141 protein-coding genes, 1 tRNA gene and 1 pseudogene are annotated in these 163,308 nt (G+C 45.7%); 74 read left to right on the forward strand and 69 right to left on the reverse strand.

Features of this window, described 5'->3' with window-relative positions; genetic code table 11:
* From QT979_RS00885 to QT979_RS00900, 4 genes and pseudogenes are all read right to left on the reverse strand, one after another.
* A pseudogene (locus QT979_RS00885) lies at positions 1-1,835 on the reverse strand (hypothetical protein); the annotation flags it as partial.
* 330 nt (positions 1,836-2,165) lie between these two features.
* Positions 2,166-3,341 (reverse strand): ATP-grasp domain-containing protein, encoded by a 1,176-nt coding sequence (locus QT979_RS00890; protein WP_333307620.1) that lies wholly within the window; start codon positions 3,339-3,341, stop codon positions 2,166-2,168.
* 24 nt (positions 3,342-3,365) lie between these two features.
* A complete protein-coding gene (locus QT979_RS00895; protein WP_333307623.1) occupies positions 3,366-4,427 on the reverse strand; it encodes a DMT family transporter in 1,062 nt (353 codons plus the stop codon).
* Positions 4,428-4,569: 142 nt separating this feature from the next.
* Complete coding sequence (locus QT979_RS00900; protein ID WP_333210390.1) at positions 4,570-5,070, reverse strand: thioesterase family protein; 501 nt, start codon at positions 5,068-5,070, stop codon at positions 4,570-4,572.
* Positions 5,071-5,211: 141 nt separating this feature from the next.
* On the opposite strand from QT979_RS00900, the gene QT979_RS00905 reads away from it, so the two are divergent.
* The gene (locus tag QT979_RS00905) at positions 5,212-6,063 is read left to right on the forward strand and encodes a universal stress protein (RefSeq protein WP_333210388.1); all 852 of its coding nucleotides are present in this window, start codon (positions 5,212-5,214) and stop codon (positions 6,061-6,063) included.
* A gap of 120 nt (positions 6,064-6,183) precedes the next feature.
* Here QT979_RS00905 and psbM read toward each other — a convergent pair whose 3' ends face one another.
* The 4 genes from psbM to QT979_RS00925 form a co-directional block, all read right to left on the reverse strand.
* Positions 6,184-6,297 (reverse strand): photosystem II reaction center protein PsbM, encoded by a 114-nt coding sequence (gene psbM, locus QT979_RS00910; protein ID WP_015177760.1) that lies wholly within the window; start codon positions 6,295-6,297, stop codon positions 6,184-6,186.
* 280 nt (positions 6,298-6,577) lie between these two features.
* A complete protein-coding gene (locus QT979_RS00915; RefSeq protein WP_333083505.1) occupies positions 6,578-6,874 on the reverse strand; it encodes a 2Fe-2S iron-sulfur cluster-binding protein in 297 nt (98 codons plus the stop codon).
* Between the two features lie 118 nt (positions 6,875-6,992).
* On the reverse strand, positions 6,993-8,837 hold the full coding sequence (locus QT979_RS00920) for a TolC family protein (protein ID WP_333210386.1): 1,845 nt from the start codon (positions 8,835-8,837) through the stop codon (positions 6,993-6,995).
* 141 nt (positions 8,838-8,978) lie between these two features.
* Positions 8,979-10,364, reverse strand: a complete 1,386-nt coding sequence (locus QT979_RS00925; RefSeq protein WP_333307628.1) for a TIGR03279 family radical SAM protein — start codon at positions 10,362-10,364, stop codon at positions 8,979-8,981.
* A 345-nt stretch (positions 10,365-10,709) separates the two neighbouring features.
* Between QT979_RS00925 and QT979_RS00930 the strand changes: the two genes are divergently transcribed.
* Positions 10,710-11,357: a ceramidase domain-containing protein gene (locus tag QT979_RS00930; RefSeq protein ID WP_333307631.1), complete on the forward strand. Its 648-nt coding sequence runs from the start codon at positions 10,710-10,712 to the stop codon at positions 11,355-11,357.
* 32 nt (positions 11,358-11,389) lie between these two features.
* Here the strand turns inward: QT979_RS00930 and QT979_RS00935 are convergent, their stop codons facing one another.
* From QT979_RS00935 to QT979_RS00955, 5 genes are all read right to left on the reverse strand, one after another.
* Positions 11,390-13,948, reverse strand: coding sequence for a sigma 54-interacting transcriptional regulator (locus QT979_RS00935; RefSeq protein ID WP_333307633.1), 2,559 nt, complete (start codon positions 13,946-13,948; stop codon positions 11,390-11,392).
* A 154-nt stretch (positions 13,949-14,102) separates the two neighbouring features.
* Positions 14,103-14,441, reverse strand: a complete 339-nt coding sequence (locus QT979_RS00940; protein WP_333307636.1) for a hypothetical protein — start codon at positions 14,439-14,441, stop codon at positions 14,103-14,105.
* 15 nt (positions 14,442-14,456) lie between these two features.
* The gene (locus QT979_RS00945; RefSeq protein ID WP_333307639.1) at positions 14,457-14,627 is read right to left on the reverse strand and encodes a hypothetical protein; all 171 of its coding nucleotides are present in this window, start codon (positions 14,625-14,627) and stop codon (positions 14,457-14,459) included.
* Between the two features lie 242 nt (positions 14,628-14,869).
* Positions 14,870-15,073, reverse strand: coding sequence for a DUF433 domain-containing protein (locus QT979_RS00950; RefSeq protein WP_333307642.1), 204 nt, complete (start codon positions 15,071-15,073; stop codon positions 14,870-14,872).
* A 716-nt stretch (positions 15,074-15,789) separates the two neighbouring features.
* Positions 15,790-16,692, reverse strand: coding sequence for an undecaprenyl-diphosphate phosphatase (locus QT979_RS00955; protein ID WP_333307645.1), 903 nt, complete (start codon positions 16,690-16,692; stop codon positions 15,790-15,792).
* A gap of 322 nt (positions 16,693-17,014) precedes the next feature.
* On the opposite strand from QT979_RS00955, the gene QT979_RS00960 reads away from it, so the two are divergent.
* From QT979_RS00960 to QT979_RS00970, 3 genes are all read left to right on the forward strand, one after another.
* Entirely contained in the window at positions 17,015-17,626 is a 612-nt protein-coding gene (locus QT979_RS00960) for a thylakoid membrane photosystem I accumulation factor (protein WP_333307647.1), read from the forward strand.
* A gap of 149 nt (positions 17,627-17,775) precedes the next feature.
* A complete protein-coding gene (locus QT979_RS00965; protein WP_333307650.1) occupies positions 17,776-18,708 on the forward strand; it encodes a trypsin-like serine protease in 933 nt (310 codons plus the stop codon).
* Positions 18,709-18,853: 145 nt separating this feature from the next.
* Positions 18,854-19,915 carry a mannose-1-phosphate guanylyltransferase gene (locus QT979_RS00970; protein ID WP_333307652.1) on the forward strand — a complete coding sequence of 354 codons (1,062 nt, stop codon included), beginning with the start codon at positions 18,854-18,856 and terminating at the stop codon, positions 19,913-19,915.
* Between the two features lie 76 nt (positions 19,916-19,991).
* Here QT979_RS00970 and QT979_RS00975 read toward each other — a convergent pair whose 3' ends face one another.
* Complete coding sequence (locus tag QT979_RS00975; RefSeq protein WP_333210371.1) at positions 19,992-20,576, reverse strand: Uma2 family endonuclease; 585 nt, start codon at positions 20,574-20,576, stop codon at positions 19,992-19,994.
* A 307-nt stretch (positions 20,577-20,883) separates the two neighbouring features.
* Here QT979_RS00975 and QT979_RS00980 point away from each other — a divergent pair, with 307 nt between their 5' ends.
* The 5 genes from QT979_RS00980 (at position 20,884) to QT979_RS01000 (ending at position 25,637) form a co-directional block, all read left to right on the forward strand.
* Positions 20,884-22,536 carry an AarF/ABC1/UbiB kinase family protein gene (locus QT979_RS00980; protein WP_333210455.1) on the forward strand — a complete coding sequence of 551 codons (1,653 nt, stop codon included), beginning with the start codon at positions 20,884-20,886 and terminating at the stop codon, positions 22,534-22,536.
* A gap of 296 nt (positions 22,537-22,832) precedes the next feature.
* Positions 22,833-23,039: a hypothetical protein gene (locus tag QT979_RS00985; protein WP_333210369.1), complete on the forward strand. Its 207-nt coding sequence runs from the start codon at positions 22,833-22,835 to the stop codon at positions 23,037-23,039.
* 340 nt (positions 23,040-23,379) lie between these two features.
* A complete protein-coding gene (gene uvsE / locus QT979_RS00990; RefSeq protein ID WP_333307656.1) occupies positions 23,380-24,324 on the forward strand; it encodes a UV DNA damage repair endonuclease UvsE in 945 nt (314 codons plus the stop codon).
* 105 nt (positions 24,325-24,429) lie between these two features.
* The gene (locus QT979_RS00995; RefSeq protein ID WP_333307659.1) at positions 24,430-25,101 is read left to right on the forward strand and encodes an SOS response-associated peptidase; all 672 of its coding nucleotides are present in this window, start codon (positions 24,430-24,432) and stop codon (positions 25,099-25,101) included.
* Between the two features lie 149 nt (positions 25,102-25,250).
* Positions 25,251-25,637 carry a VOC family protein gene (locus tag QT979_RS01000; protein ID WP_333210365.1) on the forward strand — a complete coding sequence of 129 codons (387 nt, stop codon included), beginning with the start codon at positions 25,251-25,253 and terminating at the stop codon, positions 25,635-25,637.
* A gap of 120 nt (positions 25,638-25,757) precedes the next feature.
* On the opposite strand, the gene QT979_RS01005 is transcribed toward QT979_RS01000, so the two are convergent.
* Entirely contained in the window at positions 25,758-26,375 is a 618-nt protein-coding gene (locus QT979_RS01005) for a CP12 domain-containing protein (RefSeq protein ID WP_333210363.1), read from the reverse strand.
* A 494-nt stretch (positions 26,376-26,869) separates the two neighbouring features.
* Here QT979_RS01005 and glpX point away from each other — a divergent pair, with 494 nt between their 5' ends.
* The 3 genes from glpX to QT979_RS01020 all read left to right on the forward strand — a co-directional run bounded on the left by glpX (position 26,870) and on the right by QT979_RS01020 (position 32,575).
* Positions 26,870-27,907: a class II fructose-bisphosphatase gene (gene glpX / locus QT979_RS01010; RefSeq protein WP_333038520.1), complete on the forward strand. Its 1,038-nt coding sequence runs from the start codon at positions 26,870-26,872 to the stop codon at positions 27,905-27,907.
* A gap of 145 nt (positions 27,908-28,052) precedes the next feature.
* On the forward strand, positions 28,053-29,345 hold the full coding sequence (locus QT979_RS01015) for a glutamyl-tRNA reductase (RefSeq protein ID WP_333307663.1): 1,293 nt from the start codon (positions 28,053-28,055) through the stop codon (positions 29,343-29,345).
* A gap of 209 nt (positions 29,346-29,554) precedes the next feature.
* On the forward strand, positions 29,555-32,575 hold the full coding sequence (locus tag QT979_RS01020; protein WP_333307666.1) for a UPF0182 family protein: 3,021 nt from the start codon (positions 29,555-29,557) through the stop codon (positions 32,573-32,575).
* A gap of 45 nt (positions 32,576-32,620) precedes the next feature.
* On the opposite strand, the gene QT979_RS01025 is transcribed toward QT979_RS01020, so the two are convergent.
* The 4 genes from QT979_RS01025 to QT979_RS01040 form a co-directional block, all read right to left on the reverse strand.
* Positions 32,621-33,289: a hypothetical protein gene (locus QT979_RS01025; RefSeq protein ID WP_333307669.1), complete on the reverse strand. Its 669-nt coding sequence runs from the start codon at positions 33,287-33,289 to the stop codon at positions 32,621-32,623.
* Positions 33,290-33,541: 252 nt separating this feature from the next.
* Entirely contained in the window at positions 33,542-34,492 is a 951-nt protein-coding gene (locus QT979_RS01030) for a hypothetical protein (RefSeq protein WP_333210355.1), read from the reverse strand.
* Positions 34,493-34,732: 240 nt separating this feature from the next.
* A complete protein-coding gene (locus QT979_RS01035; protein ID WP_333307671.1) occupies positions 34,733-36,361 on the reverse strand; it encodes a site-2 protease family protein in 1,629 nt (542 codons plus the stop codon).
* Between the two features lie 98 nt (positions 36,362-36,459).
* Positions 36,460-36,615: a hypothetical protein gene (locus tag QT979_RS01040; protein WP_333307673.1), complete on the reverse strand. Its 156-nt coding sequence runs from the start codon at positions 36,613-36,615 to the stop codon at positions 36,460-36,462.
* A gap of 266 nt (positions 36,616-36,881) precedes the next feature.
* Between QT979_RS01040 and QT979_RS01045 the strand changes: the two genes are divergently transcribed.
* The 8 genes from QT979_RS01045 to QT979_RS01080 all read left to right on the forward strand — a co-directional run bounded on the left by QT979_RS01045 (position 36,882) and on the right by QT979_RS01080 (position 44,947).
* On the forward strand, positions 36,882-38,093 hold the full coding sequence (locus QT979_RS01045) for a tyrosine-type recombinase/integrase (protein WP_333307675.1): 1,212 nt from the start codon (positions 36,882-36,884) through the stop codon (positions 38,091-38,093).
* Between the two features lie 131 nt (positions 38,094-38,224).
* Positions 38,225-38,689 (forward strand): hypothetical protein, encoded by a 465-nt coding sequence (locus tag QT979_RS01050; protein ID WP_333307677.1) that lies wholly within the window; start codon positions 38,225-38,227, stop codon positions 38,687-38,689.
* A complete protein-coding gene (locus QT979_RS01055) occupies positions 38,682-39,047 on the forward strand; it encodes a hypothetical protein (RefSeq protein ID WP_333307678.1) in 366 nt (121 codons plus the stop codon). The genes QT979_RS01050 and QT979_RS01055 overlap by 8 nt, the downstream gene beginning before the upstream one ends.
* Positions 39,047-39,568: a hypothetical protein gene (locus tag QT979_RS01060; protein ID WP_333307680.1), complete on the forward strand. Its 522-nt coding sequence runs from the start codon at positions 39,047-39,049 to the stop codon at positions 39,566-39,568. Before QT979_RS01055 ends, QT979_RS01060 begins: the two co-directional genes overlap by 1 nt.
* Positions 39,569-39,761: 193 nt before the next feature.
* Positions 39,762-40,382 carry a hypothetical protein gene (locus QT979_RS01065; RefSeq protein WP_333307682.1) on the forward strand — a complete coding sequence of 207 codons (621 nt, stop codon included), beginning with the start codon at positions 39,762-39,764 and terminating at the stop codon, positions 40,380-40,382.
* Positions 40,383-41,128: 746 nt separating this feature from the next.
* Complete coding sequence (locus QT979_RS01070; RefSeq protein ID WP_333307683.1) at positions 41,129-44,131, forward strand: DUF5906 domain-containing protein; 3,003 nt, start codon at positions 41,129-41,131, stop codon at positions 44,129-44,131.
* Between the two features lie 139 nt (positions 44,132-44,270).
* A complete protein-coding gene (locus QT979_RS01075; protein ID WP_333307685.1) occupies positions 44,271-44,639 on the forward strand; it encodes a hypothetical protein in 369 nt (122 codons plus the stop codon).
* A 32-nt stretch (positions 44,640-44,671) separates the two neighbouring features.
* Positions 44,672-44,947, forward strand: coding sequence for a flagellar alpha dynein (locus QT979_RS01080; RefSeq protein ID WP_333307687.1), 276 nt, complete (start codon positions 44,672-44,674; stop codon positions 44,945-44,947).
* A gap of 171 nt (positions 44,948-45,118) precedes the next feature.
* Here the strand turns inward: QT979_RS01080 and QT979_RS01085 are convergent.
* Positions 45,119-45,192 (reverse strand) — tRNA-Arg (locus tag QT979_RS01085).
* A gap of 942 nt (positions 45,193-46,134) precedes the next feature.
* Here QT979_RS01085 and QT979_RS01090 point away from each other — a divergent pair.
* The 3 genes from QT979_RS01090 to QT979_RS01100 all read left to right on the forward strand — a co-directional run bounded on the left by QT979_RS01090 (position 46,135) and on the right by QT979_RS01100 (position 49,594).
* Positions 46,135-46,809: an Npun_F0813 family protein gene (locus QT979_RS01090; RefSeq protein ID WP_333083534.1), complete on the forward strand. Its 675-nt coding sequence runs from the start codon at positions 46,135-46,137 to the stop codon at positions 46,807-46,809.
* 558 nt (positions 46,810-47,367) lie between these two features.
* Positions 47,368-48,423, forward strand: a complete 1,056-nt coding sequence (locus tag QT979_RS01095; protein ID WP_333210352.1) for a hypothetical protein — start codon at positions 47,368-47,370, stop codon at positions 48,421-48,423.
* 154 nt (positions 48,424-48,577) lie between these two features.
* On the forward strand, positions 48,578-49,594 hold the full coding sequence (locus QT979_RS01100; protein ID WP_333307688.1) for a hypothetical protein: 1,017 nt from the start codon (positions 48,578-48,580) through the stop codon (positions 49,592-49,594).
* 14 nt (positions 49,595-49,608) lie between these two features.
* Here QT979_RS01100 and QT979_RS01105 read toward each other — a convergent pair whose 3' ends face one another.
* Both QT979_RS01105 and QT979_RS01110 read right to left on the reverse strand, forming a co-directional pair.
* Complete coding sequence (locus QT979_RS01105; RefSeq protein WP_333210349.1) at positions 49,609-49,884, reverse strand: LapA family protein; 276 nt, start codon at positions 49,882-49,884, stop codon at positions 49,609-49,611.
* Positions 49,885-50,216: 332 nt separating this feature from the next.
* Positions 50,217-51,650, reverse strand: coding sequence for a phosphoglucomutase/phosphomannomutase family protein (locus tag QT979_RS01110; protein ID WP_333307690.1), 1,434 nt, complete (start codon positions 51,648-51,650; stop codon positions 50,217-50,219).
* A gap of 876 nt (positions 51,651-52,526) precedes the next feature.
* Here QT979_RS01110 and QT979_RS01115 point away from each other — a divergent pair.
* Complete coding sequence (locus tag QT979_RS01115) at positions 52,527-53,621, forward strand: hypothetical protein (RefSeq protein WP_333307692.1); 1,095 nt, start codon at positions 52,527-52,529, stop codon at positions 53,619-53,621.
* A gap of 102 nt (positions 53,622-53,723) precedes the next feature.
* Here the strand turns inward: QT979_RS01115 and QT979_RS01120 are convergent, their stop codons facing one another.
* From QT979_RS01120 to nagA, 3 genes are all read right to left on the reverse strand, one after another.
* Positions 53,724-54,116 carry a DUF423 domain-containing protein gene (locus QT979_RS01120; protein WP_333210346.1) on the reverse strand — a complete coding sequence of 131 codons (393 nt, stop codon included), beginning with the start codon at positions 54,114-54,116 and terminating at the stop codon, positions 53,724-53,726.
* A 279-nt stretch (positions 54,117-54,395) separates the two neighbouring features.
* The gene (bchM, locus tag QT979_RS01125; RefSeq protein ID WP_333210344.1) at positions 54,396-55,082 is read right to left on the reverse strand and encodes a magnesium protoporphyrin IX methyltransferase; all 687 of its coding nucleotides are present in this window, start codon (positions 55,080-55,082) and stop codon (positions 54,396-54,398) included.
* Positions 55,083-55,290: 208 nt separating this feature from the next.
* Positions 55,291-56,520 (reverse strand): N-acetylglucosamine-6-phosphate deacetylase, encoded by a 1,230-nt coding sequence (nagA, locus tag QT979_RS01130; RefSeq protein WP_333210342.1) that lies wholly within the window; start codon positions 56,518-56,520, stop codon positions 55,291-55,293.
* Between the two features lie 234 nt (positions 56,521-56,754).
* On the opposite strand from nagA, the gene purE reads away from it, so the two are divergent.
* Together purE and QT979_RS01140 are read left to right on the forward strand one after the other, a co-directional pair.
* Positions 56,755-57,276 carry a 5-(carboxyamino)imidazole ribonucleotide mutase gene (gene purE, locus QT979_RS01135; protein WP_333081709.1) on the forward strand — a complete coding sequence of 174 codons (522 nt, stop codon included), beginning with the start codon at positions 56,755-56,757 and terminating at the stop codon, positions 57,274-57,276.
* Positions 57,277-57,359: 83 nt separating this feature from the next.
* Positions 57,360-58,958, forward strand: a complete 1,599-nt coding sequence (locus QT979_RS01140; RefSeq protein ID WP_333307695.1) for an ammonium transporter — start codon at positions 57,360-57,362, stop codon at positions 58,956-58,958.
* A 420-nt stretch (positions 58,959-59,378) separates the two neighbouring features.
* On the opposite strand, the gene QT979_RS01145 is transcribed toward QT979_RS01140, so the two are convergent.
* Positions 59,379-59,981 (reverse strand): IS607 family transposase, encoded by a 603-nt coding sequence (locus QT979_RS01145; RefSeq protein ID WP_333307697.1) that lies wholly within the window; start codon positions 59,979-59,981, stop codon positions 59,379-59,381.
* 282 nt (positions 59,982-60,263) lie between these two features.
* Between QT979_RS01145 and QT979_RS01150 the strand changes: the two genes are divergently transcribed.
* On the forward strand, positions 60,264-61,181 hold the full coding sequence (locus tag QT979_RS01150; RefSeq protein WP_333210339.1) for an SGNH/GDSL hydrolase family protein: 918 nt from the start codon (positions 60,264-60,266) through the stop codon (positions 61,179-61,181).
* A 456-nt stretch (positions 61,182-61,637) separates the two neighbouring features.
* Complete coding sequence (locus QT979_RS01155; protein WP_333231253.1) at positions 61,638-63,068, forward strand: ammonium transporter; 1,431 nt, start codon at positions 61,638-61,640, stop codon at positions 63,066-63,068.
* A gap of 124 nt (positions 63,069-63,192) precedes the next feature.
* Here QT979_RS01155 and QT979_RS01160 read toward each other — a convergent pair whose 3' ends face one another.
* A complete protein-coding gene (locus tag QT979_RS01160) occupies positions 63,193-63,627 on the reverse strand; it encodes a GxxExxY protein (RefSeq protein ID WP_333144506.1) in 435 nt (144 codons plus the stop codon).
* Between the two features lie 131 nt (positions 63,628-63,758).
* On the opposite strand from QT979_RS01160, the gene QT979_RS01165 reads away from it, so the two are divergent.
* Positions 63,759-64,967, forward strand: a complete 1,209-nt coding sequence (locus QT979_RS01165) for a 4-hydroxy-3-methylbut-2-enyl diphosphate reductase (RefSeq protein WP_333210335.1) — start codon at positions 63,759-63,761, stop codon at positions 64,965-64,967.
* 721 nt (positions 64,968-65,688) lie between these two features.
* Complete coding sequence (locus tag QT979_RS01170; RefSeq protein WP_333307699.1) at positions 65,689-66,753, forward strand: IS4 family transposase; 1,065 nt, start codon at positions 65,689-65,691, stop codon at positions 66,751-66,753.
* A gap of 297 nt (positions 66,754-67,050) precedes the next feature.
* On the opposite strand, the gene QT979_RS28935 is transcribed toward QT979_RS01170, so the two are convergent.
* The gene (locus QT979_RS28935) at positions 67,051-67,161 is read right to left on the reverse strand and encodes a transposase family protein (RefSeq protein ID WP_445304750.1); all 111 of its coding nucleotides are present in this window, start codon (positions 67,159-67,161) and stop codon (positions 67,051-67,053) included.
* 742 nt (positions 67,162-67,903) lie between these two features.
* Between QT979_RS28935 and QT979_RS01180 the strand changes: the two genes are divergently transcribed.
* Positions 67,904-68,401, forward strand: coding sequence for a hypothetical protein (locus QT979_RS01180; RefSeq protein WP_333216787.1), 498 nt, complete (start codon positions 67,904-67,906; stop codon positions 68,399-68,401).
* A 66-nt stretch (positions 68,402-68,467) separates the two neighbouring features.
* Here the strand turns inward: QT979_RS01180 and QT979_RS01185 are convergent, their stop codons facing one another.
* The 3 genes from QT979_RS01185 to QT979_RS01195 all read right to left on the reverse strand — a co-directional run bounded on the left by QT979_RS01185 (position 68,468) and on the right by QT979_RS01195 (position 73,100).
* Positions 68,468-68,833, reverse strand: coding sequence for a response regulator transcription factor (locus QT979_RS01185; protein WP_039886668.1), 366 nt, complete (start codon positions 68,831-68,833; stop codon positions 68,468-68,470).
* Between the two features lie 322 nt (positions 68,834-69,155).
* Positions 69,156-71,492: a polysaccharide biosynthesis tyrosine autokinase gene (locus tag QT979_RS01190; protein ID WP_333307702.1), complete on the reverse strand. Its 2,337-nt coding sequence runs from the start codon at positions 71,490-71,492 to the stop codon at positions 69,156-69,158.
* A gap of 135 nt (positions 71,493-71,627) precedes the next feature.
* Positions 71,628-73,100 (reverse strand): polysaccharide biosynthesis/export family protein, encoded by a 1,473-nt coding sequence (locus QT979_RS01195; protein ID WP_333216783.1) that lies wholly within the window; start codon positions 73,098-73,100, stop codon positions 71,628-71,630.
* 205 nt (positions 73,101-73,305) lie between these two features.
* On the opposite strand from QT979_RS01195, the gene QT979_RS01200 reads away from it, so the two are divergent.
* The 3 genes from QT979_RS01200 (at position 73,306) to QT979_RS01210 (ending at position 77,504) form a co-directional block, all read left to right on the forward strand.
* On the forward strand, positions 73,306-74,727 hold the full coding sequence (locus tag QT979_RS01200; protein WP_333307704.1) for an O-antigen ligase family protein: 1,422 nt from the start codon (positions 73,306-73,308) through the stop codon (positions 74,725-74,727).
* A 246-nt stretch (positions 74,728-74,973) separates the two neighbouring features.
* Positions 74,974-76,311: a flippase gene (locus QT979_RS01205; protein WP_333211229.1), complete on the forward strand. Its 1,338-nt coding sequence runs from the start codon at positions 74,974-74,976 to the stop codon at positions 76,309-76,311.
* A 161-nt stretch (positions 76,312-76,472) separates the two neighbouring features.
* A complete protein-coding gene (locus QT979_RS01210; protein ID WP_333307707.1) occupies positions 76,473-77,504 on the forward strand; it encodes a hypothetical protein in 1,032 nt (343 codons plus the stop codon).
* 39 nt (positions 77,505-77,543) lie between these two features.
* On the opposite strand, the gene QT979_RS01215 is transcribed toward QT979_RS01210, so the two are convergent.
* Positions 77,544-78,245 carry a CatB-related O-acetyltransferase gene (locus QT979_RS01215; RefSeq protein WP_333211225.1) on the reverse strand — a complete coding sequence of 234 codons (702 nt, stop codon included), beginning with the start codon at positions 78,243-78,245 and terminating at the stop codon, positions 77,544-77,546.
* A gap of 13 nt (positions 78,246-78,258) precedes the next feature.
* Positions 78,259-79,203, reverse strand: coding sequence for a glycosyltransferase family 2 protein (locus QT979_RS01220; RefSeq protein WP_333211223.1), 945 nt, complete (start codon positions 79,201-79,203; stop codon positions 78,259-78,261).
* Between the two features lie 387 nt (positions 79,204-79,590).
* Between QT979_RS01220 and QT979_RS01225 the strand changes: the two genes are divergently transcribed.
* The 5 genes from QT979_RS01225 to QT979_RS01245 all read left to right on the forward strand — a co-directional run bounded on the left by QT979_RS01225 (position 79,591) and on the right by QT979_RS01245 (position 84,956).
* A complete protein-coding gene (locus QT979_RS01225; RefSeq protein WP_333307709.1) occupies positions 79,591-80,499 on the forward strand; it encodes a glycosyltransferase family 2 protein in 909 nt (302 codons plus the stop codon).
* A 1-nt stretch (position 80,500) separates the two neighbouring features.
* On the forward strand, positions 80,501-81,661 hold the full coding sequence (locus tag QT979_RS01230; protein ID WP_333307711.1) for a glycosyltransferase family 4 protein: 1,161 nt from the start codon (positions 80,501-80,503) through the stop codon (positions 81,659-81,661).
* Positions 81,661-82,890, forward strand: coding sequence for a glycosyltransferase (locus QT979_RS01235; RefSeq protein ID WP_333211218.1), 1,230 nt, complete (start codon positions 81,661-81,663; stop codon positions 82,888-82,890). Before QT979_RS01230 ends, QT979_RS01235 begins: the two co-directional genes overlap by 1 nt.
* A gap of 59 nt (positions 82,891-82,949) precedes the next feature.
* Positions 82,950-84,032 carry an NAD-dependent epimerase/dehydratase family protein gene (locus tag QT979_RS01240; protein WP_333211217.1) on the forward strand — a complete coding sequence of 361 codons (1,083 nt, stop codon included), beginning with the start codon at positions 82,950-82,952 and terminating at the stop codon, positions 84,030-84,032.
* 78 nt (positions 84,033-84,110) lie between these two features.
* A complete protein-coding gene (locus QT979_RS01245; RefSeq protein WP_333211216.1) occupies positions 84,111-84,956 on the forward strand; it encodes a WecB/TagA/CpsF family glycosyltransferase in 846 nt (281 codons plus the stop codon).
* 452 nt (positions 84,957-85,408) lie between these two features.
* Here QT979_RS01245 and QT979_RS01250 read toward each other — a convergent pair whose 3' ends face one another.
* From QT979_RS01250 to QT979_RS01270, 5 genes are all read right to left on the reverse strand, one after another.
* Complete coding sequence (locus QT979_RS01250; RefSeq protein ID WP_333307714.1) at positions 85,409-85,783, reverse strand: hypothetical protein; 375 nt, start codon at positions 85,781-85,783, stop codon at positions 85,409-85,411.
* Complete coding sequence (locus QT979_RS01255) at positions 85,767-86,150, reverse strand: class I SAM-dependent methyltransferase (RefSeq protein WP_333211213.1); 384 nt, start codon at positions 86,148-86,150, stop codon at positions 85,767-85,769. The genes QT979_RS01250 and QT979_RS01255 overlap by 17 nt, the downstream gene beginning before the upstream one ends.
* Before the next feature lie 847 nt (positions 86,151-86,997).
* Positions 86,998-87,957: a DUF362 domain-containing protein gene (locus tag QT979_RS01260; protein ID WP_333307716.1), complete on the reverse strand. Its 960-nt coding sequence runs from the start codon at positions 87,955-87,957 to the stop codon at positions 86,998-87,000.
* A gap of 125 nt (positions 87,958-88,082) precedes the next feature.
* Positions 88,083-88,409, reverse strand: coding sequence for a hypothetical protein (locus QT979_RS01265; protein WP_333211206.1), 327 nt, complete (start codon positions 88,407-88,409; stop codon positions 88,083-88,085).
* A gap of 174 nt (positions 88,410-88,583) precedes the next feature.
* Positions 88,584-90,008, reverse strand: coding sequence for an aspartate ammonia-lyase (locus QT979_RS01270; RefSeq protein WP_333307718.1), 1,425 nt, complete (start codon positions 90,006-90,008; stop codon positions 88,584-88,586).
* Positions 90,009-90,381: 373 nt separating this feature from the next.
* Between QT979_RS01270 and QT979_RS01275 the strand changes: the two genes are divergently transcribed.
* From QT979_RS01275 to QT979_RS01305, 7 genes are all read left to right on the forward strand, one after another.
* Positions 90,382-92,247, forward strand: a complete 1,866-nt coding sequence (locus QT979_RS01275; RefSeq protein ID WP_333307720.1) for a hypothetical protein — start codon at positions 90,382-90,384, stop codon at positions 92,245-92,247.
* A gap of 274 nt (positions 92,248-92,521) precedes the next feature.
* Positions 92,522-94,210, forward strand: a complete 1,689-nt coding sequence (locus QT979_RS01280) for a DNA repair helicase XPB (RefSeq protein WP_333307722.1) — start codon at positions 92,522-92,524, stop codon at positions 94,208-94,210.
* A gap of 113 nt (positions 94,211-94,323) precedes the next feature.
* Positions 94,324-96,447: a serine/threonine protein kinase gene (locus tag QT979_RS01285; RefSeq protein WP_333307723.1), complete on the forward strand. Its 2,124-nt coding sequence runs from the start codon at positions 94,324-94,326 to the stop codon at positions 96,445-96,447.
* 105 nt (positions 96,448-96,552) lie between these two features.
* On the forward strand, positions 96,553-96,894 hold the full coding sequence (locus tag QT979_RS01290; protein ID WP_333307725.1) for a DUF2281 domain-containing protein: 342 nt from the start codon (positions 96,553-96,555) through the stop codon (positions 96,892-96,894).
* Entirely contained in the window at positions 96,884-97,240 is a 357-nt protein-coding gene (locus QT979_RS01295) for a type II toxin-antitoxin system PemK/MazF family toxin (RefSeq protein ID WP_333307727.1), read from the forward strand. The genes QT979_RS01290 and QT979_RS01295 overlap by 11 nt, the downstream gene beginning before the upstream one ends.
* 273 nt (positions 97,241-97,513) lie before the next feature.
* Positions 97,514-97,945, forward strand: coding sequence for a hypothetical protein (locus QT979_RS01300; protein ID WP_333307729.1), 432 nt, complete (start codon positions 97,514-97,516; stop codon positions 97,943-97,945).
* 117 nt (positions 97,946-98,062) lie between these two features.
* Positions 98,063-98,455, forward strand: coding sequence for a peptidase (locus tag QT979_RS01305; RefSeq protein WP_333307730.1), 393 nt, complete (start codon positions 98,063-98,065; stop codon positions 98,453-98,455).
* Positions 98,456-98,699: 244 nt separating this feature from the next.
* Here QT979_RS01305 and QT979_RS01310 read toward each other — a convergent pair whose 3' ends face one another.
* The gene (locus tag QT979_RS01310; RefSeq protein WP_333231296.1) at positions 98,700-99,470 is read right to left on the reverse strand and encodes an SGNH/GDSL hydrolase family protein; all 771 of its coding nucleotides are present in this window, start codon (positions 99,468-99,470) and stop codon (positions 98,700-98,702) included.
* 252 nt (positions 99,471-99,722) lie between these two features.
* Between QT979_RS01310 and QT979_RS01315 the strand changes: the two genes are divergently transcribed.
* Complete coding sequence (locus tag QT979_RS01315) at positions 99,723-100,868, forward strand: iron-containing alcohol dehydrogenase family protein (RefSeq protein WP_333307733.1); 1,146 nt, start codon at positions 99,723-99,725, stop codon at positions 100,866-100,868.
* 99 nt (positions 100,869-100,967) lie between these two features.
* The gene (locus QT979_RS01320; protein ID WP_190739684.1) at positions 100,968-102,152 is read left to right on the forward strand and encodes an aspartate aminotransferase; all 1,185 of its coding nucleotides are present in this window, start codon (positions 100,968-100,970) and stop codon (positions 102,150-102,152) included.
* 167 nt (positions 102,153-102,319) lie between these two features.
* Here the strand turns inward: QT979_RS01320 and QT979_RS01325 are convergent, their stop codons facing one another.
* Together QT979_RS01325 and dapF are read right to left on the reverse strand one after the other, a co-directional pair.
* Positions 102,320-103,465: a hypothetical protein gene (locus QT979_RS01325; RefSeq protein WP_333307735.1), complete on the reverse strand. Its 1,146-nt coding sequence runs from the start codon at positions 103,463-103,465 to the stop codon at positions 102,320-102,322.
* A gap of 222 nt (positions 103,466-103,687) precedes the next feature.
* Positions 103,688-104,572, reverse strand: a complete 885-nt coding sequence (gene dapF / locus QT979_RS01330; RefSeq protein ID WP_333307737.1) for a diaminopimelate epimerase — start codon at positions 104,570-104,572, stop codon at positions 103,688-103,690.
* 312 nt (positions 104,573-104,884) lie between these two features.
* On the opposite strand from dapF, the gene QT979_RS01335 reads away from it, so the two are divergent.
* A complete protein-coding gene (locus QT979_RS01335; protein ID WP_333057289.1) occupies positions 104,885-105,097 on the forward strand; it encodes an Hfq-related RNA-binding protein in 213 nt (70 codons plus the stop codon).
* 141 nt (positions 105,098-105,238) lie between these two features.
* Here the strand turns inward: QT979_RS01335 and QT979_RS01340 are convergent, their stop codons facing one another.
* Entirely contained in the window at positions 105,239-107,554 is a 2,316-nt protein-coding gene (locus QT979_RS01340; RefSeq protein ID WP_333307739.1) for a cation:proton antiporter, read from the reverse strand.
* A gap of 875 nt (positions 107,555-108,429) precedes the next feature.
* Here QT979_RS01340 and QT979_RS01345 point away from each other — a divergent pair.
* Positions 108,430-108,570, forward strand: coding sequence for a hypothetical protein (locus QT979_RS01345; protein ID WP_333307741.1), 141 nt, complete (start codon positions 108,430-108,432; stop codon positions 108,568-108,570).
* Here QT979_RS01345 and QT979_RS01350 read toward each other — a convergent pair.
* Positions 108,561-108,752, reverse strand: a complete 192-nt coding sequence (locus QT979_RS01350; RefSeq protein ID WP_333307743.1) for a hypothetical protein — start codon at positions 108,750-108,752, stop codon at positions 108,561-108,563. The two genes, QT979_RS01345 and QT979_RS01350, sit on opposite strands and share 10 nt — an antisense overlap.
* On the opposite strand from QT979_RS01350, the gene QT979_RS01355 reads away from it, so the two are divergent.
* From QT979_RS01355 to QT979_RS01375, 5 genes are all read left to right on the forward strand, one after another.
* Positions 108,751-109,656: a D-hexose-6-phosphate mutarotase gene (locus tag QT979_RS01355; RefSeq protein WP_333307745.1), complete on the forward strand. Its 906-nt coding sequence runs from the start codon at positions 108,751-108,753 to the stop codon at positions 109,654-109,656. The genes QT979_RS01350 and QT979_RS01355 overlap by 2 nt on opposite strands.
* Positions 109,657-109,987: 331 nt before the next feature.
* A complete protein-coding gene (locus QT979_RS01360; RefSeq protein ID WP_333307747.1) occupies positions 109,988-111,514 on the forward strand; it encodes a phosphomannomutase/phosphoglucomutase in 1,527 nt (508 codons plus the stop codon).
* A 52-nt stretch (positions 111,515-111,566) separates the two neighbouring features.
* Positions 111,567-111,794, forward strand: coding sequence for a hypothetical protein (locus tag QT979_RS01365; RefSeq protein ID WP_333211160.1), 228 nt, complete (start codon positions 111,567-111,569; stop codon positions 111,792-111,794).
* Positions 111,795-112,507: 713 nt separating this feature from the next.
* Entirely contained in the window at positions 112,508-113,449 is a 942-nt protein-coding gene (locus QT979_RS01370; RefSeq protein WP_333211158.1) for a M23 family metallopeptidase, read from the forward strand.
* A gap of 208 nt (positions 113,450-113,657) precedes the next feature.
* Positions 113,658-114,194 (forward strand): late competence development ComFB family protein, encoded by a 537-nt coding sequence (locus QT979_RS01375; RefSeq protein ID WP_006631395.1) that lies wholly within the window; start codon positions 113,658-113,660, stop codon positions 114,192-114,194.
* 231 nt (positions 114,195-114,425) lie between these two features.
* Here the strand turns inward: QT979_RS01375 and psb29 are convergent, their stop codons facing one another.
* Entirely contained in the window at positions 114,426-115,139 is a 714-nt protein-coding gene (gene psb29, locus QT979_RS01380; protein ID WP_333211156.1) for a photosystem II biogenesis protein Psp29, read from the reverse strand.
* Between the two features lie 471 nt (positions 115,140-115,610).
* Between psb29 and QT979_RS01385 the strand changes: the two genes are divergently transcribed.
* Positions 115,611-116,231 (forward strand): chromophore lyase CpcT/CpeT, encoded by a 621-nt coding sequence (locus QT979_RS01385; RefSeq protein ID WP_333211155.1) that lies wholly within the window; start codon positions 115,611-115,613, stop codon positions 116,229-116,231.
* A 245-nt stretch (positions 116,232-116,476) separates the two neighbouring features.
* Here QT979_RS01385 and QT979_RS01390 read toward each other — a convergent pair whose 3' ends face one another.
* Together QT979_RS01390 and hemF are read right to left on the reverse strand one after the other, a co-directional pair.
* A complete protein-coding gene (locus QT979_RS01390; protein WP_006631392.1) occupies positions 116,477-116,839 on the reverse strand; it encodes an STAS domain-containing protein in 363 nt (120 codons plus the stop codon).
* Between the two features lie 57 nt (positions 116,840-116,896).
* The gene (gene hemF, locus QT979_RS01395; protein WP_333211153.1) at positions 116,897-117,940 is read right to left on the reverse strand and encodes an oxygen-dependent coproporphyrinogen oxidase; all 1,044 of its coding nucleotides are present in this window, start codon (positions 117,938-117,940) and stop codon (positions 116,897-116,899) included.
* A 281-nt stretch (positions 117,941-118,221) separates the two neighbouring features.
* Here hemF and QT979_RS01400 point away from each other — a divergent pair, with 281 nt between their 5' ends.
* Both QT979_RS01400 and QT979_RS01405 read left to right on the forward strand, forming a co-directional pair.
* Positions 118,222-119,292 carry an Mrp/NBP35 family ATP-binding protein gene (locus QT979_RS01400; RefSeq protein ID WP_006631390.1) on the forward strand — a complete coding sequence of 357 codons (1,071 nt, stop codon included), beginning with the start codon at positions 118,222-118,224 and terminating at the stop codon, positions 119,290-119,292.
* A 131-nt stretch (positions 119,293-119,423) separates the two neighbouring features.
* Positions 119,424-119,615: an NAD(P)H dehydrogenase subunit NdhS gene (locus tag QT979_RS01405; RefSeq protein ID WP_015175937.1), complete on the forward strand. Its 192-nt coding sequence runs from the start codon at positions 119,424-119,426 to the stop codon at positions 119,613-119,615.
* Positions 119,616-119,682: 67 nt separating this feature from the next.
* On the opposite strand, the gene QT979_RS01410 is transcribed toward QT979_RS01405, so the two are convergent.
* Positions 119,683-119,823: a hypothetical protein gene (locus QT979_RS01410; RefSeq protein WP_333307750.1), complete on the reverse strand. Its 141-nt coding sequence runs from the start codon at positions 119,821-119,823 to the stop codon at positions 119,683-119,685.
* Positions 119,824-119,903: 80 nt separating this feature from the next.
* Between QT979_RS01410 and QT979_RS01415 the strand changes: the two genes are divergently transcribed.
* The 5 genes from QT979_RS01415 (at position 119,904) to QT979_RS01435 (ending at position 123,281) form a co-directional block, all read left to right on the forward strand.
* On the forward strand, positions 119,904-120,572 hold the full coding sequence (locus tag QT979_RS01415; protein WP_333173180.1) for an HAS-barrel domain-containing protein: 669 nt from the start codon (positions 119,904-119,906) through the stop codon (positions 120,570-120,572).
* A gap of 127 nt (positions 120,573-120,699) precedes the next feature.
* Positions 120,700-122,160, forward strand: coding sequence for a serine/threonine-protein kinase (locus QT979_RS01420; protein WP_333307752.1), 1,461 nt, complete (start codon positions 120,700-120,702; stop codon positions 122,158-122,160).
* A 24-nt stretch (positions 122,161-122,184) separates the two neighbouring features.
* On the forward strand, positions 122,185-122,538 hold the full coding sequence (locus QT979_RS01425) for a hypothetical protein (RefSeq protein ID WP_333307754.1): 354 nt from the start codon (positions 122,185-122,187) through the stop codon (positions 122,536-122,538).
* On the forward strand, positions 122,531-123,100 hold the full coding sequence (locus QT979_RS01430; RefSeq protein WP_333307756.1) for a zeta toxin family protein: 570 nt from the start codon (positions 122,531-122,533) through the stop codon (positions 123,098-123,100). The genes QT979_RS01425 and QT979_RS01430 overlap by 8 nt, the downstream gene beginning before the upstream one ends.
* On the forward strand, positions 123,090-123,281 hold the full coding sequence (locus tag QT979_RS01435; RefSeq protein ID WP_333307758.1) for a hypothetical protein: 192 nt from the start codon (positions 123,090-123,092) through the stop codon (positions 123,279-123,281). Before QT979_RS01430 ends, QT979_RS01435 begins: the two co-directional genes overlap by 11 nt.
* A 155-nt stretch (positions 123,282-123,436) precedes the next feature.
* Here QT979_RS01435 and QT979_RS01440 read toward each other — a convergent pair whose 3' ends face one another.
* The 3 genes from QT979_RS01440 to QT979_RS01450 form a co-directional block, all read right to left on the reverse strand.
* Positions 123,437-124,861: a tetratricopeptide repeat-containing serine protease family protein gene (locus tag QT979_RS01440; RefSeq protein ID WP_333307760.1), complete on the reverse strand. Its 1,425-nt coding sequence runs from the start codon at positions 124,859-124,861 to the stop codon at positions 123,437-123,439.
* Positions 124,862-124,879: 18 nt separating this feature from the next.
* The gene (locus QT979_RS01445) at positions 124,880-126,316 is read right to left on the reverse strand and encodes a tetratricopeptide repeat-containing serine protease family protein (RefSeq protein WP_333307762.1); all 1,437 of its coding nucleotides are present in this window, start codon (positions 126,314-126,316) and stop codon (positions 124,880-124,882) included.
* Between the two features lie 282 nt (positions 126,317-126,598).
* A complete protein-coding gene (locus QT979_RS01450; protein WP_333307764.1) occupies positions 126,599-127,132 on the reverse strand; it encodes a COP23 domain-containing protein in 534 nt (177 codons plus the stop codon).
* 122 nt (positions 127,133-127,254) lie between these two features.
* Here QT979_RS01450 and QT979_RS01455 point away from each other — a divergent pair, with 122 nt between their 5' ends.
* Positions 127,255-127,557 (forward strand): Rieske (2Fe-2S) protein, encoded by a 303-nt coding sequence (locus QT979_RS01455; protein WP_333307766.1) that lies wholly within the window; start codon positions 127,255-127,257, stop codon positions 127,555-127,557.
* A gap of 205 nt (positions 127,558-127,762) precedes the next feature.
* On the opposite strand, the gene QT979_RS01460 is transcribed toward QT979_RS01455, so the two are convergent.
* Positions 127,763-130,663 (reverse strand): TIGR02921 family PEP-CTERM protein, encoded by a 2,901-nt coding sequence (locus tag QT979_RS01460; RefSeq protein ID WP_333211146.1) that lies wholly within the window; start codon positions 130,661-130,663, stop codon positions 127,763-127,765.
* Positions 130,641-132,227 carry an exosortase O gene (gene xrtO / locus QT979_RS01465; RefSeq protein WP_333211144.1) on the reverse strand — a complete coding sequence of 529 codons (1,587 nt, stop codon included), beginning with the start codon at positions 132,225-132,227 and terminating at the stop codon, positions 130,641-130,643. Before xrtO ends, QT979_RS01460 begins: the two co-directional genes overlap by 23 nt.
* 127 nt (positions 132,228-132,354) lie before the next feature.
* Between xrtO and smpB the strand changes: the two genes are divergently transcribed.
* From smpB to QT979_RS01480, 3 genes are all read left to right on the forward strand, one after another.
* Entirely contained in the window at positions 132,355-132,822 is a 468-nt protein-coding gene (gene smpB, locus QT979_RS01470) for an SsrA-binding protein SmpB (protein ID WP_006631384.1), read from the forward strand.
* A gap of 708 nt (positions 132,823-133,530) precedes the next feature.
* Entirely contained in the window at positions 133,531-134,256 is a 726-nt protein-coding gene (locus tag QT979_RS01475) for a tetratricopeptide repeat protein (RefSeq protein ID WP_333307769.1), read from the forward strand.
* Positions 134,253-134,483 (forward strand): Osc7112_2153 family protein, encoded by a 231-nt coding sequence (locus QT979_RS01480; RefSeq protein WP_333307771.1) that lies wholly within the window; start codon positions 134,253-134,255, stop codon positions 134,481-134,483. Before QT979_RS01475 ends, QT979_RS01480 begins: the two co-directional genes overlap by 4 nt.
* Positions 134,484-134,926: 443 nt before the next feature.
* Here QT979_RS01480 and QT979_RS01485 read toward each other — a convergent pair whose 3' ends face one another.
* From QT979_RS01485 to QT979_RS01520, 8 genes are all read right to left on the reverse strand, one after another.
* Entirely contained in the window at positions 134,927-136,387 is a 1,461-nt protein-coding gene (locus QT979_RS01485; RefSeq protein ID WP_333307773.1) for an IctB family putative bicarbonate transporter, read from the reverse strand.
* A gap of 283 nt (positions 136,388-136,670) precedes the next feature.
* Complete coding sequence (locus QT979_RS01490) at positions 136,671-137,558, reverse strand: histidine kinase dimerization/phospho-acceptor domain-containing protein (RefSeq protein WP_333211136.1); 888 nt, start codon at positions 137,556-137,558, stop codon at positions 136,671-136,673.
* 156 nt (positions 137,559-137,714) lie between these two features.
* Positions 137,715-139,157, reverse strand: coding sequence for a 1-acyl-sn-glycerol-3-phosphate acyltransferase (locus QT979_RS01495; RefSeq protein ID WP_333211134.1), 1,443 nt, complete (start codon positions 139,155-139,157; stop codon positions 137,715-137,717).
* Positions 139,158-139,746: 589 nt separating this feature from the next.
* The gene (locus QT979_RS01500) at positions 139,747-141,753 is read right to left on the reverse strand and encodes a ribonuclease R family protein (RefSeq protein WP_333307775.1); all 2,007 of its coding nucleotides are present in this window, start codon (positions 141,751-141,753) and stop codon (positions 139,747-139,749) included.
* A gap of 313 nt (positions 141,754-142,066) precedes the next feature.
* Positions 142,067-142,282 (reverse strand): 30S ribosomal protein S18, encoded by a 216-nt coding sequence (gene rpsR / locus QT979_RS01505; protein ID WP_006631377.1) that lies wholly within the window; start codon positions 142,280-142,282, stop codon positions 142,067-142,069.
* A 186-nt stretch (positions 142,283-142,468) separates the two neighbouring features.
* Positions 142,469-142,657, reverse strand: coding sequence for a 50S ribosomal protein L33 (rpmG, locus tag QT979_RS01510; protein WP_006631376.1), 189 nt, complete (start codon positions 142,655-142,657; stop codon positions 142,469-142,471).
* Between the two features lie 38 nt (positions 142,658-142,695).
* On the reverse strand, positions 142,696-143,229 hold the full coding sequence (locus QT979_RS01515) for an RDD family protein (RefSeq protein WP_333211130.1): 534 nt from the start codon (positions 143,227-143,229) through the stop codon (positions 142,696-142,698).
* A gap of 106 nt (positions 143,230-143,335) precedes the next feature.
* The gene (locus QT979_RS01520; protein ID WP_190658612.1) at positions 143,336-143,578 is read right to left on the reverse strand and encodes a DUF7219 family protein; all 243 of its coding nucleotides are present in this window, start codon (positions 143,576-143,578) and stop codon (positions 143,336-143,338) included.
* A gap of 361 nt (positions 143,579-143,939) precedes the next feature.
* Here QT979_RS01520 and QT979_RS01525 point away from each other — a divergent pair, with 361 nt between their 5' ends.
* Positions 143,940-144,794, forward strand: a complete 855-nt coding sequence (locus tag QT979_RS01525) for an SGNH/GDSL hydrolase family protein (RefSeq protein WP_333307777.1) — start codon at positions 143,940-143,942, stop codon at positions 144,792-144,794.
* 116 nt (positions 144,795-144,910) lie between these two features.
* Here the strand turns inward: QT979_RS01525 and QT979_RS01530 are convergent, their stop codons facing one another.
* The 3 genes from QT979_RS01530 to QT979_RS01540 all read right to left on the reverse strand — a co-directional run bounded on the left by QT979_RS01530 (position 144,911) and on the right by QT979_RS01540 (position 149,114).
* Positions 144,911-145,744, reverse strand: a complete 834-nt coding sequence (locus QT979_RS01530) for a DUF4436 family protein (protein WP_333211126.1) — start codon at positions 145,742-145,744, stop codon at positions 144,911-144,913.
* Positions 145,745-146,032: 288 nt separating this feature from the next.
* Positions 146,033-147,529: a carotenoid oxygenase family protein gene (locus QT979_RS01535; RefSeq protein ID WP_333307780.1), complete on the reverse strand. Its 1,497-nt coding sequence runs from the start codon at positions 147,527-147,529 to the stop codon at positions 146,033-146,035.
* 130 nt (positions 147,530-147,659) lie between these two features.
* Entirely contained in the window at positions 147,660-149,114 is a 1,455-nt protein-coding gene (locus tag QT979_RS01540) for a folate/biopterin family MFS transporter (protein ID WP_333211122.1), read from the reverse strand.
* 261 nt (positions 149,115-149,375) lie between these two features.
* Between QT979_RS01540 and QT979_RS01545 the strand changes: the two genes are divergently transcribed.
* Together QT979_RS01545 and QT979_RS01550 are read left to right on the forward strand one after the other, a co-directional pair.
* Positions 149,376-149,837 (forward strand): cupin domain-containing protein, encoded by a 462-nt coding sequence (locus QT979_RS01545; protein ID WP_333211120.1) that lies wholly within the window; start codon positions 149,376-149,378, stop codon positions 149,835-149,837.
* A 6-nt stretch (positions 149,838-149,843) separates the two neighbouring features.
* Positions 149,844-150,482: a class I SAM-dependent methyltransferase gene (locus tag QT979_RS01550; RefSeq protein WP_333211118.1), complete on the forward strand. Its 639-nt coding sequence runs from the start codon at positions 149,844-149,846 to the stop codon at positions 150,480-150,482.
* A gap of 94 nt (positions 150,483-150,576) precedes the next feature.
* Here QT979_RS01550 and QT979_RS01555 read toward each other — a convergent pair whose 3' ends face one another.
* The 6 genes from QT979_RS01555 to kdpA all read right to left on the reverse strand — a co-directional run bounded on the left by QT979_RS01555 (position 150,577) and on the right by kdpA (position 158,415).
* On the reverse strand, positions 150,577-151,845 hold the full coding sequence (locus QT979_RS01555; RefSeq protein ID WP_333211117.1) for a sodium:proton antiporter: 1,269 nt from the start codon (positions 151,843-151,845) through the stop codon (positions 150,577-150,579).
* Between the two features lie 125 nt (positions 151,846-151,970).
* On the reverse strand, positions 151,971-153,113 hold the full coding sequence (locus tag QT979_RS01560) for a universal stress protein (protein WP_333211115.1): 1,143 nt from the start codon (positions 153,111-153,113) through the stop codon (positions 151,971-151,973).
* Between the two features lie 167 nt (positions 153,114-153,280).
* Entirely contained in the window at positions 153,281-153,910 is a 630-nt protein-coding gene (gene kdpC / locus QT979_RS01565; RefSeq protein WP_333307783.1) for a K(+)-transporting ATPase subunit C, read from the reverse strand.
* 41 nt (positions 153,911-153,951) lie between these two features.
* Entirely contained in the window at positions 153,952-154,221 is a 270-nt protein-coding gene (kdpF, locus tag QT979_RS01570) for a K(+)-transporting ATPase subunit F (RefSeq protein WP_333211110.1), read from the reverse strand.
* A 157-nt stretch (positions 154,222-154,378) separates the two neighbouring features.
* Complete coding sequence (gene kdpB, locus QT979_RS01575) at positions 154,379-156,472, reverse strand: potassium-transporting ATPase subunit KdpB (protein ID WP_333307784.1); 2,094 nt, start codon at positions 156,470-156,472, stop codon at positions 154,379-154,381.
* A 122-nt stretch (positions 156,473-156,594) separates the two neighbouring features.
* Entirely contained in the window at positions 156,595-158,415 is a 1,821-nt protein-coding gene (gene kdpA, locus QT979_RS01580) for a potassium-transporting ATPase subunit KdpA (RefSeq protein ID WP_333307786.1), read from the reverse strand.
* Between the two features lie 299 nt (positions 158,416-158,714).
* Here kdpA and QT979_RS01585 point away from each other — a divergent pair, with 299 nt between their 5' ends.
* From QT979_RS01585 to QT979_RS01595, 3 genes are all read left to right on the forward strand, one after another.
* Positions 158,715-159,815, forward strand: coding sequence for a HAMP domain-containing sensor histidine kinase (locus tag QT979_RS01585; protein ID WP_333211104.1), 1,101 nt, complete (start codon positions 158,715-158,717; stop codon positions 159,813-159,815).
* On the forward strand, positions 159,812-160,504 hold the full coding sequence (locus QT979_RS01590) for a response regulator transcription factor (RefSeq protein WP_333307788.1): 693 nt from the start codon (positions 159,812-159,814) through the stop codon (positions 160,502-160,504). The genes QT979_RS01585 and QT979_RS01590 overlap by 4 nt, the downstream gene beginning before the upstream one ends.
* Before the next feature lie 201 nt (positions 160,505-160,705).
* Positions 160,706-163,308 (forward strand): Ig-like domain-containing protein (locus QT979_RS01595; RefSeq protein ID WP_333307790.1); only part of this gene is annotated, 2,603 nt, incomplete at its 3' end.

A 163,308-nucleotide genomic window follows, 5' to 3' on the forward strand; every position in this document is an offset into this window, starting at 1 on the left:
GTTTCGATTTGACTTTGAGTTTCCGAGAGTTGAGAAGTGAGCTGAGATTCCAATTCAGAGCGACTTTGACGCACACTCTCTAGCTGAGCTTCTAAGTCAGATACTTGAGATTGAAGTTGAGCTTGATTTTGATTAGCTGTTTCGATTTGACTTTGAGTTTCCGAGAGTTGAGAAGTGAGCTGAGATTCCAATTCAGAGCGACTTTGACGCACACTTTCTAACTGATTTTCTAAGTCCGATACTTGAGATTGAAGTTGATTTTGATTCTGGTTCGCTGTCTCGGTTTGACTTTGAATTTCCGAGAGTTGAGAATAAAGTTGCGATCGTTCGGTGTTAGCTGTTTCTAGCTGAACTTCTAATTCAGAGCGACTTTGACGCACACTTTCTAGCTGATTTTCTAAGTCCGATACTTGAGATTGAAGTTGAGTTTGATTCTGATTGACCGTCTCGATTTGACTTTGGGATTCCGAGAGTTGAGAAGTGAGCTGAGATTCCAATTCAGAGCGACTTTGACGCACACTTTCTAACTGGTGCTCTAACTCGGAGATTTGAGATTTAAGTTGATTTTGATTCTGGTTGGCTGTCTCGGCTTGACTTTGAATTTCCGAGAGTTGAGAATAAAGTTGCGATCGTTCTGTTTTAGCAATTTCTAGCTGAGATTCTAATTCAGAGCGAGTTTGACGCACACTTTCTAACTGGCGTTCTAACTGGGAGATTTGAGATTGAAGTTTAGTTTGATTCTGATGGGCTGTCTCGATTTGACTTTGGGATTCCGAGAGTTGAGAATAAAGGTGCGATCTTTCTGTGTTAGCTGTTTCTAATTGAGCTTGCAGTTCTGATAACTGAGACTGGAGTTGCGAGCTATCTTCCTCCTTGCGATGTATCTTAGACTCCAATTCTGACAACTCAGACAGGAGTCTTTCTCGCTCTAAAACCACCATTTCGGATTGAAGTTGTAGTTCATGAACTTGAGAGTTTAACTGCATTTTCTCCAGATTAGCAGCTTCTAACTGTCTTTGCAGTTCTAATAATTCAAATGGAGGTTGCTGTGCTTGTTCGCGAGCTGTTTGCAATTGAGAGTTGAGTATTTCGCGCTCTTGCTCTGCACTCTCCAATTGAGCTTGTAACTCTGACAATTCCGAAGTAAATTGCGATCGCTCTGCTTCGACTAATTGCAGTTGAGTTTGCAAACCCAACAGTTGAGACTGAAGTTGGTGCCGCTCTTCAATCGAGCGATCGAACTTAATTTGAATTTCCGACAACTGGTACTGTACCTGCAATCGGCTTTGGCTAGCCGTTTCCAACTGACTCTCAAATTCCGACAGCAGAGCGTGAAATTGAGAACGTTCTGCATCAACCGCTTCTAACTCTGCTTGCATTTCCAGCAATTGAGCGTTAAGTTGCGATCGCTCCTGATCCGCAACTTCTAACAGCTCTTTAAGTTCTGCCACTTCTGCTAACTGCGACTCAGCTTGGTGAGCATTTTCTAACTGAAACTGCAAATCAGCAATCAGAGCATCAATTTGCGATCGATCCTGGGCAATTCCTGTCAAAAATTCTTCCATTTCTGACACTTGATTTTTTAAGAAATCTTGCTCGCGAGTCACAGTTTCCAACCGACTTTGCAACTGGGACAATTCAGAATTTAGCTGATTTTCATTCTGTACCTTTTGTCGCAATTCCGAAGTTCGGGCATCCAACTGAGCAGCCAAATTTGATATAGCCTCCTGCGAACCCTGCATCCGCACCAAATTGCGTGAATTTCGCTTATTCAAAATTAGCCAGCAGACTAATGCCCCGCCTCCAAATCCTATTAATAAAAGTAATGCTTCCATTTGTTTTATCTAATTAATATAAATTGAGTGATTTTGATGCTGACCAAAAAAATGGACATCCACAACTCGCTATCTTATATCGTTTCCGGTTGCATCGGAATAAGAAAATCGAGCCTACAGTTAACAATCAACCATTCAGTTTTGCGACCCGCCAGTCAACAGTCAACAGTCAACAGTTAACAGTCAACAGTCATGAGGAGTGCAACCGAAATTGATATTACTCAAAGCTATCACAACTTGCCAGCTTGTGTTCACTTGGCTCAACAATTTATATTTCTTTACAAATCCGTTTTGTTTACAGGTAAGGTGCAGCGCACCCTGCAAGTCCGATTAATGAAGCAAATCCACAATATGAGGAATAATTTCGATATGCTGAGTCAACAAATAATCCAACCTATCCGCCAGTAAACTAAAAATTAAATCGTTGTAACTCATTCCGTATTCCGCCAAACCTAAAGCTACCAAACTCGTCACATTTTCCCCTGGATGTTTCAGATCCGGTTTGGGATTTGCTTCCAAAACATAAAGTGAGCCATCAGCATCACTTCGGACATCAATCCTCACCAAACTGTTCAAACTAAACTCCCAATAAATTTTTCGAGCTAACTCAATTAACTCTTGTTTTAGTTCCGGTTCCTCACCGCCCATCAACCGTCCTCGGTCGGCCGTAATCGCCTTTTTATCCATAGAAGTAAAGATGCGTTCTTCCGGCTCCAGCACCCGCTCAACAGTCGAAAAAGCAAAGGGTTTGGTATTTTTATCAAATATGCCTTTAGCATAAGTAACATAGCCACAAACCGCTACACAAAATTCTCTTCCCGGCAAATATTTTTCAATTAAAGCAGTATTGTGAGTGTCTCGGTGAACGTCCGAAACCGCCTGAGACAAACCCTCAATATTGTCTACAAAATGAACGTGTAATGAAGCGCGGCCGGATACTGGTTTAACAACAAACGGCCCTTGATAGTCACCAAAAGCAATGGCAAAACGCTGATGCAAATTAGGCTGCAAAATCCCTTGAGAAGGATGCCAAGTCATAAACGGAGCGGTTTTAATTCCGACTGATTGCAGTTCCCGTTTAAAAGCGTGTTTGTTATCTAAAGTTGAACTGTTTAAAGGATTGTGACCCACATAAGGCATTCCCAACATTTCCAACAATGCGGGAGTGTGACAAACAGGATTGTAGCCTTGGACTCCGCCAGTATTCAGCCACACTAAATGGATATTATTTTGTTTGAGTTGTTCCGGCAAATTCATGTCATCAGGTAGGACAAAAACGTGCTTAAAGCCAATTTCTGCTAATGCTGTAGCAATCTCGCGGGCGACGATTTCGTAACTCTTCCAAGCGCGGGGATTGTGAGTTTTGTAAATCACTGAGCCGGGGCGATCGCAGTCGCCGCCGAACACCACAGCAATCCGCAATTTAGCAAACATCACCTCCAAATATTGAGGCAGCAAACTAAAGTCATAATGCCAGCTATTCAGGCTGATTGATGTTGGAGTCATTTAAGTATTTTTTTCCTTTTTGTTTCATTTTTTAGCCACCGAACTGCTAGATTTTCCCAAGTAGATTCCCGCCAAAACCACAGAAAAAGCAAACCAATTAAACAAGCTTAAACTTTCCGAAAACAGCACCCAAGCCATAATAGCCGTAATTACCGGTTCTAGGAGCAGGAAAAAAGCTACAAATTCCGACGAAAAACGACCGAGACTGTGGATAAGCAGTCCCTGACCAAAAGCTTGGCAAACCACGGCCAAAGCAATTACAGTCAGCCATCCCTCCCAAGAATAAGGGAAAACTCGATCGCCCGCAAGGAGAACCAGTGGCAAAACCAAGATACTGCCCATAAAACAGCGCCACATCAATATAGTTGTCGCCGGAAACTTGGTTCGCAAATGTTCGGAAATTAGCAGATTTCCTGCATAAAACATCGCCGATAAAAGAGCAGCAACGTCGCCGACAAGATTGTCTCCCGCAGTTTGCAAATCGTCGATTCCGATCGCAATTGCGCCAGACAAAGCCACCGCCAGTCCCACCAAAAACCTGTTGTCAAAGCGTCGCCCCAACAGCAGCCATCCCCCCAAAGTAGTAAATAAAGGAGTTAAGTTTCGCAGTACAGTAGAATTAGCGACATTAGTCTGACTCAGTGACCAGGCCCAGAAACCCACAGAAGCAGAAGAAACCACGCCTACGGCTATTAACAGCATCACATCCTGCAGAGTGTAGTTCGATCGCTCTTCAACTTGGGCCCCAGACATTCGGCGACGCGCAGCATCAGCACCATTCCATAGTCCAAATACTACAGTTGCTATCCACAAACGGTTAAAAACAGTAGCATTCGGGCTGATTTCCCGTTCGCTCAACCTAATAAAAATCGCTGCCAGCGACACCGCTAGCAGCGCCGCCGACAGCGAAACGATCGCCCAAATTTTGCCTTGACTGTCAGCTAAGTCACCGTTTTTTAAACTGTCTGGCTTTCCCGAAACAAGAGTTTTGTTTTCAGGTGTTAAGGCAGAGTGTAACTCGGTTTTTTCCAAAATATTGCGCTGAAGTTCAATATTTGGCTCTGGCAATCCCAGTTTTTTTGACATTATTAAAAGTTCCAATGAAGGCAGAATGCAGTTGTGTAGGGTGCGTGACAAAAGAAAATTTGGGCGACGAATGGAGTGACTCAAAAGTCACGCACTCTACTTACTAGGGCTGCAAAAACTATTTTTTAGAGTTAACAGCAGCTTAGGCTGAAGGTTTAACAGAAAGCTTTGTCAAAGCCTCCTTTATCGCCGGTGGCAATTGCCGGATAATCTTGTTCTTGTCACGATCGACACCAACCAAAGTTACCTGTGCTGTCACATATAACTCCTGAGTATCAGCCGATCGAATTTCGTAATCCCAAAGCAGCCGCACACCCTCGGTAGCAGCGATCCGCGTTCTGACTGCCACAGATTGACCCATTTGTACAGCCCGGTGGTAGCGCAGCGAAAGTTCCACCACGGGCAATTCCAAACCCTGCGCCACCCAGTCTGCATACTCGATGCCGAGAGAGCGCAAACTTTCCACCCTAGCTTCCTCCATCCAAGCAATATAAGTCCCGTGCCAAACCACACCGCTGTAGTCAGTATGGTGAGGGTACACTCGCACCAAATATTCAAACCAGCCCTCAGAGTCCATCCCCCGCCGATTTTGAATAGCACCAGCCGGTGCGAGTTCTGGTTGAGTTCGATCGTTCTCTAACACTTTACAAATCGTTCCAAAACGCTACATTTCTACAAATCATAAGACAAACTTCAGGTCTATGCTTAACATTAACGAACTAGAGTACCAACGGCCTAGTTTAACGTCGCACAAGAAAACTCAACTGTTTTTACCGCCAAAACCATGATAGAAAAAATTTTAGTAGCCGTCGCCGGTCGCGGCTTGTGCGAAGAGATGTTTAATATGTTGATGGACATCCCTTCCTTGCAACAAACCTCTGTCACCGTCTTGCACGTCGTGCCGCCCCAAGTAACCTCCGATGGCATGGCCGAGAAACTGGAAGAAGGAGGCAAGATTTTAGCACAAGCAGTCCAGTCTTTGAAAATAGATCCCAGCAAAGTCAACCCTCGGCTCAAACAGGGAGACCCGAAAACCACGGTTTGCCAAGTCGCAGAAGAAGAACAATCCGACTTAGTAATTATGGGTTCCCGGGGACTCGGACGGCTGCAATCGATTTTGGAAAACTCAGTCAGCCAGTACGTTTTCCAGCTAACATCCCGACCGATGTTGTTAGTAAAAGACGACATCTACGTCAAAAAAATCAAGCGCGTCATGGTGGCGGTAGACAAATCAGAAGCTGCCAAACAGTCATTAGAGCTTGCGCTATCTTTGGTTAAAGAAGTCAGCGGCGGAGAGATAATTTTAGTACACGTCACCAAAGATTTGACGGGAAAAGCCAGCGAAGATTTAACAGGAAGTGCTGAAAAAGACCCCGTATTAGCTCCGGCAGTAGCACTAGCGAAACAAATGGGAGTTAGCTACCGCTGCGTGAGTGCTACAGGCAAGCCAGGGGAAGAAATTTGTCGGATTGCAGACGACTTGAATGCCGACTTGTTGGTAATCGGTTCCCCGGATCGGAGACCCAGCGTTGCCAAAAACTTTGTGGATATCGATCGACTCCTAGGAAATTCGCTATCAGACTATGTGCGAGTTTATGCCAACTGTCCCGTCTTGCTAGCCCGCACAGTCGGCTAGGATCTTATTGTTAAGAGTTAGCAGCTAACACTCAACAGTTAATCAAAAAAGCGCCTCAGCAAAAAGCTGTTGGCGCTTTTTTTTGCAAGCAGCAAAGCCAGATAAAAATAGCAGCAGTTGCTAATCTTTTCTACCTTGACGGCTAGCAGTTTGAATGTACAGAATGATTAGAAAAACACTGGGAACCAATACAAACAGAATGGTTGCCACAAACCCTAAATCGTTAACTTCCATGAAGACGCTCGCCTCTATCGGAAAATAGAAAAACACACACAACTAGGATATCACTCAAAGGCAAAAGGCAAACTCGAAGACAGAAGAAGAGCTTACCGACAAGCGTCGAAACCCTCTTTCTGCTTGGATGCCTCGCTGCCCCATCTCTTATTTGTCCTAGAAACCAAGTTTCTTTTCCTAGGCGAGCAAAAAGCGTGATTATACAGTGAAATAGGAAAAAAAACACAATTTTTGCATTCTGCATTTTCTTTCTGTTAATCAACCTTCTGCCTTCTGAGAGTCACGGTTTAGTCTTCACGCTCACCTGGCCATTGACCATAGCTTGACAAGCCAACCGATAGTTTTCGGGCTTCTTCTTGAGCTTGCGATTCTCAAAGTCAGTGCGGGGCGACAGATTTTCACTACCCTCGACAATTTCCACAATGCAGGTGCCGCATTGACCGATGCCCCCGCAATTCATCATCTTTCCCGAAAATGTGTACAAATCGATGCGGTTTTCTAGAGCTTTGAGCCTCAAATTGGCTCCGTCTGCTGCGATGACTTCCTGATTTTCCTTCACAAACTTGATATTGGCCATTGCCGATCCCTTAACGCAGTTGACATGGAACTCTATTACAAAATATTAACTAATGTGTCGGACGTTTAATACAGGATGTCCAATTGATCTGGTAATTAAAGCTCCCCCCAACCCAATCTCAAGGAGCATCCGAGAGGTTATTAGTGGGCAGATTGCTCACAGCCCGCTGAAGAGACGAAAGTCCCAGGTTGTAGGTAACAATTGCCGACAATCGGTTTCTCTCAGCCCTAGTCAAATCAGTTTCCGCCTGAATCACATCCGTCTGAGTACCCACACCAGCTTGAAACCGCAGTCTCGCCAGACGCAGAGCTTCCCTCGACTGCAAAACCCCCGCCTCAGAAGTTTCGATATTCTCAAAACTCGACTCTAAGCCAAAATAAGCTTGTTCCACTTCCCGGCGCACCTGATTGCGGAGTTGGTCAAATCGACTTTCGGCGATCGTAATATCCGCATCCCGCTGTTTTACCCTCGCGTTCGCCGCGCCCCCATCGAAGATACTCCAAGTCAGACTCGCCCGGATCGAATAACCATCGGCCCAGCCGCGAGCAGTATACGGATCGGGGTTATCAGGGTCTTGTCCCAGTACGTTGTAACTACCCCCAACACTCAGTTGAGGCAAACGCCCCGCCTGAATCGATCGCCTCTGCTGCTTGCTGATATCCCTCTGCACCAACTGCTGTTCCAACTCGGGGCGATTCTTAAAAGCCTGCACGATACTCTCTTCCAAAGACAGCCTCCAAGAGCCCGCTTGTTCTACAGGATCTGCCGCTGTCAAGTTCGCCGACTGGCTGATATTCAAAATCTCAGCCAGTCGCCGCTGGGCAACCCGCTGATCCCGGCGGGCCACTGACAGTTGTTGCACTTCGTTAGCCAAATTTGCCTGAGCTTGCAACACAGCAAACCGGGTTCCCACCCCTGCCCGTTCTAGGGCTTCGGCATCCCGCAAACTTTGCTGGGCATTTCTGACCGAAGCTTGGCGGATGGCAACTTGTCCGTCCGCGTTTTGCAAGGTGTAGTAAGCCTCAGCAGTGTCGAAGCGGAGTTCCTCGGCTTGGCGTTCCACATCCAATTCCCGAAGGCGCAACTGTTCCTCTGCCGCGCGGATGTTAGCCCGTCGCCTTCCGAACAAATCGATGTCATAGCTCAACTGCAAAGTGCTGTTGAGACTGTTGTTGCCGAAATTTGTGCCGGCTTGCTCGGCGGGCTGCCCGGTTCGGTTAGCCAGAGCGTTGAGGCGGCGCTGCCCAGCCCGGATTCCGAGTTCTCCGCCGGCCGTCACAGAGCGGCTGGCGTCCATTTGAAAATTTAGGTCTGGATAAAGAGCAGCTTGCTGTTCGCGCAAAGCTGCTCTGCTTTGTTCCACTTGCTGTCCGGCGATTTGCAAAACTTGGCTGTTGCGGCGGGCGAGGTCGATCGCCTGCTGCAAGGTAATTGACTCAGTTTGCTCGATCCTGACATCCTCCGGGTTTGTCGGAAACAGCAGCGGATTCGGGTTGGGTTCCAGGGAAGTCGGAGGCTTGGTGTCTAAAATGCCCCTCGGAGGGACAGGGGGGAAACTTTCGTTCGGAGTGCCCCGGAGAATTGGTACTGGGGAACTGGGCACAGGAACATTGTTGGGAGGGTTCGGGGAAGGCTGCTGAGTCTGTGTCGGTTCCAACCCTCTTAGAGGCGTCGAACCGGCCTGAGACAGAGTTGATGGGGAAGCCGGAGCAGCCTGTTGAGGCTTTGATGCTTGCTCCGGCCCGGCTGGGGGGTTAAGGGCGATCGACTGTTCGGCCTCTGACGCTGATTCTGCCGCTTTGTTCGAGGTCGATCGAACATTCTGCCCTAATTCGAGCTGATTGCTAAGGGCCAAACTGTCCTGAGATTGAGTCGGAGACTGTGCTGAAGCACTCTGTGCGGCGTTGCCCAAAGTAATTGCAGCGCCCACTCCGACTACGATGATTTGACGAAAAACACGCATAATTTTTTAATTACTCTGCAATCCTAGAGACAATTTTAGAGCAAGATTGAGGTCTCAAGTTTCTAGTCTGTAGCCTGAACTCGACGGTTACAAGTCAGAATTACCCTACTCATCTTAGCTTTTGAATGTTCGATTCTAAATTTAGAATTCAACCTCAGCAGTTGCCAGACCGATCGCCGCCGAGATTAGTTCCTCTACTCCGCTCACCGGCAAAATCCGGGTTTTCAGCGAGCTGGCGAGCTGTTCGACGGTCATGTCGTCGAGAAAACGCGGTTCCCCCTGTTTTAGCATCACCGACGGCAGCAGGATGCCATCTCCCAAGTCTCTGCCCTGCAAAGCTTCGAGCAAATCTTGCCCGGTGAGCAAACCCGTGACAGTGATAGTTTGTCCCCAGTAGTGGCTGCACAGTGCTGCCATGTTGATGGACAAGCCGGGAATTTGGTTTAGTTGTTGTACGATCGGCTCAAAAGCTTTTTCGACAGCATTCCCCACCACCCAAACTAACTTGCGATCGGGCTCGACTGGCATCGGTTGCAGCTTCTCGAAAGCCGTTTCAAACTGCTGGATAAACTGGCGAATCGAACCCACACCGTTACCAATTTGGGGATAATCTTCGTAATCAGCAGCCGACGGCAAATCTAAACCCGCGATTAAAAACCACTCGTCAGCCAGCCAAATACAGCGCGATTTTGAATTCTGCTTTTTCCCTTTTTTGCCACCTTTTCCTGTACTCAAAAGCCCTTGAATTTTCTGCACTTGCTCGATTACTTCTCGCGCTTTTTCCGCCGTTACTGCGATTAGTTCATCTTCGGGAGGGCGAAAGCGAGTTAAACCCACCGGCACTACAGCCACCGATGCGACAGCGGGAATACTTCCAGTATGAAACTTTGCCAAATCTAACAAAGTACGTTCTAAATGTTCGCCATCATTAATACCAGGACAAACAACTACTTGAGCGTGAATTTGCAAGCGGCGTTCTTGAAACCACTTGATTTGCTCTAAAATCTGGCCAGCCCGGAGATTTTTTAACAGTCTAATTCGCACTTCCGGTTCGGTAGCGTGCACGGAAACATAAAGAGGAGAAAGCCGCATTTTTTCGATTCTGTCCCACTCTTTTTGAGTCAGATTTGTGAGAGTGAGATAGCTACCATAAAGAAAACTAAGTCGGTAGTCATCATCTTTGAGATACAAAGTTTCGCGCTTTCCCGGAGGCTGTTGGTCAATAAAGCAAAAAGGGCAGCGATTGTTGCACTGAATTAGTCCATCGAAGAGAGCAGTTTCAAATTCCAATCCCAAGTCTTCGTCATACTCTTTTTCTATTTCTAACTTGTGAGTTTTGCCTTTAGTGTCTAATACTTCTAATTCTAAAAATTCATCGGCGCACAGGAATTGATAGTCAATCAAGTCGCGGGGTTTTTGACCGTTGACGGCGACGATTGAGTCTCCGGGTTCAAATCCCATTTCGGCGCAGATGCTGTCGGGGATAACTTTGGTGATTAGGGCGGGTCGGGTTGATAAGTCGCTCATGATTTCGGGATTAATTATTGGGTTAGATTGAGTTTTGTAGAGTTTCTTGAGGTTTTTATGTGTAAAAACAACCCTCGTACTATCTCTTATTCACCTGTCTCAATTCTACAGGTTTAGTTTAGTTGAAAATGCTGAAGGCGAGTAAGAAGGGGTTTACATACATCAGCGACTTGCGGTATTCTAGATTAGATAGTGTATTGTACAGCATCTGCGACACAATTATAAGTTAACTTTAAAAAATAAATGGTAGAGCTATAGCAAGTCTATTTTAGTCGTGAATGTAGAACAACCTGAAACGCTTGTGATGATTGAATCGATTGTTTACAAATCAAATGGTTTTGCTATATGAATGATTATATCGATTTTTACTGTGAGCGGCTCATTCCTGGTTTATGGAGCGAGCCACTGAATGCTATTTCCAATGTGTCTTTCATTATTGCAGCATGGGCTATTTGGCAATTAGCTCAGCGACACCACAGAATATCACCTGGTATTTGGATACTGATTGCTTTAGCCACCAGTATTGGTATCGGAAGTTTCCTGTTTCATACATTTGCAACGCGATGGGCAAATTTACTAGATGTGATTCCTATTCTGCTCTTTCAGCTTTGTTTTATATGGCTTTACAGTCGTCGGGTAGTTAGGATGAATTCAGGATATGCAGGAGTATTACTTGCAGCATTCTTTTTTGTTAGCGATTTTAGCAAGCAATTTATAAATCTTCTCAATGGTTCTCTTTCGTATGCTCCTGCATTTTTGGTTTTGCTCGGACTAGGACTGTATCACTATCGACAGCAAAAGCGCGAACCATTCATTCTATTAGCAGCAACAGGTGTTTTCCTATTAGCCCTTGCATTCCGTACTATCGATCGGGCAATTTGCCCTTTGTTTTCACCAGGGACTCATTTCTTCTGGCACCTTTTTAATGGTGTTTTGCTGTACCTGTCAGCAAGAAGCCTGCTCTTAAATTGGTCAGAGCGAGTAAAAACTTAAAACTCAAAGTAATATATCGCGCATACTGACTCTCAGGTTCCTACGATCGCACACCACAAACTCAGCATCAGGCATAAACTCGCTAAATGTTGTGGAATCAAAGATTTAATTGAGCGCTTGGCAATTTTTTGAGTTACAAATATTGTAACTAATAATGATACAATCAAAGTTAAACCTTGCAAGAAACTAATCACCGCTGGATCGGCAATAAAACTCGGTAAATCGTCTCTAATTTGTCCGAAAGTGGCCAAAGTTACGGGAATCACTCGACCGCCTTCCTGCAAACCCAATCGCCAATAGTGAGCCAAACTACCGCCCCAAACTAAGGGTAAATAACCGTAGGCGAGAGAGACAAATGAGAGGGGTTTGTAGGTTGTAAATGGCATGGTTTCTGCTTGTCCCAATCGATAAATTGCCTGCATGATTGCGTAGGCAATTAGGGGAATCATCGGCGGGATAATTAACACTGCGATCGATAGTCCTAAATGAGGTAAAAATTGCTCTAAATTGATGCCCAGCCCCAACCAACTATTTATCTCCGGCAAGCGATGCAGATAAATACCGCCTAATAATAGAAATAACAGGGCAACTTCATAACTGTGAGGAACGTGGGTAGTCCATAATTCGATGCCGGGAGGGCGCAGATTTAATTCTACCGATCGATGCGGACAAGCTTTCAAGCAAGTCATGCACAACACGCAATCTTTATTATCGGTTAACTGGGCGGGATGGGAATAAATCGGACAGCCATTAGTAGTTAATCCTTCCCCCAAGCCGGGGCCGCCTTTGTAACATTGGTAGGTGCTGCATTCCGCCGCGCAGGTCCCTTGTTGGGCGCGAAGTTCGATAATTGAGAGTTTAGCAAATAATCCATTCATTCCCCCGATCGGGCATAAATAACGACACCAAAATCGCCTCTCGAAGATTAGGGAAAAAATTACCGCTCCGGCGGTGATGAGCAACAACAAACAACTGGATAAATAGGCGGTATTTTCTAAATTCCACAACTCTTCCCACAGAAATATCAGAGTAAATAGTCCAAATAGAAGCCAGCCACCCCATTTTTCGGCTTGTTGGCGCGGCCATTTATTGAGAGTTCGAGGGAAAATTTTTAGCGATAATTTTTGGACGATTTCCCCATAAATCATAAAAGGGCAAAAAGCACACCACAATCGCCCGATGATGGGGAATAATAATAAAATTAACGGCCACCACCACGCCCAAAAGATATTTAGGGCAAAATTATGTTGTCGATCTTGGGGAGCAACAAACAGGATAATTACCACCAATGCAAACACCCAGGTGGTAAACCAATAATTCACGCGATCGGGATACCAATCGCTCCGTAAAAATTGCCGAAATTTTGGATAAATATTTAATAAATTCAGCCGAAACTTTTGTTTCTTCGCCGCCTGGGCCCAAAAGACTTCTTCCGTTAATACCTGACTCCCCTGTGCTTGAACTAAGGCGCGATCGACCATTCCCTGCAATTCCTGCAAATTACCTGGAAAATCGTAGGCTTGTAAGCGGCGAATTGCTTCCGGTGTAACTTGGGGCTTACCTAATTTCTTTTGGCGACCAATGATATTGAGATAATAGTTGACTTGTGCCTCTAAATCTGCTTTTCGCACCCGCAAGGATGGGACTTTAATCTTGTGTTGTGTCAGCTTATCTAGTTTGGGCTGCACAATTTCTGAGATTAAAATTATCCGGGCCTTACTAGAACGCGGTGGTCGCGGTATTTGTCCTTCCTTGACAACTGGCGTATAGGTTCCCTCGGTTAATAATTGCTGAATTTGGGGGCATAATTGAGCGGGTAATTCTTGCACGTCATTTAAAATTAACGTCCCTTCTCCCAACCATTCCAACAGCCCCGGTTTGCCGCCCAACCGCCCGAATAATTCCGCTCCATTGCTCTGAAGTAAAGCACTTTTAATCTGAATAATTGGCTCGTTGCGGCGATGGGAACCGAAATGAATTAAAGCAGCTAAATTATCCTTTTCTAAACCGGGTTCGCCAGAGATTAATACCGATCGGCTGTCACTCGATGCCGTGCGAATTTGTTGGCGCAATTTCACTGCATAACGACTATTGCCAATGACTCCTCGTTTCGCCCTAGGTACTAGATAGCTTCGGAGGGCATTTTGACGCTCTCGTTCGTAGGCAATTTCTGCTTCTAGCTGCTCTAATTTCGCCGCCAAACGTTGAGCGTAGGCTTCGGCGATCCGTGGATATCTTTCTAGCAAACCACGCCAGCGATCGGCACTAATTACCCAAAATTGACACTCTGTCCGAGCAATAATTCGACTATCCGCAGGTTGCGATCGATGAAGGGCCGATAAATTGACGATCGCCCCCGGCAATAAACTACTCCCCCACATTAATCCCGGTTGTTTGCGGCGGTAGCGATCGGCTTGTCCCCGTTCTAAAATATAGAGATTAGTGACAGGCGTATCTTCAATTACCACTCGAAATCCGGCAGGAAAAGTTGCCATTTCCATTTCACGCGCGATCGCCTGTAAAATCTCGCGGGATAATATGCCTAATTCGGTGCTCGATTCGAGCCAGTTAACTAATGTTTCGGTAGACATCGCTTAGCGTCGGCGAAAGCCGAATCGTGGTGGTTGGTGTAGGATATATATTTTTGTGCTACATCAATATTAACTGCTGGGAACGACTAGCATTTTGAGTTTGAGTGTGGTGTTAATTTTCTGTCTTCAGCATAGCCGATCGACACTCCCCGCTCTAATATATTTTTTCTGCACGTCCTCCTGCAATCCGCACCTCAAAAGTTATTCCAGGTAGCTGAGGCTGCCATCCAAGTTGCACTGCTTGCCTTATCCATTGTGCTACATCAGAGGGTGTTACTGGTTTCACTTCGTTAATATCCACCAAACATTGAGGATGAGGTCGATCGGTGAGGATAACTAACACCGAACCCTGTTTTTCAGCGTGTTCGACACCAACATGAATATTTCCGCCAGCGAAGCATGATTGTGTATAAGTAGCTTGTCTTCGGATTAGCCAGATGAAAGCCTCCTCATCAACAATTATTTTTCTTGTTCCTTTTTTCGGTATTGACATAGTTTGCTAAGCTCGTTAGCGTAAAGGTAAAAATCGTACTTGCGCTTCCCATTCTCCTTCCAGACTGCACTCAGCTATTACCAAAATTTCCTCGATCGCCAAACCTACGGAAACACGACGACTTACTTCAAATAACCCTGGCATCTCAAGACCTGCTTGCATTCGTTCGGAGGCGAAGTTGGTCATCGTTGCTACATCGCTGGAACGCGGACAATATCAACGTCGGGATTCCGCCGCAGAATACCTCGGACAATCTGATTGTTAAAGTTCTCGTCTGCCAAGAATCGCAGCATATAATACTACCCTTTTTGGTCGCGTCTTGCTAATAGGCTATCGCGTATTCCAACTGGGTTAAAATGCCTTTCTGCTTCCTGCTGAAATTCTGCGACAAGACGTTGAAGTTACATCAGATAAGCGTTAACTTCGGATTAATGTCGCAAGTAGTAGCTGAGCGCAAAATAAATATCGGAAAGTTGGAGAGACGGATACTGTTCCCTAATTTCTTCTGCTGTGCATCCTTCAAGAAAAGCTGTAATCATCGTATCTAGGGTGACGCGGGTTCTGCTAACGCGAATCACACCGTTTGCATAAGCCACCAGCAAAATTGGTTCAGCCGTAGTAACAAGTAGCATTTTGAGATTGATGGCAGTGTTAGTTTTCTCTCTTTAGCTTAGCAGTTTGCTAAAGTAGATCGCCTTTACAATCAGGATAAGTTCTGGGTTGTGAATTTAGCTTTGCTGTGAGAGGATGTATCAAAAATATGTATTTATGAAACTCAAAATTTTGACGGGTTCCTGACAGGCTGAGGATCGGGAATTAAATAATTTACACAAGTTTGTGGGGAGTAGGGGTTGGGCGGGACGCCCATCCCACAAGAACCATCACGCATTGTAAGTTATTTAATTCTCATTCCTTAGTTGTTTCTGCCAGCACAACACCGCTCTTTTGTCAACCCAGACGTGCGGGAAATAATTGCTTTTGTTGCGATCCTCTTCCATACATCAGCACTGGGATTATGAACGGAGAAGCCGTTTAAAATCTGATACTATTGTTCCACAATTCCGGGAGTGATAAAGAAGGACATCGCTACACCAATGCTAGCAGCAGGAACCAGCCTAATTAGCGCTAATTAGGCATTTTGGCGCTCACTATATTCGGGCATTCTACATCCTTCACGGCGACGCTCACTTTGAGTTAAAAGCTAACAGCTTGTCAGCTATTAATCAGCTTTTTATGAACAGGCTCTCCGGCCCGTTCCACAAGAAAATTTACTTTTTGTGGAACAGGCATCTTACCTGTTCTTGTTTTGTGGAACAGGCTTTTTACCTGTCCTTGTAATTATAACAACCTAGGCATTTTTCACTGCCCCACCTGCGATCGCCGTTAAAATGGCTACGCCAAAAGCTAGCCGATACAACACAAATATCCACGTCTTTTGAGTTTGCAGGAACTTCATTAGCCACGCGATCGACAAATAAGAAAACACAAATGACGAAATCGTTCCTACTATCAAAGCTGCAACTCCCGCATCGCTGATTCCTTGTCCCAAATCACCCCTTAATTCCACTAATCCAGCCAGAGTAATTGCCGGAATTCCCAATAAAAAAGAAAACCGCGCGGCGGCAGGTCTTTCCAATCCCATGAACAATCCTGCTGTTAGGGTGGAACCCGATCGCGAACACCCTGGAATCAATGCGATTGCTTGAGCTAATCCCATCAAAATACCGTCTAAGACAGTTAACTTTTCATAAGTGCGATTGCGCTTGCCCATTTTTTCTGCTATTGCTAAAAGTAGCGACATCACGATCGAAGCAATGGCGATGCTGGCCAAACTCCTAAGTGGCGAGTTGTCAAAATCTGGAACCAATGCCTTGATTAGCAGCCCAAAAAAGACTATAGGTATTGTTCCCAAAACAAGTGCCATCGCCATTTGAAACTCATGGGATTTGTAGTTGCGCTGCACCAAGGCTTCTACTGCACCAACAGTTATATTTGTCAAGTCTTTCCAGAAATACCAAAGCACTGCAACAATGCTGCCCAACTGAATCACAGCAGTATAAGCAACTCCGGGATCGCCCCATCCCAGAGCGATCGGCACTACCTTTAAATGAGCGCTGCTGCTGATGGGCAAAAACTCTGTTAATCCTTGTACAATTCCTAAAACAAGGGCCTGCACCAGATTGATTTGAGCCGGCCCGGAAACATCAGCAGCCGGCGTTTGGGCGAGGAGTGCGTCAAGCAAAGCTATCATTAGTTGTAAATTCCCAGTTGTCAGTTTCTAGTAATCAGTTGAATTTAATATCTTGCACCCTTCTGGGAAGCTAGAAGCCCACCCCACCACAAATAAATTTTATTGTGGCGCGGACTGGAACAGTCCGCCCCTGAAAAGCCGATCGCAAATAGTGATATTCTGCCTGTAGAATCGCCTTGTCGATCGCCACTATCAGCAATTTATGATCGTCGAGCCGAAACTACTTTAACCTACTCAACAACATTTGCCTACATTTTGCTGATAAACTTAGGAAAGTTTTTGCATCTGATTTCGGTTTCCTTACAGCAACTGCCCACAACCTATGATATTTCCTGAGAACAAAAATTCAATTGTTACGGCTGCTTCTGGAATCCGCTGGCTGAGGCGAATCTTGTCGGCCAGTCTTGTAACGGTGGCGATCGCACTTAGCTTCATACTGCTAAGCGGCACCCCACCAGCCTTGGCAACTCTCACCGACGATCGTTATGACGGTACAATTTTTGCCCTCTACGCCGGCAACGGTTCCCTAGTTCCTCCTAAAGTCAAACTCACAGATTCTTTCAAACGAAATAAACCCGTATTGTTAGTGTTTTACACTGACGACAGCAGCGACTCCAAGCAATACGCGATCGTCGTCTCTCAACTCCAGGAATTTTACGGGCGCGAAGCCGATTTTATGCCCATAACAATTGACTCTTTGCCTCCGCAACCGTCACCAGAAATCACCGAACCAAGCCATTATTACGAAGGTTTTGTACCTCAAACCGTAATCCTAGACCAATCGGGGAAAGTAGTTTTTAATGAGAAAGGACAAATACCGTTTGAACAGGTAGATGATGCTTTTCGGAAAGTATTTGACTTGCTGCCCAGAGAAAAATCAATCCCCCTCAAACGCCGTGTTGTGAACGAACTCAACGTCGAATTGTCGAAGTAAAATATTGCAATAAGAGGACACGGTATTGCCGTGCCCATACCCGGATTAATTGTATGGAAACTGCACTGCCGTGTCTTGATTCTGGGTAAAATTAATTCCAATAGTATCGGATTTGATATAACAGCGATTAAATCAATTCAATATCAAAAATGCAGTCAGTAATCAAAGTTTTATTAATGGCAGTTTTGACTGTGTTGTTAGTTTTAGAAACAGCAGAAATCGGGCGATCGATAATTAGCGCTTTTCCTGACAGCAGTTCCCGCAAACCTTTAGCTTTAAATCAATATACAGGCGTCGCCTATCTCGATTCGGCTTCCTGTACTGGTTCGCTGCTAACGGGAGGGTTGTACCTTCTCACGGCGGCCCACTGTCTGAATGAAGGCGGAGTTAAGGTTTCTGCTGAAACGGCAATTAAAGCAATTTTTAAATTGCCTAGGGGTGAAATTAGCATCCCCGTTAGCAAATATTATATCCATCCGGGCTGGACTGGTTACGAATCGGAAGTTGGCAACGATATTGCTATTTTAAAGCTGAAAAGGATCGCGCCGCCAAGGATCGAACAGTACGAGATAAATAGAAACAAAAATGAAGTCGGGAAAGTATTGACAAAAGTTGGATACGGGTATATAGGTTTAGGTGCAAAGGGACAAGATGAAAATTCTAATTCTGAGGCGAAAAGATATAGCGGACAGAATCGGTATGATGCTTTAATTGATGTTTTGAAAGATGCTACAGAATCAGATATGTCGGAATTGGTTTTGGGAAGTCAATTAATCTTTGATTTTGATGCGGGAACTAGCGAACACGATGCTTTGGGGAGGCATTTTCCAAGATTGCGCGATCGAGGTTTGGGGAAAAATGAGATCGCTACGGCTAGCGGAGATTCCGGCGGGCCTTCGTTTGTCGAGGGCAAGATTGCGGGGATTAGTTCTTGGGGTTATAGCGATCGGGGATTTTTCAAAACAAACATCGCCGATATTGATAAAATTGAGGACAATGGCAGTTTCGGGGAAATTTCCGGCGACACGCGGGTATCGTTTTATGCTAATTGGATTGACAAAATGACCCAAAATCCATCCTAGGAATTTTTAAAATTTTTACTAAATAAAAAGCTTAGCGCCTTAACGCCACGCTGCCAACAATTAATAAGTTTTATCAATTATATCACGATCGTTTCAATCCCTCAAGTGTCAGGCAAAATAGATCAGAACCGTTTAACTTCAAATCATGACCAAAACCTTAATTCCCGTAATTCTCGCCGGCGGTAAAGGCGAACGTTTCTGGCCACTGAGTCGCAAACAGCGACCCAAGCAGTTTTTGAGTCTCGACGGTAGCGGCAAGAGTTTGCTGCAAGCAACTGCCGATCGACTATTAACATTAGGTAACGGTTGGGACGATTTGTGGGTAGTAACGTCGGAAATGTTGGCTGCGGGGGTTCGCGAACAGTTGCCGCTGTTACCTCCGGAGAATTTGCTGGCGGAACCGGAGGGTCGGGATACGGCGCCGGCTGTGGCCTGGACTGCTATAGAAACTGGCAAGCGTTACGGTGAGGATGCGGTTGTTGGTTTTTTCCCCGCGGATCACTGGATTGGGGAACCACAGGAGTTTGTCAAGACTTTGGAGGCGGCGGCCGAGTTGGCGAAAAATCAGGATGCGATCGCCACTTTGGGAGTCAAGCCGAGTTATGCTTCGACTGGTTACGGCTACATCGAACAAGGCGAGGAAATTGGAAGTTTTGGTGGTTTTCCGGCTTATCGAGTGGCGAGGTTTACGGAAAAGCCCGATCGCACAACTGCGGAAGAATTTGTAGCCAGCGGCAAGTTTAGTTGGAACGGTGGAATTTTTGTATTTCGAGTCGGAACTGTCTTGACAGAATTGCGAAATCATGTACCGGAAATGATGGCAGCTTTGGAAGCAAAAGGCGCGCAGGCTTACTCGGAATTACCCAAAATTAGCATCGATTACGCACTGATGGAGAAGACGCAAAAAGCCTGTGTTCTGCCCGTAGGGTTTAGCTGGGACGATTTGGGAGATTGGAATGCGATCGGTCGTTTGCTGCAAGGAGACAAACCGAATGTGGAGTTAGCAAAACACGTCGGAATTGATACGAAAGGTGGCATTTTTTATGCAGCGGATGAGAACGAAGTAATTGTCACCATTGGTTTAGAAGATGTGGTAGTTGTCAGAGATGGCAATGTGACTTTGATTGTGAAAAAAGATAGAACGCAGGAGATTAAACAGGTGATTAAAGTGTTGGGAGAAGATGAGAAGTTGAAAGATTTATTGTAACTAATTCTGTAGGGTACGCAGTGCGTACCTTACCGCTACCAACAGTTTTGCTATTCAGTTTTTGCGTCCAGGAATGTTACATAATTTCTGCTAAATCTAAGACAAAACCTGGCAGTACCTCTTCCCCTGATAGAGTGCGAGGATTTTGGATAATTTCAACATCTTGACCGGGGCGATAAATTTCAACACGCTGATTTTGCCTGTCAATTAACCAACCCAATTTAGCACCGTTATCTATATATTCTTGCATTTTCTCTTGAAGTTTCTTCAAGGAATCAGTCCGAGAACGCAACTCAACAACAAAATCGGGACACAAAGGAGCAAAACAGTCTTTTTGTTCCGGTGTTAAAGCATCCCAGCGTTCTTTTTTGACCCAAGAGGCATCAGGAGAGCGATCTGCACCATTGGGGAGTGTAAAGCCTCCAGAAGAGTCGAAAACTACTCCCAGTTTAGTTTCATGGTTCCAGACTCGGAGTTGAGATGTTAAATCGGCATTACGCCTGCTAGTTTCACTGCCTGTCGGTGGCATAATAATTAATTCCCCGGAAGCTGTACGTTCAAATTGATAATCGCGGTTGTGCTGACAAAGCTGAAAAAATTGCTCGTCAGTTAAGTTGATGGATAATTCGATCGAGTTGGTAGGAAATTGGATGGCAATCATGTCTCTTATACGGTTTTAAACACATTTAAAATCGGGTTATTTAATAACTTACTCATTCCAGTATTTGACACAAGTTTTCAAGTTTTCAAGTAAATAAATTTAATTATAAAAATATCATGTCTGCTTTAACAGTATATTACCATGAGGATTAATGCCACGGCCAAAGACCGATCGCCCCACCCCCCAAAACTCTCACGCCCATTCCCACCATTTCCCCGAAGTTATTCCCCAAGACACTGGTCAGCCCGGTCAACAGCGCTATCCTAGTAGTTATATAGCCCTTAAACCCGATCGACCCGGAGGCCCCTTGTTTAGCCTAGTTCAAAACACTTCTCGCAAAGGAGAAATTCTAGAGGTCGTCTTCCGCAACGGTTGGGACTACATGAAAAGCCTCCTAACCGGCCGCAAAACCGACGCACCCAGTCTCCCGACTCCAGCAGTTCTCCGCAATATCCTCGTCGAATTAGGCCCAGTATTTGTCAAATTGGGTCAATTGCTGAGCACCCGTCCCGACCTTTTACCCGCCAGCTACATCGAAACTCTCTCCACGCTACAAGCGGAAGTGCCGCCCGTACCGTGGTCGCAAGTAGAAGCAATCGTCCGCCAGGAACTCACACAATCTCTCGAAAATACCTTCGCTAAATTTAACACTCAAGCCGTCGCTGCAGGTTCGATCGCCCAAACCCACAAAGCTACTTTAAAAGACGGTCGCGAAGTCGCCCTCAAAGTTCAGCGCCCCGGTATTGAGATTGTCATCGAACAAGACATCGCCGTGCTCCGAGGTTTGGCAGAACTTGTCATGCTCACAGACTTCGGTCAACAATACGATATTGTCGCCCTAGCAGAAGAATTTGCGATCGCCCTGCGTGCAGAACTCGACTTCATTCAAGAAGCCAGCTACACAGACGAACTGCGCCGCAATTTATCTAAAAGTAAATGGTTTGACCCCACACAAGTTGTCCTACCTGAAATTAACTGGGAGTTGACTACAAAAAAACTCTTAGTAATGGAGTGGCTGAACGGAGTCCCAATTTTGTTAGGCGATTTGCAAGGAATTCGCCACAAAGGAGATATAAATGCCGAACGCGAAGAAATTACAACGCTACTTTGCCGCGTTTTCTTCCAGCAGTTATATATCGACGGATTCTTTCACGCAGACCCGCATCCCGGCAATTTATTTTATCTCAAAGACGGCCGCATAGCTTTGCTAGACTGCGGCATGGTCGGCCGATTAGACCCGCGAACTCAGCAGAATTTGACAGAAATGTTGCTGGCAATTGTCGATTTAGACGCTCAGCGCTGCGCTCAATTAACTTTAGAAATGGCCGAATTTGCTCAGCCGACAAGTTTAGTTAATCTAGAGAACGATTTAGCTCGAATGCTCCGCAAGTATTACAATGTGAGCTTGTCGCAAATGAACTTGTCGGAAATTTTTTATGAGGTGCTGGAAATCACCCGCAAAAATAAAATTCGGCTGCCCAGCAATCTCGGTTTGTATGCAAAAACTCTAGCTAATTTGGAAGGACTGGCGCGCTCTTTTAATCCCCGATTTAATATTGTAGAGCAGGTTAAACCGCTGATGACCGATATGTTTCGGCGTCAGTTATTAGGAGATGATCCGATCCAAGCTCTGCTGAGAACTGCCCTGGATCTCAAAAGCTTATCTTTGCAATCTCCGCGACAGGTGGAAGTGCTTTTAGACCGAGTTACTTCCGAAACTTTGAAGTGGAACTTGACACTAAAAGAACTCGATCCGCTACGCCGCACTCTGGGGGATTCTGCGAACCGACTTTCTTTTAGTATTGTCGTGGGTTCGCTGATTGTGGGGGCTGCAATTATTTCTTCTAACGCACAAACTCCTCAGCTATCTTTTCTGAGCACGGGTTTGTTTGGGGCGGCGAGTTTTTTGGGTTTGTGGTTAGTTATTAGCATTATGCGATCCGGGCGTTTGCGGAGTTAATTGTCAAGGAGAAATAGGGAAAATCATGAGATATATAGCCTTTCTCAATTTTCGTGAGGTACACAGGCGACCAATTCCCGATCGGATTGCCATTCGCAGAGATATCTTGAATTTATCGGCATTAATCTGTGTTTATCTGCCTTAATCTGCGGTTTTCCTATCTACCGCACTGTTGCCAAGAAAAGCTATAGCATCCTCAACTATTAAGCAACATCTCTGACTTAAGATAGGCGATCACCCGCAGCCGCTAAGTCTAAGCTAGAAATTGTTCCATAAACCTAATTGAGGAAAAAAAGATGAGCAGCGGTCACGCCAGCCATAAAGGCTCTTCCACAAAACCCAATACCAACACTAACGGTCAAATTACATCCCCTGAAGACCAACCCGCTGACCCGCTAAATCAAGAAACATCCGGTTATCCGTTCCATAACGAAGCAATGGAAAATCCTGTTGCCACCGCGCGACCCGACGAAGAGGCTGAGTCTGGCGAAGAACAGCAATAGTTATATCGATTAAATTGTCATCGATATGCTATCTGCGACGCGGTTGATTAGATGTTTGAGAAAAATCAGGTTTGTACTAATTACATCTTGCACTTCCATAGTCCGCCAGGGATTAGAATCTTCGGCGGACTATTTGGGCAGGTTCAGTAGTACCTCATATCAAATTCGTTGACATCGGAATTATTATCTCTCTCTTCTCTTTCTCTGTGTCCTCTGTGCCCTCTGTGGTTTAATCATTCCGATACAACCGGAATTGATATCACAGCTTCATAACCAAGGACTAAAGTCCTTACTACAAAACTATTTAACCTCTAAAATTCAAGTTAGGAATTATTGAGAAATGAGCGAGATTAACCAACTATTTCAAAAAGACAAATTGCCGGAATTGGGGTTAGTCTGCATTACAACATCCAATGAAGTTCGCTTTCGCACTGTCACGCGGAAACGACTTTTACAGCTTTCGGAAACTGAACAAGAAACTGTATTGCTCGAGCTTTATACAGACAACTTAAAGCGCCTTGACAAAGCGATCGACTTCTGTTCCGTTAATCAAATTAAGCTCTATCGCATGACTTCTGCACTGTTCCCTTTTGCAGATACAGATTTGGGGGAAGCAGTGCTACACTCCATGACTGAGGAATTGCGGACTACGGGCGATCGCGCTTTGTCTTTGGGCATCCGCTTGGTACTCCACCCTGATCAATTTGTTGTCCTCAGTTCCGACAAGCCTGATGTCGTTGCAAACAGCATTAAAATTCTCGCCACTCATGCTTTAATTTTAGATATGTTGGGACAGCCCCGATCGCCCCTGGCACTGATGAACATTCACGGCGGCAAGAGCGATCGCATTTCGCAGCTCAAATCAGTCATCCGCGATTTACCCGAATCAATTCGATCGCGCTTAACCTTTGAAAATGACGAATACGCTTACAGTTCCTCGGAAATTTTAGAAGTTTGTCTCGATACCGGCGTACCAATGGTTTTTGACGCCCACCACCACGTCATTCACGAACATTTAGAAACTTACGACGATCCCAGCGTTGCCGAAATGCTCGCAGCAGCCCGCACAACTTGGTCTGTTCCTGAATGGCAATTAGTACACATATCGAATGGCAGAGAATTTTTTGCCGATCCGCGCCACAGTGATTTAATTACAGAAATGCCTAATTGCTATTATCAGGCTCCTTGGATTGAAGTAGAAGCTAAATTTAAAGAATTAGCGATTGAAAAGTTGCGCGCCGAATGGTTGTCTGGGAATGTTCCACAATTTAGCAATGTCTCGTAGGGTGGGGTTTTACAAACCATCTTTGCCTAACACCAATAATCTCGAAAACCGCCCGGTCCAACGGTAAATCGCAATCTACCTTTTTGTTAATACCAATTATAAATTATGTGCGGACGATACACTTTAACTACTTCAGGTGAAATCATCGCCGAATTCTTCAAACTGTCGGCAGTTCCCGACATCAAACCGCGATACAATATCGCCCCAACTCAATCAGTTGCCACAGTAACAGTTGAACCAGAAAAAATGCAGCGAGAGTTTCAATTTATGCGCTGGGGTTTGATTCCAAGTTGGGCAAAAGACATGAAAATAGGCAGTCGCATGATTAACGCGCGATCGGAAACCGTAGCCGAAAAACCTGCTTTTCGCAGCGCCATCAAGCACAGGCGATGTTTGATAGTCGCTGACGGTTTCTACGAATGGCAACAGCAGGGAAAGAACAAACAGCCTTACTATTTTCAAAAGGTAGACGGCGAACCTTTTGCTTTTGCCGGTTTGTGGGAAAATTGGGAATCTCCAGAAAATGAAAACATTGTATCTTGCTGTATAATTACTACCGCTGCTAACGAAACAGTGGAGCCGATGCACGATCGAATGCCAGTGATTATCCCCGACAGCGATTGGGAACAGTGGCTCGATCCTTCTGTTAAAAATGCTCAGGAAGTTTTGCCATTGTTAAAACCGTATGCTTCCGAAGTGATGAAAGCAAAGGCGGTAAGTGCGATCGTCAACAGTCCAACTAGAGACAGTCCCGAATGTATTAGCGATCGGCAATAAATGATGGGAGCGGACAACACCGAGATAGTGTCAGTTATGATGTAAAATGATGTTTGAGTTGTAGCTTTGGTTTTCTAAGGATCAGTTTAACTCAGTTGTTATTTGCTCAAACATTTTTTTATCTTAACATCAGTTAGAGGACAAAAAATATGATTGGATACGTTACAGTCGGCACCAACAATCTTGAACGTGCAGCCAAGTTTTATGATACTTTGCTTGCGGAAATTGGCGCTCAACGATTCATGGAATTCGACCGATTTATCGCATGGAGCGTTTCTCCAGAGATGCCAGGATTTGCTGTTGCAAAACCCTTTGATGGCAACGAAGCAACTGTTGGTAATGGCGTAATGATCGCACTTCAAGTTGACAGTCCAGAAAAAGTCAACTTAGTTTATAACAAAGCGATCGAACTTGGCGCTAAGGATGAAGGAGCAGTGGGGTCAAGAGGCACGTTACCGGGGTTTTATGTGGGATATTTTCGGGATCTAGATGGGAATAAGCTGAACGTGTTTTGTATGACTGAGCCAAACACTTAAGATTTTTATTTTTCGTGAGGTTCGCCTAAAAAAAGCTATTTCCGATCGTTAGCTATTAGTTATCAATCCATACATAAGAATTGATAACTAATAACTAATGACTGATGACTAATGACTAAATTAGCTGTCGTACATCCGCGCTTCAGCCGCCTCGGGATTTTCCTCGCAATACTCGTCAAAAGCCGTTTTTTCAAGCTTCATCGATCGCTGGTGAGAAGCCTCAGCCTGCATTTCCTCTACAATATCCCACGCTACCGCGCACTCTCTAGAGGTAGCGCCTTTCTCGGCACAGATAGTTCTGGCATCCGCGATCGCCTGTTCGATTTGTTCGTCAAATAAAATACTCTTCGGCTTCTCAAGAAAATCGCTTTTTGTCAAGATATCCGTGACCGAAATAATGCCCACTAGCTCGTCCTTAATCACCGGCGCCCGGCGGATGCGGGTATTCGCGAACAACCTAGCCACGTATTCCACGCCCAAGTCTGGATTCACCGTGATGCACGGTTTGGTCATAATCTCGAAGACGCGGACTTTTTTGGGGTCTACTCCGTAAGCTGCTACTTTATAGACAATATCCGTTTCGGTGACAATCCCGTAGGCGTCTTGTTCGTGGCGACGTTCCACAATTAAAGCGCGCAAACACAAATCGTTCATCATCGCCACCGCTTCAGCCACAGTTGCCGAACCGCGAATAGTAACAACATCTGTGGTCATAATATCTTGGGCTTTCATCATCATTTTTTATTCCTTCCTGCTGATAAACTCTACTACGTCCCGATTTGGGGCTGTCCATTTGATTTGCGATCATCATTAGGACTTACCCTCACAAACCCGGTTTCTACCAAAATTTTGGGTTTAGTAACGATAAATTCCGGGTTAGCAACCAGGTTTCTGAGAAATCGTGCATCGCAAACTAATCATAAAACCTTTAACAGCACTCGGAATGACAAGTTGCCTCAAACAGCCCCTCGCTCCCCCGGAACCTCTGGAGTCCGCGATTTAGCGCTCCCTGGGGGCCCGCGTGCAATCGATCGAGCAAGAGTGAAGTATTGGGGCGATCCATCTTTGAGCTTGTTGGGATCAGATTTTCCAGCCCCAGTATCAAAGAAGCAAAAGTTAACACAAACTAAGCAACTGCTTGCGCTCGCACAGATCCCCGCCTCTGATAAACTTGATGGCTGGGAGTGCAAAAGAGCACAAGGCACGCATCAGCAGTTGGGAGGATCTAGTTCGTGGACAATGTAATCGGTTTAGAGATTATCGAAGTAGTTGAGCAGGCAGCCATCGCCTCCGCTCGCTTGATGGGCAAAGGCGAGAAAGATGAAGCTGACAGAGTGGCTGTAGAAGCCATGCGGGAGCGCATGAACAAAATTCATATGCGCGGCCGCATCGTGATCGGCGAAGGCGAACGCGATGACGCACCAATGCTTTACATCGGTGAACAAGTAGGTATTTGTACCCGCGAAGATGCCAAAGATGTCTGCAACATAGATGAATTGATCGAAATTGACATCGCTGTTGACCCCTGCGAAGGTACTAACCTGGTTGCTTACGGTCAAAACGGTTCGATGGCAGTTTTGGCAATCTCTGAAAAAGGTGGTTTGTTTGCGGCACCGGATTTCTACATGAACAAATTGGCTGCTCCTGCGGCTGCTAAGAATCATGTAGATATTCGCAAAACGCCAACTCAAAACCTCAAAATTATCTCTGATTGTCTCGGCCGCAGTATTGAAGATTTGGTGGTGGTGGTCATGGATCGCCCCCGACACAAAGATTTAATTAATGAAATTCGGCAAGCGGGTGCAAGAGTTCGGCTGATCAGCGACGGCGACGTTTCGGCAGCGATTTCTTGCGCGTTTTCTGGTTCCAACATCCACGCACTTATGGGTATTGGCGCTGCACCCGAAGGTGTGATTTCTGCAGCAGCAATGCGCTGCTTGGGCGGTCACTTCCAAGGGCAGTTAATTTACGATCCGGCTGTTGTAAAAACTGGTTTGATCGGTGAAAGCAAAGAGAGCAATATCGCTCGACTTAAAGACATGGGCATCACAGACCCTGACAAGATTTACAATGCTGAAGAGTTGGCATCTGGAGAAACAGTTCTGTTTGCAGCTTGCGGGATTACTCCCGGAACGCTGATGGATGGAGTTCGCTTCTTTGGCGGTGGCGCTCGCACTGAAAGTTTGGTAATTTCTTCTCAGTCGAAAACTGCTCGGTTTGTGGATACAATCCATATGTTTGACCAGCCGAAATCTTTGCAATTGAATTAGTGATTAGTTAGTGGTTAACAGTTAAATGTTAACAATTAACAGTTAACGGTTAACAGTCACCGATGATTAGCAATTAGCGATAAACTAAGAACTAATAACAGGTGACTGTTAACAACTAAGAAAGAAATAGTGACAAATCACAGATATGAATATTGCAGTCGTAGGTCTCAGCCACAAAACAGCGCCGGTAGAAGTTCGCGAAAAACTGAGCATTCCAGAACAGAAAGTTGAAGCAGCGATCGCCCAATTGCGCGGCTACCCGCACATTCAAGAGGTTGCCATCCTCAGCACTTGCAACCGCTTAGAGATTTATATTGTTACCAGCGAGTCGGAGCCTGGTGTGCGAGAGGTTATTCAGTTCCTTTCAGAATGCAGTAAAGTTTATGTGCAGTCTTTGCGCCCTCACCTGTTTATTTTGCTGCACGAAGATGCGGTGATGCACTTGATGCGAGTGGCTTCTGGTCTCGATAGTTTGGTGCTCGGAGAAGGACAAATTTTGGCTCAGGTGAAACAAACTCACAAACTCGCCCAGCAGTACAAAGGTGTAGGCAGAATTTTAGAGCGCTTGTTCAAGCAAGCTCTCACAGCAGGGAAGCGAGTTCGCACGGAAACTAGCATCGGTACCGGTGCAGTTTCTATCAGTTCGGCGGCGGCAGAATTGGCTCAAATGAAAGGTCAGCATTTAGCAAGCAGCAAAATTGCGATTATCGGTGCTGGCAAAATGTCGCGACTTTTGGTACAGCATTTGCTCTCAAAAGGAGCTAGCCATATTTCGATCGTCAACCGTTCTGTGCGGGGCGCTCTAGAGTTGGCCGGTCAGTTTAAAGATGCTGAATTGCACCTGTATCAGCTCTCGGAAATGATGCAGATAATTGCCAGTTCTGACTTGGTTTTTACCAGTACCGCAGCTACTGAGCCACTGTTAAATAAAGCTAAATTGGAAGCGGTTTTAGACCCGAATCGCCCTTTGATGTTGGTGGATATTTCTGTGCCACGAAACATTGACTCGGATGCGAACGAACTCGCTAATGTGCGATCGTTTAATGTGGACGACTTGAAAGCAGTGGTAGCTCAAAATCACGAAAGCCGTCGCAAAATGGCAATGGAAGCTCAAGGCTTGCTGGAACAGGAAGTAGAGGCTTTTGATCTCTGGTGGCGCAGTCTGGAAACGGTTCCTACTATTAGCTGTTTGCGGGATAAGATAGAATTGATTCGGGAACAAGAGTTAGAAAAAGCTTTATCGCGTCTGGGTTCGGAATTTTCGGAGAAACATCAAGACGTGATTGAATCTTTAACAAGGGGGATTGTGAATAAGATTTTGCACGATCCGATGGTACAGTTGCGCGCTCAGCAGGATATTGAGGCGCGGCGGCAAGCGATGCAAACTTTGCAAACACTGTTTAATTTGGATGTGGATGTCAATCAGCAGTACAGCTAGTTTGTCATTAGTTATTGGTCATTAGTCATTAGTCAGTTGACAGGAAAGCAGTTAGCCGTTGACTGGAAAGCAGGAGTCATATTATGCCCGGTCAATTACCATGAATAAAAATGCCTCCAACCCTTGCGGCTAAAGCATCATTCGGGAGGGTAAATTGCTCGAACCTGATATCAGTTATCATTCAACCAATAACTAATGACTAATAACTAATGACTAATAGGCGAATTTGTCAAATAATCCTACTGATTGCGGGGCTATGGCTGGTTTTTGAATTAGCCTCCCGCATTGCAGCAGAAATTCTCTGGTTTCAGGAAGTTGGATATCTTCAGGTTTTTCTGTTAAAGCTGAAAACTCAAGGGTTGTTGGGGACGATCGCAATTGCTGTTTCTTCTGTCTTTTTGCTGGGAAATTTGGCTTTAGCCCGCCGCCTGCAACATCCCGCAGAGGAAATGAAATCGCCGGTTGTGGAGGCGCTATTCACTTCACTGGGGGCGAACAAAACGGGGAAGAATATCGGGAGGAATTACGAAATACCTGTTGCTAAATCCCAAATTACCTTTTCCTGGCTGCTGTTAGCAGTATTCGGATTGAGTTCGCTCACAACTTTTATAATAATTCACTGCGGGCTGTTAGCTGCAAATAGCCTCACCTATTTCGGTATAGCGGGGAATGTACCTCCACCGCCCGTGCAGTTGGGAATTGAGTCAATCCAGCATGGGGCGGTGCAGCTATTTTCTCGCTGGTGGCAGTTAGGCTTGTTGCTGGGGACAATGTTAGCTGTGGTAATTAAGCCTGATTTGTGGCTGCGGGCGATCGCCATTTTTATCAGTTTAGCGATCGGGCTTATTGCCACCAGTCGCTGGACAAATGTTTTGCAATATTTTAACCCTACTAATTTTAATAAAACAGACCCTATTTTCAATCACAATATTAGCTTTTATGTATTTATTTGGCCAATTTTAGATTTGCTAGGATTCTGGCTGACAGTTGTATTTTGGTACAGTTTAGTATCTTGTGCTTTAACATATTTGCTGTCGGGAAATAGCCTGAGTCAAGGGAGATTTTTGGGGTTTTCTCGATCGCAGCAGCGGCACTTGTACGGGTTGGGTGCAGCTTCCATGCTAGCCGTTGCTTTCCGCTATTGGCTGGGGCGCTACGCATTGCTGTATGCGCGGGGAGACGTTACTTACGGGGCAAATTATGCTGACGTGACAGTGCGACTACCCGTCTATGGATTTTTGAGTATTTTGGCGGCGGCGATCGCCGTTTTGATGCTGTGCCAGGTTTACCAATTCAAAATTAAAAATGAACTACTAAAAAAAATTATTTTAGCATGGGTGACTTTAACTCTTGTGGGAGGTTGGCTGCTGCCACAAATTGTGCAGCAACTCATAGTTCAACCCAACGAACTAGCACGAGAACAGCCGTATATTCAGCGCAGTATTGCCTTTACTAAAGAAGCCTTTGACCTCAACACAATCGAAATAAAAACATTCGATCCCGCCGGAAAACTTACTTATGCCGACTTAGAAAAAAATCAACTTACTATTAGCAACATCCGGCTATGGGACAAGAGGCCGCTGCTGCAAACCACCCGACAGTTACAGCAAATTAGACCATATTATACATTTCCTGATGCCGATATCGATCGCTACACAATCAGAAATGAAAAAGCACAAAAGGGAGATTCAGAAAGCCAACAAGTTTTTCTGGCAGCGCGAGAATTAGATTACACAGCAGTTGCCCCGGATGCTCAAACTTGGGTGAACGAACACCTAGTTTACACTCACGGTTACGGCTTTACTCTTTCTCCCGTAAACAGAGTCGGTGTCGGCGGTTTACCGGATTATTTTGTCAAAGATATTGGAGTTGCAGCCCAGAAAGGAGAGACTGCTTTGGAAGTCACTAGCGATCGAATTCGGGCTAGTATTCCGATCGGCTACCCGCGCATTTACTACGGCGAAATCACCGATACAGACGCGATGACGCCCACGAAAGTCAAAGAATTCGACTATCCTAGCGGCGAAGACAATGTTTACAATACTTACAGCGGTAGGGGCGGAATTGCGATCGGTTCTCTGTGGCGGCGCTGGCTGTTTGCTAATTATCTCAAAAATTGGCAAATGGCGCTGACGCGCAATTTTACCCCAGAAACTAAATTACTGTACCGCCGAAATATTAATAAAAGAGTCCGGGCGATCGCTCCTTTTTTGCGCTACGATTCTGACCCGTATTTAGTAGTAGCTAACGCCAATCTTAGCCATGATGATATAGAAAAACAAAAAGATAAAACTAGCAACAAGATTAAACCTTCACCCTCGGCTACTGATAAATCTCCCAACTATCTTTACTGGATTATCGATGCCTATACAGCGAGCGATCGCTATCCATATTCTGACCCAGGAAAGCATGAGTTTAACTACATCCGTAACTCTGTCAAAGTAGTAATTGATGCCTACAACGGCTCTGTTGACTTCTACGTTGCCTATCCCTCCGATCCGATTATTAACAGTTGGATGGCTATCTTTCCAGGACTCTTCAAACCCCTTGACAAAATGCCTCCGGCTCTCAGAAAACACATCCGATATCCAGTAGATTTGTTCAGCATTCAATCCGAACGCTTGCTAACTTATCATATGGAAGACCCGCAAGTATTTTACAATCGAGAGGATTTGTGGCGAGTTCCCAATGAAATTTATGGCAGCGAACAGCAGCCCGTAGCACCGTATTATTTGATTATGAAGCTGCCAACGGAAACAGCAGAAGAATTTATTTTGCTGCTTCCATTTACACCAGTCAGTCGCAACAATTTAATTGCTTGGATTGCAGGTAGATCTGATGGTGGCAATTACGGAAAATTGCTCTTGTACTTGTTTCCAAAACAGCGATTAGTTTACGGTCCAGAACAAATAGAAGCTTTAATTAACCAAGATCCAGTTATTTCCGAACAAATATCTCTCTGGAATCGCCAGGGTTCAAAAGCAATTCAAGGAAACTTATTAGTAATTCCCATTGAACAATCTTTACTGTATGTGGAACCTCTTTACCTAGAAGCAGAGCGCAATAGTTTGCCAACTTTAGTCAGAGTTATTGCTGTCTACGAAAACCGCATAGTCATGGCAGAAAATCTTGAATGGGCACTCAAAGCACTTTTTCAGCAACAATCTACTAATAAATCGGTCATTATTCGACCTGTAGAAGGAACAGCACCAGCTTTAAATAGTGAATGATATCAATTTCGGTGGCACCGTCGGTGCCACCGGAAATGATATAAATTACTGCGATTTCTGTTCGCTAGCAGCCTTAATATCCTGCCACCAAACATCAACATAGGGCCACATCAATCTCTCGTCTCCTCCCGAATCTAGTTTCACAGTCACCTCATAACGGTAAATATGCGTGAGTTCGCCAGTTTTACCATTCAAATAAAATTGTTTGGGATTGTCGGTGATAATTTCTACCCTTTGATTCAACAGTGGCAGCATCTGGGTAGAAGAACCCTGAAACGGATTTTTGCCTTTGATCACATAGCCACCAATCGAAGAGAAGTACATTAAAGCTAGGAAAAATACTGTACATAAACCCACAATTACCAGTGTTTTTTGTTGTGAAAAACTGGTATAAACGCTCACATATCCTACGATCATAGTTCCCAAAAACAACAAATTTGGCAGGTACAGCCCATCTTCCAAAAACACGCTACCAAAAAATATGAGGGCTACCTGAAAACCAAATAATGCAGCCACCCAACTCCAGCCGGTTAGCAACGATGCAGATAGTAGCCAATTCATTGCTACAGTAAGGGCGATCGCCATTGCTATTGCCCCAAGTGGTGCTGCATAATCGTACTGTCTGAAGGGAAGAAGAACAAAAAATACTAAAGCATACGCAAAACCCCCAAAAGCCAATGCTAATCCACTAATTATTTCGTTCCCGTTCAGCATGGCAAGGAATTTTTAGAGCACTAAATTGAAGCGTTCGCCTTCTGTTGTGATAGTAGCCGTTGAAAATTCCCAGCGGACTAATGCCAGACATTCTAACCGTAGGGTGCGCCACAAAAACCTTACCGCTATATTTAGGGGAGGGAACTCATTTTTGAACCAAGCGTGCTATTCCAGTTTCCCAAGGTGCAGGATTAACGATGATCGAAAGCACCAATCAGCCACATCAGAAGGTGAAATTTTCAGAAAACCAGATTATTTAGGGTCGATCGACTTAACAAATTGTTGCACAGGCTGTGGTAGAGCCGGCACAAAAGTCTTTCTAAAACCCCTAACATCGAACACTCGCCACAAAATACCTACCGCTACCGTCAAGAAAAATAACGCTCCCAAAAAATTGAACACAGTAGACAGAAAACCGCTGTCCCTTTTTTTCGGAGGTGTAATATGTTTCATGCGATATACAGCCGGCTCGTAATCTCTCGCCTCCTCGCGATTACGCCGCGGTGTTTTGGGCCGCGAACTCGCACTGCGGCTCTCAGTCAAACCCGTTTTATTAGTTTTAGTAAAACTGCTGGGCGAGTTTAGCTCAGAAGCGCCGCGGGTTCCCGTTAACTTACTAGCAGAAGCCCCCGTGTGGCCAACAGCAGCATCCTGAATTCTGCTGTTATGGCGCTGAGTCGATTTGCGTTCGGCGAGGGTACGCATCAAACTTTGCAATTGCTGAGTCGCCGCCGGCGGGCGTTCCCCTTTCCTCGCCCAATTTAACAGCATCGCCCCGGTAATCCCGCAGAGATTCGTAGCGCCTACAGAAGCCAGCCGCTTCAGCAGAGGCTGGCTGTTGGACACAAAAATCACCAATGCGTCCGGGTGTTCTTGAGCCAAACCGTAAACGCACTGAGCCGTCGCCACCACCAGCATTGCTGGCTTGCTTTGATTTTTGATCGAAGGTTCGAGAGCGCGGTGTGTTTCCTGAGCGTCAGTTGCAATCCAGCCGCTGTCGGCAAAAAATCGCATAAACTCTCTAGCTACTTGCTCTTGAGCTTTTTCCACCGCTTGCCCTGTCAGACGATCTATTTCGTCGTACACTACTTCTGGGATATAGCAAGTTCCCACCTTCGCATATTCTTGCCAAACTTGGGTTCGGCCAGTCATTAAAACATCTGCATCAAAAGTTACCAATACAGGAGGAAGTTGATTAGCCATGACTGTATCCTATAGGCTCAGATAACTTATTTAAACTTAATCGATCGAGTTTAAACAAATTTTGGGTTGTAAAAAAATCAACTTTTGGTAGTAGATAAATTGCCCTGGGCGCGGGTATTAATGGGAAATTAGTAGTTAGGAACCCGATCTCCCTTCAGTTCCCAGTTCGATCGCTCAATTCCTATATTCCACTAATTTACCGCAACCCAAGAGCCTATTACCAAAGATGCCCGACTACTGCTAATTCCCTATTCCCAGACGGCCAGCCAAAGCCGGAGTCAAAGGCAACAGGGCAGCAATCATCAAGAACAAAGCTAGCAAACCCAAAGCCGCGCGAGCGTCGTCAGGCTCAGTCAGCTCGTTGAGGCTCGGCCGCTCCAGATTCCGCTGTAAAATCAGAATCACGATCGCCCAATACAGAGCCAAAGGATTAACTAAAGAAACGATAGCCAGCACCACAAAAGTCGCCAAAGTAGTGCGACTGGCTATTTTCCGACCGTAGATGGCTTGCACGATTCTACCCCCGTCCAACTGTCCCGCCGGCATCAAATTAATCGCCGTTATTACCAAGCCCAACCAACCGATAACTACCAGCGGGTGAACGTCAACAATCTGCTGCTGCAACGCCGAACCCAAAACCACTTTGGCCAAAGTTCCCACCAAAACCGAGCCCTTGAAAAATTCTGCGGGAATTTGGAACAAACTGCCGGGGTGAGACAGCAGCAAACCCGTTACCAGCATTAGCACAGAAACTATTCCCCCAGCCGCTGACCCGGCAAAAGCGATGTCAAACAAAACTTTACGGTTGGGTAGCAGCGACTCAAAACGGTCGATCGCTCCAAAACAACCTATCTGCAAAGTTGGTATAAAAAACGGCCAACTCAAGCCAACCTTGTACCGATTTGCCAGCACTCGGCGAGCAATTTCCCCAGATCCTAAAACCGCCCAAATTCCCGCTGCAATTGGCAGAACTTCTAGATATCTAGCCGGCGAGTTAAAGAAATCGAAACTTAGCAGCAAACCGCCTGTCTCTAAGCTAGTAGCAATTGTTGCCAGCAGCAGGACGACTGCTAGGATTTTTTGAGACACAGTTGTGGGCTGCGGGTCGTTGGTGCTGGGCAAGATAATAACTACGGGCTTCTCGTCCTGATTTTCTACTAAAAATAGACGGTAGCGATCGTTTAATTTTTCTTTCAAACTTGCCGTCAAACGTGAGTGTACTTGTTCTGGGTCTCCTCGAAGATTGCCTTTGAGAATTACCCCATCTTGATAGGGAATCGTCTCTGTGGCAAAGAAAGTATCAATTCCAAAGATGCCTTTAATTGCCTTGAGATCTTCCACCGGAACGGGAATTATTTCTGATTCATTATTCCCAGGCGAGGAGGTGACGATCTTTATGGTTTCTTTGGCTGGTGTCGGCTGCGAGTCAGGGTCCGAGAAAGCATCGCTTTGGGACTTTACCTCAGCAGCATCCGGTCGCGGCAGCACTGTCTCAGATGCAGCCTTACGCAATTGCCGGCCCAGATAAATGTATAATCCCGTGGATGCCACCAGCAGCAACAATACCGCAACTAGATTGAGGTAAATTCCGGCAGCGAACAAACCAAAGAACAACAGCCAGGGACTCATCAGGGCAACAGACTGCAACCAAGCCAAAATTCCCAGTTTGCCAAAAGGTCTGGCGCGATAAAATCCCCAACCCAGAATTCCCAGAGCAACCAATACGAGCGCAATTGTTGCCGTATTTTCCGATGCAACTATAGGCATTCCGGTTGTTTGCGCCAATAGGGGCTTTAATCGGTCGATCGCGCTGCGGTCGAGTAATAGCATTAAATTTTGGGGAACATTAAATAGAGTTGTTGGGAACATATCCAAACCTGTCGGAAACTAGCCTGATTACTAAGGATAACCTCTGAGGGCTACTCGGCCCACAACCTGCTGCTGGTGCTGTTTGAACCTCGCAGGATCTAGTCTATTGACACAATAGACTTTTTATGATAAAGCATCGGCTGTGTCAAACCTATACTCAGAAAGGTAGCAGTGTCGATCGCCCAGAAGCAGGAAGATTCGCCCAGTTTGGCAGGTGGGGCTTTTGCTTCGGATTTGTTTTGGATTTCGGTCATCCAAAACAAATCCGAAGCAAATAATATCTCAGCCTCTCTTTTCTTGGCAGGAGAAAACTGCTGAAACCCTTGATATCATTAAATTTGTGTAACGGGTACGGCAGGACTTGAACCTGCGGCTCGCTGCTTAGAAGGCAGGAGTGTTAAATTATTCTATCTCTTGCTGCGTAAGCTTCTTAGTTTTTTATCATGCAAAATGCGAAACAAATGCGAAACAAATGCGAAACAATTTGGTACTGTAGGTGTGCAGAGTTAATGACCTAACCATGCAAGTAAACAAATCTCAGCGTCGGAAAAATGGGACTGTAGGGGTGATGGTAAGCCGAGGTCTGCTACGCCTTCATTTGCCTCGCGAGCTTTACGAGGGTAGAAATAAGTTTGTGTGCATGGGTCTACCTGATACTTTGGAAAACCGGGCGATCGCAGAATGCAAGGCTAAGCAGATTGAGGTTGACATCCTTAGAGGAATGTTTGACCCAAATGATTTAAGCAAATACAAGCCTGTCCAACCCCACAAACACAGCAGTAACCTGGTACAGGCTAAATTTGGGGCAACAAGTCTGACGCTACAAGAGTTGTGGGACAAATATTTAAACTACAAGCAGGGTGCGCTCAAGCCAAAGTCTTTGCACTACTTGCAGACTACGTTGGGGCGACACATAGCCAAGTGTCCTTCGGATATTCTGCAAGCGCTAGAAGTTCGCGAAGTCCTTTTAGGGACAACAACGGGGGACATGACTAAGCGCATTCTCACCCACTTAAATGCTGCTGTTAATTGGGGTATCAAGCACAGGTTGATTACTTTGCCTGTTAGTCCCTACAAAGATATGGCTAATGATTTGCCTAAGTACAACTGGCAAAACGACCCCGCCCCTAATGGTTTTGTTACTGAAGAAAAGACGCTGGTGCTACAAGCTTTTGAGTCTCACAAGAATAAGCCCGGACACTGCTACCACACATACTACCCATTGGTAAAGTTTTGGTTTTTAACGGGTTGTCGTCCTAGCGAAGCTATTGGCTTGACTTGGGGGAATATCTCGCCAGACTGTTCTTACGTTTTGTTCAACGGCAGTATTCAGTTCATTGAGGGTAAAGCTGTTGAGAGTAAGGGCAGCAAAAATAATAAACACCGAAAATTCCCCTGTAATAATGAGTTGAAAGAGTTTTTAGTGTCAATTAAGCCACAACAGTTTGATTCTAAAAAATTGGTTTTTTCTTCTCCAACTGGGGAGGTAATCAACTACAGCAATTTTTCTCAAAGAGCTTGGCACAAGATAGTTGTGCCTATCACTGACAAGACGCGAGAACTTGGTTACAAGCCTACTACTCCATATTCTTGTCGGGATACTTTTATTAGCGAACAATTAGCGCAAGGTATCCCATCTGCGGTAATTGCTCGCTGGTGTGATACGTCGGAAAGTATTATTAATTCCCACTATTTAGACAACAAAATTTTGGAGCATTTACGCCCGCTTTGATACTGTTAATATGTTGATTCTAGGGGCAACTTTTTGGGACACAAAACTTTACAGCTAGCTATTGACACGGTGGCTGTAAACCTGCACTCTAAAGGTAAGGAAGATTGATGCGCGACTGACAAGCACTTGCAATGCTAGCCAAGTCACGACTTCCCCAAACGTTATATCGCAACGGTTGGAGCTTAATAATTATGCCAATTTCGGCGCGGTTCCCTGATGGGCGATCGCAACACTTTACATTTCCCCGGCGTGAGCTTTTACAGAAAGCTGTGTCGGCTGCTTTGTTGTGCCTTGTTCCCCGCGCTCAACCTATAGCTACTCCTCTGAGCCGGTTCCCTCGTCCTGAATTTGCGATCGGTGACTTAGTTGCTCTGGACTGGGAGGGAAACGAGGAAGAGGACGCCCCTCAATTTGCTACTGATTTTGGCGAGGTTGTAGGGCTGTGCTATTTGCCAGAAAATGGTTATTACCACCCCCGCGACACTTGGGTTTATTACATTTACTGGACGCACAGCACTTGCAGTGCTTGGTCTTATCCCTGTTTTGAGGGAGAACCGGCCGCAGGCAACACGCTGAGGCTTGTCAAACATGGCTAAGCCTCCCGCTTCTTGCCGCCGGATTGACCACCTAAAAACAGTCGCTTACGCTTGCGGGTTCTGCGACGATGACGCTCGGAAGTTTGGGAAGCTCACAAAAACTTCCACATGGGAAGCGCTTCTAAACCTGCACGGACTGGAGTTTGAGCCGAAGTCCGAAACACTTCCTCTTCCAACGACCGCTGGCAACATTCAACAAAACTCATCCTGCAACCTTTTGGAGTGGGTGGATTTTGGGCAAGCCTTCGCTCTGGCTCTTGCGTCGGTTGGCTTCGCTGTGCTGATTCTGGGGATGTTTCCCCGCATCAATCCGCTAAATCTTTTTCCTGTAAAAATCACAATTCAGGTAGGTAAATAATGAGCTTACAACTGCGCTTATTCGGTGGCGGTCAAGCTGACGCGACCAAAGAAGGAGGCAAGCTAGCCGTCAATGATGGCAGCCACTCAATCGACAAATCAAAAGTGCTGGCATCGACAGATGCTTACGCCCTAAGTCCAATGAATCCCGGCAACTTTGCTAGCATCCGCTCGGTTCCGGTAATTGAATCTCCCCGCTACGCGGACAAGGAAGAAGCGAAAGCGATGGAGAAGATGGCCACACAGTGCGAGTCAGGCGCTAAGTACGCCAAACGCCTCTATACCGCGCTCGGACGGATTGATACGGCGGACACTAAGGTACACAAAGAACACGCGAAATATAAGGGTGGCATTGCCCGTAATGAACTCCGAAAAATCAAAGCAAATACTACCTACGCCAAAGGGCTTCATGGATTGCGCGAAGGTTATGCCAAGCAAGGGTTAAGGCTTGATAATGCAGACTCCAAGGCACGGGCAGATATCGACGCTATCAAGGCAAAACTCACGGGAGGGGCGAACTAATGAGAGCGGCTAGCCTGACAAACTATTTTGTTGCCGGGTGCGCCGCTTCCTCCCTTCTGGGATGGATAGCGTCATTGCATCCGATGTCATTCCGAGCGATCGCCTTTTTGGCAGCAGCAGCATTTATTTTATGGGGTCTGTGCTGGCTCTTGGATTTCTCAGTCTCAGGCTGGCTTAAGATTTCTGTGCCAAATTGGCACGCTTTACTTTTGGCAATTCTGGCAATGGCACTCATCGGCGGGGGCATTTATTTATGCTCTTGAAAATGTGGATTTTGTCGGGAACTGCGATCGCCCTCTGGCTGACTCCCCTCACCGCGCTCGATAAAAAAGTTAGCTGGCATAAGGCCATTCAGGGTTTGAGTTTGTGTGGGGCTGTTGCTTGTGCAGTTGGCGCGGGGGATATCGCCCGTAAATTGGCAGAGGAAAATGAGATTGAGGAATGGAAAACCAGGGCGATCAAAGCTGATGTGGCTGATGAAATTGCAGTTAGTGCTTATGTAAGTCAGCAGTCGAGGCAACAGGAAGCCGAAACACTTTTAGCTTCCCCTGGTGAGGACGTGGAAGAAGCGCGGAAGGCATTGGAAGCCATATACAGCAACGACTTACAAGAGCCGGAAGTGACTACCTTGACTACCACATCTGAACAAAATCCCCTAGATAAAGCGCTGTATGCGGAAGTGGTAGCAGCACGGGAAGTGGGCAAAAGTCCGACTTGGATTGTTGAAAATATTCTCAAGATGAAGGGGAGAAAGTTTGCAGAGGGCAAAGTTAAACTTCAGAGTTTGCTTAGCCAGTTTGAAAAGGAGGCATAGCACACTTGAGCCAGTGTGGGAAGTAATGACGAATAAAAGCTAAACCCTATAGGGTTCGATTTTCTGTACACAACTTTCCACACTCCCTTTTTAGCACCTAAAACCCTTGCTGTACAAGGCTTTCTACGGCGGAAACTCATATGAGTTTCTGTAAATAACTCGTTATACCAAAATATACGAGATTCCAGCAGTTTCAGAGCCTCTCTACGGCACAAACTCATATGAGTTTGTCTAAATACGAGATTATACGAGGCTAGCGCTCGCAATTCTAGATTTAGTCCGACATTTCGGACGCTCTACAAGAGCCCACCAGTCGCCTAAAATATTTCACATGGACAACCGCCCACTCACACCACGCGAAAAGATAGAGGCCCGCAGAAAAACTCGAAAAAGTCTGCGGTCATTTCTCAAGCATCACGGCAGAATTAACCCTCAAAGAATCTGCGCGATTTGGTGTGAGTATTTGGGCCTCTTAAAGGTTCTGGATACTAAAAAGTATCTGCGCTTTGTAGAGCAAATCTTACTGTTAGGACACACGAGGCTTATTGCTAAATTCTGCAATGGCTTAATCGGCGTCAGCCTTACTGACAGCGTTATCGCACCCCTAGTCAATAACTAGCGGGGCGGTCTCTCCTATGCCTTAAATTTTCCAAAAACTGTAAACACCAAAAAACCGCTGCCAGTAATTGAGACCTACACGCAACGGTTTTGAGGATTTAAACTCGTCTTGGGGCGAGCTAATTTTCATGTACGACAATTCTACTCCGAACAACGACCAAACTTCAAGCACCCCCAAAAAATTTGATATCCGCGACCATCTCGACAAACTGGAACCAGGCAAAGCCAAAAATTACTATATTTGCCCCGTTTGCGAAGGTCATAGCTTAGGGATCAACCACAAGAACGGCAAGTATCAGTGCTGGACAAACGCTTGCTCAACCGCTGATATTCGGGAAGCTATCCGGCCACTGGCTGAATTTTTAGCAGAGTGCAAAGAGGACAAGCCCGCGCCACAGGCAAAAAAACCAAAAGCCAAAAAGAAGGAATACCGACCCGTACCAGTTCCGATCGGCGCGAAACTTCTGAGATTACCCGCACCCGGAAAGCCACCTCGCACCGAACAACCTAAATACTTTCCCAAAGGCGTTCCCGACAGTGCCACACAAATTACCTACGCCTACAGCGACACTCAAAAGGTTTTGCGGTTTGATTGGTCAGACGCAAGTAAACCAAAGGGACGCGACAAAACTTGCCGCCAAATTCACATAGACCCTAGTGGCAAGGAAGTCTGGAGCAAGGGCGATACTCGCTGGCCCGCATATCAGATCAAGGAAGTTGTCGAACTACTAGAAGCACTACCCGACGATGAACCCGTACTCGTTCCAATACTGGAAGGGGAAGACAACGTAGACCGTGCGAGGGGTATCGGCATTGCAGGACTAACACTGCAAGGTTCCAATTGGAGCCATCCCGAAATTCAGATAATGCTCGAAACTCTGCAAGCGACAGGCAAAAACGTCAGTGTTGCAGTGTTGCGCGATAACGATGACGCAGGTATCAAGAAGGGTCAAGAAGTTTGGCTGGTTGCCCGTCACATTCAATTCTCTTGCGTGGTTGTTGACCCACGTGTCATTTACCCAGATATTCCAGAGGCGGGAGACATCAGAGAAATCTTGGAAGCCATAGATAGTGAGGAATTCATCCGGCTGGTAGAGGAAGCAGTCAACGACGCTGCAACGGAATCAATTACTTCTATTTCTCTTACTCCTCACCCGCGTACGCGAGAAGAAGTAGTATGCCAGAAGTATGACAGTAGTGCAAGTGACTACATCCCAGACACAGCACCGACTGCACTGCAAAACTTCGTACAAAAGGCAGAGGCTGCACTTTACTCAGGCGGTCACTGGAAATCTATTGGAGGTCAGCTTTATCACTATGTCGGCAGTCACTACGAACTGCGATCGGAATCCGAGGAAAAGCGTCGTATCGGTGACTGGCTCAATACCTACGCGGAAAAGGTAAAGGGTGTTTGGGTCAACAACCGAGCCAAGTCTAGTAACGTCGCTGAGGTTCTCAACTGGGTTGTGAATCGGAATGCGGTTGACCCAAACAAGATAAATCCTGACGGTTTGAACTGCTCTAACGGGGTAGTGAGGATTAATCCTGATGGCTCTCACTCGCTTGTGCCGCACGACCCTAACCAGGTCTATACCTACGTTGGGAGTAAGTATGACCCTGATGTTGATAGCGCCGATTGCGATCGCCTTTTAGAGTGTCTTGAGCCGGCACAGCGCGAGATATTCCTGCGGACTGCTGCTGCTGCGTTGAATTTGAAGCTGGTGCGGTCAAAACTGACTGGCAAGGGAGTCAAGGGTTTGCTGTGCTACGGCGAAGGGTCTAACGGCAAGGATACGCTGCGGGCTGTGTTAGCCGCTGTCTTTGGGCGGGGTATGACTGGGAAGTCGCTGTCAGACTTCAAGGCTTACGACGGTGGACGTAAATTTGCACTGGCTACGATTGAGGGCGGTGTCTGTAATTGGGCTTCTGAGAATGCTTCAAATGTGAGTCTTGACGCTCTTCAAAGTCTTAAGCAGTTCATTACGGGCGACCCGATTGATATTGAGCGCAAGGGTAAGGACAGTTATGAGTACAAGCCGACGGCTATCTTTTTGGCTAACTGCAATAAACTACCGTCTATCACTGGGGGGACGGCTGCTATTGATGACCGCTACGGCATCCTGAGCTTTAAGAAAACTTACAAGCGCGCCGCTGTGGCATCTCAGGGAGAGTTAGAAGCTGACCCGCGTTTTAAGGATGACCCAGACTTTATTCTGGAGCGGATTGCGCCGGCGATGCTCAACAAGATGTTGGAGCGGATGCCGCTTTTGTTGGCTGAGGGTATTGACTACAACGCAACCCGTGAGGCGATGCGGGAAGCTCAAGAGGAAAGTCGGCATTTGTGGCAGTTTGCCCGCGAGGTTGGATTGGAATTTAATCCCGAGGGCAAGGTCTACATTGGAGACCTTTATAAAATTTTGGAGGACTGGTATCAGGAAAATGGGTGGCTGACCGTTGACAACTCCGGCACAAAATCTAAAAAGTCGTGGGAAGCTGAATCACCCTACGATTCACCGGTGAAGAAGTCTCAAGATTTGTATTTGCGCTTGCGGGAATTGTTTCCCAAGATTGAGCGCCGCGTTGACACTCAGGAGCGTTACGGTCACAAATTTATTTTTGGCTTGAAACTTGTAAATTCATCGCAAGTATCGCAAGGTTCTTGCACAGAGCTAGTTTCATCGCAAGGTTCAAGGCAAGTGACTTGCGATGGCGCTGGCGATGAAACCCTTACACAGAAAGAACCTTGCTATCCTTGCGATGAATCTTCACTTTTTACAGAATTTTTGCAATGGTTCTCAAAGCAGCCACAAAGCGAGCGCGAGAAAATGGTCAAAATACTCACTCAATCTCAGCAATCTCAATCCCCACTAAAACCGGAGTCAGAGCCGGCAGTGGCATCATTACCTGAAGTTATCAGCCCAGAGGACGCAGAAAAAATGCGAGACATTGCACTAATCTGGTGGCCAGAGTACCGTTCTGAACATTTACAAGCCCTGCTTACTCAAATGTTCGGATGGAATACGCCGGGACGGAAATACAGCATTGCTACTATCGCTGACTGGTTGGAGGGAGAAGACGAGTTAGTCCGTGAGCGAATTACTGAACTCATCCATCTCCAAGGAAAAATTTAGCCGCTACCTGACAACTGACGGCTCAATCCCATCCCCCTTAACTGGGGGATTTTCATGTCTACAAGTTTTGTCTACAAGGTGTGGACAGTGTAGACAGTTATCGGTTATTGTAGACAAATACTGTATACAGGTGTCTACAATGAGTCAAAGTCAAGTCGTATCGTTCAGGGCTTCCGGTCACTTCCTGAACTGGATAGAAGCTCAGAGGCTAGATGGTGAGTCGGTAAGTCAAGCTGCACAGCGCATTCTCAAGGAAGTCTCAGGCACGTCTACAGCGCTGTCTACAGTGTCTACACCAAGCGACACTAACACGCTGTCTACACTGTCTACACCAAGCGACACTAACACGCTGTCTACACTGTCTACAGACTTGTCTACACGAAGCAATGATAGCGTCGTGTCTACAAATATTGTAGACACTGTAGACAAGGCTGTAGCCGATCGCCTTGACCCCGTGATGGAGCGGATGGCCGCCATTGAGGAACGGCTGGGAAAATTGAGCGCCTGAGTGACGGCAACGATGAATCACTCAGGCAGGAATTGAAAGCGGCCAACAAGCAGCTTGCAGAATGGGATACAGAACTGAATCAGTTACACGAGCGCAACGGCGATTTGGGACTGAAGGTGCAGATGCTGGAGCAAGAGCTCAAGGAAGCGCAGCGCGATCGGGAGGAAAATAAAAACTCGGCTCCGACCGTGGCGAAATTTCCAGAGCCGGCCGACTTGCTCAACCAGTTGAAAGCGCGGCGTAAAAAATCCAGAGCGGACTTGGCAGACGTGGAGACGTTCTTGGAAATATTGGGCCCGGAGAGTTGACCCGTGTCTGGGGAAAGGATGCCGGGATACCACCTGACCCAGATAGGCAGTGTTTCGCATTTGTTGTGCGAAACAAAATGCGAAACAAATGCGAAACAAATAAGGTTTGAGCCGCTCTCTACTTTTCGGCAAAGAACGGCTCAAACCCTTGATACTATTAGGTTTTATCTACGGGTACGGCAGGACTTGAACCTGCGACTCGCTGCTTAGAAGGCAGCTACTCTATCCAACTGAGTTACGCACCCAACTCAAAAATTGCTAACAACATTATTGTATCGGTGCAGTGTGCGATCGAGCAAGTAAATTATTTGATGACTTACGCAGAAACCGCTTTTATCTAGAAAAATATGGCTTGCAGCGCGATGGTTCGGGAAAAAAACCAAGATGATGAGAGTGCCTTTGCCTTCAAGACTGTATCTGACAAAAGCTGGAGGGACTCACCTGCAAACCGCATAATTGTCAATTTACAATCAAAACTAGGTAGGACGTAAACTCGGGTAAAGTATTTAGAGGTCGAGTTGAAACCCCAATATTTGGTCGATCGGATATCTCTCCCCAAATTAAGATGGAACTCAGACAGCAAAAGAGTCACAGGTGCTTTTTCCCAGATGTCTATGGGTTATGTTAACCTCGCCTAGTGGCAAAGCCTAAAACGCTGACCGCATTACCGAAAAACCAGAACTCGTCCCCTGATTTGAGGTATGAGCTGAGTCAGAATGACTAATTTGCTGATATTGAGTTATGTTGGCTAACATTCTGCTCGACTTGATATTTGATAAAAATGTGGTAGAACTAGGATTGAAAGACTCAGGTGAAAATCCCTGATGGTACGGAGCCTCTATATAAGCTTCCTCTACGGCATCAAAGCAAAACAGTCAATCGCCTGCTCGGCACGAGCGCGAAAATCAAGCGTTGCCAGTACAGCAGTCGTAAATTGTGCGCGGGGGATTTTCCTTCGTGCATTGATTTATACGCCAAGGCTGAGAGACAATCTCAGCTTAGATAATTGTTAACATTTGTTAGCAAAAAAGTATCGGAACGCTTGAGAAGAGAACCATCTCTGGGTGATCGGGAGCAATCCTGCTAATTTAAGTGGACTCGCTGAATCAAGAATCCCCTCGCCTCTAGGCATCGGGAGTGTCAAAAGCACAGCACCTCGGCCATGACAGGAGTCAAATCGCAGTGTCATGTTTATTCTGAAACGGCAGGATGTTGAAATAACCAATTTTCAACACCCAAAACGGGATCAACAAATTCCCATTCTCAATTATCAGGGGCAGACTTTTCGCCTGATCAGCGCCTTCAACGGCAAACAAGCAGAAGACGCCAGAGCCTTGTGGCGGGACTTAACCGACAACCGAGGCAAAGCCTGTGTTCTGCTAGAAGAGCCGGATCGATATAGCGTCTGGGGAAAAGTCCGTTTAGATCAGCTTGCCGGTGAAGAACCGGCAGGGAATGAAGCAGCCAAAGCGCCACTGTTCGCGCAGGCTTGTCTGCTGCTACTCCAAGCTGTTTACTTCGATGTAGAAGACCTCTTAGGCGCAAGGCAAGCCACATCGTTTCAGAAAGATATCGCCAAGGTATTTCAGCAGGGAAACTTCCCCCAGGCAGACTCCCCTGATGCGATAAAAAACTGGCTAACCGTTAGTCCCTTGCAAACTCACAAGGTGCCTCCTTGGCAAGAGCAGCATCTCAAAACCTTATTGCAAGAACTCCACCGCTTGGGCAAATCATATTTTGGCAATACGGACTTCGCGGAGGGAGTGAGCGATGTGCTGCAAGATATGCCAGCACCGGATCGGACTCAGTTTCTAGATTGGCTGAAACAATCAGCCCTCAACAAGTTGTGGATCGCAGGATAGAAAATCTGTGACAATTTCTCAGACAATTGGGTCCAGATAATTCAGCTTAGATAATTGCACTGTAGGGGGTACGCGATATACAAGTTGGATTGCCAACTTGTATTGACAACCAAATTGTTGATTCGGTTTGGATGCCACCTATGGTCTGGCAATTTAACTCAGTTTTGATCGCATTTCCCACTCACAATCATTGATACGAGTGGGGAAGAGTGAAAGCAAAAAAACAGCTCCCTCAACCTTTGAGGGTATAATTTCAGAGATAGATTTGGTACTGTAAAAACCTTAATGGTGGAGACATCTACCGTATATCTATCATTATATTTCCGGGTAAAAGATCGACTAACGACTAATTTATTGAATTAGTAAATAGAGATTATTCTTGCTTAGTCTTTCTATAGTGTACGAGGACAAAAGTCCCGACGACACACTGAGGACGCCAGTTATTCCGGAAGCGTCAGATCTAGGTTTTTTAAGTTTTTTTGGCGAAAGAATCCTCATCTACAATCAAAGATTGAGATGGGGTCCGTTCAACCGCTAGTTAGGTCTCGTGGAATCCCTATGAGTAGCACTTCAGAAAAGTCATCTACATCTTCATCTTTACTGTCAGCTCAGACCCTAGTGATTGCAGGCATTGTCTGGGCTGTCATGGCGCTGCTGTTTTTTTTGCTGTTCAGCGTCCCCCTCTCTGCAGAAGAGGGTTTACCTCTGTGGTACTCGATCGGCACTTATATTTTTGAATGCGGAGCATACTTGGGAGCGGCTTTAGTCTGTTTTAGAAACTGGCAAAGCCCCCACATGGTCAGTGGGCGCAACGTCTGGCTGGGCATAGGTCTGGGGATGCTGTTCTATTTCATAGCCGGCGTGCTGTTCGGGATTTGGGAACTCTATTTCGGGTTAGACCCGGACGTGTCTCCAGCAGATGCGTTTTATCTGGCCAGCTATGTGGTACTTATCGGGGGCATGGTTGTAGCTGTGACTTCCAAGCGGCTGAATCTAGAAATTTGGCAGTGGGCTTTGTTAGCGGGAATTGCAGCCTTCGGGATAGCTGTAGCTATTTGGGTTGCTGCACCTGACTCTTGGAGGGCCCAGCTAGGAATGGCTCCGGCAGCCACTCAAGAAGAAGTAGTGACATCTGCACCAGCAACCGCTGCCACAGGAAGAGCGCCTGCTTTGGAAAATTCGTCTAAGTTACAGGCAAAAGCAGCCGCGACCGATGATGCTGCATCAGCACCCGAAGAAGAAGCAGAAATCAAAGCTCCCGCATGGGTGATGGCACTTGATAAGCAACTGGCGCCTCACAAAAACGCAATCAATTTGTTTTACATCGTTGGGGATGTTTTTCTGCTGATTATTGCTACTGCATTGCTGCTGGCGTTTTGGGGAGGACGTTTTTCCCAATCTTGGAGAATGATTGCGGCTGCAACTTTTTCGCTTTACATCGCAGATATGTACTTTAAATGGCGCGATACTCAGGCTGAGGGTAGTTATCAAAGCGGCAGTTTGCTGGAAGTCTTTTTTGTTTTCAGCGCCATCCTGTTCGGCATTGGAGCTATCTTGGAACATGACATCTCAACCCGTTCTCGCCAGAGCAGACGCAGTCGTCGCGCAGCCTAGCGATTTGAGATTAGGGTTGCTTTGGCAAGCGATGGCGACGCGACAGCTTTTTTGCCCTTGTCGGCATCTCTGGGCTTGAAATCGAAAATCAAAAATCATAGTTCGCTGACTGCTAGCCTGCGTCTTTTCACGTCTTTTTGCTGGAAAACTTGGCATGACGCCTACAAAACTCTCCGATTCCGATAAACGCGAACTCATCAGGCTGTACCGACAGTCTAACGAGAATACTATCACTCTGGCAAAGCGCTACGGAGTGAGCAGTTCGACTGTGAGGCGCATCATTCAGGGGGCTTTGTCGGAGCCGGAATACGAATTTCTAGTGCAGCAAAAACAAAAGCGTTTGTCCGATCGCAGCAGTGTTTCTGAACCGACAGAGGCGACTACTGAGTCGTCGGCAGATGGCGAAACCGATCCTGTAGCTGTCCCCCTGTCGGAGTCAGTCCCTGTCCTGCCGTCAGCCTCAAATTCGAGACCGACAATCCGAAAGCGTTCTAACTCAGTCCCTGAACCAGTTGCAGAACCAGAAATTCGAGGCAATGTAGAGTCTGATTTAGATGTTTCTGATTTGCCAGATGCCCAAGCAGCCAATATTGCCGATCGAAGCCACCGCGCTGTTGTGACTGGTGAACTAAAGGCAATGCTGCCAGCAGAAGGGCTGCTGGCAGGTGAAGACTTTAGGGATTTCGAGGACGACGACGAGGATGATGAGGATGATGATGAGGATGAAGACGATTTAGATGACGACTTCGACGAAGATGTAGAGGATGAAGACTCTCTGTTTGAAGGCAGTCTCCTGGGTTCACTATCGTCGGGCGAGTCGATCCTCTTCGAGGGCTTCGCTAACGAGCTTCGGGGTACAGGACTGATTCAAGTTTTGCCTTTAAGCGAAGCATCTCTGCCCAAAATTTGTTATTTGGTGGTCGATCGTGCGGCAGAGTTAATCACTAGACCTCTAAAAGCTTTTGGCGAACTCGGTCAAATTCCGGCGGCGGAAATTCGCGAGAAAACCCTGGCAGTGTTTGACAATCACCGAGTGGCCCGCCGATTTGCTACTCGCAATCAAAGAGTTTTCAAGATTCCTGACAGCAGTATGCTGCAAAAAGCAGCGCCTTATTTGCGAGCTAAGGGAATTACTCGATTGCTGATTGACGGTCACGTATATTCCCTCTAAGGGATCAAATTTATTTAATATTGTGCGGTGTCGGATTCTTCTGGATTTGCCTGAAATTTAGGACGCGAGTTTTGGGAATCTGAAAGGTTCCACAGCGGTTGCAGTAGCGCACCTCCGATAAGTCCTGCACTCAGGCTCATTGCCAATACTACTCCTACGGGCATTTGTATCGATTGAAAAAAGATAAAGTTTAAGGATACGGGGGCAGCGTTCTGCACTGAAATAATGCCGATCGCGCTTACTAAAATTGCTACTAAAAAACTAATGGCGAGCAGAGGAATTGTTTTCATAAACCGGTTGACAGGCTAGTAATTTAACTTGTATACTTTTTTTATAATTCCAATACGTGTAAAATTTTTATTTTTGCAACCATCCCATTATATAATAGTCTAAAATACGATTAGGGGAAAAGTCAAGTAGATGCGGAAAAATAGAGGATTTTTTTAATTAATTAAAAATTTAACAAACATAAACAAATTGACACTTCCCAAACTTAAACAAATCCAAGTGTATTGCAAATCTATAACTGACCCAGCAGTTATCAAAAATACGTAAGGTGCGCCAAGCGCACCTCACAATCCCAAGCGCTAGGGGAAAAACCCCGGTTGGAATAGGTAGAAAATTAAACAGGTTCTAACTGGGCAATTACCTTTTCCATGTGTTGGGCAACTTGGCTTTCTTTTTCCACAGAATTGGTTTCCATGTAAACGCGCATCAAGGGTTCGGTTCCCGAAGGCCGCAGCAGTACCCAGCCACCGTCTTCAAGATAAAGTTTAATTCCGTCTTTGCGGCCGATTTCCTTAACGCCGATACCTGCTACTTCTGTGGGGGGATTCTTGGTAAAAGATTCCAAAACGGCTGCTTTGTGGGCTTCTTCTAGGTGCAAGTCCAAACGTTTGTTGTACAGGGGGCCGTCGGCTTCTTTAATGGCTTCTTCGACTAGCTGAGAAAGCGGTTTGCCTTCATAGGCGATCGCCTCAGCAACTAGCATATCAGCCAAAATCCCGTCTTTTTCGGGAATGTGACCCAAAACGCTCAAACCGCCCGACTCTTCGCCACCGATGAGTACTGCAGTTTCCCGCATTTTTTCGCCGATGTATTTAAAACCGACTGCGGTTTCGTAGATTGTTAAACCATACTTGGCGGCCAAATTGTCCAGCAAGTGGGTAGTTGCGACTGTACGGACGATCGCCCCAGTCAATCCTTTATTCTTAACCAAGTGACGCGCCAGCAGCAACAGTACAGTATTTGGAGTCAAGACATTTCCCAACTCGTCAACAATACCAAAGCGATCACTGTCGCCATCGGTAGCTAAACCCAAATCCGCCGAATCCTTCTTAACAGCTTCCACCAACTCAACTAACTGTTCCCCCTTGGGTTCGGGCATTCCGCCACCAAACAGCACGTCGCGGTAGGTGTGAAAACTTTCGACATCGCAGCCGCAGTGTTCCAAAACGCCGTCGAGATAGCCGCGAGAGGTCGAGTAGAGAGCGTCGTACTTCACCTTCAACTTAGCAGAGCGAATCCGCTCCACATCGATCAAAGTATAAAGAAACTTCAGATATTCGGGTTTCGGGTCAAAACTGGATATTTTATCGTTGTGGCTGCCTTTGGCTGGGGCATCAGAAGCACCAGCAATATTTGCCACAATTGTATCGGTAATTTCCGGGGTAGCCGGGCCCGCGTAGTCGGGAATGTATTTGATGCCGCAGTAAGGTGCGGGATTGTGCGAAGCCGTGAACATCAGGGCTCCTGCGGAGTTGAGATGCTTGGCGCTGTAGGCGATGACTGGTGTGGGGCAATCTCGATCGACCACTTTCACAGTCCATCCCAAATCTGCCAATACTTCCGCCGAGGTGCGGGCGAACTCGTCTGCCAGAAAGCGGGTATCGTAGGAGACTAGAACTGGTCGGTCTTTGGTGTAAGCGGTTTCTAGGTAACTGGCGATCGCCCGGGTGACTTTTCGCACGTTGGCAAAAGTAAAGTCATGGGCAATCAATCCCCGCCACCCATCGGTTCCGAACTTAATTTCTGTTGAATTGCTGCTAGCGCTCATTTTATCCACTTCCTCTCGTCCTACTAATCCTACCCGAAGCCATAGCCTTAAAGACGTACTGGCCGTGCTGTTTGTGAGGATTGATCGCCCGTGGTGTCCAATCAACCTAATCCTATCGTTGTAGGGACAGGGTTCCGCCTCCGGCAGTACTCGATCCCGCCAGATTTGGCAAAATGTGCGGGCTACCGGGCGAGTCACTCGCTCATTCCGGTTTTGAAGGGTAGTTTGTCGATCGAATGGACGACGATCTATTGCGGGCGATTCCCTACGGGATAGCTTCGCTTCACGGCTAAACAACTGATCACAAAAAACTGCCCTGGCAATGGCATTAACTAAATGCACATAAATCTGATTCTCATCTCAAATTTAATTTTTTATTTAGAAAAGCCGAGCGTTAAATTTGTTAGGGTTTCATAACAATCGTCAGGCTCAAAATACATTTTTAATTCACCTATAGAAATAAATTAACCAAAGTCATCGCTAGATCGTGCTGTAGCCTAGCTTCTTTAAGAGATTAGGGCGCTAAACCAAAGCGATCCAAAAGAAAGATAAAGTATTTCAAGCAACAGTTTTTTAGAGGCAGATTTGACTTTAGTTATCAGATTTTAAGACAAATTAAATTTATTTCCCGTCCTCTTTATAGGTCAAAAAAATAAATAACTGTCGCGATCACAGGGTGATGGTGATCGAGCGCACAATCAATAATGTTATTAACGTGCAGTTTATAAAAGATGCAGGCAGTCGAGCCAAATAGCTTATAGCTTTAAGCGTAATGGCTGATGACTGTCAGCGTACAAATGCAGAAAATTGTAGTTAACAACGTTAAAAATTAGGGGAATCGATCGGGTGCGACTTAATAAAAAAACGAGGTTTATCATGATGGGTATTTCACAAATATCTTCAAAATCTTTACCAGCAGCAGAGCAACTTCAACAGGCCGCAAGTCAGGCGTCTCAAGGTGTTACCGGATCGGACACTGACCAACTCCTAAAAGCTAAATGTGTCAGCGTTTCTTCCTTCGCAGTTAGCTGGGCAAAAAAATATTACAGTACAGTTGCGGCACGAGAGAACCAAGCGCCACGCCAAATTCTCCCAAGCCTCGATTTAATTAATTTTGAGGGAAATAGAGCCCCAATAGTTGACAAATTGACAGATACCCTGAAATTAGCCAGCGAGATAGCTTGGAGTAGAGTAGAAGCTCTTTTAGGGAAACAAATACAGCGGCACGCGATCGATAAGAGCTTAATTAATTCTTTAGAAATTTCCGCCGATGCTCGCACCTTATATCGGAAAGCAATAGACGCTTATGCGGATAGAGAACCTGTTTTCCGCTTGTCAGTGCTGGTGGGAAAAGATATTATCAAAGTGAGGCGAAAATACTCAGAGACAGATCCGTTAGTGCTGGGATTTGTGACAATGGAATTTCAATACACTAGCAAAATCTTGTTAGGATGTCTTTCGGAGTCAGAGAGAGCCGAATTTGCGCCCTACTTAAAAGTTGTAGACGACTACCTGCACATTCCCTACGGAGAGATTAACGAGGCTGCGGCGAATCAGCCCCCGAATTCAAGAGCTCTATTAGCGGTTCAGCATTTGTTGCAGCACACGACTCAAATTGCTAGTGCAGTGTACGATCGAGCTAGTGCCCAGCATCAAGGATACCGCAGCAGCAGCGGGTATTTGAGCGATCACGAGGTAAAAATTTCTGGTATTCGAGATGTCGAGATTTTTCAAAGCTATTTGTGCTGGTGCGTTTTGGAAGGTAGCATTCACCCGGTACAGCAAGAATTGTTTCCAATTTGCGTGATGTTGTACCCGAAACTTCATGTAAGTTGGGAGTTAGTGCAGGATATGCTACTGATTTTGTTTTGGGAAATATGTGAGCGGCTTCCTGCTGAAGATTTAACGGTATTTGTACCTTACTTGCGTACTTTGACAGAGATGTTTTCCAGGGATGTGTTTGATAATTAGGGAATTGGGCATAGGGCATAGGGCATAGGGAATTGGGCATAGGGCATAGGGTCAAAAAGCGGAACTATCGCCGAGGGATTTGGCATTGGGAATTGCCAATCTCTATTTAAAACTCCAAGCTGCAACTGCCAAACATCCCCAACCAATAATAAAAGCCACTCCCCCCAGCGGCGTAATTGCACCCAGCCATTTGATGTCGCTCAAACTCAGGGCGTACAAACTGCCTGAAAAGATGATTGTGCCGGCAATAAAAGCCCATCCAGCCACTGCAAAAAAGGTTTGAGACTCTTGGGCGCGGCTCAAGAGTAAAGCGACGAGTAATAAAGCCAGGGCATGGTACATTTGATATCGGGCGCCAGTCTCAAAAATGGTTAAAGCTCGATCGCTCAATTGATTTTTCAAAGCGTGGGAGGCGAAAGCACCGCCTGCAACGGATAAACCTCCAAAGAGGGCCGCGGCTGCTATGAAAATGCGGATTAAAATTAGCGTTGACATAATATTTATTCAATTGGGAAGAAGGAAGTTCGGCAACGGATTATGTAACGGATGTAACCGATGTCAGGAAGAGGCAAGAAGGAAGGAGGAAGAAGGAAGATAGAAAAACATCTGATTTTTGATATCGAAGGTGCGCGGTGCGTGTTTTACTTGTAATTGCGAACGTCCGCAAAGCAATCGCATAGTATGGAGGTTCACTGGCCTAACTCTGGGAAGGGAAGGTGCGCGGGGCGCACCCTATGCTGATGATAAATTAGCTTTTTTGCAGATATTTTTAACCTATTTCCGCACAGCTTCTAGCAAGCGAGAATAGTAAAAGCTAGTGCTAGTCATCGCTGTTCTGTTAATAACAAAACCATTGTTTTCTAGGATTTTGATAATATCAGCTTCGCGGTGCTGGTAAGCCCGGGTAGTTTTGCTGGGGCCGGGGAAAAGTTCACCAATTTTTTTGAGGGCGGTGAGTGCTAAAGTTTTGGGTGCAAAACTAAGAATTAGTCGCGATTCGGCGATCGAACTTAGGTGTGCGATCATTTCTGCCGCCTTATTTTGAGGATAGTGGATTAGCACGTCCAAACAAATCACTGTGTGGAATTTGCCGGTTAAAGCTTCCAAATCTTGGGCGGCGAAGGAGATGTTGTAGAGCTTGCCGGGAACTGCTGTCGATCGATCATAAGCTTCTGCTACCATCTTTTCAGAGATATCGCTAGCGCAAACAATTGCCCCAGCGTCAGCCAGAGGAATGCTCAGAGAGCCTACACCGCAGCCAGCATCGCAAACACAAAGCCCAGGCAAATTGCCGTCAGCTTGCAGCCATTTGATGACTGTATCCACCGTTTGCTGGTGCCCGGTGCGGATGTCTAGCTGAACTTTATTGACTTGGCCCTCGCCGTAAATTCGCTGCCAGCGATCGAATCCCGTCGAGTTAAAATACTGTCTAACTATAGTCTTGTCGTCTACCAAATTCATCGATCTGCCTGCTGCTGAGTTATTGCCAACGGTTAGATATTATATAGCAATTCGGTTCGGAAAATGTGGAACTTGCCACAACCGATTTTAAATTTGCGATTTGAGATTTTAGATTAAAATGGCACATCTAAAATCTCAAATCGATGTGATAATACCAGTTCTCCCATTCCCCCATTTTAGGTTCTTTAATCTAAAATGGGATAACAGGCTAAAAGAGTCGATGCCAAGTCAATTCCTTTGTCGCCACATTTAAATTCCAGCGCAACAATTGAGCTGCCGATTTGCCAATAATTCCCGAAATTCCTATCGCCCTTCTCGGAGATTCAGTTGCCAGGGCGATCGCACTTTCGGCATCGCAAATTCCCCACTCTACCAAATTCTGAACTCCCGCCAACAGCGGCAGAGTTGTACCTGCCAAAGTAGCAGATTCCAGGGGCGAGTGGTAGTCTAATCTTACCCAAGCTGTACCTTTTCTGACTTCAATTTGTCGGGAATCCCAAGGATAAACACCGTCAGGCAAACCCAAAGGAGCCAAAGCATCGCTCACTAAAAAAACGCCTTTTTGATACCTACCAGCGCGCAGCAAAAAATCTATCATTGTCGGACAAACGTGCTTCCCGTCGGCAATTAAACCGCATTTTACGCCCGGATAAACAATCGCCGCTCCCAACAAACCCGGTTCTCTGTGGTGCAAACTCGGCATCGCATTAAAAGCGTGAGTTACCATTGAAGCTCCCCGCTCAAATGCTTGTTGGGCTTGATCTGCAGTCGCTTGGGAGTGTCCGAGACTGACGGAAATTCCCAAACTTTGCAAATAGGAAATGACTTCGCCAGTGCTGTCTAACTCCGGCGCTAAAGTAATTATTTTGACAATATCGGCACAATCTCCTAAAACTTGCTTGACATTTTCTATAGTTAGCGGTAGCAAAAACTCAACTGGGTGAGCGCCTCGCTTCTGGGGGTTGAGAAAAGGGCCTTCGAGGTGAACGCCGATAATTTCCGCTGTTTTGGCTTTATTGGTTGCGGCAACAGTAGTTTTTGCAGTACGGATATAATCAGCTATAGTCGAGAGCGATCGCCTAAACTTATCCACCGAAGTTGTCACCAAAGTCGGCAAAAAAGCATCCACTCCCTGATTCCACAGAAATTGACAAATTTTTGGCAAAATTTCAATATGCTTGCTTTCTAAATCGGGAAAAGCAAAACCGAGGGCCCCGTTAATCTGCAAGTCAACACCGCCCAGAGAAAGCCAATCGCCTGCTATATCAAGCACGTGCAAATGGGGAGGACAAATCCGTTTAAATACGGCGTCCATCGGTAAAACTTCTTGAATTATTCCCGTTTCGTCAACAGCAAGCATCTGCAAATCCTTGCAACCGGGGAGGCGAGCATTGAGAATATCTGTGGGTGTGGCAGTTGGGGTTGTGGCTTCAGTCATCCGATTTTAGATTTTAGATTTTAGATTTTAGATTTAATATTCGCTACGGATAAATCCGGTGGCTGGCGATGAGGATGGGGAGCTTTTTGCTTTTTGCTGGCTCCAGGGCTGCTCAGACGGGGGCTTGTGGCAAAATTGCTGTGAAGGGTCAGTTTTGGTACAAAATATCTAAATTTGAGTTAACGCAATCATTTAAAATTAGCATTTATCTGAAATCTCAAATCTGAAAATTTTATGAATCAAGCGACAGTTGGAATTATCATGGGTAGCGATTCGGATTTGCCAACAATGAAAGATGCGATCGCAGTTTGCGAAGAATTCAGTGTTGCTTGCTCCGTGGCGATCGTCTCGGCGCACCGCACCCCTGAGCGCATGGTGGAATACGCCCAAACCGCGCACCAACGAGGCTTGAAAGTCATTATTGCAGGAGCAGGAGGAGCGGCGCACCTTCCGGGTATGGTAGCATCGTTAACCCCCTTGCCCGTAATTGGGGTGCCTGTACCGAGCCGCCACCTGCAAGGGGTAGATTCGCTGTACTCGATCGTGCAAATGCCAGCGGGGATACCCGTAGCAACAGTGGGGATCGGCAACGCTAAGAATGCTGGCTTGCTGGCAGTTCAGATACTGGCAGCTCATCAGCCAGAATTGCTAGAGCGAGTTTTGCATTACCGCAAAACTTTGTCCGAATCTGTACTGAAAAAACAAAATCAACTAGAAGAGCTAGGCTATCATAACTATCTCAATCTCAACAAATAATCCATAAACTTTTGTAGTAAGATTGGAAAGTTTTCCGAATATTGCTGAGCTTACTAGCCGTAAAGAGGGTAAAAGTGATTAAAATGACTGTCGGAAAGAAAAAGTCGAAACAAGTCAGGCGGGAGGCTTTAAATTTGCCAGCAGCTAAATTTTTTACGAAAGTCAACAGGTTGAAGAAGTTATCACGGGCGATCGCCCGCCTCACTCCAAGTTGGCAAGCCTGCATACCTTTAGCTGCAATCATCTTCTTGGTGTGGGGATATGCGGCGGTAGCCCAAACAGCTCCCGCGCCAACCACCGAGGAACAATTAGCAAGCCTTAAGGTGGGCATGGATACCATGTGGGTCATGGTGGCGGGGATGCTAGTGTTCTTTATGAACGCCGGTTTCGGTATGTTGGAAACCGGTTTTTGCCGTCAGAAAAATGCGGTTAACGTGTTGTCCAAGAACTTGATTGTTTTTGCGCTTTCTACAATCGCATTTTGGGCGATCGGCTTTGCCTTAATGTTCAGCGACGGCAACGATTTTATCGGCAGCAGCGGATTTTTTCTGTGGAATGTAGCCGACAACAGCCCCGCCACAGGAGACGCTTATCAAGGCATTTTCAGCTCATTAAACTGGACGGGAGTGCCTCTTAACGCTAAATTCTTTTTCCAATTAGTTTTTGCGGGAACTGCTGCGACGATCGTTTCTGGAGCCGTTGCAGAGCGAATTAAATTCCTTGAATTCTTAATTTTCAGCTTGCTGCTAGTAGGAATTGCTTACCCGATTACCGGACACTGGATTTGGGGCGGTGGCTGGCTGGCAAAAGCAGGCTTCTGGGATTTTGCCGGTTCGACAGTGGTTCACTCGGTAGGCGGTTGGGCTGCTTTGATGGGAGCGGCATTGTTGGGGCCGCGGATCGGCAAGTACCGCGACGGCGATACTGTGGCGATGCCGGGACACAATATGAGCATTGCCACTCTGGGCTGTTTGATTTTGTGGTTGGGTTGGTTCGGGTTTAATCCCGGTTCGACAATGGCACTCGATCCAAATGCGATCGCCCACATTGCGATCACCACCAACACCGGCGGCGCCTTCGGGGGAATTGCTGCAACCATTACTGCTTGGCTGTACCTGGGCAAACCCGACCTTTCGATGATTATCAACGGCATCCTCGCCGGCTTAGTCGGCGTAACAGCTAGCTGCGCTTGGATCAACGTGCCCAACTCTGCCATTATTGGCACGATCGCGGGCATCCTGGTAGTTTTCGCCGTAACTTTCTTCGACAACTTGAAAATTGACGACCCTGTAGGGGCAACTTCAGTTCACTTAGTCTGTGGCATCTGGGGAACTCTGGCAGTGGGCTTGTTTGCTGACGGGCCTGGAACGGGAATTTATACCGCAGGCCCGGCAGCCGGATTGCTTGTGGGCGGAGGTTTCGGTCAACTCTGGGCGCAGTTGGTCGGCATTATCTCTGTAGGTGGGATGACCGTGCTGCTGAGTACGATTTTTTGGCTGGCACTCAAAGCTTTGCTGGGTATCCGCGTTTCTGCTTTAGAGGAGGCTGAAGGTTTGGATATCGGCGAACACGGGATGGAAGCTTACACTGGGTTTGTGAAGGAAACGAGCTTGGATAACAGAAGTGAGACCAGCTACGGCGGTTATGGTGGGGGTTCTGGAGGCAAGACTACCAAACTGTAGAGCGTGCAAAGAGAGCGACCAATTCAGCTTTCGTGTCCTACATTAGCTATTTATCAGCTAATTCACGCCTTTATTCAGAAAAACCACAATCTGAAATCCGCCTACTTATTGCTGTCTATCGTTGTGCTCGCGTTTCAATCTTCCATGCGAACGCGGGCATAATTTTATGTTTAGTTGACCTTTAATGGCTGACATATGGCGTTGCACAATTTGATGATGATTATTGTGGGGTGTCCCGCCTGCTGTGAAAATACACGCCTTCGGGCGAAGAGATCCCATCTGACAAAAAAATCAAAATTATGCCGCTATTATGCAGCGCCTTACATATAGTATTTTCCGATTGCATGAGATGTGCGCCGATAATTGATAATTGGGAATTGAGAATCTGTAACTAACGAACTTTGCAAGCTGGTGTATTGATTAGAGTTTACCGGCAATTGCTTTCAGTTCTTCAACGATGCGCTTGTTCTTGGGATCCCTGCTACCATTAAGGCGGGCGGAGACAACAGTGATTATTTCTAGTAGATCTTTAGCTAACTCCTCGTCACAGCTAGTATTTTCGGTTTGATTTATAATCACTACCTCTGTCCCAAAGTGTTCGCACAAATTAAAAATTAGTTCAGAACCAAATCTCAGCAGTCTGTCTTTGTGAGTTAATACCAACCTTTCTACTTGATTGTCTGCGATCGCCCGAATTAGATGTTGTAAACCCCCCTTACTGTAATTAACTCCAGAACCTATATCCTCAATGATTTGGAATTGCCACCCCTGAGATGCACAAAACAATTCCAAAACTTGTTTTTGTCTGTCTAAATCATCTTTTTGGTTGTGACTGCTAACCCGAGCGTAAGCAACGGTTAAAGCGCCCTCGCGTTTTAAGCCCAGAAGATGAGCTAGGTCATAGCGTCTGTGACCGTTAGCGGTGCGTTCCGGTATTAGCTTGCCTTCGGCTTCCCACCTGCGTAAGGTGGAAGCACTCACACCTTTAATTTTGGCTGCTTCAGTTATGGTTAATTTTTTCATTTTTGGATTTTAGCATCAGAAATGGGTAATTTCGGTAAGTTTTAGATATATTTTTGTGCACAGCAGCGGCTTTGACAAATCCGATTCCGGTGCCAGAAAGTTTGGTAGGCAGATTTTTTATGGTAAAGTAGTGCGAAAAAGCAAACTTCTGCATCGCCGCCCTTGCCCAACACAGCACAGTGCTTGATTACTACAAGAATTGAGGCTTGAATTGAGCGGTAAAATTTGATGCAGCAATCAGTGCAAATTATTCGGTGTGAAGCCTGCAAATAGCTTGAGTTTATGGAGAAGTTTGGAGGAGGTAGCAGAAGTAGAACTCATAAATCCCTCTTAGGGATGGAAGTTAGCCGATCGAAAGCTGTTCCGGTTTGGGCTTTGCTATCTTTGGTGACGAACGGGGTACTGATACTTACAGTCGCTCAACTACTGCTGCGGGGACACAACTTGACAGAAAGCTTCCAGGCGAATGATGCGGTGACGGCAGAAGCGGCCCAGGAACAAATGGGCCAACCGGTGATCTCTGCAAAGGCAGTGCTAGACGTGCCCGTTCCAGGACCGCGACATAAATGGACTTACCAGCAGTGGGTGACGCAGTTAGGTCGCGAAGCTGAGGCGGCGGCGGCGAATCGACCCTCAAGACTGAGTGTTTTGGCTGGGGATTCTCTAAGTATGTGGTTCCCGACTAAGCTGTTACCAGTCGATCGAATTTGGCTGAATCAAGGGATTTCGGGGGAGACTTCCCTGGGTTTGCTGAAGCGGTTGCAGTTGTTCGATAGAACTGCCCCGGATACTGTGTTTGTGATGATTGGGATTAACGATTTGTTACGGGGAAGCACCGACGAAGGGATTTTGGACAACCAGCGGCAGATTATTCGCGATTTGCGGTGGGCTCACCCCAAAGCACAAGTGGTTGTGCAGTCGATTTTGCCCCATAGCGGGGAACAAGCTACTTGGGAAAATCGCGATCGCCTGTTGGCGATTCCTAACAGTCGGATTAGGGCAATAAATCGACGGCTGAAAGAAATTGCTAGTTCGGAAAATGTTTTGTATCTGGATTTGTACCCGCTGTTTGCGGATGCTGACGGCAATTTGCCAACAGAACTCAGCACAGACGGCTTGCACCTTAACGATCAAGGTTATCTGGTTTGGCGATCAGCCCTGCAACTGTTCGATCAGATGCAGTTGAAAAATGAGTCATGAGTCATTAGTTATTAGTCATTAGTTAGAAAGATAAAGGATAAAGTAACCTTCTCCCCAACTCTCCCCCTCTCCTCCTCCGACTCTCCCCAACTCAAAACTCCCGCCCTCTCCTCAACTCCCCCTCTCCGATTACTCTGCGATCACTGGCTATGTCAAGTATCCACTGATAGATTAAGAAACATGATAGTTAGCTATTTAGTATAGGGTGATACAGAATAACTGTTTGTACAAATGGTGCAATCCAAAAGGCATAGACCATTAGATTGATAGTGGACGAATTAAGATGAGTCCGGCTATACGAAGGCGGGGGGTTGAGGATTGGGGAATTATCTATTGAAGATTTGTTCCGCTAAAACAGGGACTTAAAACCAAATAACTATTGCATCTAAAATCCTCACATCTAAAATCGGCTCGGTCTTCCCGAAAAATTGCTGAGTATGAAAAGGTACAACTAACGTGATCAAAAAAAGTTTAACGATCGGCATCATTGCACTGTGGGTGTTAAGCGTACCGCTGACAGGCACTGCCATAGCTCAAGATGCTGGTGCCGCTACTGCGGTGGCGCCGAATCCGATCGACAGCGGCGATACGGCCTGGATGTTGGTCTCCGCAGCACTGGTATTGCTAATGACACCGGGGCTGGCGTTTTTCTACGGGGGACTGGTGCGATCGCGCAACGTCCTCAACACCATGATGATGAGCTTAGTCATGATGGGACTGATCGGCGTCACCTGGACGCTGTGGGGCTACAGTTTAGCCTTTGATGTTTCCACTCCAGCGTCCGAAGGCTTTGGCAAAGGGATCGAAACCTTCATCGGCGGTTTCGACTGGATGTTCTTGAACAACGTCACGGCCGACAAACCAGATCCGATCGGCTACGCACCGACCATACCCCACCAAGTCTTCATGGTTTACCAGATGATGTTCGCCATCATCACTCCGGCCTTGATTTCAGGGGCGATCGTCGAACGGGTAACATTTAAAACCTATTTCTGGTTCGTACTGCTGTGGTCTACCTTCATCTACTCTCCTTTAGCCCACTGGGTTTGGGGTAGAGGCTGGCTGGGGGCGATGGGAGCTTTAGACTTTGCCGGCGGCACAGTCGTGCACATCAGTTCCGGTGTTTCTGCGGTTGTCGCAGCTTGGGTAATCGGGCCCCGCAAAGACCACTTGAACAAGCCCCACACCCCCCACAACGTACCCTACGTCTTGCTGGGAATTGGGCTGCTGTGGTTCGGCTGGTTTGGCTTCAACGGTGGTAGTGCTTTGGGCTCTGGTTCTTTAGCAACAGTGGCTTTTGTCACCACCATGATTTCAACAGCAGCAGGCGGTTTAACTTGGACAATCCTCGAATGGGTGCTCAGAGGCAAACCGACAGCAGTGGGAATTGCTAGCGGTTTCCTAGCGGGATTGGTGGGCATCACACCTGCGGCTGGATTCGTGCTGCCAGTGGGGGCGCTTTTGATCGGATCGATCACTTCGGTTTGCTGCTTCTTTGGCGTTAGTTTCCGGGCTAAGCTGGGATTTGACGACTCTTTGGATACCTTCCCGATTCACGGCTTAGGCGGAACTGTGGGTGCGATTCTGACTGGCGTGTTTGCGACTAAAGCGGTTAACGCTGCCGGAAATGATGGGCTGTTTGCCGGGAATCCGGGGCTAATCGTCACCCAGTTAGTAGGCATTCTAGCTACTTACGTGTTTGCGGCTGTCGGCACTTTTGTGATCCTGAAAATTTTGGAACAGTTTATGGAACTGCGAGTGCCGTCATCTGCTGAAGACAAAGGTTTGGATATTGACCTGCACGGGGAAGAAGCTTACGGTGAGGATTTTGCCGGCGGTTTCAGTTCGTTTGAATCGAGTTCTCCTTTTGCGCCTAAGAAGATTTGAAGCTGATTATTTGAATAAGTTCGATCGTGTAGAGACTCAGGTATCTGGTCTCTACGCTTTTTTTTGAGTTTTTTTAACGAACCGCGAAGACGCGAAGAGCGCGAAGAAGGAAGAGAAAAAAGGGTTAAGATGAAAGAATTATGCGTTTGATGCCTTCTTTGAGGATCGGAACGTTGAAGTTGATCAGAAGGCCTAGGGTGTTTTTGGTCATTTTAAGATAGGAGATAACTTGGGCTTCATGGATGGGAGCTAGCTTTTCAACAGCTTTTAATTCGACAATGAGGATATCGCCAACCAGAAAGTCTAATTGACCTTCGCCCACTGGATAACCTTTGTAGGTGATTGCTACAGGCTTTTTAGGGTGACAAGCTATCCCCCGCATCCGAAATTCAACTTCTAAGGATTCCTGATACACAGATTCTAAAAATCCTGGCCCCAAAAGCCGATGCACCTCAATAGCCGCCCCAATCACTCTATAAGCCAACTGTTCTAGCTGTTCGCCCAATTGTCTCATTCTTCTTTCTTCTTCCTTCGCGTCCTTCGCGTCTTCGCGGTTCATTTCTTCTTCCCTCTCATTTGTCGATCATATAAATAGCATATCCCCTCTTCCCTACTGAGCCAATAAGCCCGATCGCACCCCAGGCATTCTAAAATCAAAGGTAATTAACCTAGATTTCTACTCGATACCGCATGGATACTAAAGCTTTTAAAAGATCGCTCCAACAATCGGAAAACTACCACCGCAAGGGTTTCGGACACGAAGCTGAGGTAGCTGGGGTGATGCAGACGGCTTATCAAAGCAGTCTGATCCAGCAAATTCGTGACAATAATTACAGACTGGAACGCGGCGCAGTTACGATCCGGCTGGCTCAGGCTTTTGGGTTTTGCTGGGGGGTGGAACGTGCTGTAGCTATTGCTTACGAGACTCGCCAGCATTTCCCCTCGGAACGGATTTGGATTACTAATGAGATTATTCATAATCCGTCTGTCAATCAGCATTTGCGCGATATGGAAGTTGGTTTTATTGCTGTTGAGAAGGGGCAGAAAGATTTTTCGGTTGTTGATAGCGGCGATGTGGTAATTTTACCGGCTTTTGGGGCCAGTGTCCAAGAAATGCAGTTGCTTAATGATAAGGGCTGCAAGATTGTTGATACTACTTGTCCTTGGGTTTCTAAGGTCTGGAATACTGTTGAAAAGCACAAAAAAAAGGATTACACTTCGATTATTCACGGTCAGTATAAGCATGAGGAAACTGTAGCGACGAGTTCTTTTGCTGATAAGTATTTGATTGTGCTGAATTGGCAAGAAGCTGAATATGTCAGCAATTATATCTTGCATGGGGGCGATCGCGCTGAGTTTCTTGCTAAATTTAGCAAGGCTTATTCTGCTGGTTTTGACCCAGATGTGGATTTGGAAAGCGTTGGTATTGCTAACCAAACTACTATGCTCAAAACTGAGACGGAGAATATTGGCAAGTTGTTTGAAAAAACGATGATGCGGAAGTTCGGGCCGGAGAATTTGAGCGAGCATTTTCTGAGTTTTAATACTATCTGCGATGCGACTCAGGAACGGCAAGATGCTATGTTGAGTTTGGTTGAGGAAAAGCTGGATTTGATGCTGGTGATTGGGGGTTTTAATTCTTCTAATACTACGCATTTGCAGGAAATTGCGATCGACAAAACTGTTCCTTCTTATCACATTGATTGTGCGGAGCGCATTTTACCGGGAAATCGGATCGAACACAAGCCTTTGGGGGGAGATTTGATCGTAACTGAAGGTTGGCTACCGGATGGTAAAATTGTAGTCGGCGTGACTTCGGGTGCTTCTACCCCGGATAAGGTTGTTGAAGATGCGATTGATCGCATTTTGGCGATGAAAGCAGCGGCTGCGATTATGTAATTATATTGTTTCTGCACTGCACTCGGAAGCATATTTTTCTCAGTGCAGGGCGAGTATCTCTTTGCGAGTGCGATCGAGCGTCTCGCTCGCAAAAAGATATCATTCTGATGTTCAACTAATTTCAATTCATTAATTCTTCCCCATTACCCGATCGCTCGCATTTCTGATTTCTGATACTATTCACCCGCGTCATCCCCTCTGTGAATTTCTCCCTGCCTCCAACAAATTATTTTTTTAATAAAATATTAAAGATTCCCCTTTTTTTTGGGTAAAAAGCTTGACTTGGCTATTTTGATAATGTATTATTTAATAATGGGAATTATAGCAAAATTTCAATTTCTGTCACCACTCCCATTATTTAAATGATATCCCAAAAATCAACTTTAGTCAATAAGTAACAACTCTTTTCTTTGCGCCGCAATTTGAAACTGCCCAAGGAACACGAACGATACAAAAATCGATGCAAAAAAAGGCGAATTAAGCTTTGTAGGCTATCCTAGATTGTCTGGTGTCTGCGTGAATCACGAAACGCAAGAGAGCGATTTATGCCATCTCCGACTTAAGGGGGATGCGAGGCGGAGCGAGGCTAAATTAGAAACAAGATCGATCGCCTGGGGGGTGGCAACCAGCCTGAAACCGAGAGGTGGTGAGGATTGAGCCAATCCGCTGCTCAAAAAAGATAGGCAGCATAATTGTTACACGCTTGCCTATCCAAAAAATAATGATACCAACATTTTACCAGACTCATTTAAAAAAACAACTAACATCAGCTCAGTTTCTTGTAATGACAACTTTGCTATCGGTGATGCAATCAGAAAAACAAGTGAGATTAGAACGACTGGCACGGGTATTCCCTTATCCAATTACAACGGAAAGTCGGCGCAGAAAACTACAAAGATTTCTGGATTTACCGAATTTAACTATCTCATTAATTTGGTTCCCATTAATTACTTATTGGTTGACCACTTATTGCCCCATTGGTACTCGTTTATCAATCGCCATCGACCGCAGTCAATGGGGGTGCATAAATCTCTTTATGGTTAGCCTGATCTGGGAGCGAAGAGCAATTCCATTATACGGGTCACTGTTGCCCAAATTGGGAAACAGTAGCTTCGAGTCACAGACTACCAATTTACAGCAAGTTTTACCATTATTTTCACAATATAAACTCATCGTTTTAGGAGACCGTGAATTTTGTTCTGTTGATTTGGCAAACTGGCTTAAGGAAAAGGGTGTGTCTTTTTGCTTAAGACTGAAAAAGAATCTTTGTATCGAAACAGAACATTTAGTTTGGCAACGGTTGGATGAATTAGGAATAGTACCCGGAACTTGTTTGTATGTGCAAGGGAAAAGAGTGAGGAAAACTCTGCCTACTACCGGGTTTGAGCTTGCTTGTAAGTGGAAAAGGAACTATGGGAAATATCAAGTTAAAGAAGCCTGGTTTATTCTCACGGACTTAAGCTCATTGCGAGCAGCGCTCAATGCTTATAAGCAGCGGATGGGTATCGAAGAAATGTTTCGACATTGTAAAACAGGAGGCTACGATCTGGAAGGAACAAGCCTCAAAGGGAACCGACTTATTAACATGATTCTGCTCATGACACTGGCGTACACTTGGGCAATATTTCAAGGCACTGAACTGAAGAAAAAGCAGGTACAAAAATATGTATCTCGTCGCAAAGAACCCAAGAAAAAATATCGCAGACGGAGTACATTTGGTGTTGGTAAGGATGGAGAAAAGTGGGTTAATTATCTAGAACAATATTCTTTAGAGGTGGAACAGTAAACGCAAGTTAACTCCTTCTAAACGCCGCTTTTATCAACAAGGTATGCGGGCTGCAACCCTTATAAACTCTATCTCGTAGACCTCTTCGTCACCCCCCAGGAGCACATGAATTGCTTTTTTATCTCCTCCCCGCTCGTAAGAATGGCGAAGACTTTTGCCATCAATTGCGATTACTTCTCCTGGATTGAAGCAACTAATACATTGAATCCAGCTCAAAAAATATTTCTGAAATTGCTCCGGTTTTAGGCGAAAAAATCCTCGCGCAATTGTGCCATGTGAAGGTATGCCATTCGGTAATTATAAAATTTTATTTAACCATTCGTATTTAGCTCGCCTGTAACTTTCAATATTCACCCATGTATCAACACCACAAATCACGGCACAAATTGAGAGGGTGATAATATTAATTGATGATGATGTTTCCTTCGCTCAATTCTTGGATATTATAAGTCGGTAAAATGGTCGGCGATGGTGATTTTAGGTTTGAGATCCATACAGGTAAACCCTAATTAAATATTTTGTAGTTACTCAATAATTTTTCTCCAATATATAGCCTTTCTCAGTAACATGAGGTGCTCATAGGGCATAGAGCATAGGGCATAGGACTCGCCCCCATACCTCACCACGCTTGAGAACCGCTATACCAGATTCTGTTAACATGAAATTTAGATGCGTTCGCCCTGTTTATGGCATCGCCTCTTAAATGAAGGAGAATTAATTAATAATTAAATGGGGGCGCAAAATCAAAAATAAGGGCAATGCTTTTATCACAGTTTAAATGTGCAACAGCTTAATAACTTAAAAAAATCTCTTAATCATTGGGAATTGGTAATTGGAAAGTGGTAAATTGAAATTAATTGGAAATTGTGCTTGTATTGACGACTTTAATCATCATAAAATTCGCTCGTACTTGCCTTCCTCACTACCAATCTATAATGCTGATACCGTACACGATCGTGATTAACCAGACTGGATATCGACGGAAATCGATAAATTGAAAAATATAAAAATTTGTATTTTTCAAACTCTTCCAGTTCTGCTTGTGGGGCTTTGCTTCTAGCTCTCCTAAAATATGCAATTTCTATGCCGATTAGGTGATTGGTTTGTGTTAATATGCTAAAATATCCAACAACCACGCGGTAATAATTAGGTGGACAAACTTCAGACTGATATAGAGGCAATCTACTCTCAAATTGAGGAATTGCGCCTGGAACGCCAGCAGCTTAGTATTGCCGATGTTGTCCCAGCCGGTGATTCGCCCCAAGCCATCGCCGATGCTTATCGGCGTCACGCGAGGGAAACAGCACAAGTGTCGGCAGAAGTCAAGGGGATAGATGACGCGATCGCGGCTCTGTCTGCTCAACTGAGTCAGAAACAGCAGCAGTCGGTAAAGTTGCAAAGAATCACTCCGATGGAGGAGCAAGTTGAAGAAGGAAGAGTGCTTGCTCAGGGACACGCGGAACGGATTAATGAACTGGCGGCGGAACTGGCGGCGGAAGTGAAGGGACTCAAAGCTATCGCCGACCAAATTAGTCCCAGCTACTGGCAGGTTTATTACAAACCTTTTATTACTGGTTTTAAAAGTATTTCTGTTCCCTACGTGCGATCGGACGGGGATGTTTGGACTATTGTCAATCGAGTAGTTTAGAGAGGCTGCGGGAGCAGAAATAATCAGCGCTGAAGACAATTTTTTTCCTGTCCCTATTCCTCCACCTCAACCTCGCAGCAGTTGCTTAATAGTGCCGACCAATTCTTGAGGGTGAAATGGCTTGGCGATGTAAGCGTCTGCTCCTTGTTTCATTCCCCAATAGCGATCGAACTCTTCGCTTTTGCTCGAACACATTACCACCGGCAAATTTTGGGTTTTAGGGTCGCTTTTGAGCCGACGACAGACTTCGTAGCCGTTCATCCGGGGCATCACGATATCCAGAACGACTAAATCTGGGCGGTTAGCCTTGATTTGCTCTAGAGCTTCTACGCCATCACTCGCTACCGTGACGTTGAGCCCTCTACCTTTGAGCAAGTCGGCGATCATCTCCCGCAGAGTGACGCTATCATCAACAACCATAACTGTACTCATAGAATAATCCCTACCAAGTTTCTGGGTTGAAACGTTCTCATTAACGTTTACACTAACGTTCACCTTCAAAGGTGTCTTTTCCTGATTGAGATTGCGCTCTGCTAAATGTAGTTTACCCACTTTTGCTGATTTCTCAATCATTTTCTGAGTAATTACCGCCAAATTTAAAGATCCGCGCAATCTCGGTTGACACACGAGGCTATGTCCGTTAGTCTATCATTTTCTTTCTCAAATGGTACTATTATCAAAAAATCAGGGTATAGCTTGGTTGTGCGTTTCCCCTTGAGGACGGCGGCGCTCTGCCGCCTGCATCAACATTTGTCTAATTAGGATTTTTCGTACCTAAAGCCGATAGTTTTTGGTCGTAGACCCTCTCTAAAACGATCGGGCGCTGGCGGTAGCTGTGACCGGTGTTTTTGCAGCCATTAGCAACGATTCCCAAAACGGAAGCTCCAGAAATTTTTAATTCTTCTAAAACTTTGCGAACTTGCGATCGGTCGGTTTGCCCAATTTGGACGACCATAATCGTAGCGTCTGTGTGAGCTGCGATCAAGTGGGTGTCTGCTAAGCCTGCTAGTGGCGGGGTGTCATAAATTACTAAGTCAAAAAATGCTTGAAATTGCTCCATCAGATACTGCATTTTTTTGGAAGAAAGAAGCTTGATCGGATCGGGAGGAATTTGGCCTGCGGTGAGTACAAACAAATTTTCTTGGTTCGGGGCTCGTTGAATCGCGTCGTTGAGGCTGAGATCTGTGGAGATGGCATCGCCTAGGCCACGCACGTTTGGCAGTCCTAATTTAGTGTGCAGTTGCGGGCATCGCAAATCTGCATCTACTAACAATACTCGCTGTCCGACTGCTGCTGCTGTGGCTGCAAGGTTCAAAGCTACTGTAGATTTGCCGTCTCCGGCTACGGCTGAACCAACTAAGAGCGATCGAATTGCCCTGCCTGCACTCAGCAAGTGAATGTTCGTGTATAGCGATCGAAATGCTTCTAAAAATTGATAGTCCAAGTCGCTCAAAATACTTGGCCCCCCGCTCATCGAACCAGTATCTCTAGGTTCGCCCGGTTCGACTACTTCCACTTTCGAGTTCGATCGAGCCGATGTTAGTTTCCTCTGTCTGGCTGGCGGTCTGCGCTTGACTTTTTTGGTAAACGGAATCACCCCGAGTATTGGCAATCTTGTGGCGATTCTCAGTGATTCTGGAGTGTGGAACACAGTATTTAGTACCTCTACCAGCAAGCCGACTGCTATACCCAGGAGAGTGCTTAAAATTACTGCCAGCGCTAACTGTTTTTTGGTTTGTTTGATGGTAGCTGTTATAGGGTTGCCGTATTTGTCTAGCGGAATTTCCGGAGGATTGATCAGCACCCAGGGGATTTGCTGCTGAGCTGCATCGATCCGCAACGCTTCTCGTTTTGCTAAGAAGTCCGAAAAACTTTTAGTAACTACTTGCAGTTCCCGCTGTAAATTGTCGTATTGTCGAGTTGTGACTGAAAAATTTCTAATTTTTTGGTTGAGAGCATTTTGCGAAGCGGTCATTTCGCGATCGCGCGCTTCAACTTCTTTGATCTGGGTCTCTAAATTTCCCATCACCACTTTTCTTGCTTGTTGAGTGGCGGTTAAAATCAGTTCTTCCCGACTTTTTCGCAACGCTAAAACTGGCAAACTGTCTTCTCTATACTGAGCTAATTTTAATGACAATTCCGAGTCAATTCTCTGAATTTGACCTAAGAGTCCGGCGTAAGCTTGTCCTTGGGTCATCAGCAGCCCCTGGGGATTATTTTCGTTGAGTAGTTTTTCATAGCTTTGATAGAGGTTTCGCATCCCTTTTAGCTGAACTCTAATTTCTACTTGCTTACCTCGAATGCTTTGAACTTGTTCAGAGAGAGATTTCCCCTCCATCTGAGGTTCAAACAAGTTGCTCTGCTGCCGCAGTCTTTGGACTTGCAGTTGCAGAACTTCCACTCTTTCTCGGAGCTTGGGCATCTCCGTATCTATAAACTTAATACCTTGATTAATGCCCATCAGCCGTTGCTGCAAGCTGTAATCTAGATAAGCTTTAGAAATTTTCTCCAATACGCGGTAAATCTTTTTTTGGTCTGAATCTTTGTAGCGAACTTGTAAAATTTTTGTGCCTTGCTGTTTGCCATCTTTCGTGTAGCTGATGCGCTGGATCGACATTTTTGATATCAGTTCGCTATAGTTCATTTTGGGATACGAAGCCCGCAATTCCTCAATCACTGGCTGCATCATTCTGGGACTTCGCAAAATCCTAATTTGGGTTTCGTAGTCTAGTAGGCTAATTCCTTCTATATTAATTCTTGCTAAGTCTGCAGATTGGGTGTTGTTTAATTGTTTGGATTGCAAACCTTCAGCCGTGGCTGGTTCTACTAACAGGGAAAAGGAGCCTTCATACTCGATCGTAATCTGTTTAGACGTGAGGACGATCGCTGTTCCTGCCAGGGCGCTCAAAGCAATGGTGGCTGCTGCCATGACCAGGAAGCGACGGCGCACGACCCCTAACAACCAGGACAAGTCTAGCTTTTCTTCTTCTCTCTCCTCTACGAAGTGAGATCTGTAGTTCTGAGCTGCTAACTCCGGCAGCTTGCCATTCGATTTGGGTTTGAAGGGTTGATAATCTTGTCTGCTATCCATATTCAGCCTGGGTATTTTTGAGGTTGATATTTTTGAGGTTGATATTTTTGAAGAGGCCAGGTCGCGGCTGGGTAATCTTATTGTTTCGTTTATTCTAGCCTTTGCCAGGAATTATCCACCTCACCCGCCGCCTTCTTACCTGAATAAAAATCGGAGAACGTTTATAAAATTTAACACTCCCGTAGCTGGCCCGACAGGTCCGATTACAGCGTTCATGCGATCGACAAAATCGACGAGACCCCTGCGAGATACGATAATCATGTCGTTGTTGCGAAGTTGAGGATTGGTTTCTTCGTTAATTCCTTGAGTCAAATTGACTTCGATCGTCCGTTTAGTAGCTGTACCATCGTTATTGAGGCGGACTAGCTCAACTTTATCCCTCCTAGCTCTGGTATTCTCGTAGCCAAAAAATCCTCTGGAAACTAAAGCTTGATTCAGTGTGGCATTAGCTGGGAGCCTCAAGGGATCGAGGGATGTTCTGAGTTCTCCTACTACATAAACGTTAATGGCGACAGGGGCAAAGTTAGTGCTCGCGAGTACGCCAGCTTCTGCAGGGTTGACGATCGTAGCTTTGGGAACGATGATCGTGTCTCCCTGCTGGAGGATTGTATCTTGGGCACCGTCGCCGGACTCTAGGAACTGCCACAGGTTGACTGGGATAATTTGTTCGCCGCTTCTGGTGACGCGCCGCACTTGGATTTGCCGGATGTCGGCATCGGATGTGATGCCGCCGGCTAGCTGAATCGCCCGGATGACGGTGGGGAAACCTTCGCGGCTGAGGTCGTTTGTGGTGTTGCCACCGATCACGACGTAAGCCCCAGGGCGGGTGACTTGACCCACGATGGAGATCGATCGAGGTTTTTCTGGGGGTGGCGAAAAGTTGGCCGTCGCAAATTGACGAGCTTCTGCTTGGTTGAAGTTGGCGACTGTGGGGATCACGATTGTGTCTCTGTCTTGCAAAATGATGTCTTGAGAGATGTCTCCTTCTTGCAAGAATTTCCACAGGTTGACGTTGAGGACTTGATCGGGGCCGTCTCGTTGGGGACGGCGGACACGGATGTTGCGAATGTCGGCGACACCCGTGACGCCTTCTGCTAGTCTGATCGCTTGGGTGACGGTGGGGTACTGGACACTCGGCGAGGCTCCCGGGCCAGGAGTTAGGGTAATGATGAAGTTTCCGGGCCTGGTGACTTCTCCGATGACGCCGACGTTGAGGGGGCGGGCGGCGACGAGGCTGACTGTGACTATGGGGTCTTTGAGGACGCGGCGGTAGGCGTTGCGGATGATGTTGGTGGCTTCTACTAAGGTGCGGCCGCGGACGGAGATCAAGCCGATTAAGGGCAGGTTGACTGAACCGTCGGAAAGGACTTCGTAGCCGCGGCTGAGTTCGGGTACTTCGAGTATTTCTACTTGGATGCGATCGCCGCCCCCGAGTTTATAGCTTTCCGGCGATCTCGTAACGGGCGCAACGTTCTGGGCTTGCTGTGCGCCTAGCGGGATGGGAAGTTGTGCCGGGGTGCTTCTGGCATCAGCGAGGACACTGGAAGCAAACAAGACAACACCCACAACCGACCGGGCTATCTGTCTTGGAAAATGGGTGTTAACCATACACCACCTAATTTTATTGACTATGATTTATATAAGTGTAGCCTTTTTAGTGCTGGGCAAAAAGCTCATTATTTTAAGCTATCGCCGAAAAAACGATGCTGTATTTTTGCTTGTTCCCTAATTTCTGTGTTAGCGTGGTTCCGGGTTGATGGCTATATTTTATATCTAGATAATTTTGTCTTGTTTGGGATAAAGGAAAGCAATTATGACTGAACCAGTGTCTCTACCAAATATGCTGAAAGAGCTGATTTTAGGTAGTTCTTCATTGACATGGATGCTACTTGCTATAGTCGCGATAGCCACTATACTATTATTTCAATTTGCTAGCTCTAAAAAAATAGGTTTAGCTTTAGAAAAAAGCTTTGCTGGTCTTTATATTTTCATCTCTCCCTTTCTGATACAACCTCCTTTTAATTACTTGCATTTTGTCAACTTGAAAGATCCAGAAGGTGGCATATTAAAACTCATACCTTATTTTTTTTACCCCTGGGTAGTATTTATTTTAATTTCAAGGGTTAAAAAGTTCAGTAGCAACTTTATAGAAATTTTTGCCAAAATATTGACAATGAATCCTTTTTTCTTACTTTATATATTACTGCCATTACTGTCTACATTATGGTCTCTAGTTCCTGAAGCAACGCTAAGAGCAGGCCTAGCTTTTTCAGGATTTACTGCTTTCGGGTTTTACATTGCAGCCCAATATAAATGGGAGGATTTATCTCGTTTCTGGCGGTGGGGATACACGGCAATAGGTTTGGCAAGTTTCGTAATAGAACCCCCGGGATCAGGCGATTTTGTCGGCTTAACCCAATCTAAAAATTCTTTGGGGGGAGTCTTAGCTCTCTGTACGGCATTTTGGTATTTGCATTATTTTCAAGGAGCTAAAACTCAGAAAGAGCGCTGGATTTCTTTGGGAATGATGTTCTTTTCGTTTTACCTAGTAAGGGCTAATAAATCGGGATCTGCTCTAGTGATTACTATCATATTAATAATGGCAGTGTCGTCACTAAATTTTCTAAAAAAATTAAGTTTTCAGTGGGCATTTACTGCGATTATATGTTTCCTGGTGGTCAGCATAATTATGACTGTTTTTGTAGTAGACAACCTAGAGGATATTATTGTAGGTGGGTTAGGCAAGGACTTGACTCTAACTGGGCGGACAGAATTCTGGCCACAGTTAGTGGCTGCGGTCAATCAGCGTCCCTGGTTTGGCTACGGATACGATGGATTTTTTCAACAAGATAAGCTAGGAGCGGGTACTCCTGCTTATTTTATTTATACTCCAAATGGATTTCAACCGAAAAATCCTCACAATGGCGCCATCGGGATCTTGTTAGCCTTCGGTTGGCCGGGATTAATTTTAATGATGACTTCCTTGGTACTCAATTTAGCTTACGCAGTTCGGTATTTGAGTCGTAGCACTCTGGAAGAAGCGGGAATGCCTATTTGTTTTCTAGTGTCTATTATTATAAGCAACATCACAGAAGGTTATATTATAGAGATAGCAAATCCTTGGCTGAGTTACGCAATGTTGACGGTTCGACTTGCGATAGATAATGCTAACAATAGTTCTAACAGTAGCACCAGTAACCCTCAAAGGCGTTCTTTAGCTCACACTGTCCATTGAAGTAACCATTGGGCGGATCGTGGGTCAAGTAGGGGAACATCTCATATTTGTAAAAACACTTCTTCTGACTCCTTCCTTCTTCCTCTTTCCTTCTACCTCCAAACTCCAATTTCTAGGTTGGCTGCTTTCATTAAGACGCTCCCTCAAGTTGTGGTATGTTGTTATAGGATCAACCAGTCTAATTTTGCAAGATTGCCGACCCTGCCAGAACCGCGTTTGTGTTTTGTAAAGATTTAAAATATTCTGATGCTAGATAAGTTAACTGCGGTCAGTCAAAGGCTCGGCCCTAGTCTGCGCCAGGTACTCAGCAACATAGCTTGGCTGTTCACTGACCAAATCTTGCAGATGGGTCTAGGCCTGTTTGTAGGCCTTTGGGTGGCTCGCTATCTTGGTCCGACACAATTTGGATTGCTCAACTACGCGATCGCCTTTGTGTCGCTGTTTAGTTCAGTGGCAACGATGGGGTTGGGTACTCTGGTAGTGAGGAATATCGCTCGCGACCCAGAATGCAAAAATGAGACTCTGGGAACAGCCTTCGGACTGCAATTTACTGGTGGCTGCATCACTTTGTTGTTAACTGTCACCGTGATTGCGCTACTCAAGCCCAACGACACTCTGACTCGGTGGCTGGTAGGTATCATCGCAGCAGGAACTATCTTTAATGCTTTTGAGGCTATCAATTTTTGGTTTCAGTCCCAAATCCAGTCAAAATATACAGTGTTGGCTAAAAATTCGGTATGTTTTTTAGTTGCTGCTGTCAGAATTGGGTTAGTGACAATTAAAGCCCCCCTGCTTGCCTTCGCCTGGGTTCGATTGGGAGAGGTGGCATTGGTAGGAATCGCTTATGTATATTTTTATAAGCTTACGGGGAATAAAATTAAGGATTGGCATTTTAGTTGGGAACGGTGTAAGGAACTGCTCTCGGAGAGCTGGCCGATAATTTTGTCGGGATTGGCAGTTTATGTGTACTCAAAAACCGATCAGATAATGCTCGGCGCCATGAATCAAAATGCTCAACTGGGCTATTATGCTGCGGCTGTTAAAATTTCGGAAATCTGCGATTTTTTGCCGATGATCATATCAAGCTCTATTTTTCCCAAATTAGCGAATTTGAGAAAGACAAATTATGAAGAATATCTAAATAAATTTCAAATTTACTCGGATATTATGATATTTTTATGGTTGGGGGTGGCCATACCGATATCATTACTTTCTCCCTGGATAGTGCATCTGCTTTACGGTGAAAAATATGCACAGTCAGCAGCGGTACTGGCTCTCTACGTTTGGGCGCAATTTGGCAGTAATTTTGGAGTAGCACGGAGTACATATTTGAACATAGAAGGTCAGTTGCGCTACGGCCTTTACTTAACTGTAGTCGGATCTATTTTCAATGTAGCGTTGAACTTTTTCCTGATTCCTAAGTATGGAGCTTTTGGAGCAACTGCAGCTACTCTTATAACTTATTTTTACGTGATTATATTAGTGAATTTCTTGATTAAGGAATTGCGCCCCTTCGGGAATTTCATCTGGCGATCGCTTAACTTATACAAGGCAGCTTGTAGAATCAGAGGATTAATAAAGTGATTCAAATTAAACCTAAAATCGAACAGCGATCGAATTGCCCCTATTGTGGAACAGAACTTCATCCCAAAAATGTTCTGTGGCACGGTATCCACATTATTCTAGACTCTAAGTGCGAGGGATGCGGCAGCGAGATAATCGACGATTTGAGAGTAGGTCATGGAGTGAAAAACTACATCCAAGTTAATTTAATAAAAGGAGAAGTTTTTGCAGCCGATACTTACAAAAAGGAATGGTTAGGCAAACCATTACTCTATTCACTCCAAAATCCTCAACCGGAACAACTTGAGATTGTAAAAGAAATTTTTAAACCCTGCAATCGGGTAATTATCTTAAACTGTATCGATCATCTTTATGGTCACTCCCTGCTCAAGTTGCTAAATGCACAAAGGCACTTAGAATGCAATTCTGACTACGGGTTAGTTGTGATAGTTCCTAAGTTCTTAAGGTGGATGGTTCCCGATGAAGTTGCAGAAATCTGGACAGTGCCTATGTCTTTAAAAAATGGTCAGAATTACTATCCCAGTTTCGCCGAGTTTGTTGAAGAAGAAACTAAACGCTTTGATGAAATTTATGTCAGCGAAGCCCATTCTCATCCCAGTCAGTTCGACATCACGCGCTTTACTAGAGTTCCCAAACATAACTTTGAGAACAAAGAAATCAAAATTACTTTTATTTGGCGCGAAGATCGTTTATTAGTTAACCGTTTGCTGTTTCGAGTGCTTAGAAAAATAGATCAACAAGCAATGTCACTGCGATTGCAAAATTTAAAAATTCAGCAGTTATTTGAGAAGATCAGGTTGCAAGTACCAGAAGCACAATTTGCAGTGGCTGGTCTGGGGACAAAAACTAAGTTTCCAGAATGGATTAAAGATTACAGGGTGGATAGTTTTAATGAAAAAACTGAAAAGGAGATTTGTCACCTTTATTCAGAGAGCCGCTTAATAATTGGTCTTCACGGCTCCAATATGTTGCTACCGTCTGGTCATGCTGGTATGACAATTGATTTGATAGATGAGCGGTGGGGAAACTTTGCCCAAGATATTTTATACCAAGAAAGCGACCCGAGAATGGCTACTTTTCGCTATAGATTTTTGCCGTATCAGACTAGCAATGATACACTGGCATTCATAGCGGCTGTAATGCTTCTCAAGTGGTCTAAATTTAAATCCCAGATGACTGCTGATGTTATATAACGTCCGGCTACTTAGACATAATACCGAATCGGTTAGCATTCAACTATTTTCCGTATTATAAATATGGATGAACTTGTCAATGTTGTGAAAGTCTTTGACATTTTTTCTCAACCATTGTTCATCCTTGTCCCACCACTTAAACTTCAGCAGAAAATCAATCTTTTGTTCATCAAACCTATAGCGAATAAGTTTGGCGGGAATTCCTCCACAGATAGCATAAGGTGGCACATCTTTGGTGACAACGGCTCCGGCTGCGATGATGGCTCCATCACCAATAGTTACACCATCTACAACAATAACATTTGAGCCAATCCAAACATCATTACCTATATGGACAGTTTTTTCCTCTTCTTCAAAATATTTTTTGTCTACAAAGGTTGTCCCTACTAGCATCTTGGGCGAATAAAATATCGGATGGCTTGAAACAAAATTTCCTACAGGATGTACGCCTAAGCGAATGATGCAGTTGGGCCCAATCGAACAAAAATTGCCGACAACACCATTGAAAATTCGCGTATTATCGCGCACATAAGTGTAAGAACCAATGACAGAATCTTTTATGGCTACGCGACTAGACACACTAACATTGTGACTGATAGTTGAATTGGTAACCAAAGCCATATAGTCTTGATAAAAGTTATCATATTTAAACTTGTTCTTCCACCAATTGACTAAAAATCGCAGATATTCAGTGATCGGATTTTTGAGTAGAGAACTGAGAAGTGTTGACATTTTAGACATGGTTACTAATTACTTATTCAAGGTTAAATATTGTGTTCCCGCATAACTTATTTATTTTTTTCTTAATACGCCTGATTAATGGAGGATGATAATCATAAAATGTATCTTGAGTGAATTGATCGGCTACAAAATTTCGGATCGCGTGGTTGGGATGCCTTAAAGGAAAGGTTATTGCTTCCGTTGGCATATTACTGTATATACTATCTTCTCCTGAAGTATGGGTAGCTTGACTGCCAAATCCAATATTAGAAATTAAATTTTTTTCTGGAATAATAGCAAGTCCATTTTGAACCCAACAAGTAAAAAGCCATCTAAAAAACCAATTGTTGAGAGTTCCATCATAGGAAACTTGAAAAGCACTATCCCAAACTTTTACAGATTGAGGATTAGCTAATAAATTTTCGAGAAAACCTGCTTCCCGAAGTTGAGGCCATAACTTCATGTCAATATCATAGTATTGCCATGCTCTGCGCCAAGTTGCCCATCCCCAACAGTTACTAAAACGCGAAAAATAGTAACTGTCTTCTGTTCTTTTTCTCCCAAACTGTAAATTTACACCAGCGATTGACATAATCCGTTTGTCATCTCGATAATGCTCTAATAACTGTTCACAAAAAGGGAAGAAGTCTGGGTGGGGCAAACAGTCATCTTCTAAAATAATTGCTTCCTCTACGGTATTAAATACCCAGTCGAAACCGCTAGAAATGCGATCCTTGCAACCAAAATTAATCTCTGAATAATTTTTCAGAACTTCACAGTCCCAATCGACCCGATCGATAATTGCACGTACAGCGGCGCACTTTTCAGCTTCCCCAGGTTTGTTGGCACGAGGGCCGTCAGCAATTACTAACAGCTTAGGCGGCTTAACTTGTCTAATCGCCTCGAAGACTTTTTCGGTATTATCAACTCGATTGAAGACAACGAAAACAATGGGAGTTTTTATCGGAGAATGTGGCATTTAAACTGTTTAACTCCAAGGATTATAAATATTTTTGCTTAGTAGAACTCATCATTATAAATGTGCTAGGAAGCTTGCAGGGTTGGTCTGTTAACTTAAGTTCTAAATTCCAATTTATCACCAAAAAGTTCGCGGGTCAACTATAATACAGCAATAGTTTACCCAGACAGACTTCTAAGACTGACGCTCTTAAACTCTCAAACCTTGATACCCCGACCCCCTTGGCTAAGTGGGGCACTCTTAAAGCCCTCTTGTGAAAGGGGCGAGCGACTGCGTAAGCCCTAATTTCGTTCTTGTAGCGGCGGTTGCAACCGCCGAGCAAGTGGCCAAATAAAACACTGTTACTTTTAGCCTTACCTATCGTTAAAAACCGCAACACAGGGAAGAATGAACCGTACTAATATCGCCGTCCTTTTAACTTGCTTCAACCGCAAACAGAAAACATTGGCTTGCTTAGAGGCTCTTTTTAACCAGGCACTTCCAGCCAATGTAGATATTTCCACCTATATAGTAGATGATGCCAGTACCGACGGTACCAGCGAAGCAGTTCACCAAGCCTACCCTCAAGTCAAGATTTTTCATGGGGATGGCAATTTATTCTGGAACGGCGGAATGCGCTTTGCTTTCACCGAAGCCATGAAAGAAGATCCAGACTACTACCTTTGGCTGAACGACGATACAATTATGTATCCAGAAGCCCTTAAAACCTTATTAACAACCAGCAACCAACTCGCTCAAAAAGGAGAAACAAAAGCCATCGTCTCCGGTTCTACCTGCGATCCCCAAACGGGTAAAACTACTTACGGTGGCGTGGTGCGAGACCACCCCCTTCTTCCCTTCCGATACCGCCTCGTAGAACCAACTCAAGAAGCTCTACTTTGTAGCACAATACATGGCAACTGCGTTCTACTTCCCCGCAATGTCGTCCAACTTGTGGGCAACCTAAATCCTGCTTTTGTTCATTATATTGGCGATTGGGATTATGGTTTACGAGCGAGACAGAAAGGATGTACAGTTTGGATTGCTCCCGGTCATTTAGGAACTTGTTCCCTAAACCCACAGGTGACAAAAACCGCTGCAAAAAATTTGAGCGAAGGGTTAGATAAAATGAGCACGCCGAAAGGTTTATCCTTTAAAGATGCGACCCTGCAACCGCCTGGAGAATGGAAAGTATTTACTCAGCAGCATGGTGGTTTGTTGTGGCCAATTTATTGGCTGCTACCTTATCGAAGGTTAGTTTGGTTGTCAGTGTTGAGTAAACTGGGATTGACTAAAAACAAAACTCAAGGTGAATAGGATGGTTGACAAAAATGAATTTCGCATCGCTTGGCTCGTTCCTTCGGCAGAATTTGGGGCCTATTGGCCGCCGGTTTTACATGAACTCAAAAAACTAATTCCGAACACGATTTTTTATACAGGTCGCCTCTGGCCTCGCTATGATCCGGAAGCTCCGGGTACAGAAGTAGTCGAAGTTGTGGGAGATACTCAATTCATCACCACCCAAAAGATAGAAACGGGGTACAGTCGTGGTTATATTAAGGCTACTCCTGGGATTATTTTTCCTCTTTTGAAATTCAAGCCCCAGGTCATTTTTGCTAGTGGATTTTCGATCTGGACATTGGTAGCTATAATCTTTAAGCCTATAGGGAAATGGCGAGTGGTTTTAGTTTATGAAAGTAGTTCCCCGAATGTAGACTTTCGAGATTCTAAGGTGCGCTCGACTATTCGACGCTGGATGGGGAAATTTGCGGATACCTTTGTTTCTAATAGTCGCCGAGGTAAAGAATATTTGGTAGAAGTGATTGGGGCCGACGAAAGTAATATCTTTGCTAAACCTTACATGGTTCCTGATGCTAAAGCTTTGGTACAAAAGTTAGAAAATAATAAGTCTGTATCCTTGTCATTTCCCCACCCAATTTTTTTGTGCGTGGGTCAAGTAATTTCTCGCAAAGGGATTAAGAATCTGTTAGAAGCTTGCACACTTTTGCAAAGCCAAGGATACTCGAATTACACAGTCATTATCGTTGGAGACGGAGAACAGCGACCGGAACTAGAAGCTCTTACAAAAGAATGGGGTTTAGAAAAACAAATTGTTTGGACAGGGTGGATAGAATACGGATACTTGGGGTCTTATTTTCTAGAAGCTGATGTGTTTGTTTTTCCTACGTTAGAAGATACTTGGGGAATGGTGGTGCTAGAAGCGATGGCATTTGGTAAGCCGGTTTTGTGTTCAAAATGGGCTGGGGCTTGCGAAATGATCGTTGAAGGTGAAAATGGTTATATTTTTGATCCCTATCAGTCGGAAGGTATTGCAAACGCGATGCGGGACTTGATTGATTGCCCCGAAAAGTTAGTGATGATGGGGCAAAAATCCCAGGAACTGATCGCTGAACATACACCAGAAAAGGCTGCCAAATTAATAGCAGATGTGACGTCGCTAGTATTGGAGAAAAGTTGATGAAAATTCTTTTATCTGCCTTTGCGTGCGAACCGAATCTCGGCTCGGAAGAGGGAGTAGGATGGAATACGGTTATCCAATCTGCTAAACATCACGAAAGTTGGGTATTTACTCGCACGTTTTGTCGATCGTACATTGAAGCAGAACTAGAGCGGAACCCAGTGCCAAACCTGCACTTTGTTTATTTTGATCCGTTTGGGTGGAGCGAAGATTGGAAGGGGAAACAAGGATTGCTGCAACTTCACTACTATCTGTGGCAAATCTGGGCTTATTTTATCGCTCGGAAGCTCGATCGCGAAATTGGTTTTGACATAGTTCATCACGTAACTTACGTCAAACATTGGTCTCCAAGTTTCTTGGCGCTGTTGCCGCATCCTTTTATTTGGGGGCCTGTGGGGGGTGCAGAAACAGCACCAAAGCCTTTTTGGCAAGATTTTAGCCGCCGGGGAAAAATTTACGAAACGCTGCGGGCATTGGCTCAAAGCGTAGGAGAACGAGATCCTTTTGTGGGTCTGACGGCGCGTCGCAGTGCCGTGGCGCTGGCAACTACGGAAGAAACCGCAGCCAGACTGCGATTTCTCAAAGCAAAAAACGTGAAGATTTTCTCGCAAGTCGGTTTATCACAGCAGGAAATTCAAGAACTAGAGAAATTTTCTCCCCCGCCTGAGCAACCAATTAGATTCATCAGTGTCGGTCGTCTCTTACACTGGAAAGGGGTGCACTTGGGACTCCGTGCATTTGCGGAGGCGAAGCTGGAACAATCGGAATACTGGATTGTCGGAGACGGGCCCGAAAGGCAGCGCTTGGAAGCTTTGGCAACAGAATTGGGACTGGCAAATAAAGTATTTTTTTGGGGAACTTTATCTCGCACTGAAACTCTTTCTAAAATGGGGGACTCTCACGTTCTCCTCCATCCGAGTTTGCATGACTCTGGTGGTTTTGTGTGCACGGAAATGATGGGGGTTGGCCGTCCCACAATTTGTTTGGATTTGGGCGGGCCGGCTACTCAAGTGACAGAGCAAACGGGAATTAAAGTGGCTGCTACTGATCCCGATCGCACGGTGCAAGGTCTAGCAGAAGCTATAGTGTGTTTAGCGCAAGATCGTGAATTGCGAGAGCGCTTGGGTCGATCGGGTCAAACGCGCGTCAGGGAAATCTATGATTGGAATGTTAAAGGTCTATTTTTCGCCCAATTGTGCGAAGATGTATTCGATGGAAAATCAGGATAACTTCTGATTTGTTCGATCGGGCACAACAAAGAAAACTATATTTTTTCAGGCGGTGAAACGTGGGCGTTGCAATCATTACTGGCTCGGCGGGTTTAATTGGCTCTGAGGCGTGTAAGTTCTTTGCCAAACAAGGCTTAGATATAGTTGGCATCGACAATAATATGCGCCAGTTCTTTTTTGGTGCTGATGGTTCTACAAACTGGAACCGCCAACTGCTCGAAAAGTCTTTGGGTACCAAGTATTATCACTTAGATGTTGACATTCGCGACTATGAAGCGATTACCAATATCTTTCAGCGGTACGGCGAGTCGATCGAATTAGTAATTCACACAGCAGCCCAGCCCAGCCATGATTGGGCTTCCCGTGCTCCGAAAATAGACTTTACCGTCAATGCCAACGGCACTCTCAATCTTCTAGAAGTAACTCGCTTGTACTGTCCTAAAGCGGTTTTCATTTTCACTTCTACCAATAAAGTATACGGCGATACGCCTAACAATTTGCCTTTAATTGAATTAGAACACAGGTGGGAAATTGAACCAGGCCATACTTACGAAAGCGGTATTCGGGAAGATATGTCAATTGATCAGTGCCTGCACAGTTTGTTTGGTGCTTCTAAGGTAGCTGCTGATATTTTAGTTCAAGAATACGGTCGATATTTTAATATGAACACCGCTTGTTTTCGCGGTGGCTGTTTGACGGGTCCAAATCACTCTGGAGCTCAATTGCACGGCTTCCTCGCCTACTTGATGAAGTGTGCTGTCACGGGAACTCCTTACACCGTGTTTGGCTACAAAGGCAAGCAAGTTCGCGATAACATTCATAGCGCTGATTTAATTTCGGCATTTTATGAATTTTATAAAGCTCCCAAAAGCGCCCAAGTTTATAATACAGGAGGAGGCAGGTACAGCAATTGTTCGATGTTAGAAGCTATCCAGATGTGCGAGGCAATTGCGGAACGCAAGTTTAATTGGACTTATGCTGAAGGAAATCGCATTGGCGATCACATTTGGTGGATTAGCGACAATTCAAAATTTTCCAGTCACTATCCCAACTGGAAAATGAAATATAACGTTAAACAAATCCTACAGGAGATTTATGAATGTAACCGCGAGCGTTGGCTGAAAGAGGATTCTAATGATTGAACGGGGCAAAAAGAATGGGCTGGGGATTTCGGTAAACGATTGAATAATACAAGGTTAAAGAAATCTTAGGGGAGATTTATGAGTGTAACTGCGAGCGTTGGCTTAAAGAGGTGTTCCATGATTGATAAAGGGAAAAAGAATGTACTAGGAATATTAGTAAATGCCGTTAATTATGAAGCGGCTGTTAGCAAAATTATTGCAGCAGCCAGCGCCGGAAAACCACTGTCTGTTTCTGCTCTAGCGGTTCACGGGGTAATGACTGGAGTTCTCGACAGCACTCACCGTTATCGGATTAATCACATTGACTTAGTATTGCCAGACGGACAGCCGGTCAGGTGGGCGTTAAATTGGCTCTACCATACGGAATTGCCCGATCGAGTTTGCGGGCCGAATGCGATGTTACAAATCTGCGAACGTGCGGCAGAAGAAGGATTACCTATCTATTTGTACGGCTCTCAAGCTTCTGTACTGGAAGCTTTATCTCGCAATCTCTGCCAGCGTTTTCCCAAGTTAATTATTGCTGGAACTCAGCCTTCTAAATTTAGGCAGGTTTCGGCCCAAGAGAAACAAGAAATTGCACAGGAAATTCGCAACAGCGGTGCAGCAATTACTTTTGTCGGTTTGGGGTGTCCCCGGCAAGAAGTCTGGGCTTACGAATACCGGGACGACTTATCAATGCCGTTGATTGCTGTAGGTGCTGCTTACGATTTTCATGCGGGTAATTTGGCTAAATCTCCTGACTTTTTATCTAAAATAGGTTTGGAATGGCTGTTTCGGATGATGAAAGAACCTCGGCGCCTTTGGCAGCGGTATGTTTTTTTGAATCCGCTTTATATCTGGCTGTTTTTGCTACAAGCTTTGAAAATCAAAAAGTTCGACCCCACAGACGCGACGCCGCCTGTTGAAGAAGTATTATATGGTTGAAATTTAAAAGTTTCTTGTGCATTATGAGTGCTCACAAGAAAAAAGCAAACAAATCGTAACTAATCGTTTTGAGGTGCAAGTGCGATCGCATATTCAAGAAAACTTATATCAAATCCGGTGGCATCGGAATTATAGTGGGATATCTTAAGCTCGCTATCCAAATCGCGAGCTTAAGATATCCCACTGACATGATCCAAATATATTATGCCGATGCAACCGCAAACGATGTTACGCCAGAAAGCAATTTTTACATTATCTATGCAGTAAGCTGCGGACTGCACACCTTACAAACAAAGTTGGTTGGTAAGTCTCGATCGAGTCAGGTGGATTGCTGGGTCAATAGTCGCATTTGGTGTGACTGTACTCCTGGCCTGGGCGACGATCGCAGGGGATCGCAAAAGTAGTGTGAGTGTGTAACCAAACTGGATAATCAAACCACAAATTTATTGCCCTTACCTAGATTTTGCTATGGCTTTTGTGCCACACACAATCCGGATCGAATCGTACTTGTCTTCATCAGCAGCAACAATTGTTTTCAGCAGTAGCTTCCAAGCTTGTAATTTAATGTTTTCTTGGAGCTTTACTATCTGATGAGATGCCATTGAATCGAACACACTGAAAATTTTTCTTTCATCATCGATCCAACTGTTGGCAAATTGGCGATAGTAGCCATTAAACTCAGTAGAAATTATCTCAAATCCCACTTTTTCACAGATAGCGCGGAAGCTCTGCAGTGTGAAGAAATACAAATGCCTTGGTACATCTAGATGCATCCATGCAATCCCTGATGACTTCAGCCCAATACAAGAGTTATTTGGTACTTCCATTACCAATTTGCCACCATCCACTCCGCAATTGCATGGCATTGCGGAGTGCAAGTAAAGGATCTCTGGTATGTTCGAGTACGTGGTTCATCACAATTATGTCGTACTGTCTAGACTTGACTTCCGGGGGCAAAGATTCAGCAGTACCATAAAATACATCAAGACCTCGCTGTTGGGCCAAAACCAAAGCTTGTCGATCGGGTTCTACACCCCAGACTTTGTGACCATCTGCTTGCAATTCTTGCAACAGGTGCCCGTTGGCGCAACCGATTTCTAATATCGAGCACGAAGCAGTCCCGAACTGTTGCTTCCACCATTTACTTGTGACATCTACTCCGCGATCAAAACGCCAAGCTAGATGGGTACGCAATTTATCGAAGAAGGAATAGAAGAGGCAGATACGAAGCCTGTAAAGTCTATATGATGAGTATAATACTCATCGATGTCGTAGAAGCTGGCGATTTTGTTGAAATCGGGCAGAGGATGAATGCATCCAAGTTGTGACTTTTCGCACCAATACAATTGAAATGACTCTTTGTTTGCAGGTCTGCGCCAATCACCGGGTATGAATAGCCACGGTTTCATACTCTCTCCCGATATCGGGCAGACGACGGTAGGGCTTAAGGACGTTTGACTTTGCATTGGAGTTTTCATTATTTAGGTACTTGACATACTCATAACCACTCGTGTTGGATGTCAAATCCAGTAATTAATTATGTGCCATTAAGAATTGCAGAATCCGAAATACAGCAGATGACTGCCCAAAAAATATTAGGTTTCGGAAACACGATTGCTGCGGCGTGGTTTTCAGCTTACATTGAATTTAAGCTAACGCATTTAACTTGCTTTGTCACTTTGCATAAAAAAACTTCACATTCTGCGATCGGGATGTGAGTAAGTTTTCATATATTTACGAATTCAGCAATACTACAAGTATAAATTAAGTTATAAAACTGGGGAGCGATGTAGGCTGCGAGCGAGACCCATAAAAACTTTGTTGCATTTGTACCTCAATAATATTGCTGAAATCTTTTGCGAAAGCGAAGTATGAAATTTGCCATTTCATATATCTGTGGGCGCAAATATTGCGCCCGCTACTGTTCTTTGATCTGAAAATTTAGCTCCCAATTGAGTTGGGAAGCCAAACTTTTCTTGAATCTTCAGCACAAGAGCTGATTGACAAGCGTGCATTTTTATGTATTTGTAGTGAATGCCTCCTATCTATCGGCGTAAGCCCCCATCCGTTCTTTGATAAACCGGATATAAAAATGCCTGAAAGTAGACTTAATCACGCGGGGCATACCAAAGTCGATCGGCATCATGTTTTCCGGCAACTTCCAATCCAAAACCTTGAGATTTTCCGGCTGCAACAGCGGAAAATCAAGATCCTCTAAATTCGAGCACAGTCCTAATCTCATCGCCGCAGCTACAGTGGGAACCGCCGCCGGATCAGCATTAATAATTTCAACTAAAGTTCTGTCCAAAGCAAACACATCATCAGATGCGGCTAAAATTCCCAAAAACTTAGGTTCGCCGCCACTTGGCCCGTTACCTTCGTGGCCGATAATGCCATCCAAAATCGTCAAATTTGGGTTAATTGCCCGGGCAGTTTCTACCAGCATTTCACCGAATCTGGCGCTATCTTTGCCAGCTTCCATGTGCCACCAAGCCTTCATTTTGCCGGGGACGCAGCCGAACAAGTTTTTCACGCCCATTGTCACGGTTAATTGAACGTGAGATTTGAGTTTGGGCAAATTAATCACTACATCCGCTTCCATTGCTTCTTTGCAAATTCGCAGATGATTGAAATCTTCGCTGACAGTTTCGTAGCGTTTTCCTTGAAACTCAACTACTGGCAAATTCAGTTCTTCCAAAAGTGGCAAATAACCGTTTGCTTTGGCTACACCCATAGCGCTACCAAAAGCTGGACTATCGCCTAAAAATGGTCTTCCTCCCGCTTCAATGACCATTTTAGCGACGCAGTAAACCAATTCTGGGCGGGTGACGCATTCTTTTGTAGGGCGAGAACCGGTGAGGAGATTGGGTTTGAGTAAAACCCGATCGCCCGAATTGACAAAAGCCGAGATTCCGCCCAAGGGTGCCAGCAAACTTTCTAAAGATGCTTGCAAGATTTGGCGATCGTATGAATTTGCCTGAATTAAACTAACAGCAGACATAATTATGAATTGATTGGTAATTGGTTATCGATCGGGAATAATCTAAATATAACGCACGCGCGGAACACCCTGCTTAGGGTGTTCCGCGCGTGCGTTACCAAGAATAATCTCAATACAAATGAACCCTAAGTATCCATCGGCAATCTGCCAACAGCAGCCCGCTGCATGGTACTAACTCGCAGCGAGTTAGAGAATACTCCTTGACCTTGCAGTTCAGGGATAGCAGGTTTAACTTCCACTTTCACCAACCGGGCAGTGCAGATAAAAACCGTTTGATCTGCTAAATGGAAAGTCAACCAAGGTTGATTTAACAAATGCAGCACTTCCTCTTGGAATTCTTGTGCAGGCATCGGAATAGTAAAGGTTTCTGCGTGACCTTCCACATAATGAAATGTCACTTGAGTCGTGTTCTCTCTATCTTGAGTTAATTTGGCAAAAGAACCTGCGCGCATAAATTTTGCTCCCAAACTTTAGACTATAAAAAAAATTCAGAATTAAATGTAAAAAAAATGAATTCTGAATTGTTTAACTTTAACCTGTGACAGTGATCGGGCAGAACTCAGAAGGTAGAAGGCAGAATTAAATCGAGTTCAGCCTTCTAGTTTCTAGCTGATTCCTGCGAGATACTATACGTTAGCAGAAGATGTTGGCATCGCACTCATTTTCTTTAAATCTAGAACTTTTGCCAAGTCTTCTGGACTCATTAAACCCTGTTCTAACACAATTTGCCGCAGAGATTTGCCAGTTTCTAGGGATGCTTTGGCGACAGCAGCGGCGTTGAGATAGCCGATGTGAGTGTTGAGGGCGGTAACGAGGGCGAGACTACCTTCAGCATAAGCAAGACACCGATCGCCCTTAGCTTCAATTTTCGCGAGGCATTGTGTAGTCAAAGCGCTGATGGTATTGCCCAAAATTTCGATGCTGTGAATGAGATTGTAGGCAATCAGGGGCATCATCACGTTCAATTCTAATTGTCCCGCTTGGGCCGCCAGGGCGATCGCGCTATCGTAACCCATAACTTGAAAACAAACCATCGATGTCATTTCTGCCATCACAGGGTTGTATTTCCCCGGCATAATTGACGAACCTGGTTGCACAGGAGGCAGTTGAATTTCTTTCAAACCAGTTTTCGGCCCGGAGTCCATCAAACGCAAGTCATGGGAGATTTTAACGCAATCCTGAGCGAGATTTCGCAGTGCACCGGAAACATTTACAAACGGTGCCATACTCTGCATAGCAGCCATTAAATGCTTTGCTGGTTTCAGGGGGTGGTCGATTAATTCGGAGAGAATTTCAGCAACTTTTTGACAGTATTCAGGGTGAGTATTTAACCCGGTTCCTGCCGCACTTCCCCCCAATCCCAGGGATGTCAAATCATCGGATGCCCTGTCAATTCTCAAGGTATGTTCTTTCAGAATTTGCGCCCAAGCGCCGAAGGTATCGCCGAGTCGAACCGGCACAGCATCTTGCATATGAGTGCGGCCTGATTTAACAATATCTTTGAATTCTTCTGCTTTATTTTCTAGGGCGACTACGGCATCCGACAAAGCCGGAAAAAGAGTTTTTTCTAACGCCAACAATCCGCCGATCCTAATCGCCGTCGGAATCACATCATTTGTCGATTGACCGTAGTTTACATGATCGTTAGGACTGATGCGCTTGTAATTGCCTTTTTCCTCGCCCATAATTTCCAAAGCGCGATTTGAAAGAACTTCATTAACATTCATGTGGTGAGAAGTTCCGGCGCCGGCTTGGTAGACATCAACTACAAATTGATCGCGCAATTTGCCAGCTAGGATTTCATCTGCTGCTTGGACAATTGCTTGACTGATGTCTTGGGGAATGCAGCCGAGTTCGCCATTGGCGATCGCCGTTGCTTTTTTAATTAAAACACAAGCCTCAACGTATGTTGATAAAGGCTTAATGCCGCTAATCGGGAAATTTTCAACTGCGCGCAGGGTTTGGATGCCGTAGTAGACATTAGATGGGATTTGTTTGTCTCCCATCGAGTCGCTTTCGGTGCGGTAGCTGATGGTTTGGTGTTCGCTCATATCGCCTTGTTTGTGATAATTGGGAATTGGGATTTTTTTTAAACGCTGCTGACTGTCACTGCTGTTTTACCGCGTCGGCGGACTCAGTAAAATACAAGTCACGATTGTAAATAATTATCTCACACTCTGAGTTAAATCTCAAAGCTCCAATTTTAAATTAAGATTTTTCCCTAAATTTGTGAAGAGTAGTTGTGTAATTAGGAGTTTTTTATTCTGCCTATTTTTGTACTTTATTAGATAAGATTAGGCTGTTTAACAATAAAGATTAAACCAGGCTTCTGATTTTTGTTACAAAAATTCAAATTACAAATCGGGGAAAGTTGTTATATTTGGTAGCACAAACAATTTTGCAGCAGGCGAATTGCCAAAAATTATGCCGCGTTACCAAACCATAGATGATGTTCCTACCCTCCAAGAGGCACTCGAAGGAATAGTTGTTGAAGATTTAAAAAAGCTGTATGCACTGTTGTCGGGCGATCGCAAATTAACCCGCAAAGCTGACCTGGTTGCTGGGATTAAACAGCAAATGCAGGGAGAAAAACTTAAGCAAGTTTGGGCGCAATTAGACGATTTGCAAAAAGCGGCCGTAGCGGAAGTTATACATGGGTCAGGTGGTGGCTATGATGCCGATGTATTTGTAGCGAAATACGGACAACAACCAAACTGGGGAAAGAGCGATCGCTATGGATACAACCGAGAACCATCCCTACTATGCTTGTTCTTCTACGGCACTGAGATACCCTACGATCTGGAAAAAAACTTGCTGAAGTTTGTGCCAAAACCTCAAGCAACTCCCTTAAATCTGGTTGGCGATGTACTGCCAGAGAATTTTATGGTTCGTGTAGAAAAACATAACTTTCGTACATCTAAAAAAGAGGTATCCGAGTACGAACTTCCTTTGACAATTTTTGAAATGGAACGGGCAGCCCCAAAGGATTTGGAAGCAGTTTTGCGTCTGATTCAGTCGGGCAAAGTTGCCGTTAGTGAGAAAACCGCATTACCTGGTGCCACAACTCAGAAAGCGATCGCCGCCGTATTGCAAGGAGGTGATTTTTATAACGACGAACAGCGCCAAGCTACCGTGGAAAAGGGCGATATATTCTACGAGGTTGGTAACATCAAATCCTTTGCTTGGACCGCGATCGCTCAAGCGAGCAAATTCGCCGAACAATCGGGCAAAAAGCTTGTTTTGACGAAAGCGGGACAGAAAGCTTTGCAAGAATCACCTGCCAAAGGATTACAGACAGCATGGAAGCGTTGGTTAAAAACAAACTCTTTTGATGAATTTCGCCGCATTGATGCGATTAAAGGACAAACCGGCAAGGGCGCGCGCGGCATGACAGCGGTGGCGGGGCGGAGAGAGGCGATCGCCTCAAGGCTAGCAGAATGTCCTGTCGGTAAATGGGTTCTGTTTAGCGAATTTAGCAGGTATATGTTGGCAACGGGCAATCGGTTTGAAGTAACGCGCGATCCCGACAATCTCTACATTTCTGAATTTGGGTATGGTAACTTAGGATATTCGGGCAGTCACGATTGGCATATTCTGCAAGAAAGATATATGCGCTGCCTGTTGTTTGAGTATGTTGCTACCCTGGGAATAATTGATGTTGCCTATGCCGATCCGTCCCTCCTACCCAGCGATTTTGACGATCTTTGGGGAACGGACGATTTGAGATTTCTCAGCCGCTACGACGGCTTAATCTCTTTTCGCCTGACAGCTTTGGGGGCTTACTGTTTGGGATTGACTCAGAATTACACCGCGCCAGCAATTGAGTTCCGTCAAACACTCCGCGTACTACCCAATTTAGATATTGTTGTAGCAGGAGAAGGCATCGCGACATCAGATGCGATCGTCCTCGATCTCTATGCTAAAAAAGTTTCAGATGTCGTCTGGCAACTCGATCGACAAAAGCTATTTACCGCCATTGAAGCCGGATACCCGCTAGCAGAATTTAAAGAAGTTTTAGAGACAAGAAGTATCGAACCGCTACCGGAAACCGTACAGCGATTTCTGACGGATGTTACAGAACGAGCGAATAGTTTGCAAGATATAGGAACTGTCAAGTTAATCGAATGCACAAACGCCCATTTAGCAGTGTTGATTGCCAATGATTCCCGTACCAAAAAATTCTGTCAGCTAGCGGGCGATCGCACTTTGACGGTTCCATTGTCCCAGGAAACTAAGTTTCGCAACGCCCTGCGGCAAGTCGGCTACGTCTTACCCCAGCGGGATAAATAATACACCTGATACTATTAGTGTCAAAAATCACCCGAAAACCTTTTTATCTTTCGTTTATAGCTGAGTCCAGATCCCCCTAAATCCCCCTTGAAAAGGGGGACTTTGAGTATTTGTACGGTGCGTCGCTGGCGATAAATCCTAAAAAAAGAGCGACAATCTCAATCGCGACGCACCTTATAACATGGACTGGAGCAAATCAACCAAACTTTTCTGTTCTAACAAACTTATTCCCTCTTCCTTCTTCCTTCTTCCCTCTTCCTTCTTCCTTCTTCCTATGACTTACGTTCCCGAAAATGCTTTAATCGTACAAAGCGATCGATCGATCTTACTAGAAGTTCACGCTCCCACAGCACAACAGGCGCGAGAAGCGATCGCCCCCTTTGCCGAATTAATCAAAAGTCCCGAACACATCCACACCTATCGCATCACGCCCCTCAGCGTGTGGAATGCGCGGGCGGCGGGAATGTTAGTTGAATTGATGATCGCAGCTTTGCGAAAGTATGCTAAATATGACATTCCTGAGTCGGTAGCGCAGGAAATCGAACTGCTTGGTACGCGCTACGGATTGACGGTAATTGAAAGGATTGATGCGGAAAATCCCGATTTACAACTGCGGATTGCCGATCGCCCGCTGACGGAGTTGCTAGTGCGGGACGATCGCGTTAAACCGCTGTTAGGTAAGCGGATTTCGGATCTTTGCTTTCAAGTCGATGCGGGGAATCGCGGTGTACTCAAACAAGCTTTGCTAGCCGTGGGTTATCCGGCGGAAGATTTGGCTGGATATGTCGAGGGTGCCGAGTTAGCAATTGCATTGCGCGATCGCACTTTAGGAAGCGATTTACCCTTTAATTTGCGTGCCTATCAAAAAGAAGCAGTAGAAGCATTCTATCAGAGCGGAGAGGTAAAAGGTGGCAGCGGTACGATCGTCCTACCGTGCGGCGCTGGTAAGACGATTGTGGGGATGATTGCGATGAGTTTGGTGCAGCAAAAAACATTGATTCTCACCAGCAGTTTGACTTCGGTACACCAGTGGCGCAGGGAAATATTAGACAAGACGAGTTTAACTGAAGATGCGATCGCCGAGTACAGCAGCAACAGCAAAAAAACGGCTTCTGTAACTCTCTCGACTTACCAAATGCTCAGTTATCGATCGAATAAAGATGATGAATTCCCGCATTTCGAGTTGTTTAACGCCCAATCGTGGGGACTGATTATTTATGATGAAGTCCATCTATTACCTGCACCGATATTTCGGATCACCGCTGAATTACAAGCACGACGCAGGTTAGGTTTAACTGCGACATTGATTCGCGAAGACGGGAAAGAAGGCGATGTCTTCACGTTGATTGGGCCCAAGCGCTATGACGTACCTTGGCGCGAATTGGAAGGACAGGGATTTATTGCCACTGCGAATTGTACGGAAATCCGCGTCGCGCAAAATGAAGCGGAAAAAATGGAATATGCCCTAGCACCCCGCCGCAGCCAGTTTCGGATTGCTGCGGAAAATCCGGGTAAGTTGGATGTGGTACAAAGTTTATTGCAAAAGGAGGCGGGACACCGTATTTTAATTATTGGTGAGTATCTCGAACAGTTGGATGCGATCGCCAAAATTACCGAATTGCCTCTGATTACGGGGAAGACAAAACAGGCAGAGCGCGATCGGTTATACGAAGCATTCCGTCACAAAGAGATTCCCGGATTAATTCTCTCTCGCGTGGGCAATTTTGCCGTCGATTTACCCGATGCCGATGTGTTGATTCAAGTATCGGGAAAGTATGGTTCTCGCCAAGAAGAAGCGCAGCGCCTCGGACGAATTCTCCGCCCTAAACCCGACGGACACAATGCCAGCTTTTATACATTAGTATCGCTACAAACTTGCGAGGAAGATTTTGCCCGACACCGCCAACTCTTCCTCACCGAACAGGGCTACAACTATCGCATAGAAGTTCAAGGCGATGGTTAGTCAGCGATCTATAAATTCTTGAAAGCAACAAGTGCAGAATATCTGGCAACCATCCGAATTATACCTCCCAACATCCTGCTACACTATTAATAACCGCATCCTCACCCACAGTTATGTTCGCAAACGCAATCATCGACGCTATCGCTCCCTTAATATTGGAAGTGCTGTCACCCATTGCCAGAAATATCGGTCACAAACTAGGAGAAACCCTCAGCATTAAATCTCAACAGTGGGTAGAATATCTGATTCCCGAACCCAATCAGATATTCTCAGATTCGACTGAGATAGAGCAAGCAAAACAGCGTTATTCCCAGGAAATGATCGAATACGCGAAAGCGAAAGATGCCAGAGACAACGAATTGTTAAAGCTGAAAGTAGCACAAACGGCGCGTCGCATAGAGTTGCAGGAACAGGAACAGCGAGACAGACGGAAGCTGGCGGCTTTGCACCGGGATTTGATGCGGGAATTGCAAGCAAAAGATATTCATGTCAAGCTGGCTGAAATTCAAACAATTTGGGATAAAGATACTTGGTTTTCTAAGTTGAATCGAGAGGAAACTAAGCAGATTTTACTTGAACAGCAACCTCGCCTCTTAATCTTACTGTCACCGCCAAAAATTAGCAAGCGATGTCCGGAAACCTTTTGTGAAGATTTGCCAATTGAGATGAGAAGTGTGGGAGATTTTCTCAGACAGCATTATCCTCAACAGGATGTCTTACGCCCAGTTAAGTTTTATAGCGATTATTTCACTGAGTCGATTGGTGATATTGATGTGGAACGCTTGCAGCGAATTTTATCTCCGGTTCCTACTACAATTTTATATAGCGATATCAGCGATTATGCCGTAACTTTTCGCGTCGGCTTTTGGGGATTCCTGAATAATCAGGAAGTCTCCCTGTTTTCTACCAAAGTTTTTGACTGGGAAGAGGCAAAAGATGCACTTTTAGCATCTGGGGTAAGTGAGAAAAAAGCCCTCCGCATAATTCGACACTTGATTGTGGCGATTCACAAATTGCTGGCGGGATTTTTAGCCGATTTGTATTATCTCAATATTGACCCTGGCTATGAACCTCAGTTGTTTAATTTAAGCGATGAATTGGCTGAAGATGGGTTGCCAGAAGAATGGGTGAAACCTTATTTTGATATTCTTCAGGATATTCAGCGGCGACAGCGAGAAATGTATGAACAGGAGTTGAAAAAGCTGATTGATCAAGTAGAGACTGAACGTCAATCTCAAGAAGCTGCCAAAGCTGAAGCTCAACGCCAACAACAAATAGAAGAAGCTGCCAAAGCCGAAGCTCAACGCCAACAACAAATAGAAGAAAAAATCCTTAGAAAAGCTTACTCCTTCAAATGTGTAAAAACTCTTAATGGCGTAGCTATGTCATCTGTTGATTGCGTAATTATTAGTCCAGATGGCAAGACTTTTGCTAGTAACAGCAGTGGAAATTGCAGCAAACTTTGGAATCTCCATACAGGAGATCTGATTCGTACTTTTGCTGGGGATTCAGGTGCGGTTTATTGCGTTGCTATTAGCCCTAATGGAAAAATTTTAGCTAGCGGAAGTTCTGACAAACAAATTAAGCTGTGGAATCTGGAAACTGGACAAGAGATTAGCACTCTCAAGGGTCACTCAGGTTTAATTCGGTCTCTTGCTTTTAGTCCAGACGGAGAAACTCTTGTTAGCGGCAGTGGTGACCATACTATCAGACTGTGGAATCTGAAAACCAAACAGGAAATCTGCACTCTCACTGGACATTCAAACCTGGTTATGTCTGTCGCTATCAGCCCGGATGGAGAAAATATTGCTAGTGGCAGTTGGGACAAAACTATCAAACTGTGGAGTCTGAAAACCAGACAGGAAATTTGCACTTTTACTGGGCATTCAGAGTCAGTTTATTCTGTCGCCTTCAGCCCGGATAGACAAATTCTTGCTAGTGGTAGCGGAGACAAGACTATCAAACTTTGGAATCTGAAGACCACACAGGAAATTTGCACTCTAACAGGGCATTCACACGGGGTTTTTTCCCTTGTCATCAGCCCGGATGGACAAAATATTGCAAGTGGAAGTAATGACAATACTATCAAGCTTTGGAATCTGAAAACAGGACAGGAAAATCGCACTCTCACAGGGCATTCAAACAAGGTTAATTCTGTCAGCTTTAGCCCGGATGGAAACACTCTGGTTAGTGGCAGTAATGGTGGGAGTATCAAGATTTGGCGGTGTGATGAGTGAAGTAACAGGGAAAGATGAAAATTATGGCGCAATTTGCAAATATGGAACTACAAAATTTGACTTCGTAAGAAATCAACTGATCAACGCTTAGGGAAAGTAATTGAAATGTCAGAAACAATTAATTTTGAGCAAGCAGTGTTAGAGAATCTGCGACAGTTGCCAAGGGAGAAACAACAAGAAGTGCTAGAGTTTGCACAATTCCTTGTGCAAAAAGCGGAACAAAAAAAGCAGTTATCCAGCGAAAGTGCTGAGTCTAATATTTCGTCAACAACAGAACATAGTCTCAAGCTATCACTTAGAGAAATTGCTAGCCTGCCAATAGCAGAACGTCATAAAATACTAGCACCGTATATGGCTGCTACAGCAGAAGATTTTTTGACATATCCTGAATTAACCGAGTTTTCGGTACTCGATGGCGAAGACTGGGAGACTGAGTATGACTACTAACCCAAAACGAGGAGAGGTGTGGCTGGTACAACTCGATCCAACCCGAGGGCAAGAAATTCAGAAAACACGTCCCGCAGTTGTGATTAGTTCGGAAATGTTTAGTTCTATCCCCATGCGGATTATAATTCCTGTGGCTACATGGCAGCCTAAATTTCAAAATCGCCCTTTCATGATTCTCATTCAGCGAACAGAAGAAAACTGTTTAGACGCAGACTCAGCAGGCAATGTTTTGCAAGTTCGGAGTGTAACTACTGAGCGATTTGTCAGGTGTATCGGAAAAGTTTCTGAAACGGTTGTGCAAGAATTAGTAATAGGCTTAATTATCTGTGTTGATTATAGTCCATAAAATCAGGAATGTCGATCGCCCGAATTAGCTTTCTGAACCTAAAACACACGAGAGGGTAGTCAGTAGCTTGGCTTGCACTGGATTCAGGCCAACAGTCACAAACCATCATCTAGTGGCGTTTCCTCCCTCAACCCAAACCTACCAAATCTACCCAACTATCAGCCCACTTCCAGCTTCAAAATTTACTATCCCGCAGGATGTTGATTTATTGCCACGGATCGGATTTCTTTGTGACACAATAGATTTTAGTATGAATCTATGTGAGGATTGTTCATGGCTCGTTTTAATCAAATCCTTGTCCTTAGCGCCATCAGCCTTATAGCTTTGGCTGGTTGCGACAGCGCTAAAGAAGCTTCCACTCCCCCAACTTCACCCGCCCCGGTTCCTGCTGCTACTGCTGTAAAAACTGATAAACCAGCATCGCAGGGAAACTATGCAGAATTGAGTGGTGTGGTTTCCAGTACCACAGCAGCAGTTCAGGCTGGAAACTTTGCCAAAGCGAAAACCGAATTTGACAAATTTGAGAATGCCTGGAAAAAAGTAGAAGACGGTATCAAAGCTAAAGCTCCTAAAAGCTACGATGCAGTTGAAGAGACTACAGACAAAGTAATGGCCGACCTCAAAAAGTCTAAGCCAAGTAAAGACCAAGTGCTGACTCAATTGCAGTCGCTGGAAAAGACTATCAGTACCATTCCTAAGTCCTAAATTTCAGTGGTGAGTGCTTGATTCTAAAGTCTCAGACGCAGAAACCGAGTTTTTTAACTCCGGTAATTCGTTCAAACCTTCAATAAAACTTAAAAGATCCGGTTTCTGTGCGTCGGAGTGCGTAAGTCCTGTGAGAGTTATGCGATCGCAGTTACTCAGAAACAAGCACTCAACACTCCCTCCTTATATAACCTCAGTATTCCCAAACTTTCAACCACTATGAAGAAAGCATTTCGCAAATACCACCGCATTCTAGGCCTTATTGTTGCTTTGCCGATCGCGCTGACTGTCTTGACTGGAATGTTCATAACCATTCTCCGAGAGTGGCCGCTGGGTATAGAAATTTCATCGAGATTTTTATTGAAAATTCATACAGGTGAAATCTTTCACCTGCAAGCCATTTACCCGATTTTGAACGGATTGGGAATGCTCGGCTTGCTCGTGACAGGTTTAAGTATGTCTGGTTTGTTTGGAAGAAGAAAGCAGCCAACTTCCAAAGATTTACACTAAAAAAGTAGTGAGTCCCGCTAACAAAGCTGAAGGGAAAAAATAATGATACAAAGCATGAATATCAACTAAACCCTATTAGAAAATCTGCGGCTGCTTCCGACTGAGCAACAACAGGAAGTGGTCAATTTCGTGCAATTTGTCTTGTACAAAGCCCAACAGACAAAGCAGTTACCGAAGGCAAGTTATGAGTAGAATATTTCGCCAACAGTAGTTATGAGTCAAACATTGAATTTTTCAAAATAGCCTAACTCGGTACTTTTTTCCGTTCCATTGTATTGAGTAGTTGCGAGATATTCTGGTTGAGAATCGCATACCCCTGTGCGTTCAAGTGTAGTTCATCTGCTCTATATTTCGGCAATATCATGCCCTGACTATCGCCAAGAATAGGGAATGTATCAAACACTATAATTTTATCTCCAGCTAAGGTCGCAATGTAGGCATTGACTTCTTTAATTGCCCGACTGATGTCATCAGACCAAAAAGGCTTGCGCTGTAGTGGCACTTCTCCTACTGGGAAAATAGTAGTCACGATTACTACTGCACCCAGATTCCTAGATTCTTCGACAATTCGCTTAATATTTGCTTGACAATTGGCAACGATCGCATTTCTGCGTTCAGGAAACAAGGGAATGGTTTTCAGATCGTTAACACCAACTTGGATGATGACTATATTGGGTTTTAATGAACTCACATGATAGGCAAATCTCTCGATAGCCTGAACTGAGGTTTGAGAACTAATTCCCCGGTTGATGAACTCATATTCACTGATATTAGGCGATGTCCAACTAGCTGCTCTAGAGTCACCAAAGAAAACCACACGAGTTGGATTGGTATTAGTAAGTTGCTTGAGATTTGTAGGATAGTTGTTTAATCCCAGAGGATCTAAACGAGTTTGATTAAGCTCTAAATAAAACTGTTTAGCTCGACGGAAAAGAAGAATATTTACAAAAATTGAACTTCCCAGCACTACTAATAGAAGAGCGGTTAACAAAATACTATGTTTGCTCAATGTCATATTTTATTTATTTTTGTGGTTTGGGCCTAAGTTTTGCCGATCGCCTCGTAAACTGCGATCCTGCCTCATCAATGCTTTGCTGTAAATTTATTATACCGATCGCCCTTCACCCTCCCCAGCCCATGCCCAACCACAATACTTAATAAAAACTTTACAAAACTTACCCGATCGCCCAACATGGGTTAGAGTTATCCTAGAAAATCCAGCAATCCTGCAAAGCGTCAACCTTCTCGTCACTTATCCAGTGGTTCGATGACTCAAACCCAAAGCACTAAAACCGCCACCCCAACAGCAATTTATTCCTTGACAATTGCTCCCGCCTGTGTATTGCGAGGTCGATCAGCGATCGCACAAGCCGGAGATGCGATCGCCCGTTTCGGAAAGCGGCCGCTAATCGTCGGCGGCAGCAACTCCCTCGCCGCCGCCCAACCCTACCTGCAACCAATCCTCGAACAGCAGCAGTTAAAATCCGCCGAAACAGCCTACGGCAAGGATTGCAGCGAAACCAGCCTCGAAACCCTGCGCGCAGCAGCCCAAACCCATGAAGCCGATTTCATCATCGGTGTCGGCGGCGGCAAAGCCTTAGACGCAGCGAAACTCGTCGCCCATCAGTGCAAAATCCCGATCGTCACAATACCCACATCAGCAGCCACCTGTGCGGCTTGGACAGCCCTTTCTAACATTTATTCAGAACAAGGTGCATTCCAATACGATGTCACATTAGCCAGATGTCCCGACTTATTAATACTCGACTACGGCTTGATTCAAACCGCACCACAGCGGACATTAGTAGCAGGAATTGGAGATGCGATCGCCAAATGGTACGAAGCATCAGTCAGCAGCGGACACTCCGAACAAACCCTGATAATTTCCGCCGTTCAACAAGCTAGAATACTGCGCGATATATTATTCCAAAAATCAGCCGCCGCCCTCAAAGAACCCGGTAGCGAAACCTGGCAAGAAGTCACAGATGCAGCCGTATTGCTAGCAGGAGTAATCGGGGGAATTGGCGGCGCCCAATGCCGCACCGTCGCCGCCCACGCCGTCCACAACGGCTTAACTCATCTATTAGCAAGTCACGGCACATTGCACGGCGAAAAAGTCGCATACGGCATTTTAGTACAACTGCGACTAGAAGAAATGCTGCAAAACAATCAACTCGCCGCTAGCGCCAGACAGCAACTGCTAAAATTCTACGCCGAGATTGGATTGCCCCAAACTTTAGACAACCTCGGACTCGGAGACATTACCATCACAGAATTGCAGCGCGCCGCCGACATAGCCTGCAATCCTAATTCCGACATCCACCGACTGCCTTTTAAAGTTGTTCCCCAACAATTAATGGCAGCGATGGTTTCTACCACCGCACCTGTGGGAGAATTAAAGATTAAGAATTAAAACAGTTTGTAGTAAGGACTAAAGTCCTGAAAAGGCTGTGCTAGCAAGGACGAAAGTCCTTACTACAAACCAGGAAAACTGACAACTGACAAAAAATAAATGACCTTGGATTGGATTACCCCTGCTGACAGGTTGCAAAAACTACCGCCCTACGTATTTGCCCGTCTCGACGAACTGAAAGCCCGCGCCCGCGAACAAGGACTCGATTTAATAGACTTAGGAATGGGAAACCCCGACGGGGCGACTCCTCAACCAGTAGTAGAAGCGGCTGTCGCAGCCATCCAAAATTCTGCCAATCACGGCTATCCACCCTTTGAAGGAACTGCCAGTTTCCGCCGTACAATTACTAAATGGTACAGCCGCCGCTACAATGTTGAACTCGATCCAGAAAGCGAAGCATTGCCTTTGTTGGGTTCTAAAGAAGGTTTAGCACATTTTGCGATCGCCTATATCAATCCAGGGGACTTAATATTAGTACCAAGTCCTGCTTATCCCGTATTATTTCGCGGCCCAATCATCGCCGGTGCAAAAGTTCACAACATCATCCTCAAACCAGAAAATGACTGGGTAATTGACTTAGCCGACATTCCAGACAGCGTAGCCGAACAAGCCAAAATACTCTATTTCAATTATCCCAGCAATCCGACTGGAGCGACTGCACCCCGCGAATTTTACAAAGATATTGTTGCTTTCGCACACAAACATCAAATCTTGCTGGTTCACGACTTGTGTTATGCGGAATTAGCCTTTGACGGCTATCAACCGACAAGTTTATTAGAAATTCCCGGCGGTAAAGAAATCGGCGTCGAATTTCACACCATGTCAAAAACCTACAATATGGCCGGCTGGCGCGTCGGTTTTGTAGTAGGAAATAGCAAAATTATTCAAGGTTTGCGGACATTAAAAACTAACCTAGATTACGGTATATTTTCCGCTTTGCAAACAGCAGCAGAAACAGCACTGCAATTGCCGGACAGTTACTTGCACGAAGTACAGAATCGTTACAGGACTCGCCGGGATTTCATGGTGGAAGGATTGGCAGAATTAGGGTGGAATATTCCCAAACCTCTGGCTGCCATGTATCTTTGGGTTCCCTGCACTCCGGGCATGAGTTCGACTGATTTTGCCCTCAATGTTTTGCAGCAAACGGGTGTTGTGGTGACTCCTGGTAATGCTTTTGGGCCGGGCGGCGAAGGATATGTGAGAATTAGTTTAATTGCAGATTGCGATCGACTGGGAGAAGCATTGCGGCGTTTAAAACAAGCTAATATTCGCTATCAGTAGTCATTAGTCAGTAGCCATTAGTCAGTTGTGATTGGTGATTTGTGAGTTGTTAGTTGTTATTGGTTATTTGTGGGTTGTTAGTTGTTATTGATTATGTGTTATTTGTTGGCGATCGTAACCAATTATTAACTACCCAGGACTACTGACTAATGACTACTGACTAATGACTATAACGTTTTAATTTGCTCAATCACCCAATCAAAAGTTTCCATAACTTGCTTCAGTGCAGATTCGTCTTGCACAGTAAATAAAGCCAGACTCGGCGACCTTCTCTCGCCTGGTTCTGTAGGTAGCGACAGACCGATCGAACTCAGCTTACTTCTCAATTCCAGCCAATTATGTTCCGCATTAAAAGGCGGCTGGGAACCATAATTATCAGCAGAAATCTCCATTCTGCCAGCAATATCTACAGTGAATAACTGATAGGGTTTTCTGCCCTTTTGAGGCAATTGAGCGGCGAAACCACCGTAAGCGTCCCCCGTTCCCCACTGGATTTGAATTTCGGGTTCTTGACTTTTCGCCCACAGGTAAATTGCTTTTGCCATTTGCGCCTCGTCTGCGCCTCGCCTAGCTGTGATTTCCGCAAAAAATGAAGATTCATCCCAGCGCCTTCTTTCGCGTGTTGCGCTGGATTTTTTCTGCTGTGCTTCCGCTGTCTGACCGATCACTCTGGGAACCAGCGTTTTCAAACCGTCTTCACTTACATACTGCTTAATTTCCAGGGCCAAAACTTCAACCGGGTCCATTTGTTCGTTGAGAAATTCCACAACTCGGCGCATTTCAGCGGAAATTTCGTCAGCTACAAACACTAAGCGAACTTTACCCGCTTGCAAATTAGTTTTAACCTTCTGCCAAAATAGGTCTTCATTAGCATCCGCACCGAGAAACTCTTCAAAAATCTGTTCAGGATCGCGACCCCGATCGCGACAATTAGCTTCAAACAGAGCAATAATTGAATCGATCGGCCAGTAAAACAACGCATTAGCAGCATAGTCGATCGACTGACCCAAAACTTTTTGCCGCAGTTCGGCATTCGGAGTTCGCCGCACATCCACCAAAGTAGGAACGGCATTTTGGTCGAGAAACAAATGATCCAGCGACCACTGCACCGCTGTTTCCTCATCGCTGGCTACTGCTGCTTCCCGCGAAATTAACAGCCACCTGCGCGGTGTCGCCCGATCGATTTGGTCTCCCGCGATCAAATTAGGATAAGTTACTAGCAAATCTTGTAACTGGTCTTCCGAGTCGTAGGGCTGTTCCATCATTTCTACCAGCCTGTCGTCGTCCTGAATCAGATAAATACCTCCCGCCATGCCAGCCCACCTACTTAATTTTAGATTTTAGATTTTAGATTTTAGATTTCAGGCTTAGTTATTAGTCTTCAGTCTTCAGTCCGCAGCCAATGATTTGTGAAGGCAAAAGGCATTGGTCAGAATTCAATAAAAATTTTGAAGTCAATAATTTTTATTGTTTGTTAATTCAACAAAAAATCCCTTCTGACTAATGACTGATGACTAATAACTAATGACTAATGACTAATCACTCATAGAACCAGTAAATACTCGCTGTGCCGGCCCGGTCATGTAAATCCGCCCAGAAACTTCTGCCCATTCGATTTCCAAAACGCCGCCGGGGAGTTCAACCGCAGTTACCCGATCGCACTTCCCGACCAACACCCCAGCTACCACAGCAGCACAAGCACCAGTCCCACAAGCTAGAGTAACACCCGCGCCTCTTTCCCACACCCGCATTTTTACATAGTCTGAACGTATCACTTGAATAAATTCCGTATTGGTACGCTGCGGGAATGCTTTGTTGTGCTCGAATTGAGGCCCGACAGTTTCTAAAGCAACAGCCGAAACATCCTCTACAAAGGTAATGCAGTGAGGATTACCCATGCTGACGCAGGTAACAGACCAAGATTTATCAGCAACTTCGATCGGCACATCAATAACTTTGGCATCCGCTGCAGCCAAAGTTGTCGGAATTTCCGCAGCCAGCAGCCGGGGAACCCCCATATCCACCTTCACCTGACCGTCCGATCGCAATTCGGTGATAATAACGCCCGCACCGGTGTGAATCCGGTACTCAGTCTTAGATTCACTCCCCCCCTTAGCAAGGGGGGGTTGGGGGGGGTGAATTTCTGACCCTTCCAAATCGGCGATAAACTTAGCCAAACAGCGAATCCCGTTGCCGCACATTTCCGGTTCCGAACCGTCGGAGTTAAAAATCCGCATCGTATAGTCAGTATCGTTTTGACCCGGAAGAGCAAATATCACACCGTCTGCGCCAATCCCGAAATGTCGATCGCACAAATCCACAGCTTGTTCTGGCGTGATCACCGGTTCTGACGAGTGGCGGTTGTCAATCAGAATAAAATCATTTCCCAGTCCGTGATACTTCGCAAACTCGATCGGCATAAAAACAAACCTCTTTTGGTTAAAACTGATTAGACAATTTGATTACCAAATTACCCAGTTCCCAGTATTATAAAACTTTATGCAATTTATAGTCCTTTCTACTGAAATATAAACAAATATAATATTTATAACTCCACCGGGATACCTAATTAATGCTGATGTCAATAGCTCAATGAATATTCGTCAAAAAGTAACTGCCAATGGGTTTCTCCCTCATCGATTAGACGCGCTTGTAGTTGTGGCAGTAAGGGTTAAACGGTATAAAGAGAAGAATATGGTTTAAGGTAATATTTGACTATATTTTTCTGAACTATGTCTGAATTTGAAACCGGATTGCCCAGCGTTCGCTTAATACAAAGCTACATCAAAGACAAACAACAGGTGGAGATCAAACTCCTGACCGGCGACTTAGTAGCTGGCAGAATTTTTTGGCAGGATAATAGCTGCATTTGCCTCCTAGATCCGTCAGAAACACAAATTCTGATCTCGCGGCCAGCAATTGCTTATCTCAAACCCAACGGGTAAGAGTGGGGCATGGGGCATGGGGCATCGGGCATCGGGCATTGTTGACAGTTGACTGTTGGCTGGAAAGCTCACCACAGTCAACTGCCAACTCTGAACTGTCAACTGCCAACCGTCAACTGCCAACTGCCAACTGCCAACTGACTAATCGCTAAACAGCTTTTCGATGACTTGGGCCTTGACCAAAGGCAGCTTTAAAGCAGGTTGCGGCACTGGTGGTGAGGCCGTCCGCTGCATCAAGCCGAGCTCGTAGAAGCCGCCACACAGCAGCAAACGATCGCCTTCTTGCAAATTGCTACTTCCGTCGGGCCAGCGAGTAAATTTCCCTTCCCGGCGGATCGCCCGCACCTGCACCCCGTACTGGGTCAGCCAATCTACCTCTGACAGTTTTTTGCCCGCCCAAGGGCTGTTTGCTGGTAGCCTCAGCCACTGGCAAGAACTGTCGCCCTGCGGGACTGCAACTTCCCCTTTCGCCAGCAACTCAAAACTGATGAGTTCTTCCGGTTCTCCCACTACAAAAAGTCGATCGCCCGACAGCAAAGCTGTCTTCCCGTTGGGATAATCAATTTCCTCGCCATTCTCGCGGACGATCGCCATTACGCTGACCCCTGTCAACTGCCGCAAGTTAGTTTCTTCCAGAGTCATGCTGGCAATGGGAGAACCTGACGGCAAGCTGTACCACTCGCTGTTCATATCCCGAACCGCCACTTTCAAATCCCGCGAAACCGCCAAAGGTTCGCGCGCTGGCCGCAATTCCAGATAGCGGCTGCTGCGAATTTGCTGCACATCCCGCGCGATCGCCATTGCCGAGAGCCCCATGCCAGCCAGCAAGTGGGAAGACAGTTCTAAACTTGCCTCAAACTCCGGCTGCACAACTTCCCAAGCCCCCAGTTGGTAAAGCAGTTCGATGTCTTTATCTTGGTTCGCGCACACCACAATATCCAAATCCGGGACTAATTCTAAAGCCCGCTTCAGACACAAGCGAGTGCTCATGGGATCGGGAAGGGCGATCGCCATTGCTTTTGCCCGTTCCACCCGCGCGGCTTCCAATACGTGCAAACTGGCAGCATTCCCGTAAATGTAAGGAATTCCTTGCATTCTGCAGTCTTGAATTCTACTTTCTGACTCGTCGATTACCACAACTGAACAGTTGCGGCTTTGCAGCATTTTGACTAAAATTCTGCCGACTCGCCCGTAACCGCAAACCACAACATAATTTTGTTCCGGCAAAGTTTCAGCTATTGCCACAGGTTGAGATGTTTCGTCAAAATAGCGCTGCAAAGGCCCAAAATTTTCCGCCCATTTCAATAACTGCGGCACGCTTCTCAATACAAACGGAGTCAGGACGAGGGTGACTGCCGTCGTGCCTAAAATTAACAGGTAAACGTCCCGCGAAACCAGCCCCATAACTTGGCCGGAACTAGCGAGTACAAAGGAGAATTCTCCTATTTGAGCTAAGCCCAAACCTGCGATCAATGCTGTTTTGAGCGGATAGCCAAATAGTCGGACGATCGGCGTTATAATCAAGAATTTGCCGACAAATACTATAAATACCAGTCCCAGAATTACTTCTAGATGGTTCCACAGAAACATCGGGTCAATTAACATTCCGATGGTGACAAAAAATAAGGATGCAAAAATATCTCGCAAAGGCTCGACATAAGTTAGAGTTTGGTCGGCATATTCCACCTCCGAAATCATTAAACCCGCCACAAATGCGCCCATCTCGATCGAAAAACCCAAATATTCTGTCAGTAGCGCAATCCCTAAAGCCAAAACCACAACTCCCAGCAAAAACAGTTCCCGACTTTCTGTTTTCGCCAGGTAGCGCAGCAACTGCGGTACGATCCAAATGCCCGCGCCTACAGCACCGATAGCAAATAACCCGATCCGTAGCAGGGCCCACGCTACCGTCATGCCGATCTCTTCTGCTGGCTGATTGAGTGCCGGCAAAACTGCTAGCATTAGCCCCAAAGCCAAATCTTGAACTACTAATATTCCCAGCATGACTTGACCGTGGGAAGTACCGGATTCATTGCGCTCCATCAAGCACTTGAGTACAACGGCAGTCGAAGAAAGCGACAGAATCGCTCCTAAAAACACGCCTTGAGCAGGCGATTCTACCCAGCCTACAGCCAAGGAAATTGCAGTAGTAATGGCGATCGTCAGCACAATTTGCAAGCCCCCCCCGCCCAAACTAATGGTTTTAACTTTCTGGAGTTCGGCGAAGGAAAATTCCACTCCCAAGGCAAATAACAGAAAGGCAACCCCAAATTCAGCCAGGGTGTCTACCTGAATTAATTCTTTAATCAGCCCCAAACCGGCCGGCCCAACTACGATCCCTCCCAGCAGGTAGCCGAGAATTACCGGCTGTCGCAATAGCGATGCAAAGAGTCCTCCTGCTGCGGCAGCAGCGAGAACTAGAACTAAGTCAACGATCAGTCGGAAGTCTTCTTGCACAAGTTTATGAAAAAAGTATAAAGTTATATTATAGTGTCTAATGTGTTGACTATGTTTAGTGGGTTGACTGTAGTTGACCAACAAGCACAACGGCCACCCTTGACTAAGGTATTTTTTCATTGCACAGAGTTCAACTCCTCACAAAAAGCTTAACCTCTGGCAAGTTTATCGAGGGATTGCGGCGGTATTAGTGGTAATGTTTCACCTCAACGAGATGAGCGCCGAGAGATTAAATTAAGTTACTTTTTTTAAATTTTTTTCAGGCTGGGTGGATCCGTGTTGATTACTTTTTTGTATTGAGCGGTTTTATCATGGTGTATGTTCACCGATCGGCGATCGGTAAAAAGGAGTAGTTAAAATCGTTTTTATTTATTCAAGCCCTGCTTGCGGATTTACCCGAACTACTGGATAATTACTCAGGCACTTTTGTGTTTTTTTCTAGTAATCCCCGGTTTTGTTAACAAGAAAGATTTAGGTTTTAGACAAGTAATTTTGTCGTTGCTCTTGATATAGCAATCCTCGCATCATTTGTGTAATTCTTGTAGGGGCAAACCCCCCGTGGTGGCCCCATGAGGCCGGGATAGGCAAAGAAAGGCACTACCCCTACATCTTTTTACGACTCCTGCAAGGATCGCTATACGTCAAAATGACAAGGCCATTCGGGATGTAGGTTGGACAAAGCTGCCGTCGCACCTGTAAAGACTGCACTAAAGGTGATCGAGTCCCTAACTGTCAGGTCAAGCAGATATGGTATAGGGGAAGCCACTGCTCGTCGTTTAGGCGCCAGCGGAGCCAAACTGATGCTTGCTGCTCGCCGTGAAGATAGACTCGATCGACTCAACTGAATTTAACCTAACGGCTGAACTGGAGACCGAATGGCTGGTGAAATGCACTACATTCGAGGTTGCACAGGTAAGCCGTTGCTGCTGATTAATAGTTTGGCCCGAAGCTGGCGATCAGGGCATCGCATCCTCAACGATCTCGCGACTAAACGCGATCGGCTTGATTACGAATAACTCAGCAAGGTGTGTCGGTGGGTGCGATCGCACATCCCCTCGCGATCACTTGGCACTCCCAATCCGTTTCTGTGAGTGCATCGTAGTGTCGATCGCATCTTCCCCGTCCCACCCAACAATCTAATCAATCTAGCAACCATAATATCGGATAATTGTAAAGCAATTAACCAAGCTAACAGCATGAGTATTGACCAATTAAACACAGACTACGGCATAGCCGGGCACCTCACCTTCGCCACCGGAAACGGTGGTTTCCCGATGATTCACATCGACAACGGTCAAGCCAAAGCCTTAATTTCTGTGTATTCCGGTCAAGTGCTCTCCTTTCAACCAGCCACCGAAACCACAGACTTGATGTTCCTCAGCGACAAAGCCTACTATGCAGAAGGGAAAGCCATCAAAGGCGGTATACCCATCTGTTGGCCCTGGTTTGGCCCAGATCCCGAAGCCTTGGGGCGTCCGAGTCATGGGTTTGTGCGGAATCGCCTCTGGAATGTGCTAGAAACCGCCACAACCCCCGACGGCGCAACCAAAGTCACTCTCGGACTCAATGATACCGATGAAACTAGAGCAATTTGGCCCCAAGCTTTTGAACTGGCGATCGCAATTACGATCGGCACCAGCCTCACTGTAGAATTAATCACCCGCAATCTAGGCGACAAAGCATTTCCCCTCACCCAAGCTTTCCACACCTATTTCCAAGTCGGCGATATCAACCGCGTGCAGGTTTTAGGCTTAGAAAATAGCCAGTATCTTGATAAAGCCGATGGTGGTGTCGAAAAAACTCAAGTGGGTGCAGTGGTAGTAACAGGTGAAGTTGATCGCATTTATCTCGATGTCACCAATGAATTAATCATTGACGATAGCGCCCTCAATCGTCGAATTCGCATTAAATCATCGGGTAGTAAATCCGTCGTAGTGTGGAATCCCTGGGTGACAATTTCTGCAAATATGGCCGACCTTGATGATGCAGATTATCAGCGTTTACTGTGCGTAGAAACGACCAATGCAGCTACAGATATTGTGGAAGTTCCCGCTCATGGTGAGTTCCGCTTGCAGGCCATTTACAGCGTTGAACGCGGCTAAGGAATTAGAGCTTAAGCTTAGCGGTGATGGGACCAAAATTCCAGTAAGCTGTTCAACATTTCAATTGGATATTTTGGGCGTTGCTTAAATCCCACCCACAAGACGGGGATTGTTTCTTTAAATACAACTTAAATGCCGATTAGCTGATTGAATTGAAAAACTCTGTCACCGTAATGACTAATAATACCAAATTCTAGATTTCTCCCGTCTTTATTTCTTAGTCCGTGAAAGAATTTCGGCGAAGCTGAGTCGAACCGCCTAGCGGCAAACGAAAGTTTGTACGATCGGTTTCAACCGCCGACTCCGATCTTTTTACTTACCATCAATTATTATGCAAATCTTCAACTGGACAAAACTTCAAAATGGATCAGACATTCGCGGTATCGCCCTCGAAGGCGTTCCCAATGAAACAGTCAACCTAACGCCCGAAATTGCGACAATCTTAGGTAAATCCTTTGTCAGTTGGCTGGTGCAAAAAGTCAATAAGCCAGCGGCCGAATTAACGATCGCGATCGGGCGTGACAGTCGCCTATCAGGGCCAACCTTAATGCAAGCAGTCATGGAGGGAATCGCCTCAGTTGGTGCAACCGTGTACGACTTTGAAATGGCCTCAACCCCCGCCATGTTTATGAGTACCATTACTCCTGGTTTTGATTGCGACGGCGCGATTATGCTCACTGCTAGCCATTTGCCATTTAATCGAAATGGCTTAAAGTTTTTCACCGCCAAAGGTGGGTTACAAAAGCAGGATATTACAGATATCTTAACACTAGCCCAAAGCAATTACTTTCAGCCCGCCTCATCGCCCGGTAAGATTACAAAGCATGATTTTATCTCAGTTTATGCTAACCAATTTGTCACCAAGATTAGGGAATCAGTCAATCATCCCGATAATTTTGAGCAACCACTAACAGGATTAAAAATTGTTGTAGACGCAGGAAACGGTGCTGGCGGTTTTTATGTTGATAAAGTCTTAAAACCTTTAGGTGCTGACACTACGGGCAGTCAGTTTTTAGAGCCCGATGGTACTTTCCCCAATCATGTGCCAAATCCCGAAGATAAACAGGCAATGCAGTCAATTTGTCACGCGGTAATTGAACACCAAGCTGATTTTGGGATTATTTTTGATACGGATGTCGATCGCAGTGCTGCAGTCGATCAAGTTGGCAAGGAACTCAATCGCAATCGCTTAATTGCCTTGATTTCGGCGATCGTATTAAAAGAACACCCAGGCTCTACTATTGTCACCGATTCTATCACCTCCGATGGCTTGACACAATTCATCGAACAAGATTTAAAAGGGATTCACCATCGCTTTAAACGCGGCTACAAAAATGTGATTGATGAGTCGATTCGCCTCAATGAAGCCGGACAGGAATCATGGCTGGCGATTGAAACCTCTGGACATGGAGCTTTGAAAGAAAATTACTTTCTGGATGATGGCGCTTATTTGGTCAGCAAATTATTGATTGAATTGGCTAACTCAAAGCTAGCAAATCAATCTTTGCCGGATTTAATTGCGAATTTAAAAGAACCCGAAGAAAGTGCAGAATTTCGGATTAAAATTGGTGTGGATGATTTCAAGGCTCACGGCTATCTGGTTATTGAACAACTGCAACAATTTGTCTCAACGCAAGCAGACTGGAAAATAGTTCCCAATAACTACGAAGGTCTGCGAATTTCCTGCACTTCAGCTAGCGAATCCGGCTGGTTTCTGTTACGCTTATCACTCCATGATCCGGTGATGCCTTTGAATGTGGAGTCGAATGTTAAGGGTGGTGTTGCTCACATAGTGGCTCGGCTTTTAACTTTTTTCCAAACCACAGAATCCCTTAATTTTTCGGCACTATCGATCTAAGTTTTACTCGTGTCAGACTATTAGTAAACCCAACCCAAGGAGGAATTTCATCATGTGGCTTTTAACCATACAATGTTCTGCTGAAAGCTGGGATACCCATTCCAAAGCTTTCAAAGCCATCGCTGATAAATATCCGGCTACGCCTCTTTCTTCCAAAAAGATGAAAGGATCTGGTCAACGCATCATGGAATATCAGCTTGAGAATGTCAATGATGTAGAGGAATTTATGGAAGAATGCTTAACCTTAGATGGTTTCACCGCTACCTTTGAATCCCTATAAATTTAGGTGATAAGATTATAGCCATTCTCAATTTTTATCTCATACCATTTTAGATGTGAGATTTTAAAATTGGGAATCAATACTATTTTGCCAAAAACAGGCTAAAATAACTAGAGAGTTTGAAGAAGGTTCTCGGAAAGTAAACGGCAAAGAAAGAATTGATTTAACTGCTCTTGAGTTAAAAATAATTCTGTTGTAGCGGCGTGAACTATAACTAATACTAATTGTTGAAAGTTATGTAATAGTAGCTAGGACTGATAAAATATAATCATCCAGTTATAGATGAAGAGTGTTTCTGTTGAAACTTGGGCTCTCCTATATTTGTAATGGAAACTGTAGTGTGAGCGTCTGCCTCAAGCAGGCTTTTCTCCGCGCACTACGGGAATTTTTATTATTCTTATCACCTCAAGTTAAGCATTTATTTAAGTTAGTCTCTCATCTCCAAATCTTTGACCGAAAGCATCCAGGATACAAGCCCCCGGATTCATTCCGAAAGCAGACTCAGTATCCAGAAATAAAAAATCTGTATCTGATGAAACTTGCCGCCCGAATTTATCCGTGGGGTCAATGCTTCAATTCTAAAATCTAAAATCTAAAATCGATTGACCAAGCTTTTTACCTAAAGCTTTTTCTCTCGACTTATTGCGGATTGCTATAGTTAGTCTAGATAGTTAAAAATATATCAGCGAGACAAAGATTAAGGACACCTAGTGATGATAATGACTGTGAGTCGAGGCAACGGCGGGCTAAGTGCCGAAATAGTTACGGGTCGGATTTTGCGGTGGGGGCAGTTGAAAGCAAACAAGTTAACCACCAGTTCGATCGGGGGAATTGTTGCTGGCTTTCTGAGTTTTGCCCTGCCGGTGCAAGCTTTGCAGGTAGTTGTGACGCCGGCCAATCCCCAACTGGGAGATACGCTGTCAGTAATGATTCAAGTTGACGGTAACGGCGGGGAAACTCCAACAGTTTCTCTACAGCAAAAAAACTACCCTGCGTTTCCGATCGGCAACGGCCGCTTTCGGGCCCTGTTGCCGACGACGCCGGTAGAGAAACCCGGTGCCCGCCAAATCCAAGTCGCAGGTGACGGACAAGTGCAGAACTTGAGCGTGCAAGTGCGCGATCGAAATTTTCCCACTCAATCCATCTGGCTACCGCCTGGGAAAGACGAGGAAGGTACAGATGCTGAATTCGATCGCGTAGACGCATTTAAAGCACTCGTGACACCCGAAAAATTTTGGGACGGCAAATTGTTGCGCCCCAACTCCGGCGAAATTACCACTATTTACGGGGTGCGACGCTATTATAATGGGGTATTTGCTCAAGACTACTACCATCGCGGCGTGGATTACGCGGGTGCTTCCGGTTCCCCTGTAGTGGCACCAGCAGCCGGTCGGGTGTCTCTAGTGGGACGTGAATCGCAAGGCTTCAAAATCCACGGAAACGTGGTTGGTATCGACCACGGTCAGGGCGTAGCAAGTATTTTGATGCACCTCAGCCGGATTGATGTCAAGGAAGGCGATGTCGTGAAAGCCGGTCAAGTAATTGGTACTGTGGGGTCAACAGGGGCTTCTACAGGCCCTCACCTGCATTGGGGACTTTACGTGCATGGGCAGTCCGTCGATCCTGTACCTTGGCGACTTCAGGGAGTTGAGTAGGAGTTTTTACAGGTTTTGACGGATTTATCAGTCAATTATGGGGTAAGTTTGTGGCTAGGGTGTGCAGATAACTGTGATGGGTTATCAGTATTGAGTTAGGATTTGTATAAAATTTCTCAACTCAACTCTCAAAACTCGAATCTCAAGACGCTAACAATCGCGTCTTCACAAAACTTTATTGATGATGCCGTTGAGCGGGGACGCATATATGAGTATTGAAAAAATTGTTGAACAGGCTTTGCAGGATGGCTATTTAACGCCGTCTATGGAAGCTGAGGTGGGACGGATCTGCAATACGGCTTCGGAATTGTCGATCGAAGAGTACATGGCTCTCGATCGTCTGATGGGTTCTTTGTTGACTGGCGAAGTTGTAGTTCTGCCACGCAAACAGTTCATCAACGTGATGGAAGAGTTGGTACTCAGCGATGCGATCGCTAGAGTGGCCGAAATTGAGGCGACGAGCGACCTGAGTTTGGATGTGGGAGATATTGCAGCTTATGCTTTAAATAGGCTGCCACCTCTGTACGCTACGACGGAAGAGGGAGCTCACTTTCAAAGGGCTAGGGCTAAAGAGCAACTTCACGATTTGATTTCCAAAGAAGTCAACGCAGCGATCGCCCGCAACTTGGATCGGCCCGACACCCCAAACCCGACAGCTTTGGGCAAGTCTTCGGGAAACGAAGTTCTTTCACAGCTAAGCACTTGGCTGCAAGCTAACGCCACTAATTTTGAGCCCCAGCCTTAGTACCACCCCAACAGTTCTATTTTGATTAAGTCGATCCCGCTCAATTCAGAAAGCGGGATTTTTAGTTTCTGAGCCAGCAAGATTCATCTGAAGGCAGAAGCCAGAATTCAAGAACAAAAAATTAAAATTTAAGAGTTTTCTTTATTTGTTGCCTAAAACAAAAAATTCTCTCTTCCTTCTTCCTTCCTTCTTCCTTCTTCCTTCTTCCTTCTTCCTTCTTCTTTCAAACGATTAATTGTTGCTGTCAGAAGACTCACCGGAGGGGCCAGCGGTAACTTTTGTTTCTCGCTTTTCGCGTTTTTTTCGTTCCGCTTGGATGACATCTTGAAGCACTATTCGTGCTTGGGCCATTTTTTCCAAATTGCTGCGGTACAAATCTAAATCTTTGCTAACTTTGTCTTCTGGCAGGTGCAAGGCTACACAGACTTTAGCGATCGCGTTGTTTCGCGTTTCTTGGTCTTTTACTAAGTTAGGATCAGCTTTTTCTAACAGCGAGAACAAACCGATCGCGAACAAGCGACTGTACTTAAATTGAGGGTTGCTGGCGATCGCCCCTAAAGACGCTTGCAAATCTGCTGTATCTTCAAAGCTGGTAGAGCGATCGAGCCACGAGAGCAACTCTTGCCCCGAAAGTCTATCTGCCAAGCTTTCCAATCGCTGAGCGTCTTGCTTGTAGCGCTCTGGATCGTCTTCTAGGGACTTGCACAAAGCGTTAAAAATCGAAACTCTGTCGGCTTCTGGGGCGTACCCAAGCATGAATCGATCAAAAGCTGTCACTACACCCAAAGCATAAATCGGGTCGTATTGAAAATCGGCATTCGCCGAAAGCAGGTGCATTTCTACCATCAACTCTTCCACCACTCGACGGTAAATTGAGTTGATCGGTCGAGTGTGAATCGTATAGAAACTTCGCTTAGTATCTGAAACAGTACGGTTATTGTTCACCTGAGTCTTATAGATAAATAATTTTGCCGTAGCGGGCGTGCCAGCGCGGCGTGAGTAAAGTCGGGGGAGTCAGTCGATTTTAGATTTGAGATTTTAGATTTTAGATTTACCCCACAGATAAATCTGGGAGCTTGAACTTTGGTCTAAAATTTTTATCTTTCCACGACTTAAGTACGTGGCACGGTATCCGTTGTTGGGCTGGGTCAATTCTGCGATCGGTCTGACAAAAAGTGCCAGTTTTTTAAGCGTTGCCGCCTCCTTGCGAGACAAAATTTTATCAAAAATATTTTACGCGCGATCGGCAGCAACAATTAATATGTCGCAATATGAGGGAAAAAACCCAGTATCTTTACAATCATAGCTCTTCTGGGATCGCTCATAAATCTCATCTTCTGACTTGCCCAGCCTTGATATGGTCTTACATATCACAATAACTTTTTCTTGTCAATCCCTAATCGTCAAAAAACAAACATGACAATTTCTCCTGAATTAATAGCTTTAGCCCAGTACATGGCGGGCGAATTTGACAACCGAGAACAAGCGCTAGCAGAGCCGGCGTGGTACGTCCACCTTCGTATGTGGCAAAGACCACTACCCGTTCCTTTATTTTCCGAACCCAGCATTGCCCTGTTTGCCGAACAAGCCAACATTTTGGAATTAGACAAGCCATACCGCCCCCGCATAGTGCAACTGAGGCACTCACAGATAGCGCCAGGACTTATTGAAGCTCAGTATTATATGTTCAACGACATTACAGCCGTCAAAGGAGCCGGTTGCAACCCCGACTTGCTTGGAAAGCTAACGAAGGAGCAAATCCAACTCCTTCCCGGCTGCACCCTCTCGGTTGCGGTGCAAAATTTAGCCTCAAACGGCTATCGATTTCGGGCATCTTTGCCGGAGGGCACTCGCTGCGGCTTTGCCTACGGGGGGCAAAATTACCAAGTAGACTTGGGATTTGAAGCCGCAGGCGAGGAATTCCTCAGCTACGACAAAGGAATAAGCCCCACGACAGGCCAGGCTATCTGGGGAGCTTTAATGGGTCCTTTTAGATTTGTCAAGCGTCAGGATTTTGCTCCTGAGATATTGGTTTGAAGCAAGAAGCAACAAGAAACAAGGAAGAAAAATATAGCTATCTAGGATAGAAGGCAAGACTTTACCTTGACCTATTCTTCTACTTTAGTGTTTTGGTGAACCTCTCAACCTCTCAAGAAAGGAAGAAAGCATAAGGAAGCTGGCAAGAATTTACCTGCTTCCTGTTCTTGTCCAGGGTTCCGGCGCATTTTGTGAGCCTCAAGCTTAAGTTGCGCTGACACCGCAACCGATGCAAGCGCGAGTGGTCAACTTGCGCGCGGCACCCCCTCTAGAGCTTCTTCTTCCGTTTCAAAGATTTCAAACACAGAATCCATCATGGTGACTTCAAACACCAGTTTGGCTTCGGGATGAACATTGCAAATGCGGAAACTTCCCTTAACTTTATCCGCATCCCGCATACCTGCTACAAGTGAGGTCAGGCCAGAGCTATCGATAAAGTTAACCTGACCAAGATTCACTACAACATGGCGGCTAAGTTTGGAAATACACTCTTGCAACTTGAGGCGGAATTGCCAAGCTGTAGTGATGTCCAACCGTCCTGTCGGTGCTAAGACGATAACTGTTGTACCGTCTTGAAGCGTGTGGGTTTTTTGATCAATATGAATCACTGACCCTTCCCTCAAATTTATTATCTATCGCGGTGGTTACTGTCCCAGTAGTTTAACTCAGGTCGGTGACTGCTGAGGCATCCAATTCGCCCAATCTTGCGGTTTTAAGAACTTGGAGTAGAGTTCGGCTTCGGGAGAGTTGGGTTCTGGCTCGTAACAATATTCCCAGCGTACCAAAGGTGGCAGGGACATGAGAATCGATTCCGTGCGTCCGTTGGTCTGCAAGCCAAAGGTCGTGCCTCGATCGTACACCAAGTTAAATTCAACGTAACGGCCGCGGCGGTAAAGTTGGAAATTACGCTCGCGCTCGCCGTATTCTTTCGATCGGTGCTTTTCAATAATAGGGGTGTAAGCCGGCAAAAATGCCCGGCCACAATCCTGTACGAAGGCGAACAGCGACTCCCAAGTCCTAGGTTCCGGCGCCCCAATGTTGTTGCTGCACTCAGCCGCCTTGCCTTTGACATGATGGTCGCGGTAAAGCGGGCCTTGAGCGCTTTGGTAGTCAAAAAATAGGCCGCCCACCCCGCGGGTTTCTTGGCGGTGGGGGAGGTAAAAATATTCGTCGCACCAAAGTTTAAATGTCGGATAATATCCGGGATGGTGGCGATCGCAAGCTGCTTTCAGAGTTTTGTGAAAATGAGCTGCATCCTCAGCCAACGGGTAATAAGGAGTCAAATCCACACCGCCGCCAAACCACCAAATCGGCCCAGCCTCAAAATAGCGGTAATTCAGGTGAACCGTAGGCAAGTAGGGATTGCGGGGGTGCAGCACCATCGAAGTGCCAGTTGCATAGAAATCGTGACCTGCGGCTTCTGGGTGCTTTGCCAGAATCAAAGCCGGCAAACTTTCGCCCCACACTTGGGAAAAATTGACTCCACCTTGTTCAAAAACATTGCCTTCCCGCATGACGCGAGAACGTCCGCCGCCACCTTCGGATCGTTCCCAAGCGTCCTCCTTAAATTTGCCAACGCCATCGAGCTGTTCGAGGGATTGACAAATTTCGTCTTGTAGGGTTTTCATAAATTGGCTGACTCTAGCTCTAGAGTCAGCGGGCGGCAAAAACGGGGAAGTGGCGGTTTTAAGTGTTGTAGAAACTGTCATCCGATTTTAGATTTTAGATTTTAGATTTTAGATTGAAGAATTGCGACCACGGATCAATTCGGGGATTGTGACCAAATTGCTTTCGGTCGTAGAAATTCTTGCCGATCGCATTTGAGTTTGAGCTTGACCGTGAGTCCCAAATCCAGTCGTCATGTAATTATGCCACCGTAGGTCTGCAAATGATCGCTATGAAGTTACATTAAAAAATAGCAATAAAAATATACTTAAACGTGCGATCGAAAATTCGCTAACCCAATTGCAGAGCTATGGTGGAGAACACAATGCCCAATACACTCGATGTTAGTTCAGTCTTAGAAATCCTGCGACCCGTGCAAGACCCCGAACTACAAAAGAGTTTGGTGGAATTGAACATGATTCGTAACATAAAAATTGACGGCGGTGTCGTCAGTTTCACCTTGGTGCTGACAACACCTGCTTGCCCGCTGCGAGAATTTATTGTCGAAGATTGCCAAAAAGCGGTCAAACAGTTGCCAGGAGTCGAAAAAGTGGCGGTGGAGGTGACAGCCGAGACGCCGCAGCAGAAGGGAGTGGTCGATCGCCAAGGCATTGAAGGAGTGAAAAATATTATCGCAATTTCCAGTGGCAAAGGTGGCGTCGGCAAAAGCACGGTGGCGGTAAATGTGGCAGTAGCGCTGGCGCAAACCGGCGCTAAGGTGGGTTTGCTGGATGCCGATATCTATGGGCCCAACGACCCGACAATGTTGGGTCTGGGGGACGCGAAAGTGATGGTTAGGGACGGAAAAAGCGGGGAAAGCCTCGAACCCGCGTTTAATTACGGCGTCAAATTGGTGTCGATGGCGTTTTTAATTGACAAAGACCAACCCGTGATTTGGCGCGGCCCGATGTTAAACGGGATCATCCGGCAGTTCCTCTATCAGGTGAATTGGGGCGATTTAGACTATTTGATTGTCGATATGCCTCCGGGTACTGGAGACGCGCAGTTGACAATGGCGCAAGCGGTGCCGATGGCTGGTGTCGTGATCGTGACGACGCCGCAGACTGTGGCATTGTTAGACTCCCGCAAGGGGTTAAAGATGTTCCAGCAGTTGGGAGTGTCGGTGTTGGGAATTGTGGAAAACATGAGCTATTTTGTACCGCCGGATATGCCCGATAAGCAATACGATATTTTCGGTTCTGGTGGCGGGGAAAAGACTGCTGCTGAGTTGGGAGTGCCGCTGTTAGGCCGCATTCCGCTGGAAATTCCGTTGCGGGAAGGTGGCGATTCGGGGGTGCCGATCGTGGTGGGGCAACCGGGTTCTGCTTCAGCTAGAGAGTTGCGGGCGATCGCGGGCCGCATTGCCGGTAAAGTTTCCGTAGCAGCTTTAGCCTAACAAACTCTCGTTTCGGGGCTTTGCCTCGCGTCTTCCGGTTGAGGAAGATTTGCCTAGTTCTCAGGCTCTGCTTGGGAACTAGAAACGAGAAAAGGTAAACTATAACCAGCAAACTTAACATTCAAAGAATTATGATTTTTCCAGGTTCGGCAGTTCGAGTTAAAGATAAGGGTGAGATTTACTACGCCTTTCAAGGACAAGTCCAGCGAGTTAGCGACGGAAAGGTCGCGGTACTGTTTGAAGGCGGCAATTGGGACAAGCTGATTACGTTCCGCTTGTCGCAGTTGGAACTTGTCGATGCTACGGCTGGTCGCGCGAAATAGTCAGTTGGTTGTTGACAGTTGTCAGTTGTCAGTTGTCAGTTGTCAGTTATTGTTTATTAGTACCCACTTACAAATAATAATCAATAACAACCAACTGCCAACTGACTAATATCAATTCCGGCTGCGCCGGAATGATATCAAATCCGCGCTTCATCGTCGGGCGTAAAGTAGAATCAAGCTGCCAACAAATAATTCGCGCAATTTTCATTTTTTTGACTCACAGTCAACAGTCAACAGTCAACAGTCAACAGTCAACAATGATTCCGGTTGCACCGGAATCGATATAATATGCGTTTACCTTTACCCCAATTTGCTACAAAAGAGCGCCATCCCGATCGCATTGCTGAGGTGATCGAGACGGCAACTTCGGAGTTTTTGGCTCAATGTTTGGAACCGGAAGACTTAAGCTTTCCCGTGATGCCGCCTTTTGGGAGTTGGGTGAAGGCCGAGGATGAAGAGTCGAAAAATCAAATTTACGGCGTGGTTTATTACGCTACGACTAGCCCGATCGACTCCGTGCACAGAGCTCGCGCTTTGGGTTTGTCGCTGGAAGAGTTGCGGGAAGAACAACCGCAGATTTTTGCGATGCTCAAAACCGAGTTTCGAGTGGCGATTGTCGGGTATGAGGCTGCGCCGGAAAGGTTGAACGGCCACGGCCCATCTAGGGGTAAAATTTATCAGTATTTGCCGCCGCGCCCGCCGCAAATTCACCAGGCGGTTTATCGCTGCGAACCGGATGAGGTGATTGATTTTACGGTGCAGTTGGATTTTTTGAGGACGCTGCTGGGGGTGGCTAATGCGCCGGTGGATGCGCTGACGGCGGCGGCGATTCGGGAGATTTATCAGTTGCGGATGCGCGATCGATCTTGGTTGGTGGAAGCGGGGAGGAGTTTGAGTGTTTTGCTGAAGGATGATTATGACAGGTTGAGGGTGATTTTGAGTCAGATTCATCCGTAGGGGAAAACTGTTATAACTACAAAATCGAGATAGCCTCAACCTAGCCGTTAAAGATGACAGGTTTCCCAAACTCAACTAAGCTATCAATAGTTCAGCCCCGACCCTACTGCTACCCAACATAACTCTCATGCAAGGACAAACACTCGCAGGACGCTACCACATCATAAAACACTTGGGAGGCGGTGGCTTCGGTCAGACTTACCTGGCTGAAGATCAAAAGCGATCGGGTAATCTTCGGTGTGTCGTCAAGCAACTCAAGCCACAGTTTACAGATCCGCAAACTCTAAGTATAGCTAGACGTTTATTTAAAACAGAAACAGACACCCTCCACCAACTAGGAACTCATCCTCAGATTCCCGAACTTTTGGATCATTTTGAGGAAAATCAAGAATTTTATTTAGTTCAAGAGTTGATTGAGGGGAGAGATTTAAGTAAAGAAATTACTCCTGGCCAGCAGCTTAGGGAGTCGGAAGTTATGGCTATTTTGCAGGAGATCATAGAAATATTGGTATTTGTTCAGCAGCACAAAGTCATTCACCGGGATATTAAACCTGCTAATTTAATGAGGCGCAATTCAGACGGCAAAATATTCTTAATTGATTTTGGGGCGGTCAAACAAATTAGCACTCAAATAGCTAACACCACAGGGCAAACTCCGCCGACTATTTGCATCGGCACAGGTGGCTATATGCCAGCGGAACAAAATAACGGACAGCCTAACTTTAGCAGCGATATTTATGCTGTGGGAGTGACTGCCATTGAATGGCTGACTGGCATACTTCCTCACGAGTTGCCAAAAGATGCTAACGGTGAAATTATTTGGCGCGATCGCGTCCCAGTTAGCGCCGGTTTTGCTAATATTTTAAACAAAATGGTGCGCTATCATTTTCGCGATCGCTACCAGTCTGCCGCAGAGGTATTGCAAGCTTTCAACAATTTGAGGAGAGTTCGACCATCTTCTACTTTAGTATCATCTCCTAACTTATTGACATTAATGAGTAACTGGACGCGAGATAATAAAATTGGTTTGCTTGGGGTTGGTTTGGCTGCTATATTTGGTGTAGCAGCATTGTTTACACCAGAAATTAGAAAATTTATGGGATTGGAGGCTGCGGACAATCTGGCAAGTTATGATAATACAGCCCAAGGAATCAAGATTAAATATCCCGATAATTGGACTAAACAAGAAGAGTCTAACGCCGTTACCCAAGAGGTAGTTAAATTTATTTCACCGAAAGAAAGCGATGCTGATAAATTTCAAGAACGGCTGATTGTGACAGTCGAATCTACGACGAATAATAAAACCCTCGATGAATATACGAAGTTATCTAAACAAGAAATCCTAAATTTAGATAAAAATGCTAAGATAGCTGAAGAGGGTGAATCGACTTTAGCAGGCAAAAGCGGGTATAGAGTAGTTTATACAACAAAAGAAGGGAATCAAGAGTTAAAAAAGTTGAATGTTTGGACGATGAAAAATGATAAGGCTTATTTGATTACCTATGAGGCGGAAGCGGGGAAGTACGAGCAGTTTTTGCCTGTTGTTGAGAAAATGATTAAGTCGCTGGAAGTTCAAAGCACGAGATAAACTTATTGAGGCAGTTGTCAGATTATGGTGACAGTATCAATCAAAGATGAATATGTTGAAGTGTTGAGTGCTTTGGGTGACTTGCAAGCGGCTATGGATTTGGCAATCCAACGCTATACCATCGAGCAGATTACCGCAAAAGTTGCTGAACTTCGACAAAGAAATGCTCAGTATCAAGCTAAATATGGGATGGATTATCTCACTTTTAACCAGCGAGTTTCTGAAGATGAAGTTTTTATCGAAAATCTGGAGTTAAAGATTAATAATTTGTGGGAGATTGATTTTGCAGATTGGGAATTTTGCTATAAGGGGGTAGGAGATTGGGCGCGCAAGTTACAGAATATTTTAGTTAAAACTAATAACTTATTAGATGCCTAATTTATACATTATTGGCGGTGCTAACGGTTCGGGAAAAACCACCGCCGCTAGGGAAATTTTACCCTACTTCCTAGAAGTTTTTGAATATGTCAACGCAGATGAAATAGCGGCGGGTCTTTCTCCTTTTAACCCTGAATCTGTAGCTATTCAATCGGGACGATTAATGTTAGAAAGGCTATCAACTTTAGTCAAGGCTGAAGCTGATTTTGCTTTTGAAACTACTTTAGCTGCTCGAAATTTTGCCCGATTTTTGCGAGAGTGTAAAACCAAAGGTTATCAAATCAACTTAATTTATTTTTGGTTGCAAAGTCCTGAATTAGCCATTGCGCGGGTACGCCGACGGGTAGAAAGTGGGGGCCACAATATCCCAGAAGATACTATCCGCCGTCGCTACGAACGGGGACGGAAAAACTTAATAGATTTGTATTTACCTTTATGCGATACTTGGATGGTGTATGATAATACTAAAAGTCAACCTCAATTAGTGGCAGCATCCGGTAACAATCAAGAGGAAAATATTTATGAGCCTCCAATCTGGAACCAAATCACCCTTGGATCGTAAACCGCAAATTACCCTAACAGAACTCCATCAAAAAATTGATGCCGGAGTTAAAATTGCTATTGCTAAAGCCATAGAAAAACACCGCAAATTAGGGGAATCAATTAGCATTTGGCAAGATGGCAAAGTAATTACTTTAACTGCCGATCAAATTCCTCCCCTGAAATTAGATAATGATAGTTAATCCTTATTTTGCCATCAAATCAGCAACAGATATTGTAGTCAAAAGATTTGGGCAATTATTTAGGATTTGGCTACTTTTTCTTGCACTCGCCGATATTTACCATCTAAACGTTCGTGTCGCTGACGTTTTAATTTGAAGTATGACAAATGATCATTTTACTGAAGTTTCCTAAGATTATTAAGGGCTTTTTGAGAGTTATCTTTATCTCCTTGCTGCTGAAATAAGTTTGCTGCTTTCTGATAGTCTTGAATTGCACCCTGCTTGTCTCCTAATTCAGAACGGGCAAGTCCCCGGTTGTTGTAAGCCTTGGCATAGTTAGGATTAATTCGCAAAGCTTGGCTGAAATCGGCGAGCGCACCCTGCTTGTCTCCTAATTTAAAGCGGGCATTTCCCCGGTTTAAGTAGGCCTTGGCATAGTTAGGATCAATTCGCAAAGCTTCGTTGTAATCGGCTACAGCACCCTGCTTGTCTCCTAAATTAGAGCGGGCCATACCCCGGTTGTTGTAGGAATCGACAGAGTTAGGATTAATTCGTAAAGCTTGGTTAAAATCGGCTACAGCACCCTGCTTGTCTCCTAAATCATAGCGGGCAACTCCCCGGTTGTAGTAGGCCTCGGCATAGCTAGGATTAATTTTTAAAGCTTGGTTGAAATCAGCTATTGCACTCTGCTCGTCTCCTAACTTATAGCGGACTGTTCCGCGACTGAAGTAGGCATCGGCATAATTAGGATTAAGCACAATTGCTTGAGTGTAAGCCACTACAGAACCCTGATAATCTCCTTTTTCATACTTATCCCAAGCCTGAATAAAGAAATCATCAGCTTTCGGCCCAGTCGCCACTGGCGCACTCGGAACCTTCACCCCTACATCGACTTGAGCTGATGCCAACAATCTCAAACTTGTATTAATCGGAATCCCCAGATTCCGATTAGTTTTAAGTACGGCAATCCTTGGGTTAATATCAGATGGAACAGCCGTAGTTTCTCCTCTACCGTGAATTCCCACCACCTCTCCACTCTCATTCAACACCGGCCCCCCGCTCATTCCCGGCAGCGTATTGTTACTATAAACCAACGCATAACCATCTTCTAAAGGTCGAGAAGCATTAGCAGTAACCTCCCCTTTCTCAAATTGATAAATCGAGCGATTAATTGCTGGTGAAGTCTTCGGGAAACCAGCCACATAAACCTGTTTCCCTCTGATTGACAAATCTGAGTTGCCAATCTTAGCCACGCTATAATTTTGACTGCTGGTAAACTGTACAACAGCCAAGTCAACATTTGGCAGTTTTTTGATACTGCTGTAAGTGAGCAAATACCGCTTGTCGTCAGGGGTGACAATCTCATATTTAGCTTGAGCATCTTTGAAAACGTGACGGGCTGTCAGCACCGTATAAACGTTGCCTTCCCGCTTAACAATTACACCGGAACCAGGCTCTTTGCTGTCAATTAACACCGTGATTGATTCAGCAATCTTGTCCACTTCTTCGCGAGATATGGCGAAAACTGCTAGTGGCTGTGCGATGATAATTGTTGCAACTGTACCAATCAATGCGATCGGAAGTTTGTTAGAGAAGTTCATTGATATTAGCTGAGCCTATTAAAATATGCTAAATATCCTAATTATTTTTAGGGCATTTTGGTACTGATCTATATTTCCTTGCTCCAAAAATAAGTCGGCGGCTTTCTGTAAGTCTTGAATTGCACCCTGTTGATCTCCCAGTTTATAGCGTGAGAACCCACGACTGTAATATGCTTGGGCAAAGTTAGGATTAATTCGCAAGGCTTGACTGAAATCCGCAAGCCCACCCTTGTGATCTCCCGAATCCTTGCGGGCAACGCCTCGGTTAAAGTAAAACTCAAAACGGTTGGGATCTATACTCAGGGCTTGAGTATAATCTTTGATTGCTCCCTCCCTGTCTTTCAAGAAAGAGCGGGCAATTCCTCGGTTGTTGTAGGAATCAGCATCATTAGGATTAATTTGCACAATTTGATTCAAATCATCTATTGCACCCTGCTTATCTCCCAAGCTCATCCGTATCATTGCCCTGCCAGCATAAACACTAGCTATATTAGGATTGATTCGCAAAGCTTGGTTATAATCATCAAGAGCAGCCTGATTATTTCCCAAAATATTTAGGGTACTTCCTCGGCCTATGTAGGCATCTGCATAATTAGGATTAAGCTGAATTGCTTGACTATAAGCGGCTACAGCACCCTGATAATCTCCTTTATTTAACTTTTCCTCACCCTGAATAAAGAAATCATCAGCTTTCGGCCCAGTCACCATAGGCGCACTCGGAACCTTCACCCCTACATCCACTTGAGATGAAGCCAACAATCTCAAACTTGTATTAATCGGAATCCCCAGATTAAAACCAGTCTTCGCAATTTGAATATTCTGATTAATACTGCTAGATTCTGCCGCCCTCGTATCCGCCCTCCCGTGAATTCCCACCACCTCGCCATTCTCATTCAACACCGGCCCCCCGCTCATTCCCGGCAACGTATTATTACTATAAACCAACGCATAACCATCATCATTTATTGGTTTAGAAGCATTAGCAGTAATCCGCCCATCAGTGAAATTGTAAATCGAAGTATTAATCGCCCCTGAAGTCTTCGGAAACCCTGCCACATAAGCCGCTTTCCCTTCTGTCGCCAAATCCGAGTTGCCAATCTTAGCAACGCTGTAAGTTTGACTGCTGGTAAACTCGACAACTGCTAAGTCCATATTTGGCAGTTTTTTCACACTGCTGTAATTGAGTAAATACCGCTTATCATCAGGGGTGACAATCTCATATTTAGCTTGAGCATCTTTGAAAACGTGACGGGCTGTGATTACCGTGTAAGTGTTGCCATTCCGTTTGATAATGATTCCCGAACCAGGATTTTTACTGTCAATCAGGACAGTGATTGATTTAGCTATTTTGCCAACTTCATCAGCAGATATTGCGAAAACTGCGGTTGGTTGTGCGATGACAATTGTTGCAACAGTACCAATCAATGCGATGGGAATTTTATTAAAGAAGTTCATTGATTTTGGGTTTAAGAATAGAGAGAGAAAGCGCACTACACAGATTTGGACACGGATACACGGATGATTTGATTTGAAATTTTAGGTAGCAGATTTGAGATATTTAGTCATGGAGCCAGAAACCGGGTTTTTTACGAAAATACTGCAATAGAGCCTTTAACACGGGTAAAAAACCCGGTTTCTTTAGTATTTATGCGTCAGTCCTCGTATTGGACAACCAAAAGCCCGATCGCAAATCCGTCTATCCGTGTCCCTCCGTGTCGGGCTGCTGATTTCACTCGCCTATGGTGAAATAGGAGAAACATTTTCCTCAACAGGTGTCTCCTCCAGATATCTCTCCACATCAACAGAACCAGGCCCAGTTTCAGATAGTATATATCCAGCCCCTAAGCCGCGACGATCCATTAATCTCTGCAACGTAGCGTCAGCATCACTCCCCCGCTTGAGAGTGAATAGCAAAGTCCTATCCGTACAAGCATCGTCTTTGTTAACAGCAGCGCACACCACGGGTTCTCCGTTCAGAGTCCCAGTGTTAATATATTTGAGAGTACCGTTGTCGTAGTTGCGCTGAAATCTTCGGCCTACCTCTTGGCAGCGTCTTTGGGCCGTCCACGGTGGCGGAAAATAGTTGTTAGAAGTCCAGCGGACGAGTGGCACATTCCCCCGCGAGTTACGAGCGAAGGTGACAGGCAGCCTGTTGAGAGTAGCGCAGAAAAAGCTATTATTTCTCGCTTGGCTGGGTTGACAAAACAGCGCTGCTGTGCTGGCTGAAATAACTAACCCTGTCAGGAGTCCCGTCAAGATTTTGAAGTTCATAAATAGAAATTTTTGATATATTATCTCACAGCTCAGCTAAAGTTGCAACTTATAACTTACCCGGATTCTCAAGCCGAGCACCTATCATTCTGTCATAATTTATTTAAAGCGAGAAAGATTATATGTGGGTAGAGGTAACAGCACTAAATCAAGTTCCCGAATGGGGTGTCTTGAAGGTAAAAGTTGAGGAAACTTCAGTGATTTTGAATCGTCAAGGCATGAATGTCACTTGTTACCGCAATGCTTGCACTCATTTAGAATATCCGATCGACATGGGTAAGGTAAGCAGCGGTATCATTACCTGTCCGTTTCATAAGTATCAGTACAAGTTAGATAGCGGTAAATGTTTGAATGCACCAAGCGATGCCCTGGAATCTTATCCGGTAAAGATTGAGGGTGATCGCGTTTTTGTCGAGATAGATTAGTTATTCGTTAGTCGTTAAGTCCGACAGGGGTTTAAACCCCTGTCTCATAGCTAAAGTCGTCTCAAGACGACTGTAGATTAATATTTGATATTCAATCCGGCTTAAATACCCCCTCACTCTCTTAGTCTGCGGAGGCAGACTTTGTTTGTGTAGTAGCGGTTTCAACCGCCGAACCATCGAGGGAGTAGCCAACCCGGATTTACTTTCAACCTACCATTTTCGCGCGCCGCTGACGGAGGAAAATGACCAAAAGCCCGATCGCACCTACCGCCAACAGCAACCATTCTTCCGGTTCAGGAACCCCCGAAACATTCAGAGGATTATTCGGCTTACTCAACTCCTCCTTACCGGATTCTACCTCTCTGTCAAATCGATCGCTCTTAGCTTCCGCTGCTTTTAATTGCTCCCTTTGCGCGTCATTAACTAACACAATCATCGAAGAATAAGGCGTCACCACTTTGAAATTTTTAGCTACCGCGTGCATTGCATCCAGTTGCGTCAATTGATTTGAACTTTTCTGCTTGCTAAGTGCAGTTATCAACTGCCGCGCAGCTATCGGTTTAAAGCCTTCATTTCCGGCATTTTTCGGCTCTGCAACTGTCGCCGATTTGGCGGTTTTTTTCGACTGCGGGGTTTTGGCATAACTCCAAGCATAGCCGTCAACAACGCTAACTGTAGATTCGCCCGAAGCTGCTGTGGTTGCTACTCGCTGCATCGCCTCTTTCATATCTGTAGAAACTCCGCCACCGCTATCTTGAATGACCTTTAAAGTTGCGTCGTCGTAGCCGGGGGGCAAACCTCCCAAATGCACTGTCCATAGGGGTGAAGAGATGGAAAGTTTAAGTTTGCGATCGTCCGATAATTCGTAACTATGGCGATCGCTCACCAAAAATACTGTATCGTAACTTTTATCGCCCCGCAACTGTGCAAACTGTTGCAGCATATCTTTGAGCTGGATTGTACCGTAAAATGTCACTTTTGCCGCATCGAAATTGCGTACATCTTCCACAAACTTAGGTGGCATTCCCGCAGCGCTGGCGATATACAAATCAACACCATTTTTGCCTGCTGCATTAGCTTTCAACCATTCAAAAGTCTCTTTTACTTCCTTACTTTCCGCCGCCATGCTGCGGGAAGTATCGAGAATAACTGCAAATTTTTTGCCTTGCGGTAGCGAGTAATTTGCATCAGCCAGCGGCTTAGCAGAAATGATATTTCCTCCCGCTAGAATCGCCTGCTGCGCTGTTAGCGGTTGCTGTGCGGCTGCGGGCAAAAAGGGTGGCAGCCAAGTTTCTCTTGCTTCTTTACCGCTGTATTTTACCTCTTTTTCGGCGATCGTGCGGCGAGTATTTTGGTTCCAAAAAATGTTGCGTTTTTCAGCCAAAACAGGCATCGCCCAACCCTGCGGCTGGCGCATGACTTTGTAAGTAAGCCACAGGTGCATTTCCGTTGGCCCGTCAGTTTGGGTAAATTCTCGTTTTGCCGGGATTGGAAAAGCCCGCAAGCGGTATTGCTTGGGACCAATTTGTTCTAGCAAAGCCGGATCTACTCTTTCTCTCACCTGTTGATTGTAGACTTGTTGGGCTGCACCGCGAGGCGATACGGTAAATACAAAACGTTTGTTTAAATCCCCAGTATCTCCCAGCCAAACTCCTGTAACTGCGGCGCTTTCCGGCAGCGAAAAGTAGTAGAATACTTCTTGCAAGTTCGGCGTTTGATTTTTGTAAACTTCGTAGAGTTGAACGTCAGCCCAGTCGCCGTTTTCTTTGACTGTAACTTCTTGCGACTGCAACCATACTTTTTCTTGATTGACATTGAGCAAACCAGCTTTAGCTTCTTCCCGGTTTGATGTGGACTGTACTGCGTGTTTTACTGCTTCTGTGTCGCCTTTTTGCAGTTCCGTATCGAAGAATTCGCCGTAGAGTTTTTCGGCTTTTTCCACATCAGCACTAGAGCCTTGATACAAAAACGGCGACATTAAAAAATTATAGCTGTTCTGCAAAGTTTGAGCCGCTTCGTCAGGGAAAATCCAAATATTTTTGTATATCTCATAAATGTGGTTGTTTTCTCCTACAGTGCTCAGGTAGCGGTAAGGGGACAAATAAGCGTTAACTAAGCCCGATCGAATCATATCAGACTTGGCTAGTAAAGTTTGGCGAACCGTGTCATTTGCGGGTGGAGTCGCCAGCATTTTCATTACTGCAACTTGTGGCTGCTGCTGCAAAGCCGAGAAAATAGCCAGCCAAGCTGCTATGACTCCCAAACTTCCCATTAGCGCTTTATTTTTCCCGTATTGTGCAGCAAAACTCTGCCATATTTTCCGTCCGGAATGAATGTATAGGAAGCCGTACAGCGAAGGCATGACAACGAATAAGCTACAGGTTAAACCAAACAATATAAATGATAGCGGTATCCAAATTAAAGCCGAGGCCCACGCCCCGTATTTAAACATCTCCAGAAATGGTGAAACCCATGTAAACTTGAAAAATTGAATGACGACAAATAAAAATCCATAAAGTGTATACAATGCCACAGGTAGAGCGTAATAAAGCAGTAATGTTGCCGCCCAAATGCCAACTACTACCATTAAACTGTGACATCCTAGTTGCAGCCACGCACTTCGTTTTTCTCCGATTAACATGAAAAAACGAGGCTGTTGATTATGGGAATTCGGGGAATCGAAAATATTTTGCACATTTTCTCTTTGACCCAGATATCCGTACAGCATTTCCACTGAAAATGCTGCAATGCACAAAGCAATAGTAGCGATGATTTGAGAACTAGCTGGGGTGAGTTCTCGTAGCAGGAACAAGCGCAGCAAACAAAGCAAAAATAGCGGTGCTTCTACGCCGTAAAACCAACGCATTAGCTGTAGGGGTTGCTTGCGAAAACGCCTAGCTCCTATTACAGTACATACAGTGGGTACTGCGATCGTAGCTGCCATCGTCAAAGAAAACTCTAGCGGGATAGTGCCATCGATTGTCGCCTGAATTAAGGGCACTCCTAGAAGAGGCAAAATTCCCAAGTAAACAATCGATAAAAATGTCAAATTCCAAACCCAAAAAATTGTTTGAAAAACTCCATCAAATACCTGTTTGATTTTCATTCATTTCTCCTTGTAAGCTTTGTTTAACGGTATCGTAGACGTTACCAGCAAACTCTTTTACATCATTATTTTCTGCTTGTAGGGATCTGTCAAATAAAATGGAAACTAGCACCCAAGTATGATTTTTATGGGTAATATCGCTGCCGATGCGCGACAAGAAGTTATCGGTAGTTTTCTGGGTCGATTGCAGCCAGTATGCAGCAGATAGTTGGTTGTCTTTGAGAGACAGCCATCGGGCTGTTACTGAAAGAGTTAATTGTTTTTTTTCTATGCGATTGACGGGAATTCCGCTCGCTACAAAACACAACTCGGGGGCGTGATAAGTTTGCCAGGATGTGCTCGCTACTGTGAGCATGGAACCGCGCAAGTTGCCGGCGATAAATCTGATTTTTTGTGTTTGCGTGTCTGGATAGTTGCCAAAGAATTTTTGTTCGCTAGGATTCAGGGGAATCGACTCTGATTTAATGTATTCAGGCAATCTTAAAGGTGCGATCGCCATTTTTGACGTTTCTACATGAGACAGTTGAGCCATGACTGCCAAAACTATGACTGCGGCAATTATTCCGGGTTTGGCTAAAGGGTGATTCTGTAGTATTTCTGAGTTTGATTTTGCAGAAATACCGCTGCTTTTTTTGGGCTGAAATTTCGGTACTCGTTGCAGCATTAACCAGGTCACAAAAGAAGCACATACTAAACCGACAATTCCCAGAGGAACGTGAATAATTTCTGCTATTTTTGGCTGGTTAAACACTTCTGACACCAGGACTAACACGGCAACCCGCGCAACGTTAGCACATACCAACATGAAGAGATTAGCAGCGCCGATTGCTAGCCATTTTAAACTCAATTTACGCCCTTCCAGCCAGGTGGCAGCCAGCAAAAATAGCGTTCCCACTAAGAGGGTTTTAATGCCGCTACAAGGCACGTCAACCTGAGCGATGCCGTTTTCCAAAACGATAATATCGTAAGAAGAAATAGCCGCAACGTGCAGCATAGAGAGCAACTGTTCTACTACCTGAGCAGTAAGCACTCGCGCTGGCAAACCTAAGCCGCTATTCAACTGACTATTAAATGGTAAAATACAAGCCAGGAATCCCGCTATTGGCAAGTTTTTTCGCCAAAAGTTCGGCTCCACCAATAAGCCGCACAGCCCGTAAGTTCCGAGGATAAATAGCAGGACAGTAATTTGTTTGATATCAATTATGTACTGAAGGGCGATCGAGCAAATACCCGCACCCAACATCAACAGCAGCGGATATCGCCTCAAAACGAAATTGGGTGAAAATCCCGGCGGGCGAGCCTCTTCGTGGGCTGCGCTAACGCAGTTCCCGCTCGATCGCACTACTAATGCTACAATCAGGAAGCCAATTACTATTTTATATAGTGTGGGTATCTCAACAAACGAGGATAACAGCCACTTAACAGCCGAGATATTGGCCCAAAACCAAGCAAGCGCCAGCAAAAAAGGAGCCAGCCCAACCAAATTAACCGCAGGATGAGGAGTAACAGAATCTGGAATTGCAGAATCAGTGATATTGGTGCGCTGCATGATACCGCTTGACATTCACGTTGGTGACATCTTAGCTCAGCCAAATTGGTAATGTCCAGACCGATTATTTAAGTTTTGTCAAGCTTCGATTTTCTCTACAGAGAAGCTAGCGTTATAATAATTAATTTTAGCGGAGGTAAAAATGAGCGAAAAAAGCCCAGGATACAAAATTGTTAGCGATAACCGACAAGCGCGCCATCTCTATGAAATTATAGAGACATACCAAGTGGGAATCGAATTAAAGGGAACCGAAGTCAAATCAATTCGGGAAGGAAAAGCCAATTTGCGGGACGGATATGGTTTAGTTCGGAACGGGGAACTGTGGCTAATTAACGTTCACATTTCGCCTTGGAGAAGTGCTAGTAACTATTTTAATCACGAACCCCGCCGCACCCGTAAATTGCTGATGCACAAGCAGGAAATTCGCAAATTAATCGGCAAAGTGGAAGAAAAAGGCTTGACTTTAGTGCCGTTAAAAATGTATTTGAAAGGCGGCTGGGTAAAACTTGATATCGGTTTGGGTAAAGGGAAAAAACTGTACGACAAGCGCGAAGATTTAAAGAAACGCGAAGACAAGCGGGACATGGAAAGAGCGATGAAGCAATTTTAGTCATTAGTCATTAGTCATTAGTCATTAGTCATTAGTCATTAGACCTTTCCTAAAAAGAAACCAAAACCTTTGCTACTCGAAGGTTGAAATTTAGTCTCTGGAGATGTTTATTAGTCACCAGTCATTAGTGATTAATGATTGGTGATTGCTGATTATTGATTGATTATTTTAAATCGAGTTCGGTTAATTACCCATCATAAAATTGTTCGATATACCCCGTTGAGAATTTTGAGGACTTCTATCCTCACTACAAACTTAATTAGAGTTATTTCACCGCAGTCCATCTTACAGAAGATTCCAAGTTGAGGAACTACACCCCAGCTCGTTCCATCCCCGTAGGGAAATGGCCCAGGGTAAGTTCCTACACTTCATAAACCTGGAATACGCTGTATCTGCTCATACTGTCGCATACTGTCGATCGACTGACCGTCAGCTAAGTATTATTACTTAGGCAAGGCGAACACTTCCACCTTCTTCCTGCTTCCCGCTTCCTTTTTCCTGAAAATATCCGGATGGCTTGTGGAGTCTCAGGAATGATTAACCTATGCTCGAATACATCTAGGTAGTGGGAGCATTACCCAAGCATTCGGCTGTGGACTGACAAACTCTTATAAGAAATGGGCTCAAACCTGAGTCATTTCGTTTATATGCCATTAGGGTGGCAATTAAATCTGGAAAAAAAATATCGCTCAACTCTCAAGTTAAAAAATGCTAAAAATGACACCATTAGCTAACATTTTCAATGCTATGAAAGAGCCAGGAAAAAAGCATCCGAACTCCAAGTGGGGAGCCTTCTTGCTGATGCTAGCTGTAGGCTTTGGCGGCTGGCAAATTGGGTTGCCGGAACTGGCATCTTTTTTTAATAATATGGCTTTTGAAAACTACAAAGCTAATCGATTCGCTGATACTCAACAAGCATATGAGTTAGCGCTCTGGGTAGATCCAAAAAGCCGAACAGCTCTTTACAATTTAGGATGGCTTTGCGAAGAGGTGCAAGATTTACAATGCGCCCGAGGAAAATATCTGCAAGCTGCAAAACTCGGTCTACCTGCTGCTTACAGCAATCTGGCTCGGTTATATATAGTTGATCAAAAAAACTATCCGGCTGCCGTTCACTTCCTGTGGCAAGGTTTGAAATTAGCTGAGGACGATCAAGTAAAATATTCTTTACTCAAAAACTTGGGATGGGCTCGCCTGGAACAGGGTCGATATTCAGAGGCATTGCAGCATCTGGATGAAGCGATTAAACTTGATAGTGAAGGACCAGCAACTTACTGCTTAAAAGCGCAAGTCCTAGAAAAAATGAAAAATACTAAGGCAGCGCTACCGCAGTGGAAAATTTGTCTAAAGTATGCGGATTCTCAAGAATTCGATGAGGATATATGGATAGGGATGGCACGTCAACGATTAAACGAGGAAAAAACAAATAAATGAAACGCACAGTTTTGTTTTCATCAACCATACTGGCAATTATAACGGTGCTGAAGCTAAGTCAAGCCTCAACAGCACTGCCAACTCCTTCGACTCTTAAAATTACAGTTAATGAATCAGTCGAAACGCCGTTCGACTCCAATCAAGCGAGGAGGCGGCGGTGCAGAGATAGAGATGGTGGAAAATATCCGTGTCCCAGATTCATCATGCCTTCGGATAGCGAAGCATAAGAGTTATTTTCAATGAATTTTGTAGAGTGTACCATCACCACTTTACAGCAACAGGTATGTAGTATGTAGTAGTATGCAGGGTGCCCCGTCCGCACCTTATAGCATTTGAGATTTGAGATTAATAATTGAAGAATTGGAAATAACTTATGGCGATAATGGTTTGCAGCTTGCATAAAGCTGCATTCTTTTTTTGCACTGGTATAACTCTTAATCATTGCTGTATCGGCTATTGCTGGAATCCACACCGGGCGCAGGGCTGTTTCATTCGACCTAGGGGCAAACCCTCGTGAAGATGCCCGATATTTGAAACATCGATTTCATCATCCGTGGAGGGGGTAGGCACGGGGAGTAGGGGTAGCACTACCCCTACAAAACGATGATTTCCCTGAGAATGAAACCGCCCTGCCACCGGGCGGGGAGAAAATCCCCGCCAGCAATTCTATCTACTCGCCCTCGGTCAAAGCTGAATCTTCCTGATGGTGTGAGTTGCTGTAAAAACTAGCAATAATCGCCACCATCAACCACCACAGCATATTAACTTCTGGTCGGTACCAAACGGTATCGACAAAACCGTGGGCCATCATGCCGGCTAAAGTTGCGATCGCCCCTATCAACCAAAACCCCTGATTCGATTTTATATTTTGGATTTTAGATTGGGGATTTTGGGATGCTTCCTCTAAACTAGAGAGTTTAAATTGTGCATCCCGCAGATTCTTTATCTGCAACAAACCTTGATTGACGGTGACAGTCATCAGCCACAGGAAACACATTAAACCGATAAAACCTGTTTCCACCGCAATTTCCAGCAGCACAGAATAAGCGCTCAAAGCAGTGAATTTCGGCCTCATATAAAGCGGATAAACTTTATTAAAAGCAGTGTTTCCCGGCCCAATTCCGAGAATGGGTCGATCGCGAATCATGTCAATCACCGCCGTCCAAACATTAATCCGAAAATTGTTACTGCTGTCACCTCGACCGATAAACATACTCGAAACTCGATCGCGCAGAGGCTCAACTAAAGCCACTCCCAAAATTAAGGCCCCAGCCAAACCTCCTAACCCTAACGGAAGCGCCCAAGTTCGCCAGAACCGAGGCATCAAAGGGCTGTACCAGTACCACAGCAGCACTAAAAACACCACCAGTAGAGCCACAAAACCAATCCAAGCACCCCGGCTGTCCGTGTAGCGCAAACACGCGCAATTCACTATCAGCATCGTCAGCGCTAAAATTTTTGTTCCCCATCCTTTCCACACAAAAAGTGCGGCGGCGCTCAATGCAATGGCTGGCAGTAAATAGGAACCAAGCAAGTTAGGATTTCCCAGAAAGCTGTAAACTCGCGTGACATTGGCTTGAGTAGAAGTCGGATCGTTCCAAGTAGCTAGTGGCGGCACTTTATCAATCCACTGCCGCACGCCGTAGAAACTGACAACTAGAGCGACGTTCAAAAATACGGCAATTAACCACGATCGCCAACGGGGATCTCGCAATATCCGAGCCATCAGCGCAAAAAACAGCAAGTACAGCGTTAGCTTGCTCCAACCAGTAGCAGCGGCGACTTTCACCGGCGACATGGCGGTTGCGACGGTGGCAATGCCCCAGTACAGCAGTACCAGCAAGTGAATCGGCCTCAAGGCGATCGGGCGATCGTCCGAAACAGTCAGCAGCACCCAAAATGCAGCGCTAGCCGCCATCAACACCCCCACCAAGGCATTGTTTACAAACGGCGCCAAACCGAAAGTCAAGGCCAGCAAAACAAAACCCAAGGGTTCTGCCCACTGCATCAGCCAGCTACTCTGCCGCCAACTGCGTAAAGAGCCGATCGCCAAATTGAATAAATAACTTCTACTTTGCCACTGAGAGAGTGGCAAATTTGCCAGAGTTAACTGTTGCCAAACTGAATTCATTTTTAGATTGATTATTGGGAATTGGGAATGGGGAATTGAGTCTAAAAGCATGGACAATTGGTAGTAACTCCAATCTTGCGCCATTCTTCCTGAAGACTTTTCTGGTCGGCTCCCCAAAGAATAAATTTCTTGTGGGTGGGGCACGCGAGCCCGCGCCTAATAGGCTTATTGAGAATGGTGCAACATCTCAGTATTAATTAACAAATGACTTGTTTCTTCTTCCTTCTTCTTTCCATCCGTTACATCCGTTAGAAATCCGTTGCCGAACTTTCTTCTTCCTTCTTTAGCCTTCCAACAATTCTGTAGCATTTGTGCAGGGCAGCCAGAGCACGTAGCGATATCCAGATTCCGGGGTTCCTTGAATCGAGAGTTGACCGCCTTGAATTTCCACCAATTGGCAGCAAAGCAGCAGCCCCAAGCGTTCCCGCGCCCCGTAACCAGCTAAAACAGGTGCGCTATCCTCTGCATTCTGTGCCACCAAAGCCGCCAACTCAGAAAACGCCAGCGTTAAGCGCTGCGAACCCTGTGTCGGGAATTGCGGTTCGAGTCCGAGGGAGTCGGTTTCGGAGTTCGATGGCGAACCGCTACCAGATCCGGCATTCAACAAGTAGTCGGTGTAGAGTTTAGCATGGGGCAAACTTTCCCCTAACCAAGGATGAAAAACCCAAACTCCGATGTTGATACCGTCTTCTTTCCGAGAAACGTGGACTCGAATCACGCTGCCTGCCCCAGCAGATTGAATAATGCTAAAAATTAAGTGGTGCAGCATTTGCTGAACCTTATCTTTATCTACCAACCAGATGCGCGACCCGGGCCCCATCGACAAATTAATTTCTTGCTCTCGTCTACTTGCCACCGAGGACAGGATTGTTACAACCTGCTGGCACAAAGTTTCTATATCGACTGCGGTTCGCTTCAAGGTGAAAGCAGAATCATCTAGTTCTGCCAGTTCCAAAATTTCTTCAACTAGCGATCGCAAAGAGCGGCTGCTGTCTTGGATTACGTCAATATATTCTTTTTGCTTGCTCGTTAAGGGGCCATAAATTTCTTGTTTCAACACGCTTGCCATGCCGAGGACAGAAGTGAGTGGTGTGAGCAATTCCTGCGCTAAATTATTTAGCAGTTTTACCTTAATTGAGTTAGTAGACAAATCGATAGGTTTGTTAGTCATCGCTAATTTTTATTGGTTCATTGTCGAGCGAGGGTTTGCGGTTCATTAGACCTCTTCCAAAAGTCTATAACAATTTGTTTATAATTCACCAAAAAAAACGTAGTGAATAAACATATATATTCCTTCTTCCCTAGAAGCTCTTGTTTATCTGAGTAATTAAGATTTAATCATTGCTTCTAAAGCTGATTGTAAGTCTTGAGTGAGTTCGGCAACTGCTAACCTGCGGCTGGTTTGATATCGATCCCAACGATCGCTCACTGATATGGGTTCGCCCACGGTCATTTGTACTTGCTGTTTGCCCAACTTGGGGCGACCGAAAGGATTTCCCCCTTTGATGCGAGCCAGTACGTCCCACAGCAGTAAAGTTGTTTCTGCCAAACGTTCTGCTGTCAGTTGTTCTTCGACGTACCTGCCCGTGACGGACACGAAACTTTCTACAAGTCTCATGTGCCACATCCGAAGACTTGCTTCTTCAGCGAGGCGATCGGCTAATCCTCTTTCTAAGGGAGAAAGTGCTGCAATATCTTTGATATCTTCTCGATAAATATACTCCCAGCCTGCTTGTTCCAGACGGCGGCAGCGATCTATTAAACTGCCTTTGGGCTTTAAGTTAAAATATTCTTCTGCTACTTGCAAACCCACGTCTAACAAAGCTTTCAGTCGAGCTATCATTACTTCATTGCCCGAATCATTTCCCATTTTTTCTGGTAGCGATAATGATGTCAAAATAGATGTTTCAGGCAGTAAAGTTTTATGATAAAAACGGCTGTAAAATTCTTCCATTACTGCTAGCAAATGGCTGCCCAGTCGAATCAGGCGCAAATATTGGAATTTGTGATTGTGGTTTTCGGGATCGGAATTTGCAGTATTTAAATTTTCGATTTCGGTGCGATCTAATGGTGGCAGTCCGCAATCAATTTCTAATTGAGTTAAAAGTTTTTCTAGGGGTTGCCAAGGTGGGTTGATATAGCGGTATTGAATGCCGATCGGCACAATTACAACTTTTTCAGTGCGTCCGGCTTTCAGCAAATCTTCAACGCACCAGAAGCCCATTTGAGCTATTCCCGGTTCGAGGGGGCTAACTATTTCATTGTGACCGTTGGTAGCGCCTTCTGGGGCGGCGGCGATCGGGAATTGGCTGTTGGCAAATAAATTGCGGGCCGATCGCAATCCGGCACGATCGATCTTGCCGCGAACAATCGGAGTGCCACCGAGTTGGGAATACAACCAGCCGACTCCTGCACCGGCCCACAGGGGAATGCCGCGATCATAGATAAAGTGGGAATGTACCGGGAATTGCAGGGGAATGCCTTTGGCGCGCGCTGCCTCTGGAACGAGTTTCCAAATTAGTTGTCCCAAACAGTAGGGATCGTCTGAGTTGGGATGGCGGAAGGCTAGCAAGAAGCGAACTTTCTGATTTTGAAATTGGTGGAATAGTTCGGCGAGGGTTTCGACGTTTTCGGCTTGAACGTGGCTGATACTCGTCCGAAATCGCAGCCACCACGGGAAAATTTGCTTACAACCTTGCACCACTAGCGGGTTGTAGGCTGGGGGTATGAATTCCAGCGGCGGCTGAACTTGGCTAATTGAATTGGGCATTTTGCGATTTTAAATTTTAAATTTAAGATTACTAGGCTGCGGTAAAATTTTCCAATTTTTATGATGCTGAAGTTTTTTTATTAACCGCAGAGGACACAGAGGACACGGAGGAAGAGAGGAGATAGCAAAGCGTGTCAATTTAACGTCAAAAGTATTACCCGTCTTGAATTGAATATCATGTCCAGTCGATCGACCCCAATATTTTGGTCGGGGCGGGTTTAGAGGATTTCTGGCTTATATTACAGATCGGGGGTGAACTCGCCTTGACCAGAATTACGATTATTTTACAGGACTAGATATGAAACCATCATCTTTTTTACCCCCCTGTCCTTGACAAGGGGGATGCGAGGGGGTCAATCGATTTTAGATTTTAGATTTTAGATTTTAGATTTTAGATTTTAGAATTGACCCCACGGATAAGTTCGGGGAGCAATTTTCATCGGATACAGGTTTTTTATTTCTCCAGGAATGAAGCCGGGGGCTTGTATCCTGGATGCTTTCGGTCGGAAACTCGACTAAAAACGAGATTTATCCTCAGTTTCAGCCTTCAACGCAGATTTTTGCAGTCTAAAATCTCAAATCTCAAATCCTATTGTGCGGCTTCAAAGATCATTTCTTGGAAGTTAATGACATCCGATCGCGGATCGCAGTGGGTGACTTTGACTTCTAGCCGATCGCCTATGGCGACCGATCGACCAAATCGCATTGCCAATTCTAAACCCAAATCTTCCAATAAAATCAATCCGAGATTGCTGTCTTCCCTCAGCCAGCGCAGCATTAAAGCTTCCCAAACTTCATCGGGGTTGCGCCGCAAATATTCCAATCCCCAATAGCGGTTTGTTTGGCGTTCTACGGTGGATGCTTCTTTAACTGCGGTGCCGAGACACATCACAATGTCCTGTATTTCTTCAGCAGTAAAAGGTAGGGGTTCGCCCCGCAGGTGGGCTTTGATTTGGAAGTGAGTCAGCAAATCGGTATAGCGGCGGATCGGGGAAGTAACTTGAGTGTATAATTCCAAACCCAAGCCGGCGTGGCGTCCGGGGGTGAGGCCCATTTCGCTGCGGGGCATACACCGACGCACAGCGCAAGCGCGGGCGGGGCCTGCGGGAACGGCTAGCAGTTCTTCATCGGGAGGAAGTTCGGGCTGCGGCTGATAGCGGTAGGGTATGGGCAGGCTGTGAGTTTGACCGTAGCGGGCGGCGAGTTCGCCTGCTAAAATCATCATTTCGGCTACTAGCATCCGGGCTGTGGAGTCGTCGATGACGTGGATTTTGATGTCGTCGCCGTTGACTTTGATGACGGATTCTGGCATGAAAATGCTGATTGCGCCTTGGGCTTCCCGCCATTTTTGGCGCAGTTTTGCTGCAGAGGCGATCGCTGCTATTTCCGGTTCTGCTTCGATTCCCAACTCCAGCATTTCATCTACGTCATCGTAGGTCAAGCGGTAGGTGGGTTTTATGGTGCTGATGTGGATGCTGTAATCTTGAGCCGCGCCGATTTCGTCTAAGGTGACGCTGAAGCTGAGCGCGCTGCACTCTTTGCCTTGAATTAAACTCATCGGCCCGGTTGCCAAAGCTGGGGGAAACATGGGGATCATTCCCGTGGGCAGGTAAACCGTAGTGGTGCGCTTTCTGGCTTCGAGGTCGAGTTCGTCTCCGGGGGAAAGCAAGCGGGTGGGATCGGCGATGTGTATCCAGATCCGCTGCTGGCCGTTTTCGAGGAATTCTAAGCTGAGGCCGTCGTCGATTTCGGTGGTGCTTTCGTCGTCGATCGTGTAAACCTTGAGGTGAGTTAAATCGACACGATTTGTGTCCGAGTCGGTTGGGGGATTTTCTAGGCAGCGTTGGGCCACTTCTAATACCTTTGCGGAGAATTGTAGGGGAATTTGGCTGCGCCGCAAAAACAGGTTTTCGTGGGTACTCCAGAGGCCGAGCTCGACTAGGAGGCCAAATGCTGCTTCGGGGTTTTCGGATCGTTGTAAGCTGGCTAAAGTTTCTAAGGCTGGGGTGCGGTGCGTTGCTTCTTCTCCGAGGAGGGCAAAGCGTTCTAGGGCGTCGAGGCGAGTTCGATCGCTATTTTCCCAATCTACATTTTCCCCTGCCAGCCGCTGTTTGACTCGATCCCAAAATCCTTGGGATTCTTGGTGTCGCTGCTGTTCTACTTCTTGCTGGTGTTTGATTTCGGCTACTTGGGCTGCCGATCGCGGTTCGTAGCGATCGCCCTTTTGTTTAAAATACAGTTTGTCTGTTGATAGCAAACAGTAAGCCGCGTAACACTGGGCCGCACTACTCTCAGAAAATAACAGCTTTGCCAGGGATTCGGGATCTGCTGTTTCTCCGTCACCGACTAAAAGTTCCCAAGCGACTTCCAAACTCGACGGATCTGAGTATGCTTCTACTTCTTTGAGAAATTTGGGAATATCGGAGGGTTTGTAAGTTTCTCCGACTACTTCGTAGCTGATTTGTTTGGGCGGTATGCTGTGCGGTTGACCGTTTTCGTCTACCACCACCCAGTTTTTCTTGCCGTCGGGGCGATCGGCAACTGCCAGACGGCGGTCGCCGTGCACTCTAAATTCTACTAACGTTCCCTTCTCCACTTGCCAGCTTTATATTTGAGATTTTGGATTTTTACAGTAGCCACTTATCGAGTTTCGAGCTTGCGATTTTAGATTTTGGATATTGGCAATTTTTCTGGTCAATTGTGAAAGTTAAAATCTAAAAAGTTGTTCTTTCTTCTTGCTTCTTTTTTAACTTTTGACTTGTGATTAAGACTTGCGCTGCGGCGACTCTTAACCCTATTTCGCGATTATTTCGCTGCATTCTTGCTGCACTCTTAATGACAGAAAGACGTTGTTTTCGCGCAAGCCTTATTCCCAGTCCAAAATCTAAAACCCAAAATCCCAAATCCTGTTAACCTTCTTGGTTTACGAAGGGCATCAAAGCTACAATTCTTGCTCTTTTGATGCTTCTGGTCAGGTCTCGCTGCTGTTTGGCAGTCAAACCGGTAATCCGGCGGGGCAAGATTTTACCGCGTTCTGTGACGTATTTTTTGAGCAAATCGACATCTTTGTAGTCGATCGGGTCTCCTGGTTTGATGGGCGAAACGCGCCGGCGAAAGTAAGTCATGGTTTGTTGTTTTTTGACTGTTGACTGTTGACTGTTGACTGTTGACTGTTGTCTGTTGACTGTTGACTGTTGTCTGTTGACTGTTGACTGTTGTCTGTTGACTGTTGACTGTTGTCTGTTAACTGTTGTCTGTTGACCAATAACAACTGACAACTGACAACTGACCATTGACAACTGACCACTGATCTACTTGATCTCTTTGTGGGCAGTGTGGCTGTTGCAATGGGGGCAGAACTTTTTGAGTTCCAGCCGCGCCGTCGTGTTGCGACGGTTCTTGGTGGTGGTGTACCGAGACACGCCTTTTGAGCGTTTGCTTACGTTAGTACGGCACTCAGTACACTCTAGAGTAATTATGATGCGGACGCCTTTAGCCATAATTCTAAATAAATTTCGACTAATTTAAACACAATTTATTATCTTCTCACATTGCTCTGCACTTGGTCAAGCAATCTTCTAACTTTGATGTCGAGGGAGTAGCCGCGGCGGGTTCCGACGACCATCGTCCCCCCGATGCGATCGTGGAAAGCTTGGGGAAACCTTTCGGCGGAGGTGAGGGCAACGCTACAGTCGATCGCCAGGGGCAGCATCAGCAGCAGGACGGCAGCGTTGGTAGATGTGAGCCCAGCTATACCTGCGAAGGCTAAGGCGGCGCAAAAGCCCAGTAAGGCTTCGCGCTTGCACAGTTCTTGGAATCCGGGAGTCCGTTGGAATCTTGTATCGGCAATTTTCATGTCCAAGGCCCAGCGCCCCAGACTTTGACCTTGGTTTTTCCTGACGATGGCTACGCGCATGATCAGCCACAGCAAAACAAAAAATATGGTTTGGACGATCGCATTATTGCCCAGAAGCAAACTGGGCAGCCAAACAGCGATTCCGTCGATGCAGAGGGCCGCGGCGCGGCGGCCGACGGATACTTTGGGAAGGAGGGGTACTAAATCGGAACTCATAGGCAAAAAGGTCGAGCGGCACTAGCTACTTTTTCATCTTAAGCTGTGGAATAATCGATCGGCATCAATGGCGCGTCACTCAACTTCCAAGCCAACCGCTAATTATTCAAGCTGAAAATGGATTTTCGCCAATTCCCAACTGCTTTTTCGACTTTTCCACCTGTTCCCACAGTGTTTGGATCTGAGTAAATGCCTGTTCCACAGAGATTTTACCGTTAGATGTCAAGGAACTGATGTAACCCACTCGCTGAGAAAACTCTTGTAAATTCGCATTAAATACCAAATTCTCTGGTTTTACCTCACCGTAATAGCGATTTTGAGGATATAAAAAATTTGAATTTGCTACCATTGCTTTAACCTCACATGAAAAGTTGTTTCCTGAACTAATCAATAATATTATAAACCGCGAACACCTGCTAAAGTTGTGCCGTAAGTAGCAGAAATCATGTGACATTGGGCGAACTTTTTTGTGATGGCAATTACACGGACTGATCGGGGCAACAAAAACCTCAGTAATTTCACCTGTCTAGCTTACGCAGGCGGGGTCAACAACCAGGTTTCTGCCTTAAGGCTTATAACTTAGGATGTGGCGTCCAAACCAGGTTTTTGTTAGTCCATGACTGAGTTATTGAAATAAGTGACAAAAACCCCTGAAATGGATAATATTATTGCAGACATAAATAGTTAGAGTTTTAATAGGAATCTGCGTAATGTCTCCCAATGCGCTATCGCCCCGTCCCAAACCCCGGCTGAGGCAATTTTTAATTCGACTTGCCATTGCCGTAATTGCTGCTGTTATCGCCTTCAACCTTCCTCACTCCTTAATTCCAGTGTTTAAAGAATCCGTATCCCAAGCAACGCCGGCACCAGAAATCCAGAACTTGCTCACCGGCAAGCGCAAAATTGTGATAGTGGGCGACAGCATCACCGAGGCGGGGAAATACCCCGGAGGTTACGTTTGGCTGCTGGAACGCTATCTGAATGCCCTTTATCCCGATCGCAAAATCGAAATCATCAACGCCGGGATCGGCGGTAACAAATCGACTGATATGCAAGCGCGCTTCCAGAAAGATGCGATCGATCAAAAGCCAGGTTTAGTGATGATTAATGTCGGAGTAAACGACGTTTGGAACGCTTTCTTCGACTTCCCAAACAATCAGTTTTATCCGGAAGGCAACTGGTCCGCAGGAGTGCAAGTGGCAGAATATCGGGAGAAAATAACTCAAATGGTGCTGGCCGCAAAAGCCGCAGGAATTAGACTTGTACTGCTTTCTCCTACTCTGATAGGGGAAAGTATCGACGGCCCAGAAAATCGCAGGTTGCAACAGTATGTTGCCGCGATGCGAGAAATTGCGTTAGAGAATCAGTGCTTGTTTATTGATTTGAATGCGCCTTTTCGGGAAGTTATCGGCACGTATCAAAAGCACGCGGGCAAGACTCTGAATTTGTTGGCGGCAGATGGAGTGCACCCAAATCAATCGGGATATCGAATTATGGGTTTTACTATCTTGCGCGGTTTGGGCGTACCCGCAAAGGATATTGAGAATTTGGAAGTCAAAAATTGAATTTTTGAATGTAGTTAACAGTTGACTGTTGGCTGTTAAGTGAAAGTATCAAAGCTACAAGCCCCCTGATTTATATCGGGGGTAAATTATTCCCATATAAAATCTAAAATCTAAAATCATTCAATCGGCGGATGATACCGCTTTAACCAACAGCTACCGATAATCACCAACGCCACCACAACTATAATTTCCGTCCAAAAAAAGGAAAGGAAATCGCTGGCAGTTCCCACGGGAGGCACCCCCGGTTGAGCGTTGCGAATCGCTGGAAAAGCAAACAGCATGACAGCAGTCCAACTCAACATTCCCACTTCCGGCAACTTGCCTGATTTCATCACTTTCAATGCTAGCAAAAGCGCCATAATTGACAGCACCCACATGATCACAATTATTACTAACGCAAAGAATTTCACCGGCAGCGATCGAGTGGCAGAAACATCGATATAAATAAAGATAGATGAATTCTCTTCCATCGGCTTATAGCTGATGTCGAAACCGGGAACATCGGCATGAAAATTAAATTCCAGCGGCACGGGATTCAGTTCAAAGGGAGCAAACTTTTTACCAATTGAAGGCAGCGGGTCAATCGAAATAGCTACTTTAGCAATGTGCCTGTCAAATGGGTAATTGTTAATTTTTCCTTTGACTAAGTTAAACTTCAATGCAGGGACAATCATCGGTTTGCCTTCTTTAAAGGTAATTTCCGAATCTTGTACGTTTGCGCCGTTAACTGTCATTAACAAGTCTTGCGCCGGGTAAGTTGGCCCTTTTTTATAGATACCTTTGAGTTCAAACTGCAAGCGGGCTTCTAGTTCGTTTTTAATGGGATCAACGGCAATTAATGTCATTTTGACCTCAACCAAGCCTTTGGACGCTACAGTGCTTTCTGGAGAGGGATTATAAGGCTCTTGAGCGTTAGCATTGTGAGAATAAATAGATAAGATGATTGCCAAAATTGCGACCAGACTGCAAATTAAAATAAGTATTTTTTTTAGATTAAATTTGTTGACTGTTTGCATTTACTATGGATTTTTCTGTGTAAATTGTTGTTAGTATTTCCCGCACTCTCCGCAGTCAGTCAGCCAGGGGTGTAAACCCCTGGCTCATAGCTAAATTCGGTTAAAAGTGAGATATTAGAGCATTCTCAATTACTTGTTTAGGAACAGGCAAGATGCCTGTTCCACAAGAGTTCAATTTTCTTTTTTGTGGGGTGGGCATTCTGCCCGCCCATAGTACCCGAACTACGAACCGATAGGAAGCAATACATTTGGCGTGAAACTTCCGTGCAAGCCGTAGGGAATGTGCTGTTTTAAATGCAAGCGCGCTAGGGGTCCTTTGGTGATGTCGCGAGCATCTAAAATCACTAAGGTCGATCGATGATTAGCTGCATCATACATTAAAACCAGCAGCCAGCCGTCATCCTCGGCAACAGCATCGGGACGGGTAACAAACACCGGTTCCCCCGCAAAACCGCGCGGCGCCGCACTCCAAATTTGCCTTTCACCAGTCACAAAATCAATTTTGAGGATAGCTTGCAAAGGAGCATTCCCAGTGGGAGCATCAGCAGCACCGATATAAAGATATCGGTAAGGTTGTCCGACATTATTGGGATGCAGAGTTGGAAACTCGCAGCACCGAGTTTCAACAACTTGATGCTGCACGGTTTTGTCTTGCAAATTTAACTTAAACCGCCACAATTCGCCCGCTGGAACGCTGTCAAAATCAACCTCGCGAAAATCGCCGTCCTCTTCTACATTTGGAAACGATTCATAACAAACTGAGTCAACAAAAACTTCGTCTCCTTCTTCCCATGCGTTGCAGTGGTGGAAGACAAAACAAGGTTCAGTTTCTAATATCTTTACCTCGTCAGTGCCGTTGCGGGGAATTAAAATTGCTTGCGTTGGCTTGTTTGGCGAAAATTGAATACACTGGGCGGCACTCCGAAATCCTAACACGAAAAGCAGCGGATTGAAGCTGACGGGATTTTGGAAGAATATGCAGTAATTCGGGGTAATTACCATGTCGTGCAGGAAGGCAAAACCCGGTATTGCATGGGCGTGACGCTGCAAAAGTTTGCCGCTTTCGTCGAGTTCGTAAATGGTAATTGTACTCGACAAACCTGGTTTGACGGAAAAGTTGATTAATCTGTCTCCTTTGCCATTTTTCCCTTTTTCAATTCTGGGGTGGGCGGCGAAGGCTTCACCGGGTTCCAAGATGCCGTCTAGAGTATCTAAGCCGAGTGTTTCTAGGGTGCGGGGGTCGAGTCTGTAGGGCTGTGCGGCTTCCCAAAGTGCTAGCAGTTTGTCGCCCCAATAAATGATGTTGGTGTTGGCAATGTTTTTGATTTTGACATCAAAGATGTTGGCTAGCCAACCCCCTGGTTTCTGTGTGCCGAAAACGCCTCGGTGGAGAATTTTTCCGGCTTCTTGTTCGGCGAGATAGCCTTCTGTGCGGACGAATCGGTTGCGGAAATGGGCGCGGCCTTCGGATATTGCGATCGCACAAACCATCCCGTCACCGTCAAACGGGTGGTGGATGCGTTGGCCGTTGACCTCTAATAATCCGGGCCCGTTGCGAAAGAATGTGCCTTGCAAGTCGGCGGGGATTTCGCCTTCTATGTCGTCAATCCAGTAGTCGGATTCGTTGGGTTGGGATTCGTACCCGCGCTGCCAGTCTGTGCGATCGTATGATACGTTTTGAACTGCGGTTTGAGGTTGAGAAATCTGTAAGTTTGGCATTGGTAGAATAAGCTTTTATTGATTTAACCGCAGAGAACACAGAGGGCGCAGAGAGAAGGAAAATCGGAGAATTGGGAAACACAGTTAAATTCATCCGTGTATCCGTGTCAAAATCCGTGTGTGCCTGCGTTTATTTGCTGTCTGCGGTGCGGCTTTGTGACCTTACTGTGGGTACTAAGTCGGGAAAGTATTCGGGCATGAAATGCTGTCCGCCTGGCTTGGAACTGCCGATTTCTGGTTCTAATACGGGAAGAGACTTTTGAGAATTTGGATCGGCGCTTTCTGTACTATCGGCGGGCAGCCAATTTAAGAAGGGTAGGGGCAGAAGTGTGGAGAGGTTTGTGATGACAATTAGCAGCCAGAGGTTATCGAAATTGCGATCGGTAATTCCTAGCAAGTGGGTCAAAAGTGCGCCGCCTTCGTGGGAAATAAGTCCTGCTAAGTTGGTGACTGACATCAACACGGCAAATAAAGTTGCTTCGACGCCTGGGGGACACAATCTGGCGGAGAGTACGAGCACCGGCATATAAGCAATTTGTCCGATTACTGTCAGGATCAGGCTGTCTCCGATGCTGAACCATTGATCGTCAATTCCTAAAGCTCTGTTGGCATGAGTTACTAATAATAAAGTAGTCATGCCCAAAACAGCCGCAAGGACGGTTGACCAGCCAAAAATTACTCGAAATGGAACTGTTTTGAGGAAGCGTTGAAACAGCCAGATCCCGGCGAGGGCGGCAATGCTGGTAACGAGGCGCACTCGGCCGAGAAATTCTGGTTGAAAGCCTAATTCGTTGGTGGTGAAAAAGAAGAAGGCGGAGTCTGAGCTTGGGGTGGCTTGCCAAAGGAAGAGAAAGGCTGTGGGCAGCCAAATTGTTTTTTGGGTAACAGCTTGCCGTAGTTGTTTGAATTGGTCTTTGACTGTATCAAAGTCGGTTCTTTTGTCGGTTTTTTCTTCGGCAATTAACCAAGCTGTTGCTGATACAATTAGCGGGAAAGATGCAGTGATTAAAAAGATAGTGTGGGTGCTGAAGTGTTGCAGCAGGGAACCGCTGAGGTAGGCGGTAATTAGTCCGCCGAGGGCAGCTGCGCCCCAAGACAAGGATTGCAGGGAACCGGCGTCGGTAACTGATTCTTTTCTGGCCCTTTCGACTACCAGGGAGTCGGCGATTACGTCGCTGACGGCGAGGGAGAGGGAACTCAGGGCGATCGCGCCTGTAGCTGCCAGCGGTGTGTGTACAATTGTTGCGAGGCTCACCCATGCTAAGGTTCCCAGCAGCCCGGAGAGGACGATGTAAGGGCGTCTGCGGTAGCCGAATATCGGCAAGCCGTCGGACATGAACCCGAACACGGGTTTGATAATCCAAGGCAGGGCTACGACGCCCAGCATGGCCGAGACTTCTGCCGGACTCATGCCGAGTTCGTCTTTGAGAAAGAAGCTGACGGCTAAGCGGGCTAGTCCGAGAATGCCTTGGACGAAGTAAATCAGTAAGATGGCTATGAGTTCGGGGGTTGGCTCATTCCCAAAGAATACTTTTTCTTTTAAAGATTCTTTGAGTTTGCTGACGCCGGAGGGGGAAACGAGCATTTGAGCAATATTTCTTAATGAATCTCAATATTTATAACACATTCTTAATGAGTTGGGGGAACTGTCGGAGGTGGGAGGCGAGAGTGGCGGGGATCTGGTAAGTGCTATAAAATTGTATTTATCTTGAATTTAAGCGTGTTTTGTAATAATAAAAACCGAAAAACGAACCGCGAAGGCGCGTTAGGCGAAGCCGCGCGTAAACCCTAGGACGCCAAGCAAGAGAAAGAAGAAAAAACTCACAACTGCGGTCAGCTTTGTTATATGATTATTGACCCTAAAAACGTGCCGGAAATTACGGGTTCTAAGTACCCTCAGCAATTCCAATCTGCTGTTGCGGGGAGAGTTAAAAAACGCTTGGGCGATGCTGCCGGGTTGCAGAATTTTGGGGTGAATTTGGTGAGACTTGCGCCGGGAAGTTGTTCTGCTCTCAGGCATTGGCACACTCGTCAAGATGAGTTAATCTATGTTCTGGAAGGGGAAGTTACTCTGATTGCAAATTCGGGAGAGCAGGTGCTGAAACCGGGTATGGCTGCGGGTTTTCGCGCGGGTGATTCAGATGGGCATCATTTAGTCAACCGCAGCAATGCAGATGTTGTTTATCTGGAAATGGGCGATCGCACTCCGGGAGATAGTGCCGAATATCCCGATGATGATTTAATTGCCAAAGCTACGGATAATGGTTGGATTTTTACTCACAAAAATGGCGAAGTTTATGAGAGTTGAGAATTTATGAGTCAAGTGAATCTTTGGACTTCGGCGGAACACGCTTTGTGGTATCTTGCTAAAGCTGATGGAATTCCTCACCGCACTGAAGGTGAAGCGGTTTTGTTGGAGGAAGTGCCGAAAAATGTTAAGCGAATTCTGGATGTGGGTACGGGAGACGGGCGGTTGCTGGGTCTGCTTAAGTGCGATCGACCAAATGTGGAATGTGTGGCGATCGACTTTTCGCCGACAATGCTGGAAAAAACCAGAATTCGCTTTGCTGATGACCAGAATGTCACGGTAATCGAACACAATTTTGACGAATCGCTACCGGCGGATTTGGGCAAGTTTGATGCGGTTGTTTCTAGTTTTGCGATTCATCATGTAGCAGACGATCGCAAACGTTCGCTTTACACCGAGATTTTCGAGCTTTTGGAACCGGGAGGCATTTTTGGCAATTTGGAGCACGTAGCATCACCAACTCCCGCTTTGCATGATAAATTTCGAGAGGCGATCGGTATTAGCGATTCGCCAGACGATCCATCTAATAAATTGCTAGATGTCGAAACGCAATTGCGCTGGTTTAGAGAACTTGGTTTTACCGATGCAGATTGTTATTGGAAGTGGCGGGAACTCGCTTTATTAATTGGTGTCAAACCAGTTTAGAGTATTTCGTGAAATTCGCTGAGCCGGGTAAGGACACGGCACTGCCGTGTCCCTACAAATATGGCATACAATCTATATGAGGTTAGTGACTGAATTAAATTAAATCTGGTACGTCAGGTTTGATTCGGCGCTCGTACCAGTTCATTAACGGGGTAGAAGTAATGCCGTGCAGAATCACAGAAAGTACGATGGTTGAAAAGGTAATCCAGGCAATTTTTTCTGCCGTTTCGCCTTTCAAACCTTTACCCAAAGCATATGTAAGATAATAGATAGAACCGACACCACGAATGCCGAACCAACCGTAAAGCCAGCGGTTGGCTGGGTGCAAAGGACTGCCGATCGTACTAATCCAAGCTCCCACAGGCCGGATTAAAAAAATTAACAATCCAGCTACTAAGAGGGAGTAACCTCCATATGCCAACATAGGTTCTAGGCGCAAAAGTGAACCTAATAGTAAAATAGTTGCTACTTCCATTAACTTTTCTATGCGCTCGGTAAAGTGCAGTTGGGAAAGCGGCTTTTCTGGGTTGCGGTAACTCCGCTGCACCACAATTCCTGCTACAAAAACTGCGAGAAATCCGTAGCCGTTGACTACTTCTGTGAGGGAATATGTAAGCAGAATTGTGCTGAGAGCAATGAAATCTTCCATTAATTGATCGGCCGGTCTATAGTGTTGGAGTTGGCGATCGACCCAGGTGACGGCTTTAGCTACTAAAATTCCCATAACGATACCTGCGGCGATCGCCCAAATCAAGTCAACTGCTACCCACTGCGAAAACCAGTTCGGCCAGTTGTTATCTTTTAGTGCATAAATTCCGAAATAAACAAAGGGAAAAGCTAAAGCATCGTTCAAACCGCCTTCCGATGTTAAACCAAAGCGCAATTCATCGTGATCGTCTAGATGAGCTAACTGAACTTCTGAGGCTAAAACTGGATCGGTGGGAGCGAGAATTGCTCCCAGTAAAATCGCCGGGCCCCAATCTAATTTCACAAACCAATGACCGATCGCAGCAACAGCAAAAATCGAAATTGGCATTAAAAAACCGATCAGCCGCGCTGTGGAATTCCAGGCCCAAAGTTGCAGTGGGCGATTCATTTTTAAGCCGCAACTGAACAGAGAAACAATAACTACAAATTCTGTAAGTCTTTCTAAAAATTCAGCTTCGGGACGCAAGTCAATCAGCTTGATGCCGTAGGGCCCCAATCCGATACCGACAATGAGATAAATTAAGGCATAAGATACAGGCAATCGCGAAATCCAGCCGGAACCCAAGGTAACGGTAAGCAGGAGGATGCCAATAACTAGCAAGTTGAGAATGTAATCATCCACCATAGCGATCGCACTTTTAATCAGGTTTACCAAGTGCAATCTTGACAGATAAAAGCTTCTGCAGCATCCACCACCCGCTAGATTCACCTATCCTCCAAAAGTTGCAGTTTTTCTGCAAAATAACTAACAACTCACAACTACTGACTAATAACTAATGACTACTGACTTTTTTCAGTAGCGATGATGTGCAAATCTACGTGTTTGAGCGATCGCACTAACTGTTGAGTCAAAGAACCCCGCAGCAGCAATTTCCAGCGGGATTGCTGGCTTTCGCCGATCACAATTTGAGTAATGCGATACTGTTTCGCTACCTCCGAAATTGCTTTGGCTATATTAGTGCCGTTTACCCGCAAAAACTGCCCCTTAAATTCTTGACAGAGTTTCTCACAAGTTTCAACGTGCAAGCTTTCTGCTTTTGTTAAAAATCGGTCTGGATCGTTGACAAACACAGCATAAAATGGGGCATTCATATAGCTAGCAATCCTCGCGCCCCGCCGCAGCAGTTGCAAAGAATTCGGATAAGTCGAGATGCACACTAAAACTCGTTCGTGAATGTTGCAAGATTGACCTTTTAAAGTTGCTGCGTCGTCTTCCACATTGTCTGCGACTTCTCGCAGGGCGAGTTCTCGCAAAGCGATTAAATGACGGCGCTGAAAAAAGTTTTCTAAAGATTGTTCAATTTTTTCGGGAGCATAAATTTTGCCTTCAAGCAACCTTTCTTCTAAAGTTTCTGGCGTGACATCGACAACGACTATTTCGTCAGCATCTTCGAGGACGCGATCGGGTACTCGCTCTCGCACTACAACTCCGGTAATTCGAGCTACTAAATCGTTGAGACTTTCTATGTGCTGAATGTTGAGGGTGGAGAAAACATCAATTCCAGCCTTGAGAATTTGTTCGACATCTTGATATCGTTTTTCTCTCAGAGAACCCGGAATGTTTGTATGAGCCAGTTCGTCTATTAATGCTAATTGAGGACGGCGTTCGATGACAGCATCTGTATCCATTTCGGTGAGCATTTTTTCGCCGCGCCGCATTTGTTTTTTGGGTACTACTTCCAATCCTTCTGCTTTAGCTGCTGTTTCTTTCCGACCGTGAGTTTCTAACAGTCCAATTACCACATCAATGCCTTCAGATTTGAGCCTGTGTCCTTCTTCCAGCATTCGGAACGTTTTGCCGACACCGGGGGCCATGCCGATAAATATTTTGTGCTTTCCCCGGCGGGTGGTGCGATCGTAAGTGCGGTTTGGTTGGGCGTAAACCGCGTCTGGATTGTTGGTAATTTCGCTAGAGTGAATCATAGCTGAGTAGTGAGTTGTCAGTTGGCGATTGTCAGTTGTCAGTTGTCAGTTGTCTGTTGGCGATTGTCAGTTGTCTGTTGTCTGTTGTCAGTTGGCGGTTGTTTGTTGCTACTAATAACTAATAACTAATGACTAATGACTAATGACTACTGACTATTGACTGTAAACTATTGTAAACGGTCGAGAGCCAAATTTAGTTTCAGGACGTTAACTCCCGGTTCACCGAAAATGCCGATAAATCTACCATCTGTATTTTTGGCTACCAACATTTCTACTTGATTAAGATTGAGCGATCGCACTGTTGCTATCCGCTGAATTTGCGATCGAGCTGCCTCTACGCTAATGTGCGGATCGAGGCTAGAACCAGAGGTGTAGACTAAATCAGCAGTTGGTTTGATACCAGCTTTGTTGAGGCGATCTAATTCAACTTGCACCCCTTGAAAACCCTCTTTTTGATTACCTCGCTTCAGCAAATCCGAGTTACTTGGAGCCAGGTTGCTAGCACCAGAAACGCCTGTTCTTTGACTAACATTTTCTTCCTTTGTCGGATCGTAATTTTCTGTCGCAAAGCTGCTGTAATTGGTGGTGCTGGGACGACCCCAAAAATATCTTTCTGAGGAGAAAGGCTGACCGATTAAAGCAGAGCCAACTACAACTCCTTGGTTGGTAATTAAGCTGCCGTTTGCCTGGGAGTTGAAGGCAATTTGGCCGATTACTAGCAAGATTAAAGGGTAAATAATAGCTGTAATTCCCCACAAAACCAGGGTAAGGCGAATGGCTCTAATTATTTCTCTCATAAATTACCTCGATCGGTTATTTGCTAAGGGTTAATTATTGACTAAAATCTTTCCGGTTGAAAGATGACTACGAACAAGTAAATAGAAAGGGCGATAATCACCAAACCTAGGAGACTTAAACCCCAGACAGCTTTTCGGGTCAAATCTTCACCTGCAGCAGCGTAGACAGCGGGGGCAACTATAGCATTGAAACACATCACTAGAAATAGCTGCACCGGGATTGGGTGGCGCTGCCAAAGCATTTGTGCTAACTCAACGTTTTCTTGGAAATCTCTGGGACAAATATCATTCAGCCAATTATTCCGTTTCATGAATTCTCCTTATTTTGGGAATAAATATCTGTCTTTCTATTGGATTATTTTTTGGGAAAAATCGACGCAGAGCCTCTGGATATGCGTTCATCAGCAGAGCCGGGGAACGAGATTAATCCGTGTATCCGTCTCAAAATCCTTGTCATGCTTTCCCGATCTATGCTAGCCCAACGGCGGTAATCAAAACATCAATAATTTTGATGGCAATAAACGGCGCGACTGCCCCGCCCAATCCGTAGATTAAAATGTTCCGCTGCAACAGTTGGTTGGCGCTCAAAGGTCGAAATTTTACCCCGGTTAATGCTAGGGGAATCAAAGCGGGAATAATCAAAGCATTGTAAACTAATGCCGACAAAACCGCCGATTGACCGCTGGCTAAACCCATGACGTTCAAAGCGCCAACAGGGGAAAATATTGCCGGAATAATTGCAAAATATTTAGCGATATCGTTGGCTAGGGAAAATGTGGTCAGCGCGCCGCGAGTAATCAGCAATTGTTTGCCAATTGTAACTAAATCAATTAGTTTTGTGGGGTCAGAATCTAAGTCCACCATGTTCGCTGCTTCCTTCGCTGCTTGGGTTCCAGAATTCATCGCGAGTCCTACGTTTGCCTGAGCTAGTGCGGGTGCGTCGTTGGTTCCGTCTCCCGTCATTGCGACTAATTTACCCTCGGCTTGTTGCTTGCGAATTACGTCGATTTTGTCTTCGGGAGTTGCTTCGGCAATGAAGTCGTCAACGCCTGCTTCATCGGCAATTACTGATGCTGTAATTCGGTTATCTCCGGTGAGCATAATGGTGCGAATTCCCATTTTTCGCAGTTGGTCAAATCGATCGCGAATTCCCGGTTTGATGACATCTTTCAAATAGATAATGCCGTAGGTGTCGCTGCCTTGACAAACAGCTAAAGGTGTGCCTCCCAAGCGCGAAACTCGCTCGTAAGCTGCATCGAGATCCGGGCCGAAATTGCCCCCGCGCGATCGCACAAAACCCTTCACCGCATCAACCGCACCCTTGCGAACCTCCGTCCCATCGGGCAAATCCGTGCCAGACATCCGCGTTTTTGCGGAAAAATCAAGCCCCGTGGCGTTGGTGCGATCGAAATCCACCTGTACGCCCCAATTCTGAGCCAAACGGACGATCGACTTTCCCTCTGGAGTATCGTCAAACACACTCGCAGCAAGGGCTACACTCGCAACATCCTCCAGCGAGTGACCGTTGACCGGAATGAACTCCTCGGCTAAACGGTTCCCCAGCGTGATCGTCCCCGTTTTGTCCAAAATCAGCGTATTCACGTCGCCGCAAGCCTCCACGGCGCGTCCAGAGGTCGCTATCACGTTAAACTGAGCGACGCGATCCATGCCCGCAATGCCGATCGCGCTCAGCAAACCTCCAATGGTTGTTGGAATCAGCGCCACCAGCAGCGAAATCAGCGTCACCACGCCCACGGGAGTTTTCACATAATTTCCCACGGGCGGAATCGTCGAAACCACAATCAAAAACACCAGCGTCAGCACCGCTAGCAGCACCGTCAGGGCGATCTCGTTCGGCGTTTTCGATCGTTCTGCGCCCTCTACCAGCGCGATCATCCTGTCCAAAAACCCCTTGCCGGGGTCGGCCATCACCCGCAGCGTCAGTTCGTCGGAGAGGATGCGCGTGCCCCCGGTAACGGAACTGGCGATGTCGGAACCCGGTTCCTTGAGCACAGGCGCGGATTCGCCAGTGATCGCAGATTCATCCACCGACGCGACACCTGCGATCACTTCGCCGTCGGCAGGAATGACATCGCCTGCGATCACTTTAATTTGGTCGCCGCGTCTCAGGGATGTCGAACTAACTTCTTGAATTGAACCGTCTGGTAGGAGTTTGCGGGCTGTTGTGTCAGCTTTGGTCGATCGCAGGGCATCTGCTTGCGCTTTTCCGCGCCCTTCGGCCACCGCTTCGGCAAAATTAGCAAATACCAAAGTGAAGAACAAAATAAACGTGACTAAACCGTTGAAAACTCTCTGATTTTCGCCGGGAACCGGGCCGAACAGCGTCGGGTCAATGGTTAATAATGCAGTTACAATTGTGCCAACCCACACCACAAACATCACCGGATTTTTCAGCATCACCCGCGGGTTTAGCTTGACAAAAGCTTGTTTAAAAGCTCTTTGATAAAGACCTTTTGTATTTGCTTTCGGCGTGTGCTTGCGAGACTCGCGAGAGCCTCTAGCAGGTTTTTTTGGGGAATCTGGAGTAGGGGAAGAAGCCATGTCGATTTTAGATTTTAGATTTTAGATTTTAGATTTGGGATTAGGGATTTGGGATTAGGGATTTGGGATTGTTGCCAGCAACAGCAGTTTATTGTCGCTGCATTACTTAATGCAATCTACATCTACTGTCCGCTGTTTGGTGTCGGGGTTGTCACTTCAGGCGAAGGCGTTGCTAAAGGCGAAGGCGTTGCTAAAGGCGAAGGCGTTGCTAAAGGTGTTGTGGGTGCAGTTATCGGTGTGGGTTCAAATTTGCCGTTGCTAATTTCATATCCTTCGGCAATTGGCCCTAAAGCTAGAACTGGGAAAAATGTCAGCGCGCCCAGAATTATAATTACTCCTGCGGTGACGCCGGTGAACAAAACTGAATCGGTTCTGAGAGTGCCAGTTGTTTCGGGAACCAGTTGTTTGTTCGTCATGCTGTCGGCTAAAAGCAGCAGGGCAATAATCGGAACGTAGCGCCCCAACAGCAGGCTGAAACAGGTGCTTAAATTCCACCAAAGTCCGGTAGGTGCGGGTTGAGAGTCGGCCAATCCTTCCAAGCCAGAACCGTTGTTGGCTGCAGCCGAAGCGTATTCGTACATCACCTGGGAAATGCCGTGAAATCCGGGGTTGCTGATGCCGCTCAAACTGTCGGTAAAGGCGAGAGAAATGGCACCGGGGATTAAAACTGCGATCGGGTGAATTAACAAAACAACGCTGGCTAAAACTATTTCTCGTTTTTCAATTTTGCGTCCCAAAAATTCCGGCGTTCTCCCCACCATCAAGCCAGTGAGAAACACGCTCAAAATTGAGTAAATAAATAAGTAAGCAGTTCCCGTTCCTTGTCCGCCCCAAACGATTTGTAGAAACAAATTAAACAGAGTAGCAAAACCACCGGGAGGCATTAAAGAATCGTGCATTCCGTTGACAGCCCCGCACATTGTGCCAGTGGTAGTCACCGCCCACAGTGCAGTCTCTGCCCAGCCAAATCTAACTTCTTTTCCTTCTAAATTTGGCTGCTGCGAACCCAGTAAATTATTGATTTGAGGGTTGCCACCGTACTCGCCAAACGCTGCAATGCCAATTAAGAAAACATAGATGGCAAACACCATCCAAAAAATTAGCCATCCCTGCTTTTTGTTGTTTGCAAATCTGCCGTAGGTGTGAATGAGCGCTGCTGGTATAGAAACCATTGCTAGTGTTTCGAGCAGGTTGGTAAAAGGGTTGGGATTTTCAAAGGGGTGAGCCGAGTTAATGGCAAAAAAACCGCCGCCATTTTCTCCTAGTTGTTTGATGCTTTCAAAGTGAGCTACTGGGCCGCGAGCAATTATTTGCGTGCCGCCTTCTAATGTACGGGCAACGGCCGGCCCGGCTATGGTTTCTGGGACTCCCGACATCAGCAACAGTAAGGCAATTATTAAAGAAAGGGGTAGCAGAATCCGGGTGATTGATTGAATTAAATCTATGTAAAAGTTGCCCAATGGACGACCTGTTAAGCCCCGGATAAAAGCAATGCCTACTGCTAAACCTGTAGCTGCTGAGGTAAACATTAAAAATCCCAGGGTTAACTGGGACAAATAAGTAAATGTTGTCTCGCCGGAGTAATGCTGTTGGTCGGTATTTGTGAGGAATGAAATAGTTGTGTGCAGCGCAGTATCCCAGGTTGGGGCAGTTAAGCTGGTGGCATTTAAAGGCAAAACTCCCTGAAGCATGAAAATTAGGAAAACAAATATGCCCATTGCTGCATTGCTGTAGAGTAGCGATCGCGCATATTGCCAACCTGTCATCGAATCTATAGACCGGATATTGCTGGCTTTATAGATGAGTTGTTCTAGAGGTTTAATAGCGGGGTCGAGAATGGTTTGTTCTCCCATGTACACCCGCGCCATGTAATTACCAAAAATAGGGGCGATCGCTACTACCATGATTAGCGTTAATGCGATTTGAATTAATCCTTCAAGCATAACTGAGCCAATACTTCCTTAAAAGTGCAATCTGCTTTTAAAAATCAATATACTTGCCACTAGGATTTTTGATAATCAGCCCGCAGATATAAGTTGCCGTTTACCCGTTACCCTTAGCTGCTATATATTTTCACTGACTGACAAATGTTTAAATATGTAGCAGTATCTATGCTTGCAGATATAGATGTTATCTAAACGCTGTTGTTGCGTCACAGGAGACAAATTTTGGCGATGAGAAACCGCAGGAATAAGGCAGAGAATAGAGTGTAAATATAAAATATAAAATGGATGGATAAAGAATGTTAAACAGCTTATTAAAAATCACAGACAACCTGGCAATTCAAGATAATTATTTGCGGGGGAGGTGGTCGATCGCAATTTTATTTGCGATCGTTGTAGTGCTGGAATTTACTACGCCGTCGGAGTATCTGTTTGGGTATTTGTACACAGGGCCGATTTTACTGGCAAATTCGCGCTTGAGTCGGTTGGGTAAGTTACAAATTACTCTGGTAGCAGTAGCTTTGACGCTGTTAAATTTGTTTGTTCCTTACGGAGAAGCGATCGCCCTAGCCACAGTTGCAAATAGATCGATCGCAGTCATGGCTTTAGGGGTGACGGGATATTTGAGCGATCGCAACCAGCAGTACCAAGAGGCGATCGCGATCGCTAAAGCTGAGTTGCAGTCGCAGCAGCAGCTAGCAAGCATCCGAGAAGATTTTGTCTCTACTTTGAGTCACGACTTAAAAACGCCGATGCTGGGGGCGATCGAAACTATTAAAGCTTTTCAGTCAGCAAAATTTGGGAATGTCACCGCCAGTCAGCAAAAAGTTCTCGAAACAATGGCGCGATCGCACAAAATGTCACTACAATTAGTAGAAACGCTGCTGGATGTTTACCGCAACGATGCCGAAGGTTTAAAACTGCAACTTGCGCCCGTAAATTTAGTAGCTTTGGCAGAAGAAGTAATCGCAACACTCATCCATTTGTCGGCGGCGCGCCGAGTTTACATTAGTATGAGTTACGGAGAGTCAGATTTCCGTCGCTCTTTGTGGGTAAATGGCGATGCGGTGCAACTCCAGCGCGTTTTTGTTAATCTTCTAACAAACGGAATTAACCATTCTCCTCGCGGCGGTAAAGTAGAAATTGTTATGGAATCTTATGCGAGTTATCAGGTGGTGAAAGTTATCGATAGCGGGTTGGGAATTACCGCCGATGAACTGCCCCACTTGTTCGAGCGTTTTTATCAAGGACACAGCGATCGGCAAGCCAAAGGTTCGGGATTAGGATTATACTTATCTCGCCAAATTATTGACGCCCACGGCGGTATAATTTGGGCAGAAAATAAATTGCCACACGGTGCTTTATTTGGATTCCGACTCCCTGCTATCCCACAGAAATGAAACCAGCTTATCCGTTGCGAATTCTCCTAGTTGAAGACGACGAACTGTTTCGGTTGGGGCTGCAAACGCGGTTGCAACAAGAAAGTTGCTTGCAAGTAATTGCCGAGGCTGAAGATGGCGAAACCGCAGTAGAATTGACTCAGGAACACTTACCAGATGTGGTGGTTCTTGATGTCGGTTTGCCTGGAATTGGCGGTATTGAAGCGTGTCGCCAAATTAAACAGCGACATCCAGCAATTCCCGTTTTAATCTTAACTTCTCATTCGCAAAAATCCTTAATTGAAAGATTGATTGGTGTGGGGGCTCAGGGCTATTGCCTCAAGGGAATTGCGGCGGAAACTTTGGTTTTGGCAATTCGATCGGTAGCGGCTGGTGCTTCGTGGTGGGATAAGGCGGCAACTGGGGAAATTCGGGCGGTTTTTGCTAATTCTGAACCTGTGAAAGTTGGTTCAAAATCAGAAGTTTTGGAGAATCCGCTGACGAAGCGAGAACAGGAAATCTTGGCTTTAGTTGCGGGGGGGAAAAGCAATCAGGAAATTGCACAAATATTGTACATTGCTCCGGGGACTGTGCGGGTTCACGTGCACGCGATTTTGCAAAAGTTGGAAGTGCGCGATCGCACTCAAGCAGCAGTGCTCGCTATTCAGAAAGGATTGGTTGCACAAGAACTTTTGGCAGTCGAACCCTAAAAGGTCAACTTTTGTACTGGGATTGTCGGTTTTTGAAATTAATTATTTGCTAAACGCGCCTCTACAAGATGAATCTGTAGCAGCTTCACGGAAAGTTAATATCAGTCTTGATTGTGAATTTTATTCATGACATTTAATGTGTGAATTTGCTAAGCTCTGTACATCTTAATTTTCCTACGGTCATCCAACCAGAGGTGTATTGTGCAAAATTTTATTAATTCAGTTGTAAGTTCGATCGCCTTTCTCGACTCTGCCCTTCCCGACAGCCAAACTCTCCACAACGGCATCGCAGCGGGGACAGAAGTAATTATCCTTGATGCAGCGCGGGATGGACTAGAACAAATCACGGCAGCGCTAGCGAGTCGCAGCAATATTAAAAGCATTCATATCATCTCCCACGGTCGCCCCGCGAGTTTACTGCTAGGCGCGATCGATCTAAACTTGACAAATTTAAAAACTTATGCTAATCAATTGCAGCGTTGGTGGCGATCGCTGGCAGACAGTGGAGAGATTTTACTGTACGGGTGCGATGTAGCGGCGGGGGAGGAGGGCGCTAACTTTGTGCAGCAACTGAGTCAGCTAACCAAGGCAAAAATTGCTGCTTCTAGATCGCCGATCGGCAGTTCGGCTATGGGCGGAGATTGGGAACTAGATTATACAACGGGGGCGGTGTCCTCTGGGTTGGCGATCGACCCGGCAACAATAGCCACCTATCAATTTGTGTTCAGCCTCACCCTCTACGACGGCGCAAGTAACTTTGGTCTTCTTACTCCAACACCCGGTATCGGGACACCAGCGGGTACTCAATTAGCTTATGGAGAGCTACCTGCTGCTCTTCCATTCGCCACTGGTGCGTTCTCGCCCAACACGGGCATTAATACTTCTACCGTGAGTCTCCCTGCTAGCAATGCAGGCTATGCGGGCTACACCAACTACAGATACACTCCCGCAACTCCGACCCCGACGCCAGCAACATTTACTCCAATTAGTCCAACTTTTCCCACACTTGACCGCATCAACGGTTACAGCGTTTCTTTTCGAGTTGCAGTCACCGCTGAAAACAGTATTAGTAACCATCGGGCCGGTTTCAGCATCATCGCCATTAGCAGCGACGGTCAAAACGGCATTGAACTGGGTTTCACCAACGGCAATCTCGGCGCCAACGGAAGCATTTTTGCTCAACAAGATACTCCCCTGTTTACTCGCGGGCAAAATGCACTTGTTAACATCAGCACTGCTACCGACTACAAATTGGTAGTTCAAGGCAACACTTACACCCTGTTTGCCGGCCCAACAGCAATACCAGGCCTGACAGATCAGCCGCTGCGGAACTATACGGCATTTGATCCGGCAAACAGCCAGCCGGCTTTACCCTTTAACCCCTACAAAACGGCAAACTTCCTATTTTTCGGGGACGCCACGGATCAAGCAAGTGCGAGTTTTACTCTCGGCCCCATCTCGGTTAATAATTTCCCGGTGGCCGTCGATGACGGCAGCTACAGCGTCGTGCACGACCAAGTTCTCAGCGTCTCTGGGGCGGGAGTCTTAAGCAACGACACCGACGCCAACAGCGGCGACGCGCGTAGTGCCGTGGTAGTTACAACCGCGAGCAACGGTACAGTCAAGTTAAATCTCACCGGCGACTTCACTTATACTCCGAAAGCTGGCTTTGTAGGCACTGATACCTTCACCTATAATGTTAGCGACGGCACAGATTCATCTGTCCAACCAGCAACAGTTACGATTAACGTTACAAATAATAATCTCCCGTTTGCAGTAATTGACAATTACAAAACCCTTCACGGTCAAGTCCTGAACGTGGCTGTTGGTGAGGGAGTTTTAGCCAACGACATCGACTTGGACGGTGATTTGCGGACGGCAACTCTAGTCACAAATCCCAACAATGGCACTCTCGGATTGAATAAGGATGGTTCGTTTACTTATACTCCCAATCCAGGATTCTTTGGACCTGATAGTTTTACTTACACTGTCAGCGATGGGGCTGCTACTTCACCAGCAATTTTAGCAAATATTAATGTCACAAATAATCCACCGTTTGCAGGAATTGACAATTACAAAACCCTTCACGGTCAAGTCCTGAATGTGCCTGTTGGTGAGGGAGTTTTAGCCAACGACATCGACTTGGACGGTGATTTGCGGACGGCAACTCTAGTCACAAATCCCAACAATGGCACTCTCGGATTGAATAAGGATGGTTCGTTTACTTATACTCCCAATCCAGGATTCTTTGGACCTGATAGTTTTACTTACACTGTCAGCGATGGGGCTGCTACTTCACCAGCAATTTTAGCAAATATTAATGTCACAAATAATCCACCGTTTGCAGGAATTGACAATTACAAAACCCTTCACGGTCAAGTCCTGAATGTGCCTGTTGGTGAGGGAGTTTTAGCCAACGACATCGACTTGGACGGTGATTTGCGGACGGCAACTCTAGTCACAAATCCCAACAATGGCACTCTCGGATTGAATAAGGATGGTTCGTTTACTTATACTCCCAATCCAGGATTCTTTGGACCTGATAGTTTTACTTACACTGTCAGCGATGGGGCTGCTACTTCACCAGCAATTTTAGCAAATATTAATGTCACAAATAATCCACCGTTTGCAGGAATTGACAATTACAAAACCCTTCACGGTCAAGTCCTGAACGTGGCTGTTGGTGAGGGAGTTTTAGCCAACGACATCGACTTGGACGGTGATTTGCGGACGGCAACTCTAGTCACAAATCCCAACAATGGCACTCTCGGATTGAATAAGGATGGTTCGTTTACTTATACTCC

The sequence above is a fragment of the Microcoleus sp. w2-18bC1 genome (assembly GCF_036700365.1).
In the GTDB taxonomy this organism is placed as follows: Bacteria; Cyanobacteriota; Cyanobacteriia; order Cyanobacteriales; family Microcoleaceae; genus Microcoleus.

What these genes read in the sequence shown, in the direction of transcription:
- rpsR (WP_006631377.1), bottom strand. Translation starts at nt 142,282, where the DNA reads ATGACTTACTTTCGCCGGCGCGTTTCGCCCATCAAACCAGGAGACCCG.
- QT979_RS01410 (WP_333307750.1), bottom strand. Translation starts at nt 119,823, where the DNA reads ATGAAAATTGCGCGAATTATTTGTTGGCAGCTTGATTCTACTTTACGC.
- QT979_RS01485 (WP_333307773.1), bottom strand. Translation starts at nt 136,387, where the DNA reads ATGAATTCAGTTTGGCAACAGTTAACTCTGGCAAATTTGCCACTCTCT.
- QT979_RS01105 (WP_333210349.1), bottom strand. Translation starts at nt 49,884, where the DNA reads ATGAAAACAATTCCTCTGCTCGCCATTAGTTTTTTAGTAGCAATTTTA.
- QT979_RS01375 (WP_006631395.1), top strand. Translation starts at nt 113,658, where the DNA reads ATGAGTATTGAAAAAATTGTTGAACAGGCTTTGCAGGATGGCTATTTA.
- QT979_RS01455 (WP_333307766.1), top strand. Translation starts at nt 127,255, where the DNA reads ATGTGGGTAGAGGTAACAGCACTAAATCAAGTTCCCGAATGGGGTGTC.
- QT979_RS01440 (WP_333307760.1), bottom strand. Translation starts at nt 124,861, where the DNA reads ATGAACTTCTCTAACAAACTTCCGATCGCATTGATTGGTACAGTTGCA.
- dapF (WP_333307737.1), bottom strand. Translation starts at nt 104,572, where the DNA reads ATGCCGATCGAGTTTGCGAAGTATCACGGACTGGGAAATGATTTTATT.
- xrtO (WP_333211144.1), bottom strand. Translation starts at nt 132,227, where the DNA reads ATGTCAAGCGGTATCATGCAGCGCACCAATATCACTGATTCTGCAATT.
- QT979_RS00930 (WP_333307631.1), top strand. Translation starts at nt 10,710, where the DNA reads ATGAATGATTATATCGATTTTTACTGTGAGCGGCTCATTCCTGGTTTA.
- psbM (WP_015177760.1), bottom strand. Translation starts at nt 6,297, where the DNA reads ATGGAAGTTAACGATTTAGGGTTTGTGGCAACCATTCTGTTTGTATTG.
- QT979_RS01520 (WP_190658612.1), bottom strand. Translation starts at nt 143,578, where the DNA reads ATGGTAGCAAATTCAAATTTTTTATATCCTCAAAATCGCTATTACGGT.
- QT979_RS01190 (WP_333307702.1), bottom strand. Translation starts at nt 71,492, where the DNA reads ATGGATAGCAGACAAGATTATCAACCCTTCAAACCCAAATCGAATGGC.
- QT979_RS01335 (WP_333057289.1), top strand. Translation starts at nt 104,885, where the DNA reads ATGTCTGAATTTGAAACCGGATTGCCCAGCGTTCGCTTAATACAAAGC.
- kdpA (WP_333307786.1), bottom strand. Translation starts at nt 158,415, where the DNA reads ATGCTTGAAGGATTAATTCAAATCGCATTAACGCTAATCATGGTAGTA.
- QT979_RS01055 (WP_333307678.1), top strand. Translation starts at nt 38,682, where the DNA reads ATGGCTAAGCCTCCCGCTTCTTGCCGCCGGATTGACCACCTAAAAACA.
- QT979_RS01590 (WP_333307788.1), top strand. Translation starts at nt 159,812, where the DNA reads ATGAAACCAGCTTATCCGTTGCGAATTCTCCTAGTTGAAGACGACGAA.
- QT979_RS01015 (WP_333307663.1), top strand. Translation starts at nt 28,053, where the DNA reads ATGAATATTGCAGTCGTAGGTCTCAGCCACAAAACAGCGCCGGTAGAA.
- QT979_RS01050 (WP_333307677.1), top strand. Translation starts at nt 38,225, where the DNA reads ATGCTAGCCAAGTCACGACTTCCCCAAACGTTATATCGCAACGGTTGG.
- QT979_RS01445 (WP_333307762.1), bottom strand. Translation starts at nt 126,316, where the DNA reads ATGAACTTCTTTAATAAAATTCCCATCGCATTGATTGGTACTGTTGCA.
- QT979_RS01260 (WP_333307716.1), bottom strand. Translation starts at nt 87,957, where the DNA reads ATGTCTGCTGTTAGTTTAATTCAGGCAAATTCATACGATCGCCAAATC.
- QT979_RS01310 (WP_333231296.1), bottom strand. Translation starts at nt 99,470, where the DNA reads ATGACATTGAGCAAACATAGTATTTTGTTAACCGCTCTTCTATTAGTA.
- QT979_RS01120 (WP_333210346.1), bottom strand. Translation starts at nt 54,116, where the DNA reads ATGTCAACGCTAATTTTAATCCGCATTTTCATAGCAGCCGCGGCCCTC.
- QT979_RS01420 (WP_333307752.1), top strand. Translation starts at nt 120,700, where the DNA reads ATGCAAGGACAAACACTCGCAGGACGCTACCACATCATAAAACACTTG.
- QT979_RS00995 (WP_333307659.1), top strand. Translation starts at nt 24,430, where the DNA reads ATGTGCGGACGATACACTTTAACTACTTCAGGTGAAATCATCGCCGAA.
- QT979_RS01115 (WP_333307692.1), top strand. Translation starts at nt 52,527, where the DNA reads ATGATGGGTATTTCACAAATATCTTCAAAATCTTTACCAGCAGCAGAG.
- QT979_RS00950 (WP_333307642.1), bottom strand. Translation starts at nt 15,073, where the DNA reads ATGCTACTTGTTACTACGGCTGAACCAATTTTGCTGGTGGCTTATGCA.
- QT979_RS01450 (WP_333307764.1), bottom strand. Translation starts at nt 127,132, where the DNA reads ATGAACTTCAAAATCTTGACGGGACTCCTGACAGGGTTAGTTATTTCA.
- QT979_RS00920 (WP_333210386.1), bottom strand. Translation starts at nt 8,837, where the DNA reads ATGCGTGTTTTTCGTCAAATCATCGTAGTCGGAGTGGGCGCTGCAATT.
- QT979_RS00955 (WP_333307645.1), bottom strand. Translation starts at nt 16,692, where the DNA reads ATGATAGCTTTGCTTGACGCACTCCTCGCCCAAACGCCGGCTGCTGAT.
- kdpF (WP_333211110.1), bottom strand. Translation starts at nt 154,221, where the DNA reads ATGAAACGGAATAATTGGCTGAATGATATTTGTCCCAGAGATTTCCAA.
- QT979_RS00890 (WP_333307620.1), bottom strand. Translation starts at nt 3,341, where the DNA reads ATGACTCCAACATCAATCAGCCTGAATAGCTGGCATTATGACTTTAGT.
- rpmG (WP_006631376.1), bottom strand. Translation starts at nt 142,657, where the DNA reads ATGGCTAAAGGCGTCCGCATCATAATTACTCTAGAGTGTACTGAGTGC.
- QT979_RS01355 (WP_333307745.1), top strand. Translation starts at nt 108,751, where the DNA reads ATGAGTATTGACCAATTAAACACAGACTACGGCATAGCCGGGCACCTC.
- QT979_RS01200 (WP_333307704.1), top strand. Translation starts at nt 73,306, where the DNA reads ATGACTGAACCAGTGTCTCTACCAAATATGCTGAAAGAGCTGATTTTA.
- QT979_RS01145 (WP_333307697.1), bottom strand. Translation starts at nt 59,981, where the DNA reads ATGAAAAAATTAACCATAACTGAAGCAGCCAAAATTAAAGGTGTGAGT.
- QT979_RS01495 (WP_333211134.1), bottom strand. Translation starts at nt 139,157, where the DNA reads ATGCCCAATTCAATTAGCCAAGTTCAGCCGCCGCTGGAATTCATACCC.
- QT979_RS00965 (WP_333307650.1), top strand. Translation starts at nt 17,776, where the DNA reads ATGCAGTCAGTAATCAAAGTTTTATTAATGGCAGTTTTGACTGTGTTG.
- QT979_RS01100 (WP_333307688.1), top strand. Translation starts at nt 48,578, where the DNA reads ATGACGCCTACAAAACTCTCCGATTCCGATAAACGCGAACTCATCAGG.
- QT979_RS01345 (WP_333307741.1), top strand. Translation starts at nt 108,430, where the DNA reads ATGGCTGGTGAAATGCACTACATTCGAGGTTGCACAGGTAAGCCGTTG.
- QT979_RS01300 (WP_333307729.1), top strand. Translation starts at nt 97,514, where the DNA reads ATGGCTCGTTTTAATCAAATCCTTGTCCTTAGCGCCATCAGCCTTATA.
- QT979_RS01090 (WP_333083534.1), top strand. Translation starts at nt 46,135, where the DNA reads ATGTTTATTCTGAAACGGCAGGATGTTGAAATAACCAATTTTCAACAC.
- QT979_RS01285 (WP_333307723.1), top strand. Translation starts at nt 94,324, where the DNA reads ATGTTCGCAAACGCAATCATCGACGCTATCGCTCCCTTAATATTGGAA.
- QT979_RS01475 (WP_333307769.1), top strand. Translation starts at nt 133,531, where the DNA reads ATGCTAAAAATGACACCATTAGCTAACATTTTCAATGCTATGAAAGAG.
- QT979_RS01025 (WP_333307669.1), bottom strand. Translation starts at nt 33,289, where the DNA reads ATGCTGAACGGGAACGAAATAATTAGTGGATTAGCATTGGCTTTTGGG.
- QT979_RS01295 (WP_333307727.1), top strand. Translation starts at nt 96,884, where the DNA reads ATGACTACTAACCCAAAACGAGGAGAGGTGTGGCTGGTACAACTCGAT.
- QT979_RS01230 (WP_333307711.1), top strand. Translation starts at nt 80,501, where the DNA reads ATGGTTGACAAAAATGAATTTCGCATCGCTTGGCTCGTTCCTTCGGCA.
- QT979_RS01045 (WP_333307675.1), top strand. Translation starts at nt 36,882, where the DNA reads ATGCAAGTAAACAAATCTCAGCGTCGGAAAAATGGGACTGTAGGGGTG.
- QT979_RS01525 (WP_333307777.1), top strand. Translation starts at nt 143,940, where the DNA reads ATGTCTCCCAATGCGCTATCGCCCCGTCCCAAACCCCGGCTGAGGCAA.
- kdpB (WP_333307784.1), bottom strand. Translation starts at nt 156,472, where the DNA reads ATGGCTTCTTCCCCTACTCCAGATTCCCCAAAAAAACCTGCTAGAGGC.
- QT979_RS01195 (WP_333216783.1), bottom strand. Translation starts at nt 73,100, where the DNA reads ATGGTTAACACCCATTTTCCAAGACAGATAGCCCGGTCGGTTGTGGGT.
- QT979_RS01460 (WP_333211146.1), bottom strand. Translation starts at nt 130,663, where the DNA reads ATGAAAATCAAACAGGTATTTGATGGAGTTTTTCAAACAATTTTTTGG.
- QT979_RS00940 (WP_333307636.1), bottom strand. Translation starts at nt 14,441, where the DNA reads ATGTCAATACCGAAAAAAGGAACAAGAAAAATAATTGTTGATGAGGAG.
- QT979_RS00915 (WP_333083505.1), bottom strand. Translation starts at nt 6,874, where the DNA reads ATGGCCAATATCAAGTTTGTGAAGGAAAATCAGGAAGTCATCGCAGCA.
- QT979_RS01480 (WP_333307771.1), top strand. Translation starts at nt 134,253, where the DNA reads ATGAAACGCACAGTTTTGTTTTCATCAACCATACTGGCAATTATAACG.
- QT979_RS01185 (WP_039886668.1), bottom strand. Translation starts at nt 68,833, where the DNA reads ATGAGTACAGTTATGGTTGTTGATGATAGCGTCACTCTGCGGGAGATG.
- QT979_RS01040 (WP_333307673.1), bottom strand. Translation starts at nt 36,615, where the DNA reads ATGACCGAAATCCAAAACAAATCCGAAGCAAAAGCCCCACCTGCCAAA.
- QT979_RS01560 (WP_333211115.1), bottom strand. Translation starts at nt 153,113, where the DNA reads ATGATTCACTCTAGCGAAATTACCAACAATCCAGACGCGGTTTACGCC.
- QT979_RS01540 (WP_333211122.1), bottom strand. Translation starts at nt 149,114, where the DNA reads ATGCTCGTTTCCCCCTCCGGCGTCAGCAAACTCAAAGAATCTTTAAAA.
- QT979_RS01325 (WP_333307735.1), bottom strand. Translation starts at nt 103,465, where the DNA reads ATGGCGGGAGGTATTTATCTGATTCAGGACGACGACAGGCTGGTAGAA.
- QT979_RS01095 (WP_333210352.1), top strand. Translation starts at nt 47,368, where the DNA reads ATGAGTAGCACTTCAGAAAAGTCATCTACATCTTCATCTTTACTGTCA.
- QT979_RS01320 (WP_190739684.1), top strand. Translation starts at nt 100,968, where the DNA reads ATGACCTTGGATTGGATTACCCCTGCTGACAGGTTGCAAAAACTACCG.
- QT979_RS01550 (WP_333211118.1), top strand. Translation starts at nt 149,844, where the DNA reads ATGAGTCAAGTGAATCTTTGGACTTCGGCGGAACACGCTTTGTGGTAT.
- QT979_RS01250 (WP_333307714.1), bottom strand. Translation starts at nt 85,783, where the DNA reads ATGGAAGTACCAAATAACTCTTGTATTGGGCTGAAGTCATCAGGGATT.
- nagA (WP_333210342.1), bottom strand. Translation starts at nt 56,520, where the DNA reads ATGACTGAAGCCACAACCCCAACTGCCACACCCACAGATATTCTCAAT.
- QT979_RS01005 (WP_333210363.1), bottom strand. Translation starts at nt 26,375, where the DNA reads ATGATGATGAAAGCCCAAGATATTATGACCACAGATGTTGTTACTATT.
- QT979_RS00975 (WP_333210371.1), bottom strand. Translation starts at nt 20,576, where the DNA reads ATGATTGCCATCCAATTTCCTACCAACTCGATCGAATTATCCATCAAC.
- QT979_RS01035 (WP_333307671.1), bottom strand. Translation starts at nt 36,361, where the DNA reads ATGTTCCCAACAACTCTATTTAATGTTCCCCAAAATTTAATGCTATTA.
- QT979_RS01585 (WP_333211104.1), top strand. Translation starts at nt 158,715, where the DNA reads ATGTTAAACAGCTTATTAAAAATCACAGACAACCTGGCAATTCAAGAT.
- QT979_RS01220 (WP_333211223.1), bottom strand. Translation starts at nt 79,203, where the DNA reads ATGCCACATTCTCCGATAAAAACTCCCATTGTTTTCGTTGTCTTCAAT.
- QT979_RS01150 (WP_333210339.1), top strand. Translation starts at nt 60,264, where the DNA reads ATGGAGAAGTTTGGAGGAGGTAGCAGAAGTAGAACTCATAAATCCCTC.
- QT979_RS01315 (WP_333307733.1), top strand. Translation starts at nt 99,723, where the DNA reads ATGACTCAAACCCAAAGCACTAAAACCGCCACCCCAACAGCAATTTAT.
- QT979_RS01535 (WP_333307780.1), bottom strand. Translation starts at nt 147,529, where the DNA reads ATGCCAAACTTACAGATTTCTCAACCTCAAACCGCAGTTCAAAACGTA.
- QT979_RS01545 (WP_333211120.1), top strand. Translation starts at nt 149,376, where the DNA reads ATGATTATTGACCCTAAAAACGTGCCGGAAATTACGGGTTCTAAGTAC.
- QT979_RS01215 (WP_333211225.1), bottom strand. Translation starts at nt 78,245, where the DNA reads ATGTCTAAAATGTCAACACTTCTCAGTTCTCTACTCAAAAATCCGATC.
- QT979_RS01370 (WP_333211158.1), top strand. Translation starts at nt 112,508, where the DNA reads ATGATAATGACTGTGAGTCGAGGCAACGGCGGGCTAAGTGCCGAAATA.
- QT979_RS00960 (WP_333307647.1), top strand. Translation starts at nt 17,015, where the DNA reads ATGATATTTCCTGAGAACAAAAATTCAATTGTTACGGCTGCTTCTGGA.
- purE (WP_333081709.1), top strand. Translation starts at nt 56,755, where the DNA reads ATGAATCAAGCGACAGTTGGAATTATCATGGGTAGCGATTCGGATTTG.
- smpB (WP_006631384.1), top strand. Translation starts at nt 132,355, where the DNA reads ATGAGCGAAAAAAGCCCAGGATACAAAATTGTTAGCGATAACCGACAA.
- QT979_RS00905 (WP_333210388.1), top strand. Translation starts at nt 5,212, where the DNA reads ATGATAGAAAAAATTTTAGTAGCCGTCGCCGGTCGCGGCTTGTGCGAA.
- QT979_RS01405 (WP_015175937.1), top strand. Translation starts at nt 119,424, where the DNA reads ATGATTTTTCCAGGTTCGGCAGTTCGAGTTAAAGATAAGGGTGAGATT.
- uvsE (WP_333307656.1), top strand. Translation starts at nt 23,380, where the DNA reads ATGAGCGAGATTAACCAACTATTTCAAAAAGACAAATTGCCGGAATTG.
- QT979_RS00895 (WP_333307623.1), bottom strand. Translation starts at nt 4,427, where the DNA reads ATGTCAAAAAAACTGGGATTGCCAGAGCCAAATATTGAACTTCAGCGC.
- QT979_RS00985 (WP_333210369.1), top strand. Translation starts at nt 22,833, where the DNA reads ATGAGCAGCGGTCACGCCAGCCATAAAGGCTCTTCCACAAAACCCAAT.
- QT979_RS01385 (WP_333211155.1), top strand. Translation starts at nt 115,611, where the DNA reads ATGACAATTTCTCCTGAATTAATAGCTTTAGCCCAGTACATGGCGGGC.
- QT979_RS01515 (WP_333211130.1), bottom strand. Translation starts at nt 143,229, where the DNA reads ATGAGTTCCGATTTAGTACCCCTCCTTCCCAAAGTATCCGTCGGCCGC.
- kdpC (WP_333307783.1), bottom strand. Translation starts at nt 153,910, where the DNA reads ATGAGAGAAATAATTAGAGCCATTCGCCTTACCCTGGTTTTGTGGGGA.
- QT979_RS01070 (WP_333307683.1), top strand. Translation starts at nt 41,129, where the DNA reads ATGTACGACAATTCTACTCCGAACAACGACCAAACTTCAAGCACCCCC.
- QT979_RS01290 (WP_333307725.1), top strand. Translation starts at nt 96,553, where the DNA reads ATGTCAGAAACAATTAATTTTGAGCAAGCAGTGTTAGAGAATCTGCGA.
- QT979_RS01205 (WP_333211229.1), top strand. Translation starts at nt 74,974, where the DNA reads ATGCTAGATAAGTTAACTGCGGTCAGTCAAAGGCTCGGCCCTAGTCTG.
- QT979_RS01165 (WP_333210335.1), top strand. Translation starts at nt 63,759, where the DNA reads ATGGATACTAAAGCTTTTAAAAGATCGCTCCAACAATCGGAAAACTAC.
- hemF (WP_333211153.1), bottom strand. Translation starts at nt 117,940, where the DNA reads ATGACAGTTTCTACAACACTTAAAACCGCCACTTCCCCGTTTTTGCCG.
- QT979_RS01140 (WP_333307695.1), top strand. Translation starts at nt 57,360, where the DNA reads ATGACTGTCGGAAAGAAAAAGTCGAAACAAGTCAGGCGGGAGGCTTTA.
- QT979_RS01365 (WP_333211160.1), top strand. Translation starts at nt 111,567, where the DNA reads ATGTGGCTTTTAACCATACAATGTTCTGCTGAAAGCTGGGATACCCAT.
- QT979_RS01245 (WP_333211216.1), top strand. Translation starts at nt 84,111, where the DNA reads ATGAGTGTAACTGCGAGCGTTGGCTTAAAGAGGTGTTCCATGATTGAT.
- QT979_RS01400 (WP_006631390.1), top strand. Translation starts at nt 118,222, where the DNA reads ATGCCCAATACACTCGATGTTAGTTCAGTCTTAGAAATCCTGCGACCC.
- QT979_RS00945 (WP_333307639.1), bottom strand. Translation starts at nt 14,627, where the DNA reads ATGACCAACTTCGCCTCCGAACGAATGCAAGCAGGTCTTGAGATGCCA.
- QT979_RS01360 (WP_333307747.1), top strand. Translation starts at nt 109,988, where the DNA reads ATGCAAATCTTCAACTGGACAAAACTTCAAAATGGATCAGACATTCGC.
- QT979_RS01430 (WP_333307756.1), top strand. Translation starts at nt 122,531, where the DNA reads ATGCCTAATTTATACATTATTGGCGGTGCTAACGGTTCGGGAAAAACC.
- QT979_RS00925 (WP_333307628.1), bottom strand. Translation starts at nt 10,364, where the DNA reads ATGAGCGACTTATCAACCCGACCCGCCCTAATCACCAAAGTTATCCCC.
- QT979_RS01000 (WP_333210365.1), top strand. Translation starts at nt 25,251, where the DNA reads ATGATTGGATACGTTACAGTCGGCACCAACAATCTTGAACGTGCAGCC.
- QT979_RS01110 (WP_333307690.1), bottom strand. Translation starts at nt 51,650, where the DNA reads ATGAGCGCTAGCAGCAATTCAACAGAAATTAAGTTCGGAACCGATGGG.
- QT979_RS01020 (WP_333307666.1), top strand. Translation starts at nt 29,555, where the DNA reads ATGACTAATAGGCGAATTTGTCAAATAATCCTACTGATTGCGGGGCTA.
- QT979_RS00935 (WP_333307633.1), bottom strand. Translation starts at nt 13,948, where the DNA reads ATGTCTACCGAAACATTAGTTAACTGGCTCGAATCGAGCACCGAATTA.
- QT979_RS01350 (WP_333307743.1), bottom strand. Translation starts at nt 108,752, where the DNA reads ATGCTGTTAGCTTGGTTAATTGCTTTACAATTATCCGATATTATGGTT.
- QT979_RS01270 (WP_333307718.1), bottom strand. Translation starts at nt 90,008, where the DNA reads ATGAGCGAACACCAAACCATCAGCTACCGCACCGAAAGCGACTCGATG.
- QT979_RS01060 (WP_333307680.1), top strand. Translation starts at nt 39,047, where the DNA reads ATGAGCTTACAACTGCGCTTATTCGGTGGCGGTCAAGCTGACGCGACC.
- QT979_RS01170 (WP_333307699.1), top strand. Translation starts at nt 65,689, where the DNA reads ATGATACCAACATTTTACCAGACTCATTTAAAAAAACAACTAACATCA.
- QT979_RS01030 (WP_333210355.1), bottom strand. Translation starts at nt 34,492, where the DNA reads ATGGCTAATCAACTTCCTCCTGTATTGGTAACTTTTGATGCAGATGTT.
- bchM (WP_333210344.1), bottom strand. Translation starts at nt 55,082, where the DNA reads ATGAATTTGGTAGACGACAAGACTATAGTTAGACAGTATTTTAACTCG.
- QT979_RS01160 (WP_333144506.1), bottom strand. Translation starts at nt 63,627, where the DNA reads ATGAACCGCGAAGACGCGAAGGACGCGAAGGAAGAAGAAAGAAGAATG.
- QT979_RS01225 (WP_333307709.1), top strand. Translation starts at nt 79,591, where the DNA reads ATGAACCGTACTAATATCGCCGTCCTTTTAACTTGCTTCAACCGCAAA.
- QT979_RS01415 (WP_333173180.1), top strand. Translation starts at nt 119,904, where the DNA reads ATGCGTTTACCTTTACCCCAATTTGCTACAAAAGAGCGCCATCCCGAT.
- QT979_RS01280 (WP_333307722.1), top strand. Translation starts at nt 92,522, where the DNA reads ATGACTTACGTTCCCGAAAATGCTTTAATCGTACAAAGCGATCGATCG.
- QT979_RS01490 (WP_333211136.1), bottom strand. Translation starts at nt 137,558, where the DNA reads ATGACTAACAAACCTATCGATTTGTCTACTAACTCAATTAAGGTAAAA.
- QT979_RS01275 (WP_333307720.1), top strand. Translation starts at nt 90,382, where the DNA reads ATGCCGCGTTACCAAACCATAGATGATGTTCCTACCCTCCAAGAGGCA.
- QT979_RS00970 (WP_333307652.1), top strand. Translation starts at nt 18,854, where the DNA reads ATGACCAAAACCTTAATTCCCGTAATTCTCGCCGGCGGTAAAGGCGAA.
- QT979_RS01265 (WP_333211206.1), bottom strand. Translation starts at nt 88,409, where the DNA reads ATGCGCGCAGGTTCTTTTGCCAAATTAACTCAAGATAGAGAGAACACG.
- QT979_RS01075 (WP_333307685.1), top strand. Translation starts at nt 44,271, where the DNA reads ATGAGTCAAAGTCAAGTCGTATCGTTCAGGGCTTCCGGTCACTTCCTG.
- QT979_RS01235 (WP_333211218.1), top strand. Translation starts at nt 81,661, where the DNA reads ATGAAAATTCTTTTATCTGCCTTTGCGTGCGAACCGAATCTCGGCTCG.
- QT979_RS01425 (WP_333307754.1), top strand. Translation starts at nt 122,185, where the DNA reads ATGGTGACAGTATCAATCAAAGATGAATATGTTGAAGTGTTGAGTGCT.